We start from the raw sequence: 230686 nt of genomic DNA on the forward strand, positions 1-230686 counted from the left end.
CCCCGGAACCCAGATCGACGGCAACGACGTGCTCGCGAGCTTCGCGGTGACCGCCAAGTCGATGGACGACGCCCGCTCCGGCAAGGGCCCCGCGCTCATCGAGGCGCTCACCTACCGCATCGGTGCGCACACCACCGCCGACGACCCGACGAAGTACCGCACGAACGCCGAGCTCGAGTCGTGGGTGGCCCGCGACCCGATCGTGCGCTTCCGCCTCTACCTGCAGGGCCTCGGCGTCGAGCAGCAGTTCCTCGACGCCGTCGACGAGGAGGCGGCGGATGTCGCGGCCGATGCGCGCCGACGCACCCTCGAGCTCCGCGCCCCCGACCGCAGCGTGATCTTCGACAACGTCTACGCAGAACCGCATCCGCGTATTCAGGAGCAGAAGGCCTGGCTCGACGAGTTCGAGGCATCGTTCGAAGGTGATGAGGCATGAGCGAGAACACAACGCTGGAGACGGGGCTCGCCGGAACGGGCAGCGCGCCGGCATCCGCTTCGACGCCCGGAGCCGCCGAGGCCGGATCGCAGACGCCGACGACCGCGCAGCTGCCTCTCGGCAAGGCGATCAACGCCGGCCTGCGCCGCGCGATGCTCGACGACCCGAAGGTGCTGCTGATGGGCGAGGACATCGGCCCGCTCGGCGGCGTCTTCCGTGTGACCGAGGGGCTGCACGCCGAGTTCGGCCCCCAGCGGGTGCTCGACACCCCGCTCGCCGAGGCGGGCATCATCGGCACCGCGATCGGCATGGCGATGCGCGGCTACCGTCCGGTGTGCGAGATCCAGTTCGACGGCTTCATCTTCCCCGGCTTCGACCAGATCACCACCCAGCTCGCGCGGATGCGCAACCGGCACGAGGGCCAGCTCTCGATGCCCGTCGTCATCCGGGTTCCCTACGGCGGGCACATCGGATCGATCGAGCACCACCAGGAGAGCCCCGAGGCCTACTTCGCGCACACGCCGGGCCTGCGGGTCGTGAGCCCCTCGAACCCGAACGACGCCTACTGGATGATCCAGGAGGCGATCGCCTCCGACGACCCCGTGCTGTTCTTCGAGCCGAAGAGCCGGTACTGGCCCAAGGGCGAGGTCTCCTTCGCGCAGAGCGGCGGGCCGCTGCACGCGAGCCGTGTCGTCCGCGAGGGCTCCGACGTCACCGTCGTGGGTCACGGCGCGATGGTCAGCGTGCTGCTGCAGGCCGCCGAGCTCGCCGCCGAGGAGGGCACGAGCCTCGAGGTCGTCGACCTGCGCTCGATCTCGCCTCTCGACTTCGGCCCGATCCTCGACTCGGTCGCCACGACGGGGCGGCTCGTCGTCGCCCAGGAGGCGTCCGGGTTCGTGAGCGTCGGCTCGGAGATCGCCGCGACGGTCACGGAGCGCTCCTTCTACTCGCTCGAGGCTCCCGTGCTGCGGGTGTCCGGGTTCGACACCCCCTTCCCGCCTGCCGCGGTCGAGACCCACTTCCTTCCCGGCGTCGACCGGATCCTCGAAGCCGTCGACCGGGTTCTCGCCTACTGATTTGTGATGACCGCCCTTCCGGGCGTCACACGACCGCACGACGTGTAAGGAGTGTTTGGTGGCACAGTCGAATTTCACCCTCCCGGATGTCGGCGAGGGTCTGACCGAGGCGGAGATCGTCTCCTGGCGGGTCGCCCCCGGCGACACCGTGGCGATCAACCAGGTGCTCGTCGAGATCGAGACCGCGAAGTCGCTCGTCGAGCTGCCGTCGCCGTTCGAGGGCGTCGTCGGCGAGATCCTCGTCGAGGAGGGCATCACCGTCGACGTCGGCACCCCCATCATCACGGTGCTCTCGAGCGCGGATGCCGGAACCCCCGGTTCGTCGGCGGACACGGGTTCACCGGCATCCGCCGCCTCCCCCGCCGTTCCCGAGGCGCAGGTCGTCGCGGCCGACACGGCGGACAGCGTGAGCGCCGAGTCGGAGCGCGCGGTGTCGGCGCGAGCCGCGGCATCCGGCGCAGCGGGCGACGACGGCGAGAAGCCGGGCGCGGTGCTCGTCGGTCACGGCTCCTCGGCCGCGACCGGTTCGCGCCGCCGCCGTGCGCACCTCGCGCCGTCGGCGCACGAGGCCTTCGTGCCCCAGGCTCCGGTCGCCTCGCCGTCGACGTCGGCACCGGCCGGAGTCGCGAAGCCCGCCCCGGCCCGCCCGGCCCCCGCGCTCAGCGCCGGTCCCGTGCTCGCCAAGCCGCCCATCCGCAAGCTCGCCAAGGATCTCGGGGTCGACCTCGCCGAGGTGACGCCCACGGGCCCGATCGGCGACGTCACACGCGACGACGTCATCCGCCAGGCCTCGCAGGTGAGCGTCTTCCGCAACATCGAGACGCCGGCCTGGCCGGCCGACCGCGAGGAGCGCATCCCGGTCAAGGGCATGCGCAAGGCGATCGCCCAGGCCATGACCTCGAGCGCGTTCACCGCGCCGCACGTGAGCGTCTTCGTCGACGTCGACGCGACCCGCACGATGGAGTTCGTCAAGCGGCTCAAGAGCTCCACCGACTTCGCGGGCGTCAAGGTCTCGCCACTGCTCATCATGGCGAAGGCGATGATCTGGGCGGTGCGGCGCAATCCGATCGTCAACTCCACGTGGACCGACGAGGAGATCATCGTGCGCCACTACGTGAACCTCGGCGTCGCGGCAGCCACCCCGCGCGGCCTCATCGTGCCGAATGTCAAGGACGCCCAGGCGATGAGCCTGCTCGAGCTCGCCCAGGCGCTCGAGAAGCTCACGATCACGGCCCGTGACGGCAAGACCCAGCCCGCCGAGATGGCGAACGGAACGATCACGATCACGAACATCGGCGTCTTCGGCATGGACACGGGCACGCCCATCCTGAACCCGGGCGAGGTCGGGATCGTCGCGCTCGGCACGATCAAGCAGAAGCCGTGGGTCGTCGACGGCGAGGTGCGCGCGCGTTATGTCACGACGATCGGCGGGAGCTTCGACCACCGGGTCGTCGACGGCGACGTCGTGAGCCGCTTCGTGGCCGACATCGCGAGCATCATCGAGGAGCCCGCACTGCTGCTGGAGTAGCGGGGCCGCCGGTCCCGGGAGCGCCAGCGAAACATATTTCTGATTATCTTCGTCGTGGCTGTCGAAATGCCAATAGCTTGTTCGACGTCAGTGTGTAGGAGGCGCTACAGCTTCCACGACGACAAGGAGATCACAATGAAGTTCATGCTCATCCTTCAGTCCGACGAGAGCTCCCCCGAGATCGCCGGCCCGAGCGACGAGGCACTCAATTCCATGGGCCGCTACAACGAGGAGCTCATGGCCGCCGGGGTCATCCTCGCCGGCGAGGGCCTGCACCCGAGCTCCGAGGGTGTGCGTCTCGAGTACTCGGGCGACGACCGCACTGTGACCGACGGGCCGTTCACGGAGTCGAAGGAGCTCATCGCCGGCTTCTGGATCCTGCAGGTCTCCTCGAAGGAGGAGGCCATCGAGTGGGCGAGGCGCATTCCCCTCCAGACCGGCCAGGTCGAGGTGCGCCAGGTCGTCGGCCTCGAGGAGTTCGATCAGAGCAACGAGTACGTGCAGAAGGAGAAGGTCTGGCGCGAGAAGCTCGGCGAGCCGCGCACCGCGTGAGCCGGTTCCGGATGCCGGGCGCTGCCGTCACGCGCCGGGATGCCTCGCTCGCGGGCATCCCGGCGACGCGGGTCTGACCGATCGTGTCCGAGACGAATCACGCGATCGAGGCGGTGTGGCGGATCGAGTCCGCCCGCCTGATCGCGACGCTCACGAGGATGGTCGGCGACGTCGGTCTCGCCGAGGAGCTCGCACAGGACGCCCTCGTCGCGGCCCTCGAGCAGTGGCCGGAGTCGGGCGTGCCGCGCAACGCGGGCGCCTGGCTCACGGCCACCGCGAAACGACGGGCGATCGACACCTGGCGCAGGCAGGAGCGCCTCGGCCGCAAGTACACCGAGCTCGCCCACGGTCTCGAGACGCAGGAGACGAGCGCGGGTGATCCGCAGGGGGCCGCTGAGGATCCGATCGGCGACGACCTGCTGAGCCTCGTCTTCATCGCCTGCCACCCCGTGCTGCCCGAGGAGGGTCGGGTCGCGCTGACCCTGCGGCTCGTCGGCGGCCTGTCGACGGAGGAGATCGCCCGCGCCTTCCTCGTGCCCGTGGCGACGGTCGCGCAGCGGATCGTGCGGGCGAAGCGCACCCTCGCCGAGGCCCACGTGCCCTTCGAGGTACCGCAGCGCGATGAGTTCCCGGAGCGTCTCGGCTCGGTGCTCGAGGTCGTCTACCTCGTGTTCAACGAGGGCTACTCGGCGACGGCGGGCGGCGATTGGATGCGGCCGGCGCTCGCCGACGAGGCGCTGCGGCTCGGGCGCATCCTGGCCGCTCTCGTGCCGACGGAGCCCGAGGTGCACGGTCTCGTCGCCCTCATGGAGATCCAGGCCTCGCGGATGGGAGCGCGCACGAGCGCGAGCGGTGAGCCCGTGCTGCTGCTCGATCAGGACCGCTCGCACTGGGACCGCCTGATGATCACGCGCGGCCTGGCCGCTCTCTCGCGGGCCGAGACCTCCGGCCGCACGCTCGGGCCGTACTCGCTGCAGGCGGCGATCGCCGCCTGCCACGCTCGCGCCGCCCGGGCGGAGGACACCGACTGGGAGCGGATCGCGGCGCTCTACGACGCCCTGGCCCAGATCGCGCCGTCGCCCGTCGTGGAGCTCAACCGGGCGGTCGCGCTGTCGATGGCCTACGGACCGCAGACGGGGCTCGAGATCGTCGACGCGCTCGTGAGCGAGGGGGCGCTGGCGAGCTACCACCTGCTGCCGAGCGTGCGTGCCGATCTGCTCGTGCGGCTCGGGCGCACCGCGGAGGCGCGGGAGGAGTTCGAGCGCGCGGCCTCGCTCACCCGCAACGAGCGCGAGCGCGCCCTGCTGCTCGGCCGCGCGGCGGCGCTGGGCGGCGAGCGGATCGGCTGAGGCGGGCGCCCGGCGAACCGCCTCACATCAACTGCTTTTGACAATCATTATCATTATGCGTAGCGTGGGCATCACCGACCACCCGTGTCGCACACATCCCTTGCACTAGATAGGCATCCCGATGCGCCTCGCGTCCCCCCTCCGCACACCCCGGCCCCGCACTCGCCGCACGCCGTACCTCTTCGCCGTTCCGGCCCTGGCCGCGGCATCCGCCCTCGTCCTCGCCGGATGCGCGGCGACCCCCTCGGACGAGGCGGGCAGCAGCGCCGATTCGACCGGCTCGACCATCGCGATCGTCGCCTCGACCAACGTCTACGGCGACATCGCGGAGCAGATCGGCGGCGACCTCGTCTCGGTCACCTCGATCATCGACAGCCCCGACAAAGACCCGCACGAGTACGAGGCCGACGCCCGGAACCAGCTCGTGCTCTCGAAGGCGCAGATCGTGATCGAGAACGGCGGCGGCTACGACGACTTCGTCGACACCATGCTGTCGGCGGCCGACAACGCCGATGCCGTCGTGCTCAACGCGGCCGACATCAGCGGCTACGACCAGGAGCCCGCCGACGGCGAGTTCAACGAGCACGTCTGGTACGACTTCCCGACCGTCGAGAAGGTGGCCGGCGAGCTCGTGTCGGCCCTCACGCAGATCGACCCCGACGGCGCGGCGAGCTTCGAGGCGAACGCCCAGTCCTTCACCGACGCGCTCGGCGATCTCGAGGCTCGGGAGGCGCAGCTCGAGGCGAGCTTCGCGGGCGGCGGTGTCGCGATCACCGAGCCCGTTCCGCTCTACATGCTCGACGCGATCGGCCTCGTCAACAAGACCCCGGCCGAGTTCAGCGAGGCGATCGAGGAAGACACGGATGTCGCCCCCGCGATCCTCCAGCAGACCGAGGACGTCTTCACCGCAGGCTCCCCCGTCATCCTCGTCTACAACGAGCAGACCACGGGGCCGCAGACCGAGGCCGTGCTCGCGGCCGCCGACGCGAACGGCGCGCCCGTCGTGCCCGTGACCGAGACGCTGCCCGACGGCCAGGACTACCTCGGCTGGATGGGCGCCACCCTCGACGCGATCCAGGCCGCGCTCGAGACCGGGTCCTCGTCGAAGTGACGCGCCCGTCACGGCGGAGCGGAGCACGAGCGATAGCCTCGAGACCGTGAAGCACGACAAGACGTCGACCTCGGCCGGCCCCGCGAACACCGCGGAGCCGGCCGAGGTCGTGCTGCGCCTGAGCGCGGCGAGCCTGCGATTCGGCGACCGCACCCTCTGGCACGACCTCGATCTCGCCGTCACCCGCGGCGAGTTCGTCGCCGTGCTCGGGGCCAACGGCTCGGGCAAGACGAGCCTGCTGCGCGTCATCCTGGGCCAGCAGCGGCTCTCCTCGGGCACGGCCGAGTTCCTCGGCGAGCCGGTCTCGCGGGGCAACCGTCACATCGGCTACATCCCGCAGCAGAAGCTCGCCGACGAGGGGACACCGCTGCGCGCGCGCGACCTCGTGGCTCTCGGGCTCGACGGCCACCGCTTCGGGGTGCCGCTCCCCTCGGCCTCGCGCCGCCGTGAGGTCGACGCGCTGCTCGCGGCCGTCGGCGCGGAGGACTACGCGAATGTGCCCATCGCGACCCTCTCCGGCGGCGAGCAGCAGCGGCTTCGGGTCGGGCAGGCGCTCGCGGGCGACCCGCGTCTGCTCCTGTGCGACGAGCCTCTCATCTCCCTCGACCTCGCCCATCAGCGCGCGGTGAGCGAGCTCATCGACCGGCACCGCCGTGAACGCGAGCTCGGCGTGCTCTTCGTCACGCACGACGTGAACCCCGTGCTCGACAAGGTCGACCGCGTGCTCTACCTCGCGGGCGGCCGCTTCCGCATGGGCACGCCCGACGAGGTGCTGCGCTCCGAGGTGCTGAGCGAGCTCTACGGCTCGCCTGTCGACGTCATCCGCACCCGCGGCCGGGTCATCGTGGTCGGCACGCCCGACGCGGTGCACGCCGACCACCACGACTCGAGCCACGAGCCCGGCACCGGCACCCCGGTCGTGATGCCGTGATCGCCGTTCTCGCGGGCGTGCTGCCCGGTATCCTCGGCGCCCCCGGCCTCCTTCGCGCGGAGGACTCCGACCTGTGGTCGCAGATCTTCGACTTCACCGACTACGGCGAGCTGCTCGCCCTGCTGCAGAACTCGATCATCGCGGGCGCCGTGCTCGGCGTGGTCGGCGGCCTCATCGGCGTCTTCGTGATGTCGCGCGACATGGCCTTCGCCGTGCACGGCATCAGCGAGCTCTCCTTCGCGGGCGCCGCGGCCGGCCTGCTGTTCGGGGTGGGCGTCGTCGAGGGCTCCATCATCGGCTCGCTTCTCGCGGCGCTGCTCATCGGGGCGCTCGGCTCCCGGGCGAGGGATCGCAACTCGATCATCGCCGTGCTCATGCCCTTCGGCCTCGGCCTCGGCATCCTGTGCCTCGCTCTCTACCCCGGGCGGTCGTCGAACAAGTTCGGCCTGCTCACCGGTCAGATCGTCGCGGTCGACAACCCGCGTCTCGGCTCGCTCGTCGCCATCTCGATCGTCGTCGTGGTCGGCCTGCTGCTCGTCTGGCGTCCGCTTATGTTCTCGAGCGTCGACGCGGATGTCGCGGCGGCACGGGGAGTGCCCGTGCAAGCCCTCTCGATCTTCTTTATGATCCTGCTGGGGCTCGCCGTCGCGGTGTCGGTGCAGATCGTCGGCTCGCTGCTCGTGCTCTCGATCCTCGTGACGCCTGCGGCGGCCGCCCTCCGGCTCTCCTCCTCGCCCATCGTCGTGCCGCTGCTCAGCATGCTCTTCGCCGTGGTTTCGCTCGTGGGCGGCATCATGCTCGCGCTCGGCGGCTCGATCCCGATCAGCCCCTACGTGACGACGATCTCCTTCCTCATCTACGTCGTGTGCCGGATCGTCGACGCCGCAAAGAAAAAGCGCGGACTCTCAGGCAGAAAGGCGAGAATAGAGGCATGGTAGTGAAGAGGAACACGTGGCAGCGCGAGGCTGTGCGCGAGGCCCTCGGCGACACGGATGGCTTCGTGAGCGCTCAGGGGCTGCACTCGGCCTTGCGTGACTCCGGCTCACCCATCGGTCTCGCGACTGTGTACCGTGCGCTCGCCGACCTCGCGACCGAGGGGGATGCCGATTCCCTGCAGTCGCTCGACGGCGAGAGCCTCTACCGGGCCTGCACCCCGGGCACTCACCACCATCACCTGATCTGCCGCAACTGCGGCCTCACCGTGGAGATCTCCGCAGACCCCGTCGAGACCTGGGCGCGATCCGTCGCCGCCGACAACGGTTTCACGCAGGCCGCGCACATCGTCGACGTCTTCGGGCTGTGCGCGGAGTGCTCGCGGGCGGCGGCGCAGAGCGGCACCGCTCAGGCCGACCCGCGGTAGGGCGGGCGCAGACGGCGCCGCGCGAGCGACGCCGTCACACGGTAGCCGTGTTGCGCACCCGGCCCCGCATCGCATAAGATCGTTGTTTGGCTGAGCGCTCTCACCGTTCAGACCGCAACCACTCCCCCATTCTTCAGCGGAACACTGCTGTGCTGTGGGTCGTGGCTAGCCGACAAGAGATCTTGGGAAGAGCATCCGCTCTTCGGTATTGGAGGAAAATCATGGCAGCAGTCTGCCAAGTGACTGGAGCCGTCCCCGGCTTCGGACACGCTATCTCGCACTCGCACCGCCGCACGAAGCGTCGCTTCGACCCGAACGTGCAGAGGAAGACCTACTACGTGCCGTCCCTGCGCCGTAACGTCACCCTCAACGTGTCCGCGAAGGGCATCAAGGTCATCGATGCTCGTGGCATCGAATCCGTCGTCAAGGACATCCTGGCCCGCGGGGAGAAAATCTAATGGCAAAGCAGCAGGACGTTCGTCCGATCATCAAGCTTCGTTCGACGGCTGGCACCGGTTACACCTACGTGACCCGCAAGAACCGTCGCAACAACCCCGACCGTATCGTGCTCAAGAAGTACGACCCCATCGTGCGCAAGCACGTCGAATTCCGCGAGGAGCGCTAAACCATGGCGAAGAAGAGCAAGATCGCCCGCAACGAACAGCGCAAGGTCGTCGTAGAGCGCTACGCGACCAAGCGTCTTGAGCTCAAGAAGGCTCTCATCGACCCCAACGGCACCGACGAGAGCCGCGAGGCCGCTCGAGTGGGCCTGCAGAAGCTCCCGCGCAACGCCTCGCCGGTGCGCGTGCGCAGCCGCGACGCCGTCGACGGCCGCCCCCGCGGTGTCCTCACGAAGTTCGGGATCTCCCGTGTTCGCTTCCGTGACATGGCTCACCGAGGCGAGTTGCCCGGAATTACCAAGTCAAGCTGGTAAATTACCCACGGTCGTTCGACCAAAGGCCGGGATGTCACAGTTCCGGCCGTATCTACAACAACACTGCTGTTTCAGACAGCGCATAGGTCCGAGGAGGACACTCAATGGCTGATAAGTCGCTTAACAAGACCGAGCTCGTTGCGGCTGTTGCCGCGGAGTCCGGCCAGAGCCAGGCTGCCGTCAACGGCGTCCTGGACGCTCTCTTCTCCACGCTCTCTGACTCGGTGGCGAACGACGTCAAGGTTTCGATCCCGGGTTGGCTCTCCGTCGAGCGCACCTCGCGTGCAGCTCGCACCGGCCGCAACCCGCAGACCGGTGAGACCATCCAGATCGCTGCAGGCCACTCGGTCAAGATCAGCGCCGGCTCGAAGCTCAAGGCTGCCGCGAAGTAGCATCAGCTCCTGTTGATCGGGGAGCACCGACTCTGTCGGTGCTCCCCGATCTGCGTTTAAGCCTTCGCGAGTCGCGCCGAACCGTTCTGAAAAACCGTGATCGTGAACGGTTCGGCACGACTCGCGAACGGTGTCATCCGGTCGGCGTCACAGCGAAGAGCCGCGCCGAGAACATAGAGTAGCTAGGTGCGAAGACCCCTCATCATCGTCGGCCCTGCCGTGCTGCTCGCGGTCGCGATCGTCTCGATGGTGCTCGCGCTCTCGTACGGCGGCGCCGCAGACCCGCTCGCCCTCCGCGACGCCGGGCCTGTCGTGCGCTGGGGGCTCCCGGCGGCGAAGCTCATGGTCAACCTCGGCGCAGCCGGCACGATCGGCGCGCTCGTGCTCGTCTGCTTCGCGCTGACGCCCAAGAAGCCCGAGTTCAACAAGGCCCTCGACATCGCCGCCGGCTCCGCGGCCGTGCTCACCGTGGCGGCCGCGGGCACCGGCTTCTTCACCTTCCTCAAGGTCACCGGCTCCTCGTTCAGCACCGACCCGGCCTTCGGCGACAAGCTGAGCTTCTTCATCACGACCGTCGAGGTCGGCCAGGCCTGGCTCACGACGACCCTCATCGCCGCGGCCGTGACCGTGCTGTGCTTCGCGGTGCGCAATCAGACCGCCCTCGTCTTCGTCGCGATCCTCTCCGTCATCGCCCTCGTGCCGATGGCGCAGCAGGGCCACGCCGCCGGAACGAGCGGCCACGACGCGGCGATCACGGCACTCGGTCTGCACCTCGTCTTCGCGGCGGTGTGGCTGGGCGGTCTGCTGACGATCGTGCTGCTGCGCAAGGAGCTCGCGGGCGGCCGCATCCTTCCGGTCATCACCCGGTACTCGACGCTCGCGCTCGTCTGCTTCCTCGTCGTCGCGGTCTCGGGCTACGCGGGGGCCGAGCTGCGCATCGGATCGCTCGACCGCCTGCTGACGCCGTACGGCATCCTCGTGCTCGTGAAGGTCTTCGCGCTCGTCGCGCTCGGCTTCTTCGGCGCGATCCAGCGCCGCTACCTGATCGGGCGGATGTCGCGCAGCGCCAAGCCCGTCGGCGGTCACTTCTGGTGGCTCGTCGCCGCCGAGCTCGGCTTCATGGGCCTCGCCTCGGGTGTCGCCGCCGCCCTCGCGCAGACCGCGACCCCCGTCGAAGAGGTGCTTCCCTCCATCCCGACGCCCGCCGAGATCCTCACGGGCGAGCCCCTGCCGCCCGAGCTCACCCCGCTCAGCTACTTCACCGAGTGGAACTTCGACCTCATCTGGCTGCTCATCTGCGCCTTCGGCATCTTCTTCTACCTCGCGGGCGTGCGCCGACTGCGCCGGCGGGGAGACAGCTGGCCCCTGCACCGCACGATCCTCTGGGTCGTGGGGATGGTCGCGCTGTTCTACGTGACGAACGGCGCCGTCAACGTCTACGAGAAGTACCTCTTCAGCACCCACATGCTCGGCCACATGGCCCTCACGATGATGGTGCCGGTGCTGCTCGTGCCCGGCGCGCCCATCACCCTCGCCCTGCGGGCGATCGTCAAGCGCGACGACGGCAGCCGCGGGCCGCGCGAGTGGATCATGCTCGTCGTGCACTCGAAGGTCGCGACGGTGCTGACCAACCCGATCGTGGCCGCCGTGCTCTTCGCGGGCTCGCTCTGGGTGTTCTACTACTCCCCCGTCTTCAGCTGGGCGACGACCGACCACATCGGTCACGAGTGGATGATCACCCACTTCCTCATCACCGGCTACCTCTTCGTGCAGTCGCTCATCGGCGTCGACCCCGTGCCCTACCGCCTGCCCTACCCCTTCCGGCTCGTGCTGCTGCTCGGCACGATGGCGTTCCACGCCTTCTTCGGCCTCGCGCTCATGACCGGCTCGGGGCTGCTCCTGGCCGACTGGTACGGCGCGATGGGCCGCAGCTGGGGCGTCGACGCCCTCGCGGATCAACAGGCGGGCGGCGGCATCGCCTGGAGCATCGGCGAGATCCCCACGGTCGTGCTCGCCATCATCGTCGCCATCCAGTGGGGCCGCAGCGACGACCGCGAGACGAAGAGGCGCGACCGCAACGCCGACCGCACCAACGAGGCCGAGCTCGAGGAGTACAACGACCGGCTCGCCCGTCTCGCCGCCAAGGACCGGTAGCTCCGGGGCCGCCTCGTCGTTCCCTGAGCAGGTGCCTACTGCACCTGGATGTTGATGCTGCCGTCGGCCTCGATCGCGATGTCGAGGCCGAGCTCGAAGGGCTCGTCCTGGTCGAGGGTCGTGACGTCGCCGTCGAAGAGCGACTGCACCTCGACGACGATGTGCGCGGCCGCCGGGGTGGGCGGTGTCAGCCAGCCGGTCTCACCGGGAACGATCGTGACCACCGGGTACTCGGCGATCGACCACGCCGGCTCGCCCTTGATGCGGTCGTCGATGACGATGCCGAACGGGCATCCGGCCGGTTGCAGCACGGTCTGGGTCGCGCAGTCGTCCAGGTAGCCGTCGACCTCCTCCTGCACGTCGTCGACGAAGTCGGCATTGGCCTGCGTGTCGACGGAGACCTCGGTGGGCGCGCTCCAGTCGGTGATCGCGACATCCTGTTTCTCGGCCGTCAGCAGGGACGACTCGTGCGAGAAGGTGTAGACGCCCGGTGCGAAGGCGAGGTAGCTGGCCGAGTTGTTGAAACTGACCGGCTGGCCCTCCGGCTCGCCCGTGCGGGTGTCGAGGGTGAGGCCGTTGACCTCGAAGATGCTCGCGTGCAGCACCGTGAGGTCGACGTGCGCGAGCGGCGAGTCCACAAAACGCCAGGTCGGCAGCACCCCCCAGATCGTGCCGTTCTGCTCGACGCGGAAACTCGAGGAGGCCGGCCCGGTCTCGAGCGTGTACTCGACGGTGACGGTGTGGATGCCGTCCTCTCCCGTCACATCGCTCACGAACCGCACATCGTCGATCTCGCCGATCATCGAGTTGCGCAGGAGGACGGTCGAGGTGGTCACGGGGAGGCCGGCGTCGGCGTAGTGGTGGGGGTCGATCTGCACGCCCGGGAGCGAGAGGGCGGTGCGGGCATCCTGGCGCTCGATGGCCTCGAGGTAGTCGCGCACGAAGCCGTTCGCGGAGTAGACGTCGCGGTTGAGCGCCCCGATCGCGGCCGCGAGGGAGGCGATGAGCAGCACGCCGATCCCGAGCCAGAGCAGCACGGCCCGCGGCATGCTCCGCGAATGCTCGACATCAACCCGGGTCACCTTCCACATCCTACGGTCACGAGCGGCCTCGCCCTCCGCGCATCCCGTAGATTGGTAGGGCTGAATCCCCAGCTCTCACGGAAGAAGGCCCTGTGGCGAAGATCGCGCTGTCTGCCGAGCAGGCACGGATCTTCGAGGCCATCGAGAAGACGCGCGACCACATCTTCGTGACGGGCCGGGCGGGCACGGGCAAGTCGACGCTGCTCAACCACCTCTCCTGGAACACCGAGAAGCAGCTCGTCATCGCGGCGCCGACGGGGGTCGCCGCGCTCAACGTGGGCGGGCAGACCATCCACTCGCTCTTCCGGCTGCCGATCGGGGTCATCGCCGACCACGACATCGAGCAGAACGGCGAGGTGCGCAAACTGCTCAACACGATCGACACCCTCGTGATCGACGAGGTCTCGATGGTCAACGCCGACCTCATGGATGCGATGGACCGCAGCCTGCGCCAGGCACGGCAGCGCAAGACCGAGCCCTTCGGCGGCGTGCAGCTCGTGCTCTTCGGCGATCCCTACCAGCTCGCCCCGGTGCCGGGAGACGGCGACGAGCGCGCCTACTTCACCGACCGCTACCGCTCCATCTGGTTCTTCGACGCGAAGGTGTGGGAGGAGGCGGAGCTGTCGATCTTCGAGCTCACCGAGATCCACCGCCAGCACGACGATCGGTTCAAGTACATGCTCAACGCCGTGCGGCACGGCCAGGTGACGAAAGAGATCGCCGACGTGCTCAACTCCACGGGCGCCCGCACCGCGCCCGACGACGGCACGATCACCCTCGCGACGCGCAACGACGCGGTCAACCGCATCAACGCCGCGGCGCTCGAGCGCCTCCCCGGGCGCACCCTCACGGCTCGTGCCGAGGTCTCCGGCGATTTCGGCGGCCGCGCGTATCCGGCCGACGAGGCGCTCGAGCTCAAGATCGGCGCGCAGGTCATGTTCCTGCGCAACGACGCCGATCAGCGCTGGGTCAACGGATCGATCGGCACGGTCACGCGCATCGACAGCACGGTCTTCGTAGAGGTCGACGGCGAGGTGCACGAGGTCGATCCCGTCGTCTGGGAGAAGTACCGATACTCCTACTCGGCGGCGACCAAGAAGCTCACAAAAGACGTTGTGGGCGAGTTCACCCAGTTCCCGCTGCGATTGGCGTGGGCCGTCACCATCCACAAGTCGCAGGGCAAGACCTACGACTCGGCGATCGTCGATCTGGGAGCCCGGGTGTTCAGCCCCGGGCAGACCTACGTCGCACTCAGCCGGCTCACCTCGCTCGAGGGGCTCTACCTGTCGCGCCCGCTGCGGCCGAGCGACATCATCGTCGACGACAACGTGCGGCGTTTTATGCAGCACCAGCAGCCGCCTCGCCCGGCGCTGTAGCCGGGAGCCTGCGCGGCCGTCGTGTCGCGGCCGAGCGCTTCCGAACGCGGTGGGGCCGAGGCCTGCTCAGGCTGCCGCGGCGGCCTTCGCGTCGGCGAGGTCGATGAAGAGCTCGGTGTTGAAGCGGTAGGCGAGCATGACCTCGTCGATCACGCGGTCGCGCTCGGCGTCGTCCCAGTCCACGGCGTCGAGCTGCGCGCGGTAGGTGTCTTTGAACTCCTTCGGCTTGGCGATGTCGCCGAAGAGGTAGAAGCCCACGCCGTTCGTCTCGAAGCCGAACTGGCGCTGCATGAGCGTGCGGATGATCTGGCCGCCCGAGAGGTCGCCGAGGTAGCGCGTGTAGTGGTGGGCGACGTAACCGCCGTTCCAGGTGGCCGAGACCTCGTTGACGCGGTCGACGTAGCGCTGGGTCGTGGGCAGCGGGGTGATCTGCTCGCGCCAGTCGTCGCCGATGAGGAACTCGAGGTCGGCCTCGATCGCGGGAAGACGCGTGAGCTTCGAGGTGATGAAGGGCGCTGCCACGGGGTCGTTCTTCATACGCTCGGCGCCGGCCTCGATGGCCTCGTAGATGAAGTAGTGCTGCGCCACGAGGGCGATGTAGTCGTCGCGGGTGCCCTTGCCGGTCATGAGGTCGGTCATGAATCCCGCCCCCTCGCTGTCGCTGTGGCCCCCTTTGGTGCGTTCACGGAGGGCTTGGGAGAAGGGGATGACGACAGACATGGCGGACTCCGGGACTCGAACGACTTAGGGTTGCCTCAGTTTAGCCAAAGAGTCCGGTGCTACGCATTCGGCGGCCTCCCAGGAGCGGGTGCCGGTGGTGCGGTGAGGCTGCGCTCCGAACGGGCTTCCGCGGGTCGGGGCGAGGGCGGGGTGCCGGCTGGTCGTCAGTGGTGGGTGCCGTGCGGAACGGCGTGCGCTCCGGCGTCGGATGCCGCGAGAGCCGGGGTCGTGAGGCCTGCGACGGCACTCGCGCCGAGCACGAGGGCCACGAGGAAGCGGGTCGCGGAGAGGCGGGGGCGTGCGGCATCCGGCCTCGTCTGTGCGGCCTGTAGTGTCTGTGTCGCCTGGACGGGGTGAGCCGAGGCGGTCGGACGGGCGGCGCGCGTGCGCGCGGCGAGGGTGGCGGCGATCACGAGGTCGAAGAGCGACGCGACGGCCATGGGCAGGAAGCCGAGGGCGACACCGAGCGCCGGTCCGAGGGCGGAGAGCGCGGCCCAGCCGAGCACGGGCACGACGGCCAGGGCGAGGGTCGCGCGCGGCAGCACGATCCGCCCGCGGGCGAGCACGGTGACCGACCAGGCGATCTCCGCGCTGCCGACGGCGACGAGGAGCACGGCCAGGGCGAGCGGTGCGCCGCCGGCCGCCGCGAGATGCACGAGCCCGGCGCCCAGCCCGGCCATCGCGAGCAGCACTGCTGTGATCGAGATCATCGGGGCATCCTCTCTTCGCTGTCGGGTTCTGCCATCGGCGGCCGGTGCACGGCGATGGGGAGCACCGTGGACGAAACGCCCCATCGCCGCACCTCCTAGGCGGTGACGGGTCGGGTCGCCCTGTCTGCCGCCAGTCCCACACCGAGCAGCACGATCGCGCTCGCCAGGTGCAGGAAGTGGTCCGCGGTGTTGAGCGCGAGGATGTTGAGCGCGCTGCCGACGAGGAAGAAGCCGACGATTCCGAGCAGCAGGTAGACCGCGCCCACCGTCGTGTTGACCGCCTTCGCCGCGCCCACGCCGACGAGGCCGGCGATGAGCAGCGCCGCTCCCACCAGGATGTGGATGACGTTGTGCAGCGGGTTCACCTCGAAGACGCCGAGGAGCAGGCCGCCGTCGGTCGCGAGAAAGCTCACTCCCCCGGTGACGGCGAAGCCGAGCAGACCGACGAGCACGTAGACGGCTCCGAAGATCGTTCCGATGATGCGGTTCGGTGATGTACCCATGAGAATTGCCTCCCTGTGAATGGATGCGGCCGTGGCCGCGCTCATCACAGGGTTCGGAGCCCCGGCGCGAACGGTTTGGTCGTGCCGGGAGGAGAGTTCAGCGGGGTGATCGAGCGCGCTCAGCGCTCCCGCTGGTTGCTCCCGCTCAGTGCTCGGCGCGGGGCTCGACCCCGAGGCGTTCGCACGCGGCGTTGTAGAGGGTCACGACCTCGCGCCGGATCTCCGGGCGCTCGGTGATCGGCTTCGACCAGGGCACCCGCACGTCGATCGTCGAGCCGTCGACCACGGCCGCCCAGATCCCCGCCTCGCCGTCGAGACCCGTCATGAGGGCGGAGCTCGCGGTCGGCTCGGCGAAGGCGCGCACGATCATGAGGTTGTCGTCGACGTGGTCGCCGTTCATGTGGCTGACGACGGCGTGGATGATTTCCGGGCTGAAGTGTGACATCCCCTCGAGTCTAGACGCGGGCGATTCGGGAGTGTGGTCCCTGAGGCGGGGGCGAGTCATCCTCTGGTCTGAGGTGTTATGGGAAACCGGGAGGTTAGAATCCCTATACATCTAGCACCCAATCAGGGGGATGGAATGCGCAAGCCTCGGGGGAGGACACGGCGCGGGGTCATCGTGGCCCTCGTCGCTGCGGGCTCGATCCTGCTCTCGGGCTGCTCGCCGTCGGCGGATGCGAACATGAACTGGCCCGCGCAGGTGGAGGCCCCGTTCGCGACCGACGTGTCCGATCGGCTCGACGCCGCGGTGAGAGACGCCATGGCGCTCGCCGGCGCGACGGGCGCCATCGCGGGGGTCTGGGCGCCGTGGGCCGGCCAATGGGTGCAGGGCGAAGGGGTCACCACGCAGGGCGGCTCGGCTCCCGTGACCGAGAACACCCGGTTCCGGATCGCCTCGAACACGAAGCCGATGAGCTGCACGGTGCTGCTCACCCTCGTCGACGAGGGCACGGTCGGTCTCGACGACCCCGTCTCGGAGTACCTGCCGCGGATGTCCGGCATCGAGGGCATCACCCTCCGTCAGCTCTGCCAGAACACCTCGGGCCTCGCCGACTACCACTCGGTGCTGGGGGCGCAGTTCACCGCGAACCCGACACGGGTGTGGCCGCCGCTGGAGCTCCTCTCGGCCGGGATGGCCCTGCCGCGCGTGGCCGCCCCCGGCGAGACCTACTCGTACTCGGACACGGGCTATCTGCTGCTGGGGCTGGCCCTCCAGGCGGCGACGCAGAAGGACTGGGCCAGCTTGTACAGCGAGTACGTCTTCGGCCCGGCCGGCATGGGCAGCACCTCGTTCCCGCCGCCCTCGCAGATGTCGCTCGACGGGGAGTCGATCGATGGCTACGTGACACCGGTCGATCCGGCGACCGGCCAGCTGCAGTGCGGAACCCTCGTCGACGAGACCCGGCTGTCGAACTCGATGGCCTGGACGGCGGGCGGGGCCGTCTCGACCCTGCACGACCTGAGGCACTACGTGCAAGACCTCGCGGCGGGCAGCCTGCTCTCCGACAAGACGGCGACCGAGCAGACCGCGACCGTTCCGCTCGGCCCCGACTCCCCGACCTGGCAGGGCTACGGCCTCGGAGTGCTGCAGCTCGGGCCGATGATCGGGCACGACGGGCAGATCCCCGGCTACATCTCGGCGATGTTCAGCGATCCCACCAGCGGGTTGACCGTCGTCGTGATGCTCAACAACTCGACGGCGGGCGAAGACCTCGCCCAGCTGCTGGCCCTGCGTCTCGCCTCGATCGCGGCGAAGGCCCCCGCGGCGAACGGCAAGGAGTCACCCCTGGTCGAGCTGCCGTGGTCGGAGGAGCAGATGGTCGCGAGCATGGCCGCCCTGCCGGTCTGCCCGCCCCCGGCCGCGCCGGCGCAGTAGCGTCACGGCCTCGTGGCTGTGGCTGTGTTCGGTCGAGGTCTGGCACCCTTTCTACGGCTCTGAGCACGGCAGGCGTTTACGCTGGCGGGATGCCTATCACGCCTGACACGAAGAACTGGACCTGGGTGCTCGAACGCCGGTGCCCCGAATGCGGTTTCGATTCCAGCGCCGTCGAGTTCGAGCAGCTGCCGCAGCTCGTCCGGCAGAACGCGGCATCCTGGCGCCCCGTCTTCGCGCGGGAGTCGGTGCGGGTGCGCCCCGACGACGCCACCTGGTCGAACCTCGAGTACGGTGCTCACGTGCGCGATGTCTTCCGGGTCTTCGACGGGAGACTCGCGCTGATGCTGCGCGAAGACGACCCGGCTTTTGAGAACTGGGATCAGGATGCCACGGCCCTCGCCGAACGCTACAACGAGCAGGACCCGGCTGTCGTCGCCGACGAGCTCGAGGCCGCCGCGGCATCCGTCGCCGACGCCTTCGCCCGGGTGGCGACCGAGCAGCTGGGCCGCACCGGGCGGCGCTCCGACGGGTCGACCTTCACGGTGGAGACGCTCGGCAAGTACTTCATCCACGACCCGGTGCACCACCTGCACGACGTGGGGTAGGGCTATGGGGCGGGGCGGCCTGTTCCTGCAACCCCTCGTCACCGCGCTGCTTCGTGTCGCGCTGCACCGTCTTGTTCGCGCACCAGGGCCGCCGCCTGGTGCGCGATGGTCTGGAAGAAGTCATCGACGTCACCACGATCAAGGGATTCCTCCGACACGACGGCGTCGAGGATCCCGTCTTCCCGGAGAGCTCCCGCCGCGATCCTCTGCTCCCTCGCGATGTCCGCGGTGCGGCCGATCGTGCTGTGCACGATCGCTGCTGCGCCCTCCGGGGACAACGGCGCCAGCCACGCCCGCTCTGCCGCGACTATCCGGCGAGCGGGGGTCAGGGCCAGAGCGGCCCCGCCGGCACCCTGGCCGAGGAGTATCGCCACGGTCGGCGTCTCAACGGCGACCAGCGCCGCGACGCATCGCGCTATCTCGCCGGCGATCGACGCCTGTTCTGCCTCGATGGAGATCTCCGCTCCGGCGGTATCGACGACTGTGATGAGCGGCAGTCCCAACTCGGCGGCGAGTTCGATACCGGCTCGGGCGGTCTGCAGATCCGTCGCACCGATCGCGTGGCGGACCTGAGCGCGACGGTCCTGTCCGACGACGATGCACGCGATTCCGGCGATCCGCGCGATAGCGACCATCACGGCCCGCCCCGAGGTGCCGCGCAGTGTCAGCGATTGGGATGCGGCGGATTCCATGAACTCGCGGAGCCCGGGCCGGTCCGGCGACCGAGTGGCCGCCACCGAGATCCAGACGTCCTCACTGCCCTCGACCTGTCGGACGGCAGGCTCGGGCGAGCTGGTCGGATGTGTGCGCCGCGCGAAGAGATCGATCAAGCAGGCGAGCACAGCCGCCGTGCCCCGACGGTCGACCACGATGTCGATGACTCCGTGTTCAGCCAGGTTCTCCGACCGCTGAACCCAGTCCGGCACAGGCTCCACGCCGAGCGCGGCGACCACCCGCGGTCCGAGAAAGCCGATGAACGCGCCCGGCTCCGCAATCGTGACCTGACCGAGCGAGGCCCACGACGCGAAGACGCCGCCCGTCGTGGGGTTCCGGAGATGCACGAGGTAGGGAAGTCCCTTGCGCTTGTGGGCCACGAGCGCGCGAGTGATGTCGGCCATTCGCACGAACGCCGGGGTCCCCTCCTGCATCCGGGTTCCACCGGAGGCCGTGCTCGCTATGAGGGGAAGCCCGCTTCCTGTGGCACGCCGGATGGCGCGGATGATCCGTTCCGCGGCATCCACGCCGATCGACCCGCCGAGGAACCCGAACTCGCTCACGATCACGGCGACGTCGTGGCCCCCGATGCTCGCGCGGCCGGTGGTCACGGATTCATCGAGGCCGGCGCGCTCCTGCGCCCGGTCGAGCGTCGCACGGTAGCCGGCCGAGCGGTGCCGGCGGTCGATCGCATCGTCCCAGCAGTCGAAGCTGCCGGGATCGACGAGGTCGGCGATGGCCGCTCGGGCGGTGGCGAACTCAGACATCGGAGAGTTCGGCTGACTGCAGCCAGCTCCTGATGCGATCGCCGTCGGCGTCGAGAACCGGTGGTGCGTCGTGCCGGCGTCGTGTCGTCTCGGCGCCCTCGATGTCGAAGAAGCGCAGGGCGGGGCCGGGCAGCCGAAGCGCCCCGAGCGTGTCGTGCTCGACCTCCACGATCAGGCCCTGGCTCTCGACCTGGGCCCATTCATAGACCTGGTCGATGGTGCGGATGCGGCCGGCCGGGATGCCGAGTTCCTGCAGACGCTCGATCAACGACTCCGCCGACCAGGTCGAGAACACCCCCTCGATGAGGGCGATCAGCCTCGTGCGCTGGACGACTCGGTCGGAGTTCGTGGCGAACCGGGGGTCATCGGCGTCGAGACCGAACCCCGCCGCGAAGGTGCGCCAGAGCGACTCGCTGCCGACCGCGATCTGCACACTGCCGTCGGCGCAGCGGTACAGCCCGTACGGGGCGATCGAGGGGTGGTGATTGCCCTCAGCATGGGCGACCTCGCCGGCGACCGTCCATCGCGTTCCCTGAAACGCGTGCACGCTGACGGCCGCCGCCAGCAGCGAGGTTCGGACGACCGTTCCGTGACCGGTCCGCTCGCGCGCGCGGAGGGCGGCGACCGTTCCGAAGGCCCCGTACATCCCGGCCAGCAGGTCGGCGATGGGAACGCCCATTTTCTGCGGATCGTCGGGGGAGCCGCCGGTGATCGACATCAGGCCCGCCTCGCCCTGCATGATCTGGTCGTAGCCGGCTCGCTCGAACTCCGGGCCGTCGCTGCCGAATCCGCTGATCGAGAGCATGACCAGTCCGGGATTCAGCCGATGCATCTCGTCGATGCCGAATCCGAGTCGCTCGAGCACACCAGGGCGGAAGTTCTCGACCACGACATCCGCGCGACGGAGCAGGCGCAACAGCACCTCGCGATCGTCGTCGGCCTTGAGGTCGAGTGCGATCGATTCCTTGTTTCGGTTGGCGGAGAGGAAATAGGTCGACTCGCGATCCGCTGGTTCGTGCGACGGCGAGTTCTCCGGCCAGACGAACGGCGGCCCCCATCCGCGGGTGTCGTCTCCCCGGCTCGGCGTCTCGACTTTGATGATGCGGGCACCGAGGTCGCCGAGCATCATGGTTGCGTGCGGTCCGGCGAGTGCACGGGTGAGGTCGACGACGAGGATGCCGGCGAGCGGCTCCGGGGAGGAGGCGGGTGTCGTCACGGCACTACGCGATCTCGGAGACGCCGTCGTGGTGCGCCTGGAGTGCTTCGCTGAGTGCCGTCGCGGTCGCGAACTTGTGATCGAGTGCCAGATCGTGGGCCTTGCGGCGATCGCCGTCGCGCAACGCCCGCATGATCTCGCGGTGCTCGTGATTCGAGTCCTGGCGGCGGTCGGGATCGAGCCGGAACACGATCTGGAAGGCGGATTGGGTCTGCCAGATGCTGACGATCGCGTCTTGGAGCACCTGGTTGCCGCAGTGCTCGACGATGTACGTGTGGAACTGCCGGTTCAACTCCGCGTAGTCGATCGGATCGGGCTCGCCCTCCGCCATCGCCTCGACGAGCTGGTCGAGGCGGGCGAAGTCGTCGCCGGTGAGCCGGGTGGCCGCGAGCTCGGTGGCGAGGGCCTCAAGATGCCCGCGCACGAAGTAGGCCTCGCTCACCTGTTCGGGCGACAGCGTGGTGACGCGTGCGCCCTGGTAGGGCGTGATCTCGACCAGGCCGTCCTGCTCGAGCATCCGGAGCGCCTCGCGGACGGGGATGTCGCTGGCCCCGTACTCCTGTGCGATCTGCCGCAGCACGAGCCGCTGTCCCGGTTCACGGTTTCCGGTCAGGATCTCGGACCGCAAGGCCTCATAGATCGCTCGCGATTTCAGCTCGGCCATAGCGCCCTCTCGTTTCCGGTGTTCGGGTCTGTTGCCAGAGCCCCCGTCATGGGGATTCCGGCCTGATCGAGCAGGAAATCCCAGCTGCGCCGGCTCGAATCGCCCTTCATACCGCCGCCTCGGGCGGTCAGCTCCTCGTCGGTGAAGGAGAGGGGCGGGTCGTCGCGCCCGCGCGCGAGATGGATCTCGATCGTCTCGAGCAGATAGCTCGCGTTCGCCACGGCGTCCGGGATGTCGACGCCGACAGTGAAGGCCCCGTTGCCCCGCAGGAACGCGGCCTGCCCGTCGCCCAGCAGCTCAGCCACCTGGCGGCCGAGCTCGGCATCGCGGATCGGTGAGGCGTCGGGGAACACCCGGGGCGCCCGGCGGAGATGCGAACCCCGCCCGTGGACGATCGGAAGCGTGTCGTATCGGGTGCCGACCGCATCCAGCAGCGTTCCCTGCATCCGCATGATCGCGCCGACATCGGGGCGCGCTCGGTAGACCGCGAGGTGCAGCGGCGCCTCGAGCGGCACTCGCTCGGCCATCTGCTGCCAGTTCGCCGACGAGTAGCCCACCATCTCGGCGGGGGAGACGAGGGAGGGTGCTCCGCGTGGAGTGGAGAGCACGACCTGCTCGGGGAGGGTGGAATCGCTCACGCGCGCGCTGAGGTGGCCATGGCCGTTCACCAGCCCGATGTGCGCGAGGATGCGCGCGGCATGGGCGAGGTCGGTGCGCGTCTGCGCGTCGTCGGGCGAGGGATTCACGGCTGCTCCTTCCGGTGACGTAGTCGAACTCGTTCGCAACGCGAAACACTGTTGAAACAAACATATCATATCGTGAATGGCATGAAGATATATGATCTGATTGTTCCTCAGCCGAGGGACAAGCCCGAGGAGGTGCAGCGGTGACATCCATAACCCGACGTCCCGATGGTTCGACGCGCGTGGCGCAGTTGCGGCGAGGACTGATGAGCGTGCTCGCCCACTGGCCGGCCGTGGCCTTCGTGGTCGGGCTGATCGCGTTGTGGCAGATCTTCGTGATGATCTTCCAGCCGTCGCCGCTCATCCTTCCGTCGCCGGTCGACATCGGCGCGAGCCTGGCGCAGGACTGGTCCATCATCGTCTCGGCGATTCCGCCCACCCTGAACGAGATCGTGCAGGGCTTCCTGCTCTCGGTGGTCTTCGGCGTCCTGCTGGCCATGCTCATCACGTGGTCGCGAATCTTCGAGATCACGGTCTATCCGGCGCTCATCGCGGCGCAGATCGTGCCCAAGGTCGCTCTGGCGCCGCTCTTCCTGGTGTGGTTCGGCTACGGCATCACCTCGAAGGTCGCCGTGGCGTTCACGATCGCCGTGTTCCCGATCATCATCAACTCCGTGGTCGGGCTGCGCTCCACCGATCCGCAGCTCCTCGTCCTCGCTCGCTCGATGGGGGCGGGGAGATGGCGCACCTTCCGCAAGATCACGCTGATCAACGCCCTGCCCGCCATCTTCGGCGGATTCGAGATCGCGATCACCCTCGCCGTCATCGGTGTCGTCGTGGGCGAGTTCATCAACGCCGACAACGGACTCGGCTACCTCGTGCTCGTGGCGAACGGCAACCTCGACACCCCGCTCGTCTTCGCCGTGCTCCTCGTGCTCACAGTGCTCGGATCGCTCCTGTTCGCACTGCTGGTGGTCATCAAGTGGCTGGTCATCCCCGCCCCCCTCCGCGCGACGGGACAGAACCGATGAGCCGCCCCGAGTCGAGAACTGCGAGAACGAACGGAGCCACCATGACCACCGCACGAGCCTCCTCGGGAGACGCCTGGGCAGAACTGCGCTCGGTGTCGAAGACCTACCAGAGCCGCAATCAGCCCGTCACGGCCGTCCACGACGTCAGCCTGTCGATCGCGCGGGGCGAGTTCATCTCGATCGTGGGGCCGAGCGGGTGCGGCAAGTCGACCCTCCTCAGCATGCTCGCCGGGCTCTCGCAGCCGACCACGGGCGAGGTGCGCATCCACGGCCAGGCCATCACGAAGCCCTATCCCGGGGTCGGGATCGTGTTCCAGCGCGACCTGCTGCTCGAGTGGCTCACCGTGAAGCAGAACGTGCTCTTCCAGATCGACATGCGGCGCGGTCGGGTCAAGGACTACGAAGGGCGGGCGCGAGAGCTCCTCGCCCAGGTGGGCCTCCAGGGCTTCGAGAACCGCTACCCCTCCGAGCTCTCCGGCGGCATGCGGCAGCGCGTCGCGATCTGCCGCGCGCTCATCCACTCCCCGGAGGTGCTCCTGCTCGACGAGCCCTTCGGCGCGCTGGACTCGCTCACCCGTGAGCAGATGAATCTCGACCTGCAGGATCTCTGGCTCGACGGCAAGCCCACGGTCGTGCTGATCACCCACGACATCAACGAGGCCCTCTTCCTCTCGGACCGGGTGCTCGTGATGTCCAGCCGGCCGGGAACCTTCGTCGACGACATCCGGATCGACGTCCCGAGGCCGCGCGACGTCTCGAGCGTGGTCTCCGAGGAGATGCGTGTGCACGCCGCGACCATCCGCACCCACTTCGAGAACCTCGGCGTCCTCGGCCACCGCACCGGCCGCGCGGCGCCCCCCACCGAGACGAAAGAAGGCTGAAGCCATGAACGAGCCGTACGAATTCGACCTGCCCGGCGAGAGCACCGCCGTCCTCGTCATCGACATGCAGAACGACTTCTGCGCACCCGAGGGCTTCTTCGCGGGCGTCGGGGCCGACATCTCGCCGTGCATCGCCGTCATCCCGGCGGTGCGGCGGATCGTCGACACCGCGCACGAGGTCGCCGTGCCCGTGATCTACACCCGGATGTCCAACACCCCCGAGACGATGCTGCCCCAGCAGCACAGGATCAAACCGCGCCGGGATCGACGGGCGGCCCGGACGGCCGTCTGCGTCACCGGCTCATGGGGTGCCGAGATCGTCGACGAGCTCGCCCCCGCCGCCGAGGAGCTGGTGATCGACAAGCACCAGTACAGTGCCTTCTTCCAGACCGAACTCGAGACGACCCTGCGGGATCGGGGCATCGACACCCTCGTCGTCACCGGCGCCACCACCAACGCCTGTGTGGACTCCACGATCCGCGACGCCTACTTCCGCGGCTTCGACGTGGTGCTCGTGGCGGATGCCGTCGGCTGCTACGAGCAGTCGATCCACGACGCCCTCGTCGAGAACACCGACATCCTGTTCGGCGCCGCCACGACCGCGGACTACACGGTCGGCCGTCTGCTCGCCCGCACGGTGACCGCATGAGCGGCGTGCTCAGCAACGCGGCCGACCGTGCCAGGGTCGAGGCCTTCGTGCAGCAGATGGACCTCAACCTCAAACTCGTCGGCGCCGAGACCATGGCGCGCAAGAACGTCTTCGTGCGGGCCGCCCGATACAGCCTGTTCACACGCTCGGACTACTCCGAGATGACCCGCCTGATCGCCGGGCTCGAGAGCTACCGGCACTGGCCGGCGCATTTCGCCGCGGAGGCGGAGCGAGAGATCGAGCGGGCCGAGCAGGACGAGGCGGCCGGTCACCTCCGCACGGCGGCCGGACGGTATCAACGCGCGGCCGGCCTCTACCACGCCGCCCAGATCAACCTGCTCTCGCACAATCCGCTCAAAGGCGAGCTGCAGGCCAAGGTCAGCGCCACCTACCGGCGGGGCTCGGCGAACTTCCGCTGGCCGGCCGAGCACCTCGTCCTGCCGACATCCGCTGGCGAAGCCCACGGGATCCTGCGCACACCCGAGGGCCCCGGTCCGTGGCCCTGCGTCGTGATGCTGAACGGCGCGAACTCGCTGAAGGAGGAGGTGCACTACTTCGCCGACCACCTCCTCGAGCGAGGCATGGCGGTCTTCGTGCTCGAGTGCCCCGGGCAGGGCGAGGCGGGCCTCGTCCGCGGTGGCAGGCCTCTGCGCGTCGAGGAGTACGACGTCGCGATCACCGCCGCGATCGATCTGCTCGGCACGCGTGCGGACATCGACGGCGACGCGCTCGCTCTGTGGGGCCTGAGCTGGGGCGGATTCCTGGCGCTGCGGGCGCTGAGCGACTTCCCGCAGTTCCGAGCCGGCGTCTCGCTCGGCGGCTTCTTCGACCTGCGCAAGATCCCGCAGCTCAGCCCCTGGCTGCTCGAGGAGTTCTGCACCCTTCTGGGTTTCGGCTCCTTCGCCGACGTGACCGCATACGTGCAGGAGAACTGCTCCCTCGCCGGCCGGGTCGAACGGATCGAGCAGCCCTACCTCGTTGTGCACGGCGGCCTCGATGACCTGCTCGACGTCCCCGAGGCCGAGGAGATGGCGGGCGGTCGCCGCGGCGAGCTCTGGAACTATCCCGACGGCGTCCACTGCTGCTACAACATCGGGCCGGAGGTGGGACCGCGGATGGCCGACTGGCTGGCCGACCGGCTCGTGGGGGGCGGCATCCGATGACCGCGCTCGATCTCGCGATCGTCGGCGGCACGATCGTCGACCCCGTTCTCGGCCGCTTCGAGGGCACGGTCGGCATCGCAGACGGCAGGATCGCGCTGCTCGCGGAGCCGGGCCGGACGGTCGACGCGCGCCGCACCCTCGACGCGGCCGGCCGGCTGGTGCTGCCGGGAATCATCGATCCGCATGTCCACTTCGGGGTGAAGGCCCCGTTCGAGGGCGAGGTCGAGAGCGAGACGCGGGCGGCCCTGCTCGGCGGGGTGACCACGGCGGGCATCTACCTGCGTCAGGCGGCGAGCTATCTCCCCGATCTCCCGCACATCGTCGAGACCGTCGAGACGCGCTCATCGATCGATCTCTTCGCCCACGCCACGATCGTGACGGCCCAGCACGTAGAGGAGATCGGCCGGTACGCCCGCGAGTGGGGGATCACCTCGTTCAAGGCCTACCTGATGGGCGACTTCATCGAGAACATCCCCGACGACCGGCTCGTGGCAGCCATGCGCGAGGTCGCCGCCCTCGGCGGGTCGGGTGTGATGGCCATCCACGCCGAGAACCCCGAGCTGGTGCAGACGGCCACGGATGCCGCGGACCGATCGGGCAACTCGCTGCGCGACTGGCACCTCGCCCGCCCCGATCTGGCGGAAGCCGAGGCGGTCAACCGGGTCGCCTTCTTCTCACGGGCGACCGGCGCGCGGGTCTACATCGTGCACCTCACCTCCGCCGACGGCCTGGAGTCGGTGCGAGCCGCCCGGGCGGCGGGAACCGACATCGTGGCCGAGACGACCACGATGGCCCTGACCCTCGACGAGGAGAACCCGGTGCAGGTGCTCAACAAGCGCTACCCGCCGCTGCGGGCGCCGCAGGATCGGGAGGCGCTCTGGCGCGGACTGATCGACGGCGAGATCGACACGGTCGGCACCGACAACGTGACCTCGACCCGTGCGGAGAACCGCGCCGACGGCAGCATCTGGGATGCCGGCGGCGGCTTCAGCGCCCTGTCGACGCACTTCCCCGCCCTCTTCACCGAATCGCTCGACCGCGGTGTTCCGGTGGAGCAGTGGCTCCGCCATCTCACGGCCGACGTGGCGAAGACCTATGGCCTCTACCCCCGGAAAGGCTCCCTGCAGCTCTCCGCCGACGCCGATGTGCTCGTCGTCGACCCGGTGACGCGCAGGGCGCCCGACATGGCCGCCTCTCCGGCCCGTGGGGACTGGAGCCCGTATGACGACCGCGAACTCACCGGATGGCCCGTCGCGGTCGTGCGGGCGGGCGAGCTCGTCGTCGACGACGGGCGCCTGGTGTCGGAGACCCCCGCGGGAGGTCACTACCTCCGGCGCACTCCGCCGTCATCCGAATGATCAGTGCCACCCCATCAGTACCGCTCATGCACCATCGACAGCACCGCACCATCGACAGCACCGCAAGAAAGGACTGAAGTCATGAACAGAAGCTCGTCCACGAGGCCGCCGCGAGGCCGCCGCGTGATCACCCGGATGATCGGGTTGGGGGCCGTCGCGCTCCTCGGCGTCGCGCTCACCGCCTGCTCGTCCGACGCATCCCCGGCGGCCAGCGGCAGCGCGGAGGCCACCGGGCCCGCCACGCCGGTGACGCTCCAGCTCGACTGGATCCCGTTCGGCCGGCACGCCCCGTTCTACGTCGCCAAGGCCCTCGGATACTACGAGGATGCCGGAGTCGACGTCACCCTGGTGCAGGGCTCCGGGGTCGCGGCCGGCTACCAGGCGCTCGCCGCAGACCAGGCAGACATGGTGTTCAACGACCTGAGCGACATCGTGAGCGCCTCGCAGGAGCAGGGCGACGACCTCATCGCCACGGCGGTGTTCTACTCGGTGGCGCCGCACTCGGTGTTCTTCCTGAAGAGCTCGGGCATCACCTCGCCGAAAGACCTCGAGGGCAAGACCATCGCGTACTCCGCCGGTCAGTCGCCCTACCAGCTGTTCCCGCTCTTCGCCGAGGCCAACGGCATCGATGCGAGCACGATCAACTGGCAGCAGGTCGCGCCGCAGTCGCTGAACCAGACCTTCCTGAGCGGCCAGGCTGATGCGATGGTCACCTACGTGCTCACCGACCCGGTGCTCCAGGGCGCCGCACCCCAGGGCGAGGAGGTCGAGCACTTCACCTTCGGCGAGATGGGCGTCGACCTCCTGAACAACGGCCTGATCACCAAGAAGTCCTATCTGGACGAGAACCCCGATGTCGTGAAGGCGGTCACCCAGGCGACGGTCAAGGGCTACGAATACGCGTTCGAGCACCCGGAGGAGGCGGTGGACCTCATGATGAAGGAGGTGCCGACCCTGAACCGTGACGACGCCATCAAGGAGATCGCCCTGATCAAGGGCATCGTGCAGCTCCCCGGATCGACCGAGCCCATCGGCTACATCGATCCCACCGAGATGGCCGACACCGTCGCCACCATGTCGACGTTCGACGGGATCTCGCCCGCGCCCGACCCGACGAAGTACTACACGAACGAGTTCGTCCAGTGAGCAGCGCCCCCGGTGAAGCGGTCCGGGTGATGTCGGAGCGCCTGAGCACCCCGATCGGGAACTTCGTGCACGCCGTGGAGGTGCCGGCCGGATCGGGCCTGCTCTACCTCTCGGGCATGACCAGCCGCGCGGGGGACGGCTCCGTGATGCACGTCGGCGACGCCGGCGCGCAGACCCGTCGCATTCTGCAGAACATGCAGACCCTGCTCGGCGAACGGGGACTCGATCTCGGGCACGTGGTCAAGGTCGTGGTCTACGTCAGCGACATGTCCGACCTCGACGCGGTGCACGCGGTTCGGCGGGAGTTCTTCGTCGACGCGATGCCCGCATCGACCCTCGTCGAGGTATCGGCGTTCGTGCATCCCGACATGTGCGTCGAGATCGACTCGGTCGCCTACATCCCGTCGGCGGCATAGGCGCATCGGGCGCTACGAAACCAATCGAAAGGAAGACAGTACCGTGAGATTCGTCTCGTACCGGAGGGCCGGCGCACTCGGAACCGGAGTGCTCGAAGGAGACTCCTTGGCCGTGCTGGGAGCGCCGACCATACGGGAGCTCCTCGTCCGCCGCCCCGACGGGAAGACCCTGATCGAGCACGCCGACAGCCTCCGCACCGGGGAAGTCGTCGCGAGCGACGGGGTGACGCTCCTGTCTCCGGCGCCGAATCCCGGACGCAACATCTTCGCCGTGGGCTGGAACTACACGGACCACTTCGAAGAAGGTGCTCGGGCACGCAGCGCCGAGGTCGCGCTGCCCGAGCACCCCACCTTCTTCACCAAGGCACCGCAGAGCATCGTCGGGCCGGACGATCCGATCATGATCGACTCCGAGATCACCAGCAGCTGGGACTACGAGGCCGAGATCGCGATCGTGCTCGGCTCCGGTGGACGGGGCATCCCGCGGGAGAGCGCCGAGGCGGCCATCGCCGGTTTCGCGCTGGCCAACGACGTGACCGCCCGGGCCATGCAGCGCCGTCACGGCGGGCAGTGGTTCAAAGGCAAGAGCATCGACCGCTCCTGCCCGATCGGGCCGGTTCTGGTCACCCCGGATGAGCTGCCGGGCGGCCGGCCGGGTCGATTCGGGCTGTCGGTCAACGGCCGGCTGCTGCAGTCGGCGAGTGTGGATGACATGTACTTCGACTTCGCCCAGATCATCGCGGAGCTCTCGATCGGCATGACGCTGTACCCCGGTGACGTCATCCTGACCGGCACCCCGTCCGGCGTCGGCTACGTGCGCACGCCGGCGGTGTGGCTCGCCGACGGCGACGAGGTCGTTGTCAGCAGCCCGGAACTCGGCGAACTGCGCAACCGTGTTGTCGACCTGGCCCGGGTGACGGTGTGAGTCTCGACCTCGTGGTGCGCGGCGGCCGCGTGCTCCTGGACTCGGGCGACCTGGTCGCGGCGGACGTCGGCATCCAGGGCGGCCGTATCGTCGCTCTCGGCGTCGACCTCGTCGACGAGGCGGACGAGGTGGTGGATGCGCGCGGCCGCTTCGTGTTGCCCGGAGCGGTCGACCCGCACGTCCACTTCGGCAACACGATGCCCTTCGCCGACGAGATGGCGCTCGACACCGGTTCTGCCCTGCTGGGCGGGGTCACCACGATCGGCTGCTTCCTCCGCAGCACCGTTCCGTACTCCCCGGAACTCGGCGCCCTCGTCGCCGCGGTCCGGGAACGCTCGCAGGTCGACGTCTTCTTCCACCTCCAGGTCTTCGGCCAGGAGCAGATCGACGACCTGGAGACCTGTGCGCGCGAGTTCGGCATCGACTCGTTCAAGTTCTACCTCTCCGGCATCCCGGGCATCGTGGGGTCGGTGGATGAGGCGACCCTCCTGGCGGGCATGCGCGAGGCGAGACGGATCAGCAGCTCGGCGGTGGTCGCCGTGCACTGCGAGAACGCGGCCCTCATCGCGGCCGCTCGGAGCGGGGAGGCTCGGAGCGACGACGAGCCTGCGCTGGTCGCCTGGGAGCGCCGTCATCCGGCCCTCGCCGAGGTGGTGGCGATCGAGACCGCAGCGGCACTGGCCCAGACGGCGGGCGTGCGACTGTACGTCGTGCACATCAGCAGCGCCGACGGCATGGCGCACGTGCGCGAGCTGCAGCGTCGTGGTGTCGACGTCGTGGGCGAGACGACGAGCATCTACCTCGCCGAGCAGAGCGACTCGCCGAACGGCCTCCTGGTCAAGCAGGCCCCGCCGATCCGGGATGCCGCGAACCGACGGGCGCTCTGGCAGGGTGTCCGCGACGGCACGGTCAGCACGATCGGCACCGACAACACGGCGCGCTCGCTGTCGTCGAAGAACCCGGATGGTGGATTGGACGGCTCCAAGCCGGGGCTTCCGATGCTCGGCGCCCACGTCGCGGCCGTGCTGCACACCGGGGTGCACGAGCAGGGGCTGCCGCTCGCCGAGGTCTGGCACCGCCTCTCGCGCGGACCCGCGGAGGTGTTCGGGCTGTACCCGCGCAAGGGCAGCACGAATCTCGGCGCCGACGCCGACCTGGTGCTCGTCGACCTCGACGAGCACCGCGTGGTCGACCCCGCGCAGCTCGGGTCGTTCGCCGATTTCAGCCCCCTCCAGGGGCGGACGTTGCGCGGCTGGCCCACGACGACGATCAAGGGCGGCATGGTGGTCGCCGCCGACGGTGTCCTGACCGGCCGGGCTCGCGGGGCTTACCTGCGTCGCGAGCTGTCCCGGGAGGGACGATGAGCGACGCCTTCGAGATCGTCGAGCTCTCACCGCACGTGAGAGCCGCCATCGGTGCCAACGGGGCGTCCAACGCCGCGTTCATTCAGACCGCGGACGGCGTGATCGTCGTCGATTCGTTGTCGAGTATCGCGGCTGCTTCAGCGCTGCGGGACGAGGTCCTCGACTCCGGCCAGAGCGTGATCGCGGTCGTGCTGACACACCACCATGCCGACCACTGGGCCGGCCTGGACGTCTGGGGCGATGTTCCCGTGCTCGCGCACACCAATGCGGTCAAGATCCTGCAGGCCGTCAGCGTCGAGTACGGAGTGAGGACCGGTGAGGTGCTGCCGTTCCCCGCGCTGCTGAGACTCTGGGTCGGTCGCGCCGCGGCAGACCTGCTCGGGGTCGACAGCACGAATGGCATCGTGACCCGGCTGAAGTCCCTTGCCGCCCGGGAGCCCGTGCGGCTTCCCGCCGTCCGCCCGATCGACCCCGGCACGCTCCTGGCCGACGGGCCCGTGCGGGTGAGAATCGAGTCTCTGGGCGAGGGTCATGGCGACGACGACCTCGTGGTGTCGGTCTCCGACGTCGGCCAGGACGTGCTGATTCTCGGGGATCAAGCCTTCTTCGACCGGGTGCCCGTCGTCGGAGGCCCCTATCTCGACGCGTGGATCGACCTGCTCGACGGCATCACGGCATCCGGCTCCGCCGCCATCCTGCTTCCGGGACACGGACGTCCCGGCCGTTCGACGGCTCCCCGTCGACAAGCCGCCTACCTTCGAGCCATACGGGATCAATCGGCGTCGGTGCTTCCGGATGACTGGGACGATGAGCGATCCCGAAATTGGCACGATGTGAATCGTGCTCTTCTCCGGGCTTACAAGCAGGAAGAATCCCGCACGGTCGACGAAAGCCGCGCCGAAACGACTGAGTGAACCGAGCGAGAGGACTGCACAGTTCGTGAAGGCCGCGCTCGACTCGTGAAGGCCGCGCTCGACGGCATCATCATGCGACGATGGGCACGCGATCGGCATCGAGCGCGACTCGCGCGTCCCGCCCGATTCCGTGCGCGGCGACGCACCCCTGGTCGCCTTCATCACCCCTGCCGCGCTGTCGATGAGCGCGACGAATGGCCCTTCGGCCGCTCAGTCGACGTCGAGCTCCAGGTCGAGCAGGTCGATGTCGTCGATGAGGTGATCCTTGAGGAAGGTCACCGTGCGCGCGAAGGCGAACCCGGCCGACTGCACGCTGTAGGCGCCCTCGATCGACGAGTTCGCGAACGAGTGGGTCGTGTTCGGGTAGATGTGCTCGGTGACGGGCGTCTCGTGCTCGCGCAGGCGCTCGATGAAAGCCGCCGGCTCCTGGTCGGGCGCCCAGCTGTCCTCCTCGGCGAAATGCAGCAGCACGGGCGCGGGGATGATGCCGTGCTCGTCGGACGACAGGCTCGCGTAGTAGGCGACCACGGCATCCACCGACCCGGCCTGCGCGGCGAGGAGCGCGAGCCAGCCGCCGGCCGAGAAGCCGACGAGGCCCGTGCGCGGCGAGCCGCTCTCTCGCCCCACCCGGATGACGTCGTCGAGCGTGGCGAGGGTGAACCCCAGGTCGAGGCGGTCGAGGAGCTCTTCGGCGGTGTCGTCGTCGAGCGTCGCGACCCCGTCGTAGAGGTCGGGGACGACGACGTGGAAGCCGCTCTCGGCCAGGAGCTCCGCGTACCGCAGCACTCCCTGCAGCCGCCCGTACCAGTCGTGCACGACGACGACGAGCGGATGACCGGGGATGCCGAACTCGATGGGCACGCCCGGCGAGGGGATCTGGATGACTTCACCCATTGCAACCTCCGGAGCCGTTCGAGAGCCCAGGATACCGCGCGGGCGCACGCGCGGATCAGGCCCGGCGCGATGACTGCGGGTTTCCTCGTGCGGCGGCCGTGCGAGCAAGGGCGGTGGCGGCATCCGGGCGGCTCTGGCGGCGGTGAGGATGTGCCGAGCGCGCAGATCCGGCGAGGATGCGGCGTGTTCGTCGCGTTCGGGCGGCGCGCCGCCCGAGACTGCGCGTCGGCGTCAGCAACGGGTCTGTGCCCGAGTTGCGGGCCGGGGCATCCGAGGTGCTTCCGCCGCCGGCATCCGGTGCTCGGAGTCCGTACGGTTCGCCCCTGCGGGCGTAGAGATTCCGTCAGGGCCGTTCCGGGTGCGGCGGGGTGGGCGTAGACCGGTAGGCATGTCCGACGTTCCGTTACCGAATCCGACTCCGACCGCCACGACGATCTGCTCAGGGAGCGTCGCTCGATGACGCTCACGCACATCATCCCCTCGCTGCGCCGCAGCATCCCCGAGCCGCTCGTCGCCGACCGCTGGCCCGAGCACACGGTCGCCAGCACCACCGACGTGACGATCGCGGGCGTCTCGCTCATACGTCTCGTCGAGCTCTGCGACACCCCGTGCGTGCACACGGCCGCCGCCGTCATCCCCGGAACCGGCGGGCGCCCCTCGCCCACGGCCGACATGTCCGTCGTCGTGAGCACGGTGCTGTCGGTCGAGCGCTCACCGGACGGGCTGGTCGTCGTGATCGACGCCGAACCGGGGGAGTGCGACGCGAACCTCGCCGAGACCCGCCTGCTCGGCCGCGTGTCGACCGCGAAAGGCGTGCCGGTGCGACTGAGCGGCGAGCGAGCGGATGCCGCGACAGCGGCGCGCTCGGCGGGTGTCGGTGTGGGCGCTGATGCGGGTGCCGCGGTGGGTGCCGGTGGTGTGCTGAGCGCTGGTGCTGCGCTGGGTGCGGGTTCCGGCGCTGCGCCCGGTGCTGGTGCTGCGCTGGGCGCCGGCGTTGCGCCCGGTGCCGGCGTGGCTCTCGCCGAGCTGCCCGTCGACCTCCGCCCCGGCGACCTGGTCGCCTTCCCCTGCCGCGGGGTCACCTGCCACCGCGCGATCGCGGGCCCGGCGCATCACGCCGATGCTGCTGCGATCCGGCCGGCGCTCGTCGGCGCGGCGCTCTGAGCGCGTCGAGCTTGCGGGGAGATGACGACCATCGTCTCTGAGCAACGGCGCGCGTCAGCTCGCGGGGCGGGCGATGCGCGACATCGGTGTGAGGGAGCCGGCGGCGTGCGGCAGGCGGATGACGTCGGCCTCGTCGTGAAAGCCCAGCCGGCGATAGAAGCTCAGGTTGCGCGGGTTGGACGACTGCAGATACGCGAGCTCGCCGGCATCCGCTCGTGTCAGCCAGTCGCTCACGAGCCGCGAGCCCTCGCCGCCGCCGCGGACCGCCCGCGAGCCGGCGAGCACATCGACGTAGTCGTGGGGCCTCGCCGGGTGCGTGCTGTCGATCGTCGCGAAGACCTCGCGGATCTTGTCGAGATGCTGCTGCCCGATCGCCGGCAGCAGGGCGCGCAGGGATGCCGGTACCTCCTCGGTCGGGGCCTGGCCGCCTGTCGCGGTGTCGCCGAGTACTGCGCCGCCGAGTGCTGCGCCCTCGAGCACCGTGCCGTCGCCGAGCCGCTCGGTCAGCATGACCGTGGCGCCGCTCTCGGAGGCGAACGCCTCACCGCGGGCCATCGCATCCGCCACCTTGACCGCGAAGTAGGCGTTCAGGGCGGCGAGGCGCGACTGCGGTTCGGGTGTCATCCACTGGTAGAAGGGGTCGTCGGCGAACGTCTCGGCGAACACGAGCGCGGCCTGCGCGGCCATTCCGTGCGAAATCCGTATCACGCTACGACCCTGCCACAGCCGGCCGCCGCCTGGCACGATCGGGGTGGCGCGCACCGTCGGCGCGAGGATCGTTTCGGCCCTCCGAGCATCGGTCTGCGTCATCTCGGCGGCGAGATGGCGTGCCACGAGGGCGGTGGCTCGCATACAGTTGTCGTGAGCGAGGGATGGTCGTATGACAGCAATCGACATGGAGATCGACGCCTTCCTGGCCGACTCCGCGGAGTCGGTGCAGGGCAAGATCTATGCGCTCGGCATCGGCTGGAACACGGTCTTCGCCCCGCAGTTCCCCGCCACGCACCCGCGGGTCGCGCTCGGCGTCACCGTTCACGTGCCGTACACGGCGACGAACGCCCCGCACGCGCTCACCGTGTCCCTCGTGGACGAAGACGGCACGAAGCAGATGCTGGGGCGAGCACCGAGCAGCACGGGCGAGCCGCGGCCGGTGTTCGACCTCACCGCCAACTTCAACGTCGGCCGCCCGCCCATGCTCCCCGAGGGCGACGAGCAGATCGTCGCGATGGCGATGGTCATCGACCAGATGTCGTTCTCCCGGCCCGAGATGCTCGCCTGGGTCTTCGAGGTCGACGGTGTCGAGCTGAAGCGGCTGCCGATGCGCGTCGCGCAGCTGGCCCAGCAGCCGGGGATGCTGCGGTAGCCGCCCGGTTGTGCGAGCCCGTCGGCGCGGGCCGCGCTCGCGCAGGTGGGTCTTGCGCGGGCGGTTCGGCGAGAGATATGGAGCGGATGACGGGAATCGAACCCGCGCTATCAGCTCCCTTCCTTACCAATGTTGACCGAGCAAACCGTGAGTAAATGGCAACCAACGCCCCGTTTCGGGGGGATTGCCAATAACCGACACCGCGCTATGCTCACGGGATGACCGACCCGACGCTGGCTGCGCGCGCAAAGGGATTCTGGATGGATCTTTCCCGACGAGAGCGTGTCTTCTTCGTTACCGGCGCGTCGATCATTGTTGCGCTTCTCGCTCTCGCGATCGCAGGGTTCTCGATCGCAGCCTTCAACAACAACGTCGCGATAGGTAATGCGGACCACGCACATCGGGCAGAAGCTGAGCTCGCTGCGGCTCGCGCGTCGAACGACTCGATGCGTAGCGAGAACAGCTCGCTACGTACGAAGGTCGACGAGGCTAACGTCAAGGAAGCGGAGTTCGACAGCCGAAGTGCCGACCTCGACGAGCGAGCGGCCGCACTCGACCAGCGGGACAAGGACGTCGCCGCTCGTGAGGTTGCGGTTGGATCTGCAGAGCAGCAGCAGGCGGCGAACGAAGTGCGGAACGGCGTGCACGTCGTCGGGCAAGGGGTCTCCGCTGGCGTCTATGTCACAGACGGGCCCAGCGGAACGAACTCGGCAGGTTGCTACTACGCGTGGAAGTCCGGCACGGGGAGCGATGCTGACATCGTCGACAACAACATCGTGGATGGCGCTGCCACTGTGACCCTCGCTGACGGGGATGTGTTCGAATCGAACTCCTGCCAAGTGTGGAGGAAGGTCGGCTGATGACTCGCAGCAATCCCTACGAGCGTGCCCTCGTCGTCATCACATCGATCGCCGGAGGCTTCGGGCTGATCCTTACCATTGTCGGCTTTCGTCAGCAGCAACCGCTGCCCTCGCTGCGCTCGGGCTGATTCTCCTCACTGCAGGGATACTTGCGCTCTTTACGTTCCTGGCGGTCGCGGCCGTCAACTATGAGCGGCGTTCCGACTAGCTGAGAGCCCACGTTCACAAAACAGCGAGTAAATAGCAGAGCTTCCGCGAGCGGGTGGGAGCTGTGGAGCGGATGACGGGAATCGAACCCGCGCTATCAGCTTGGGAAGCTGAAGTTCTACCATTGAACTACATCCGCGCGCCACGAGAAGTGGACCCCGCCATCCTAGCAAGCCGCGTCGGCGGCACGGAAAGTGCCGGGGCATCCCGTCTGCGCTGCCGGCCTGCCGTGGGGCATCCTGCCCACTAAACTGGCCGCGTGCTGCTTTCGGATCGTGACATCAAAGCCGAGCTCGACGCGGGCAGGATCGGCCTCGAGCCGTATGATCCGCAGATGATCCAGCCGTCGAGCATCGATGTGAGGCTCGACCGGTTCTTCCGGCTCTTCGACAACCACAAGTATCCGGTCATCGACCCGGCGCAAGACCAGCCCGAGCTCACCCGTCTCATCGAGGCGAAGCCGAGCGAGCCGTTCGTGCTGCACCCCGGAGAGTTCGTGCTCGGCTCCACCTACGAGCTGGTCTCGCTGCCCGACGACGTGGCCGCCCGCCTCGAGGGCAAGAGCTCGCTCGGACGCCTCGGACTGCTCACCCACTCGACCGCTGGCTTCATCGACCCCGGCTTCACCGGCCACGTGACGCTCGAGCTCAGCAACGTGGCGACCCTGCCGATCCTGCTCTGGCCGGGCATGAAGATCGGGCAGATGTGCTTCTTCCGTCTGAGCTCACCGGCCGAGAAGCCGTACGGCTCGGCCGAGTACAGCTCGCGGTATCAGGGGCAGCGCGGGCCGACGGCATCCCGCTCGTTCCAGAACTTCCACCGCACGGATGTCGGCGCCGACGCGATCGGCAGCACCGAACTCTAGCTCCCGCCCTTCGCCGAGCGCGGGGTTGTTTGCGAGCGACGAGCGCCGAAGGGCCGCGGTCGCGAAGAAGGCCGCGCTCGGCGAGATGGGGAGGCCGCGCCTCAGCGGGTGGCGGCGAGGGGCAGCAGCTGCGGCAGCTGCAGCGTCAGCCACGGGCTGAACGCCCACGGCGCCGCGGTTACGGCGGCGAGCATCGCCTGCGGATCGGCCCATGTCCACTCCACGACCTCGGAGGGGTTGGGCTGCGGGTCGGCGACCGCGCGCGCGATGTAGACGGGGCAGATCTCGTTCTCCACGATCCCGGATGCGTCGACCGCCCGATAGCGGAAGTCGGGCAGCACGAGCTCCAGATCGACGAGCTCCATGCCGAGCTCGGCATGGGCTCGCCGGGCGACGGCGTCGCGCGGCTTCTCACCGGGGGACGGATGCCCGCAGAACGAGTTGGTCCACACGCCCGGCCAGGTCAGCTTGCCGAGCGCTCGACGGGTGACGAGGATGCGGCCGGCCTCGTCGAAGACATGACAGGAGAAGGCCAGGTGCAGCGGCGTATCCGTCGTGTGCACGGTCGCCTTGTCTGCGACCCCGATCGGTTCGCCGGCGGGGTCGAGCAGAACGACGGCTTCTGTTGCGGGCGTCATCCACCCATTCTCGTGCACCCTCCCCTCGGCGGGCGAATGCGGCGGGCGAATGCGGCGGGCGGATGCGGCAGGCGGGAGCGGGCGGGCGGATGCGGCGGCGGATGCGGCGGGCGGATGCCACAGAGGGGAACGGCAGGCGGATGCGGCAGGCGAATGCGGCAGGCGGATGCGGCGGGCGGGAGCAGCAGGCGGGAGCGACCGGCGAGTGAGCCGAACGCGGCGAGCGAATGCCGCGAGCGAATGCCGCGAGCGAATGCCGCGAGCGACGGCGACGGCACGGCGAGCAACCGTGGAGAGAACCACGGATGCCACTCGCCCGACTCCGCCCGACCCCGGGCCCTGCTCCGCCCCGTCCCCGACTCCGCCCGACCCCGCCCGATTCCCGGCTCTGCCCCGCCCTGCCCCTTGCTCTGCCCCGCCCTGCCCCGACTCTGCCCGACTCCGCCCCCATCCCCGCCCCGCCCCGACCCCCATCCCCATCCCCGCCCCGACCCGACCCCCATCCCCGCCCCCGCCCCGAAACCGCCCGCACCTCCCGTGCCCATTCCGATCCCGGTGATGTACTATCAAATGATCAAACGATTGCGCACCCGAGAACAACACCGTTTTCCACGGTGGGGACCAGCCGCACGGCACGCATGACTTTTCATTCGCAGCAGATTGGAGGAGCGATGACCGACGAGTTCGTCCGTCCGCTCGACGGCATCCTCGTACTCGACTTCAGCCAGTTCCTGGCCGGGCCGGTCGCGGCGATGCGGCTGGCCGATCTCGGTGCCCGCGTGATCAAGATCGAGCGACCCGGAACCGGCGACATCGGCCGGACCCTCGCCTTCGCCGGCCGCACCGCCGACGGCGACACGGTCTCCTTCCACGCGATGAACCGCAACAAGGAGGGCATCACGGCCGACCTCAAGAACCCCGACGACCTCGCCCGCGTGCGCGAGCTCGTCGTGAAGGCCGACGTGATCATCCAGAACTTCCGGCCCGGTGTTATGGAGCGCATCGGCCTCGACTACGAGTCGGTGCGGGCGATCAACCCGCGCATCGTCTACGGGAGCGCGAGTGGCTACGGCGACGAGGGCCCGTGGAAGGACCGCCCGGGGCAAGACCTGCTCGCCCAGTCGATCTCGGGCCTGCCCTGGCTGAGCGGCTCGCGCGACGACGGCCCCGTTCCGGTCGGCCTCTCCATCGCCGACCACCTCACGAGCTGCCACATCGCCGAGGGCGTCACGGCCCTGCTCTTCCGCCGTGAGCGCACGGGTCTCGGCGGTCACGCCCAGACGAGCCTGCTCGAGTCGACCCTCGACCTGCAGTTCGAGCTGCTCAGCACCCACCTCAACGACAGCACGGTGACCGTTCAGCGCAACGGCAAGCACTCGGCGCACGCCTTCCTCTCGGCCCCCTACGGCACCTACCCCACGAGCGACGGCTACCTGGCGCTCGCGATGAACCCGATCCCCACGATCGGCCGGCTCCTCGGGCTGTCCGAGCTCGAGCAGCTGACCGACCCCGAGTCGTGGTGGAACGAGCAGGAGAAGATCGAGGCCCTGCTGGCGAGCCACTTCGCCCTGAACACGACGCAGTACTGGCTCGACATCCTCGACGCGGCCGACGTCTGGTGCGCCCCCGTGCTCACCCTCGAGGAGCTCGTGGCGCACGAGGGCTTCGAAGCACTGCGGATGACGCAGACCGTCGTCCGCGACTCCGGTCACACCGATGACGGCCAGACGCTGAGCCTCTCCACGACGCGCAGCCCGATCCGCATCGACGGACGCATCCTCACGAGCGACAAGCCCGCGCCGAAGCTCGGACAGCACAACGCCCTCGTCGATGCCGAGTTCTTCTCGCCCGTCGAGGCCTGAGCCCGCCACCGCCCGATCGGCGCCCGACCGGCCCCGCCCGAACATCCCCCGCCCGAACACCCCGCCACCCGGCATCCCGCCACCCGGCCCGAGAGAAGAACACAACGATCATGACGACCGTCCTCAGAGGAATCACCTGGGAGCACTCGCGCGGCTACGACTGCATGGTCGCCTCCGCCGCCCGTTACGCGCAGCTCGTGCCCGACGTCGAGGTGCGCTGGGAGTTCCGCTCCCTGCAGGCCTTCGCCGACGCGCCCATCGACGCGCTCGCCGCCGACTACGACCTGCTCGTCATCGACCACCCGCACATCCCGCTCGCCGCCGAGGAGGGGCTCTTCGCCCGGCTCGACGGCGTGGGCTTCGACGATCAGCTCGAGACCCTCGCGACGCAGTCGGTGGGCCGCTCGCACGAGAGCTATGCCCACAACGGCCACCAGTACGGGCTCGCGAGCGACGCCGCCGCCCAGGTCGCCGTCTACCGGCCCGACCTCATCGCCGAGCCGCCGCGGGATTGGGCCGCCGTGCTCGAGCTCGCGCGCGACGGCCTCGTGCTCTGGCCTGCGAAGCCCATCGACGCCTACTCGAGCCTCGTGACGATCGCGGGCGTGCACGGGCACGGTGCCAACGCCGAGCCCGGCGTCTTCCTGCCGGCGGATGCCGCGGAGCAGGCGCTCGGGATCATGCACGAGCTCGCCGCCCTCGTGCCGCCGAGCAACCTCGCGTTCAACCCGATCCAGGTCGCCGAGGCCCTCAGCACCGAGAACCGCTGGGCCTACGCGCCGCTCGCCTTCGGCTACACGAACTACTCGCGCCCCGGCTTCCGGCCCGGTCGCCTGGCCTACACCGACATCCCGGCGGGCCCGGCCGGGGTGAGCGGCTCGCTGCTCGGCGGCGCCGGCATCGCCGTCTCCGCACGCTCGGCCGAGCTCGACGCCGCGCGCGCCTTCGCCTTCTGGGTCTCGTCGGCCGAGGTGCAGAAGACGGTCTACTACGACGGCGGCGGCCAGCCCGGCAACGCCGTGGCGTGGGAGGACGACCGCCTCAACGACGACACCCTCGGCTTCTTCCGCAACACGAGGGCGACGCTCGAGGGCGCTTACCTGCGCCCCCGCCTCGCGGGCTACATCGAGTTCCAGGATCTCGTCTCGCCGTGGGTGACCGAGGCGCTGCGGGGCGAGCTGAGCGACGCGGAACTGATCACACGGTTGAACGACGCGGCCGCGCGGCTGCTGACGGGGGAGTGACATGCAGACCATCGATCGCTGGTTCGACGACTACGAGCTCGGGGAGAAGCGCTCCACGGTGGGGCGCACGATCACCGAGACCGACATCGTCGTGCACGCCGGCCAGACCGGGGACTTCTTCCCGCACCACATGGATGCCGCGTGGGCGGCCACCCAGCCCTTCGGCCAGCGCATCGCGCACGGAACGCTCATCCTCTCGATCGCGGTGGGCATGACGGCATCCGACATCAACCCGCAGGCGATGAGCTACGGCTACGACCGCATCCGCTTCATCAAGCCGGTCTTCATCGGCGACACGATCACGGTCACCGCCGAAATAACAGAGAAGACCGACCACGCCAAACGGCCCGAGCAGTACGGCTACGTTCACGAGCTGGTCACCGTGACGAACCAGCACGAGGAGACCGTGCTCGTTCTCACCCATCTCTATCTCACCAATAAAAGGGACACCACCCCCGTACACTGATGCAATGGCAACCCTGAGCGATGTCGCGAAGCGTGCCGGGGTCTCGATTTCGGCGGCGTCGCGAGTACTGAGCGACGCACCGGCGACGCGTGTGAGCGATGAGACCCGTCAGCGCATCCACGCCGCCGCGAAGGAGCTCGACTACCGCCCCAACTTCGCCGGGCGTGCGCTCAAGTTCGCGCGGTCCAACGCGCTCGCGCTCATCGTTCCCGATCTCACGAACGCGATCTTCACCGAGCTCATGGAGGGTGTCGAGGAGGAGGCCCTCGAGCGCGACTACATGGTCCTGCTGGGCCGCGCCGAAGACATGCAGCCCGGGGGAGAGGCGATCGACAAGCTCATCGGCGAGGGGCGGGTCGACGGCATCCTCGTGCAGCTGAGCGATCACGTGACGCCGGCCGAGGTCGAGCGCCTGCTCGAGGTGCGCGCTCCCGTGATCTTCATCAACTCGGTCGAGCCCAATCACGTGGGGGCGGTGACCCTGCAGGATGACGCGGGCGCACGCCTGGCGACCGAGCACCTCATCGGGCTGGGCCACGCCCGCATCGGCTTCGTCGGCGGTGTTCCGAGCAGCTACACGGCGGGGCGTCGTGCGGCAGGCTTCCGCGAGGCGATGGATGCCGCGGGCCTCCCAGTCGACCCCGCGCATGTGACGGCGCTCGGCTACGAGCCGCGGGCCGGCCGCGAGGCGCTGCGCACGATCATGGCCGCCGCCGAGCCGCCCACCGCGATCTTCGTGTCGAACGTCAACGCCGCGATCGGGGTGCTCGCCGAGGCGCGGTCGATCGGCGTGCGGATTCCCGAGGACCTCTCGGTCGTGGCCATGCACGACGCCTGGACGGCGGAGAACAGCTGGCCGCCGCTCACCACGGTGAAGATGCCGCTGCGTCAGCTGGGCCGTCTCGCGGTCTCGCAGATCGTCAGCCGCCTGCAGGGCGACGAGGAGCGGCGGGATGTCGTCGTGGCCTCCCCGGCCCCTCAGCTGATCGTGCGCGAGTCGGCCATCCCCCTCGGCGCGTAGCCGCCTCCACCCCGTCGGCGGAGCCGCATCTACCCCCGTCGAGGCGTAGCCGCCTCTGCGCCCGCGCGGACGGCCTCCTGCCCTGCCCTGCCCCTCCCCACCCCGGCCACGCAGCGCGCCCCAATGCAGGAGTGGTGCTTCCCAAATGCAGGAGTTGCGGAGGTCAGCCCGGATGACCGCGGGTGATTCTGCCTGATCTGGTGCCGGTCTCCTGTGTGGGGACAGCGGTAGTCCGGGGCCGGAAACCCCGCGCGTGTGACCGTAAACAACGGATCAATGGCCCGAAGCCCTGGATGATCACACGATTGCGCAGCTCACTTTCGCGGATTCATCATATGTCTGTACTCTTGTTGAGTCACGGTCGACCGTGACCGAAGGCGTGCAGAAAGGGTCGTCATGCGTACTCGTGTGCTCACGAACGGGCTCGAACTCACCGAACTCGGTGTGGGTATGGCTCAGTTCGGCAATCTCTATCGTGCGACGACCGACGAGGACTCGGTCGCCGCGGTCGACGCGGCGTGGGCCGGCGGCATCCGCTATTTCGACACGGCCCCGCACTACGGCCTGGGCCTGTCGGAGCGGCGGGCCGGGCTCGCGCTGTCGAGCCGTCCACGGGACGAGTTCGTTCTGTCGACGAAGGTGGGCCGGCTGATCGTCGACAACCCCGGCGGCGAGGGCGGTCGCGACACGGAGGGCTTCGACGTTCCCGCCGACAAACGGCGTCAATGGGATTTCAGTCGTGACGGCATCCTGCGTTCGATCGAGGAGTCGCTGACCCGGCTGGGCCTGGACCGGATCGACATCGCGTACCTGCACGATCCGGACGACTTCCGCGATCAGGCGACGGATGAGGCACTGCCGGCGCTCGTGGAGCTGCGGGATCAGGGTGTGCTGCGGGCGATCGGAGCGGGGATGAACCAGGCGGAGCTGCCTGCGCACTTCATCCGCAACAGCGACGTGGACGTGATCATGCTCGCGGGCCGGTACACGCTGCTCGAGCAGGGCGCCCTGGACGACCTGCTGCCGCTCGCGGTGGAGCGCGGGGTGGGGATCGTGGCAGCCGGGGTGTACAACTCGGGGCTGCTGTCGGCGAACCGGGTGCCGGCCGACGCGCACTACAACTACGAGCCGGCGCCGGCGGAGCTGATCGACCGGGCGAACCGGATCGCCGAGGTGTGCGAGCGGCACGGGGTGACCCTGCCGGAGGCCGCGGTGGCGTTCCCGCTGCTGCACCCCGCAGTGGTGTCGGTGGTGCTCGGCGCCCGCACGGCCGCCCAGGTCGAGAGCAACTTCGACCGCTTCGACACCCCTGTCCCGGCCCAGCTCTGGCGGGATCTGCACAGCGAAGGCCTCCTGCCCCAGGGCGCCTTCACCTCATATCTGGAGAACTGATGACCACCATTACGAGCGTCGATGTCGTCGACGTGCGCTTCCCCACGTCCCTGAGCGCGGACGGCTCCGACGCGATGAACAAAGACGCGGACTACTCCGCCGCCTACGTCGTGCTGCGCACCGACGAGCCGGGCCTCGCCGGCCACGGCTTCACCTTCACGATCGGCCGCGGCAACGACATCTGCGTGCTCGCCGCGCAGCACCGGGCCGCTCCTCTCGTCGGCCGCTCGGTCGAGCAGATCGTGGGCGATCTCGGCGGCATCTACCGCGAGCTCAAGACCGACTCGCAGCTGCGGTGGCTCGGCCCCGAGAAGGGCGTCGAGCACCTGGCGATGGCCGCGGTCATGAACGCGGTGTGGGATCTGGCGGCTCGTCGTGCGGGCAAGCCGTTGTGGCGTCTGCTGGCGGAGATGAGCCCGGAGGAGCTCGTGGATGTCGCGGACCTGAAGTACCTCTCCGATGTCCTCACCCGTGACGAGGCGGTGGGCATGCTCGAGGAGATGGCACCGACGCGCGCCGCCCGGATCGCCGAGCTCGAGTCATCCGGCTACCCCTGCTACACGACGAGCGCGGGCTGGCTGGGCTATTCGGACGAGAAGCTGCGCCGCCTGTGCCAGGAGGCCGTGGATGCCGGCTACAAGCACATCAAGCTCAAGGTCGGCGGCGACCTGGAGGACGACATCCGCCGGCTGGGCATCGCGCGCGAGGTGATCGGCTGGGATGCGAACCTCATGATCGACGCGAACCAGGTGTGGGATGTGCCGGAGGCCATCGAGTGGGTGGGCCGGCTCGCCGAGTTCAAGCCGCTGTGGATCGAGGAGCCCACGAGCCCGGACGACGTGCTGGGGCACGCCGCGATCCGGGAAGCCGTGGCGCCGATCGGGGTGGCCACGGGTGAGCACGGTATGAACCGGGTGCTGTTCAAGCAGATGTTCCAGGCGGGGGCGATCGACTTCTGCCAGCTGGACTCGGCCCGCCTGGCGAGCATCAACGAGATCCTGGCCGTGTACCTGATGGCGAAGAAGTTCGGGGTTCCCGTGTGCCCGCACGCCGGTGGTGTGGGCCTGTGCGAGCTCGTGCAGCACCTCTCGGTCTTCGACTACGTGGCCGTCTCCGGCTCGCTCGAGGGCCGGGTGACCGAGTTCGTCGACCACCTGCACGAGCACTTCGTCGACCCGTGCATCGTCGAGGACGGCGCCTACCGGCTGCCCGACCAGCCCGGCTACTCCGCCGAGATGCACGAGGCCTCGATCGCCGAGTACGCGTACCCGAACGGCAGCTACTGGGCCTCGGTGGCCGTTCCGGCCTGAGCCCCGGATGCCTCGTCACCCGGCTTCGGCTGGGTGGCGAGGAAGTCCTCGACCGCGAGGAGGTGCGTGGCCATGCGCAGGCGCGCGCCGTCGGCATCCCTCGCGGTGAGGGCTCTGAGGATGGCGCGGTGCTCGGCGTGCGTCGCCCGCTCGACGCCCTCCTCGTTGATCGCCCGCCACAGCCGTGCGCGCACGGTGCGGCTGGCGAGCGCCTCGATGAGCGCCTCGAGGGCCGGGTTGCCGGCCCCGCGGGCGATCACGCGGTGGAAGGCGATGTCGGCCTCCATAACGGCCAGGTGGTCGGTGGGCTCGTCGGCGAGCACGATCGCCTCCACGCCGCTCAGCACCGCCTCGGCCTCGGCGAGCTGCTCGTCGCTCATCGAGCCCGCGGCCCTCGACGCCGCCTCGGACTCGAGCACCCGGCGCACGGATTGCAGCTGCAGGGTGCCCTCCGGGGTCTGCATGTCGACGAGGAAGGCCATCGGGGCGAGCAGCAGGCTCGCGTCGAGCGAGGTCACGTAGCTTCCGTCGCCCTGGCGGGTCTCGAGCACGCCCATGATGCACAGGGCCCGCACGCCCTCGCGCAGCGAGCCGCGGGAGACGCCCAGCTGCGTCGCGAGATCCTTCTCGACCGGGAGCCGCGCTCCGGGGCCGAGCTTGCCCGAGGTGATCATGTCTTTGATGCCGTGCACCACGACATCCGTCTGAGAGAGAGGCGGTGTGACGTCGTTCACGATGACTCCGGCGTCATCTGATTGACTGGTCATCTGACGATTTTACAGAGAGCGAGTTGCCAGCGATGATCATCGACGCCCATCAGCACGTGTGGGATCTCACCCGCGCGCGCTACGACTGGCTCGACGCGAGTCTGAGCCCCATCGACCGCACGATCACGATCGACGAGGTCAAGCCCGCCTTCGCTCGTGCGGGCGTCGATGCGAGTGTTCTCGTGCAGTCGGCCGACAATGACGACGACACCGACTACATGCTCGAGGTCGCGGCCGCGAATCCCGAGGTCGTCGCCGTGGTCGGGTACGTTCCGCTCGAACGGCCGGAGGCCGCCGCCGCCCGCCTCGCCGAGCTGCGGCGCAACCCGCTCGTGGTCGGCATCCGCAACCTCATCCACGACCGGCCCGACCCCGACTTCCTGCTGCGGCCCGACGTCGACGAGGGGCTCGGAGTGCTCGAGGATGCCGGTGCGACCTTCGACCTCGTCTCGGTGCTGCCGCGCCACCTCGAGCACGTGCGCGTGTTGAGCGAGCGGCATCCGCGGCTCAAGATCGTGATCGACCACCTGTCGAAGCCGCCGTTCGGCCAGGCCGACCGCGAGCCGTGGTGGAGCCTCATCGCCGAGGCGGCGCAGAACCCGCTCGTGCACGCCAAGGTGTCGGGCCTCTACCCGGCCGGCCCGGACGCCGACTGGACGGACGAGCTCCGCAGCTACGTCGACCGCGCGGTCGAGGTCTTCGGGGTCGACCGTCTGATGTACGGCGGCGACTGGCCCATCTCGGTGCTCTCGGGGGACTACGACCGGGTCTGGGACTCTCTCCAGCCGGTGTTCGGCTCGTGGAGCGCGACCGATCGCGAGCGGGTGCTCAGCGGCACCGCCGTCGAGTTCTACGGGATCTCGCCCGAGGCGATCGAGCGCGCTCTCGCCTGAGACACGCAGGCCTCTCTCAGTCCCTGAGCTCGGTGTTGTGCGGCCAGTCGTGTCGATGAAGAACATTCCTCCTCCGCAGACGTTTGCGCTTCGACCGGACATGTTCAGGATGTAAGCGAATCGTGAGGAGCTGCATCGTGAGCATGACCCCCGCCAGGGACCCCTTCGATGAGGTGCTTGATCAGTCGAGCCCGCGGACCACGCCCCTCACCCCAGATGTGATGGTTGAGCTGAAGCGTCTCGGGGCCATCACCGGAGCCGCCGCGGGTGCGCGACCCCGTCGATGGGCGCGGCCTGCGGTGGCCGCGCTCGTGGCCGCGCTCGTGTTCGGCGGGGTGGCCACCGCGGCGGCGGCGACGGGGATGTGGACCCTCCCTTGGGCGCAGAGCGATTCGATTGCGTCGTTCAGCTACACCCTGCCCAGCGGTATCGAATGCGAGCAGCGCATCGGTGGGGTCTCGGGCACGGTTCCAGCCGCAATCGAGGCCACCGAGGACTTCTACCGCGATACGGACCTCGCGGCTCTGCTCACCGATGACGCGATACAGGCGACGATCGAGCGGCGACGAGGTGGTGAGTCGGTTCACGTGAACCCGGACGGATCCAGGGTGCCCGGCGGGTTCGGCACCGAGTACTACAGCGCCGATCAGGAGTACATGACCGCCGTCTGGGACATCGTCGTCACCGCGATGGACGCCGATCTCGCCCGGCGAGGGATGACCGGCGTCGACAACGAGCTGACGTTGCAATCCGAGCCGAACTGCCCAGGGGTCGTCGGGTGACCCGCGACGATGTACCGGCCGACTTCACGCGCGCCCTCGATCGTGATGCCGCTGACATCCTGAGATACCTGGAGCGGCGTCTTGGCGCAGAGGACGCCGCGGATGCCCTTGCGGAGGTCATGGTCGCCGCATGGCGGCGCGCCGATGCGATCCCCGCCGACCCGGAGCAGTCACGGATGTGGTTGTTCGGCATCGCACGCAACGTGCTTGCGAACACCAGGCGCAGCGAACAGCGGCGCGGGAAACTCGCCGACCGGCTGCGCGCGACGCTCACCGCCGCACGAGCAGGGGGAGCCCCCGCTGACGAGGGCCTCGAGGTTCGAGACGCCATAGGACGGCTCGCCCCGGATCAGGCCGAGCTCGTGCGCTTGATCCACTGGGAAGGCTTCGCCGTCGCCGCGGCGGGCGAGATCCTCGGCATCTCGGCATCGACCGCTCGAACCCGGTATCAGAGGGCACGGGCCGACCTCAAGCAAGCCCTGTCGGTGAGCTCCGCCGCGACAGGTGTGAGCAACTCGATGGACCGATGACCCGGGCGGGTGAGCGCTGAGGGCACGGACAGCCGGGTCCGCTCGGGGGCAGTGCTCAAACGTTTGCTCATGCACAGACAAGTGAGCTAGCGTGAAGACACGACTTTCCTGATGGGTGCTATCGATGACGACGAATTTCCCCGAATTCTCCCCCGCTGAGGCCTACACTCTGGAGCTCCCGCGGAACCCGCGGCCGATCATGCTCCTCGGAGCGGGCGGCATCGTGAAAGACGCGCACCTGCCGGCGTACCGCAAGGCCGGCTATCCCGTGGTGGGCATCTACAACCGCACGGTGGCCCGCGCGCAGGCGCTCGCCGACGAGTACGGCATCCCCGCCGTCTACGGCACGGTCGCCGAGGCCGTCGCGGCGGCTCCCGAGAACGTCGTCTTCGACATCGCGCTGATGCCGGAGCAGTACGCCGACACCCTCGAGGCGCTGCCCGACGGGGCGGCCGTGCTCATCCAGAAGCCCCTCGGCAACCACCTCGCCGATGGCCTGCACCTGCTCGAGATCTGCCGCCGCAAAGGCCTCGTCGCGGCCGTGAACACTCAGCTGCGCTTCGCGCCCTACGTCGCCGAGGCGCGCAAGCTCATCGCCTCGGGCGCCATCGGCGAGCTCTACGACCTCGAGATCCGCGTGCAGGTCGACACGCCCTGGCAGATGTTCCCGCACGTGCTGACCCTCGACCGGCTCGAGATCAACATGCACAGCGTGCACTACATCGACCTCATCCGCTCCTTCCTCGGGGATCCGGACGGCGTGAGCGCCGTGACGGTCGTGCACCCGGAGAAGAGCCACGCGAACACCCGCTCGGTCATCCTCATGCGCTACCACGACCGCCCGATCCGGGTCGTCATCGCCACCAACCACGACCACGACTTCGGGCCGGAGTACGAGGAGAGCTTCATCAAGTGGGAGGGCACTAAGGGCGCGATCCGTGCGCAGATGGGCCTTCTGCTCGACTATCCGACGGGCGGAGAGGACAAATTGGAGGTCATCTACGATTCCGAGCGAGAAAGTGGGTGGCAGCCGGTCCCATTTGAGGGATCATGGTTTCCGGACGCATTTATCGGATCAATGGCCGCTGTGCAGCGCTACGTGGAAGGCTCGGTGCCGAGCCTCCCCACGAGTGTCGAAGACGTTATTCACACCATGGCAGTCGTCGAAGCCGCGTATGAGTCTCAGGAGCGGGAAGGCATCCACCCCGCTTACGACACGGAAACCGACTGAAAGAAGAGCATGAAATTTCTCCGTTTGGGCGCCTTTGGAGCTGAAGAACCGGCGGTTGTGAGCGATGGCGTCACCTATGACCTCTCGGGCCTGACCCCCGACATCGACGGCGCCTTCTTCGCATCGGGCGGTGTCGAGCGTGTTCGCAGCGCCCTCGCCGCCGGTGAGCTGAGCCCCGTCGGCGACGAGGGGGCGCGTATCGGCGCTCCCATCGCCCGCCCCGGAAAGGTCGTATGTATCGGCCTCAACTACCGCGACCACGCCGAGGAGACGAACGCCCAGATCCCCGCTGAGCCCGTCGTCTTTATGAAAGACCCCTCGACCGTCGTCGGGCCGTTCGACACCGTGCTCGTGCCTCGCAACTCGGTCAAGACCGACTGGGAGGTCGAGCTGGGCGTCGTCATCGGCAAGACGGCCCGCTACCTGTCGTCGCCGGAGGAGGCCGACGAGTACATCGCCGGCTACGTGCTCTCGCACGACGTGTCGGAGCGCGAGTTCCAGCTCGAGCGCGGCGGCCAGTGGGACAAGGGCAAGAGCTGCGAGACCTTCAACCCGCTCGGGCCGTGGTTCGTGCCGTCGAGCGAGATCGCCGACCCGCAGAGCCTCGGCCTGCGGCTCTGGGTGAACGGCGTGCAGCGCCAGAACGGCACCGCCGCGAACATGATCTTCGGCATCCGCCACGTCGTCTGGTACCTGAGCCAGTTCATGGTGCTGCACCCGGGCGAGCTCATCAACACGGGAACGCCGGCCGGCGTCGCCCTCGGCCTGCCCGACAAGCCGTACCTCCGCGACGGCGACGTCGTCGAGCTCGAGATCGACGAGCTCGGGCGCGCCCGCCAGGAATTCGCGCAGGCCTGAGCCGCGCAGCACCCATCACCCCGAACGAAGGAGACACCATGGCGGAGACCTCCGCAGAATTTTCCGGCCTCGTCGCGGCCGTCACGGGAGGCGCGTCGGGCATCGGCCTCGCGACCGCCCTCGAGCTCGCGAACCGCGGCGCCCGCGTCGCCGTGCTCGACATCAACCCCGTCGACCTGCCCGAGCAGCTCACCGGCTTCGTCTGCGACGTCTCCGACCGCGCGTCGGTCGTCGCCGCGATGGCCCGGATCGAGCAGACCTTCGGCGGCCTCGACGTGCTCGTCAACAACGCGGGCATCAGTGCCGTCGGCACCGTCGAAGACAACGACGACGCCGAGTGGGAGCGGGTGCTCGGCATCAACGTGATCGGCGTGGCGCGGGTGAGCGCCGCGGCCCTTCCCCTGCTGCGACGCTCGGAGGCGGCATCCATCGTCAACGTGTGCTCGATCGCCGCGCTCTCGGGCCTGCCCCAGCGTGCCGTCTACGGCGCGTCGAAGGGCGCCGTCTACTCGCTCACGATGGCGATGGCGACCGACCACGTGCGCGAGGGCATCCGGGTCAACTGCGTGAGCCCCGGCACCGTGAACACGCCGTTCGTCGCACGGATGCTGCAGAACTTCCCCGACCCCGTGGCCGAGCGCGCCGCGCTCGACGCCCGCCAGGCGACCGGCCGGATGGTCGAGCCGGAGGAGGTCGCCGCGGCGATCGCCTTCCTCTCGAGCCCGAACTCCGGCTCGATCACCGGCTCCGACCTCTCGGTCGACGGCGGCGTGAAGAACCTGCGGATCCGCCCGCTCATCGACTGAGCCCGTCGCGTTCGCTCGCGGCACGTGAAAGTCCCGCCGGCCCCCGGAATTCCGCGGGCCGGCGGGACTTTCACGTGCCGCGAGTTAGCTGTCGCGAGACCTTGGCGCGAGGCGTCAGTCGACGTGTCGCTTGCCGGGCTTGACCGGCAGCACGAGCACGAGGCCGATGAAGAGCACGACGACGATTCCGAGGATGCCCCAGTACTGCGCGCCGCCGAGGGTCACGAAGAGGGCGAAGGCCGTGGGCGCCAGGAAGGTCGCCGCCTTGCCCGTCGTCGCGTAGAGGCCGAAGATCTCGCCCTCGCGCCCCGGCGGGATGACCCGCGCGAGGAAGGAGCGGCTCGCCGACTGGGCGGGGCCCACGAAGAGGGTGAGCGCGAGGCCGAAGATCCAGAAGATCGTCTGGCCCCCATCGTGCAGGAAGAACACCGCGAGCCCCGAGATCACGAGGCCGATGAGGGCCGCGACGATGACGGGCTTGGGCCCGATCCTGTCGTCGAGCAGGCCGACCGTGACCGTCGAGATGCCCGCGACGACGTTCGCGGCGATCGCGAAGATGATGACCTCGCCGGCCGAGAAGCCGAAGGTGCCCGCCGCGAGGATGCCGCCGAAGGTGAAGACGCCCGTCAGCCCGTCGCGGAAGACGGCGCTCGAGATGAGGAAGAACACCGTGTTGCGGCTCGTGCGCCACAGGGCCGCGATATCCTTGCCGAGTCGCGCGTAGGAGGCGAAGAAGCCGACCTTCTCGCGTGCGATCGCGTTGGGTGCGTGGTACTCGGGAACCGCGAGCAGCACGGGCAGGGCGAACAGTCCGAACCAGATGGCCGCGATGAGCATCGAGACGCGGACCGCGAGGCCGTTATCGCCGGTCACGCCGAAGAGCCCCACCTCGGGGTTGATGAAGCCGAAGTACACGATGAGCAGCAGCACGATGCCGCCGAAGTAGCCCATCGACCAGCCGAAGCCGCTGATGCGCCCGATCGAGCGCGGCGTCGAGACGTTGACGAGCATCGCGTTGTAGTTGACCGAGGCGAACTCGAAGAACACGGTGCCCACCGCGAGCAGGAACAGCCCGAACCACAGGAAGCCCGGGCCCGGCTCGACGAAGAACATCAGCGCGGTGACGATGACGACGATGTAGGTGTTGATCGCGAGCCAGAACTTGCGGCGCCCCGAGACATCGGAGCGCTGCCCCGTGATCGGCGCGAGAACGGCGACGACGACGCCGGCGACCGCGAGTGTCCAGCCGAGCTGCGCCGAGACGAAGGTCTCGCCGCCGAAAGCCTCGTCGCCGGTGAGGTAGACGGTGAAGACGAAGGTCGTGACGACGGCGTTGAAGGCGGCTCCGCCCCAGTCCCACAGCGCCCACGAGAGGATGCGGCCCTTGCGGTGGGTCTGGGCGGCGACGGCCTCGAGCTGCGCCGTGTCGACGCCGACCGTCGCGGCTGCGGCATCCGCCCCGGTGAGCGGCGCCGGCGGGAAGTTGCGGGGCGCGTCGGTGCCGCCCGGCTCCGAGTTCTCGGTCATGCGCTCAGGCTAGTGCGATTCGGTTAACAGCAGGCGCAGGCGTGCGTGCCGTCGTGAGCGCGATCGTGGCCCCCGTTCGGTGCACACGGGCGGCCCGATCGCCACCCACGTCTTCCTAGCCCGCAGCATCCGTGTCATGGTGTGTTCGAACGCATCGGCCCCGGGGGAAGGCAATCATGTCGATCACAGCAGTTCGTGGAACGTTCCTGGATTTCGTGGACGACCCGTGGAGGCATCCGGGTCGCGAGGAGGAGTCGGCGAGGTTCTTCGCCGATGGACTGCTCGTGCTCGACGACGGGATCATCGTGGCGTTCGGAGACCACTCGGATGTCGCAGCCGACTACCCCGACGCCGAGGTCACCGAGCTGCGCGACCGCATCATCGTGCCGGGGTTCATCGACGGGCACATCCACGTGCCGCAGACGCGCGTGCTCGGGGCGTACGGCGAGCAGCTGCTGCCGTGGCTGCAGAAATGGGTGTTCCCCGAGGAGCTCAGGTACGCCGACCGCGACTACGCCCGGGAGGGCACCCGCCGGTTCTTCGACTACCTGCTCGCCTCGGGCACGACGACGTGCCAGGCCTTCTCGAGCAGCTCGCCCGTGGCGACCGAGGAGTTCTTCGAGGAGGCCGCCCGCCGCAAGATGCGCGTGATCTCGGGCCTCACCGGCATCGACCGCAACGCCCCGGAGGAGTTCCTGAACACTCCCGAGGAGTTCTACGCCGACAGCACGGCGCTCATCGAGCGCTACCACGGGGTGGGCCGCAACCTCTACGCGATCACGCCGCGCTTCGCCTTCGGCGCCTCCGACGAGCTGCTCGAGGCCTGCAAGCGGCTCAAGGACGAGCACCCGGAGCTGTGGGTGCACACGCACATCTCCGAGAACCCGAGCGAGATCCGCGGGGTGCTCGCCCTGCACGACGACTGCGACGACTACCTGGGCGTGTACGAGAAGTTCGGCCTCGTGGGCCCACGGTTCACGGGCGGCCATGCCGTCTGGCTCAACGACGACGAGATGCGCCGGCTCTCGGAGGCGGGCGCGTCGGTCACCTTCTGCCCGGTCTCGAACCTGTTCCTCGGCAGCGGCCTGTTCCGGCTGGGCAAGGCCACGGATCCCGCGCAGCGGCTGCGGATGACGTTCGGCACCGACATGGGCGGCGGCAACCGCTTCAGCATGCTCAACGTGCTCGAGGACGCGTACAAGGTGGGCATGCTCAACAACACCCTGCTCGACGGCAGCGTCGACCCGCGCCAGCAGGACCTCGCCGAGGCCGAGCGCAACAAGCTCTCGGTGTACCGCGCCTTCTGGTCGATCACGCTCGGCGGCGCAGAGGGGCTGTACCTCGACGACAGGATCGGCAACTTCGAGGTCGGCAAGGAGGCCGACTTCGTGGCCCTCGACTGGAAGGCCGGCCCGCCCGCGCTCGCCTGGCATCAGAGCCTCATCGCGGATGGCGGCGCGCCCGCGACCCTGGACGATGCGGCGAACCTGCTCTTCGGCATCATGATGGTCGGCGACGAGCGCAGCGTCGACGAGACCTGGGTGCTGGGCGAACGCGCCTACACGAAGGGCTGAGGATGCCGGGCGGCAGCCCGCAGGCCGGGGAGGCCTCGGGTCTCGTGACCATCGTCATCCACCGGCGGCTGGCCGAGGAGAGCGCGGAGGCCTACCGCGCGTGGCAACGGCGGCTGGGCGCCGTGATCGCGGCCTGGCCCGGCTTCGTCGACAGGCGTGTTCTCGAGCCCGACCTGCCCGTGCAGGCCGACTGGATCATCGTCGAGCGGTTCAGCGACGCGGATGCCGCGCGAGCCTGGTTGCGCAGCGACGACCGCGCCCGCCTCCTCGCCGACATCGAGGGCATGTTCGTGGGCGACGACGACGTGCACCTGTTCACGGAGGAGGCGCGGCATCCGTCGGAGGCGGCATCCGTTCTCATCTCGAGCCGGGTTCCCGTGGAGCTGGAGCCGGAGTTCCTGGTCTGGCAGCGCGCCGTCTCGGCGGCGGAGGCGCGGTTCGAGGGTTTCGTCGGCCACAAGGTCGAGCGCCCCGTTCCGGGCGTGCAGGACGACTGGGTGGTGCTGCTGAGCTTCGACAGCCACGAGCACCTGGAGGCCTGGCTGGGCTCGCCGCAGCGCGCCCGCCTGCTGAAGGAGGGCGAGCGGTTCAACGCGCAGCTCACGCTCACGAGGGCGAACTACGGCTTCGGATTCTGGTCTCAGGGCGCACGGGAACAGGAGCCGATCTTCAAGAACAACCTGCTCGTGCTGCTTATGCTCTACCCGCTCGTGTACCTGTGGGGCTATTTCGTGAGCGCGCCGCTCATCGACTCGCACGGGGTGCCCATCTGGCTGTCGCTGTTCATCGGCAACCTCGTGAGCACGCAGCTGCTCGGCTGGTTGCTCGTGCCGTGGGCGTTCAAGCGCTTCGGCTGGTGGCTGAAGCCGCGGCAGCCGGTGCGGGTGCAGCTGCTCGGCTATCTGGTGATCGTGGTGCTGTACGCGCTGTCGATGGCGCTCTACGCCTGGCTGCTCTCGTTCTGAGCCTCGTCGCCGACTCACAACGACGGAACTCACAACGACGGAACTCAAAACGACGGAGATTCTGTCAATTTTGGGCCGAAAACGGGAGTTTGGCGGGATTTCCGGCCATATCTCCGTCGTTTTGAGTTCTGTTCCGTCGTTGTGAGTCGGCGAGAGGGGGCAGGCGGCGGGGTCAGGCGGCGAGGCCGGAACCCACTGCAGGATGCCGGGCGAGCTGCCCGAAGACGATCGTCGCAGAAAAGTTGAGCAGAGTCGACTCAACTTTTTTCGAATCGACTTGACAGCGATATCCGGGTGGTGAAACACTTGAGTCAACAAGGCTCAAGTCTTGTGATGACTTTGGCTGCGACCACAGGGGCTCGGCCATCGGGTGTTCACGACATCCAGAAGGAGAAAGAAAAATATGTCACGTGCAGTAGGTATCGACCTGGGAACCACCAACTCGGTGGTCGCCGTCCTCGAGGGTGGAGAGCCCACCGTCATCGCCAACGCCGAGGGCTTCCGCACGACGCCCTCGGTCGTCGCCTTCACGAAAGACGGGGAGGTGCTCGTCGGCGAGACCGCGAAGCGCCAGGCCGTCACCAACGTCGACCGCACGATCTCGTCGGTCAAGCGTCACATGGGCACCGACTGGGGCTTCGACGTCGACGGCAAGAAGTACACGCCGCAGGAGATCTCGGCACGCATCCTCGCGAAGCTCAAGCGCGACGCCGAGCAGTACCTCGGCGACACCGTGACCGACGCGGTCATCACGGTTCCCGCCTACTTCAACGACTCCGAGCGCCAGGCGACCAAGGAGGCCGGTGAGATCGCGGGCCTCAACGTGCTGCGCATCATCAACGAGCCGACCGCCGCCGCCCTCGCCTACGGCCTCGACAAGGGCAAGGAGGACGAGCTCATCCTCGTCTTCGACCTCGGTGGCGGAACCTTCGACGTCTCGCTGCTCGAAGTGGGCAAAGACGACGACTTCTCCACCATCCAGGTGCGCTCGACCGCCGGCGACAACCGCCTCGGCGGCGACGACTGGGATCAGCGCATCGTCGACTGGCTCATCCAGCGCTTCAAGGAGTCGACCGGTGTCGACGTCTCGAACGACAAGATCGCGAAGCAGCGCCTCAAGGAGGCCGCCGAGCAGGCGAAGAAGGAGCTCTCGAGCTCCACGAGCGCGAGCATCCAGCTGCCCTACCTCTCGCTGACCGAGAACGGCCCCGCCAACCTCGACGAGACCCTCTCCCGCGCGAAGTTCGAAGACCTCACCAAGGATCTGCTCGACCGCACGAAGAAGCCCTTCGAAGACGTCATCCGCGAGGCCGGCATCAAGGTCGGCGACATCGCGCACGTCGTGCTCGTCGGCGGCTCGACGCGTATGCCCGCCGTGAGCGAGCTCGTGAAGAAGGAGACCGGCAAGGAGCCCAACAAGGGCGTCAACCCGGACGAGGTCGTCGCCGTCGGCGCCGCCCTCCAGGCCGGCGTCCTCAAGGGCGAGCGCAAGGACGTGCTGCTCATCGACGTGACTCCCCTGAGCCTCGGCATCGAGACCAAGGGCGGCATCATGACGAAGCTCATCGAGCGCAACACCGCGATCCCCACCAAGCGGTCGGAGACCTTCACGACGGCGGACGACAACCAGCCGTCCGTCGCGATCCAGGTCTTCCAGGGCGAGCGCGAGTTCACCCGCGACAACAAGCCGCTCGGGACCTTCGAGCTCAGCGGCATCGCCCCGGCGCCCCGCGGCATCCCGCAGGTCGAGGTGACCTTCGACATCGACGCCAACGGCATCGTGCAGGTCTCCGCCCGCGACAAGGGCACCGGCAAGGAGCAGAAGATCACGATCTCCGGCGGCAGCGCGCTGTCGAAGGACGACATCGAGCGTATGGTGCGCGAGGGCGAGGAGCACGCCGCGGAGGATCAGCGCCGCCGCGAGGCCGCCGAGACCCGCAACACGGCCGAGCAGCTCGCCTACTCGATCGACAAGCTCCTGAGCGAGAACGACGACAAGCTGCCCGACGACGTCAAGTCCGAGGTCAAGGGCGATGTCGACGCGCTCAAGACGGCGCTCGCCGGTGACGACGACGACGCGGTCAAGACCGCCTTCGACAAGCTCAACCAGAGCCAGGGCCGCATCGGCGAGGCGCTCTACGCGAAGTCGCAGGCGGATGCCGCGGCGGGCGAGTCCGCTCCGGCCGACGGCGCTCCCGCCGACGCCTCCTCCGATGAGGACGTCGTCGACGCCGAGGTCGTGGAAGACGACGAGCCGAAGGACACCAAGTAGTCATGGGCGACGAGAACCAGAACGAGAACGAAGAGCCGATCATCCGCGACAAGCGACGCATCGACCCGGAGACCGGTCGGGTTCGTCAGCCTCCAGCGGATGCGGAGCCGGCGGCTGAGCCCGTCGACTCCGCACCGGCGGACGACTCCTTCGTGCAGTCGGAGGACCCGGATGTCGAGACCACCCTCACCGATGCCGACCTGAGCTTCCTCTCCGGTCAGACGTCGGCGGAGGAGCTCGCCGCGGAACGCCTCGCCGACCTCCAGCGGGTGACCGCCGAGTACGCGAACTACCGCAAGCGCACCGAGGCCAACCGCGAGGTCGAGCGCGAGCGCACGACGGGGGATGTCGTCAAGCTCCTCCTGCCCGTGCTCGACGACCTCGACCGCGCCGAGAAGCACGGCGATCTCGCCGAGGGCCCGTTCGTCTCGATCGCGGCGAAGCTCCGCGCGAGCGTCGAGCGGCTGGGGCTCAAGCCCTTCGGAGCGGTCGGGGAGCAGTTCGACCCGAACCTCCACGAGGCGATCTTCCAGCAGCCGAACCCGGAGGCCACGAGCGAGACGATCGCCGACGTCGTCGAGACCGGCTATACGATCGGGTCGACGCTCCTTCGCGCCGCGAAGGTCGTCGTCTCCGTTCCCGCTTAGGCAGCACAAGCCGAACAACAACGATCCCGTGGGCCGCTCCGGCGGCCCACGGGCAGAAGAGCAAGGTCTGGGATGGCAAGTCAGGATTGGTTCGACAAGGACTTCTACAAGGTCCTCGGCGTGTCCAAAGACGTGAGCGACGCAGAGCTCAAGAAGACCTATCGCAAGCTCGCCCGCAAGTACCACCCGGACTCGAACCCGGGGGACGCGGCATCCGAGGCGAAGTTCAAGGAGATCAGCGAGGCGAACGCCGTGCTCTCCGACCCCGAGCAGCGCAAGGAGTACGACCAGGTGCGCGCGATGGGATCGGGCGCGCGCTTCACGGCGCCGGGCGGCGGAGGCCAGGCGGGCGGCTTCGAAGACGTCTTCGGCGGCATGTTCGGCGGTGGCCGTGGCGCCCGCGGGCAGAACTACACCTTCCAGCAGGGTGAGTACGACGACATCCTCGGCGGTATCTTCAACGGCGGGGGCGGCTTCGGCAGCCCGAGCGGCGGATACCGCGGCTACGGCGGGCCCTCGCGCGGCCGCGACGTGGTGGCGTCGACGACGATCGACTTCCTCACCGCCACCAAAGGCGACACGATCACCCTGCAGACCGCGGAGGGGCGACCGATCAAGGTCAAGATCCCCGCGGGCGTCGCAGACGGTCAGAAGATCAAACTCCGCGGGAAAGGGCAGCCGAGCCCCGATGGCGGCGAAGCAGGAGACATCGTTTTGACCGTGACCGTGCGCAAACACCCCGTCTTCGAGCGCGACGGGCTCAACCTGCGGGTCACCGTGCCGGTGACCTTCGCGGAGGCGGCCCTCGGCGCGACCATCGAGGTGCCGACGCTCGGCGGCGACCCCGTCAAGCTCCGTGTCGCGCCCGGCACCCCCAGCGGGCGCGTGCTGCGCGTCAAGGGCCGGGGGGTCGCGAGCGCGAAGGGCACGGGCGACCTGCTCGCCGTCGTGCAGATCGCGGTTCCCTCGCACCTGAGCGACGAGGCCAAGGCCGCGCTCGAGGGCTTCGACGCCCTGCTGCCGCAGGAGAACCCGCGCGACGACCTGCTCGCGAGGGCGAAGGGCTGATCGTGGCGCGCAACTCGGGATCCGGAGACGGCGGCGGGCCCGGCCCCGACACCGGCCTGAGCCCGGAGAGCCCGATCTTCGTCATCTCGATCGCGGCTGATCTCGCGGGCATGCATCCGCAGACCCTGCGCCAGTACGACAGGCTCGGCCTCGTGAGCCCCGGCCGCACGGCGGGCAAGTCCCGCCGGTACTCGATGCGCGACGTCGTGCGCCTGCGCGAGATCGCCCGTCTGGGCACCGAGGGCGTGAGCCTCGAAGGCATCCGCCGCATCCTCGAGCTCGAAGACCAGGTCACGCACCTGAGCGACCGTGTGCGCGAGCTCGAATCAGCCCTCGCCACCGAGATGCTCAACCGGCCCGGGCGCCGCGTCTTCGCCGCCGGGGTCGAGGGCGAGGTCATCTCGCTGCGCCACGGCACACGGGTGCGCCGCAGCAACCAGATCGCCATCTGGCGTCCGCTCGACCAGGGCTGACGCTGCGCTGTGCCGCATCGACCCCGCTGCCTGTCTTGCCAGCTCGTCGTCTTTTCCCACATGCAGGAGATCGTGGGCGCGGTGGCCGAATTCTCCGGTATTTTCCCGCGCCGACTCCCGGAACTCCTGCATTTGGCACCGAACGCCGTCGACCAAGCGGCACCGAACACACCGAAGACACCGAACACGCTGAACGAGGGGCGCCGAACGGCGCAACTGGAGGTGTTCGGAGACACAGCCGTGGGGCCGGGGCGGCTGCGGTAGCGGCGCGCGGGCGTGTACCGTCGGGGTGATGCCATCCCTGCGTAGTGCCCGCCCCATCCCTCCTGCCCGCCGTGCCTCTCCTGCCTGCCCGGCCGCTCCTGCTCGCCTCGCCTCGCCTGCCCGCCTCTCCCGCGCGAGCATTGTTTCCGAGGGAGCGCGACGATGAGCGAGTTCTCGTTCGAGGCGCTCCGCCGCCACCCCGACCTCGAAGCCCCCAACCTCTTCGCGAGCGACGCGAGCGACCGGCTCATCCTCGACGAGGCGGCGCACGCCCTCGAGGCGGCCGCACCCGGCGAGGTCGTCGTGGTGGGAGACGACTACGGCGCGCTGACACTCGGCGCGATCGCCCTGCACGGATGCCGCGGCATCCGTGTGCACCAGGACTCCCTGCTCGGCGAGCTCGCCCTCGCGGCCAACGCCCGGGCGCTCGGGCTCGAGGCCGAGTTCGCCTCGCACGCCCTCGACGAGCAGCTGCTCGCCGGAGCGCGGGTGGTGCTCATGCAGCTGCCGCGCAGCCTCGCCGAGATCGACGAGTGGTCGCAGGCGATCGCGCGGTATGCCCGCGAATCGGTAACCGTCTATGCCGGTGGCAGGCTCAAGCACATGACACCCGCGATGAACGAGGTCTTCGCGCGCTCCTTCGCCGAGGTGCAGGCGACCCGCGCACGGCAGAAGTCCCGCGCCCTCATCGTCTCGCAGCCGAGACGCCCGGCCGACGAGCCCCGCTTCCCCGTGACCACGCGGCTCGAGCGCCCGCCGATCGTCGTGAGCGCGCACGGCGGCGCGTTCGCCGGCGCGACGCTCGACATCGGCACCCGCTTCCTGCTCGACTTCCTGCCCGAGATGCTCCCGCGCGCACGCGACGCGATCGACCTCGGCAGCGGCACGGGGGTGCTCGCCGCGGCACTCGCGGTGGCACGGCCCCAGCTCGCGGTCGTCGCGGTCGACCATTCGGCCGCAGCCGTGGCATCCGCTCGGGAGACGATGCTCGCCAACGGGCTCGCCGACCGTGTGGCGGTCGTGCGCGAGGACGCGCTCGACGGGCGGCCCGACGCGAGCGCCGACCTCATCGTGTGCAACCCGCCCTTCCACAGCGGCTCGGCCGTGCACGCCGGGGTGGCCCTGCGGATGCTCGCCGACGCGGGCCGGGTGCTGCGCCCGGGCGGGGAGCTGTGGACGGTCTTCAACACGCATCTCGGCTACCGCGCCGCGCTCGAGCGCACGGTGGGTCAGACGCGCATCGCGGGGCGCAACCCGAAGTTCACGGTCACGGTGTCGCGTCGGGCGCGCGAGCCAGAATCGCGATGACCTCCGCGTCGCTCGTCTGAGAGAAGTCGGCGTAGTCCTGCCCGACGGCGAAGAACGCCCACGGCTGGTGCACGCAGACGAGCTCGTCTGCGTCGTCGCCGGGGCGCACCGCCCAGTCGCGCGGGGCGACGGGCGCGGCGAGCACGATGTGCCGGGCGCCGCGTGCGCGCACGACCCGGCAGGCCACGCGCGCGGTGGCCCCCGTGGCGATCCCGTCGTCGACGACGATCGCGGTCGTGCCCCGCAGCGGCACGGCGGGGCGGCCGCCCCGGTAGAGCCCGACCCGGCGCTCCAGCTCGCGGCGTTCGCGGCGCTCCACCCGCCGCAACTGCTCCTCGGTCACACCGAAGGATGCCACGATAGCCTCGTCGACGAGACGAGCGCCGTCTTCGCCGATGGCCCCCATCGCGAGCTCGGCGCTGCGCGGAACACCGAGCTTGCGCACGACGACGACGTCGAGCGGCGCTGCGAGGTGCCGCGCGACCACGGCCGCGACGGGAACGCCTCCGCGCGGCAGGCCGAGCACGACGGGTGCGGTGCCGCGGAAGGGCTCGAGCCGGCGAGCGAGTTCGAGGCCGGCATCCGCTCTGTCTCGGAACATACGACCATCTCCTCCCACCATTGTGCGCCTGTCGCGTTGTGCCGTCACCCGCGCGCTGCCCACTGCGGTGGGGACGCCGTGGTGGAGGAACGCCGTGGTGGGGCACACTGTGTGCAGGCCCGGCATCGGGCCGCGAACCGATCGGGTCGAGCATGGTCGCTGGCGGGAGGGCAGGGGACGGCGGATCCGCGCGCCCGTCTGCCCGGTCGACGGCCCCGGGTCCTGCTTCGACCCCCTCGCCCGCTCCGGCTGCGGCCCCGCGACGTATTCGCCGGATGCCGCTCGCCGCAGCCCTGCTGCTGCCTCCGCTCCTCGTGCTCGGCGCCTGCGCGGGGCCGCTCGGCGCGGGCGGAACGGGCGGCCCGGGCGATCCGGGCGCGACGCCCGGCTCCGTTCCGGTCTCCTTCGAGCGCACGCCCGACGGCGGAGGCCGGTTCTACCCGATCGTGGAGGTGCGCGTCGGCTCCTCGTCGAGCTCCTATCGCGTCATCCTCGACACGGGCTCGCACGGCCTCGTGATGACGACCGGTCTCGAGGGCACGAGCGCCACGGGCGGGCGGTACTCGGTCGACTACGTGGGGGTCTCGGCCGAGGGCCCCCTCACGACCGCCGCGTTCTCGATCGGCGGCCACACGGCATCACGGGTCGCGCTGCTCGAGGCCGACTGCCCGGGCGGCTGCGTCTGGGACGGCCTGAGCGACATCGACGGCGTGCTCGGCATCGGCCAGGGCTACACGAGCGTGCCCGCCGGCGAGGCGAGCATCGACTTCTACTCGCCGCTGCGGCAGCTGGATGTCGCGGCGGAGCGGGCCGGCCACACCCTCGACTTCGGCCCCGACACCGGCATCCTGAGCCTCGGCGCCCCGCAGCTCCCGGGCGCCACGGCGCTGAGCGCGGATCCGCACACCTCGCCCGGCGATCCGAGGAGCTACCCCGACGGCGTTCCCGTCTACGACAGGGAGGTCGAGCTGTGCTGGGCGGTGGGCGAGGGCTCGCAGTGCACCACGACGATGATCGACTCGGGGGCGCCGAGCGGCATGATCGCGGGCGATCAGTTCGCCCCGGTGACCCGCACGGTGCCCGTCACGGGCGACGACCCGCAGACCCGCCTCGGAACGGTGCGGCCCGGCACCCCGGTCGCGGTCGCGACCCCCGACGGCACGAGCCCCTTCCTCGAGTGGACGGCGGATGACTCGACCCACGAGCTCGTCGTCTACAACTCGATCGACGACGGCGACTTCAACACGGGCAACGCGTTCTTCGTCGGGCGCAGCGTCGGCTACGACAACGGCACGGGGCGCATCCTCGTGGGCGGGGCGACGGCCGGGTAGACGTCCGGAGTACCGGCCCGCGTCTGCCCGGGCCGCCGGCGGCGCGACGCCGAGGGTGGCGCGACGGCCGGGGAAGCCGGTGCCGCCCGGCTCAGGCGTTCTGGGTGCGCGCCGACGGGCTCGGGCTCGCCGCGGCATCCGCCGTCACGAGCGCGGAGACGCTCGTCGGCCGGGTGAGGCGCGCGGCGATGCCGACCCGCACGATCTGCACGACCGCCCAGCCCATGAGCACGACGACGAGGGCGTTGCGCGCCGTCAGGAGCAGGGCGGCGGCCGGGTCGCCGTCGGCGAGGGGCAGGTAGAAGATCGGGAAGATGAGCGTCGTCAGGAGCCCGATCACGGTCAGCAGATAGGCCGCGACCCGCCAGCGGCGCCAGCTGTCGGCGATGCCGACCGCGACGATGGGGGTGAGCCACAGCATGTACTGCGGCGAGCCGACCTTGTTGAAGAGGACGAGGCTCACGGCGAGGGCGAGGGAGCCGTAGAGCAGCACCGAGAAGATCGGGGCTCCGCGGCGGCGGGCCCACACCACGAGGGTGAGCACGGTGACGAAGGCGATGATCATCAGCGGGTCCATGAGGGATGCCGCGATCTCGCTGTACGGGCCGATGACCTCTCGCGTCGCGATGTCGGTGTTCTCGTAGATCGTCGTGTTCTTGATGCCGAAGACGGCCAGCCAGACCCACGGGGTCGTGACCGGGGCCTCGAGCTGCAGGGCGCGGTCGGACTGCACGGTGAGGAAGCTCGTGAGGTTCGCGAGACCGCCGACCGACCACACGGTCGCCGCGACGCCCACGCTCGCGAGGGCGCCCGTCACGAAGACCGTGGCGCGACGGGGCACGGCGGCGAGGGCCGCGAGGATGACGGCGGCCGGCCAGACCTTGATCCAGGTCGCGAGGGTCAGCAGCAGGGTCGCCACGACGGGCCGCCGGCCGAGCCAGACGAGCCCCATGACGACGAGAGGGGCGGTGATGCCCTCGAGACGGAGCAGCGCGACCGGGCTCAGGATGAGGGTGATGAGCAGGAACCACCACGCGCCCTTGTAGGCCGGGATGCGACGGCCGCGGTCGGTGAGCACCCAGATCGCCGCGCCGTTGAGCGCGGTCGTGATGAGGAACCAGACGAACTGGTACATGTAGGCGCCGAGGATGTTGGAGAGGCCGATGGGCAGCATGGCGCCGATCGGGTAGACCCAGGGCACGTCGATGCCCTGCCAGTAGCCGACCTCCCAGCCCTGCATCGCCCACTCGCGGTAGAGCGGCAGGTCGCCGAGCGTTCCGCCCGAGACGATCGTGGGCGCGAGGGCCGCGAAGAAGAGCAGGTGAAGACCGATGAAGCCCCAGAGCAGGGCCCTCGGTCGGGTGAACCACGAGAAACGCCGTGTCCGGAGAGTGCGACGGAGGCTCTCGTCGATCTGGTCGAGCGTTGACGTCATCCAGTTGCCCCTCACTCTGTGCCTCTGCACCGCTTTGCGGAGTGGTGCGTCGTCAGTATAGGAACCAAAAGTGACTTTTAGGTGTCCAGATCGTATGAGAGGCCGGTGTCCGCCTCGATCTGCGGGTCGAATCGGGCCCGTGACGTGCTCGGATCCGGGCTCGCAGGCGCTCGGATCGGGGCCTGGACCCGCGCTTCGAGGCGCGCTCAGACGGGGCTGCCGTTGACGAGCTCGACCGACCAGCTCTGCGGCCGGTGACGGATGAGCGTGAGCGCCGCGTTGTCGATCGGCTCGACCGGCTCGCCGAGCAGCTCGGTCGTCGTCAGCCTGATGAGCGCACCGTGCGAGACGACGAGAATGCGCGCGCCGGGGTGCCTTTCGGCCAGCGCGGAGAGCGAGCGGATGCCGCGACCCACGACACTCGTCTCGGGCTCGGCGCCGCGGAAGCCGCCGGGCTCCCGCAGCGCGTCGAGCTCCTCGCCGCCGCTCAGGCCCTCCGCCGGGCCGTAGTGCCGCTCCGCGAGCTCGGGCAGCCGCTCGCTGACCGTGAAGCCCAGGGCCGTGGCGATGATGTCGGCCGTCTCGGCGGCACGGGAGAGCGGGGAGGAGACGACGAGATCCCAGTCCGTGGCCACGAGGGAGGCCGCGGCATCCCTCGCCTGCTGTCGGCCGGTGTCGTTGAGGGGGATGTCGGTCGAGCCCTGGATGCGCATCATCGCGTTCCAGTCGGTCTGGCCGTGCCGGATGAGGGCGAGGGTTGTGGTGGTCACGGCGCTCAGCCCTTCCGCCGCACGGTCGTGGGGCGCAGGCGCACCGTGACCCGCTGGGCCCCCGGGCCGTCGCCGCCGAAGTCGCCGCCCGTGTACTTGCGGGCGAGCGCGTTGACGACGCTGCGGTCGGTGTCGTCGTGCAGGGTCACGGTTCCGCGCACCTCGAGGTAGCGGTCGGCGTCGCCCTCGGCCATCACGAGGATGCTCGCGCGCGGGTCGCGTTCGAGGTTGCTCGCCTTGCGGCGGGCGCGAGTGGTGCTGAAGACGAGCTCGTCGTCGTCGAGGTCGATCCAGACCACCGACTGCTGCGGCCGGCCGTCGGGCTCGAGGGTCGCGACGATCGCGACCGCGGGGCCGGCGACGAGGGCGCGTTCCTCGGCGTTCAAGACGGGCGATGCGGATGCCGCGGACGCCGACGATGCCGCGGATGCCGGAGGTGTCGCGGGCGAATGCGCATCGGGGGTGGGCGTGGAGCTCGGAGCGGGCGCGGAATTCGACATGGTCTCTCCAGGTTAGGGCTTCCAGGCACTGGCGGTGGATCCCGGGCGGGGATAAACTTGAGCCGAGGCGACTCAAGTATCACGCACTCGACACGAAGGAAAGAAGAGCCACAATGCAGCCAGGGCAGCAGCCGCCGCAGGGTGATGAGCAGCAGAGCGCACTCGAGCAGTACGGCATCAACCTCACCGACATCGCCAAGAGCGGCAAGCTCGACCCCGTGATCGGCCGCGACGCCGAGATCCGCCGGGTGAGCCAGGTGCTCACTCGGCGCACCAAGAACAACCCCGTGCTCATCGGCGAGCCCGGCGTCGGCAAGACCGCCGTCGTCGAAGGGCTCGCCCAGCGCATCGTCGCCGGCGACGTCGCCGACTCGCTCAAAGGCAAGCAGCTTGTCTCGCTCGACCTCGCGGCCCTCGTCGCGGGCGCCATGTACCGCGGCCAGTTCGAGGAGCGGCTCAAGGCCGTGCTCAAGGAGATCAACGACGCCGACGGCGAGATCATCACCTTCGTCGACGAGCTGCACACCCTGATGGGCGCGGGCGGCGGGGAGGGCTCGGTCGCGGCGTCCAACATGCTCAAGCCCATGCTCGCGCGTGGCGAGCTGCGGCTCATCGGGGCGACGACCCTCAACGAGTACCGCGAGTTCATCGAGAAGGACGCCGCGCTCGAACGCCGCTTCCAGCAGGTGTACGTCGGCGAGCCCTCGGTGGAGGACACGGTCGCGATCCTGCGCGGGCTCAAGGAGCGCTACGAGGCGCACCACAAGGTCTCGATCGCCGACGCCGCGCTCGTGGCCGCGGCATCCCTCTCCCATCGCTACATCACGGCGAGGCAGCTGCCCGACAAGGCCATCGACCTCATCGACGAGGCCGCCTCGCGTCTGCGGATGGAGATCGACTCGGCCCCCGTCGAGATCGACGAGCTGCGCCGCAGCGTCGACCGCCTCACGCTCGAGGAGCTCGCGCTCAAGAAGGAGAAGGACGACGCCTCGAAGGATCGCCTCGCCAAGCTGCGCGACGACCTGCGCGAGCGCGAGTCGCGGCTCGCCGAGCTGCAGGCCGCATGGGACAAGGAGCGGGCCGCCCTCAACCGGGTCGGCGAGCTGAAGGAGAAGCTCGACAACGCGAGGATGCGCGCCGAGCGGGCCCAGCGCGAAGGCAACCTCGAGCAGGCCTCGCGCCTGCTCTACGGTGAGATCCCCGTGCTCGAGCGCGAGCTCGCCGAGGCGGAGGAGGCCGAATCCGACGGGCCGCGGATGGTCAACGACCAGGTGACGGCGGAGGACATCGCGGCCGTGATCGCCGCGTGGACGGGCATCCCCGTCGGCCGTCTGATGCAGGGTGAGACCGAGAAGCTCCTGAACCTCGAGAACGAGCTCGGCAAGCGGCTCATCGGGCAGAAGAAGGCGGTACGTGCGGTCGCGGAGGCGGTGCGCCGCACCCGCGCCGGCATCTCCGACCCCGACCGGCCCACGGGCTCGTTCCTCTTCCTCGGGCCGACGGGCGTCGGCAAGACCGAGCTCGCGAAGGCGCTCGCCGAGTTCCTCTTCGACGACGAGAAGGCCATGGTGCGCATCGACATGAGCGAGTACGGCGAGAAGTTCTCCGTCTCGCGCCTCGTCGGCGCCCCTCCCGGCTATGTCGGTTACGAGCAGGGCGGGCAGCTGACCGAGGCCGTGCGCCGCCGGCCGTACTCCGTGATCCTGCTCGACGAGGTCGAGAAGGCGCACCCGGAGGTCTTCGACGTGCTGCTGCAGGTGCTGGATGACGGGCGCCTCACCGACGGGCAGGGTCGCACGGTCGACTTCCGCAACGTCATCCTCATCCTCACCTCCAACCTGGGCTCGCAGTACCTCGTCGACCCCGCGCTCACGCCCGAGCAGAAGGAGGAGGCCGTGCAGACCCTCGTGCGGCAGGCCTTCAAGCCCGAGTTCGTGAACCGTCTCGACGACATCGTCGTGTTCTCCACGCTGAGCCAGGACGATCTCGGCCAGATCGTTTCGCTCTACGTCGACCGGCTGCAGCGCCGGCTCGGGGAGCGCAGACTCGAGCTCGCCGTGACACCGGATGCGCGTGCCTGGCTCGCCGAGCGCGGCTACGACCCGATCTACGGCGCGCGCCCGCTGCGCCGGCTCATGCAGCACGAGATCGACGACAGGCTCGCACGCTCGCTGCTCGCCGGCGAGATCCGCGACGGCGACACCGTGCGCGTCGACCTCGACTCGGCGCACGACGAGCTCAGGGTCGCGGCGGTCTCGCCCTCCGAGGCGCTCTAGCCGCGGCATCCTGCCTGCTCTGCCCTGCCCTGCCTGCTCTGCCTGACTCAAAACGACGGAGATTTCGCTCACAATGGGCGGTTTGGGCGTTTTTCCGGCCCTGGAGGCGCGAATCTCCGTCGTTTTGAGTTGACGGGTGAGCGGAGAGGGGTGGGCGAGCCGACGCCCCCTCGCCCCGGAGACTCGCGGGGAGGAGGATGAGGAGGAGGCGAGAGGTGGTGAGCCCGATGGCAGGACGCGAGAGCACGCACTCGCCCCACCGGTGCTGCCGGATGGCCGCCGTGCTCGTCGCGGTCGCCGTCGACGGGATGCTCGCCGGGTGCTCGGGCCCTTCCCTGATCGCCGCGCTCGACGAGCCGCAGGCGCGGGAGGACACGATCCGGCCCATGCGCCACACGCGGATGGTCGATCCGGCCAGCACACGCTTCCTCGGGCAGTCGGGCGGCGCCTTCTTCTATGTCGCCACTCGCGTGCTGGGGGGAGTCGAGAGCATCTGCCTCGTGCGCCGGGTGCCCAGCGACCCGCTGAGCTGGAGCTCCAGCTGCGGCGGCGTGCGCGAGCAGCCCCTCATTCTCGAGCACGACGGCGACCGCTACGCCCTCGTCGCCGACCGGTATCCCGCCGATCAGCTCACGGAGGCGGGCTGGCAGGAGGTCGCCGACAACCTGTGGGCGCTCGTCGAGGAGGGGCGATGAACGGCGGCGTCGGGGGTCGTGAGAGCTCCGGCCGGGCCGGCGCTCGCCGTGGCGGGCAGGGCGCGGGGCATCGGGCTCGCGCTCGCCGTGGCGATGACGATCGCGCCGCTCGTGCTGGTCGAGGTCGTGCCGGTTCTGCCGGCGGCGCCCGTGCCCGTGTGCTCGCCCTCCTTGCGACGACTGCTGTCGGGGCGGCCGCCGCCCTGACAGCCTGCTCGAACGCACCCATGATCGCACTCCTGGATCAGCCCCAGAAGCAGCTCGACGTGCTGCCCCTCTACCGGCCGTCCGACTCGAGCCCCTATGTCGTCGTGACCCGCAAGACCCTCCAGGTGCAGACCGCCGGGCTCGACCCCAAGAGCACCCGCTTCCTCACCGGCCTGGCGGGCACCGACTTCTTCGTCGGGCTCGCACACGACGATCGGGGCATCGAGACGATCTGCCTGATCGCCGACAGCGCGCGCCGGGCCGACTCGGATTCCGCGTGCGGAGGGGTGCGCGCCGGCATCCTGCCCCTCACCGTGACCGAGGAGGGCTACGACGTGGCGCTCGTCGCCGACGCCTACGACACCACGGGCATGGAGGCGAGCGGCTGGTTCGAGCTGCACCCCAATCTCTGGCTCGACCTGACGAGCGTGAGCGCCGAGCTGCGCGGTGCGTCGAGCGAACGGTGAGGATGCCGCGCCTCGCGCCCGCGTCCGCCCTCCGGCTCACGGCCCGGTGCCCGCCCGCGCCCTATCGTTGGGGAGTATGAGGATCGCACGGGCGGGTGGTGCGGTCGCGGCATCCGCTCTCTGCGTCGCGCTCCTGTGCGGGTGCTCCGGCTCGCCCATGATCGCGGCGCTCGAGCGGCCGCGCACCACGGAGGACAGCATCGTGGCGAACCTCGGGAGCGTCGCGTTCGACGACGAGGAGGCGAGGCGGCAGGAGGAGCTGCTCGGGTTCGACCAGTCGAGCAGCCGGTTTCTCGTCTCGGACGGCGACCAGGACTACTTCGTGGGCGTGGCCCGGCCGGCGGACGGGCCGGAGAGCATCTGCCTCGTGACCGTCGAGCACCTCATCACCAGGTCGGGCGAGGCGGACGGCCCTCAGTGGCATGACACAGGCGTGCGCACGCTGAGCTGCGGGGGCGTGCGCTCCCAGCCGCTCTTCGCGACGGACGGCGGCGGCACGATCCGGGCCGTGCTCGTGCGCGACGGGATGGACCCCGGGGCCTACAGCACCGGCATGCGGCGGGTGCATGCCAACCTCTGGGTTCGAGAGGGCTGATCCTGTACGCGGGCGTGAGGTTCGGCGGTCGGGGCGATGGCGCGGAGGACCGCGGCCGGGCGCGTGCGACCGCCGCCGGACGCGCGGCTGCCGCGGCACGGCGACGGGGCGAGAATGGAGGGGCGACGGGAGGGACGATGAGGGCACTCGGCACGCGGAGGCGGGCACGATGCGGGGTCGCTCGCGGCTCCGTCGCGGCGCTGCTCGCGGTCGTCGTGGGGTCGGCGCTCGCCGCGTGCTCGGGGGCGCCGATGATCGCGCTGCTCGACGAGCCGCAGGAGGAACGCGACATCCTGCCCGTTCATCAGACGGCCGACCTCTCGCCGTTCTTCGCCGAGGGCGAGAGCATCCCGCAGGACTGGACCGTGGGCCTCGACATGACGAGCACGCGTTTTCTCGCCGAGGTCGAGGGCACCGAGTACTTCGTGGGCCTCAGCCGCTACGGGGGCACGGAGTCGATCTGCCTGATCGCCGCCTTCGACGCGGGCGTGGGCGAGCAGGACTGGTCATCGGCGTGCGGCGGGGTCCGAGGCGGGCCTCTCGGCCTGAGCGTGGCGGAGCAGAACGCGAGCCTCGTCTCCGACGCCTACGACGTGACCCCGCTGAAACGACTCGGCTGGGTCGAGCTGCACCCGAACCTCTGGCTGGACACCTCGAGGGGAGCGCCCGTGACGCCCGTCATCGAGCTCGAGACGGCACCCGCCGCACGGCCCGAGGCGGGCGGATGACGCGCCGCTCCGTTCGACGCCGGCTGACGGCCGCGGCAGCCCTCGCCCTGCTGCCCCTGCTCGCCGCGTGCGCGGGGCAGCCGATGATCGCCCTGCTCGGCGGAACCCAGTCCCCGAGCGACAGGATGCCGATCTACCTCGGTGTCGCGGAGGCGCCGAGCGGTCCCGACGCCTCCGGCAGGTACGGCCTCGACATCGACAGCACCCGCTTCCTGGCCGAGCACGAGGGGAACCTGCTCTACGTCGGGCTCTCCTACGATCCTCGCGACTCGGAGAGCATCTGCCTGCTCTCCGAGCCGGCGGACGAGATCGTTCGGCACACCCTGCACGAGGCCGAGTTCGGCACCACCGGGCGCATCGGGTTCACGATGGCCACGGTCGCGTGCGGAGGGGTTCGCGATGCTCCGCTGTGGGGCGTCTACGACGGGAACGAGTACATGCTCCTGCGCGACGGAGCGCCGACCGGCGGCGCTGTCGACGCCGGCTGGACTCGCCTGCACGCCAATCTGTGGGTTCGGCCGTATCTGACGCAGTAGCGGGCGGCGCAGGCCGCCGGCGCGGTGTGGCAGCGCTGCGCGGTGCTGCGCGACGAGCTCGGGGAATCCGGGATGCCCCGGCTCGCGGCATCCCGAGGAGAATGGCGTTGTGGGCAGGCGAACGGCACGACGGGCGGCGCGACGGGCGGCACGAGGGGCGATGACGCTCGGCGCCGGCGTCGCGCTCGCGGCGGTGCTGACCGGATGCTCGGGAGCACCCCTGATCGCCCTGCTTGAGCAGCCGCAGCACGCCATCGACCGTGTGCCGATCTTCTTCGACGCCGAGCCCGGGACCTTCCTCGACGACTACCACGAGCAGCTCTCGGGGCAGAGCTCGGGCGTCGACATCGACAGCACGCGGTTCCTCGCCGACTACGACGGGCTGCTGTACTACGTGGGGACCCAGCGCGATCCGAGCGGCGGCGAGTCGATCTGCGTGCTGACCGAGCCGTCGGAGAACGCCCTGCAGCTGAGCGGCGACGGGGTCGTCGACCCCGACGACGCCAAAGGGCGCTATGTCATCGTCTCCGGTACCCCGTCGAGCGGGTTCAGCGCGTGCGGGGCCGTGCGCTACAACCCGCTCATGGGCGGCGACGGCGAGAGCGAGTTCGCGCTCGTACGCGACGGCTACGACGTCGCGGGCCTCGAGGCACAGGGCTGGATGCCCGTGCACCCCAACCTGCTCGTGCGCGCGCGGCCGCGCTGATCGGGCCTGTCCCGTGGCGTCGGCGAGCGGCCGATCCGCGGATGGCATACTCGTCGTGTGAAGCACACCGAGGAGTTCATCCGCGCGCTCGTCGACGAGGCCCTGAACCGCACGCCCCCGGGTGGATTCCCCGAGCTGGAGAAGCGCCACGGCCTGCGGGCGGGCACGCTCTTCGACTGGGTGGAGCGCTACGGGCCGTCGCTGCCGCCCCGCCCGTTCTCCGCGCTCCACTTCTGGCTCGGCACCTCGACGCTCGACGAGGCCGCGTTCGGGGCCTACTTCGACCACGATCCGGCGTACTGGTCGCTGGAGGTCGAGGAGATCGAAAGCGCCCCCGCGGATGTGACCGGCTGCGGGTTCTCCGTCGACCTCGGCGAGCGGTTCCTGTACGACGACGACCTCCTGCAGGTGATGTGGCGCTCGGAACCCGTTCCGGTGCGCGAGCTCGTCGACGAGACGACGCTCTCCTCGGATGCCGCGGCACGGCTGATCGTGCGGGAGTGCGCGGCGCGCGGCATCCTCACGGCGAACGCGGGCTTCGTCTACGCCGACCCCGCGCAGGAGATCCGTGACCCGGGCAGGCTCTACAACGGACTGCAGTACATCGGGCTGTTCGAGAACAGCTGACGGGCCGGTAGCGTGGATCGATGATCACCTCCGCGTTCCTCGACTCCCTCGCCGACGAGGCCTGGCCCGGCCTCGACACCGTGCGGATCGACGGGTGGCTGCTGCGTGCCGCCGAGGGGGTGACCCGGCGATCGAACTCGGTGCTGCCGGCGGGGCCGGTGGGGGATGCCGAGGCCGCGATCGCGCGCGTCGAGGGCGAATATGCGCGGCGCGGCATCCGGCCGGCCTTTCAGCTGAGCGACGCCGCCGTGCCGCCCGGTCTCGCGGAGCTGCTCGCCGCTCGCGGTTACGAGCCGCAGGGAACGACGGCGACCCAGACGGCGGATGCCGCGGCCGTGCTCTCGGCGATCGGAGAGGCGGCGCCACCCACGGGCTTCGCGGTGCGGGTCGCGGGCGAGCCGGATGCCGCGTGGCTCGAGCTCTGGTGGAGCGTCGACGGCCGCGGCGGCGGCCACGAGCTCGACGTCGCCCGGCGCATCCTGCTGAGCTGCCCCGCGCTGTATGCGAGTGTGCTCGACGAGCGGGGTGCGACCGTGGCCGTCGCACGGCTCGCCCTCGTCGAGCGGGGCGGCGAGCGCGGCGGCAGCGACGGTGGTCGGGGCGGCGACGACGGCCGGGCCCGCGAGCGGTGGGGAGGGCTCTACGCCCTGGCCGTGGCGCCCGCGCACCGCCGCCGCGGCCTCGCGGGAGTCGTCATCGGGGCGCTCACGACCGAGGCGCGGGCGGCCGGAGTGGAGCGTCTGTGGCTGCAGGTCGCCGTCGACAACGCGCCCGCTCTCGCCCTCTACGGGCGCCTCGGCTTCGCGACCGTCTCCGGCTACCGCTACTGGTGCGCGCCCGACGGCCTCGATCGCTGAGCTCGAACGGCACGGGGTCGTCGCGACATCCGGCGGGGGTAGCATTCGGAGCATGTTTGCAACGATCATCCATGCCGAGCGCGACATCCGTTTCGAAGAGGTTCCCGATCCGGTGCTGTCGACCGGCGACGACGCGATCGTGCGCGTCGTCGCGGCGTGCGTGTGCGGTTCCGACCTCTGGCCGTACCGGGGTGTCACGCCCACCGTGCGCCCGCACCGCATCGGGCACGAGTTCGTCGGGATCGTCGAGCAGATCGGCCCCGAGGTCACGGCGGTCGGGGTCGGCGACTTCGTGATCGCCCCCTTCTACGTGTGCGACAACACCTGCGTCAACTGCCGCAACGGCGTGAGCACCTCCTGTCTGCACGGCGGATGGTGGGGCTCGGATGACGCGGACGGCGCCTTCGCCGACGGCGCCCAGGGTCAGCTCGTTCGGGTTCCGCGCGCGAACGGCACCCTCGTCGCCACCCCGGAGCAGCCGGCCGAGCACCTCATCCCCAGCCTGCTCACGCTCGCCGACGTCATGGGCACGGGCCACCACGCCGCCGTCTCGGCGGGCGTCGGGCCGGGCAGCTCCGTGGTCGTGGTGGGCGACGGCGCGGTCGGCTTGTGCGCAGTGCTCGCCGCCAAGAGGCTCGGCGCGACCACGGTCGTGGCGATGTCGCGGCATCCGGAGCGCCAGGCGCTGGCGCGCGAGTTCGGCGCCACCCACATCATCGAGGAGCGCGGTGACGAGGGGATCGCGCGTGTGCTCGAGCTCTTCGACGGCGTCGGCGCGGACTGCGTGCTCGAATGCGTGGGCACCAAGGAGTCGATGGCGCAGGCGCTCGGATCGACGCGTCCCGGTGGCACGGTCGGTTACGTCGGGGTTCCCAACGGCGGCCCCGAGCTGCCCGTGCGCACCCTCTTCGACGACAACATCGGCGTGAACGGCGGGGTCGCCCCCGTGCGCGGATACATCGAGGAGCTGCTGCCCGAGGTGCTCTCGGGAGCCATCGAGCCCGGCCGCGTCTTCGACCTCGAACTGCCGCTCGACCGGGTCGCCGAGGCCTACGCGGCCATGGACGAGCGCCGCGCCATCAAGGTGTTGCTGCGCGCCTGAGGCTCGCGCTGCTCCCGCCGGGCGCGGGTTTGTCGCCGGGCGCGGGTTTGTTGTCGAGCGCGCCTCGCCGAGGCACAGCGCTCGGCAACAGACCCGCGGTGGGCGGAGACAGACGCGCGAGGTGGGCGCTGCGCGACTCGCGTCGAGGGATATGTGGAGTGCGGCTCAGGCAGCGAGCTCGGCGACGACGGCCGTGACGAAGGCGTCGACATCCGCTTCGCGTGTGTCGAAGGCGCACATCCAGCGCACCTCGCCGGTCGCCGGGTTCCAGTCGTAGAAGCGGAACGACTGGCGCAGCCGGTCGGCGACACCCGCCGGCAGCACGGCGAACACGGCGTTCGCCTGCGTCGGCTGGCTGAAGCTCAGACGGCCGTCGGCGATCCGCCCGTCTGCGAGGGCGGACTCGAGCTCCGAGCGGAGGCGAGCGGCCATCGCGTTCGCGTGGCTCGCCGAGCGCAGCCAGAGGTCGTCGCTCAACAGCGCGATCAGCTGGGCGCTCACGAAGCGCATCTTCGAGGCGAGCTGCATGTTGAGCTTGCGCAGATAGCTGAGGCCCTCGGAGGCGTCCGGGTTGAGCACGACGACCGCCTCGGCGCCGAGCGCGCCGTTCTTGGTTCCGCCGTAGCTCAGCACATCGACGCCGGCGTCGCTCGTGAAGGCCCGCAGCGGCAGGCCCAGGGATGCCGCGGCGTTCGAGATGCGCGAACCGTCCATGTGCAGCGTCATCCCGCGGTCGTGCACGTGCTCGGCGATCGCGCGCACCTCGGCCGGGGTGTAGGCCGTGCCGAGCTCGGTCGTCTGAGTGATGCTCACGGCGAGCGGCTGGGCACGATGCTCGTCGCCCCAGCCCCAGGCCTGCTGGTCGATGAGCTCGGGGGTGAGCTTGCCGTCGGGCGTGTCGACGGTGAGGAGCTTGAGGCCCGCGACGCGCTCGGGGGCGGCGTTCTCGTCGGTGTGGATGTGCGCGGTCGAGGAGCACACGACGGCTCCCCAGCGCGGCAGCATCGACTGCAGGCTCAGGACGTTGGCGCCCGTGCCGTTGAACACGGGGAACGCCTCGACGCCCTCGCCGAAGTGCGAGGCCATGACCTCCTGCAGGCGCGAGGTGTAGACGTCTTCGCCGTAGGCGATCTGGTGGCCGCCGTTGGCGGCGGCCACCGCCTCGAGGATCTGCGGGTGCACCCCCGCGTAGTTGTCGGAGGCGAAGCCGCGGTACTCGGTGTCGTGCAGTCGTTCGGTCACGCCTCTATCTTCGCTCACGCCGGGTTCTTCGCGCCTGTCCCGTTCCCCGAGCTTGTCGAAGGGGATCGTTCGACAGCCCCTTTCTACAAACAGGGAACGAGATCGCCCGAGGGCAGACGGCATCCGCCTGCTCAGCCGCGCAGCGCCTCCCCGAGCTTCACCCGGCTGCCGGTCTTCAGGAGCGAGTTCGAGTAGATGCGGCTGCCGACCGCGATGACGAGAAGCGTCGAGACGATGAGGATCAGGAGCGAGAGCAGCGGCTCCCACCACTCGGCGGACCCGAGGAAGACCCGCATCGGCATCCCCACGGGCGCGGAGAACGGGATGTACGACATGATCGCCAGCACGGCCTCGTTGTTGTTGAAGATGATGACCGCGAAATACGGCAGCATCACGAGGAGGGTCACGGGCGAGGTGATGTTTCCGACGTCCTCCTGCCGGGAGACCATCGACGCCGTCGCCGCGTAGAGCGCAGCGAGCAGCACGAAGCCGAAGGCGAAGAAGACCACGAACCAGACGATCGACGGCCCGATGCTGCCGACGAGCACGGCCTGCCCGCTCGCCATGAGCCCGACGATGGCGACGACCGCGATGATCGCTATCTGCCCGAAGGCGAGGATGCTGTTGCCGGCCACCTTGCCCGCGAGCAGCGCCCGCACGGGGATCGTCGACATGAGGATCTCGACGATGCGGGTCTGCTTCTCTTCGACGACGCTCTGGGCGATCAACGAGCCGAAGGTGATCGCCGACATGAAGAACACCAGGCCGAAGGCGAGGGCCACGAGATAGATCAGGCCGCTGTTCTGCGTGTTCGCGTCGAGCAGCGAGACGGGCGGCGAGACGCTCAGCTGCGCCAGGATGCCGCTCGGCACCTCCTCGTTCGCGATCACGGCGAAGCCGAGCGCGCTGTCGCCGGAGGCCGCGGAGCCGGGAGCGGGAGTGCCCGGAATCGTTTCGTTCGACGGCACCACCGCGGCATCCACCTCGCCGTCGCGCACGAGCGCCGCGGCGTCGTCGACCGTGCCGGCGGGCACGGCTTCGAGGCCGGGCACCGCGTCGACGATCCGGCTCGCCGACCCGACGACGGCCACCTTGGGCTCCTGCGCCGAGTTGCTGAGCACCCCGGCGATGACCGTGGAGGCGACGACGAGCAGCACGAGGATGCCCGTCGAGATGAGGAAGGCCTTGCTGCGCAGGCGCACGGTCACCTCGCGCTGGGCGACGAGCCATGCGCTCTCGGTGAGCGAGGGACGGCGGTACTCGGTGCGCGGTGCGGTTGTCATGCGACGACCTCCTTGAAGATCTGGGCGAGGGAGATGTGCTGGCGGCCGAAGCTCACGACGTCGCCGCGGCCGACCGCCTGCTGCAGCACGGCCTGGGCCGACAGCTCGTCGGCTTCGAAGACGGCGTAGTCGCCGTCGAGGTCGATGACCGTGACCCCGGGCTGCTGGCGCACCCAGCCGGCATCCGCCGAGAGCAGGATCTCGAAGCGTCGCGGGCTGTGCTCGGCGCGCAGGGCCTCGCGTGAGCCGCTCGCCCGGATCTGGCCGCCGGAGATGATGACGAGGTCGTCGCACAGGCGTTCGACGATGTCGAGCTGGTGCGAGGAGAACAGCACGGGTGCGCCGCTCGCCGCGTGGTCTTTGAGCACGGTGAGCACGACCTCGACGGCCATCGGGTCGAGGCCCGAGAACGGCTCGTCGAGCACGAGCACCTCCGGCTCGTGCACGAGGGCCGCCGCGATCTGGGCGCGCTGCTGGTTGCCGAGGGAGAGGCTCTCGACCATGTCGTCGGCGCGCTCGCCGAGACCCAGGCGGTCGAGCAGACGATGCGTGTTCTCCTTCGCCGCGATCGTCGACATGCCGTGCAGGCGCGCGAGGTAGACGATCTGCTCGGCGACCCGCATCTTCGGGTAGAGCCCGCGCTCCTCCGGCATGTAGCCGAAACGGCGCCGGTCGTCGGGAACGATCGGGTGGTCGTCGAGCAGCACCCGGCCCTCATCGGCGGCGAGCACTCCGAGGATGATCCGCATGCTCGTGGTCTTGCCGGCCCCGTTGGCGCCGACGAAGCCGGTCATCCTGCCGGGCTTGACGGTGAACGACACTTCGTCGAGCACACGACGACCCCCGTACGACTTGCTGATTCCCTGAACGTCGAGCATGGACGACCCCTTTCCGTGGACGCTTCGACGCTACGCGGACGGGCGGGTCGCGGCATCCGTCTGACGGCGGTTTGACGACTCCGCCGCGAGGGGGAGGTGTGGTGGAGGAGCGGAGGCGGGCTCAGGCGCCGGGCCGGGCGATGCCGTTCTCGTAGGCGTACACGACGGCCTGGATGCGGTCGCGCAGCCCGAGCTTCATGAGCACCTTGGAGACGTGCGACTTCACGGTCGCCTCGCCCAGGAACAGGCGCCGGGCGATCTCGGCGTTGGACAGACCCTCGGCGATGAGCCCGAGGACCTCGCGCTCGCGGTCGGTGAGCTCGTCGAGGCCGGGCGGGGTGCCCGCGGTGCGGTCGAGGCCGTCGCCCGTGCTCTCGGCACCGGCCGCACCCGTGGCGCCGCCTGTGTCGCCACCGCTCCCGCCGACGGAGGCGAAGCGCTCGATGACGTGCCGCGTGACGTCGGGCGAGAGCAGCGCGTCGCCCCGCGCGACCACCTGCACGGCCTCGATGAGGTTCTCGGGCGAGGCGTTCTTCAGCAGGAAGCCGCTCGCGCCCGCGCGCAGGGCCGTGAAGAGGTAGTCCTCGCGGTTGAAGGTCGTCAGCACGAGAACAGCCGAGTGGATGCCGGCATCCGCGACGATCGCGCGGGTGGCCTCGAGCCCGTCGAGCTCGGGCATCTGCACGTCCATGCACACGACGTCGGGGTCGAGCTCGCGCGCCAGCCGCACGGCCTCCGCGCCGTTCGCCGCCTCGCCGACGACCTCGATGCCCTCTTCCGAGCCGAGGATGACCCGGAACCCCGCCCGCACGAGCTCCTGGTCGTCGGCGACCACCACCCGTATCACGCGCCCTCCCCCGCCTCTTCCTCTTCCCGCGAGTGGACGCGAATCGGGGGTGCAATCGCGTCATCACCCCCGATTCGCGTCCACTCGCGGGAAGACGGGAGGGGGAAGCGGGCTCGCACGAGGTAGCCGCCTCGGGTGCGGGCGCCGAGCTCGAGGGTGCCGCCGACGGCGGCGACGCGCTCGCGCATGCCGAGGTGGCCGAGGCCGCCGTGCGTCGAGACGCCCCGGGCCGCGGCGGCCTCCGAGGCGCCCGGCGGGTGCGAGGCTGCGGAGGCTCCCGCGGCCGGCCCGATGCCGGTGTCGCTCACCTCGAGCTCGAGCAGCTCGTCGAGGTAGCGCAGGCGCACCTCCGCCGTGGCGGTCGCGCCCGCGTGCTTGCGGGTGTTCGTGAGCGCCTCCTGTGCGATGCGGTAGACGCTCACGCCGATCGTCGGTGAGACGGGGCGCGCCTCGCCCACGATCGACAGGGTCGTGGGGAGTCCGGCGTCGGCGACCTCGGAGACGAGCTCCTCGAGCCGGGCCAGGCCGCGAGTGCTCGTGCTGCGGTTCACGGTATCGGGCAGAGGGGCGGATGCCGCGGCATCCTGCTCATCGGAGCGCAGCGCGTGCAGGATGAGACGCAGCTCGTCGACCGCCGTGCGCGCGTTCGACTCGATCGCGCCGAGCGCCTCGCGTGCCTGCTGGGGATCGCGTTCGAGCACCCGGCGTGCCGCCCCGGCCTGCACCCCCATGACGGAGACGTGATGGGCCACGACGTCGTGCAGCTCTCGGGCGATGCGCACCCGCTCCAGGGCGATCGCCTGGGCCGCCGAGCGCTCGCGCTCCGCCGCCAGCTCGTGGGTGCGGGCCTCGAGTCGAGCCCGCTCCCGGGCCGCCCGGTAGGCCAGGTCGCCGATGATGTAGGCCGCTCCGAAGTAGAGCAGATTGGTGATGATCTGGATGAGCCCGTACGCGAGATACGGCGACAGCGTGCCGCTGCGCGACAGATCGGGCAGCACGTGCGGCTGCCCGGCGACCACGATGAGCTGGCTGAAGAGCCAGACGAACATGACCACGACGACGAGGATGCGCAGCCACGCCGCGAGCGCGCGGCGGCGGCTCCACGCGCCCACCGTGTACAGCGCGAGGTACAGGCTGATGTTGGAGAAGAGCAGCTCGGAGACCTCGGCGATCCCGCCCACCATGAACGCGGCCGTCGCCACGAGGGCCACGATCTCGGGCCAGCGCCGGCGGAAGGCGAGCGGCACCGTCATCGCGACGAGCCAGATGGCGCTCCACCACCAGTCGGCGTCGGCGAAGATGCCGGCGGTGCGGTAGAGCACGAGGCTCGTGCCCGTCCCGATGACGAGGGCGAGGGCGATGAGTGCGTCACGACGGTAGCCGGCGGGGCTCGGTCGCGGGCGGCGCCAGTCGTCGGCGAAGGGGTCGGTTCCGGCATCCGCGTGGATGCCGCTCGCCGCCGCCCGTTCGGTCATCGCCTGTTGCGCCACCGTCCCACGCTAACCGCTGCCGCCGACCGGGTCATCCCCCTCGCGACGGAGCCCGCCCCCTCGCCGGTGTACTCAAAACGACGGAGATTTGCCGGAAATCGGGCACTTTGGGGCGGAAAACGGGCGTTTTGGCCGGAAGTTCCGTCGTTTTGAGAAAGGAGGAGGGATGAGAGAGGGGGCGGGAGTGGCGGGTGTCGGTGGTGGGGGCGAGGATGGAGGGGTGCCTGAACTTCCCGAAGTACACGCGCTCGTCGCCGACCTGGGCAGACGCCTGGGTGGGCGAACGGTCGACCGCTTCGACATCGTGTCGTTCGCCGCCCTGAAGACCTTCGACCCGCCGGTCTCGGCGCTCGCGGGCGAGACCATCGAATCGGTGTCGCGGCACGGCAAGTTCATCGACATCGGTGTAGGCGAGCTGCACCTCGTGATGCACCTCGCGCGGGCGGGCTGGATTCGCTGGCGGGAGGGGCCGCCTCCGCCGCCCACGGGACGCGCGGGCAAGACGCCGCTCGCCGCGCGTCTTGTGCTCGCGGGCGAGTCCGGCGGCGCGAGCGGCCCCCGCGGCGCGAGCGGGCGCGGCGGCACGGGCGAGACAGACGGCGCGGGCGCGGGCCTCGACATCACCGAGGCGGGCACCAAGAAGAGCCTCGCCATCTACGTGGTCCGCGATCCGGCCGAGGTGCCGGGCATCGCGCGGCTCGGCCCCGACCCGCTCGACCCGGGCTTCACGGCTCAGACTCTCGCCGGCATCCTGCAGGCCGCCGGGCGCTCCCAGATCAAGGGCGTGCTGCGCAACCAGGCGATCATCGCGGGAATCGGCAACGCCTACTCCGACGAGATCCTGCACGTCGCCATGATGTCGCCCTTCAAGCCCGCGTCGATGACACCGGAGGAGGCCGGGCGGCTGTTCGAGGCGATGCAGCTGACGCTGAGGGATGCGATCGCGCGATCGGAGGGCCTCGCGGCATCCGAGCTCAAGAAGGAGAAGAAGTCGGGGCTGCGGGTGCACGGCCGCACGGGCGAGCCGTGCCCGGTGTGCGGCGACACGATCCGCCAGGTGATCTACTCCGACTCGACGTTCCAGTACTGCCCGACCTGCCAGACCGGGGGCAAGCCGCTCGCCGACCGGGTGCTCTCGCGCCTGCTCAAGTGAGCCGCGTCGCGTCGACGCGGGGCTCGGACGGTGGGCTGAGGGAACGGGCGGGCTCGGGGAGCAGCTGAGGGCCCGGGCGGCGCCCGGTCAGGGCTGACCGGGAACGAGCAGCCCCGACTCGTAGACCGTGATGACGAGCTGGGCGCGGTCGTGCGCCCCGAGCTTCGACATCATGCGGTTGACGTGGGTCTTCGCGGTCGAGGGCGAGATGACGAGCGCCTGCGCGATCTCGGCGTTCGAGAGCCCGCGGCCCACGAGCAGCAGGATCTCGCGCTCGCGGTCGGTGAGCTGCGCGAGCTCGGGCGGAACCACGAGCGTCGCGGGCGAGGCCGGCGCGAGGTAGCGGTCGATGAGCGCCTTGGTCGCCCGCGGCGAGAGCAGCGCCTCACCCTCGTAGGCCGTGCGGATGGCGTGCATGAGCCCCGCGGGCTCGCTGCCCTTTCCGACGAAGCCGCTCGCGCCCGCGCGCAGGGCCTGGAGGACGTACTCGTCCTCCTCGAAGGTCGTGAGGATCACGATGCGCGTGCCGGCGAGGGCAGGGTCATCGCAGATCGCCTGCGTGGCCTGGATGCCGTCCATGACCGGCATCCGGATGTCCATGAGCACGACGTCCGGATGCAGCGCCCGCACGGCCTCGACGGCTTCGCGCCCGTTCGCGGCGGAGCCCGCTATCTCGAACCCCGGTTCGTGGGAGACGAGCTCGCCGACCGCCGTGCGGATGAGCGACTGGTCGTCGACGATGAGCACGGAGATCATCGCGGCCCCCGCTCGGCGCGGGAGTCGTCGGCGCGGGATCCGCTCGGTCGCGGCCCGGCTGCCGGCGTGGGGAGCCCCGCCGCGAGCGGCAGCACGGCCTCGAAGCGGAAGACCGGCCCGGGCCCCCGCACGGTCGCGAAGCTGCCGTGCACGCTCGCGACCCGCTCCCGCACGCCCAGCAGGCCGTGGCCGCTCGTGGGCGACGGGGCGTCTCCGACCGTGCGGGTCGTGTTCGTGACCGTGATGCCCAGGGCGTCGGCCGAGTACTCGAGGTCGAGAAGGGCCGAGGCGTCGGCGCCGTGCTTGTGCGCGTTGGTGAAGGCCTCCTGCACGATCCGGAGGGCGACCTCGTCGACCGCGGCGTCGAGCCGCACGGGTGCGCCCTCCTGCCGCAGCTGCACGGCCAGCCCGCTCGCCGCGAAGTCGGCGATGAGCTCGTCGAGCCGTTCGATGCCCGCGACCGAGGCCGTGCGCGCCCGGTCGTGCGGGCCGTCGCCGTCGCCGTTGCGCAGCACCGCGAGCAGCTCGCCGATCTCGGTGAGCACGGCGCGCGAGGCGGTGCGGATCGTGCCGAGCGCCCGTTCCGCGTCGACGGGGCGCTCGGTGAGCGCCTGCGACGCGACCCCGGCGTTGAGGTTGATGACGGTGATCTGGTGGCCGACCGCGTCGTGCAGGTCACGGGCGATCCGCAGCCGCTCTTCGGCGACCCGGCGCAGGGCCTCCGACTCGCGGGTCTCCTCCGCCTTGCGCGCCCGCTCGGTGATCGCCTCGATGTACGCGAGGCGCGAGCGGCTGGCGTCGCCCGCCGCGGACGCGAAGGCGATGAGCGCGGCCAGCAGCAGCGCGCCCGGGTCGAACACGTCGCTCTCGAACACGAGCCAGCTTCCGCTGAGCACCACGACGATCGTGCCGAGGGCCATCCAGCTCGTCGTCCTGCGATCGGTGAGCTTGGCGGCGTTGTAGACGGCGACGGCGACCGCGACGAGGTACGAGAAGGAGGGCCCGCTCACGACGATGCCCGCGATGAAGACCGCGACCGTGGCCCCCACGATCGTGCGCGGGAACCGCCTGCGCGTGAGCACGGCCGCCGCGGCGACGGCCACGAGGATCCAGGCGACGACCGGCAGGTCGATCGGGCCCTGCACCGCGGTGGCCTCGGGGCGGTTGGGCACGTGCTCGGGCGCGAAGGCCGCGCCGAGTACGAGCAGCAGCGCGACGGCGTCGCCCAGCCAGCGGGGCAGCTGGCGCGGCGGCCGGAGCTCGGTCGCGCTCGCCGGTGTCGCGCGCATGCGCACCTCCTCCGCTCGAACGGTCCGGCGGTCCGGCGCTCGTGCTGCTTCGCCTGTGCCACCGGCCCGCTGCGGCCGCTCCGCGACCGTTCGGCCCATCATCGCAGGCGCCCGCCGCCCGCGCATTCACCGCGCGTGGTCTTCGGGACTACCGCGATCGCGGTACGCGGAGCCCGCGCAGGCCGGCACGGGCGGGCAGAGCACCGCGTTCGGAGTACACGAGGTGACGACGTGGGGCGGATGCCGCGGCATCCGCTCTCGGGAACGATGGAATCACGGCCGGGCTCGACACAGCCCGGCCGGCCATCTCGGGGCCCGGCGCGATCCGAGCCCGGCACCGACCCGAACACCCGGCACCACCACGCAGCACGATGAATGGAGAACCCATGTCCGTTCCGGTCCTCGCGGCCCGCGACGTCCAGAAGAGCTACGGTCGCGGCCCCACGCGATTCGACGCCCTCAAGGGGGTGTCGCTGCACATCGACGAGGGCGAGTCCGTCGCGATCGTCGGCAAGAGCGGCTCGGGCAAGTCCACGCTCATGCATCTGCTCGCCCTGCTCGACAAGCCGTCGTCGGGCGCGGTCGAGCTGAGCGGCCGCGACGCGGGAACCCTCCGCGGCGCCACCCTCAACCTCACGCGCAACCGCACCTTCGGCTTCGTCTTCCAGCAGTTCTTCCTCACCCCCAACACCTCGGTGCTCGACAACGTGACGCTGCCGCTGCGCATCGCGGGCGTCAGCCGGGCGGAGCGCAAGCGGCGAGGGATGGCTGCCCTCGAGCAGCTCGAGCTCGCCGACAAGGCCAAGAACCGTGCGAACGACCTCTCGGGCGGCCAGAAGCAGCGGGTCGTCATCGCGCGGGCCCTCGTCAACAACCCGACCGTCATCTTCGCCGACGAGCCGACCGGCAACCTCGACACGACGACGGGCGCGATCGTCGAGGACATCCTCTTCCAGCTGAACCGGGAGAAGGGCATCACCCTCATCATCGTCACCCACGACGAAGACCTCGCGGCGCGCTGCGACCGCCGGGTGTACATCCGCGACGGGCTCGTCGTCGAGAGGCAGGAGCTGCACGCATGAAGACCTCCGACCTGGTCGCCGCCGCGATCGGCAACACCTTCCGCAGCAAGACGCGCACGACCCTCACCGTCATCGCGATCTTCATCGGCGCCTTCACGCTCGCCATCACGAGCGGGCTCGGAACCGGCATCAACCGCTACATCACCGAGACGGTCGCCTCCATCGGGGCCGGAGACGTCATGTCGGTCACGAAGACGCAGGAGAACACGGGCACCGGGCCGGTTCCCTACGACCCGCAGGAGTCGACGGTCGCGGGCGGCCCGCTCACCGGGCAGGCCCCGGGCTCGACGCTCGACGCGATCAGCGCCGCCGACCTCGACACCCTGCGCGGGGTCGACGGCGTGACCTCCGTCGAGCCGACGCTGCGGGTGCAGCCGGACTACGTCGAGGCCGTGGGCGGCACCCCCTACCGGCTCACGCTCGGCGGCTTCACCACCGGTACGACACTGCAGCTGGCGGCGGGCGAGCAGCCCGTCTGGAACAGCGCCGAGCTCGAGCTCGCCCTGCCGACGAGCTACGTCGACGCGCTCGGCTTCGCGACCGCCGAGGACGCGGTCGGCCAGACCGTCACGATCGGGGTCACGGATGCCCAGGGCGTCGCCGGCACGGTCGACGCGACCCTCGTCGGCATCTCGGACGCGGGGCTCGGCGGCGGGGGCGCGGGCAGCGCGAACGATGCGCTCACGACGAGGCTCTACGACATCCAGAGCACCGGTCTCACGGATGCCGCGAAAGACAGCTACGCCCAGGCGACCGTGCGCTTCGACGAGTCGACGCCCGAGGGTGTCACGGCGCTCAAGGATCGGCTGGCCGCGCTCGGCTACGACGCGACGACCGTGGAGGACCAGATCGGCGTCTTCAAGACGGTGATCGACGGGATCGTGCTCGTGCTCAACGCCTTCGCCGTCATCGCCCTGCTCGCCGCCGGCTTCGGCATCGTCAACACGCTGCTCATGAGCGTGCAGGAGCGCACGCGGGAGATCGGGCTCATGAAGGCCATGGGCATGGGCGGTGGCAAGGTCTTCGGGCTGTTCAGCCTCGAGGCCGTGTTCATCGGCTTCCTCGGCAGCGCGATCGGGGTGGGGCTGGGCATGCTCGCCGGCTGGGGGGTGAGCGGGGTGCTCTCGGGCACGCTCCTCGCCGACCTGCCGGGGCTCACGCTCATCGCCTTCGACCCGGTCTCGATCCTCACGATCATCCTCGTGGTGATGGGCATCGCGTTCCTGGCGGGCACGATCCCGGCGCTGCGCGCCGCGCGGCAGGACCCGATCGAGTCGCTGCGCTACGAGTAGGCGGCTCAGGGCACGCGAACGGCCCGCCGGCACGTGAAAAGCCACGTGCCTGCGGGCCTTTCGCGTGCCGGGAAGAGCAGGCGTCAGCGGCGGGCGCCCCGCGTCGCCACGATCCGTGCGACCGTGAAGACCACGAGCGCGAGGAGGGCGATGAGCGTCGACGTCAGCAGCGCGGCCTGGATGCCCTGCGAGGTGCTCGCGTCGTCGGCGTCCTGCCCCACGACCGAGGCGTAGACGACGGTCAGCACGGCGATGCCGATCGCCCCGCCGACCTGCTGCAGGGTCTGCAGGAGCCCGGATGCCGCGGAGGCGTCCTTCTCGGTCGCTCCGCCCAGCACGAGCAGGGTGAGCGGCAGGAAGGTCGCGCCCGCCGAGGCGCCGAGCAGCAGGAGCGGGCCGAAGAGCGCGACCCAGTAGTCGGAGTCGGCGCGCAGGAAGCTCATCCAGAACAGGGCCACGGGCATCGCGCCGAGGCCGAAGAAGGCCAGGGTCGGCGCCGAGACCGTGCGCAGGATGCGCGGGGCGAGCTGGCTCATCGTGAACATGCCGGCTACCCAGGGCAGGATGGCGACACCGGTCGTCATGGCGTCGAAGCCGAGCACGTCCTCGAGGAAGAGCGTCGTCGTGTAGAAGAACCCGAACATCCCGGCGGGCACGAGCAGCATGGCCGCGTAGGGCGCGACGCGGGCGGCGCTGCCGAGCAGGCGCAGCGGCAGCAGCGGATGCGTCGACCGCTTCTCGACGAGCACGAAGGCCACGAGCATCCCGAGCCCGAGCGCGAGCGAGATGAGCGTGAGGGGCGCGAGCCAGCCGGCGACCGCCACGTTGATGAGCCCGTTGACGAGGGCCGTGACGCCGAGCGTCACGAGCACGGCGCCCGGCACGTCGAAGCGGCCCGGCTGCACGTCCGACTCCTTCAGGCCGAAGGATGCCGCGAGCACCACGACGAGCGCGATCGGCACGTTGATGAACATGACCCAGTTCCAGCCGAGGGTGCTCGTGAGCAGCCCGCCGAGCACGAGGCCGATCGCGCCGCCCGTGCCCGCGGCGAGCGAGAAGAACGAGAGCGCACGGTTCTGGGCGGGGCCGGCCGGGAAGTTGCTGCGCAGCAGGGCGAGGGTGCTGGGCGCCGCGAGCGCGCCGCCGATCGCCTGCACGACGCGCGAGGCGATGAGCATCCAGGACTCGGTGGCGAAGCCGCCCGCGAAGGAGCCGATCGCGAAGACGATCACGCCGATGACGAGGGCGCGCTTGCGGCCCACGATGTCGCCGATCCGGCCGCCCAGCATGAGCAGGCCGCCGAAGACGAGGGCGTAGGAGTTCATCGCCCAGGTGAGCTCGGCGGGCGAGAAGCCGAGCTGCTCGCGGATGTGCGGGAGGGCGACCGTGACGATCGTGCCGTCGACCACGAGCATAAGCTGCCCGCCGACGATCCCGGTGAGGGCGAGGATGCGCATCCAGCGGGTGCCGGCCGCGGGTGCGCCGGCGGCGCCGGGTGCGCCGGCACCCGTGGGTGCACCGGTCGTTCCGTTCGGGTCGGTGCCCGGCGACGCCGCGCCGGGTGTGGTCTGCGAGGTGCTGACGCTCATGGTTCTCCTGGGTGATGAGTTGCGAACGGTGGCGATGTGACGCGGATCGGCGCGAGGCGGCAGCGGCTCGGAGTGGCCAAATCCGGTAACCGGAGATAAACTCCAGTTAGATGATTCACTATACGGAGACAATCTCCGTTTAAGCAAGCGCGATTTCGTGACCCCCTCGGACGAGTACGACGGTTTCGGCCGGTACCGGTGCGAGTGCAGGTGCCACGGCCTCGCGGAGGAGGAGTCAGGGTGTCGACGACGGCCGAGCGACCGCTGCGAGCGGATGCGCGCCGCAACCGCGAGCACATCGTGCACGTCGCGCGCGAGGTCTTCGCCGAGCGCGGCACCGACGCATCCCTCGACGACATCGCCAAGCGCGCGCGCGTCGGCGCGGGAACGCTCTACCGGCACTTCCCGACGCGCGAGTCGCTCATCGCCTCGACGCTCGAAGACGCCTCGGTCTCGCTGTGCTCCGATGCCGCCGGGTGCGTCGGCAAGTCGCCCGCCGAGGAGTTCCGGCTCTGGTTCGATCGGCTCGTCGAGCACCTCGGCTCGTACGTGGGGCTGCCCGACTGCGTCAACATCGCCCTCGGCGACCCCGACTCGGCGCTGCAGCCGAGATGCACCGACCTCGGCGACACGACCCGGCCCATCCTCGACCGCGCGATCGCCGACGGCTCCGTGCGCCCCGGAGTCACCGTGAAAGACGTGCTCGTCGCCGCGAGCGCCGTCGCCTGGGCCCGCGAGAGCGCCGCCCCCGACAGTGCGGATCGCCTCTCCCAGACCCTCCTGGCCGGCCTGACCCGCGAACCGGCCTGACCCGCGAACCGGCCTAGAACCCGGGTGCTACCCGCCCGTCACCCTGCGTCGATGACGGTTCGCGAGCCGTTGACGGCGGGGCGGGACCAGAGGGCGATCACGTGCTCGGCGAGCAGCGGCTCGAGGCCCGAGAGGCTCGTGACCGCGAAGATCACGGATGCCGCGTGCGCGTCGTCGCGCGCGAAGCCGTCGGCGATCGCCCGCATCCACGCCTCCGACGCGGCCTTGACCGCCGTGTAGCTCGCGCTGCCGGCCCGCGGGCGGTCGACGCTCGTCGACGACACCATGGCGATGCGGCCGGCCGGGGAGGTGGCGAGATCGTCGTAGAAGGCGCGGCTCGTGAGCCGCAGCGAGGTCAGCGATCGCTCGAGGAAGGCCCAGTCCTCGTCGCTCTGCGCGGTGATGCCCGCCCCGCCCCGCCAGCCGCCCACGAGGTGCACGAGCCCGTCGACGGGGCCGGTCGCGTGCACCCGCCCGGCGAGAGCGGCGACGGCCGCGGCATCCGTCAGATCGCACTGCTCGACCCGGATGCCGGGAACCCGCGCCTCGAGAACCTCGAGCCGCTCGGCGTTCGACCCGACGGCGATGACGATCGCGCCGCCCTCCCGCAGCGCGGCGGCCACCTGGCGCCCGGCCTCGCTCGTCGCCCCGGCGATGAGCACCGTGCGGCCGGCGACGCCGGTCTCGCCTCCGTCGCCCGCCCCGCCGCCCGCAGCGCCACTGCCCGCGATTCCGTCGCCCGCCGTGCCGCCGTCGCTCATGTCGTCATCCCCAATGCAGGAGTTCTTCCGGTCATCCGCCAAATCTAGGCCGAATCGGTCGGAATCGGGGTGGATCTCCTGCATTGGGGAGGAAGGGAGGGAAGAGAAGGGGGAGGGGTGCGGGTGGGAGGCCGGCGAGCGGGGCGGGCGACGGGCGGGGCGGGCAACAGTCGGCGGGGCGGGCGACGGTCGGGCGCGGGCGACGGGCTCAGTCGCGGCCCGTGATGCCCGCCGTCGAGGCGATCGTGTCGCCCATCTTCTTGTCGAGCGCCTCGTAGAACATCGAGAGCGGGAACTCGTCGTCGAGCATCGCGTCGGTGAGCTCGCGCGGTGCGCCCTCGAGCGGCAGAGCCTGGGGCCCCTGCGCCCAGACGGATGCCGGATGCGGGGTCACCGTCGACGACACGAGCTCGTACGCCGCGAGCCAGTGCGCGATCTTCGGCCGGTCGATGGAGCGCCAGTACAGCTCGTTGATCTCGTCGCTCAGCGCGATGACCGTCTGCGGCACCGCGTCCCAGTCGATCGTGAGCCGGGTGTCGGTCCAGTGCAGCACGTGGTGCTGGTGCAGCCACGCGAAGAGCAGCTGTCCGCCGAGACCGTCGTAGTTGCGCACACGCGAGCCCGTGATCGCGAAACGGAAGATCCGGTCGAAGATCACGGCGTACTGCACGAGGCGTGCGTGCCGGCGCAGCTCGAGCTGCTCGGGGGTGAGCGGGTCGGCTGCGGCGGGCGCGCTCAGGGCCCGCTCGATGCGCACGGACTCGCGGAAGGCGGTGAGGTCGCAGCGCAGCTCTTCGAGCGAATACAGGAAGTACGGCATCCGCTGCTTGATCATAAAGGGGTCGAAGGGCAGGTCGCCGCGCATGTGGCTGCGGTCGTGGATGAGATCCCACATCACGAAGGTCTCCTCGGCCAGGCGCTGGTCGTCGAGCAGCTCGAGGGCCTCCTCCGGCAGCTCCAGCTTGGTGACGGATGCCGCCTCCCGCACCACCCGGCGAAAGCGGGCCGCCTCGCGGTCGGCGAAGATCGCGCCCCACGTGAAGCTCGGCACGGTGCGCATCGCGACCGTCTCGGGGAACAGCACGGCCGAGTTGGTGTCGTAGCCCTCGGTGAAGTCGAGGAACCGGATCGGCACGAAGAGCGCGTTCGAGTAGTCGCCGGCCTCGAGCTCGGCCACGAAGTCGGGCCAGACGACCTCGACGAGCACGGCCTCGACGAGCTTGCCGGGGCTGCCGTTCTGGGTGTTCATGGGGAAGACCACGAGGTGCCGCAGCCCGTCGACGCGGTTCCGCTGCGGCTGGAACTCGTTCAGCGAGTCGAGGAAGTCGGGCACGCCGAAGCCGCCGTGCGCCCAGCGCCCGAAGTCGCGGATGACGGCGGCGAGGTAGGCGGAATCCGTCGGGAAGGCGGGGGCGAGGGCGGCGATCGACTCGGTGATCGTGTCGACGAGGGCCTGCGCGTGGGGGTGCTGCGCGGCATCCGGGATCGAGCCGTCTTTCTGCTGCAGAGGGTGGATGCCGTTCGCCGCGGCTTTGAGGCTCTGCCAGTGCGGTGACGCGATCAGCTGCTCGGCGCCGGGCTGGGCGGCGTCTTCGACGACCTCGGGTTCTCCGGTGATCGCGTCGAGAACGGTCTGCGCGTCGAGTGCCGGGGCATCGACGGTGCGGGCGTCGTTCGTGGTGGACATGGAACCTCCCTCGCTCGTGAGTGCTGCTTTCCTAACGGATTCTTAACGCTAACGCGGGGCATCGCGGTCACGAGTTGCCATTGGCGCTCGGAACCCGCGCGCACAGCGGTTTGGGCGCAGTTCTCTTGCGTGGGGCCCAGGCACATCTCGAATGCAGGACTTTTTCCGGTCAGAGGGAGGATCGGCCGCCGTATCGGGCCGCGCGGGAGGGCAGCTCCTGCATTCGGGGTGGTTGGGGTGCGGGGTGGGGTGCGGGGGCAGGAGGGGGAAGGCGGGGCAGGCGGGGCGTCAGGCGGGGAAGGCGAGGGGGCGGTCGGCGGTGAAGCCCGGCAGGATGAGGAACGTCGCGCTCGCCGTGGGGGTCACGTAGCTCATGAGCGCGTCGGTCTCGTCGAGCCGGTGCTGCGTGGCGACGAAGGTGCGCAACTCGTTCTGGAAGCAGATGAAGGTGAGGCCCGCGTTCGCGACACCGTCGGCTCCGGTGCCCTCGTCGAAGGCGTAGCCGCGGCGCAGCATGAGGCCCGAGCCCGTGAAGGAGGGGTGGGCGGCGCGCGCGTGGCTGTGCAGCGGGGTCACGTACTCGCCGTCGGGCGACTTCGCGAGCAGGTCGACCTGGTCGCGCTGGCCGCCACCGCTCAGGGGTGCGCCGGTGGTCTTCTGCCGCCCGATGACGGCGTTCTGCTCCTGCTCCGAGAGCGCGAGGAAGACGTCGTCGGCGAGCCTCAGCCGGCGGATGACGCAGATCGAGCCGCCCGCGAACGGGCCGTCGAGCCACACGCTCTCCGCGAGCTCCTCCTCGCCGCGGGGAACGATGACGCCGTCGTGGAAGCCGAGCGGGTTGCGGGTGATCGTGCCCTCGCTGGGCCCGCGGAACAGCCGCTGACTCCAGCGGGCGGTCGCCCCGGGCACGGCGGTCAGCAGCTGCTCGACCACGGGAGCCAGCACGCCCGGGTCGCTGCCGTAGACGGCGAGCAGCAGGTCGCCGCCCGAGCTCTGCGGGTCGATCGTCTCGTCGCCCGCGAAGAGCGGCAGCGCTTCGGAACCGGGAGCGCCCGGGTCGACGAGGGCGACGACGCGCGGCCCGAGCCCGACCGTGACCGTGAGATCTCCCGGCCCGGCGGGCAGGAAGCCGTAGCTCTGCTCGCCGCCGGTGAGCGCGAGGATCTGCTCGCCCAGCGCCGCGAGCCAGGGCAGCGCGCCGGGTGCGCCCGGAGAGCCGGTGCCCGGTGAACCGGCGAGCCCGGGGTCGACGGGCAGGTCGGCCACGAGAAGCAGGCCGTAGCTCTGCGGGGTGTCCGGCCTGGCGATGCCGGCCTGAGTGGCGCCGGCCGCGGGCACGAGGGCGCGGAGGGCGGGGTCGAGCGTCGGGGCCGGCGTGGAGCCCGGGCCGGCCGGCATCCCGGTGCCCGGGGCGCCTGTGCCCGCCGTTGCGCGGCCGATCGCGAAACCGAGCGCGCCCAGGCCGGCCGCCCCCAGAAGCCCGAGCAGGATGGCGCGGCGACTCGCCCCCGGATGCGCCGGGTCGTGCGTGCCGCCGCTCATGCCGTCGCCGCTCGTGCCGCCCGCCGGGCCGCCGCTCGTGCCGTGGCCGAGGTCGGCATTGCCGTCGCTGCGGTCTCCGCCGGTCGCGGCATCCGCGTCGCTCATCGCGCGCTCACTGCACGCCGACGAGGCTCTCGCCGAGGGTCACCCCGTCGGCGTCGCCGAAGTCGATGGTCGTCCACTCGCTCGCGCCGCCGAGCCGCGCCTCGAAACGCCAGAGCTCGCCGTCGTCGCCGACGCTGTATCGTGAGCGCTCCGAGAGGGGCGTGGGGGCCTGGCTCGATCCGTCGTCGGAGCTCGCGCTGGGGCCCGCGAACACGTCGACGTCGACGGCCGTCGAGCCCGAGCCCACCGTGTCGGAGCGCAGCCACGCGGCATCCGATTGCCGTAAGAGCTGGGGGTTCTCGGGCCGGTCGGAGCCGAGATCGAGCAGGATGCCGAGCGCTGCCGTGAGGGTGGAGGCGGTCGTGTCGAGCGAGGCCTGCTGCCACCCGTCGGCGGGGATGGGCAGCGGCGCCCCGTCGGTGGGGGTCTCCCGCACGGCGATGGTCTGCGGCGTGAACTGCACGAGTCCGATGGATGCGCCGTTCTGCTCGACCGCGGCGTAGCCGATCTGCGTCGCGAAGTCGATCCAGCCCCGCAGCTCGAGCCCGTCCGATCCGGTCGTCACGCCGCCGGCATCCGGGGCCGCGGCGACGCCTGACGGGATCGTGATCGTGAACGACCGCACGCCGTCGTCGAAGTTCGTGAAGCGTGCGACGGCGAGCCGCTCGGCCTGCGCCTGGGTGAGCGGCGCGCTCGTCTCGGCCGTCTCATCGGGAGTGCCCGGAGCGCCGGGAGTGCCCGGAGCGCACGCGGCGAGAACGACGACGCTCGCGACCGCGATGACGCTCAGGATGCCGCGCGCCCACGACCGCGGCCGCGGCGGGCCGCTCGGGCCGCCCGTGCTCGCCGTGAGCCTCACCGCCGCCCCGCGCTCGCGAGCAGTCCGGCGTCGGGCACCGGGATCGCCGCGAGGTCGGGCATCGTCACGCTCGCCGGCAGCCGGGGCGGCACGGTCGTGAGGTCGCCGTCGAGCGACGGCTGCTCGGGGCCGGCCGGGACCTTGAGGAAGGACATCCCGCGGGGAACCGCGAGCGCGGGAAGCTGCGCGGGGTCGGCGCCCGTCGAGGGGGCGTCCGTTCCGCAGCCGGCGGCGAGGGCGGGCGGCAGCAGGGTGAGCCCGGCGGCGGGGTCGACGCAGGTTCCCGTCGTCGAGGAGCGGGCGGCCGCGACATCCGCGACGTCGACGCCGTTGCCGCCGAAGGTGTTGCCCACGATGCGGTTGCCGACCGCGGGGATGTCCTCGGTGTTGGTGATCTGCACGCCGGCGGCGGGGTTGCCCGAGATGAGGTTGTTGCTCACGAGGTTCTCGTGCCCGCCCGCGATGCCGATGCCGAGGCCGAAGGCGCCCTGCGCCTGGGCGGGGGAGGTCTCGGAGGAGTTGCCGGTGACCACGTTGCCCACGAACGACACCTTCTGCTGCGGAAGGAACGCCTCCTGGTACGAGGAGATGAGGGTCGCGCCGACACGGTTTCCCGAGAAGCGGTTGCCCGTCACGACCACGGAGTCGCTCGCGTTGGCGTTCTCGTAGCCGATCGCGTTGTTCTCGGCGATGTTGCCGGAGACCAGGATGCCGCAGCCCTGGCACTGCCCGACGTAGAACCCCGAGTCGGCGGAGCCCGAGGAGTAGTTGTCGCTGATCACGCCGTCGTGCGAGTTGAAGGCGTAGATGCCGTAGAGGCCGTTGTTGCTGGCCGTGACATGGCTGACCGAGAAGCGCTCGAGCGGCGGGAACTTCTGCGGATCGAGCTTCGTGTAGCCGTCGAGGTTGTGAGCCTGCGGCCCGTTGTCGTCGTGCATCCCGGTCACGAGCACGCCGTTGAAGGTGTGGTTGCGAACCGTGAGGTTCTCCACGCGCACGCCGTCGGCGATGACCTGCACGCCGTTCGCGCGCAGCCCCTCGCCGTCGATGATCACGGTGTTGCGGTCGGTGCCGCGCAGGGTCACGTCGGGGGTGTCGATGAGCACCGACTCGGCGTAGGTGCCGGGTGAGACGAGGATGAGGCCGCCCTCGGCGACCCGTTCGGCCGCCTCGGTGATGGTGGGGGCGTCGGCGGGCACCCGGATCGTGAGCGCTCCGGGCCCGGCGGAGGCGGCGCGGGACGCCGAGGGCTCGGCCGTTCCGCCCGGGGCGCAGCCGGAGACGAGGAGCACGAGCGCGAGGGCCGCTCCGGCGAGGGAGGCGACCACCCCGGGGCGGGTCCGCGCCGCCCCACAGGGAGGGACAGAGCGGGGCGTTCCGGCGCGTGCGTCGAAGGCCGCCGTGCGGCGTCGGAGTGCGGGCATATCCGCAATCCTATTGTTCTCGCGGAAGACCGCCGCCTGGACGCCGTGAGCGAATCACCCTCTCTTTCACCCCGTGATCCGTTCAGAGAGCCGCGGGTGATCCAATAGAGTCGGCAATTGTCCATCCGGTCGAGGTGAACCCCTAAACACTGTCGACACCGCCGATGGGCAACCCCGAACACCGCCGTGCTCCTCCAGCGATGCCAGACGCACGGCACCTTCTGCCCGAAAGGCTGCTTACCGTGACCCGTGCGCGCCATCGTCGTTCCACCCTGCTCCCCGTCGTCTCGTCCATAGCCGCGATCACGCTGCTCAGCGCGGGCGGCGTCGTCCTCGGCTCGACAGCCGCTTCGGCGGCCGACGACGAGGTCGGCGGTCGTGTCTACCGCGACTTCCTCTCCAACGGCATCTACGACGCCGGAGGCGGTGTCGGCACCCCGATCGACCGCGGCCTCGCCGGGGTCGTCGCGACCGCCTACGATCCTGCAGGCGCGACGATCGGCACCGCCACGACCGACCTGGACGGCGTCTACAGCATCCCGGTGAGCCCGAGCCTCACGGGCGTGCGCGTCGAGTTCACCGGCCTCCCGGCCGGCTACCAATCCTCGTACGCGGGGGCTGACAACGGCACGAGCGTGCAGTTCGCGAACGTCGGCGACGAGAACGTCGACTATGCGGTCAACGCCCCCGAGGACTACTCGCAGGGTGGCGGCGCCCCGATCCTCACCCCGATCCTGTACTCGGGTCAGCGCGCGCTGAATGCAGACGACGTCTCGCCGTCGCTCGTCGCCAACCCCTGGAACGCCGCACTCAACGCCCGGAACGGAGGCACCGGCGACTACAGCGAGCGAACGAGCCTCGCGAGCTTCTCGCAGACCGGGGCGTTGTGGGGCACTGCGTTCAAGCGCGACACGGGAGACGTCTTCGCAGCGGCCACCCTGCACCGGCACTCGGATGTCGGGCCCCTCGGCCTCGGCGGGATCTACCGCCTCACCGACGTGCTCGATGACGACGGCACCATCAAGGCGCCTGCTGCGGTGCAGGACTGGCTGAACGTCCAGGGTCTGCCGATCGCGGGCACCGACGACACGGTCGACGTGGGTCAGGATGTCATCGACTGGGCGGCGCGTGGTCTGCAGCGCCCGCAGGACCCGACGCGAGATGCCCAGGTCTACGGACAGGTCGGGAAGGTCGGGATCGGCGGCATCGCCGTGAGCTCCGATGAGAAGACGCTCTACTTCGTCAACCTCTTCGACCAGACGCTCTATTCGGTCGAGATCGACGACCCGACGACCGCGGTCGCCCATGACCTGAACCTTCCCGCGGGCGAGCGCGCCTGGGGTATCGATGTTCACCGCGGGGCCCTCTACGTGGGCGTCGTCGAGACGGGTGAGGGCAGCGGCTCGGACGACGCCGACCAGATGTCGTTCCACGTGCGTTCCGCGCCCGAGTCCAACCTCTCCGGTCTGGGCTCATCCGACTCGAGCGTGCTCGACGGACCTCTCGGGTACACGCGCGGGGCGCCCTTCGGCGACTGCACCGGCGGGCTCTCGAGGTTCTGCGCCTGGCACCCCTGGGCAGACGACTGGGACACGGCGAAGTACACCTTCGCGAACTGGCCCGGCGTCTCGTGGGCACAGCCGATCCTCACCAACATCGAGTTCACCACGAGCGGTGAGCTCGTGGTGGGCTTCACCGATCGTTTCAGCCTGCAGGCCGGCAATCGCAACTGGGCACCGACCGGCAGCAGCCAGGCGACCTATGAGACCGTCTCGATGGGCGACGCGCTCGAGGCCTCGTACGAGCCGGGCATCGGATACACGCTCGAGAACGACGGGACCGTCGGTGTGCACACGACGGCCGGCGGCGGGGCGAACCAGGGCCCCGGCGGTCGCGAGTTCTTCGAGGACTCGAACGTCCTGAACCCCGGGCCCACCCACCACGAGATCCTCACGGGCGGTCTCGCGACCCTCGCGGGCATCAACCAGGTCGCGAGCACCTCCTTCGACTCGACGACGAACCTGCGCGTCAACGGCATCAACTGGCTGGACGTGTACAACGGGCGGATGTCGCGCGGCTACCAATTGACGGACGACGGCCAGAACCAGCCGGCCGACGGCACCTTCCAGAAGTCGGGCGGCCTCGGCGACATCCAGGTGCTCGCCAACGAGGCACCCGTGCAGATCGGCAACCGGGTCTGGTTCGACCGCGATCGCGACGGCGTGCAAGACGCCGATGAGGTCCCCATGCCCGGTGTCACGGTGAGCCTCACCGACCTCGACGGCGCGCCCGTCGCCGATGCGCAGGGTGCCCCGGTGGGCTCCGTGACGACCGGCGCCGACGGCGAGTACTACTTCTCCGACCTGACACCGAACACCGATTACCAGGTGCACTTCGACTATTCGACCGTGACCGACGGGACTCTCTCGAGCCTCGGCGTGATCCGCGCCCAGCTGAGCTGGACGAGGCAGGGCGCCGGTGACGACGACACGATCGACTCGAACGTCGATACGACGGGGGTCGCCACCGTGTCGGTCGGCGGTCCCGGTCAGAACGACCACACGATCGACGCCGGTGTCGCCGTCTCCCTCTTCGCGGTGGGCGACTACGTGTGGGTCGATGAGAATCGCGACGGTGTGCAAGATGACGGCGAGCCGGGCGTTGCCGGGGTGTCGGTGCGGCTCCTCGACGCCGCGACGGGCGACCCGGTTCCCGGCACGACCACTCAGGTGACCGACGCGAACGGCTACTACGTCTTCGACCACCTGCAGGAGGGCACCTACCGGGTCGCCTTCCAGGCCCCCGACGTCCCAGTCGGCACGGTCTTCACGACGAAGAACGCGGCGACCACGGCCGACGACTCGAACGTTCCGGCCGGCGCCGGCGACGACCCCTCCTCGCTCAGCGGTGTCACCGACGCCTTCACCCTCGCTTACGGCGAGAGCGATGTGCGGCCGACGACCCCCGCCGACGGGCTCGTCGCCGACTTCGTGAACCCCACGATCGATGCCGGAATCGTGATCCCGAGCTTCTCGGTCGGAAACGTGGTGTGGTTCGACTCCGACCAAGACGGTGTGCAGGATGCCGCCGAGCCTCCGGTTCCTGGTGCGACCGTGACGCTCCTGGGCGACGACGGGGAAACCCCCGCGACGCATCTCGACGGAAGCGCCGTCGCCGCGGTCTCCACCGACGCCTTCGGCCGCTACGCCTTCGATCAGCTCGCCGCTGGCGACTACACGGTGCGCTTCGAGATCCCCGCCGGGCAACCCGCCGGAACCGTCTTCACCACCCGCGACGCGCCGGGCTCCACCGACGCGGACGACTCCGACGCCGATGTCACGACCGGCCTCACAGCGGTGTTCACGCTCGACGTGGGCGCCGCCGGCAACCGCGCCGCCGTCGCCGGCGACGGCGTCACCGCCGAGTACCACAACCCGACGATCGACGCCGGGATCGTGCGCGGCCCGCTGAAGGTCTCGGTCGGCGACTACGTCTGGCTCGACACCGACCACAACGGCCTGCAGGGTGACGACGAGACCGGCATCCCGGGCGTTGTGCTCACCCTCACAGGTCCGAACGGCGCGGTCGTCGACATCGACGGCGAGGCCGTCGGCCCCGTGACGACCGACGCGAACGGCGCTTACCTGTTCGACCGCCTCCCTGCGCTCGACGCGGGCCAGCACTACACGGCGACGATCGACCAGGCCGCCTCGCACGACGCGCTCGTCGGCCTCGTGCCCACGATCGCCGAAGCCGGCGACGACGGAGCGGCCGACTCGTCGACCAACAGCGCGGACTCGACCGCCGACCTCACGACCGACCTCGCCGAAGATCGCACACTCGACTTCGGCTTCGTCGGTGCGCCTCGCGTGAGCGTGGGCGACTTCGTCTGGGTCGACACGGACCGCGATGGCCTGCAGGATGCGGGCGAGCCCGGCATCCCGGGAGTGGTGCTCACGGTCACGGGCCCCGACGACGAGCCGGTCTCCGACGTCAACGAGCAGCCGGTCGGCTCCGTGACGACCGACGCGAACGGCGCCTATCTCTTCGGCGATCTGCCGGTGCTCGCCGCGGGCGAGTCCTACACGGTGACGATCGACCAGGATGCCTCGGCCGAGGCTCTCGCGCCGTACATCGCCACGATCGCGGGCGCGGGCGACGACCGGGGCGACGACTCCTCGACCGGCTCTGCGACCACATCCGCAGCGCTCACCGCCGACGGTCAGGAGGACCTGAGCCTCGACTTCGGCTTTGTGCAGCCGCGTGTCTCGGTCGGCGACTACGTCTGGGCCGACACCGACCGCGACGGCGTGCAAGACGCGGGCGAGGCCGGCATCCCGGGTGTGACTCTCACGATCGAGGACTCCGAGGGCCGACCGGTCGTCGACGTCTTCGGCGACGAGGTCGCGGCCGCGGTGACCGACGCCGACGGCGCCTACCTGTTCGCGAACCTGCCGGCGCTGCCCGCGGGTGAGGGCTACACCGTGCGCATCGATCAGGATGCTTCGGCCGACGCCCTCGCGCCGTACATCCCGACCGTGCAGAACGCGGGCGACGACGACGCGGCCGACTCCTCGACCGACGTCGTCTCGAGCGGGGCGGATCTCTCCGCCGACGGCGCCTCCGACACGACCCTCGATTTCGGCTTCGTTCTGCCGCAGGTCTCGGTGGGCGACTTCGTCTGGGCCGACACGAACCGCGATGGTCTGCAAGAGCAGGGGGAGCCGGGCATCCCCGGCGTGACGCTCACGCTCGAGGGTCCCGACGGCGACGCCGTGACCGACGTCTTCGGCGAGGTGGTCGGTCCGGTCACGACAGACGAGAACGGGGTGTACGTCTTCGACGGGCTGCCGGTTCTGGGCGACGGCGAGCACTACACGGTGACGATCGACCAGGATGCCTCTGCCGAGGCTCTCGCGCCGTACATCCCGGCGACGGCCGGTGCCGGCGATGACGAGTCGCTCGACTCCTCCACCGGATCGGCGTCGACCGTCGATGAGCTCTCGGCAGACGGTGCCTCAGATCCCACGCTCGACTTCGGCTTCGTGAAGCCGCGCGTCTCGGTGGGCGACTACGTCTGGGTCGACACGAACCGCGACGGACTGCAGGATGACGCGGAGTCGGGCATCGAGGGCGTCACGCTCACGATCGCCGGCCCCCACGGCGAGACCGTGACCGACGTCTTCGGCGATGAGGTCGCCCCCGTCGTGACCGACGAGAACGGCGCCTACCTCTTCGAGGACCTGCCGGTTCTGGGCGACGGCGAGCACTACACGGTGACGATCGACCAGGACGCCTCGGCCGAGGCGCTCGCGCCGTACATCGCGACGACGGCCGGCGCCGGGGACGACGAGGGCGACGACTCGTCGACCGACTCGGCCGCGACATCCGCCGCCCTCGACACGGACGGCGACTCCGACACGACCCTGGACTTCGGCTTCGTGCTGCCGCGCGTCTCCCTGGGTGACGTCGTCTGGGTCGATGTGAGCCGCAACGGTCTGCAGGATGCGGGCGAGCCGGGCATCCCGGGCGTCACGCTCACGATCGAGGGCCCGGACGGCCAGCCGGTGACCGACGTGTTCGGCGAGGAGGTGGCTCCCGTCGTGACCGACGGGAGCGGTCTCTACCACTTCGAGAACCTGCCGGTGCTGCCGGTGGGGGGTTACACCGTGCGCATCGACCAGGATGCCTCGGCCGAGGCTCTCGCGCCGTACATCCCGACCGAACCGCGCGTGGGCGACGACCGCGGTCTCGACTCGTCAACCGGCTCGGCGTCGAACGAGTCCCCGCTGCTGACCGACGGCGCCTCCGATGAGACGCTCGACTTCGGCTTTGTGCTGCCGCGGGTGACCGTGGGCGACTACGTCTGGCACGACCGCGACTTCGACGGCCGTCAAGACGAGGGCGAGCCCGGCGTCCCCGGTGTCGTCGTGGCGATCACGGGGCCGCACGGCACCGTCGTCGACGTCTTCGGCGACGAGGTCGAGCCCGTGACGACCGGTGACGACGGCTCCTACGAGTTCCCGAACCTGCCGGTTCTGGCAGACGGCGAGCACTACACGGTCACGGTCGACGAGGGCGCTTCGAAGGATGCGCTCGAGGGCTACGTTCCGACGAGGCCCGGCGAGGGCGACGCGGCGGGCGACTCCTCGACCGGCCTCGCACAGAACGTGAACGACCTGGCGACGGACGGGGCGGACGACCCCACGCTCGACTTCGGTTTCATCATCCCGGTGAGCGTCTCGGACTACGTGTGGTTCGATCAGAACGAGAACGGCGTGCAGGATCCGGGCGAGCCCGGCATCCCGGGTGTTGTGCTCGTGATCACCGACACCGACGGCAACCCCGTCACCGACGTGAACGGCGATCCGGTCGGCCCGGTCACGACCGACGAGAACGGCCTGTACGACTTCGGCCAGCTGCCCCCCGGCACCTACCAGGTCTGGATCGACATGGACGCCTCGAAAGACGCGCTCGCGTCGTACACGCCCACGAAGGCGAACGTCGGCGACCGCGGCGCGGACTCGTCGACCGGCTCCGCGGTGTCGATCGCGCTGCTCGGCGGCGACTCCGACGACACGCTCGACTTCGGCTTCGTGCTGATCCCGGGCGCCGTGCCTCCGGCCGACCTCGCGCACACGGGCGTCGACACGCCGCTGCTCATCTCGATCGCCGGTCTCGGTGGAGCCGCGCTCCTCTTCGGCCTCGCGCTCGTGCTGCAGCGCCGGCGCCGGCTGAGCTGATCCTGACGCGGTGACGACGGGGGCACCGGCTTCGGCCGGTGCCCCCGTCGTCGTTCGCGCCGTTGCGTTGGCCCCGCTCCCTGATGAGAGGGGTGCGCCGAGAACGGGATGGCCTCGAGCTGCAACAGGCCGCTGTCGGGCATAGGCTGCACGGGTGACCGGCACCGCGAGCGATGTGCAGGCCGCGCTCCGCGAGGTCGCGGACGCGGCCGACGCCCTGTTCCTGCAGGGGTTCTTCAAGACGGGCCCGGGCCAGTACGGCGAGGGCGACGTCTTCATCGGCGTGCGCGTTCCGGCGACTCGCGCGGTCGCCAAGCGCTTCCCCGGCCTCGCCCTCCCCGAGATCGACGCCCTGCTCGACAGCGAGGCGCACGAGGACCGCCTGGCCGCCCTCGTGATCCTCGTGGCCCGTTTCGAGGCCGCCGGCAGGCCCCGCACCCGAGACGACGCGCTGCGCGAGCAGCTCACGGCCGCGTACCTCGCCGCCGTGCGCCGCGGCCGGGTGAACAACTGGGATCTCGTCGACAGCTCGGCCGAGTTCCTGCTCGGCGAGGCCCTGCTCGATCGGCCTCGCGACATCCTGTTCGAGCTCGCGGCGAGCGAGATCCTCTGGGAGCGCCGTGTCGCCGTGCTCGCGACCTTCGCCTTCATCAAACGCGGGGATGCCGCGACCACGCTCGAGCTCGCCGCGCTGCTGCTCGACGACTCCGAAGACCTGATGCACAAGGCGGTCGGCTGGATGCTGCGCGAGATCGGCAAACGCGTCGACCGCGGCATCCTCGTGGGCTTCCTCGACGCCCACGCGGGCAGGATGCCGCGCACGATGCTCTCGTACGCGACCGAGCACCTCGACCCCGCCGAGCGCGCCCGCTACCGCGCCGTATAGATCGAGCGGGCACGTGAATGTCCTGCGGGCACGCGGAAGTCTGCGTGCCCGCAGGATGATCGCGTGCCGCGAGCGACGGCGACCTCGGCGCGCGTCAGGGTGCGGGGCGCACGATGCCGGCGATCGTGGCGGGCACCGTCGCATCCTGCAGGGAGGTCGTGTCGCCGAGGGGGCGCCCGTCGACGATGTCGCCGAGCAGGCGGCGCATGATCTTGCCCGAGCGGGTCTTCGGCAGGTCGGGAACGAGGTGGATGTCGCGGGGTTTCGCGATCGGCCCGATCGCCGTCGCGACGTGGGCGCGCAGCTCCGCGATCAGGGCCGCGCGGGCGTCTGCGTCCGTGCCCGAGGCGATGGCGGCGGCGGCCCCGGATGGGATCACGAACGCGGCGATCGCCGAACCCGTGGTCGCGTCATCCACACCGACGACGCCGGCCTCGCCGACAGACGGATGCGAGACGAGCGCCGACTCGATCTCGATCGTCGAGAGCCGGTGGCCCGAGACGTTGATGACGTCGTCGACGCGGCCGAGCACCCAGATGTCGCCGTCGCCGTCGTACTTGGCGCCGTCGCCGGAGAAGAAGTAGCCCTGCTCGGCGTAGCGCGCCCAGTAGGAGTCGCGATAGCGCTGGGGGTTGCCCCAGACGGTGCGTGCCATGCCGGGCCAGGTTCCGTCGATCACGAGGAAGCCGCCCGAGCCGAACGGCACCTGCTGCCCGCGCTCGTCGACCACGCGCGTCGTGAGGCCGGGCAGGGCGCGCAGGGCCGAGCCGGGCTTGAGGGTGTCGACGCCGGGCAGCGGGGCCATGATCGCGGCCCCCGTCTCCGACTGCCACCAGGTGTCGACGATGGGCGCCCGGCCGCCGCCGATGTTCTCGTGGAACCACACCCAGGCCTCGGGGTTGATCGCCTCGCCCACCGAGCCCAGCAGGCGGATGCTCGAGAGCTCGAACTCGCTCGGCAGGCCTCGCGGGAACCAGGTCATGAAGGTGCGGATGAGGGTGGGCGCCGAGTAGTAGGTCGTCACGCCATAGCGCTCGATGATCTCGAAGTGCCGGCCCGCGTGCGGGGTGTTGGGCGTGCCCTCGTAGAGAACGCTCGTCACGCCGTTCGAGAGCGGGCCGTAGAGCACGTAGCTGTGCGCCGTGACCCAGGCGAGGTCGGCCGTGCACCAGTAGACGTCGTCGTCCTTCGCGTCGAAGACCGCCCAGTGGCTCCAGGAGGCGTGGGTGAGGTAGCCGCCGCTCGTGTGCACGAGGCCCTTCGGCTTGCCCGTCGTGCCGGAGGTGTAGATGATGAAGAGCGGGGTCTCGGCGTCGAAGAACTCGGGCTCGTGCACATCCGGCTGGCGGTCGACGATGTCGTGCCACCAGACGTCGCGGCCCTCGGTCCACGGGATGTCGCTTCCCGTGCGGTTCACGACGAGCACGTGCTCGACGCTCTCCACGCCCGCCACGGCCTCGTCCGCCGCCGACTTCACGGGCACCGCGGCGCCGCGGCGGTACTGGCCGTCGGTCGTGATGAGCAGCTTCGCGCCCGTGTCCTCGACGCGGAAGCGCAGCGCCTCGGCCGAGAAGCCGCCGAAGACGAGCGAGTGGATGGCGCCGATCCGGGCGATCGCGAGCGTCGCGATGACCGTCTCGGGGATGACCGGGAGGTAGAGCACCACGCGGTCGCCCTCGCGGATGCCGAGCTCGGTGAGGGCGTGCGCGGCCTTCGCGACCTCGCGCTGCAGCTCGGCGTAGGTGATGGTGCGGCGGTCGCCGGGCTCGCCTTCGAAGAAGAACGCGACCTTGTCGCCCTTGCCGGCGGCGACGTGCCGGTCGACGAGGTTGACGGCGACGTTGAGCCTGCCGCCCGCGAACCACTCGGCGCGGGGGATGGAGAGATCCTCGCCCTCTGCGACCGCCGGCTCCCAGCTGTGGGTCGTGTGCCACGGCTGTGCCCAGTCGAGACGGCGGGCCTGCTCGGCCCAGAACGCGACCGGGTCGGCGGCGGCACGGGCGTGCTCGCCGGCATCCACGTTCGCCTGGGCCGTGAAGGCGGCCGGCGCCGGGTAGCGGCGGCTCTCGGTCAGCAGGTTGCTGATCGTGCCGTGCTCGTCGACCTGTGCTGCTTCGTCCGGTCGTGCTGCTGCGCCCGTCTGCGCTGCTGCGCCCGGCTGTGCGGCGATGCCGGACTGCTCCGTTGTGCTCATGTTTCGACGCTACCCAAGTGAGGAGAGATGCTGGTGTGGTCGTGCAATCCGCGGTAACACGGTGTGGAAATCAAAACGACGGAGATTCCGGCCGATCGGGCAGGTTTTGGGCCGAAAAGCCCTCATATCGGCACAATCTCCGTCGTTTTGAGTGCAGGACGTCGTTGTGAGCGCGGGCGAGGTCGACGGAGGCGTTCACGCCCACTTCTTGTTGGCCCAGCGCTCGAAGAGCCCGACGATCGAGTCGGTGAGCTTGCCGAGCACGGCGAGCAGGATGATGGCGAGGAAGATGCGGTCGATGCGTCCGTTGTTCCCCGAATCCGATAACAGGAAGCCGAGACCCATGGATGCCGCGATCAGCTCCGCCGCCACGAGGAACAGCCAGGCCTGGGCGAGCGCGAGCCGCAATCCGGAGATGACGGAGGGCACGACGGCCGGCAGCTGCACGGTCGTGAAGAGCTTCACCCCGCGCAGCCCGAAGGCGCGGCCGGCCTCCACGAGGTGGCGGTCGACGTGGCGCAGGGCGGCCGCGACGGTCGTGTAGACGGGGAAGAAGGCGCCGATCGTGATGAGGATGATCTTCGACTCCTCACCGATCTTGAACCAGAGGATGAGCAGCGGCACCCAGGCGAGCGAGGGCACCGCGCGGATGGCGCCGAGCGTCGGCGCGAGCAGGATGTCGGCGAAACGCGAGAGCCCCACGACGGCGCCGAGGAAGAGCCCGAGGGCGGCCCCGATGAGGAAGCCGATGATCACGCGCTGCGTCGAGATGGCGATGTACTGCCAGAGCAGGCCGCGCTGGGCGAGGTCGACGGCGGCCTCCCACACCATGGCGGGCGAGGGGATCTGCGACGTCGAGGCGATGCCGGTCGTCGTCACGAACTGCCAGATCGACAGCACGAGCACGGGGATGATCGCCCCGCCCACGATGATGAACCAGGTGCGCGAGGTCAGCCGACGGTGGCCGCCGCGCTTGGCGGTGTCCTCCCGACGTTCGGCGGCTTTGCCCGCTGCGACGACCTCCGGTCGCGCGCGCACGGCGGCCGTCGCGCTCGGGAACTCGGTCGCGCCGAGCAGCCCCTGGCGCACCTGCTCGCTGTTGGTGAGCTTGTCGCGATCCGACATCCGGGTTGTGCTCTCTTCTCAGGCTCTACGGCGAGACGTCACAGAAACAGAGTGCGCGGCATCCGCGACCGAAGCTTCTGTGACGTCTCGCGGAAGGGGTTATTCGACGATGGAGGGGTCGGCCTTCTTCGCGAAGGTGTCGTTGATGATCGTGTCGAGGGCCTCGTCGATCGCGTCCTGCGATGCGACGTCACCGCTCTCGACGAAGATCGGGCCGATCGTCGTGAGCACGTCGACCTGCGCCTGGCCGGGAACGTTGTCGACGTCGAGGTTGGTGCGCTCGGTGATGACCTGGGTCGCGACCGCGGGGTCGATGCTCGCGGCGGTCGCGAGGATCGAGGCCGTCTCCTCGGGGTTGTCGAGCGCCCACTGGCGGGCGTGCTCGTAGACGTCGACGACGGTCTGGGCCACGTCGGGCTTGTTCTCGATGAAGTCCTCGGTCGCGTTCAGGAAGCCGTAGCTGTTGAAGTCGACGTTGCGGTAGAGGAACTGCGCGCCCGAGGCGATCGCCCCGCCCATGATCGGGTCGAGACCCGACCACGCGTCGACGGAGCCGTTCTGCAGGGCGGCCCAGCCGTCGGCGTGCTGGAGGTTCTGCACGGTCACGTCGCTCTGCGAGAGGCCGGCCTCCTCGAGCGCCTGGAGCAGGAAGAAGTAGGGGTCGGTGCCCTTGGTCGCGGCGATCTGCTTGCCCTTGAGGTCTGCGACCGAGGTGATGGGCGAGCCGGCGGGAACGACGAGCGCGGCCCACTCGGGCTGCGAGTAGATGTCGATCACCTGGATGGGCGAGCCGTTCGAGCGGGCGAGCAGCGCGGCGGATCCGGCGGTGGAGCCCACGTCGATCGCACCGGCGCGCAGGGCCTCGTTGGCCTTGTTGGAGCCGGCCGACTGCACCCAGTTGACCGTGATGTCCTGGTCGGCGAGGGCGTCCTCGAGCCAGCCCTGGTCTTTGATGACGAGGCTCAGCGGGTTGTAGGTCGCGAAGTCGATGTTGAGCGTGCCGCCCTCGGTGACGATGGCGCCGTCGGTCGAGACCGCGGTCGATTCGGGCTCGCTGGCCTGGCCTTCGCCGGCCACGCAGCCGCTCAGGAGAAGGGCGGCGGCCGCCGCGCCGGCGACGAGCGCCACGGTGGTGAGCTTTCTGGCTTTCATGGGTGTCCTTGCTGTGTGGGAGTGAGTCGGTGTGCGGCGCGTTCCGAGAGCCGTGCGGCCCGCGGATGCCTCTGCGCCCTAGTACGGGTAGTGCGGGATGGTCGTGCCGGTGGGGATGCCGCGTGAAGCGCCGTGCCGGTCGATCCCGAGCCCGGCGAGCAGACGTGCCCGCAGCTCGGCGAGCTCCGCGGATCCGCGGTCGCGCGGTCGTGCGCCCGGAACCGTGAGGAGCTGCTGGATGGTCGCGCCCTCGACGCCTTCTTCGCGCCCGAGGAGGACGACACGGTCGGCGAGCTGGAGTGCCTCGTCGACGTCGTGGGTGACGAGCAGCACGGTCGTGGGTGCCGCCGAATGGATCTCGAGAAGCAGGTCTTGCATCTTGAGACGGGTCAGTGCGTCGAGAGCGCCGAAGGGCTCGTCGAGGAGGAGGACGCCGGGGTTGCGGGCGAGTGCGCGGGCGAGCGAGGCGCGCTGCGCCATGCCGCCGGAGACCTCGCGCGGGCGCAGGTTGGCCGAGCCGGCGAGGCCCACGAGCTCGAGCAGGCGCGCGACGCGCTCGCGGCCCTCGGCTTTGGGTGTGCCGGCGGGGAGGCCCAGCGTGACGTTCTCGGTGAGGGTGCGCCACGGGAGCAGGCGCGGCTCCTGGAAGCCGACGGCTGTGCGGGTGTCGATGCCGGAGACGGGGGTCTCGTCGATGCGCACGGAGCCGACGCTGGGCTGGTCGAGGCCCCCCGCGATGCGCAGGAGGGTGGACTTGCCGCATCCGCTCGTGCCCAGGATGGCGAGCACCTCGCCCGGCTCGACCGTGAGGGTCACGTCGCGCAGCACCGTGCGGGCGGGGCCCTTCGCGGCCCGCCCCTTGGAGGTCGCGGCGAAGGAGCGCCCGACGTCGCGGAACTCGACCTCGTAGGCCGTGTTCGAGACCCCGCCGGCCGCGTCGCCGTTCACGGACGACGACACGCTCGTGCCGCCGTTCGTGGCTGGTGCTGTGCTCGACATGGGAACGCTCCGGTGCGGTGGGGGAGGTGGGGCGACTTCCGACGTTACCGAATCGCGCAACCCCCCACGTCACACGACGAAACGGGGCGTAACACTTCGCAGCACCGCGAGTGGACGCGAATCGGGGGTGGAAACGGCTTTGCACCCCCGAATCGCGTCCACTCGCGAGGAAGGAGAACAGGGAGAATGGGGGGATGACCAGAACCGTCGCAGGCGCAACCGTCCTCATCACCGGGGCGGCGATGGGCATGGGTCGTCTCTACGCCGAACGGGCCGTGCGCGAGGGCGCCCGGCACGTCATCCTCTGGGATCACGACCGGCCCGCGCTCGCCGCGACCCTCGCCGAGCTGCGTGCCGCGGCATCCGGGGCCACCGCGGTGCACAGCCACATCGTCGACCTCTCCGACCTCGGCTCGATCGCGCAGGCGGCCCAGAAGGTGCGCAAGGATGTCGGCAACCCCGACGTGCTCGTCAACAACGCGGGCATCGTGCGCGGCGCGCTCTTCTGGGAGCACGACAACGGGGCCGACACCCGCACGATCATGCAGGTCAACGCGCTCGCGCCCATGTACGTGACCCGGGAGTTCCTGCCGGGGATGCTCGCCCGCCCGTACCGCGCGGCGCGCATCCTCAACGTGGCGTCGGCGGCCGGGATGCTCTCCCAGCCGCGGATGAGCGTCTATGCGGCATCCAAGTGGGCGGTCATCGGCTGGAGCGACTCGCTGCGCCTCGAGCTCGAGCGTGAGGACCACGGCAACGTGAAGGTCACGACCGCGGCCCCGAGCTTCATCAGCACGGGCATGTTCGAAGGCGCCCGCGGCCCGATGCTCACTCCGGTCATGACGCCCGACTACGTGGTCGACCGGGTGTGGCGGGCGATGCTCGCGGGGCGTCCGAGTGTGCTGCTGCCGTGGTCGGTGGGGCTGGCCCGGGTGCTCACGGGCGTGCTGCCGGTGCGGGTGTGGGATGCCGTGGCCGGCCGGATGGGCGTCTACGACACCATGAACGACTTCACCGGGCGGGACTGAGCCGGTCGTCGCGGTCGATCGTCTCGGGCGGATCTCCTCGTTCGCGCCCAGTGGTCGCGTTGTCCGGCCTCGGATGCTCGGGCCTCGGCGTGGTGGGAGTTGCGGAGGGGGTGTCGTCCATAAGCGCGTTGCGCACGATCCGGCGGGGATCGTATTGGCGGGGGTCGAGTTTCTTCCAGTCGACGTCGTCGAAATCGGGCCCCAGCTCTTCGCGCACCCGCCCCATCGCGCTGTCAGCCGTGCTGCGCAGACGGCGGAGCATCTGCGCAGCACGGGCCGCGAGCCCGGGCAGTCGGTGCGGTCCAATGACAAGGGCTGCGATGACCGCGATGATCAGGAGTTTTTCGAACGTCAGACCGAACATGCTGTATTCCTGTCTCGTGTGCGGATGGAGGTCATGCGAGTCGTCGGGGTGGCGAGTGCGGAAGGTGCGCGCCGAGCTGAGCGCCGCTGTGCCTAGCTCTGCTCCGGTGTGGGGATCGGGTCGGGCGAGAACGACTCGTCGAGCCTGTCGGCACGTCGCCGCCGCCTCCTGTCGGTGAGAAGGGCGATCGAGGCCGCCGCGAAATACAGAGCGATCATCGGGAGGGCCAGGAGGAACATCGCCATCACATCTGCTGCCGGGGTCGCGATCGCAGTGAAGGCCACGATCGCGAGCAGCGCGATCCGCCATGCCTTGATGATGGCCTTTCCGCTCATCACACCGGCGAGGTTCAGGAGCACGAGGAACACGGGGAGCACAAAGGCGACGCCGATCGCGAGCACGAGCTTGAGCACGAAGTCGAAATACGGGCGTGCGGTCAGGATCGTGGTCGAGCCGTCGGGAGCGAATCCGGCGAGCAGCACCACCATGTGGGGCAGCACGAACCACCCGGCCGCACATCCGGCGAGAAAGAGCGGCACCGCCGACAGCAGGAACCCGGCGGCATACCGCTTCTCTGCGACCTTCAGGGCGGGCATGAGAAAAGCCCACACCTCGTACAGCCACACGGGCGATGACAGCACGATCCCGGCGGTGATCGCTATCTGGAACCGGAGGTCGAAAGCGGATGAGACGTCGGAGAAGTTGAGACTCGCTTGACGGTCGCGGGTGGAGGCGAGCTCGGTGATGGGTGCTCGGATCGCATCGAGGATGACGTCCGAGAGGATCCAGCCGACGATCGTGCCGATCACGATGGCCGCTGCGGAGACGAGGAGTCGTTTGCGGAACTCGACGAGGTGCGCTCGCAGGGGCATCGTGCCGTCTCGAGCGCGCCGTCGCCCGAAGGTCGTCACGGCCATGGTGCTACGAGTTCGACGCGGGGCGGGGTTCTTTCGGCGGCGTCGCGAGGTCGCCACCCGAGGCGTCGGAGCTCGTGGAATCGGGCCGCGCCTGCTCCGCATGTGCCTCGTCGCTCTTCATGGCCTTTGTCTCGCTCCTGAAGATCCGCATTGATTGACCGATACTGCGGCTCAGCGCCGGCAATTTAGTTGAACCAAACAACAAAAGCACGACCGCCAGAATAATTATCAGATGCCAGCCCGTGAGGTTTGCGAACATTTTTTTCCTTTCGTCGGGAGCTGGCCGACGCAAGGCGTGCCAACTCTGGTCACTTGGGAGCGAGCATAGAGCTTTAGCTGCTGCAGTGGGTGACTTTTGCGGAAAAAAGTCAAAAGTTGTTTATCACGATAAACCTTTTGATTGACGGACGATCTAAGTGTCGATACGGTCATCGCATGGTCAACGTAGACCCATACAACAAATCCTCTCGTGTGGAGGCAGTTTTTATGTCATCGCCGGTTCGATGCCGGGCCTCGAGCATGTGCGCGGGTCTTGCGGCGTGCGAGAGCGCACGTCCGTGCAGACTGCTCCGCGCATCCTCGACGCGTCCCTCCGGTCCGGCGAGACTGCCTCGCCACCGACCGTCGTCGACCCGAAGACGACGAGCTTTCGTGGGAGAACACGAGAGGGAAGGCGAGAGGGGGAGATGAGCCACCGGCCGACGCGGCCGATATCAGTGAGGCCGGGCCCCAGCACATCAGGCCGACGAGGCGGGACCCGGACTCTGTGACGAACACCTTATAAGGAGATTTATCACGAATGGATAGTACCAAAGCACGAACGCGACACGGGCTGCGCATCGTCGCGGCGACCGTGGTCGGCGTGATGACCGTCGCGAGCCTTGCCCTGATCGGCGGAGCCGCTCAGGCGCACGACGGGGTCGATCACGACGCAGAGGGCGGCGCAGCTGCGCTCGACTGGTCCAACTACGAGAAGGTGCTGCTCACCAAGGACGTCGGTGAGCCGATCGATCTCGCCGTGCTGCCGGACTCGCGCGTCCTGCACACCGCGCGCAACGGCGACATCCGTCTGACGGATCCGGCGAGCGGCATCACGAGCATCGTCAACCAGATCCCCGTCTACTCCAACTCGGAGGACGGCCTGCAGTCGATCGGACTCGATCCGGACTTCGCCGAGAACCACTGGGTGTACGTGGTCTACGCCCCACTCTCGGGAACGCCAGAGGGCTCGTCGCCCAACAGCCTCCCCGCGGGTGCCGATGAGAGCTACTGGGAGCAGTGGAAAGGCGTCAACAGACTCTCGCGCTTCCAATGGACGGGGTCGGCCCTCGATCTCGCCTCCGAGCAGGTCATCATCGAGATCGGAACCCAGAGAGGCCAGTGCTGCCATGTCGGCGCGGACTTCGACTGGGATGCGGAAGGCAACCTCTACCTGGCCACCGGTGACAACACTCCCGCGGGAGCCCCCGGCGCGAACGGGTTCGCCCCCAACAACGACGCACCCGGGATGAACCCCGGATTCGACTCGCGTCGCGGAGCCGGGAACACCAACGACCTGCGAGGGAAGATCTTGCGGATCACAGTGCAGGAGGATGGCAGCTACACGATCCCGGAGGGCAACCTCTTCCCCGTGGGAACGGAGAAGACGCGGCCGGAGATCTTCGTTATGGGCGTGCGCAATCCGTTCCGCATCGATGTCGACGCGGCGACCAACAGCCTCACCTGGGGTGACTACGGCCCAGACGCCTCGGCGGCAGCCGCGGCGGACGGCGTGCGGGGTCCGATGGGCTACGTCGAGTGGAACGTGACAAGTCTCGACAAGCCGCTCAATGGCGGATGGCCCTACTTCACGGGCGACAACTTCGCGTACAACGAGTGGGACTTCGCCACGGGAACCCCGGGGGCGTTCTTCGACCCCGCCGCCCCGAAGAACAACTCGCGGTGGAACACGGGTCTCGTCGACCTGCCGCTGCCCACACCGGCGACGGTCTATTACGGCGACAGCCCCGGAGACCAGCCGTGGGACGAGTTCGTGAACTTCGGAGCCGGCAACGGTCAGGCGCCCATGGGCGGCCCGGTCTATCACTACGACGCCGAGAACCCGTCGACGTCCAAGCTGCCCGAGTACTGGGACGGCAAGGCGTTTATGGGTGAGTTCTCGCAGGACTACATCGCGGCCTTGACGGTGGACTGGGAGGATCTCGAGGTCACCCATGTCGAGGACTTCCTGCCCAACTCCGCTCTCACGGCAGCCGCTCAACCGATCCACGACAACCCGATGGACATCGAGTTCGGACCGGACGGCTCGCTCTACGTGCTCGAGTACGGTGACGGCTTCTTCCGGGCGAATCCGGACTCCGGTCTGTACCGCATCGACTTCGCGGAGGGCAACAAAGCCCCGCAGGCGAGCTTCACGGCATCGCCCGGCTCGTCGTCGGATGCCCCTCTTGTGGTGACCTTCGACGCCTCGACCTCGTCCGACCCCGACGGCGACGCGATCGTCTACGACTGGGACTTCGACGGCGACGGCACCTTCGACGCCACCGGAGTGACGGCGACGACCACGTACACGGAGCTCGGCCAGTACACGGCCCGACTGCGTGTGACCGATGCCGCCGGCAAGTTCGCCCTGTCGTCGAGGGTGATCTCCGTCGGCAACGTCGCGCCCGCCGTCACCGTCGAGTACCCGGGCGACGGGGCCTTCTTCGACTGGGGTCAGGCCGTACCGTACAAGGTGACGACGAGCGACGCAGAGGACGGTTCGGAGACCACCTGCTCGCGGGTCTCGTGGACCTACGGGCTCGGCCACGACGAGCACGCGCACCCCGAGGTGCAGGGCTCCGGATGCACCGGCGCGTGGAAGACCTCCGCGGACTCGCCCGAGCACGGAGCCGGTGCCAACCTCTACGGCGCCGTCGTTGTGACCTACACGGACAACGGTCACAACGGTCTGCCCGCCGCTCAGGGCGAGGCGACGGTGCGGCTGAACCCGTTCCTGCAGCAGGCGGAGCATGCCCTCACCCGCCAGGGTGTGGTCGTCTACGCCGACGAGGACGCGAGCGCCGGAAACGCCGTCCGGGGTCTCGGTGCGGGTGACTACCTGCGCTACGACCCCGTGAACCTCTCGGGGATCGACGGTGTGACGGTGCGGGCCACCGGTGGCGGAGCGGTGCAGCTTCGATGGGATGCCGCGGACGCGGCCCCCTTCGCGACGGCGCAGATCCCGGCCGGCTCCGGATGGAAGGACGTCGAGGTCGAGTTGGCCAACGCCCCCCAGGGCTCGGGAACGCTCTACGTCACCTCGAACGACGAGCTCGCCGTCGACTCCCTCACCTTCCTCGGCGACGGCGCAGGGGATGTCTCGGCTCCGGTCGTGACGCACTCCCTCGATCCTGCAGCACCGACGGGCGTCGGCGGCGTCTACAACGTGCCGGTCACGCTCGCGCTCCATCCGACGGACGACGGCGCTCTCGCGAGCGTGCAGTATTCGCTCGACGGCGGAGCGGCCTGGACGACGGTCAGGGCGACGAACGGCGCATACACCGTGCCGTTCACCACCGATGGAGCTCGTATGCTGCAGTACCGCGCGACCGACACGGGGGGCAACATCTCGGCCGTCGGGTCGGTGGGCTTCACGATCGACCTGGATGCTCCGAACGAGCCGACCGTCATCTCGAAGACTACGGTCTCTGTGCCGTCGCCGCGGGTGGGCTACGGCGCTCCCGGCGAGGTCGTGGTGACCGTGACCGGCGCAGGCGGCATCCCGACGGGTGACGTCGTGGTGTCGGCCGGCGGCGTCGAGGTCGGCCGGGGAACGCTCTCGGACGGATCGGCGACGATCGCCCTCGAGCCGCGTCTGTCGGTCGGCAGTCACATCCTCACGGCGAGCTACCTGGCGGACGAGGTGTTCAAGACATCGTCCGGCATCGGCCGGTTGATCGTCTCGAAGGCGGCATCCGTGCTCACGGCGTCGGTGTCTCCCAACCCCGTCAAACCCGCGGTCGCGGCGCAGCTCACGATCCACGCCGAGACCGCGACAGGTCTCGCAGGCGAGGGGACGGTGACAGTTCAGGTCAATCGCAACACCACCACGGTCGACCAGCTGAACGGGGCACTCGACGCGAACGGCGACCTGGTGCTCGCTCTGCCGAAGCTGCCCGTGGGCAGTTACAAGCTGACGATCGTTCACGGGGCGACCGCCTCGACGACCGTCGCCTCCACCCTGCTGAGCCTCACGGTGCAGCAGTAGTCAAGTAAGACTCCGGCCGGCTCGCGCGAGGTGCGCGAGCCGGCCGGAACCCACCTCGAAGGAGAGAACACACATGCACTCGCATTCCACATCGTTGGGCGCCCAGCCCATGAGCCGCAGGAGCCTGATGTTGGGCCTCGCGGCCTCGACGGTCGCCGTCGGCATCGGCACGGCCTTCGCCGAGCCCGCCGTGGCGGCCGCTGCGGCCGCAGCGCCGACGGGGGGCGGAACCCGTCTCGTCCCCGTCAACAGGATCGGCGTTCAGCTCTTCTCGATCCGCGACAAGGTCAACGAACTCGGCTTCCGGGCCGTCTTCGAGGAGCTCGCCGACATCGGGTACAGCGAGGTCGAGTTCGCCGGCTACACCCAGGGCCAGGTCGGCGCGATCACCCCGCAGCAGATCCGGCAGCTGCTCGACGACAACGGCCTCCGCGCGGTCGGAACCCATCTGAGCCTCAGCCAGCTGGGCAACGATCTCGCGAATCAGATCGACATCGCCCACACCCTGGGGATGCCGCACATCGGAACGGCGAACGCGCCGTCGAACAACAACACCGTCGCCGGCTACCTCGCGGCGGCCGAGTCGTTCAACAGCTGGGGTGAGCAGGCCTCCGCTGCGGGGCTGAAGCTCTATCAGCACAACCACCAGGGCGAGTTCCGCTTCGCCACGGACGACCCCTCGCAGCGCCTGTACGACATCTTCCTCGACAACACCGACCCGAAGCACGTCTATCTGGAGATGGACGTCTACTGGGCGTACGTCGGTCAGTATCTGTACCCCGGGTTCGAGCCGATCGACTACGTGACGGCTCATCCGCGTCGTTACCCGCTCCTGCACCTCAAGGACGGCAAGACGAACACGGCGGCGACGAACGGCTACGACATCATCGAGTTCGGTGCGGGCAACCTGCCGTACCAGAGCTTCCTGTCGCAGCTGCGTGACCGCGGGCAGCGTTTCGGCATCTACGAGCAGGACAACGCGGGCTCCTCCGCGGTTCCGCCGAACCCCGTCAACTCGCTGGGCAACGCCCGGCGCAGCTACGAGTCCATCGCCGCACTGCGCGGCTGAGCCATTCAGACAACGAGGAGAGAACAACGATGAAATGGAAGATTCCTGCGGCCACGGCCGCAGCGTTCGCGCTCGTGGTGGTCGCGGCTCCCGCCGCTCACGCCGCGGCCACGGACTGCACGACCGAGCTGTCGAACACCACGGTGGGAGAGCTCACGGTTCCGGCCGGCGAGACCTGCGTCCTCGGCGCCGTGACCGTCGAAGGGTCGATCACCGTCGGTGAGGACGCCTGGCTCGACGCCACCGATGCCGTGATCGAGGGTGATGTCATCGGCACCGACGCCTACGGCATCCTGATCGACGGCACGAGCGTCGCCGGCGATGTCGTGTCGTATTCGGCAGGCACCCGCAACGGGTTCCTGTACCTCTACGACCTGGCGGTCGGCGGCAGTGTCGAAGCCGGCGGGATCGACGTCGAGATCAGCGACAGTGCGATCAGCGGAGGCCTCTCGACCCTCGCCGCGAACTATGTCACGGTCCTTCGCACGACCGTCGGCACGGATGCCGAGATCGCCGACAGCGACTACGGAGTCGATGTGAGCGGCGCGATCATCACGGGCTCGCTCTCGGTGACAGGCAGCTCGCGCGACGTGCTGATCGGCGCGACGGCAGACGGCGCGCCCGCCCAGTGGGGCAACACGGTCGGCGGCGACGTGACGCTGGCGGGCAACTCGGGAAACCTGCGCCTGGCGGGTTCGACGGTCGGCGGGACGATCACCCTCGACGCGAACACGCCGGCCGCGGGCTTCGGTTCGGGCAACTCCGCGGCCGCCGTCGTCGGCGACTTCACGGGAACCCCTGCCGCGCCGGCGGCGGACGGCGACCAGTCGGTTGCCGTCATCGTTCCCGCGCCGCGTCCCGGCGAGCTGAGCTGGAGCCTCGAGGGAACGGGTTCGCTCGTCGACCTCGGGATAGCACAGGAACAGGGCGATCACTTCTCCGCCACGGGCTCGCTCGTGCCGGTGCGTGTGACGGACACCCGCATCGACGCGCCGAGCTGGTCGGTCTCCGCCCAGCTCAGTGACTTCGTCGCGGGTGACCAGACGGTGTCGGGCAAGTACCTCGGATGGACGCCCGTCCTTCTCGAGAACGACGGTGGCGCCGTCGCCGGTGCTGCGATCGCATCCGGCTTCACCCAGGGCGACGGTCTCTCGGTCGCGCGCACGCTGGGCTCGGCCGACGCCGGGCACGTGCGGGGTTCGGCGGTTCTCGGCGCCGAGCTCGACCTGAAGCTGCCGCTCTCCGTCGGCCAGGGCACCTACAACGCCACGCTGACCCTCACCGGGCTCAGCTAGGCGGCAGAGAACACCCGCCGGTCGGACCGTCCGTTGACGGCCCGACCGGCGTACCTCGTGCTCGTGCGGCACGACGAACCGGTTCCGATCCCAGAGAAAGCAGGAGAAACCCATGGTCTTCACACGGTCTCGTCGTGGCGGGCGGCCGAATCCGCTCTCGCGTGTGCATGCGTACGCCGCGGCCGCTGGGCTCGCCATGCTCCTGGTGCTCCCGCTCGCAGGCGTCGCCGCCGCGGAGGCCGTCGACGATCCTGCTGCGACCTCGTCACCGGTCACGTGGGGAGTGCGGCCGGCCGACACCATCCACGGCGCCGGGCGCCCCAACTACGTCTTCGACCTCGACCCGGGCGAGACCCTCGACGACGCCATGGTCGTCTCGAACTACACGGAGCAGCCCCTCACCTTCCGCATCTACGCCGCCGACGGTTTCATCGCCGAGTCGGGACAGCTCGACCTGCTCCCGGCGGGCGAGCAGTCCACCGCGCTGGGCAGCTGGATCGACTTCGAGAGCGACGAGGTGACCGTGACCGGCGGCGGAACCGTCACCGTTCCGTTCACCCTTGCGATCCCCGCCGATGCGACACCCGGGGACTACGCGGCCGGCGTCGTCTCGTCGATGCTCGTCAGCACGACGGAGGGCGTCGCCGTCGACCGGCGCCTCGGCTCTCGGATGCACGTGCGGGTCGCCGGGGAGCTCGCGCCCCGGCTCGAGATCGCGGATTTCTCGGTGTCGTACGACGGTGGGCTGAACCCCTTCGCGCCGGGAGCGGCCACCGTGGAATACACGATGACCAACACGGGCAACACGCGTATCGCCGCCGGCTCGGCCCTCGTCGTCGACGGTGTCTGGGGGATCGGGGCCACGCCGGCGAGCGGCCTCGGCGGGCGGGAGCTGCTCCCGGGAGGCTCGTACACGCAGACCGTCACCGTCGACGGGATCTGGCCGCTCCTCGTCGCGAACGCCCGGCTCGTCGTCACCGGTGAGGTCATCACGGAGGGGGGCGCCTCGACGACCGAGGCTCCCGCCGTGCCGGATGCCACGGCGAGCGGCACGGTCGCCGCCGTGCCGTGGGGGGCTCTCATCCTGCTCGCTCTTCTCGGCGCCCTCGTCGTGCTCGTCGTGCTCCGTGTTCGTCGTCGTCGTGCCGACGCCGAGAGGAAGATCGCCGCGGCCGTCGACAGGGCGCTCACCGAGGCCCGCGCCACCGCGGCCACCGCGGCCGGTGCGGATGCCGATGTGCAGAGCACGACCGGCGCCAGCGCCGCGGCCGCCGACGAGGCCCTCGCGGAACGGAGATGAAGCCGACGCCGCCCCGGTGACCTCGAACCGGCAGAATGGCCGTATGGGTGGTGTGCTGGTCGGGTTCGCGGTGATCGGCGTCGTCATCCTCGTGGGCTACATCGTCGGCAGGATCGGCATCGTCGGCCCCGACGGAGCCCGGGTGATGAGCAGGATCGCCTTCTTCGTGACCAACCCCGCGCTGCTGTTCACGGTGCTCGCCGACGCGGATCTGCACATCCTGTTCTCCTCGTTCGTCGTCGTCGCGCTTCTCGCCGCAGTGGCCTGCGCGGCCCTCTATGTGCTCGCGAGCCGCCTGTTCTTCCGCCGGCCGGTCGCCGAGACGACGATCGGCGCTCTCGGCGCGTCCTACGTGAACGCCAACAACATCGGCATCCCCGTGGCCGTCTACGTGCTGGGCGACCCGCAGTACGTCGCGCCCGTGTTGCTGCTGCAGCTGCTGCTCTTCGCCCCGACCGGGCTCACGGTGCTCGACATCTCGTCATCCGCGGGCCGGGTCTCGGTCGGCTCGATCCTCACCCAGCCGCTGCGCAACCCCATGATCATCGCCTCGGCTCTCGGCGTTGTCGTCGCGGTGACGGGTGTCGCCCTGCCCGACGCCGTCTACGCCCCCTTCGAGGTGCTCGGCGGTGCCGCGGTGCCGCTCGTGCTCATGTCGTTCGGCATGTCGCTGCACGGCAGCAAGCCGTTCCGTGCGGGCACCGGGCGCAAGGAGATCGCCGCCTCCTCGCTGCTCAAGGCCGTGGTCATGCCGATCGTCGCCTATCTCCTGGCGCGCTTCGTCTTCGGCCTCGACGGAGTGCAGCTCTTCGCGGCCGTGGTGCTCGCGGCCCTGCCGACGGCGCAGAACATCTTCAACTTCGCGAGCCGCTACGAGCGCGGTGAGGCGGTCGCCCGAGACACGGTGCTCATCACGACCCTGCTCGCGGTGCCCGTGCTGCTCGTGGTCGCGGCGCTCCTCGCGCCCTGAGCCGGCTCCCCACCTCGCTTGAGGTACTCAAAACGACGGAGGTACTCAAAACGACGGAGGTACTCAAAACGACGGAGATTCCGCCGAAAACAGCCCGTTTGGATGCCGAAACCGCTCCTGCAGCGAGAAACTCCGTCGTTTTGAGTGGGGCTTGAGGGGCTTGAGGGGCTTGAGGGGCTCGAGTGGCCTGAGCGGAGCCGAGGGAGAGCGGGCGGCCGTGACCCGGGTGCGCACCGGTCGTAGGGTGAGAGCATGAGCGAGACGACGCAGAAGCCCCGGGGCGCCCACCTCGTCGGAAGCATCAACCTGCCCGATGCCGAGACGACCTTCCGAACGGTGAGCGCGCATCTCGGGCCGCAGCTGAGACGGATCCCCGACGGCGAGGTCGGCGACCGCTTCTACTGGATCCAGTTCCAGAAGGACTACTTCGACAGCACCCCCGGCCTCTCCCGGGTCGGCGACATCCCCGTGCTCATCCGCGACCGCTTCGACGCCCGACCGCTGCGCGTTGACGAGGGTGTGGACGCCTCGACGCTCACGTTCCCCTCCCTCGGCTACGCGGATGCCGCGATCGACTCCTACGCGCGGTTCTCCGCTCTGCGCGCCGAGGGCGTCATCGCTCCCGGCACGCGCTTCCAGGTCTGCCTGCCGACTCCCGCCGGAGTGGTCGGCAGCTTCTTCGTGGCATCCGACCGCGCGGCCGTCGAGCCCGTCTACGAGCGCGCCCTCTTCCGCGAGCTGGGCCGCATCCTCGAGGCGATCCCGCACGACGACCTGGCGATCCAGTGGGACACGGCGCTCGAGTTCGGCCTGCTCGAGGGCGCCGTCATCCGCGAGAACCGGCTGACCGCGTGGTTCGACGACGTGCTCGGCGGTGTCGTCGAACGAGCCGTGCGGCAGGCCTCGGCGGTGCCCGCCGACGTCGAGGTGGGCTATCACCTCTGCTACGGCGACGTCGAGGAGCACCATTTCACCGAGCCTCGGGATGCCGGCATGCTCGCCGATGTGCTGAGCGGGGTGTTCGCGGCATCCACCCGGCCCATCTCGTGGGTGCACCTGCCGGTGCCGATCGACCGCGACGACGACGCCTTCTTCGCCCCGCTCGACGCCGTGGAGTGGCCGGCCGCGACCGAGATCTACCTCGGCCTGCTGCACCATGAGGACGGCACGGAGGGCGCAGGGCGCCGCATCGCGACGGCCCGTCGGCACGTGCCCGGCTTCGGCGTCGCGACGGAGTGCGGCTTCGGCCGCGGGCCGCGCGAGCGCACCGAGTCGCTGCTCGACCTGCACGCGGCGATCGCCGCGCCCGTCGAGCGCTGAGCCGCTCTCCCGGCGGCCGACGAGGCCACCGTGAGCCGCTATACCCCCTTGACTGGGGTCACTAAACCGGTATAACCTCGCCTAAACCGGTTCAAGACGCCCCTCATTCGGGGCACATGGCCCATTCGGGGAGCCGGTCGCAGACTCGACGAGGAGGATCGCGGTGACCGCTCGCAAGCTCACGATCGCGGATGTCGCGGAGCGCGCCGGTGTGAGCAAGGGCCTCGTGTCCTTCGCGCTCAACGACCGCCCCGGCGTCGCTCCGGCCACGCGGGAGCGCATCCTCCGGATCGCGAGCGAGATGGGCTGGTCGCCCAGCCTGCGGGCCCGGTCGTTGTCGACGCGCCGCTCCTTCGCCCTGGGCCTCGTGATCGCCCGCGATCCCGAGGTGATCGGTTCGGACCCCTTCTTCCCCTCCTTCATAGCCGGCGTCGAGAGCGTTCTCTCCACAGAAGGCCGCGTTCTCGTCCTGAGCGTCGTGCCCGACCAGGAGGCTGAGCTCATGACCTACAAGAGCCTCGTCGCCGACGGCCGTGTCGACGGCGTCTTCGTGAGCGATCTGCGGCACGACGACATCCGCATCCCTGTGCTCGAGGAGCTCGGCATCCCCGCGGTGACGCTCGGCGTGCCCGACGTGCCGAGCCCGTTCCCCGCGGTGACGATCGACGACGCCGTGGGCATCCGCGCCGCCGTCGAGCACCTCGTGGCCCTCGGTCACACGCGCATCGCGCACGTCGCCGGCGCCGCCCGCTTCCTGCACGGCTCGCGTCGCCGTGGCGCCTTCGAACAGGCCATGCGGGATGCGGGCCTCGAGGCCGGCCAGTCCGTCGACACCGATTTCTCGATCGCGGAGGGCTCGGCGGCGACGCGCCGTCTGCTCGCCCAGGCGGAGCGCCCCACGGCGATCATCTACGCCAATGACCCCATGGCGATCGCCGGCCTCGCGGTGGCGCAGGAGCTCGGTCTCCGGGTGCCGCACGATCTGTCGATCACGGGTTTCGACGACACCGACATCTCCCGCTATGTCTTCCCGGCCCTCACGACGGTCGGCACCGACCCCGCCGAATGGGGCCGCGCTGCGGCCCGGAGCCTTCTGCGACTCATGGAGGCCGGCGAGTCGGATGATGTCGCACTGCCCAGCGCAGAACTCGTCGTCCGGCGTTCCACCGCCGCGCCGGGGCGGCCCTGACACCTCACCACACAACGTCTCCGGCATCGGTGCCGGGGCACACGATTGGAGAACGATCATGAACGGCTCACAACAGAGCAGGCGACTCCGACTCACGATGGCCGCGGCGGCAGCGGCCTCACTCCTCGCGCTCACGGCATGCTCCTCCGGCGGCGGAGGCGGCTCCACGGAAGCCCGCGGCGACATCACCATCTGGTATTCGAACAACGAGCAGGAGGTCGCCTGGGGCAAGCAGATGGTCGAGGCCTGGAACGCCGACAACCCCGACGAGCAGATCAAGGCCCAGGAGATCCCGGCCGGAACGAGCAGCGAAGAGGTCATCGGCGCCGCGATCGCCGCGGGCAACGCGCCCTGCCTCATCTTCAACACGGCTCCGGCGGCCGTTCCCCAGTTCGAGAAGCAGGGCGGCCTCGTCTCGCTCTCGAGCTTCTCCGACGGCGACTCCTACATCGAGGAGCGCAGCGGCGACATCGCCCAGCAGTACACCTCGGCCGACGGCCAGTACTTCCAGATGCCCTGGAAGTCGAACCCGGTCATGATCTTCTACAACAAGGACATGTTCGCGCAGGCCGGCCTCGACCCCGAGAATCCCGAGCTGTCGACGTACGACGACTTCCTCGCGACATCCAAGGCCCTCGTCGACGCGGGAGCGGCCCCGTTCGCCATCAGCCCGGCGCCCACGAGCGAGTACTTCCAGAACTGGTTCGACTTCTACCCGCTCTACGCGGCGGAGACCGGCGGAACCCAGCTCGTCGAAGACGGCGCGGCCACTTTCGACGACGCGGACGGCCAGGCGGTCGCCGAGTTCTGGAAGACGCTCTACAGCGACGGCTACTCCAACAAGGAGCAGTACCAGGGCGACTCCTTCGCCGACGGCCAGTCGGCCATGGCGATCGTCGGACCGTGGGCCATCTCGGTCTACGGCGACGACGTGAACTGGGGCGCCGTTCCGGTTCCCACCTCGCAGGGCATCGCCGCCGACGAGACCTACACCTTCAGCGATGCGAAGAACATCGGGCTCTACAGCGCGTGCGAGAACCAGGGCACCGCGTGGGATGTGCTCAAGTTCGCGACGAGCGAGGAGCAAGACGGCAAGCTCCTCGAGATGACCGGCCAGATGCCGATCCGACAGGATCTCGCCACCACCTATGCCGACTATTTCAGCGCGAACCCCGCCTACCAGCAGTTCGGCGACCAGGCCGCGCGCACCGTCGAGGTGCCCAACGTGTCGAACTCGGTCGCGGTCTGGCAGGCCCTGCGCGACGCGTACACGAAGGCCGTGATCTCCGGCGAGGGAGATCTGGACTCGGCCCTCAGCGGCGCCGCCGACAAGATCAACACCCTCGTGGGCCAGCAGTAGGTGCTGCCATGTCGACGCAGAGTGTCGCTCCCGCGCGAACGGGGGCTCCGAGCGGGGCCCCCGGCCGCGGCGCACGCCGGCCCGGCCGCCGAACGGGCCGCCGGCGCATCCTCGGCAAGAACCCCATCGGGCTCCTGCTCAGTGCTCCCTATCTCGTCTTCGTTCTCGCGGTCTTCGCCTACCCGCTCGTCTTCGCGGTGTGGATGTCGTTCCACGACTACTTCTTCGCCGCTCCCGGCGCGCAGGTCGACCGGCCGTTCGTCGGCTTTGACAACTACGTGCAGGCGTTCACCGATCCCGCCGTCTGGAGGTCGTTCGGCAACGTCGGCATCTTCCTGCTGATCAACGTCCCGCTGACGGTCGTGCTCTCGCTCCTGCTCGCGACCGCGCTCAACAAGGTCGTGCGCTTCCGCACCTTCCTGCGGGTGAGCTACTACGTGCCGTACGTCACGGCGAGCGTGGCCGTCGTGGGCGTCTGGCTGTTCCTGTTCAGCGGCAGCGGGCTCGTCAACCAGCTCCTCGGGCCGCTCGCGCCCGATCCGTCCTGGCTCATCAACCCCAGCTGGGCGATGCCGACGATCGCGCTCTTCGTCACCTGGAAGCAGCTCGGCTTCTACATCCTGCTCTACCTGGCCGCGCTCCAGAACGTGCCGCAAGAGCTCTACGAATCCGCGGCGACCGACGGCGCGGGCAAGGTGCGCTCGTTCTTCTCGGTGACCGTACCGGGTGTGCGTCCCGCCACCGTGCTCGTGCTGCTGCTGTCGACGGTCATCGGGGCCAACCTCTTCACCGAGCCCTACCTGCTGACGGGCGGCGGCGGGCCGAACGGGGCCTCGACCTCGCCGGTCTTCCTCATGTACCAGAAGGGCATCGAGCAGGGCACCCCGGATGTCGCGGCCGCGATCGGTGTCGTCCTCGTGCTCGTCGTGCTCGCCATCGCCTGGCTGCAGCGCAAGTTCGCGGGAGGTGACGAGTCATGAGCAGGTTCCAGACCGTGCTGCGCGCGATCGTCCTGACGATCGGGGCGCTCGCCTTCCTGTTCCCCTTCTACTACATGATCATCGGCTCGCTCCAGACGGAGCCGAACCCGACGCCGGCGGGCGCGTTCCCCGACCCGTCGAACCTGACCCTCGACAACTACACGCAGATCAACGAGCGGATCGACCTGTTGCAGGGGCTCGTCAACTCTGGAATCTTCACGGGCGGCGTCATCCTCGGCACGATCGTCTTCGGGGTGCTCGCCGGGTACGCGCTCGCCGTGCTTCAGTGGCGCGGCCGAGGGGTGACCTTCGCGCTCGCCCTGCTCGTGCAGGTCGTGCCGTTCCAGCTGCTGATGATCCCGCTCTACGTGATGATCGCGAGGGACTTCGGTCTCGCCGACAACTACCTCGGCATGATCCTGCCCTTCGCGATCAACTCGACGGCGGTCATCATCTTCCGCCAGTACTTCCTGCAGGTGCCCAAGGAGCTCTTCGACGCCGCGCGCATCGACGGCGCCAACGAGTTCAGGGTGCTCACGAGGATCGCGCTGCCGCTCGTGCGCCCGGCGCTCCTGACGGTCGTGCTGCTGACCTTCATCGGTCCGTGGAACGAGTTCCTCTGGCCCTTCCTCATCACCAAGGAAGCGGCTCTCCAACCCCTCGCGGTCTCGCTCGCCAACTACATCAGCAACGTGGCGGCGACCGCATCCAACCCATTCGGCGCCGTGCTCGCTGGCGCCGTCGTCCTCGCCGTTCCGGCCGTGGTGCTGTTCATCGTCTTCCAGCGGTACTTCACCTCGACCAACATCGGCTCCGGAGTGAAAGGCTGATCATGACAGACCAGACCACCACGACCACCACGACCACCACGACCACCGTCCCCTACACGCTCACCCGCGTCGGCGTCATCATGACGCCCGAGGAGGGCAACCCCCTCGAGGCGGAGGGGGTTCTCAACCCGGCCACCGGCCACGATCCCTCCGGCGCGCTCTACCTGCTGCCGCGGCTCGTCGCCGACGGCAACGTCTCCCGGGTCGGGCTCGCCCGCGTCGTCCTCGAGAACGGCGTGCCGAGCTCGGTCACACGCGAGGGCATCGTGCTCGCCCCCGACCGGGGCTGGGAGCGCGGGCTCAGCAACGCGGGCGTGGAGGATCCGCGGGTCACCTTCATCCCGTCGCTCGGGCTGCACGTGATGACGTATGTCGCGTACGGGCCGCTCGGGCCGAAGACGGCGGTCGCGACATCCGTCGACCTGCGCGAGTGGACCCGGCTCGGGCCCGTGCTGTTCTCCTACGACGACGCGCTCGACACCGACCTCAACCTCTTCCCCAATAAAGACACAGTGTTCTTCCCCGAGCCCGTGCCGGGCCCGGGCGGCGAGCCGTGCTTCGCGGCGCTGCACCGGCCCATGTGGGATCTCGGCTGGATCCGCGACGGAGAGGGCACGCACCTTCCCGCGGGCGTGACCGACGATCGCCCCGGCATCTGGATCAGCTACGTGCCGGTCGCCGAGGTCGAGGCCGATGTGCGCGCCCTCGTACGCTGGCGCGGGCACCGGCTCCTGGCCATGAGCGAGTACCCCTTCGAGGCGCTCAAGATCGGCGGCGGCCCCGCCCCGCTGCGCATCCCGGAGGGCTGGCTGCTCATCCACCACGGCGTCACCGGTTCGATCGAGAACGCCTTCGACCAGCAGCAGCGGGTCAACTACGCGGCGGGGGCGATGATCCTGTCGGCGGATGACCCGTCCCGGGTGCTCGCGCGCACGGCCGAGCCCCTCCTGTCTCCCGAGACCGACGACGAGCGCAGCGGCATCGTGCCCAACGTGGTCTTCCCCACCGCGATCGAAGAGGTCGACGGGCAGCACTACGTCTTCTACGGCATGGCCGACTCGAAGATCGGCGTGGCCCGGCTCGACCGGGTCTGACCGCTTCGGCACCGACAAACGACGACGAAGGAGAGCTCCTCCGATGAACAGAACAGCCTCACGACGCGGCCTCGCGGGCCTCACGGCCCTCGTGCTCGCGGCCGCTGGCATCACGGCGACCGCGACGGCGCAGTCCGCGCTCGCCGCAGAGCCGGCATCCCCCGCCGGCGCCACCGCGCCGCTCGCCAATACCGCCCACCTCGACTTCCTGCTCGACACCGTGACGCCCGCCGAGATCGAGGGCCATACGAGCTACCGCCTCGACGAGCAGCCGCAGCTCACGGCGCTCTGGACCTACGCCGACGCGCGTGACGGCGGCGCCTTCGAGCGGGTCGGCGGCGGGCCGCTCGACCTGGCCACGGGCCACTGGGGCCAGGGCTCCTACAACGCCGACGACATCGCCCGCGCCGCCGTCGTCTACCTGCGGCACTGGACCCAGACCGGCGCGGAGTCGAGCAAGACCTCGGCCTACGAGCTCCTGCGCTCGCTCGCCTATCTGCAGACGACGAGCGGCGAGAACGCCGGCAACGTCGTGCTCTGGATGCAGCCCGACGGCACGCTCAACCCCAGCCCCGAGCCCGTCGAGCTGCCCGATCCCTCCGACTCCGGGCCGAGCTATTGGCTCGCCCGCAGCATCTGGGCCTTCGGTGAAGGGTACGCGGCTTTCGTCGACACCGATCCCGAGTTCGCCGCCTTCCTCCGAGACCGCCTCGGACTCGGTCTCGGCGCCATCGAACGCGAGGCGCTCGACACATACGGCCAGTACGTCGAGTCCGACGGCGTGCAGGTTCCCGCCTGGCTCATCGTCGACGGTGCGGATGCCTCGGCCGAGGCCAGCCTCGGCCTCTCCGCCTACCTCGCGGCGGCGCCCGACGACACCGTCGCACGCGAGGCGCTCCGCAAGCTCACGGAGGGCATCGCGGCGCTCTCCTCCGGCTCGACGCGTGCGTGGCCCTACGGCGCGCTGATGCCGTGGGCGCAATCGCGCTCGATGTGGCACGCCTGGTCGTCGCAGATGCCCGCCGCGCTCGCCACCGCCTCCACGGCGCTCGGCGATCCGGCGCTCCTCGACGGCGCGATCCTCGACTCCACGAGTTTCACGCCCACCCTCCTGACCGCGGGCGGGCCTGACAACGCGTGGTACCCGACCCCCATCGAACGGGTGCAGATCGCCTACGGCGCCGACTCGCGTCTGCAGTCGCTGCTGTCGGTGGCGGATGCCGCGGAGCTGCCGGGCCTTCTCGACCTCGCCGCGCTCGAGGCGAGCTGGTACTTCGGCTCCAACGCCTCCGGCGAGGCGGTCTACGACCCCGCGACGGGCGTGACCGTCGACGGTGTCGCCGCCGACGGAACGATCAACCGCAACAGCGGGGCGGAGAGCACGATCCATGGGCTGCTGTCGATGCTCGCGCTCGACGCCCACCCCCAGGTCGCGCAGCGTGCACGCTCGGTGGCGGGGGTCGTGGAACGCGACGGGCTGACCGTCGTGGAAGGCGAGACCGCGGCATCCACCACGGGAGCCGTCGCGACACCCGAGTCGGCCTGGACCGGGGAGTCCCAGTTCGGCGGCGGCGCCTACCTCGAGCTCACGCGCGGGCAGAAGGCCACGTTCGATCTCGGCGCCTCCGATCAGGCGCGGCTCGTCGAGCCCGTGTCGCTGCTGGCCGAGGGCGACGACGGGGCGCGATCGTTGTGGAGCTCGAAGCTGCTGCCGCTCGGAGTGCTCGAGCACTCGACGGGAGCGCGGGGCATCAGCCCGGCGCCCGGCGCCCTGCTGCCCCAACAGCTCAGCCTGCCGCTGCCCGCCTCGCGATCGCAGCTCACGGTCACGGCGCTCAGCGGAACCGTCGACCTCGATGCGCTGATCGTGCGCCCGGTCGTCTCGCGTCTCGAACTCGCCGGCGAGGGCGGCGCGACCCAGCTCGTCCACTCCGCCGGGCTCATCCCGCAGCCGGCGTCGGTCGGCTTCGACAGTGTTGGCTCGACCGCGAAGATCTACGACGCCTCGGGCGAGCTCGTGCGGTCGCGCGAGCTCACCGGCACCGGCACGGTGCTCATTCCGGCCGGAGGCTTCGCGATCGTGACGCGCTGAGGCTGGAACGAGCGGGCCGAGACGCCCGGGCCGTGGTGCTCCGGGCCGTGGTGCTTCGGGTGTGGTGCGCCGAGTCGTTCGTCGGCCGAGCCCCGTGGAGGAGGGTTCGGCCTGCAGCTGCTCGGGCTCCGCGCCGTGTGTGCGGCGCGCGGCTCTTATGCCGCTCAGCTCAGCCGCTCAGCCGCTCAGCCGAAGATCATCGGGCGATCGTCGTCATCCTCGTCGTCGGACGAGAGGTCGAGATCGACGACGACGGGAACGTGGTCGCTCGGGGCGTCGCCCTTGCGCTCGTTGCGGTCGATGCGCGCGCTCGTCACGGCGTCGGCGAACGGCTGCGATCCGAGGACGAAGTCGATGCGCAGGCCCTCGTTGCGGGGGAAGCGCAGCTGCTTGTAGTCCCAGAAGGTGTAGCCCTCGGGGATACGCGGGCGCACGACATCCTGCAGCCCCACGGTCGCGAACTCGGCGAAGGCGGCGCGCTCGGGAGGGGAGATGTGCGTCGAGAGGCCGGGCACGAAGCTCGGGTCGCCGACGTCGGAGTCGAGGGGCGCGACGTTGAAGTCGCCCATGAGCGCGAGCGGCCGGTCGGGGGCGGCGGTTAGCTCGTCGCGGGTGCTCGCCGCGAGGTTCGCGAGCCAGTCGAGCTTGTAGGCGTAGTGCGGGTCGTCGAGGGTGCGCCCGTTGGGCACGTAGAGGCTCCAGAGGCGCACGCCGTTGATCGTCGCGCCGAGGGCGCGGGCCTCGAGGGGCAGATCGGGGCCCTCCTGGCCCTTGAGGAAGCCGGGCATGCCCGGGAAGCTCATCGCGAGCTCCTCGATCGGGTAACGGCTCGCGATCGCCACGCCGTTCCACTGGTTGAGGCCGTGGATGGCGAGGTCGTAGCCGGCCTCCTCGAAGCGCTCGGCCGGGAACTGCTCCGGCTTGCACTTGATCTCCTGCATGGCGAGCACGTCGACGTCTTCGCGCACGAGCCAGTCGACGACGCGCCCCGCGCGGGCTCTGATCGAGTTCACGTTCCAGGTGGCGATGCGCATACCACCACGCTACCGCGGGCCGCCGACGCGCACGGCGCTCACTCGTGAGCCTCGGATCTCCCCGTCCCCGAACCCGAATGCAGGAGGTCGTGCGGTCGGGATCAGGAGCGGCCGGCGTTGGCGCGCTGCACCCGCTCCGATTCGGCGACGAGCGCGTCGAGCACGGTGCGCACGGCCAGGCGCTCGGCCCGATCGGGCCGCGTGAGGGCGACGATGTTGCGCGCGGCCGTGACCCCGCTCAGGGTCTTGAGCACCAGACCGCGATCGTCGAGGCCGCCGGCGGTGAAGCAGGGCAGCAGGGCGATGCCGAGCCCGGCCGCGACGAAGGCCTCCGTCACCCGGGTGTCGCCGAATCGCTGCGAGGTCACGATGGGATGCCCGCTGACGACCTCGATCTCGTCGAGAACCCTGTTGAAGGGGTAGCCGGGCGGCACGCCGATCCAGGTCTCGCCCACGAGGTCGTGCGGGGTGACGTTCGGGCGTTCGGCGAGTCGGTGGCCGAGGGGCAGGGCGACGTCGAGGGGCTCACGCATGAGCGGCGTCACGTGCAGCCCCCGACCGACCCAGGGCACCTGGCCGAGCGTCGAGTGGGCGAGCACGACGTCGAAGTCGGAGGTGAGCGCCGGGAAGTCCTCGAGCTCCGGGTCGCGGTCGCTGCAGGTCACGACGAGCCCGGGAACCTCGGTGAGCCGCTGCAGCAGTCCCGGCAGCAGCATCTGCCCGGCCGTGGGGAAGGTCGCGAGGCTCACCTCGCCGCTGGGGTGGTTGCGGAACTCGTCCCACAGGGCGTTCGCGCGTTCGAGGGCGGTCGCGACATCCGCTGCGCTTCTGGCCAGCTCGCGGCCCGCATGGGTGAGCGCGAGCCCGCGGCCCGAGCGCTCGGTGAGCGGCACGCCGGCCTCTCGCTCGAGCACTTTGAGCTGCTGCGAGACGGCCGAGGGCGTGCGGTGGGTGGCTCGGGCGACGGCCGTGACCGAGCCGCGTTCGGAGAGCTCGCGGAGGAGGTCGAGACGGCGGACATCCATGTAGTTCTCCTACTGTGTTGATGAAGAACAATTCGATTGTGCTTAACGATAGTAGGGCGTCGAATAGAGCTATGACCATCTTCTTCCTCACCCTCGCCGTAATGAGCGCCGCGGCCATCGCCGGTGCCGGTGTAGTAACCGTCCGAGACGGTTACCGCCGTATCCCGACGCGTCCGCGGTACTGACGCCGGGCGGGCCGGATCGACTCGTCGCTGCCCGGTGACCCGAGCCGTCGGTGTCCGGTGACCCGGCAGGCCGCGGCCCGTCGACTCGAGCCGGGCGGTCTCGACCCCGCGCCGATCCCGGTGGCACGAGCACGACGACCACCTGTGACCGTGCCGCAGGCAAACCTGCGACCATAGAGGTCGGAGGACGATAGATGTTCGGAAAAAAGGTCGCCATCAGCGACTCGGATGTGCGCTCGACCAACCATGTCTTGAGCGACACCGAGATCGCCGAGCACATCGGCAAGTACTACAGCTGGTACACCGATTCCCTGGGCCGGGTCGGGCCCAAGCGCGGCCGGCCGGTCGCCCCCTCGATGCGCGAGTTCGGCGCCGCCGTGCGCGAGCTCGGCTGGGTGGCCGTGGGCATCAGCACCGACATCCGCTGGGAGAAGATCCCGCAGAAGGGATCGGACGCCGCCGAGGCGATCCGCACGCAGCTCGCGAGCTGATGGCGCGACCGCGGGGTTCTGCGTGTGTGCGCCGGGCCGCGTGCCGAGCGTGCGACCAGTCCTGCACCGAGCCGTACGGGTCGCCTTGCAGGCCTTCTCGCCCCCGGCCGACCGATCGAACGGCAGGATGACCCCCTAAACTGTGGTTTCGTGACCGACGAACGCAGCCAACTGATCGACTACATCGCCTCCGAGGCCGTCTTCCACGGCGACTTCACGCTCACGAGCGGCACGAAGGCGACGTACTACGTCGACCTGCGCAAGGTGAGCCTCGACCACCGCGTCGCCCCTCTCATCGGGCGGGTCATGCTCGACCTCATCGCCGACATCCCCGACGTCTCGGCCGTCGGCGGCATGACGATGGGCGCAGACCCCATCGCGGCTGCGATCCTGCACCAGGGTGCGGCGGCCGGCAAGGCCTACGACGCCTTCGTCGTGCGCAAGGAGCCGAAAGACCACGGCCGCGGCAAGCAGGTCGAGGGCCCCGAGCTGGCAGGCAAACGTGTGATCGTGCTCGAGGACACCTCGACGACAGGCGGCTCCCCGCTCAAGGCGATCGAGGCGCTCGAGAAGGTGGGCGCGATCGTGGCCGCGGTCGCCGTGGTCGTCGACCGCAACACCGAAGCCCGCGCAGCCATCGAGGGTGCGGGCTACCCGTACTTCTACGCGATCGGGCTCGAGGATCTCGGACTCGCCTGATGAACGACGAGCGCGACGAGCAGCACGGCGACGGCGCCGATCCGGCGAACCCGCCCACGGGGGAGTTCCGGGGCGCCGAATGGCTGCTCGCCCAGCTCGGTGAGTCCTTTCCGCCGACGGCCCCGGTGCCCCGGCAGGATGCCGCAGAGCCCCGCCCTCCCGTGACACCCGGGCCGCCCGCCGCCCCCGTGACGCCTGCCGCACCGTCTGCGCCCCTTGTGCCGGCACCCGGAGAGCCCGCTCCATGGGCTGCCCGGCCTGCTCCACAGGTGCCGCCTGCGCCCGTCGCACCGGCCGGCCCCGCCTCGCCGTTCGAGCCGCCGGCGCCCCGTGCCCCGGCCGGCGCCCCAGCGCCGTGGTGGCAGGCCCGTGCCGACGACGAGCTGCCTGTCCGCACGGCGAGCATGCCCGTGATTCCACCCGTTCCCCCTGTGCTGCCGATCACGCCGTCGGAGCCCCCGGCCGCGCCGCCCGGTCCCGACGACGACCTCGACGACTCGGACGACGACGAGCAGAGCATCTGGGCTCCGCGCAGCGCCGCGAAGCCCGAGCAGCAGGTGTTCCCGGCCGAACCCCTGCCCGAGGCATCCGCGGATCGCTTCGAGTCGACGCATGCCGGCCCCATCCCGATCGTGGGTCGTGCCGTGCCGCCGGTCTCACCGCCCGCGCCCGTCGAGCCGGTCGTGCCGGGCGTGCCGCCGGCACCCGCTGCCCCGCCGCCCGCGTCGGCCTTCGCGCCGCCCGCGTTCGTCCCGCCCGTGTCGTCGCCGGTGCCCCCGGTCACCCCACCGCCGGTCGCGCCTGCGCCGCCCGTGTTCCCCGCTGCCCCGGTGCCGCCGGCAACCTCGGTGCAGCCCGTGCTCCCTGCCGCTGCGGCCGAGCCCGTCGCCCCGGTGCCGGCCGCCGAGCCGGCCGCGCCCACCTTCGGCGACTTCGTCTGGAACCTGGAGCCGAACGACGCCCCCGACCCGCTCGTGGTCCCGGATGCCGCCTCCGCCGTGTCTCCGCCGCCCGCGGAACCGCGCTCGCAGCCGACGCCTCCGGCCGAGGCCTCCGCGCCGCCGGTGCCGTCGCCGGTTCCGCCGGTGATGCCGATCCCGGCCTTCGTCGCGCCCATCACGGCTCCGGTCGTCCGGGGGCCGGTCGTGCCGCCCGACGCCGGTCCTGCCGAGCCCGCTACGACCGGCATGCCCACCGAGTCTGCTACGACCGGCGTGCCCACCGAGCCTGCTACGACCGGCGTGCCCATCGAGACTGAAGTGCCCGTCGAGCCCGACGTTCCCATCGAACCTGCCGAGCCCGGGCTTCCCGACGTTCCCACCGGCGCTTCCGAGCCGGAGACCGCCGAGCCCGACCTCGACCACATCGAGGAGCCCGCGACGACGACCTCCGCGCTCCGGATGCTCGGCCTCGACGTGAGCTCGGACGCGGACGATCATGCCGATGCCGATGCCGATGCCGATGCCGATGCCGATGCCGAAGACGCCGCCGAGGAAGACGCCGAGGAAGACGCCCTCCTCCCGACCAACCCGACCGTCGTGATCCCCACGGCCGGCATGGTACCCGGGGCCGACGAGCCGTACACGAACCCCACCACCGTCTTCCCTGTCCTCCCAGTGGCAGAGCCGGGCGCCGAGGCGCCGACGGTCTCGCTCGAGCAGTCTCAGTACCTCGACACCTCCGCGGCATCCCCCGTCGTCTCGGGGTTCGAGGCTCCTCCGCTCATCGTCGCTGCCGAGAGCGCCGCCGGGAGCCCGGGGGCGCAGGGCCCGGCGAGCGCCGGCTCAGAGCCTCCGCTCAGCCGCCGGGCGCAGCGCGATGCCGCGCAGTCCTCGGCTGGATCCGATGGCTCGGGCGGCGGGCATGGCCGGGGCGCCGGCGCGGGCGGCCGTCCGCCGCGCGAGCCCTGGCCCGCGAACACCAAGGTGCTCGTCGGCATCGCGATCGGACTCGTCGCGATCCTCGTGCTCGTGGCGCTCTACATCCTGGGGCGTTCGATCGCCGGGGCGCCCTCCGCGTCACCGTCACCGACCCCGACCCCGACATCCACGCCGACCCCGACATCCACGCCGACGCCGACGGTCGAGGCCACGGGCCCACAGCCGCTCGGCGTCCACGAGTGGGACACTCTGCGCGGCGGCGAATGCCTCGACCCCTACGGCTCGCCGTGGGAGGAGACCTTCACCGTCGTCGACTGCACGGCGCCGCACCCCGCGCAGATGGTCTTCACGGGCGTCTTCAGCACCGACCCCGCCGCCGCCTTCCCCGGCGAGGAGGCGCTCGCGGGCCAGATCAATCTGCTGTGCAGTGCGCCCGGGGTGATCGACCTGGGCGTCGCGGGGCAGTTCGCCGACGTGCAGCTGCAGGGCAGCTACCCGGTGACCGTCGAGCAGTGGGATGCCGGCCAGCGCTCGTATTTCTGCTTCGCGAGCCGCTCCTCCGGCGAGCCGCTCACCGGCACACTCGTGCCCGCGCCGCCGGCCGGCTGAGCGCCCCCGCCCTGCCCTCTACCCCGCTCTCTACCCTGCCCTGCCCTGTTCCGCCCTGCCCTGCCCTGTTCCGCCCTGCCCGAATGTCCTGTCCTGACCACCGACTCCCGGGGTGCACTCCAAACGACGGACATTTCTGCGTTAAATGTGCAATTCGGGGCGAAACGGGGCTTCTGAAGCGAAATCTCCGTCGTTTTGGGCCGTGGGGTAGCGGGCAGCACGGCAGCACGGCAGAAGCGGGCAGCGGGCAGCGGGCAGCGGGCAGCGGGCAGCACGGCGGAAGCGGGCAGCAGGGCAGCACGGCAGCACGGCAGGCAAGGCCGAGGCACAAGCGGGCTGAGTCACCGGGCTCGCCCGCGGCATCCGCTCGTCAGTCGTTGATCTCGGCCAGGAACGGGTCGTTCTCGACGAGCTCGTGCACGCCCTGCAGGATCTCGTCGGGCCGGAACGGGTAGCGCTCGATCTCCGCCTGGTCGCTGATGCCCGTGAGCACGAGGATCGTGTGCAGCCCGGCCTCGATGCCGGCGACGATGTCGGTGTCCATCCGGTCGCCGATCATGGCCGTGTTCTCGGAGTGCGCGCCGATGCGGTTCATGGCCGAGCGGAACATCATGGGGTTCGGCTTGCCGACGACGTACGGCTCCTTGCCGGTCGCCTTCGTGATGAGTGCGGCGATCGCGCCCGTGGCCGGGAGGGGTCCGTCAGCGCTGGGGCCCGTGGCATCCGGGTTCGTGACGATGAAACGCGCACCGTTGACGATGAGCCTGATCGCCTTGGTGATCGCCTCGAAGGAGTAGTTGCGCGTCTCGCCGACGACGACGTAGTCGGGGTCGGTCTCGGTCATGATGAAGCCGGCCTCGTGCAGCGCGGTCGTGATGCCCGCCTCGCCGATCACGAAGGCCGAGCCGCCGGGAACCTGCGACTTGAGGAAGTCCGCGGTGGCGAGCGCCGAGGTCCAGATGAACTCCTCGGGCACGTCGAGGCCGGAGGAGCGCAGCCGCGCGCTCAGATCCCGCGGGGTGAAGATGGAGTTGTTGGTGAGCACCAGGAACGGCTTGCCCTGGTCCTGCCACTGCTGCAGCAGTGCTGCGGCGCCGGGCAGGGCGTGGTTCTCGTGCACGAGCACGCCGTCCATGTCGGTGAGCCAGCACTCGACCTCGTCGCGTGACGCCACGGATGCTCCTTTCGCCGGCCTGTCGGGGGATCGGGCCGCTGTGGGCACCAGCCTATCGAGAGAGCCTGCGCCTGGATCCGCGCCGCTCCTCCGTCATCCGCCCGTTTCTGCTCAAAACGACGGAGATTTCGCCGCACAGTGCCGTTTTCGCCGCGATTTGCGCTTAGGAGGCGAAAATGTCCGTCGTTTTGAGCACAATCGTCGAGGGGGCGGGTCAGGCGGTCATCCACATGGCGTCGGCGGTCACGGCGGGCAGCGTGTGGTGGGACGAGTCGTCGAGGGTCACGACCACCGAGCGGGCGGATGTCGCGGCATCCGCTACACCGGCTGCATCCGCTGCATCGGCGAGCAGCCCCTCGACCACGAGATCCGTGTCGACGCCGATGCCGAGCCCGTCGAGCAGACGCAGAACAGCGGGGTCGCGGTCGCTGATGCGCAGCACCGTGCCGCGATGGCCGGGGGCCGCCTGGCTCACGAGCACGGCCGGTGTGCGCACGACGTGGCCGTCGGCCGTCGGGATGGGGTCGCCGTGCGGGTCGCGCAACGGGTTGCCGAGACGCGCGCTCATGGCGTCGAGCAGCCGCTCCGAGACGGCGTGCTCGAGCACCTCCGCCTCATCGTGCACGACGTCCCAGCTGTAGCCCATCTCCTCGACGAGCCAGGTCTCGACGAGGCGGTGCCGTCGGATGACGCCGAGCGCACGGGCGGTGCCGGCGTCCGTGAGCGTGATCGCGCCGTAGGGAACGTGCGTCACGAGCCCCTGGGCCGCGAGCTTCTTGACCATCTCGGTCACCGACGACGGCGCGACACCGAGCTTCGCCGCGAGCTCCGAGGGTGTGACGGCTGCCGGCTGCCACTCGGTGTGGGCGTAGATGGATTTGAGGTAGTCCTCGGTCGCCGTCTCGCCGGCGGGGGTGCGCCGCTCGCCTCGGGACGAGGGGGCGGGACTCTTCTGCGGCGTGGAGGAGGTCATCGTCAGCCAGACTATCTGCGAGGCCTCGCCTTGCGCCTCGCCGCGGGCGCCCCGCGTTGCGCGGCCGGCGCCCCGCGCTTCGCCGGCCGCGCCTTCATCCGTGCCATGTCGCGAATCGCCGCCTTCTCGAGCGCGACGGCCTGAATTGCCGAGTGCGGTCCACGGGCTCAGGCCCCCGAGAACAGCAGCACGAGCAGCACGACGTTGAGCGCCGCGAGAAGAGCGGATGCCACTGCCCCCGCGATCGTCGTGCCGATCCGGTTTCGGAACTCGCCCATGACCCCCCGCGAGGCGGTGAGCCAGACGAGCGGCACGAGCGCGAAGGGGATGCCGAACGACAGCACCACCTGGCTGAGGATGAGCGCCGTGGTCGGGTCGAATCCGATCGCGAGGATGAGCAGCGCGGGCACGAGTGTCACGATCCGCCGCCAGATGAGCGGCACGCGCACGTGCAGGAGCCCGTGCATGATCTCGGCGCCCGCGTAGGCTCCGACCGAGGTGGAGGCGAGTCCGGAGGCGAGCAGGCCCACCGCGAAGAGCGTCGCGACGGCGATCCCGAGCGTCGAGGCGAGCGCGGAGTACGCGCCTTCGAGCGAGTCGGTCCCGGCGACGCCGAACAGCGCGCTCGCCCCGAGCAGGATCATCGCGAGGTTGACGGTGCCGGCGATGATCATCGCGATCGAGACATCCCAGCGGGTGGCGCGCAGCAGACGTCGCGTCGAGATCCCTCCCGCTGGCGGTGCCGCTGAAAACGACGGAGATTCTGCCCGTTTCGGCGTGTTTCGGACGTTTGAGGCCGAGTTCTGGGGGAAAACTCCGTCGTTTTCAGTGGTGGTGCTGGTGTCTTCGGCGCAGGGACCGGAGCCGGGGCGTACGCGAGGGGCGGGTTCGGCGCGGGGGGCGGGTTCGGCGGCAGCGCGGGGGGCGGGTTCGGGGGCAGCGGAGGTCGGGTGCGGAGGGCGGCTCGCGTGGCTGCCGGGGAAGCGGTCGCGAGTGAGCGCGGAGTGCGCGTAGATCGCGTGCGGCATAACGGTGGCTCCGATGATGGATGCCGCGAGCAGCACCGACTCGGAGCCGTCGAAACGCGGCACGAGCCCTCCGACCGCTGCCGCGGCATCCGGGCCTGCGACGATCGTTCCCGCGCAGAACCCGAGAACGACGATGAGCAGCAGCGAGATGATGACGCTCTCGAACGGCCGCTGCCCGTAACGGCTCTGGCCGGCGAGCACGAGCATCGAGACCCCGCCGGTGATGACGCCGCCGAGCAGCAGCGGCAGGTCGAAGAGCAGATTGAGGGCGACGGCGCCGCCGATGACCTCGGCGAGGTCGGTGGCCATGGCGACGAGCTCGGCCTGCACCCAGTAGAGGAGCCGGCGCGCGCGGCCCGTGAGACGCTCGCCGAGCAGCTCGGGCAGGCTCTTGCCGGTGACGAGGCCGAGTTTCGCCGACAGGTACTGGATGAGCCAGGCCATGACGTTGCCGGTCACGACCACCCAGACGAGCAGGTAGCCGTAGCGGGCGCCCGCGGTCACGTTGCTCGCCACGTTGCCGGGGTCGACGTAGGCGATGCCCGCGACGAGCGCGGGGCCGAGCAGCCAGAGCAGCCGCAGCGGACGCGGTGGTCGCGGTGTCGTGGCGGGGGATGTCGCCGTCTCGGTTTTAGGCACGCCTAAAACCTTACTCGTTTTTAGGCATCCCTAAAAGTGGACGGGTCCTTCCCGCCTCTCGCGAGTCGCGTCAAACCGGTCCAAATGAGCACGGATGGAACGATATGGCGCGACTCGCGAGAGGTGTAGTTGGCGCGGCGTCAGGCGCCGCGCCAGCCGCGGGCAGTGAGTGCGCGGTGCACGCGTGAGACGGTGGTCGCCGTCTCGCGGAAGAGCGCCGTCTTGCGCACCCGCACGAGGGTCCAGCCGGCGAGGAAGAACGACTCGACCCGCGACTGGTCGCGATCGTATTGGCGGGAATCCGTGCGGTGCTGGTCTCCGTCGTACTCGACCACGACCTTCCAGGCCCGGTAGACGAGGTCGCCGCGGCCCACGAACCGCCCCGAGCCGTCGTGCACCTCGGCGTTGACCTCCGGCTCGGGCAGCCCGGCACGGCCCAGGGTCAGTCGCAGGATGCTCTCCGGGCGGGATTCGCTTCCCTCGCGGATGAGCGGGAGGGCCTCGCGCAGCACGCGTCGCCCCCGTCCGGTGAAGCCGTCGAGCCGCCTCTGCAGTTCGGCGATGGTCGCCCAGGGCCTCTCGGACAGCGGATCGATGGCCGGGTCGACCACAACCGGATCGAGCACGAGCGCGTCTCCGACCGCTACGAGGTCATCGGGGGAGAGGGAGGCGCCGAGGCTCAGCCACGCGGAGACGGGATCGACGACCCGGAACCCGTGCCGCTGCCGCACGGTGACGGCGGCGTCTTTCAGCGCGTGCCCGACGATCCCTCGACCGGCCGGTGCCCGCCGGGGCCAGCCGACCGCGACGTGCAGCTCGCCGCCGGGGTCGAAGCGGGTCGGCAGGGGAAGGCCCCACAGGCGCGCGGCGGTGTCGTGACTGAAGAACGCGGTCGGCCTCATCCGCGTCGTATAGGCCGAGCAGGCGTCCTGGAGCGGATCGCCGGATGCCGCCGCGCCCGGCGCGCGCACCCCGTGATACGGCCGCGCGAGGTCACCACCGCGCAGACGCGTCTCGCCCACGCCGTGCGTGTGGGCGCGGGCGGTCGTGAAGGGTGTGAGAGCGAGGGCTGGGGGAAGGGGTGTTCGCCGCGGCATCCGCCCATGATGCCCGGTGCGGCTCTCCCGCCTCGCCGCTTCTCCACAGGCCTGCACGGCGAACGCTCGCGAGTCGCGCCACATCGGTCCGTATCCGCGCGGATAGAACGGTTTGGCGCGACTCGCGGGGGTCGGGGGTGGGGGAGGAGGAGGGGCCACGACTCGGGTGCGCCTCTGAGGGGGAACGCGGGGCGACTAGCCTGGGAGGATGCCCGAGAGCCCGCGTGACACCGACGGCGCCGAGGTGGGCCCGGAGGATGTCGCCGACCTGTCCCGTGCGGACCGGGACGGCCGGGATGGCAGTGACGCCCGGGACAGCCGGGACGCCGGGGACGCCCAGGACAGCCGGGACGCCCGGGGTCCCCGAGGCAGCCGAGATGGCAGGGGCGCCCGGGATGGCCGGGACGGCGGGGACGCCCGGGATGGCAGTGACGCCCAGGAAAGCCGGGACACCCGGGATGGTTGGGATGGTCGGCATAGCCGGGACGGCAGGGACAGCCTCGACGGCCACGCGATCCGGGATGACGCCCCTGACTCTGCTTCCCCTGCCCCCTCCGTCGAGCTCACCACGAACGGCGTGGGGCCGTGGGCGGGCGAGTGGCCCGACGAGGACCGCTACGACCCTCAGCTGCTCGAGCAGGGCGACTCCCGCAACGTCATCGACCGCTACCGGTACTGGCGTATGGACGCGATCGTCGCCGATCTCGACGAGCACCGGCATCCGTTCCACGTGGCCATCGAGAACTGGCAGCACGACATGAACATCGGCTCGATCGTGCGCAGCGCCAACGCGTTCGCCGCCGACACGGTGCACATCGTGGGCCGCCGCCGCTGGAACAAGCGCGGCGCCATGGTCACCGACCGCTACCAGCACGTCGAGCACCACGAGGATGTCGCGGCTCTCGTCGCCCGTGCGAACGCCGCCGAGCTCCCCATCATCGCCATCGACAACGTTCCGGGCTCGGTTCTCATCGAGACGTTCCGCTTCCCGGAACGGTGCCTGCTGCTCTTCGGCCAGGAGGGTCCGGGGCTGTCGGCGGAGGCGATCGCGGCGGCGCAGAGCGTCGTCGAGATCAGCCAGTTCGGGTCGACGCGGTCGATCAACGCCTCCGCCGCGGCGGCGGTCGCCATGCACGTCTGGGTGACCCAGCACGTGCGCTTCGACAACTAGCCGCCGCCCGAGCCGCTGACGCACTGCCGCTCGCACCGCGGCCCGTCTCGCACCGCGGCCCGTCTCGCACCGCGGACCCACCCGCACCGCTGTCCGCACGCTCCCCGCCCTCTCACCGCTGCCCCGCACGCTCCCCGCCCCCCACGCTCCCCGCATCGCGCCCGCCCCGCGCGCGCCCCTGCGTCCGCCCCGCCCTCGTACGCCCCGCCCCTCCCCTCGCACGCACGCCCACGCCCCGCCCCCGCCGCCTCCCTGCCCCCCTCCGCGCCCCAACCCGCCTGCGGCGGACGTTCATCCCTTATTCATCACCCCTTTCGTCACCCGAAAGGGGGTCGTCACGCGTGAGCCCGGGGAAAAACCACCCCAATAAGGGTGAATCGGGGGGTGAAAGAGCTGCTCATGTCCTCATTTATGCCTACACATCGACAAACCTTGAGTGCATACGGACATTCTCGCGGGGGCTCCGATGCCTTCGGCGGGCCGCGACCCCCTGCTCCTCAGCCCGAGGTTCCCGAGGTCGAATGCGGTCTGCCCCGCGATGCACCATAGGGGATCTTGCATGCACCGAACACTCGCTCACTCCATGACGACTCGTGGTCGGCACTCACGGCACGCACACCGGGGAACGATGGAGAGCCGGTCGCCGCTGAGCCGCGCGACCGCGGTGCTCTCGGTCATCGCCCTCACCGCGGCATCCCTCTCGATCGGCCTGCTGGCCGCGCCCGCGGCACAGGCGGCGCAGGTTCCCACGGTGAGCCTGACGCACGCCGACCCGAGCGACACGGGCAAGGACTTCATCCTCGCGGGTGAGCAGGCCCACTACGAGCTGACGGTGCAGAACACGAGCGACGCGCCCGCGACTCCCTGGTACAACCTCGCCGTGACGCTCCTCGTGCCGAACGGCATCGCCTTCGCCGACTCGGTGGCGCTCGGCGCCCCGGAGATCTACACGAGCGGCCAGACCCCCCTGGGCGGCACGCCGATCCCTGCGGGCTTCGCGCTCTGGGTGTGGGAGGACATCTCCGACCTGCCCGTCGCGGCCACCCGCGACCTCGACCTCACGGTCACGGCGGCTCAGCCGCCGGTCGGCGGCGACCAGACCGCGGATGCCGCCGTCTTCCCGGTCGGCAGCGACTTCGACCTGACCGCGGCCTCGTATGCGAGCACCAACGCGCGCTTCCTGCCTGTCTTCAACGGCAGCACGGGCGTGCGCACCCCGGATGCCACGGCCGCGACGCAGAGCAGCGCCCCCGACGTGCTCAACACCGAGGTGCGCGCCATCCGCGTGACCAAGACCGAGCCGAGCCCCGAGTCGGAGCTCATGCGCGGCGTGCACGACCGCACGACCGTCTACACGATCACCGTCGAGAACACCTCGGAGGGGCCCACGGACGACACGGTGCTCGTCGACTACCTTCCCGCCGGCCTCGAGTTCCTGGGCTGCGGCGCGACCGACAACAGCACCTGGAACTGGCCGACCGAGAGCCTCGAGCCCGGCGCGGCCGTGGAGTATCCGGGCGCCCCGCGACTGACCGCGGTGCCCGCCGTGACGAGCGACTGCCCCATCCCGGTCGCCGTCGACACGGTCGAGAAGACCGACGGGTCGACGGGCTTCCCCGCCGATCTCGCGAACGGCGTCTACACGAAGGTCACCTGGAACCTCGGGACCCTCGAGCAGGGCGACCCGTCCACGGGCACCCCCTCGCAGCGCATCGTCGACTACGCCGTCGGCATCCCGGACTTCGCGAACACCATGACCTGGCAGGCCGGCACGACGCAGCCGAGCGCCGAGTCCCTCGGACAGCAGGCCGACCTCGACAACAACAACGGCGACACGACCCGCCAGTCCGTCGAGTCGGACGCCCACACCGACGGCCAGGTGTACCGCAACGTGGCCACCGCGACGGGCGACTACGCGGGGGTCATCCGCACCGGCGCCGACCGTGAGGCGACGGACGACGACGACGAGATCGTCTACTCCATGGATCTGCGCGTGCTCAAGTCGGTCGACACGCAGCCCGCCGACGGCGAGCCCACCGAGTACGGCTCGGACGCCGCGAGCGAGTTCATCACGGGCGGCGTCGCCAAGTACACCCTCACGCTGCGCACGAGCGAGTACACCGACTCCTCCGACATCGTGCTCACCGACACCATCCCCAACGGCCTGTGCCCCGTGGTCCCCGCGGGCACCCCGGTCATCGAGGGGCCGTTCGCGGTGCCCACGCTCGACGGCGGCAGCACGCAGGTCGTCGGCGCAGCGGCATCCGACTACCCGGCCGACTGCGCTCTCGGCGCACCCGTCACCGGCGACTGGACGGGCCCCGTCACGGGCGGCACGATCACCGGCGTCGCCTACGAGGAGACGACGGGGCAGTTCTACCTGACCTTCTCGGCCCCGCCGATGAGCTCCACCGACCCGAGTCACTCGATCGTCTACCCCGTGCTCATGCGCAGCGACTACGAGCACGAGGAGGGCGCGACGACCTCTCTCGACCGTTTCGTCAACTCCGTCGTCCTCACCGCGACCACGACGTCGATCCCGGCCCTCGGCGAGCCCGTGACCGAGACGATCGCCGACGACTCCTCGGCCACGATCGTCTCGGGCCCGAGCGCGATCTCGAAGAAGGTGCTGCCCCGCGACGTCGACGTCTCGAGCGGCTGCCCGGCGGCCGGATACGAAGACGAGCTGCAGTCGGGCTTCGTGCTCGGCGACCTCGTCTGCTTCGAGCTCACCGTCGACTTCGCGACCGACGTCGACACCCGCAACCCGACCGTCACCGACATGCTGCCGAGCGGCATCGCCTTCGAGGGCACGGATGCCGCGCTGCTCGACTCCTCGGGAACACCGATCCCCGGCGCCACCATCGACGTCACGCAGAACATCGACGACGGCCGCATCACCTGGGAGCCGTACACCTCGACGCTGGCCGGAGACCAGTTCGTGCCGATCGACTCCTCGCTGCTCATCCACGTCTGGGGCACCGTCACCTCCCTCTCGGTCGACCCGAGCCAGCTCGACAAGCCCGAGAACCTCATGAAGTTCACGCAGGAGAACGTCGAGGGCGAGGTCTACTTCCTGCGCGACCAGGCCGAGATCGAGGTCGAGTCGGGCCTCCAGCTGCTCAAGGGCGTGGAGACGGTCGACGACCAGTTCGCGACCGGACCGGGCTGCACGGGCTCGGAGCCCGACTGCGACCACGTGCCCGTCGTCGAGGGCGATCAGGTGGGCTACCGCATCGACCTCTCGGACGCGCCCGCCGACCTCTCGCAGATGAGCGTCGAAGACGAGCTGCCGGAGGGCATTCCGGCCGCGGCGGTCGGCGACATCAGCGACGGCGGCGCCGTCGAGGTGCGCGACGGCCGCACCTTCGTGGTGTGGAACGGGCTCGACCTCGGAAGGGACGGGGAGCGCACGGTCTCCTACATCGTCACGATCCCCGAGGGCCTCTCGGTCTCGTCGAGCCTCGTCAACACGGCGACGATCACGAGTTACGACTACACCACCAACACGGGCGAGTCCGTGACGGCCGTGCCCGGGGTGACCCCGGGTGTGCCCGCGCAGGGCACGAGCGACGACTCGGACGTCTACCTCCCTGACGCGGCCGTCGCGAAGCGGGTGGTGTCCACAGAGCTCGACGAGCTCAACAACAACGGCAACGGCACGGGCACGGGCTTGCCGACGCCGCAGTTCGTCGCGGGCGAATTCGCCACCTACGAGTACTCGGTGACGATCCCCGCGCACACGAGCGTCGTCGACGGGGTGCTCTCCGACCGGCGTGTGCTCAGCACCTCGGCGTCGATGTCGGATCCGCGCCGGTCCGTCATCGTTCCGAGTGGGATGCGGATCGACTACCCGGCGGGCGTGGACGGAGCGGCGCTCGGCTTCACCCTCAACCCCACCGGCGAGCTCGTCTTCCCGCCCCTCTACGACAACACGGGCGACGACGACCAGGTCTTCACCATCCGGATCGTCGTCTTCACGGGTGCGTTCTGGAACGACGGCGATCTGCTGCACAACGAGGCCGTGTTCACGAGCACGGGTGCATCGGACGCGACCGCGCAGGCGATCGTCGAGTACATCGAGCCTGATCCGGTGATCACGAAGACGGCGGATGTCGGGCAAGGCCCCGTCGTCATCGGCCAGACGATCACCTACACCCTCGCGGTGACGAACCCGGACGACCGCCCCACCTCCTACGACACGGTCGTGACCGATTGCGTGCCCGCCGATCTCACGACCGTCGGCGTGCAGCTCCCCAGCCAGGGCTCGGCCGCGGCCGACAGCCCGTCTGCGGACTGTGCCGCGGGTGAGACGCTCGTGACGTGGACGGTCGGTCAGGTTCTGCCGGGCGCGAGTCTGTCGCTGCAGTACACGGCGGTCGTCTCCCCCGAGGCGGCGGCCGGCGACTCCTATGCCAACACCGCGAGCCTCGTGGGCTACACCCTGCCCGAGGAGCCGTACGCGACACGACGCGGAAAGGTCGAGTCCTCCTCGACCGCGACGATCGTCGTCGAGAACGCCTCGATCACGAAGGCCGCCGACCGCGAGCAGGCGAGCATCGGCGACACGGTCGGCTACACCGTGACGACCTCGCTGCCCGCGAACGTCAACTTCTACCAGCCGACGATCTCCGATGAGGTGCCGGCCGGTCTCCGCGTCGACCCGGCGAGCATCGCCGTGACCGGCGACGTCTCCGGCTTCGACTGCGGGGTGATCGACGGCGACATCGAGTGCGCGCTGCCCGGCGGCGACGACATCGCCTCGGCCACCGTGCTGCGCACCGTCACGCTGAGCTATCGCGCGACCGTCGTGGCCGTCGACGAGGCCACCCCCTCGCGCGGCGACGGGCTCGACAACACCGCGGCCTTCGACTGGTCGACCGCCAACACGGGCGGCCAGAGCAAGGGCGTCGACGCCGAGGAGACGATCACGGTCACCGAGCCGGAGCTGCAGATCGCGAAGACGGTCGACGGCCAGGACGCCATCCGGGTCACGCCCGGCGACGGGTTCTCTTATGCCGTGACGGTCACCAACCCCGACGTTCCCAACGCCTCGACGGCCTACGACGTCGTCGTGACCGACACGGTTCCGACGGGCGTCAGCGTGCACGCGCTGACCCCCGTCCCGGGCGTCTCGGGCACCGTCGAGCACAACGGCGACGGCACGTCGACCATCACCTGGACGATCGCCTCGATCGGCGTGGGCGACGCGAACGCCGTCGTGCTGCCCTACACGGCGGGCCTCGCGGCATCCGCCGATCTCGGAACCGACACGCAGACCAACACCGTCGGCATCACCGAGTACTTCTCGACCCCCGACGCCGACGACCCCGACCGCCGTGAGTACACGGGCGGCGAGGCGGATGCCGAGGTGACACCCGAGTTCCCCCACGTCACCGTGGCCAAGACCGTCGCCGACGGCTTCGAGGCGCGCGTGGGCGAGGCCTTCCCCTGGACGGTCACGATCGAGAACACGGGGGATGCCGCCGCAGCCCTCGTGACCGCGACCGACACCCTCCCGGCCGGCTGGGGCTCGCCGCAGGTGACCTCGGTCACGCGCGGCGGAGCGGCCGTCGACCCCGCCGACTGGGGCTTCGCCGCCGACTCGCTCGTCTGGACCTTCGACGATGTGCAGCCCGCCGACGACGTGATCGTCGTGCAGTACACCGCGACCCCGACGACCGCCGCCTACACGGCGCCCGGCGCGGGCGTGGGCCCGCTGCCCTTCCCGAACCAGAATCCGCACGAGAACTCGGTCGCGATCGTGGCCGAGGACGGCTCGGGCGCCGAGGGCAACGCCGACGGCCCGTACGCCGGCGGCCCCGCCGATGACGACGCCTACCTGCGCGCCACCGACCTGACGATCGAGAAGACCCTCGACACGACCGGCACGGTCTGGGTGGGCGACGAGGTGACCTTCACGGTCACCGCCGTCAACAACGGGCCGCAGCAGGCCGAAGGCGTGACCGTCGTCGACCAGCTGCCGGCCGGGCTCAGCTTCGCGGGGGTCGAGGATCCCTTCGAGGGCGTGTCAGGCGACTGGTCGTGCGACGTGGTCGGTGACAGCCTCGACTGCGAGCTCGACGGCTCGCTCTCGGCCGACGAGGGCTCCAACACGGCGAGCTTCACCGTGACCGCGAAGACGCTGCCGTGGGCGACCACCGCGGCGACCGCCGAGTCGGTCAACCACGCGACGATCGCGACGACGACGCCCGAGACGGATGACGACAACAACTCCGTCGACGAGCCCGTCACCGTGACCGCGCACGCCGACCTCGCGATCGCGAAGGCGTACGTGCAGCCCGAGACCCCCATCGCCGGCGAGCCGGTGAGCTGGTCGGTGCTCGTGCACAACAACGGCCCGTCGATCTCGGCCGCACCCATCACGGTCACCGACACCCTCGGCGAGGGCATCGACGCCGCGACGGCGACCGCGAGCGGCGACGGCTGGAGCTGCGCGGCTCCCGACGTCGACGCCCGCACGATCACCTGCGTGAGCGCGAGCGACCTGCCGAGCGGACAGGACGCCGCGGCGATCACGGTGACCACGACGCTCGACCCCGGCCTGACGCCGACCGACGTCGTGACCAACGATGCGACCGTGACGGCGACCACGCCCGACCGCGACGACAGCAACGACACCGATGAGGCGCAGACCCAGGACATCGACTCGGAGGCCGACCTCTCGCTCGTCAAGTCGCTCGCCTCGGAGACGCTGCCCGCCGGCCAGACCGGCCGTTACCGGATCGCCGTCGCGAACGCCGGCCCGTCCGACGCGATCGACGTGACCGTGGCCGACACGCTGCCCGCCGGCCTCAGCTACGCGGGTGGCCTGAGCTCGGACGACGGGGCCGTGTGGACCCTGTTCAGCGACACCGACGGCGCGCTCGTGTTCCAGCTGCAGGGCGGAGTGCTGGAGGCCGGCGCGAGCACGGCGTTCGAGTTCGATGTCGACGTGGCCTCCTCGGTCACGACGGCGATCGAGAACAGCGCGACGGTCGACTCCGGCACGACCGAGCTCGACCCCGACGACAACACGGGCGAGGTGACGGTCGATCCGACGGTTCTCACGAACCTCGCCGTCGAGAAGAGCTATCGGGGCGAGGGGCCCGGCCGCATCGGCGACCCGGTGACCTTCCGGGTGACGGTCACGAACGAGGGGCCCGCGGATGCCGCGAACGTCTCGGTCTCCGACATCCTGCCCGACGGCAGGCTCACCTTCGCCGGCGTCGAGGACCCGATCACCGAGGCCGACGGCTGGACGTGCGCCATCGACGGGGATGCCGCGGGCTGCACGCTCGACGCGCCGCTCTCGGCGATCGGCGGCACCAACGTCGCGAGCTTCTCCGTGACGGCGATCGTGCTCGCGCCCGCCTACCCGCGCGTGGAGAACACGGCGACCGTGGCCACGACGACGGAGGAGTCGGACGAGTCCGACAACTCCTCGACGGCGACGGTCGAGATCCCGGCGCAGGTCGACCTGTCGATCGAGAAGACGCTCGACGGCGAGAGCCTCGTCGTCGGCCGGACGGCCGACTACGTGCTCACGGTGACCAACAACGGGCCCACCGAGAACCCGGGTCCGATCACGGTCTCGGATGTGCTGCCGCCGAGCCTCGAGCTCGTGGGCACCGACACCGAGTCGTGCGAGCTCGTCGAGCCCGTGACGGAGCCGACGGCCGCCCCCACACCGACGGCGACGCCGACCGGAACCCCGGCTCCGACCGAGACCCCGGTCGCGCCGGGGGCCAGCGGAGGCGCGATCGACTGCGTCGTCGACGGCCCGCTCGCGGCCGGCGACTCGTTCACGATCACCGTGACGGTGAACGTGCTGCCGGGCGCCTACCCGAGCGTGGAGAACACGGCGACCGTGTCGACCGAGAGCGAGGACCTCGACCCGCAGAACGACAGCTCGACGATCACCTCGCCGGTCACCCCCGACATCCGGGTGAGCCTCACGAAGACGCTCGCGACCGTCGAGGGCGATGAGGTCTTCTGGAAACTCGAGGTGACCTCGATCGGCCTCAACGACGCCGTCGACGGCTTCTCGGTCGTCGACACGCTGCCCGCGAGCCTCAGCTTCGTGCGCTCCATCGGCGAGGGCTTCGAGTGCGAGCTCAGCGGCCAGGTCGTCGACTGCGAGTACTCGGCAGAGCTGGCGGTGGGCGAGAGCGCGAGCGTGCTGCTCGAGACCACGTCGACGGCGGGCCCCGGCCAGACGGTGACGAACACGGCCGTCGCCCTCGTGCCCGGCTCCGACCAGCCGGGCGAGGCAGCGTCGAGCGAGGCGGACTACACCGTCCCGACCCCGCTCGCCGTGACCGGCCCGCGCGGCTTCGCCGTGCTCGTGCTCGCGGGGGCCTCGCTGCTCGCGGCCGGGCTGGCGCTCGCCTTCGTGCAGATCGTGCGCCGCAGGAACGCTGTACGGCGCGGTTGAGACGACCCGGCCTTCCGGGTACGAAAGAGCACGGCGGACGTCATCCCCCGGCGACGTCCGCCGTGTGCATTGCACGGTTTCGCTGAAGCCGAACCAGAAAACGAGCAGGCGTAGCCTGTCGCAGGAACTACAGGGGGAGCTCACGGCACCTCACGGGGATCAGAGGGAGCAGGGTATGGCATCGTCGGCGTCCGACGACCGGGGGCGCGCCTACGGAGCCCCGCGCGTGCCCACCCAGCTGGTCACGCGGCAGCGCCTGCTCGCCCGCCTCGACGAGCCCGCCGCACTGCTCGTGGTGCGCGGCCCCGCCGGCAGCGGCAAGACGGTGCTCCTGGCCGACTGGGCCAACCGGGGCGATCCGCGCGACGCCGAGCGCATCTGGATCACCGTCGACGAGTCCACCTCGGGGCGTCTCGCCTTCTGGCGCGCCGTCGTGCAGACGATGTCGGATGCCGGGATGGTGCCGGAGGGCAGCGTGCTCGCTTCGGTCGTGCCCGCGCTCGACACGACGCCCGACCTGACGGCGCTGCTCGTGCGCGCCTTCACCCAGTGGCGCCGCGACCTCGTGATCATCGTCGACGACGTGCACCTCCTGAGCGACGAGGCGATCGTGAGCGACGTACTCCGCGTCGTCGCCGCCTGCCCCGGGGTGCGGTTCATCGTGGCGACCCGTTCGCTCGGCCCGTTCGAGGCCTCCGCCGCCGGTCTTCGCGTCGACACGGCCGTGGTGCCGCCCGAGCAGCTGCTCTTCACAGTCGACGAGACCCGCAGCGTCCTCGAGCTCGCGGGCGTCACGGATGCCGCGACCCTCGCCCGCGAAGTGCACGGCCTCGTCGGCGGGATGCCGGTCTCCACCCGCGCGGTCGTGCTGGGTCTCGGCGACGTCTCGCTCTCGATGAGCGCCGACATCGTGGGGGAGGCGGCCCGGCGTGCCGTCGACGCCTTCCTCGTGCGCGAGCTGGGCACGGGCGGCGACAACGACCGGCTTCTGGGCTTTATGGTCATGACCTCGCTGCCCGAGGTGCTGACCCCGGAGCTCGCCCGCGAGCTGAGCGGCCTCGACGACGCCGAGCAGCTCATCGCAGAGGCCGAGCGGCGCGGGATGGGCCTGCGCACCCACGAGAGCTTCAGCTACACGACGGTCATCCGCGGGGTGCTCATGGAGCGCCTGGAGCGCGAGCACGCCCCCGAGCTGTCCGCCATGCGCCGCACGATCGCCGAGTGGGCGCTGCGCAACGATCTGCCGTTCCTCGCGTTCAAGCTCGCCATCGAGATCGGCGACCTGGAGTGGGCCTCGAGCATGGCGCCGTCGCGCTGGATGGAGTTCATCGCCTTCCACTCCGACGGCCTCTACGACGTGCTGCGCACGGTTCCGACCCGCAAGCTCCAGCGCTACCCCTTCCTGACGATGATCCTCGCGCTCAGGTACAACGCGACCGGGCGCCACCGGATGCGGGCGATCGAGCTGTTCGGTCTCGCGATCGTGGGTGTGAAGATGTACGCGGCGCGCGCGGAGCCCGGCGACCGGGTGGTCATGTACACCCTCGAGGGAGCGGCGCTGCGGGTGACGGGGCGTGCGGAGGCCGCGGCGAAGTCGGCGGAGCGCGCCGAAGCCCTGATCGAGGAGCTGCCTCCCGAGACCTGGGAGGCTCTCGGCCCCCGGATGCACTCGATGCTCTTCGCCCAGAACGGCCTCAGCTGGCTCTACTCGGGCAACGCCTCACGGGCGATCGTCTCCTTCGAGCGCGGCTACGCGAGCCTGAGCGACGACACGTGGAACTCCCGATTCCACAACGAGGCGCTGCTCGCCGGGGTCCACGCGATCGCCGGCGACTACCCGCAGGCGATACCGTATCTCGCGGCGATCGACAGGAGTGAGTGGCCCGAGGGCTGGACGGACGGCTACGCCGGTGCCCTGTATCAGATCGCCCACGCCCTGCGGTCACTCGAGGAGTTCGACTTCGAGGCGGCCCAGAGCCGCATCGACGTCATGGACCGGCATCGTCCGACGATCGAGCACTGGACCTTCTTCGAGCACGTGCAGGCCTACATCGACCTCGGCCAGGGCCGGGCCCGCGGCCGTGCGACCGCGCTGGAGGCCGCGCTCGCGCGCGGCGGACGACCGCCCATCTCCGCCTTCGCCCGCCTGCGCATCGAGATGACCCTCGCGCTGCTCCTCCTCGCCTCGGGCCAGGGGACGCGCGTCGACGCCCTGCTCAAGAAGCATCCGGAGAACGTTCCGGCCGTCGCCATCATGTGGGCGCGACGCCACCTGCTCGCGAACCGGCCGGATCTCGCGATCCGCCACCTGCTCGACGTGCCCCGCGAGTCGTCGTCGCGCACGATCGTGGAGGCCCTCATCGTGCGGGCGGCGACGGCGCTGCGCCTCGACAACCCCGCGCTCGCGCTGAGCAGCCTCGACGACGCGACGGCGCTCGCCGCCGATCGCGGGCTGTACATCCACTTCATGACCATCCCGCGCCGCGACCTCGACGCCCTGCGCGAGCTCTCCGACGCCCGGGGGCCCTCGCAGGCCTCCGAGGTGATCGACCGTCTGGTCGGCATGCCCGACGTCATGCCGGCCTCGCTCAGTATGGCGACCCTCACCGACCGCGAGCTCATCGTGCTCGCCGAGCTCGTCAAGACGGGGCACGTCGAAGACCTCGCCGCGACTCTTTTCGTGTCGTCGAACACCATCAAGTCGCAGCTGCGCAGCGTGTACCGCAAGCTCGGTGTGCGCACCCGCGAGGAGGCCCTGCTCGCCGCGAGCGAGCAGGGCCTCCTCGCCGGTTCCTGAGCCGCGGTGGGGCGCCCGGCCGCGTGGGGTGAACCCCGTGCAACAGGGTGAAGCCGGGGGTGATTTGGGCGAGTTGTGCCAGATACCGATTCCCCGATCGCTTATCGTCGTTCTTGCCTCGGTGTTCGGATGTGTCCCCCTAGCCCCATCCATAACACCGGGGCACCCCCGTTTAATCGGCCCGGTTCTTGCGCTGCCCCTCGTCGTCAGCCGATGAGGCTCGGCTGCAGGTCGCGCAGGGTGCGGAAGTGCGTCATCCGGGTGACCCCGATGGCCGCGACGAGCAGGGCGATCACGAGCCAGGCCAGGAGCACGCCGGCATCCGTCACCGCGGTCTGCATATTGCCGCCGTACATGAGCTGACGGATGGCGTCGACCGCGAAGCCCATCGGCAGCACGTGATGCAGGGCGGCGAGCGGCCCGGGCAGGGTCTGCCAGGGGAAGGTGCCGCCCGCGGTCACGAGCTGCAGCACCATGAGCACGAGGCCCAGGAACTGCCCCACGCTGCCGAGCCAGACGTTGAGGGCGAGGATGATCGCCGCGAAGGTCAGCGAGGCGAGCGCCATCACGAGGAAGGTGCCGATCGGATTGTCGACGGCGAAGTGCAGCGCGCCCGCGACGACGAAGAACAGGGCCGCCATCTGCACGATGCCGAGCAGACCCGGTGTCAGCCAGCCGGCGAGAGTGACCTTGATGGGCGAGTGCAGTGCCGTGATGGCCCGGCGGGAGACGGGCTTGACGATGAGGAACAGGGCGTAGATGCCGATCCAGGCCGCGAGGGCGACGAAGAAGGGGGCGAGGCCCGCGCCATAGGTGCCCGCCTGGGTGACCGCGGAGGTCTCGAGCTGCACGGGGTCGGAGATGGTCTGCGCCTGCAGCGCGCGGGTGGCCTCGTCGCTGCTCGGGATGCCGTCGACGCCCTGCTGGAGGCCGTCGCGCAACCGGGTGGTCCCGGACTGCAGCTGGGCGAGCCCGCTCGAGAGCTCGGCGGCCCCGGTGTCGGCCTGGGCCGCGCCGTCGGCCAGCAGGTTCGCGCCCGCCTGAGCCTGGGCGATGCCGTCGACGAGCGCCGGCGTCTGCTCCGCGAGCAGGCGGGTGCCGTCGGCCACCTGGCCGCTGCCCGCGGCGAGGGTGTCGATGTCGGCCACGGCGCCCTGCACACGGGAGTTGGCGTCGTCGATGCGGGTGCCGATCGGGTCGAGCGCGGCCATGATCTCGTCGATCCGCTCCGGGGCCAGGCCCGCCGCGACGAGCCGGGCGCGGATGTCGTCCCTGACCGTCGGCAGGGCGTCGACGAGTCCCTGGGAGTCGGCGCCGATGCGGTCGCCGATCTGGGCGAGCTGGGCGTTGCCGGCCGCGACCTGGGCCGCGCCATCCGCCAGCTGGGCCGCGCTCGACGGCAGCGAGGCCGTGCTGGAGGCGAGGGCTCCCAGCCCGTCGCGCAGGGTGGCGCTGCCCGAGGCGAGCTGGGCGTTGCCGGCGGCGAGCTGGGAGGCCCCGTCGGCCGCGGTCGTCGTGCCGTCGACGAGCTGCGTGCCCCCGTCGACCGCCGTGACGAGCTGGGTGCGGATCGTCGAGAGGCCGGTCAGCAGCTGGGTGGCCGCCGTCTGGTTGACCTTCTGCACGATCGAGGTCTGGATCGTCTTCGCCGCCTGCTCGCCGATCGTGCTCGCGAGGTAGCTGTTCGCGTCGTTCGTCGTGAGGATCACGGTCGCCTGGCGCGGCGAGTCGCCCTGGGCGGAGGCGAGCGCCTCCGAGAAGTCGGCGGGCAGGGTGACGCTGAAGTCGTAACGCGAGTCGTCGACGCCCTGCTCGGCGGTCTCGGCCGAGACCCGGTGCCACGCGAAGGTCCCGTCGGCGAGCAGCTCCTCGGCGACCTGGTCGCCGAAGTTGCTGTGGGTGCCGTCGATCGTGACACCCGTGTCGTCGACGATGAGCGCGACGGGGATCTGGTCGAGCTTGTCGTACGGGTTCTGGTTGGCCCACAGGTAGAGGCCGCCGTAGAGGATGGGCACGAGCACGAGGGCGATGAGCGCCACGCGCGACATGGTCGTCGAGGTGAGCCTGCGCAGCTCGGCCGCGATCATCGGGGGGATCTTCATGCTTCGTGTGCTCCCGTCGATTCCGCCGGATCGGGCTGGTCGGCCGGCGCGGGTTGGTCGGCCGGTTCGGGCTGCCCCGCCGGATCGGGCTGCCCCGTCGGCTCGGGTTGGTCGGCCGGCTCGGCCGGTTCCGCGTGTTCCCGCGGCCGCGACTGCTCGTCGGTCTGCTGCATCCGCTCGATCATGGCCGAGGCGCCGATCGCCGCAGCGGATGCCTCGCCCGCGACCACGAGCACGGCGAACCCCCGCGCGGCCAGGTCGTTCGCGATCGTCCACCACGCCATCGGATCGCCGCCGTGCCGGTCGGGCGCGGTGATCACGAGCCCCTCCACACCCGGCCGCAGCACGGCCAGCTCGGTCAGCAGCCTGATCCGCACGGCGGGTTCGACGTCGCCGATCGAGGTGCGCGCGAAGCGGGCGTAGCCGAGCTCGGCGAGCTTTCGGGAGACGGCGAGCGGATGAGAGGGCTTGCCCGCGAACATGAGCTCTTCGGCGACGACGCCCGCGACGGTCACGTCGCCCGCCGGCTCGCTCACCTCCGGTGCGTCGACGAGGGCGATCGCGCGCCGGATGAGCCCGGGGTCGTGCTCGCCGTCGACGAGCACGGTGCCCGTGTCGGGCCGCATACGACCGGATGCCACGAGCCCCAGTACCGTCGGACGACGCTCGGTCTCGGCTCGCACGAGCGTCGCCGTGCCGCTGCCGTAGCTCAGGGTCGTGAGGGGCAGTGCGGCGCTCTTGGGGCCTTTCGCGGCCCCGTTCACGGTGATCTTCATAACGCTCCTGGGTGCGCGGCGGGTGGTGCGGGTTCTGCGGGTGCTGCGGATGCCTTGGGTGGTGCCGGTGGTGCGGGCCGTACGTCTGCGTCGTGCGTTGCGTCTGGGTGGTGCGGTGCGTCTGGGGCGGGCGTTCCGTCTGGGGTGGGCGTTCCGTCTGCATCGTGCGTTGCGTCGGGGTCGGGCGGTGCGGCTGCGTCGTGCGCCGGGTCGCGCAGTTGCGGCGTCGCATCGATGAGCTCGCGCGCCTCGCGCCACGAGAGCCCGATCACGGCCAGCCCGTTCAGCATGACGAGGGTGCGGCCCTCGGTGTGCGACATCCCGCCGCGGGTCGCCTCGGCGAGCACGGCGAGGGCGGCGCTCTCGGTGAGGTGGGCGAGAACCTCGGCGGCGACATCCGTGCGGATCGTGCCCTCGCTCCTGCCCGCCTCGACGCTCTCGAGCAGGGCCCGGCGCACCGGGGCAAGGGCGGCGGCGATCTGCTCGCGGTAGGGCTCGCGCAGGGCGAGCTGGGCGACGACGCGCACGTGGTCGACCTCGTGCCAGAGCCGGATGCCGATGAGGGCGATCCGCACTCGGCTGTCGGGGTGCTCGACGGGGCCGAGCGCCCGGGCGATGCGCTGCGCCCCGAGCGTGAGCACCTCGGCGACGAGGTCGTCGCGGGTGGCGAAGTGGCCGTAGACGGCGCGGCGGGAGAGCCCGGCCTCGGCCGCGATGGCCTCGAGGGAGGCGTCGGGGTCGCGACGCAGCAGCAGGCGCGCGGAGTCGAGGATCGCGGTGCGGTTCTGGGTCGCGTCGCGCCGGGGTGCTCGGTTCGCTGTGCTCACATCCCGATCCTAGTAACTTGCACACATCTGTGCAAGTTACCGCCCGCCTGCGTCAGCCCGTACTCGGTTCTCCGCCTCAACGTTCCCTGCCTCTACTCAAAACGACGGAGATTTTCCCGATTCAGGAGCTTTTCGGCGCGAAAAGGGCCGGAATCGGGAAAATCTCCGTCGTTTTGAGTACAGGCGAGGGCGATGGGAGGGGGAGGGGGCTCAGGTGCTCGCGAGCTGGTCGTAGCCGCGGCTCAGCGCCGGGCGGAGGAGCTCCGACGGGAAGGGCCAGGGCGCGGCGTCCGGGGCCAGAGCCTGGTCGATGCTGAGGCCCTCGACCCAGGAGGCGCGGATGCGATCGGCCACCACGCGCAGCTGGGCGCTCTGCCGCTCGACGAAGGCGCGGTCGACGACGGTGCCGTGCCCGGGCACGATGAGGTCGCCCGGCTCGATCTCGGTGAGGAGGCCGTCGAGCACGTTCGGCCAGCCGAACGGGAAGCAGCCCGAGCCGTACAAGGGCGGTCCCGACTGCTCGACGATGTCGCCGACCACCCAGACCCGCGCGTCGGGCACGAGAACGACGAGGTCGGTGTCGGTGTGTCCGGGGGCGAGCGGCACGAGCTCGACGACCCGGCCGCCGAGCCCGAGGAGCGTGCGGGTGTCGACGGGATGCGTCGGCGGGGTCAGCACGACGTCGGCCCAGAGCGGGTCGAGCGGGCGCGCCGGGTCGACCTCGCCGCGGGCGATGCGCGGGGCCTCGAAATCCTCGAAGTGGCGGGGGATGAGGTGGTGCCCGTAGATCTGCGCGTTCACCTCGGATGCCGGCCCGAGACGCTGATTGCCGAATGTGTGATCGTAGTGGGCGTGGGAGTTGACCACCCAGCGGATGGGGGAGCCGCCGAAGCGCCGGGCGACGTCGGCGACGATCTCGCCGCCCTCAGCCGGGTTGGAGCGGGTGTCGACGACGAGCAGTCCGTCGTCGCCGGCGATCACGACGACCGAGATGTCGAGCGGCTCGTAGCGGCGCTGGTAGACGCCGTGCGCGACCTCCGACCACTCCGTCATGCCCCGAGTTTAGGGCGGGGTGGTGCCCGGGCCCAAGGGGTGCGGCACGCGGCATCCGCTCGACGGCGACGCCGTACTGCTCGTCGGGGCGGCGTTTCGGGTGAAGGTCCTGTTCGCGGCGGAGGTGCGGCGGTGCCCGTCGAGACGGGAATCGCCGCGGATGGACGCGCTCGGAGCCGCGATTGATAGCATCGAGTGTGACTGGCGACAATCTTCTCGGGCTTCCCGAGACCAAACTCGAGGCAGAGCCCGACGTGTACGAGGCTCTCGAACGAGCCTCACGCGATGAGATCGCGGAGGTCGTGCGTCGGCATCCCACCTCCTCCCTCGCTTGGGCGGAGCTCGCCGACGTGACGCACGCCCGCGGCGAGATGCTCGAGTCGTACGCCTATGCGCGTGTCGGCTACCACCGCGGACTCGACGCGCTGCGCAAGGCCGGATGGCGCGGCCAAGGCCCCATCCCGTGGTCGCACGAGCCCAACCGAGGCGTGCTGCGCTCGCTCTACGCGCTGCGCCGTGCGGCCGCCGGCATCGGCGAGACCGACGAGGTCACGCGCCTCACCGAGTTCCTCGAGCAGGCGGAGCCCTCTGCGATCTCCCGCATCGAGGCCGAGCATACGGCCACCCAGCTCATCACGATCATCGTGCAGGATGTCGCGGCCGAGCCCGCGCAGGCCGAGCCCGTCGTGGCGCCCGACGCCGCCGAGCCCGAGGCCACGCCTGGGGCCGCCGGGCTCGCTGCCGTGCCTGACGCGGACGAGCTCGCCGCGGTGCCCGCCGTCGTCGAGGTCGACGCCGATGAGAAGGCCCTCGCCGAGACCGAGGCGGTCATCGCGGCATCCCTCATCGACATCGAGCCCGCCACCGCGGAGGAGCCCGAGTTTCCCGCCGTCGAGTTCGAGTCGCTGCTCGACGAGCCCGTCGAGTCCGGCGACGCCGGAGCGTCGGACGAGCCCTCCGAGGCCGCCGGATCGAGCGAGCCCGGCGATCCCGCTGAGGCCGAGACCTCGGGGCAGACCGACGCCGACTCCGACCTCGACTCGGACTCCGACCTCGACTCGGACTCCGACACCGACGCGACCATCGACGCCGCGAATCCGCTGTTCGCCCCCGTCTCTGCCTCCGGTCACAACTCGGGCCCCGCGGTCGAGCAGCGCGAGCCGACCTTCGCCGAGCTCCTGGGAACCACGGAGCCCTCCGAAGACGCCGAGCCTCCTGCAGGCGCCGAGGAGAGCGCAGCCGCCTCCGAGCCCGCAGAGATCTCCGAGCCCGCAGAGACCTCCGATCCCGCCGACAGCGACGTCGAGCAGCCCCGTCCGCACAAGCCCGCCAACGACTCGACGGAGGACTAGGACATGCCCGCAATCGTGCTCATCGGCGCCCAGTGGGGCGACGAAGGAAAGGGCAAGGCGACCGACCTGCTCGGAAGCCGCGTCGACTACGTCGTCAAGTTCAACGGTGGCAACAACGCCGGTCACACCGTCGTCGTCGGCGACGAGAAGTACGCCCTGCATCTGCTGCCCTCGGGCATCCTCACACCCGGGGTCACCCCGGTCATCTCGAACGGCGTCGTCGTCGACATCGAGGTGCTCTTCGCCGAGCTCACGGCGCTCTCGGCCCGCGGCGTCGACGTCTCGCGTCTGCTCGTGAGCGCCAACGCGCACGTCATCACGCACTACCACCGCACGATCGACAAGGTCACCGAGCGCTTCCTCGGCAAACGCCAGATCGGCACGACCGGTCGCGGCATCGGGCCGGCCTACGCCGACAAGATCAACCGCGTGGGCATCCGGATCCAAGACCTCTTCGACGAGAACATCCTGCGCCAGAAGGTCGAGGGCGCGCTCGATCAGAAGAACCACCTGCTCGTGAAGGTCTACAACCGCCGCGCCATCCACGTCGACGAGGTCGTCGACGACCTGCTCGCCTACCAGGACCGCCTGCGCCCCATGGTCGCCGACACCTCGCTCGTGCTCAACCAGGCGCTCGACGCGGGCAAGACGGTGCTCTTCGAGGGCGGCCAGGCGACGATGCTCGACATCGACCACGGCACCTACCCCTTCGTGACCTCATCGAACGCGACGTCCGGCGGCGCCGTCACGGGGTCGGGCGTCGCGCCCAACCGCATCGACGGGGTCATCGCCGTCGTCAAGGCGTACACGACCCGTGTCGGCGCAGGCCCCTTCCCCACCGAGCTCTTCGACGAGTCGGGCGAGTACCTGCGCGCGGCCGGCTTCGAGTTCGGCACGACCACGGGCCGCCCGCGGCGCACCGGCTGGTACGACGCCCCGATCGCCCGCTACACGGCCCGCATCAACGGCGTGACCGACTTCGTGCTCACCAAGCTCGACGTGCTCACGGGCCTGAAGACGATCCCGGTCTGCGTCGCCTACGACGTCGACGGCGTGCGCTTCGACGAGGTGCCGGTGTCGCAGTCGGACTTCCACCACGCGGTGCCGATCTACCAGGAGTTCCCGGGCTGGAGCGAGGACATCACGGGCGCGCGCACCTTCGAGGATCTGCCGAGGAACGCGCAGGACTACGTGCTCGCCCTCGAGGCCATGAGCGGATCGCGCATCTCGGCGATCGGCGTCGGCCCCGGCCGCGACGCCATCGTCGTGCGCCACGACCTCCTCGGCTGAGCCTCCGGTCTCGGGACCCCGGCCCCCGTCTCCTCCCGTCCGTCCCTCCCCGCCCCTCCCCGCCTCGCCCCGCCCCGCCTCGGCGTGACCGAGATGCGCCATTTGGCCGTCTTCGGCCCCCAGATCGGCCGTATGGCGCATGTGGGTGAGCCGTTCGGCGTAAGTCGAGATGAGCGAGATGCCCGAGATGAGCGAGGATGCCTCCCGCTGCCGCTCAGACGACCGAGAATCCCTCGGGCAGGGTGCCGCGTCCCGTGAGGGCGAGCAGGATCTCCTCGGCGTGCCCGGTCGCCGACGCGACCCCGACCCCGAGCGCGAGCGTGGACTGCAGCGCGACATCCGGAATCGTGTGCGGGATGCCGGTGGCACGCGAGATGTCGATCGTGTGCACGACGAGCTCGAAGACGCGGGTGCGCAGGTACTCCTCGAGCGGGATGCCCATCCCGCCGATCGAGACGATGCGGCCCTCGTGCTGCTGGTCGATGATGCCGCGCGCGCGGCCGATCGCGCCCTGGATCGCGCCGATGGCGTCGTCGCCCAGCCAGATCCCGGCTTCGACGCCGCGCTCGCGCACCGAGTCGTGGTCGGTGTACTCGGCGTAGACGGTCGTGTAATACGACTCGGCGGTCGGCACCGAGATGCTGCCCGGATCGTCGAGACTCAGATAGTTCTCGACGGTTAGGATGGCGCGGGCCGTATGCCCCACGAGAGATCGCACGGTCCACTCGCCGAGCCCCGGCTGATCCCACTGCTCGGGCCGGATCTGGCGGACGACCTCGAGGAAGGCGTCGGACGACCGGCCGAAGATAGCAACACTGCTCATGGATAACATCGTGGCACGTCGCTCTGCGAGACTGGGGAGGTGACCGCGATTCCTCCCATCCCCGTGCCTGTGCGGGGGAGCTTCATCCGTCTCGAGCCCCTCGCAGCAGAGCACCTCCCCGAGCTCTTCGAGGCGATCGGGCATCCCGAGGTCTTCGCCTCGGGCTACGGCGGAGGCCCGTCCGGGTACCGGGACACGCTCGACGGCTTCACGGAGTTCGCGAAGGGCTACTACGCCTGGGAGAAGGGCAACTCCTACGCCATCCGCCTCGTGGGCGGCGTGCACGACGGGGCGCTCGTGGGCACCTCGACCCTGAGTGACTTCGACCTCCCCCGCGAGCACGCCCACCTCGGCTGGACGGCCTACGACCCGCGGGTCTGGGGCACGGCCGTGAATGCGGAGGCGAAGCTCCTGCTGCTCGGCATCGCGTTCGACGCCGGGTTCGGCCGGGTCAAGATCCAGGCCGACTCGATCAACGAGCGCTCGCGCGCGGCCATCGCGGGCATCGGCGCCACCTTCGAGGGCATCGTGCGCCGCGACGTCAGACGTGCCGACGGGAGCTGGCGCGACACTGCCCTGTTCTCGGTTCTCGTCGATGAATGGCCGCGGGTGCGCGAGGGTCTCGAACGGCGCCTGGAGCGGTACGAGGGCCGGCCGGTCGAGTTCCGTGCGCGCTGAGCACCTGCGCATGGACGGTGGTCGCGGCATCCTGCCGTCGTTGGGCACGTCGTTCAGGGCTGAGCGTGGCCGAGTTGCGCCATAGTGCGAACCGGGATGCGCCATATGGACGTTGCGGGATGCCGAGAACGGCCATTTGGCGCAAGTCGGGGGTGGGAGGGGCCGTCCGAGGCGTCCCGATCGCGGGTGTCCCCGGCTCGCGATAGGGTCGCAGGGTGACATCGACCCGGCCCGCGACACGAGGCATCCTCGTCGCCGCCCAGTTCGTGGGCATGGGGCTCATCTGGGGCGCGAGCTTCCTGTTCATGAAGATCGCGCTCGACGGCGTGAGCTTCGGCCAGGTCGCGTGGGCACGGCTCGTGCTCGGCGGTCTCACCCTCGGCGTCCTGGCCCTCATCGGGCGCGAGCGGCTGCCGAAGGAGCCGATCGTCTGGCTGCACTTCGTGGTCATCGCGATCACCGGCTGCGTCATCCCCCACCTGCTCTTCGCGTGGGCCGAGCAGTACGTGAGCTCGAGCCTCGCGAGCATCTACAACGCCGTCACCCCGATCATGACCGCCATCATGGTGACCCTCGTCTTCCGGGTCGAGCGGCTCGCGCGCGGCCAGGTGCTCGGCGTCGTCATCGGCATCGTCGGCGTGCTCGTCATCATCGGGCCGTGGCAGCTCTCCTCGCTCTCCGGCAGTCTGCAGGGCCAGCTGGCCTGCCTCGGCGCCGTGACCGCCTACGGCTTCACCTACGCCTACATGCGCAAGTTCATCAGCCACCGGCCCATCTCGGGCGTCAACGTCGCTTTCCTCAACATCGGCCTCGCGGGCGTGATCATGCTCGTGCTCACGCCGTTCATCGCCCTGGGGCCGGTGAGCCTCGACTGGCCGATCGTGCTCTCCCTGCTCACCCTCGGTGTGCTCGGCACGGGCGTCGCCTACGTCTGGAACGTCAACGTGCTGCGGGCCTGGGGCCCCACCAACGTCTCGACGGTCACCTACGTCACCCCGGTCGTCGGGGTCGCCCTCGGCATTCTCGTGCTGGGCGAGACCCTGTCGTGGAACGAGCCGGCCGGTGCGCTGCTCGTGATCGTGGGCATCCTCTTCACGCAGGGCCGCATCCGGGTCGGCGGCCGGCACGAGCGGGCCGGTGGGCAGCAGCCCGACGAGATCCCCGTGACCCCGATGGATGCCGCCGAGCCCGCCGACGGCGTCGGCACGGGTGGCGCGGCCGACGCCACCAGCCCCCCAGGGAACGGACGCTAGTCGTCGCTACAATCGGACAGTGCGCTCCCGTTCGGGAGCAGTGCCGAGGGAGGGAGACGAGCGTGTCGAACAGCGAGGAAGAGGTTCTGGAGCAGTTGCGGAGCATCAGGCAGAGCATCGACAACATCGACGCCGCCCTCATCCACATGCTCGCCGAGCGTTTCAAGTTCACGCAGCAGGTGGGCCGGCTGAAGGCCGTGCACGGGCTGCCGCCGGCCGACCTCGAGCGCGAGCGCGAGCAGATCCAGCGCCTGCGCGGTCTCGCCGAGGAGTCGCACCTCGACCCGGCCTTCGCGGAGAAGTTCCTCAACTTCATCGTCGCCGAGGTCATCCACCACCACGAGCAGATCGCGGGCGCCACGCAGCGTTAGCGCATCGGCGTCGAGCGCGGCTTTGTTCGCGGCCGCTGACCGTGCACGCTCGTCGCCCGCGAACAGAGCCGCGCTCGACGGCGGGTTGCTCGCCGGTCGAAAGGAGAGACCCGTGACACGAGGCATCCACCGCGTGGCCGTGCTCGTTCTCGAAGGAGCCAAGCCGCTGGATGTCGGCATCCCGGCCCAGGTGTTCACCCACCGGTCGAGCATGCCCTACGAGGTGCACGTGTGCGGTGCGGCGGCCGGCCTCGTCACCGGCGGCGACGGGCTCGCCTACCACGTGGCACAGGGGCTCGAGGCGATCGCCTCGGCCGACACCGTCTTCATCCCCGGCTACCGAGAGCCCGCGCGGGAGGACCCGCCGCCCGCGGTCGTCGAGGCGCTCATCGCGGCGCACGAGCGCGGGGCGCGTCTCGCCGCCATCTCGACCGGGGCCTTCGCGCTCGCCGCGACCGGTCTGCTCGACGGCAGGCGCGCGACGACCCACTGGCACTACACGAAGGTGCTGCAGGCGAAGCATCCGCGCATCCGGGTCGACGAGAACGTGCTCTTCGTCGACGAGGGCTCGGTGCTCACCTCGGCGGGCGCCGCCTCAGGGGTCGACCTCTGTCTGCACCTCGTGCGCCGCGATCACGGCGTGGCCCTCTCGAACCAGGTGGCGCGGCGGCTCGTGGCGGCGCCGTACCGCAGCGGCGGCCAGGCGCAGTTCGTGCCGCGCTCCGTTCCCGAGCCGCTCGGCGAGTTCTTCGCCGCGACCCGGCACTGGGCGCTCGAGCGGCTGGAGACCCCGCTGACGGTGGCGGAGCTCGCGCGGCACGCCCGCGTCTCGACGCGCACCTTCTCGCGGCGCTTCCTCGACGACACGGGGTACACGCCCATGCAGTGGATCCTGCGCGCCCGCATCGACTTCGCACGCGAGCTGCTCGAGCGCAGCGACCTCGGCGTCGAGCAGATCGCCGCCCGCGTGGGCCTCGGCACGGGCGCCAATCTGCGGCTGCACTTCCATCGAGTGCTGGGCACCTCGCCGAGCGAGTACCGCCACACCTTCGCCCAGCCGGCGGCCTGAGCTCGCGCTCGCGGCGCACGGTGCTCGTCGCGGCGCAGCTACGACGGTGCGCCGCGACGAACGACGTGCGCCGCGAGTCTGACCGGATGCCACGGGTTGGCACGAAGCTTGCGATGGATGTCGCTACGGCCACTCCCCGAGCCGGCGATCGTCGGCGACGGTGGATGCGACGAAAGGAAACACCCACCATGACCCGCATCGCCGTCAACGGATTCGGCCGCATCGGCCGCAACGTGCTCCGCGCCCTCATCGAGCGCGACGCCGAGCTGGAGGTCGTCGCCATCAACGACCTCACCGAACCCGCAACGCTCGCCTACCTGCTGCGCTACGACAGCTCCCTCGGCCGCTTCGACCGCTCCGTCGAGATCGACGGCGACGTGCTCGTCGTCGACGGGCATCGCATCCGCGTGCTCGCCGAGCGCGACCCCGCGAAGCTGCCCTGGGCCGAGCTCGACGTCGAGCTCGTGCTCGAGTCGACCGGCCGCTTCACCTCCGCCGACGCCGCTCGCGCCCACCTCGACGCAGGCGCCAAGCGCGTGCTCGTGAGCGCCCCGGCGACCGACGCCCACGTCACGATCGCCTACGGCGTGAACACCGACGCCTACGACCCCGAGCAGCACACGATCGTCTCCAACGCCTCCTGCACGACGAACGCCCTCGCCCCGCTCGCCTCGGTGCTCGACGACCTCGCCGGTATCGAGCACGGCTTTATGACGACTGTGCACGCCTACACGCAGGAGCAGAACCTGCAAGACGGCCCGCACCGCGACCTGCGACGTGCCCGCGCGGCCGGCGTGAACATCGTGCCGACGACGACGGGCGCAGCGAAGGCGATCGGCCTCGTGCTGCCGCAGCTCGAGGGCCGGCTCTCCGGCGACTCCATCCGCGTGCCCGTGCCGGTGGGGTCGATCGTCGAGCTCAACACCACAGTCACGCGCGAGGTCACCCGCGAGCAGGTGCTCGAGGCCTACCGCACGGCCGCGGAGGGCGCGCTCGCCGGCATCCTCGAGTACACCGAAGACCCCATCGTGTCGAGCGACATCACCGGGCGCCCGGCGTCCGCGATCTTCGACGCCGCCCTCACCCGCGTCGACGGCAAGCACGTCAAGGTCGTCGCCTGGTACGACAACGAGTGGGGCTTCTCGAACCGGGTCGTCGACACGCTCGCACTGCTCGCCGCGAAGTAGCTCGCCGCTCGGGCGTGCACGACGTCCCGGGGGCCAGCGAGAAGTCGCGGGCCCCCGGGACTTTCCCGTGCCTGGAGCCCGTCAGTAGCCGACGACGGCGCCGAAGCGCTCCGGCAGCGTCGCGCGGTTGCGCCCGCGCAGCTCGGCGACGGTCGCGGTGAAGAGCCCCTGGATCTCGAGCTTCGCCTCGTCATCGGTGCCGGCATCCGTCACGCCGATGCGCAGCATGGGGTAGCCCCGGCCCTCGCACAGGCCCTGGAAGCGCACGTCGTCCTCACGCGGAACCGACACGAGCACACGCCCCGTCGTCTCCGAGAAGAGAGCGGATGCCGCGTCCACGCCGTCGCGGTCCATGATCTCGTCGAGCCATACCCGGGCACCCACGCCGAAGCGCATAACCGACTCGGCGAGGGCCGTCGCGAGGCCGCCGTCGGAGACGTCGTGCGCGCTCGCGAGCAGGCTGCCCTGCGCGCCGGCCTGCAGCAGCTCGGCGAGCTGCTTCTCGCGGGCCAGGTCGACGGCCGGCGGGCGGCCGCCGAGGTGGCCGTGGATGGTTCCGGCCCAGGCGGAGCCGTCGAGCTCGGTCGCCGTGACGCCGAGCAGGTAGATGTTGTCGCCCTCGTCCTGCCAGCCGCTCGGAACCCGGCGGGCGACGTCGTCGATCACGCCGAGCACGCCCACGACGGGGGTCGGGTGGATGGGCTGGTCGCCGGTCTGGTTGTAGAAGCTCACGTTGCCGCCCGTGACGGGGATCTCGAGCTCGAGGCATCCGTCGGCCAGGCCTTCGACGGCCTGCGAGAACTGCCACATGACCTCGGGGTTCTCGGGGCTGCCGAAGTTGAGGCAGTCGGAGACCGCGACGGGCGTGGCGCCCGTGACGGCGACGTTGCGGTAGGCCTCGGCGAGGGCGAGCTGCGCGCCGAGCTTCGGGTCGAGCTGGCAGTAGCGGCCGTTGGCGTCGGTGGCCACGGCGAAACCGAGGCCGCTCTGCTCGTCGACGCGCACCATCCCGCCGTCGTCGGGGTAGCTGAGGGCCGTGTTGCCGAGCACGTACTTGTCGTACTGGCTCGTGATCCAGCTCGCATCGGCCAGGTTGGGGCTGCCCAGGAGCGTGAAGAACTGCTCGCGCAGAACCGCGGGATCGTTCGAGCGCTCGAGGGTCGCGGCGGTGTCGGCCTGCAGGGCGTCGATCCAGGCGGGGTAGGCGACGGGGCGCTCGTAGACCGGGCCGTCGACGGCGACCGTGCGCGGCTCGACGTTGACGATCTCCTCGCCGTGCCAGTTGATGACGAGGCGGCCGGTGTCGGTGACCTCGCCCAGGACGCTCGTCTCGACATCCCACTTGGCCGTCACCGCGAGGAAGCCCTCGAGCTTCTCGGGCGTGACGATCGCCATCATGCGCTCCTGGCTCTCCGACATGAGGATCTCCTCGGCCGTGAGGCTGGGGTCGCGCAGCAGCACCTTCTCGAGCTCGATGAACATACCGCCGTCGCCGTTGGAGGCGAGCTCGGAGGTCGCGCAGCTGATGCCCGCGGCGCCCAGATCCTGGATGCCCTCGACGAGGTCGCCCGCGAAGAGCTCGAGGCAGCACTCGATGAGCACCTTCTCGGCGAAGGGGTCGCCCACCTGCACGGCGGGGCGCTTCGTGGGGCCGCCGTCGGCGAAGGTGTCGGAGGCGAGGATGGATGCGCCGCCGATGCCGTCGCCGCCCGTGCGCGCGCCGAACAGCACGACCTTGTTGCCGACGCCGCGCGCGTTGGCGAGGTGCAGGTCTTCGTGCCGCAGCACGCCGACCGCGAGGGCGTTGACGAGCGGGTTGCCCTGGTAGACCGAGTCGAAGTAGGTCTCGCCCCCGATGTTGGGCAGGCCCAGGCAGTTGCCGTAGAAGCTGATGCCCGAGACGACGCCGTGCACGACCCGTGCCGTGTCGGGGTCGTCGATCGCGCCGAAGCGCAGCGCGTCCATAACGGCGACCGGCCGCGCGCCCATCGAGATGATGTCGCGCACGATGCCGCCGACACCCGTGGCCGCGCCCTGGAAGGGCTCGATGTAGGAGGGGTGGTTGTGCGACTCGATCTTGAACGTGACCGCCCAGCCCTCGCCGACATCCACGACGCCGGCGTTCTCGCCCATGCCCACCATGAGGTTCTTCTTCATGGCCGGGCTGACCTTCTGGCCGAACTGGCGCAGGTAGGTCTTGGAGCTCTTGTACGAGCAGTGCTCGCTCCACATGACCGAGTACATCGCGAGCTCACCGCTCGTGGGGCGCCGGCCCAGGATCTCGCGGATCTTGAGGTACTCGTCTTCTGTGAGCCCGAGCGCCGCGTAGGGCTGCTCCTTCTCGGGAGTTGCTGCAGCGACAGAGACGGTATCGATTGTGCTCACGCGTCCAGGACTCCTTGGGCGTCAGTGGGAAGTGTCGGAAAGTGCGAAGAATGCGGCGTTCTCGATTCTACCGGCGAGTCGGATGACGCACGCCGCCGAGCCCGGATGCCGCGCTGCCGGCACCCCGGCGCCGGCCGCGGTTCAGGCGCCGACGGGCGCCGAGCCGGTAGCGTGGAGGGAAGCGATGTCGCCGATCGAACAGGAACCGCAATGACGAACACCGAATCCACGTCGACGCCCGATCCTCAGCAGAACGACTCCGCTGCTCCCGCCCAGCCGATCGCTCCCGCTCAGCCCTCTGCGCAGCCGGCCCAGCAGTACGGCCAGCAGCCCTCCGCGCCGGTGCAGCCGCAGTACGCGCAGCCGTACGGCCAGGCGCCATACGGCCAGGCCCCGTACGGCCAGGCGCCGTACGTGCAAGCGCAGTTCACGGTCGTGCAGCCTCAGCCCAAAGGGCTGAGCATCACGTCGCTCGTGCTGGGTCTCGTCTCGATCCTCTTCGGGTTCACCTTCCTCCTCCCGATCGGAGCTGTCGTCTTCGGCATCATCGGTGTGCGCAAAGAGCCGGCGGGTCGCGGGATGTCGGTCACCGGCATCATCCTCGGCGGCCTCTGCCTGCTCGGCTGGATCGTTCTCGGCGGGCTGGTCTTCGCCTTCCTCGCCGCCGTGGTCGGCAGCTCGGCGGCCTACAGCACCACGTACTGACGGCGACCCGGGCCTGGGCCGCAGCGGCTCGCGCTCCCGGGGATACCCGCGATCACCGGCCGGAGCCCGGTGGATCGCTCACACGCCCCGGCCTCGCACACGCCCGTGCACGCCTCCGCATACGCCCGTGCAAGCCGCGCAGCGTACGGGATGGGGGGGGTGACGGGCGCCGCCTCGTCACCGCCGTGCAGACCGTGCACGTTGCTCGGGCGGCCCGCGTATTCCGTCGCGCATTCCGCAGCGCGGCCGCGCGCATTCGGGCCGCACTCGAACTCGACGCCTAGGCTGGGCGCAGCACGAACCTGCCGAGCACCCCGCGAGGAAAGGAGCGCGTCTTGTTCGAACTGAGGTCCTGGCCGTCCTTCGCGATCGCCTGCGTCGCCGCGATCGTCATCTCGGTCGTGGTCACCGCCGTCGTCGCCGGCGTGATGCGCGCGGTCGGGCGCAGACGCGAGTGGCCGACATCCCTCGCCTCGCTCGCGCGGATCCCCTTCCGCCTGCTGCTGCTCGTCGTCACCCTGTGGATTGCGGTGAGCACGACCCTGCCCGTGCCGGCGGAGTGGCTCGACGGCATCTCGCACGTCTTCCTCATCCTCGCGATCGTCGGCGGATCGTGGCTGGTCTGCGGGCTCGCCCTCTTCGTGGAGGACTTGGGGCTCGCGCGCTACCGCATCGACGTGCCCGACAATCGGGTGGCGCGGCGCATCCGCACGCAGGTGCTCATCATCCGCCGGCTCACGGTCGTCGCCGTCGTGGTGGTGGCGCTCGGCGCCATCCTGCTGACCTTCCCGGGCGTCGAGGCGGTCGGCACCAGTGTGCTCGCCTCGGCCGGCCTGCTGAGCGTCGTCGCGGGCCTCGCCGCGCAGTCGACCCTCGGCAACGTCTTCGCGGGCATGCAGCTCGCCTTCAGCGACGCCATCCGGGTCGACGACGTCGTGATCGTCGAGTCCCAGTGGGGGCGCATTGAGGAGATCACGCTCACCTACGTGGTCGTGCACATCTGGGACGACCGGCGTATGGTGCTGCCCTCCACCTATTTCACCCAGAAGCCCTTCGAGAACTGGACGCGCCGTTCGAGCGAGCTGCTCGGCTCGGTCGAGTTCGACCTCGACTGGCGGGTGACACCCGCCCAGATGCGCGAGGAGCTCGCGCGGGTGCTCGCCCGCACCCCGCTCTGGGATCGGCGTGTGTCGGTGCTGCAGGTGACGGATGCCGTGGGCGGCTACGTCCGCGTGCGCATCCTGGTCACGGCCGTCGACGCCCCCACCCTCTTCGACCTGCGCTGCTTCGTGCGCGAGGAGATGGTCGCCTGGCTGCACGAGTCGAGCCCGCAGTCGGTGCCGCGCACGCGCGTGCAGCTCGTGGAGCAGGAGAAGCCGCTGCGCCCGCCGCGCGGAGCCGGCACGGGCCCCGAGACCGACGGCCTCTTCACGGGCAGCCTCGACGCCGAACAGCGCGCCGCCCAGTTCACCTCGACGATCCCCGTCGTCGACCCCGACGCCGCCCGTGCTCCCGCCTCCGCCCCCGATGCCGAGGATGTCGGTGACCCCGCTTCAGCGGACGCCCCGGGCACCACCCGCCCCTCCGACGCCCCGTAGCACCGAGGCGAGTCGCGCCAAACCGTTCCAAAACGGTCGTCGAAATGACGATGTGGCGCGACTCGCCTCGCGGAAAGGTCAGGCGCGGGCGAGCAGGCCCGTGAGAGCGGAGGTGAAGACGCGGAGGCCGTCGGTTCCGGAGCGCATCGCGGAGGGGGTGTCGGGGCCGAAGCCGGGCTCGACCGCGTGCTCCGGGTGGGGCATGAGCCCCACGACGTTGCCGCGCGCGTTCGTGACGCCCGCGATGTCGTTGAGCGAGCCGTTCGGGTTCACGTCGACGTAGCGGAAGACGATGTGGCCCTCGCCCTCGAGGCGCGCGAGCTCATCGGCCGAGGCGATGAAGCCGCCCTCGCCGTTCTTGAGGGGGATGGTGATCTCGTCGCCGACCGTGAACTCGGTCGTCCACGCGGTGGAGGCGTTCTCGACGCGCAGGCGCTGGTCGCGGCAGATGAAGTTGCCGTGGTCGTTGCGGATGAGGCCGCCCGGCAGCAGGTGGGCCTCGGTGAGCATCTGGAAGCCGTTGCAGATGCCGAGCACAGGAACGCCGCGCCCCGCGGCATCCACGACCTCGGTCATGATCGGCGAGAGGCTCGCGATCGCGCCGCAGCGCAGGTAGTCGCCGTAGCTGAAGCCGCCGGGCAGCACGATCGCGTCGACGCCCTGCAGGTCGTGGTCGCCGTGCCAGAGGGCGACGGGCTCCGCGCCCGCGATGCGCACCGCGCGCTGGGCGTCGCGGTCGTCGAGCGAGCCGGGGAAGGTGACGACGCCGACGCGCATCAGAGCGAGACCACCGTGGTGTCGACGTCCACGCCGTAGACGCGCACGCCGTCGACGTGGATGCCCACGACGTCTTCGATGACCTGGTTGGAGAGGATGTCTTCGGCGATGCCGCGCACCTCGGCGATCACGGCGTCGTCGACGGGACCGTCGACCGTGAGCTCGAAGCGCTTGCCGATGCGCACGCTCGCGAAGCGATCGCGGCCCGTGCGGGCGAGAGCCCCCGCGACGGCTTTGCCCTGCGGGTCAAGCAGCTCGGCCTTGGGCATGACTTCTACGACGATTGTGGGCACCGGAGATCTCCGTCTGTCGGTCGGGGGATGATGCCTCGATTCTAGCCGGAGAGCCACGGGTGGGGTTTCGGGCATCCGGGGCACGGCATGTTCTGTATCCCACCCGTTCACCCGTGCGTAACCCGGGGTTGGGCCTCGCGTACCCTCCGCGCCGTAACTTCGAGGGAACGATCGGGGCTTCTGGGGTGCCTTCGACGGGCGAAGCACGGAGGGCTGGACGGTATGTCGGTCGGCCATGTCACCATGTCGACGGAGCATGAGGTGGCCTTGAGGCCCTCTGCCCTCGCAATGGTGTGGCCGGGTGTCGGCAAGAAGCACGAGCCCGTCGCCGTTCCGGGCATCGCCCTCGCCCCCGGTGAGGTTCTCGTCTCCGTCGAACTGGCCACCGTGTGCCCGCGCGACGCGCAGTACGCGTCCGGCGCGCGGCTGCTGCGCGGCCCCGTCGTGCTCGGCCATGAGGCCGTGGGGCGGGTCGTGGCGCTCGCCGGGCCCGTTCGCGCGGCAGGCGGCAGGCGGCTGTCGGTCGGCTCCCGCGTCGTGTGGTCGGCCACGGCGTCCTGCGGCCGATGCGGCCGATGCCGGCACGGGATGTCGCAGCGCTGCGTCTCGCTGCACCGCTACGGCCACGAGCGCGTCGCGCGCGACTGGCAGCTGGGCGGCGCCTTCGCCACCCACGTGCAACTGCGGAAGGGCACGACAATCGTGCTCGTGCCCGACAACGTTCCCGCCGAGGTGCTCGCCCCGATCGCCTGCGCGGGTGCCGCCGCCGCGGCGATCGTCGAGGCCGCCGAGCGCGAGGCCCCCCTCGCGAAGCGCACCGTGCACATCGCCGGCACGAGCGCCCGTGCGCTGACGGCGGCGGCCATGGCCGCGGATGCCGGCGCACGCGTGCTGCTCACCGAGACCGACTCCGAGCGGCGCGAGCTCGCCCGCCGCTTCGGCGCCGTCGCGGTCGTCGACTCGCAGCAGATCGGCTCGGACGGGCTCGGCACGGAGGGTGCGCACTCGATCATGCCCCAGGGCGAGCAGGATGCCGCTGCGCCGCGTCATCTCGTCCGCGCCGTCGACTTCGTGCTGAAGACCTGGCGCGAGCTGCCGTACGACGAGTTCGTCGGCGAGGTGATGGGGCTGGAGGGCGTCGACGATGCGCTGCGGCTCGCGGCATCCGAGCCACGGGCGCGTGTCGGCCTCAGGAACGAGCGCATCGACATCGTCTGAGGCGACGCTCGTCGTGCGTTGCCGGCGCCCGGACGCGCGGATGAGCGGATGCCCGGACGCGCGAGCCCGGACGCGCGTGACGGCTGTCGAGGAACGAGGCCGGCTGCAGAAGCAGGCGGGCCTGCGCAGGGGACGGCGGCCCGGCGAACGGTCTCGCGCTAAGCCGTTGCCGTCATGCCGTTGCCGTCATGCCGTGGCCGTCACCCGCGGCGATCATGCCGCTGCGGTCACGCGGATGAGGTTCGCCCACGGGTCGTCGAAGAGCAGCACGGCCCCGTCGTTGCGGGTCTGCACGCCGCGGCTCGCGAGGCGCTGCTCGAGGGCGCCCAGGTCGTCGGCGGTGGGCAGCTCGACGGAGACCTGTCCGAGGCCGAGCGCGGGGGTGCGCGGGCCGGCGCCCTGGCTCTGCCAGGTGTTCATGCCCACGTGGTGGTGGTAGCCGCCCGCCGAGACGAAGAGCGCCTGGCCGCCGAGCGCGATCGTCTCCTCGAAGCCGACCGTGCCCACGTAGAAGTCCCGCGCGGTCGCGACGTCGCCGACCTTGAGGTGCACGTGGCCGACGCCGGCCTCGCCGTCGCCCGGGCCGGCGGATCCGGCATCCGTGAGATTCTGCTGCAGGAACTGGTTGGGGTCGAGGTAGAGCGTGCCCATCTGGATCTGGCCGCCGTTCCACTGCCAGGTGTCGCGCGGGCGGTCCCAGTACAGCTCCACGCCGTTGCCCTCGGGGTCGTCGAAGTAGAAGGCCTTGCTCACGATGTGGTCGGAGCTGCCGGTGAAGAGCGTCGGATGCTTGGTGGCGACCGAGTAGACGGATGCCGCGAGCTCGCTCTGCTCGGCGAAGAGGATCGCGGTGTGGAACAGCCCCGCCTGACCGGGGGAGGCGTGCCTGAGGGCCGGCGTGTGCTCGAGCACGAGGGATGCCGTCGTCCCCCGGCCGAGCACGGCCGAGCCGCCGCTCTGCGCGAGCACCGTGAGCCCCACGCCGAGGGTGTAGAAGGCGATCATCCGGTCGAGGTCGGCGACGGCGAGGGTCACGGCGCCCATCGAGGTGCCGGCGGCGAGCACGTCGTCACGGGCCTGGCGGTTGTCGTTCATCGTGCGCTCCTCGCTGTCTGTCAAGGGAAACACCCGAACGTGCAGCCGAATTCCGGCCCCGCCCACCAGAACGCAACCTCCCCGCCAGAACGCAACCTCCCCGCCAGAACTCAAAACGACGGATTTTTTGCCGTAAAGAGGGCAGAAACGCCCGAAAAGCCCGTTTTCAGGCAGAATCTCCGTCGTTTTAAGTGAGGCGAGGCGAGGTTAGTGAGGCGAGGCGAGGTTAGTGAGGCGAGGCGAGGTTAGTGAGGCGAGGTGAAGGCGCGAGCGGCGAGAGATCAGATCAGATCAGATCAGAGCAGAGCAGAGAGAGCAGGGCAGGATGCCGCGGCAGGCGTCAGCCGCCGGTGAGGCGTTCGAGCAGCTCGCGGTAGCGGGCCGCCGTGCGCTCCACGATCTCCGGCGGGAGGGCGGGCGGGGTGCCCTGCTGATCCCAGTTGGCGAGCAGCCAGTTGCGTACGATCTGCTTGTCGAAGCTGTTGGTGCGGTCGCCGGAATCCCAGGCCGCGGCATCCCAGTAGCGGCTCGAGTCGCTCGTGAGCACCTCGTCGGCGAGGGTCACGAGGCCGGTCGAGCGGTCGGCGCCGAACTCGAACTTCGTGTCGGCGAGGATGACCCCGCGCGTCTCGGCCACCGCGGCGGCGCGGGCGTAGATCGACAGCGACAGCTCGCGCAGCTCTGCCGCGACATCCGGCCCGACCAGCTCGACGGTGCGCTCGTAGGAGATGTTCTCGTCGTGCTCGCCCTGCGGGGCCTTCCAAGCGGGGGTGTAGATGGGCTCGGGCAGGCGGTCGCCGTTGGCGAGCCCGTCGGGCAGCGGGATTCCGCACACACTGCGACTGCGCTGGTACTCGAGCCATCCGCTGCCGGCCAGATAGCCGCGCACGACGCATTCGACGGGGAACATGTCGAGCGTCTTGACGAGCATCGAGCGCCCCGCGACGGCGTCGGGGATGAGCTCGCGCACGGTCTCGCCCGCGCCCAGCTCGTGGTCGGGCACGAGATGGTTGGGCACCTCGCCGAGCCGGTCGAACCACCACAGGCTCAGGGTCGTGAGCAGCTCGCCCTTGCCCGGGATGCCCGGCTCGAGCACGTGGTCGAAGGCGCTCACCCGGTCGCTCGCGACGACGAGCACGCGCTGCGCGTCGTCGAGCCCGGATGCCGGCGGCTCGACGTAGAGGTCGCGCACCTTGCCCGAGTACACGTGCGACCACCCGGGAAGGGCGGAATGCGCGGCGGGGCTGGCGGGTGCGGCGGGGCCGGGGGCGTCGGAGTTCACGTCCTCCATGCTAGGGCGTGGGCGGGGCGGCTCGGCATGTCGGGCGTGGCCGGGACGGCTCGATGCGGAGCCGGCGTGTGCTGCGGCATCCGCGAGCCGTGTGACGCCCGTGCCCGGTGGGGCTGCCCACATGCGGGAGTCGGGTGTCGATCCTCCCGGCCGGCGCTTCTGATTCCGGCCCGACCGGAGGAGTTCCTGCATTCGGGATGCCAGGGTCGGCGGAGCTCAGATGGGGGCTACGCGAGGAGCTTGGCCTTCGCCGCCGCGAACTCGTCGTCGCTCAGGATGCCCTGCGAGTGGAGTGTGGCGAGCTGCTGGATCTGGCTCATGAGGTCGTTCGCCGCCGGAGCCGCGGGAGCAGGGGCCGCGGCCTGCTGCGCGGCGACGGCCTGTGCTGCCGCCGCCTGCATCTGCTCCTGCTGCTGATCGGCTTCGGCCTGCTGGGCCTGCGCCTGCTCGTTGGCCTTCTGCTGCTGGCGCGAGCGCATTCCGCCCGAGACCGCTGTCGCCGTACCCGCAACGACCGCCGTGCGCGCGGCGAGACCGATGAGACCCGGTCGACCTACTCGACGAAACATGGGGATACCTCCTGTTGCTGTGCTGCTGGATGCTGTTCATTCGCTCGCGGCGTCGACGCTCCGGCCGTGTGGCCTACTCCGTCGTCGCGGCCTCGAGGGCGGCGTTGACCACCGGCGCGGGAACCCGCTCCGAGTGCAGGACCGAGCCGCCGGCGTTGAAGAGGGACTGCGCGAGCTTCTTGGCGAAGACGAGCTCGGCGACGATGAGGATGGCGGAGCTGCCGAGCGGCATCTCCTCGGCGATGGCCTCGATGTCCTCGTCGGCGGCGATGCCGGAGGCCTGCAGCTCGAAGTCGGCGAAGCCCTCCTCGTCGAGGATCTCCTCGAGCTCGACGACCGTGATCTCGCCCTCGGCCGAGCGCGTCACGAAGACGAGGTCGAGCAGGTTGACGGTTCCGCTCTCGACGAGCTCGGCGATCGCCTCGGCGACCGCGGGGCCCGGGTGCTCGCCCGGGAAACCGGCGAGGATGAACTCGACCGGCCCGTATTCGAAGACTGCCATGTCGCTCTCCTCATCCTGCTCGCCCAGAGTGCTGTTCGCCACCCGCCCACGTTCGGGCAGTGCAAACCTAGCAGCGCACAGGGGCGCCGCACCACGGGCGCCGACCCCAGAAATGGACGAGAATGGCGGATGACGCACAACGCCCCACACGAACGGATGGACGCATGGCCGCAGAACTCAATTGGGCCGGAAACTACAGCTATCGAGCCCATCGGATCCTGAGGCCGCAGAGCGTCGAACAGCTTCAGGAGATCGTCGCGGCGGGTGGGAGCCTGCGTGCGCTCGGCTCGCGGCACTCCTTCAACGCGATCGCCGACACGAGCGGCGAGCTGATCGCGACGGCGGGCCTCCCCGACGACATCGTGATCGACGAGGAGGCGCACACGGTCACGGTCGGCGGTGGCACCAAGTACGGCGACCTCGGCGTCGTCCTCGCCGAGCACGGCCTGGCCCTGCACAACCTCGCATCCCTCCCCCACATCTCGGTCGCGGGCGCCATCGCCACCGCGACGCACGGCTCCGGCGACCGCAACGGCAACCTCTCCACGGCGGTGGAGGCCCTCGAGTTCGTCGACGGCACGGGCGAGCTGCGCCGCATCGCCCGGGGCGATCAGGGCTTCGAGGGCGCCGCCGTCTCGCTCGGCGCCCTGGGCGTCGTCACGCGCGTCACGCTGCGCGTCGAGCCGAGCTTCGAGGTGCGGCAGAACGTCTTCGTCGACCTGCCCTGGGAGCGGGTGATGACCGACTACGACGCGATCACGTCGAGCGCGTACAGCGTGAGCCTCTTCACGACGTGGGCGGGCGAGGCCGTCCAGCAGCTCTGGCTCAAAGAGCGGGTGGATGCCGCAGCCGGGGCTCCCGGCGCCGAGGCGTTCGGCGGCCGCGCCGCCACCGCCCAGCTGCACATGATCTCGTCGATGTCGCCCGACAACACGACCGACCAGCTCGGGGTCGCGGGGCCCTGGAACGAGCGGCTGGCGCACTTCAAATACGGTTTCACGCCGAGCGCGGGCGAGGAGATCCAGTCGGAGTACCTCCTGCCGCGCGAGCACGCGGTCGCCGCGTTCGCGGCCGTGCGCGGGCTCGCCGGGCGGATCGCGCCCCTGCTGCAGATCTCGGAGATCCGCACGGTCGCTGCCGACGAGCTGTGGCTGAGCTCCTCATACCAGCAGGAGACCGTGGGCCTGCACTTCACCTGGAGGAGGATGCAAGACGAGGTCGAGGCCTTCCTGCCGACCCTCGAGGGGGCGCTCGCCCCGTTCGGGGCCCGGCCGCACTGGGGCAAGGTCTTCCACGGCGCACCGGGGCTCATCGAGTCGCTCTACCCGCGGCTCGGCGACTTCCGCGAGCTCGCCGCCCACTACGACCCGCGCGGCGTCTTCCGCAACGAGTTCCTTGAGCGGCACGTCTTCTCGTAGGCGGCGCGTGTTCTCGTGAGGGCGGTACGCGGCCGGCGTGAGCTGCACGCGCGGCCGGTCGCTCAGGTCGCCGCGTCGCAGTGCTGACCGACACGCCGGAGGGAGTACCACCGGAGGCGCGCCGGCCTGAACCACAGGCGGTGAGGCGGGCGCCCAGAGCGAGCGCCGAGCGCGAGCGCGGGCCCCGGGTTGGTGCCGAGAGCAGGCGCCGCGAGCCGGCGGTGAGGGTGGGCGCCGAGGCTAGTCGAGCACCTTCGCGGCGATGTCGTGGCGGAACTGGGCGCCCTCCAGCTCGATGAGGGCGACGGCTTTGTAGGCACGGGCGCGGGCCTCGGTGAAGGTGCTCCCGACGCCGACGACGCTCAGCACGCGCCCGCCGCTCGCGAGCAGCTCGCCGCCGGGGCCGCGCGTGGTCGCGGCGTGGGCGATGTGCACTCCCGGAACCCGGGCCGCGGCATCCAGCCCGCCGATGGGGCGGCCGGTGACGGGGGTGTCGGGGTAGTTCTCGCTCGCGATCACGACCGTGACCGCGACATCCAGGGCGAACTCGGGGCGGGGCAGCTCGCTGAGGGTTCCCGTGGCCGCGGCGAAGAGCAGCGAGCTGAGCGGGGTGACGAGGCGGGGCAGCACGACCTGCGTCTCCGGGTCGCCGAAACGGGCGTTGAACTCGATGACCCGGATGCCGCGGCTCGTCACGATGAGGCCGCAGTAGAGCAGCCCGATGAAGGGGGTGTCCTCGCTCGCGAGCTGGCGCACGGTCGGCAGCGCGACGGTGGAGATGACCTCGTCGACGAAGCCCTCCGGCAGCCAGGGCAGTGGAGAGTACGCGCCCATACCGCCCGTGTTGGGGCCCGTGTCGCCCGTGCCGAGGCGCTTGAAGTCCTGTGCGGGCGAGAGCGGCAGCACCGTGTGGCCGTCGGAGACGAGGAAGAGCGACACCTCCTCGCCGTCGAGGAACTCCTCGATGAGCACCTCGCCGTGCTCGAGCCAGTGCGCGGCGTGGGCGAGGGCCGCGTCGCGGTCGTTCGTGACGAGCACGCCCTTGCCGGCGGCGAGGCCGTCGGCCTTCACGACGTAGGGGGCGCCGAAGGAGTCGAGGGCCTCCTCGACCTCGTGCAGGGTGTGCGCCTGGGTCGCGCCGCCCGTGGGCACGCCGGCCTCGCGCATGATGCGCTTGGCGAAGCTCTTGCTGCCCTCGAGTGCAGCGGCCGCCCTGCCGGGGCCGAAGACGGCGATGCCGCGGGTGCGCAGGGCGTCGGCCACACCGGCGATGAGCGGGGCCTCGGGGCCGATCACCACGAGTTCGATGCCCTCGTCGATCGCGTAGTTGGCGACGGCGTCTGGGTCGTTCGCGTCGAGTGCGATCACGGGGACGTCGGCCGCGATGCCGGCGTTGCCCGGAGCCGCGAGGATCTCGTGCTCGGTCTCTTCCGACAGCAGGGCGAGGATGATGGCGTGCTCGCGAGCACCGGAACCGAGAACGAGAATTTTCACACCAGCAATGCTAGGGCGTGCAGGGTTTCCCCGCTCCCGTGCTGCCCCGACCCCACGATGACTGATGCGCATGGCTTTGCGCGCGGCGCGGAGGACGCCTAGCGTGGGACGGATGAGCGACGAACCGGTGAGCGGCGAACAGAGCGGCGGTTTTCCGCACAACGATCTCGAGGGCACGCTCGCGGCCGCGTATCGCGGCGAGGTGCCCGTCGACGACGTCATCGCGGCTCTGCTCGACGCGCCCGTGTGGGTGCCGTTCGGCGGCGACGAGGGGCTGCTGACCGGCGACTTCGACGAGAACGACCCGCCGGGGCTGCTCATCCTCGACCACGACGGCCACGAGGTGGTTCCCGTCTACACCTCCGTCGAGCTCTTCGCCGCGAGCTTCCCCGACCGCCGGGCCATCAACCCGCCCGCCGCCCGGGACTTCCTCGAGCAGCTGCCGCCTCCCATCGGTGCCTCGGTGAACGCGGGCCAGGAGATCAGCCTCGTGATGCCGCACCACGCTGTGCGCGAGGCCCTCGGGCTCAGCCCCGACCTCGAGGTCGGGCAGCCGGGTGAGTCGATCCCCGGCGTCAACCCGATCGAGCCGGGCACACGCATCCGCGTCGGCGAGCCGCCCACAGAGCCGGCCGAGCTCGTGAGCACGGTCGCGGCCGCCCTGCGCGCCGTGCCGCCCGCCGTGAGCGCCCGCAGGGCCTGGGTGCAGATCGGCGAGCTGCCGCCCGTGCTGCTCATCGAGGTGGAGCTCGTCGAAAACGGGGAGGACGACCGCCGGGCCGTCGTCGAGGCCATCAACTCCGCGCTGCGCGGCACCGACCCGGGCTTCGGCGTCGAGATCACCTTCGCGCGCACGGGGCCGGCCGGGCTCACCTGGCTGGTCAACCACGTCGGCCCGTTCTACGGCGCGGGCTCGCCGGGCGACGGCACCTCGCCCACGACGGCCGCGCCTGCGGGTGGCGCGGGCGCAGACGATGGCGCGGCTGGCACGGCTGGCACGGCTGGTGCATCCGGCGCGGATGGCAGCCATGGCTAGAGCGCGCATCGACGACGGCGTGGGGCGCGAGGCCGTGCGCAGCGCGACCGGGGCGGATGCCGCCGCCGTCGACCGCACCACCCTCGCGACGGCCGTGCGGTACTCGCTGCAGATCCTCGCCGAGCGCGCCGAGGGCAACACCGTCGAGGTGCGCGTGCCGCCGTTCGCGGCCGTGCAGTGCATCGAAGGCCCCCGGCACACCCGCGGAACCCCGCCGAACGTCATCGAGACGGATGCCGCGACCTGGCTCGCCCTCGCCACGGGCGCCGTCACCTGGGCCGACGCCATCGCCACCGGCCGAGTGCACGCCTCCGGCCAGCGCGCCGACCTCACGGGCCACGTGCCGCTGCCGCTTTGAGCGGCAGCCCCTCACCGCCCGTTTCTTCGTCGCGGCACGTGGATGTCGTGCGGGCACGCGACTTTTCACGTGCCCGCACGACATCCACGTGCCACGAACGCCGAACCCGGGCGGCGCGAGGGTCGAATCGCCCGATCGATAGCCTCTGATCGGGAGTTTAATAATGTAGGTAAGGCTTACCTTGACAAGGTGAGCCTTGCCTAACTAGTTTGATACCGATTCGCTCGGCATCGAGACACTTTCGCGCGATCGACATCGGCCGAACGGCCGATATCGACCGCTATTCGTCGCGCCTCCGACCGCGAATCGCGTTCCCCGCGCCATGCGCCGCCCCCACCAGACGCGCGCCGCGCATCCTCGACCAGTTCGGACCATGACCACTCTCCGCACCATCCTCAGCAGGACCACCCTCGTCGCCGCAACGCTCGGAGCGCTCGTCCTGAGCGGCTGCACCCCCGCTCCGCACGGCGGTGAGGGCGCGGGCTGCGCGGCGGCGGGCACCCCTCTCGCCGAGCTCGACCTCGTCGCAGATCCCAAGACCCACGTCGGCGAGTCCACGGCATGCATGGAGGACACGGGCATCGAGCCCGTCGCCGACGACCCGCAGCCAGCGCTGCCCGCGACGATCGTCGACAACCAGGGCACCGAGGTGACCGTCACCGACACGAGCCGCATCCTCGCGCTCGACATCTACGGCTCCCTCGCCGCGACCGTCTTCGGCCTGGGCCTCGGCGACAGCGTCGTCGGACGGGACACCTCGACGAGCTTCGACGGTGCGGCCGACCTGCCGCTCGTCACCCAGAACGGGCACGAGCTGAGCGGCGAGGCCATCCTCGCGCTGAACCCCTCGGTGATCATCACCGACTCGTCGATCGGCCCGTGGGACGTCGTGCTGCAGATGCGCGACTCCGGAATCCCCGTCGTCGTCGTGACGCCCGAGCGCAGCATGGACAACATCGAGGAGATCGTGACGATGGTCGCCGGCGCCCTCGGCGTGCCCGAGGCCGGCCGCGAGCTCTCCGCACGGGTGCGCGGCGAGGTGGACGCCGAGATCGCGGAGATCGCCGCCGTCACGCCCGAGGATCCCGCCGACCGCCCGCGCATCATGTTCCTCTACGTGCGCGGCAACGCGGGCGTCTACTACATCTTCGGCGAGGACTCGGGGGCCGACGCCCTCATCACCGCGCTCGGCGGTGTCGACGTCGCGGGCGAGGTGGGCTGGCAGGGCATGCGGCCGATGACGGCCGAGGCGCTCGTGAAGGCGCAGCCCGACATCCTGCTCATGATGACGAAGGGCCTCGAGTCGGTCGACGGCGTCGACGGCCTGCTCGAGCGCATCCCGGCCGTCGCACAGACGCCGGCCGGACAGAACCGCCGCATCGTCGACATGAGCGATTACGAGATCCTGAGCTTCGGCCCGCGCACGGCGGGTGTGCTCGACGCCCTCGCCAAGGCGATCTACGCGCCCGGGCAGACCGGCGGGGCATCGTCGTGACCACGGCCCAGGATGCCGCGGCGAGCCGCACTCCGAGCGAGGCGCAGCTCGACGCCGGCCCCGACGCGAACGCCGATCCGCTGCCGAAGCGCGTCGGCACCCGGCGCCGCGCGCTGCTGTTCACGGGGCTCGCGGTCGCGCTCGTGATCGTCTCGCTCCTCGCGGCGGGCATCGGGCAGCTCACAATCGCGCCCGAGGAGGTGCTCGGCTCGATCACGCAGAAGCTCGGCATCACCATCTGGCCGGCCCCGTCGCATCCGAACGGCGACAGCGCGCTGTGGAACATCCGCTTCCCCCGGGTCGTCATGGCGATCCTCGTCGGTGCGGCGCTCGCCGCGGCCGGCATGATCATGCAGGCGATCTTCGGCAACCCGCTCGCCGAGCCGAGTGTCGTGGGGGTGAGCTCGGGCGCCGCCCTCGGTGCGTCGGCCACGATCGTCTTCGGCTGGGCGTTCTTCGGGGAGTGGACGATCGCGATCGCCGCCTTCGCCACGGGGCTGCTCGTGACCCTCCTCGTGTACTCGGTGTCGCGCGCGAACGGCAAGACCGAGGTCGTGACGCTCGTGCTCACGGGCATCGCGGTCAACGCCGTGACGGGCGCGGGCCTGGCCCTCCTCACCTTCCTCGGCGACACGCAGTCGCGCGAGGCGATCGTCTTCTGGCAGCTCGGCAGCCTCAACGGCTCCCGGTGGCAGGACGTCTGGGTCGTGCTGCCCATCGCGATCGTGGGGATCGCCGTGGGGCTTGCGCTCTCGCGGCGACTCGACCTGCTCTCGCTGGGCGAGAAGGCGGCCCGCCACCTGGGCGTCAACGTCGAGGGGCTGCGCGTGCTGGCGATCGTGCTCGTCGCGCTGCTCGTCGGGGGCGCGGTCGCCTTCTGCGGCATCATCGCCTTCGTCGGCCTCGTGATCCCGCACCTCATGCGCATGATCATCGGCCCGGCGCATCTGCCGCTGCTCATCGCCTCGACCCTCGGCGGCTCGCTCCTGCTCGTGACGGCCGATCTCGTGGCCCGCACCGCGATCCCCATGGCCGACCTGCCGATCGGCCTGCTCACCTCGCTCGTCGGCGGCCCGTTCTTCTTCTGGCTTCTGCGGCGAACGCGCAGGCGCGCGGGAGGGTGGGGCTGATGGCGCGCACCGCCGTGCCCGCGTCGCTCTCGCCCGGCGACCCGGCCGTCGAGGTGCGCGACGTCTCGGTCGCGATCGACGGCAAGACGATCCTCGACGGCGTCTCGCTCACGGCGCACGCGGGCGAGGTCGTCGCGCTCATCGGGCCGAACGGGGCCGGCAAATCGACGCTGCTCTCGGTCGTGACCGGCGACCAGGAGCACGGGACCGGACGCGTGACGATCGCCGGGCGCGATCTCGCCGAGTGGAGCCTGCGGGAGCTCGGCCGCCGCCGCGCCGTGCTGCTGCAGGAGCACGGGGTCTTCTTCCCGTTCACGGTGCGCGAGGTCGTCGAGATGGGGCGCGCGCCCTGGCAGAACACCCCGCGCGACACCGACGACGACGATGCGGTGCTCGAGGCGCTCCACTCGACCGGGCTGCGGCGTTTCGCCCCGCGGCAGCTGCCCTCGCTCTCGGGCGGCGAGCGGGCCCGGGCGGGGTTCGCGCGCATCCTCGCCCAGCGCGCCGGGATCGTGCTGCTCGACGAGCCGACCGCCGCCCTCGACCTCCGGCACCAGGAGGACCTGCTGCGCCTCGTGCGCGCGGGCGCCCGCCGAGGCGACGCGGCCGTCGTCGTGCTGCACGACCTGAGTCTCGCCGCCGCCTACGCCGACCGGATCGCCCTCGTCGCCGAGGGGCGGATCGTCGCCGACGGCACGCCCGAGGAGGTGCTCACGGCTCCTCTGCTCAGCGTGGTCTACGACCACCCGGTCGAGATCGTGCGGCACCCCGTGACGGGAACCATCATCGTCGTCCCTCTGCGCCACGACGGCGCCGCCACCGATTCGGAGACCCCATGAACACGCTCCAGACCCATCCCCCGGCAGTCGCGCGGAAGGGGCGTGCTCTGCGCCGGGCCTTTGCGGCGGCCGTGACCGTGGTCGCGGCATCCGCCCTGGTCCTCGGCACCGCCGTGCCCGCAGCCCACGCAGAGGGGCGGGTGTCTGTGACGGTCGTGGACCGCCCCGACCTCGTGGCCGTCGCAGACCCGAACTATCTCACCGAGGTCACGCTCTCGGGCTCGGGCTTCCAGTCGATCGCGAGCGGCTTCGGCGGCGTCTACGTGTTCTTCGGCTGGGTGGCGGGCGGAGGATGGGCGCCGAGCTCCGGCGGCCAGACGGGCAGCGACTACCGCTACGTCTACGACGACGAGGAGAACCCGGTGGGCTATCAGCTCTTCGTGAGCTTCCCCGGCAGCTCGACCGAGTACGCGGCCAACGGCGGCACGATCGCGGCCGACGGAACCTGGTCGGCGACGATGAAGATCCCGGGCTCGAGCTTCGAGTCGTACGACCGCGATGGCAACGTCTCGACGGTCGACTGCCTGCAGCTGCAGTGCGGGATCATCACGATCGGCGCACACGGGGTCGCCAATCCCAGCAACGAGAGCTTCACCCCGATAGCCTTCCGCGACCTCTACGCCGACGATCCGGATGCCGCGGCAGCGGCCGCCGCCGAGCAGGAGGTTCTCGCCGCCGAGGCCGAGCAGCACGCCGCCGAGGCGCAGCAGGGGGCACCGGCGCAGGAGCCGCAGCCCTCGTCGTCGGTGCAGGCCCCGGCCCCGGTCACCACGACGATCGTCGCGGCGGCGCCGGCCGGCGACGTCGACGACGACGGGCTCTTCGGCATCCTGCTCTGGGCGGTCGCGGCCGTCGGCGTGCTCGCGCTCGCGGCGATCGGCTTCCTGGTCTGGGCCGTGCTGAGCGCCCGTCGGAGGGGACGAGGCGATCCGCCGCCGTCCTCGCCGCCCGCGGCGGCGGGGGCGTAGGCCATGACAACACGATCTCGGCGGCGCGGCGGCGCTCTCGCAGGGGTGGCGCTGGTCGTCGCGCTGCTCGGTTTCGCGTCGGCAGCGAATCCCGCGGTCGCCGCGGAGCCGTCCGGCCACATGGCTGGGCCCGGCGAGCCGGCCTCGAACCCGACCGCAGAGCCTCCCTCCGGGGCCGGCGGCGATCTCGCCGACGAACCCGGTGGCGCCGCGACGCCCGAGGCCCCGGCGGATTCCGGTCCGGGCCCCGATCCGATCGCCCCGGAAGCGGCGTCCGATCCGACCGGTGGCTCGGCGCCGACGGCCGAGCCCCTCGATCCCGCAGATCCCGTCGACCTCGCCGAGCCCGCCGGTCCGCAGCCGCAGCCGGGCCCGAGCCCCTGGCCGCCGGAGGCTGAGGCACAGCGGCCCACCGATCAGCGCGCGACCATCGGGATCCCGACGACACCGTCGGCCGCGATCGACGAGGGCTCCGCCCAGCCGCCGTCTGCCGGAACCGTTGTGCTCTCGGGCGATCCCGCGGCCATCGACTACGGGGTCGACGTGCGCTGGGCGCCGCAGGAGGGCTCGGCCCCGCTCGGCTACCAGCTCGAGCTCTTCGCGGGGACGGGCGTCGCCAACGGCAACGCGCTCATCGCGCGTGTGGAGCTCGACGGCGACGAGACGGCGCATCGCTTCGAGAGCATCGGCTTCGGCCGCGTCACCGTCACGGCCCGGCTCACGCCCCTCGACGGAGCCGGGCGGATGACGGACGCCCTCGTGAGCGAGCCGCTCACCCTGCACGCCGCGAGCGCCGGCGCCCTCTCATCCCAGCGGGCGGGAACCCCGCGGCTCGGCGAGCCGAGCGCGGACGGCTTCCGCGTCGACTGGGATGCCGCGGCGTCGGACGCGCAGAACCCACCACCGAGCGGCTATCTCGTGCGGGTCTTCGAGCGGCTGTACGACATGAACGCGACGTCGGCGAACAACTTCGTGACGGCCGTGATCGACGCGGGCGATCGCACGACGCTGCGGGTCACGGGCCTGAGCGGCGCGAGCAGATACCTCGCCGCCGTCGTCGCCTACGACCTCGTCGACGGTCAGAAGCGCTACCGCACGAGCTCCGCCACGAGCGCGGTGCCGGCCTGGAGCGCGCCCTACGCTGCGCAGACCCTCGGCGCGCGGGCGCCGGGCATCGAGTGGTCGAACAAGCCGGCCGCTCCCGTCGCCGTCTCGGCCCGCTCGCTGAGCTGGAAGGGAGCAGAGGTGACCGGTCGGTTCGCCGGTGGCTCGGCGGTCACGGCCTACCGCGTCGAGCTGTACGAGTCCGGCTTCGGCCTGCGCGACAGCGTGGAGCTGCCGGCCGTGCCGGGCACGGCTCCGACGGCGGAGTTCGGCGGCCTGCGCCCGGGGGCGGGCTACTCGGTGCGGTACGCGGCCGTCAACGCGAACGGCGTCGGCGGGCTCTCCGACTACGGCGCGCGCGTGACTCTGCCGCAGGCCTCCGAGCCCGGCACTCGTGTGCCGCCGTTCGCCGATCGGGCGGCGCTCGACGAGGCGCTGCGCACGGGAGCGGCGGTGCGTGCGGGCGACGACGTGCTGACGGTCGAGGCGGGCGAGACCGCGCAGTTGGCGGTGCCGTGGGGCGACGGCGAGAGCGGCGAGGTGTGGTGGTTCGGCTCGGGGAGCTTCGCCGGCGCCGTCGAGGGCGCTGTGCCCGCGGCATCCGTGCGCCTCTCGACCTCGGGTCTCGGGCAGGGTCGGCACTACGCGGTCTTCTTCACCGACGCGAGTCTCGACGGCCAGCCCGGTGCCCCCGCGCCGCTCGCGGTGGCCGTGCAGATCGTGCCGAGCACGGCGGGTGTGCTCGACCTCGACGACGCCGTGCTGCGCTGGGGCATCAACGACGAGAGCAACAACGGCGCCTACTTCGGGGGCTGCAACTTCCTCTCGGCCGGGCGTTCGCCCGATGCGGGCGGGGCGAAGGTCTTCGAGCCCGCGCAGTTCGCGTCGTCGGCGGGCGAGGTCTCGATCGAGAAGCCCGATGCGCAGGGGCGCTACCGGCCCGCCACCTGGCAGAACAAGTGCCTCGACCGCACGGGGCGGACGCTCAGCTCGGGCTCGTCGTCGGCCTACGGCGAGAGCCAGTTCGTCTTCTCGGGCGGCGGCGGAACGGTCGAGCCCGCCACGAACAGCGCGGAGATCCGCTGGACCGGCGACGTCACGGTCGCCTACTACGGCGGTATGTCGTTCTGGTACCTGAGCGATCCCGTGCTGAGGGTCGTCGACGGCGTGGGAACGCTCACGGCGACCGTCGGCGGTTTCGGCACCGACATGGACGACCTCGACAAGTGGGAGCCCTTGGCCGAGCGCGAGGTGACGCTCGCGGTGCTGCACGGCGTCCAGACCGGTCGCGAGGGCTTCACGATCACCCCGGACTATCGCGGCGTCGCCGTCGACACCGACGGCGGCCGCACCCCGCAGTCCCGCAGCGGGCCCGATTGGGGCTCGTTCCCGCAGGACTTCGTCGACTTCCACACGGCGACGGGGCAATCGGCCTACTGGTATTCGAGCGGCGGGCAGGCGGATGCCGCCAAGCCGGCGCTCCCCGTCACGGTCGGCTACATCGCCTCCGAGTTCACCCCGCCGCCCCCGCCGCCCGCGAACGGGGGAGGCGGCGAACAGGTCGTGCCGCCTCCTGTGCGGAACCCGCCGTCACCGACGGCTCCTCGGCCGGCGTCGGCGGCGCCCTCGGCGGAGCACGCACCCCCGGTTCGCCGTGCGGCCCCGGCACCCGTGCGCCCAGCCGCGCCGGCCCTCGCCGACCCGGCTCCGCTCGCCGACGCCGCACCGGCCGCCGTGGGCTCCGTCGTCGTCATCCAGCAGGCCCCGGTAGCCGAGACCCTCGACAACCGGGAGGTCCTCCTCTTCGCCGCGGTGCTCGCAGGCCTCCTGCTGATCGCTCTCGCCGCGGCAGGAGGTGGTGTGCTCATCGTCTCGCGTGTCATCCCGATCGCACCCGCGGCGCGGTCCACTACCACAGGAAAAAGTTAAAAGATAGGTTTGCCTTACCTTAATAAGGTAAGGCTAAGCTAACCCTGAACACTCTCTGTGTTCGGGCGCCTCGCACCAGCCCACCATCCACATCCGGAGTACACGTGAACGACAATCGTCCTCGCCCGCGTCTGCGCAGAGCGGTCCTCGCGACCGCCACCGCGGCCGCGCTGGCTCTCTCGACCCTCGTGGCATCCCCTGCCGCCCCGGCCTTCGCCGACGATCCCGCGGGCACCGCCGTGTCCGACGCGGTCTTCCGCTGGGGCCTCAGCAACGAGGCGAACAACAAGGCCTTCGCGCCGGGCACCTCCAACTTCTTCAGCGCGGGCAAGGCGCCCAAGACGAGCGGCGCCGACACCATCTCCGAGAGCGAGTGGGCGGCCACGAGCGGCGACGTCACGATCGAGAAGCAGCAGGCCGACGGCAGCTACGCGACGGCCACCTGGGCGGGGCTCAAGACGACACCCGCCGGCGGCACGATCCCGAGCCCGACGAGCGGCCAGTTCTCGAACCACCGCGTCGTCATCGGCGACGGCACGGGTGACGCCGACGCCGACGCCGACAGCGCCGACATCCAGTGGACCGGCGACTTCACCGTGGCGTTCTACAGCGGCATGACCCAGTTCTACGTGAGCGACCCGCACCTGATCGTCTCGAACGGCAGCGGCGAGCTCACGGCGACCCTGAGCGGCTTCGGCACGAGCATGGACGACCCCGACGTCTTCCAGCCGCTGCCCACCGCCGAGGTGACCCTCGCCGTGCTCAACGGCGTGGATGTCACGGACGACGGCTTCGAGGTGTCGCCCGACTACCTCGGGGTGGAGGTCGAGCTGCCCGCCTCGGCGTCGCCGCAGGTGCGCACGGGCGACAACTGGGGCTCCTTCCCGCAGAGCATGGTCGACTACCAGCTGCTCACGGGCCAGTCGTCGTACTGGTACTCGAGCGGCCTGAGCACCGACGCCTTCAAGGTGCCGCTGCCGATCAGCGTCGGCTTCGAGCTCGCGCCCGCCCCGGTGGCACCGAGCATCACGGCGCAGCCCGCGAGCACGACCGTCGTCGCGGGGGAGACCGCCTCGTTCCAGGTGACGGCCGACGGCGGCGAGCCGCTCTCCTACATCTGGGAGCGATCAGACGACGGCAGCAGCTGGTCGCCGATCGACGGCGCCACGACGGCGGGCTACGAGCTCGTCGCCACGAGCGACGACGACGGCGCGCGCTTCCGGGTCGTCGTGTCGGGCCCCGGTGGATCCGTGACCTCGGATGCCGCGAGCCTCACGGTCACGCCCCCCGCCCCGCAGACCGTCGAGGTCGACGGCGCCCAGCTCGAGTGGGCGTACAGCCGCTACGCGCAGTACGGCGTCTTCGGCGCCTGGTCGATGACGGCCTCGGGCGACGACGTCTCCACCTCCACGCTCAACGGCAAGACCGTCTCCGGCCTCGACGCCGACCTGATCAAGAACTTCAACCTCGTGCGCTTCGAAGACGGCCAGGGCGCCCTCGACGCCCAGACGGGTGCGGGCACGATCACATGGGACGAGACCGGCGACTGGGTGCTCAACGCCTACAACGGCCAGTACGGCGCCCCCGACGAGACCCTGCGCGACCCCGTGCTCACGATCGAGGACGACGCGACCGGCTCCCTCAGCTTCGAGGCCTACATTCCCGCGGGCCTCGACATGAGCGGCGCGCCGGCCCCCGCAGCCGGCCCCACGCGCATCGTGCTCGCGACCTTCTCGAGCGTCACCGTCGACGACGGCGTGATCACGGCCGTGCCCGAGTACGCCGGGCGCTCCTACACCCCCGTGGGCGGCAGCCCCTGGCAGGCCTGCGACGGCGCGGGCGGCTCGTGGCCTTCCGCGTGGATCGACTTCGTGCCGACCTCCGTGCAGGCGCACTACTACACGACCTCGTGCTCGGGGCTCAACCTCATGAAGCCGCCGCTGCCCGTCACGGTGCGCCTCGACGAGGTCGACGCGACCATCACGAGCCAGCCGGTCGCCGCGTCGGTCGACGCCGGCCAGACCGCGGGCTTCACGGTCGTCGCCGCGGGCAACCCCGTCCACTACCAGTGGCAGCGCAGCACGGACGGCGAGAGCTGGAACGACATCCCCGACGCCACCGACTCGAAGCTCGCGCTCACGGCCGGCATCGACGATGACGGCACCCGCGTGCGGGTGCTCGTCAACGGCTCGCTCGAATCGGATGTCGTGACCCTCACGGTCGCGACGCAGGCGCCCGCGATCGTCGGCTCCGGCCAGGACCTCGTCGTCCTCGAGGGCGCGCCCCGCGCCGCGTTCCGCGCCAACGCCTCCGGAATCCCCGCACCCGTCGCCACCTGGCAGACGAGCGCGGACGGCGGCGACACGTGGACCGCCGTGAGCGAGGGGGTCTCGGGCTCCACCTACTCCATCGAGCACCCGCGCCTCGACCAGAGCGGCCTCCTCGTGCGCGCCGTCTTCGAGAACGGCGTGGGCGATGCGGTCACGAGCGAGCCCCGCTCGCTCACCGTCCTGCCGGTCGACGGCAAGACCGTCGCCTGGGTCCTCGGCGCGCCCGTCGACCCGACGCAGCTCGGCAGCACCTACTCCCTGCGGGCGTCCTTCGCGGGCTTCACCGTGCCCGAAGGCTCGACGACCGACATCCAGGCCGCCCTCGTCCCCGAGAGCGCGCTCGAGGGCACGAACACCCCGGACCCCTCGACCTTCGTCTGGAGCGAGACCCTCTACGCCTCCAACCTGCTCGAGTACGGCGGGCACCAGTCCGATCAGCTCGTGAGCCTCTACCCGGGCCTCATCGACCCGAGCGTGCGCTACTACCTCGTGACGTTCAGCACGGACCTCGCCGACCGCGGCTACGACACCCGCACCCTCCTGCCCATCGACGGCCAGAGTGTGCCCACGCCCATCACCGAGGCGAGCTTCGAGTGGGCGATCAACAACCAGCACCAGGGCGGGGCCCAGTTCGGCGGCTGCGACTACTTCGTCGCCGGGAAGTCCGACGGCACGGCATCCAGCTATCTGACCCGCTCCGGCGACGTCTCGATCCTCAAGCGCACCGCTGACGGGTCCTTCGTCGCCGTCGGCGAAGGCAACCGCTGCCTACCGCTCGGCGAAGGCGGCAGCAACGGCCAGCGCATCCTCTTCACCTCGGGCGACGGAGAGCGCGACCCGCAGACCGGCGCGGTCGAGATCCAGTGGCACGGCGCCGCGACGGTCAACGCCTACGGCGGACTCGTGCCGTGGTACGTCGAAGACCCGAAGCTCACGCTCGACGCGCAGGGCGACGGCACCGTCGTCGCCCGGGTCGGAGGCTTCCGCTCGTCGATGGCCGACCCGAACGTCAAGGAGCCGCTGCCGCCGACCGAGGGCGTCGTCATCGCGACCGTCTCCGGCGCGGATGTCTCCGACGACGGCGGCTTCACGGTGACCCCGGTCTTCCGAGGCGTCGACTACTTCCCCCTCAACAACCCGCTCGACCCGAGTTCGGGCCGGCAGACGACATCCGCCATCACGGCCGATGTCAAGGCGGGCAACCCCGACTGGGGCTCATGGCCTGAGCCGTTCGTCGACTTCCAGTACGCGACAGGGCTCTCCAGCTACTGGCACACGAGCGGCGGGGTCGCCGACCCCAAGAAGCCGCCGCTGCCGTTCACGGTCGACTACGACTTCGAGCTCCCCGAGACCGATCCCGTACTCGTGCGCAACCCCGCGAGCCTCACGGTGAGCGAGGGCGCGGACGTGCAGTTCACCGCCCTCGGCGGCGGCAACCCCGCGCCGAACGGCATCCAGTGGCAGGAGCAGGGCGCCACCGCCGAGGACTGGACGGACCTCGAGGGCGAGACCTCCGAGACGCTGAGCATCCCGGACGTCACGGTCGCCGCGCACAACGGCCTCGTCGTGCGCGCCGTGGTGACGAGCCCGCGCGGCACGGTCGTCTCGGCCCCCGCGACGCTCACCGTCGAGGCGCTCGTCGCGCCCGTCATCCAGACCCAGCCGCAGTCCGTCACGGTGCGGGCCGGCGGGACCGCGAGCTTCCAGGTGCAGGCCACCGGCTCGACCCTCGCCTACCAGTGGCAGAGGAGCACGGACGACGGCGCGAGCTGGACGCCGGCAGGCTCCACCACGAGCAGCCTGAGCGTCGGCGCGGGGGTCGCGCAGGACGGCGACCTGTTCCGGGTCGTCGTGAGCAACGGCGTGAGCGAGCCCGTCGTCTCCGAGGTCGCGACCCTCACCGTCACGGTCGAGGCGCCCGCGATCACGCAGCAGCCCCGCGACGCCCGCATCTTCGCGACCCAGAGCGTCATCATCGGCGTCACGGGAACGGGCGCGCCGGCACCCAGCTGGCAGTGGCAGAAGAGCACGGACGGCGGCGCGAGCTGGACGGACTTCGGGACCCCGTACCCCTCCGTCGCGATCGTCGGTGTGCTCGAGGAGGACGGCGCCCTCTACCGCGCCGTCGGCAGCAACGGCATCGGAGAGCCCGTTGTCACCGACGCCGTGACCATCGATGTCGTGGCGGTCGACGGTCGCCGGGTCCTCCTGGACCCGAACACCCCCATCGACCCGGCGGCGCCCCTCTCCGCGACCCTGCGCGGCGGCGGCTTCACCGTGCCCGACGACTTCACCGGCCGCATGCGGACCGTGCTCGTCGAGGCGGGCACGTGGTCGCCCGGCAGCCAGGTCGCGGTCGAGGATCGTATCTCCACCGTGCTGCGCACGGGCGCCTCGCTGCGCTCGGGAGGCGGCTACTGGACGAGCCCGCTCACCCTGCCGGCCGGGACCCTCGACCCGAACACCGCCTACGAGATCGTCACCTACCGTGACGACGTGCTCGAGGACCGTTCGCTCGACAGCGTGACCCCGATCTACCTCGTGGGTCAGGAGCCCGGCAGGACCCCGCTCTCCGGGGCGACCGTCGAGTTCGGCTTCAACAACGTGCACCAGGGCGCGTCCCCGGCCGGCGGCTGCAACTACTTCGTCGCCGGCACCGTGCAGGGCCTCGGCGGCGACTACCAGTCGGTCGACGGGAACGTCTACGTCGTCAAGAAGACGGCGGAGGGAGGCAACGAGGTCGTGGGTGTGAGCACCCGCTGCACCCCGGCGACGGAAGGCTCCACGAGCATCGACCAGCGCTTCCTCTTCACCGAGGGCACCGGTTACACGAGCGAGAACGGCGAGACGAGCATCCAGTGGACGGGGGCCGGCACGATCAACGCCTACGGCGGCCTCGTGAGCTGGTACTTCGAGAACCCGCTCCTCGTGCTCGACGAGAACGGCGACGGCTCGATCACCGCGAACGTGGGCGGCTTCGGCAGCTCCATGGACAACCCGGACGTGAAGATCCCGCTCGAGCCGCGTCAGGGCGTCGAGATCGCGACCGTGCGCGGTGCGAGCATCGTGGACGGCGCGCTCACGATCGACCCCGTGTACAAGGGCGTCGACTACTTCCCGCTCGCCAACCCGCTCGACCCGCAGTCGGAGCGCTCCACGACCTCGGCGATCCCCGCCGCGGCCAAGGCGAGCAACCCCGACTGGGGATCCTGGCCGCAGTCGTTCGTCGACTTCCAGTACGCCACGGGGCTCTCGAGCTACTGGCACACGAGCGGCCTGACCGCAGACCCCAACAAGCCGCCGCTGCCGATCGAGGTCGACCTCGAGGGCTCCGCGCCCGAGTTCGGACCGCTCTTCGTGCAGGAGCCCGGCCCGGTGGACGTGCGGGAAGGGACGGACGCCGTGTTCACGGCGCGAGCCGTCGCCTCCAGCGGTGAGGTCGCCGTGCAGTGGCAGGCCAAGAAGGCCGGCGGAGACTGGACCGACCTCGACGGCGAGACCTCGTCGACCCTGACCCTCGCCGCCGTCACGGTCGCAGAGTGGAACGGAGCGGCGGTCCGCGCCGTCGGCACCCTCGGCGACGAGACGGTCACGACCGCCGCTGCCGCCATCCGGGTGACCCTCGCGGCCGCGCCGGTGTTCACGAAGCAGCCCGAGTCGGTCACGACGGGCGCCGGCTGGTACGTCGGCTTCCAGTCGGCCGCGAGCGGATACCCCGCGCCCGCCTACCAGTGGCAGCGCAAGGCCGCAGACGGCACCTGGGCGGATGTCGCGGGCGCGACGAGCGCGAACTACTCCTTCAACTCCGCCTACCCGGCCGACGACGGAGCCGCGTTCCGCGTGATCGCGAGCAACTCGGAAGGCCAGGCGGTCTCCGAGGAGGTCACACTCGCGCTCACGACCTCGCCCGTCGTCATCGACGCCCAGCCGCAGGACAACGTCGCCTTCGAGGGCGGCACCTCCTACATCCTGGTCTCCGCCGACGGCGCGCCGTATCCGACCGCCAGCTGGGAGCGCAGCCGCGACGGCGAGACCTGGGAGGCACTGCCCGGCCAGGGCACGGGCGGTGCGCTCGAGTTCAGCGGGCTCACCCTCGCCGACTCGGGCTACCGCTACCGGGCGATCCTCGACAACGGGATCGGCGAGCCCGTCGTCTCCGAGTCGGCCACGCTCACGGTGCTGCCGACGCAGGATCCGCCGGTGCACCTCTGGTCGGACTCCGAGATCCTCGACCCGGCGGCGGCCCACCGGATCGACGTCGTCTTCGGCAAGGTCCCGGACTTCCCGGCCGGCTCCGACAAGCTCCTGACCTGGGGCATCGTCGAGAAGAGCGTGTGGCAGCCCGGCGACGCCGCGGTTCCGCGCGAGCAGCTCATCGGCGGCTCCCTGGCGCAGGGCGACTTCAGCTACTACCACACCTGGGTGCAGCTGAGCGCCGGAGCGCTCGACCCCTCCAAGGAGTACGGCTTCGCCGTGTTCGCCTCGCCGCGGAACGGCTCCGAGCCCACCCACGACTTCGACATGTACGTGCCGATCACGGTGGGTCAGCCTGCCGCGATCACGCAGCAGCCGGCGTCGGCCACGGTCGAGCTCGGCGACGCCGCGACGTTCACGGTCGCGGCATCCGGACGGCCCGATCCCGGCTACCAGTGGCAGCTGAAGAGCGGCGACGAGTGGACCGACATCGAGGGCGCGACGGCGGCGAGCTACTCGCCCGCCGCCGGGCTCGAGGCGAACGGCTCGATCTACCGGGTGGTCGTCTCCAACGGCATCGGCGAGGCCGTCGTCTCCGACGAGGCGACGCTCACGGTGAACCGTCCGACCCCCACCGTCACCGTCTCGAAGACCACGGGCCTCGACCCGGACGGCGAGACGGTCACCGTCACGGGAACCGGCTTCCTGGCCGACCCGCCGACGACCACCGCGGCGCGGCCGCCGCTCGCCGGCCGCTTCGGAGGCGTCTACGTCGTCTTCGGCAAGTTCGCCGACAGCTGGCAGCCCACGGTCACCACCACCGGTCGCAACATCATCGACCAGAAGTGGGCCGTGCTCGCGGACGACGTGCAGACGATCGGCGGAACCGCGGCGGGCGCCGTCGAGCTGAAGGCGGACGGCAGCTTCGAGACGACGCTGACCGTGAAGAGCGGCCAGTTCGACAAGACGGGCGACTACGGCGTCTACACCTACGGGGGCGGCGGAGTGAAATACGCGCCCTTCGAGACGAAGACCGCCGTGACGCTCGCCGAGGCCCCGGCCGCGGTCGTCACCCAGCCGCGCTCGCTCGTGGCACCCGTGGCCCCGGCGAGCGGCGATCCTGTCGCGAGCTTCACGGTCGCGGCGAGCGGCGCTCCGGCGCCGACCGTGCAGTGGCAGAAGCGGGCCGGAGACGGGGCCTGGGCTCCGATCGACGGCGCGACCTCCGCGACGCTCGACTATCCGTACACGGCTGCGGACGGCGGCGCGCAGTTCCGCGCGGTCGTCTCCAACGGCATCGCGACGGCGAACTCGGATGCCGCGACGCTCACCGTCGGTGTGCCCGCGGGCATCACGGCTCAGCCGACGCCCGCGAGCGTCGAGCCCGGCACGACGGCGCGCTTCACGGTGGCCGTCGCCGGAGACCCGGCGCCCGGCATCCAGTGGCAGCGCAAGCCCGTCGGCGGCGACTGGACGACGATCGTCGGCGCGACCGCGGCCACGCTCGAGGTCGAGGCGACGACGGAGCTCGACGGCGTGCAGTACCGCGTGGTCGTCGGCAACGACATCCCGGTCGCCGTGGGCGGCGCGGATGGCTCGACCGTCACGAGCGAGGCCGTGGCCCTCACGGTGCTCTACCAGCCGATCGCGATCACGGCCCAGCCGCAGAGCCTCGTCGCTCCGGTCGCTCCGGTGAACGGCGAGCCCGTCGCGAGCTTCGAGGTCGCCGCCGACGGAACGCCCGAGGTCGGCTACCAGTGGCAGCGCCGCGCGGCCGGATCGTCGCTCTGGGAGGACGTCGCCGGTGCCACCGGCGCCGTGCTCGCCTACGGCTACACGGCGGACGACGACGGTGCGGCCTTCCGCGCGGTCGTCTCCAACCGGCTCGGCGAGAGCGCCGTCTCGCACGAGGCGCAGCTCACGGTCGGCGTTCCCGTCGCGATCGTCTCGCAGCCGGGCTCGCAGACCGCCGTCGACGGCACGCCGGCGACCTTCGAGGTCGAGGTCGGCGGCACCGCGCCCGCCATCCAGTGGGAGACGAAAGCCCCCGGTCAGGACGGCTTCGTCGCGATCGAGGGTGCGACGGATGCCGCGCTCACCGTTCCGGCGGCTCCGGCGGCCTCGGGCACCGAGTACCGCGCCGTGGTGACCGGGCCGGTCGGCGGCGACATCCGCCCGGCCGGTTCTTCGGAGGCCGGCTCCGTCGCGACGAGCGACACAGCCGTGCTGACGGTGCCCGAGCCCGCGGAGGCGCCGACACCGGTCGCCGACGACGAGCTGACCGAGACCGCTCGCGGAGGGGTCGAGATCGTCGAGATCGACGGCGGCCGGGTGACCCTCGACGTGGGTGCCGACAGAGCCGGACACTATGCGGGCGTCTGGGTGCACTCGACACCCGTGTTCCTCGGCTGGCACCTCGTTCCCGCCTCCGGTCTCGTGACGGTGACGCTGCCTTCCGGCCTCGCGGCAGGCGAGCACAAGCTCGTGGTGGTGGACGCGAGCGGGAACCTCGTGGGGTGGTCCCCGATCGTGATCACGGTCGACGACGACGGCCTGCCCGTGGTCGCGCCGGCAGCGCCCGCCGCGCCGGCCGCGTCCGCCGCGCTGCCCGCCACGGGTGCGGATGCCGCGCCCTGGCTCGCGCTCGCCCTGCTGCTGCTCCTCGCCGGAGCGACGATCGTGGCCGGTCAACGGCGTCAGTCGAGATGGGGATCACGGCTGACCAGCCCGAGACGCTAAGGCGGTCATGGAGCAGGGGGCGGGTGCCAGGTCTTCGGCACCCGCCCCCTGTCCTTTTCCCGTGTGGCTTCCGGGTGTGTCTTCCTCTTCGGTGTGTCTTCCTCTCCGGTGTGTCTTCCTCTCTGGTGTGTCTTTCTCTTCGATCCGTGTTCTCTTCTCCCGTCTGCGTCTGCGTCTGCGTCTGCGTCTGCGGTCCGTATCCTCCTTTTTCCCTACGTGTCTTTCCCTCCGATCCCGAGGCGCTCTCCGTTGGATCCCCGTGCGCCGGCGCGCGCGAAGTGGGGGACAATGGATGCATGAGCAGTACCGGCAGTGACGAGCAGGGCGCGGTCGAGCAGAGCGCGGTCGAGCAGGGCGCGGTCGAGCAGGGCGCGATCGACGCCGAGCCCGAGGTCGTCGTGACCGCGGGCCGGGTGATCGTGCGCCGATCCCCCCGCTACTTCCGGTTCATGGCGCTGGGGGCTATCGTCGGCGTGATCCTCGCGATCGTCTTCACGGTCGCGTTCCCCGACAACGCCCAGTTCACGGCGACCCAGGTGTTCGGCTTCCTGCTGCTCGTGTTCCTCGTCGTGGGTGTCGCGCTCGGCTCGCTCGCCGCAATCCTCGCAAACCGTATCGTCTCTCGCGGGCAGCACGAGGTCGACGCCGAGCGCACGATCGTGCACCCCGTCGACGAGCCCTGACTCCCTTCCCCCCTTTTTTCCTCCTTTCCTCCTTTTTTCCTCCCGCCTTTCCTTCCCCCCTCCCCCTTTCCCGCCTTTCCTTGTGACTTGCGCCATTTGGCGCATCCGGGGCGGGTAACCGTTCATTGTGGCGTGACTCGGTGGGCGGTCCGGCGTGACTCGACCCGGTTCCTGCAGCGCGGTGGTCGGGCGTCAGCGCCATCCCTGTGACACCAGAGCGAGTCGAACCCGTTCGACCGTCTGCGCGGTCTCCACGAAAAGACCCCGCGAACGGACCGAGACCGATTGCCATCCGGCCCGGGCGAGACCCTCCTGGCGCAAGCGGTCATGCTCGTATTGCCTGCGATCGGTCCGATGGTGGTCGCCGTCGTACTCCACGACCACCCGCCACGGCCGGAAGACCAGATCGCCACGCCCGAGAAAGCGGCCGCCGGCATCCCAGATCTCGGTGTTCGTCTGCGGCTCGGGAAACCCGGCGCTCCGGAGGAGCAGGCGAAGAAGTGTTTCCGGCCTCGATTCGCTTCCCTCACGGATGAGGGGGAGCGCGGCGCGGAGCTTTGTGACCCCGCGCCCGGAGTAGCTTCCGAGTCGATCTTCGAGTTCACCGATGGTCGCCCACGGCCGATCCGACCCCGGCTCGACAACGAAGGGATCGAGTACGAGGGCGTCCCCGAGCGCAACGAGCTCATCCCGGGGCAGGATGCCGCCGAGCTGCAGCCACGCCGAGACGGGGTCCACCACGTGGTGTCCGTCCCGTGAGAGCACTCGCACGGTTCCCGGCGTGAGCGTATGGCCGGCCACTCCGCGACCGGATGGAGCCCGATCAGGCCAGAATGTGGAGACGTGCAGGGGGTCGTCCGCCGTGTACTCGCGGGGAAGCGGCAGGTTCCAGAGCCGGGCGGCGGTGTCATGGGTGAAGAACGCCGTCGGTTTCATCCGTGTCGCGTATGCGCGGCAGTTGCGGTCGAAGACGCTGGATGCCGGCGCCCGAGGTGGTACCCGCACGCCGTGGAAGGGCCTGCCGAAGACCGGGTCGCGCAGAGTTTTCGCATTCAGACCCGCTGCCCGAGCGTCGGCGGTGGTGAAGGGGGCGTACAGGAGATGGCTGGGCAGGATCGTTCGGCGCGGCATCCGTTTATGGTGGTCGATCGCGCAGGGGGGTGAGGCGTCATCCACAGGGGTGGATGTCTGTGCACAGCTGTCTGAGGGGTAGTCGGTGTCGGCGCGTCCGTGGGGTCTGCTCGTGGAAACAGCGCAGACGGTCGGACGGGCTAGACACGCTTGTGGTATCTCGGTGCTGGTGCTGGTGCTGGTGCTGGTGCTGGTGCTGGTGCTGGTGTCGCAGGGCTGGTGTCGCAGGGCTGGCGCTGGCATCCCGTCACAACGTGGGAACTAGGGCAAGTTACGCCGAATCGCCCACCCAGTCACGCCATAACGACCGTTCGCGCGACCGAGAAACGCCAAATGGCGCAAGTCGAGGGGACGGGCGAGGAAGCGAGGAAGGGAGGGGAGAAAGGGAGGGGAGGAAGGGAGGGGCGGGCGCGGAGGGGACGGGCGCGGACGGGCGGGACGGAAGGGGACGGGGCGGGCGGCTCAGCCCTTGGTGCCGCCGGTGGCGAGCCCCGACTGCCAGAAGCGCTGCAGGTAGAGGAACGCCACCACGAGCGGGACGATCGAGATGAGCGACCCCGTGATGACGGTCGAGAAGAGGGCCTGCGACCCGCTGCCCGACGCGCTGAGGGCCTGCCACTGGGCGAGGCCGACCGTGAGCGGGTACAGGTGCTGGTCGTTGAGCATGATGAGCGGCAGGAAGTAGTTGTTCCAGGTCGCGACGAGCGAGAAGAGGAACACCGTCACGATTCCCGGGGTGAGCAGGCGGGTGGCGACCTGCCAGAAGATGCGGAACTCGCCGGCCCCGTCGATCCTCGCGGCCTCCATGAGGCTCACGGGCACGGCATCCTGCGCGTAGACCCGCATGAGGTAGAGGCCGAACGGGTTCACGAGCGAGGGGATGATGATCGCCCACGGGGTGTTGACGAAGCCGATCTGCGCGAACACCAGGTAGGTGGGGATCGCGAGGGCCGAGGCCGGGATCATGATCGAGCCGAGCACGGCGCTGAACAGGATCTTGCCGCCGCGGAACTCGTACTTGGCGAAGGCGTAGCCGCCGAGCGTCGCGAGGAAGGTGGCTCCGACCGCGCTCACCCCCGAGTAGAGCAGCGTGTTGAGCGCCCACTGCGAGAAGATGCCGTCTTGGAAGGTGAAGACGGTCGCGATGTTGTCGAAGAGGTTGAACTGGCCGCTGAACCAGAGCCCGAAGGTCGAGAACAGGTCGCCGTTGCTCTTCGTCGCGGCGACGACGAGCCAGTAGAGCGGGAAGAGGAAGTAGATCGCGCAGATGAAGAGCGTGATCGTGAGCACGGCGCTCTTGCGGTCGCGGAACGGCGAGCGGCGGGAGCGGCGACGGCGCTGCCTGAGCACCGCGGCATCCTCTCGGCCGGAGGCGGCGCGGGAGGTGTCCCGGGGAGTGGGAGTGGTGGCGGTGGCGGTCATGCTGCGTTGCGCTCCTTCCGCTGCGTGGAGAGCTGCACGATGTACGAGACGATCATGATGACGATGCCGAGGAGGAAGGCGATCGCTGCCGCGTAGTTCAGGTCTTGGTTCACGAAGGCGAGGTTGTAGGCGTAGAGGTTCGGGGTGTACGCCGAGCCGATGACGGTCGGTGCGAGGTGCCCGAGCAGGTTGGGCTCGCTGAACAGCTGGAAGCTGCCGATGATCGAGAAGATGATGGTGAGCACGATGGCCGGGCGGATCGCGGGGATCTTGATCGACCAGGCGGTGCGCCACTGACCGGCGCCGTCGATGGCCGCCGCCTCGTAGAGCTCGGTGGGCACGGAGCGCAGCGCCGCGTACATGATGATCATGTTGTAGCCCACGAACTCCCACGTGACGATGTTCATCATCGAGGGCAGCATGAGCGAGCTCGAGAGCAGGTCGGGGGCCGGGATGCCGAGGGCGTCGAGCGTCTGGGCGATGGGCCCGAAGTCGTGGCCGTAGATGTAGCCCCACATGAGCGTCGCGACGACGCCCGGGATGGCGTAGGGCACGAAGATCGCGAGGCGCACGAACTTGTTGGCACGGGCACGGCCGCTGTCGAGCGCGAGCGCGATGAACAGCGAGAGGCCGAGCATGATCGGCACCTGCACGAAGAGGAAGAGGGCGACGCGGCCGACGCCGGCGAGGAACTTGGGGTCGGTGAGCGCCTGCGCGTAGTTGGCGAACCAGGCGAACGTCTCGCCGCCGATGAGCTTGCTCTGGAAGAGGCTCAGGTAGCCCGCGTAGACGAGCGGCACGACGAGCATGGCGACGAACGCCACGAGGAACGGGGTCACGAAGAGGTAGGCGGCGAGCGTCTGTTTGCGCTTGCTCGTCATCCCTCGTGCGCGCGGCCTGGTGGCTAGGGAACTCACTGGATCCTCCGGTGATGTGGGTGCTGTGGGTGGGGGCGGTGCGGTGCGGGCGGATGCCGCGGCTCACCGCGGTCGGATGATGCAGGGTCTGGGTGCCCCCGCCGTCGTGCCGTCGTTCGGGCGCCGGTGCGGCGGGGTGACGGTGGAAGGGGCGGGCTCCCGTGCGGAGCCCGCCCCTTCCAGGCTATTCCTCGACCGTGAAACCCTGCTGGGTCGCGTAGTCGACGAGCTCCTGCTGCCAGGCGGCGACACCGGTCTCGAGATCGGTGCGGTCGGCGATGGCCTTGCCGAGCGTGTCGGTGAAGCTCGATCCGACGAAGCTCATGAACGGCAGCCAGTCGAAGTCCGTGTCGACGGTGGGCGAGATCTCGGCGAAGAGCTGGTTCACCTTCTGGCCTCCGAAGAAGTCGGAGGTCGTGTCGACGAACGCCGGGTCTTCGAGGGTCGCGTTGGTCGTCGGGAAGAGCGACTGATCGTTCGCGAGCATGATCGTCGAGCTCGGGTCGTTGTTGATCCACTTCGCGAACTCGTAGGCCGCGATGGGGTTCTCCGTCGACTTGAGCACGACGTTGGCCGAGCCGCCGAGGTTGGCGGAGACGTTGTCGCCGTCCTTCCACTGCGGAAGGGTCGTCGCGGTCCAGTTGCCGGCGGTGTCGGGAGCCGTGCCCTCGAGGAAGAGCGGAGCCCATGCCGCGGTCAGCCAGCTCGCGTACTTGCCCTGGGCGAGGCCCTGGTACCACTGGTCGGTCCACTCGGCGTCGACCGAGACGAGGTCGTTCTTCACGAGGTTGTTCCAGTAGTCGACGACCTCGGTCGCCTCGGGGCTCGTGAGGTCGATCTTGACGTTCTGGCCGCCGTCGTAGGTGAACGGCTTGACGCCGGCCTGCCAGAGCAGGCTCAGGATCGTGCCGGGCTCACCGGAGGGGAAGTTGCTGATGTACGAGCCGGTCTTCTCCTTGATGGTCTGCGCGGCCGCGGTGTACTCGTCGTAGCTCGTCGGCGGGGTGACGCCGGCCTGCGCGTAGATGTCGCTGCGGTAGAGCAGGCCCATGGGGCCCGAGTCCTGCGGGATGCCGAAGACTCCGCTGTCGCTCGAGACCTGGTTCCAGACCCACGGCACGTACTGGTCGGCGAGGTCGGCCGCACCGTAGGGGGTGAGGTCGAGGAGGCTGTCGGTCACGCGGAAGGAGGGCATGTCCTGGTAGCCCATCTGCGCGACATCCGGGGCGCCCGTGCCGGCCTTGAGAGCCGTACGGATCTTGTCGAACTCGGCGTCGCCGTTGCCGACGTTGACGAGGTTGACCGTGATGTTCGGGTACTTCGCCTCGAAGAGGTCGATCTCGGGCTGGATCGGCACCCACGACCAGAAGGTCAGCGTCGTGGGGGTCTCCATGGCCTTGTCGATCTCGGCCTGGCTCACCGTGGTCGGCGTGCTGCTGCTGTCAGCCGACGATCCGCTCGCGCAGCCCGACAGGAGCAGTGCGCTGGCGGCGGCGATAGCGGCCACCGTGGTGATTTTTCGCTGTGTGAAGGTGCGCATCTAACCTTTCTCCGTTTCTTTCCGCTCGATCAGCTGCGATCGGCGGGACTGCTCTCGATGAGCACCACGGCGGACCACGGCGTCATCGAGAGTGTTTCACCGGCAGCGAGGGTGCGGCCGGGAGTCTGCGGGGTGGCGGCGACGGTCGTCGCGGCCACGGGGGCCACGACGTCGAGCGACGTCGGGGTCCAGTTGTGCACGAACAGCACCCGGTCGCCCGCGGCGTTGGTTCCGGATGTCACGACCACGCCCTCCGGGGCTGCGGCGTTCCACGCCGCTGTCGCAGGTCTGGGGGCGAGCCAGCGGCCGAGGTCGCGGGCGAACGCGGTGTTCGGGACGGTGCCGACGTAGCTGATCCGGCCGAGACCGTGGACGGCCTGGGTGACGGCGGGCGTCGCGGCGTGCCGGGGGTGGTCGTAGCTCGCGAGCACCCGCGCGCCATCGGCGTGCAGGTAGTCGAGCCAGCCGAAGCCGGCGGCGTCGGGCGAGAGCACGAGGGGCGGGGCCGAGACGGATGCCGCGGCATCCGTCTCGCTCGTGGGGGTGGCGTCCGCGGCGACCGCGGCGAGAACGCCCACGGTGCCGCGGAGGTTGGAGTACTCGTCGTACCAGAGCTGTGCCGCCTCGGCGAGACGGGGCGGGGCGACCTCGCGGCGGGCGCGGGCCTCCTCGTCGGCATAGCCCGTGCGCACGCCCACGACGAGGAGGCCGCCGGCCGCCGCATAGGCGCGCAGCGTCTCGAGCAGCTCATCGTCGGCGATGTAGAGGGCCGGTGCGACGAGCACGGGGTGGCGGGCGACGAGCTCCTCGGCGCTGAACCCGGCGAGCTGCTTGTCGTGCAGGATGCGCGCCTGGGCGCCCGACTCGACGATGCCGCGGTAGTAGGCGTCGAAGATCCGGTTGTACGACTCGGGGTCTGCGACGTTGTCGCGCTCGGTGCCGAGGGGCGGGAAGTACTCCATCGCCCAGCGGCTCTCGGTGGAGTAGACGATCGCGATGTCGGCGTCGGGCCGGTAGCCGTCGAGCACGGGGGCGAGGCCTTCGAGGCGTGCGCCGAGCTCGACGACCTCGTCGTAGATCCGGCCGGGAACCTGGCTGTGGGGCAGGATGCCGCCCCAGTAGGTCTCGGCGCCGAAGTGCAGGGTGTGCCAGTGCCAGTACTCGATCATGCGCGCGCCGCGGGCGACGAAGGCGAGGGCGACCTGCTCGATCTGGCCGGGCTCGGGCGGGTAGTTCTGGTGGGGCCCGGCGATCGAGGTGATGCCGGTCTCGGTCACGAGGAAGCGCTCCTGGCGCGAGGAGTAGAGGCGGTCGGCCTGCTTGGTGAGACCCCACACGCCCGTGGTCGTCCAGTCCTCGAGGGCCTCGACCTCCGTGCGGGCGTCGAGGCCGTCCTGCATGCCGAAGTAGAGGTTTCCCGCGGTGATGTCGAGCTCGCCCGTGAGCTCGTAGTCGTCGACGCCGGGGCGCAGGTAGGCGATGCAGGTGGTGACGAACTGGTCGTCGCGGGCGTACTCGGCGAGGATGCGGGCCTGCCAGCCGATGAACTCGGTGGTGATGCGGGCCTGGAAGCGCCGCCAGGCGAGGTCGTACTGCGGGGCGCTGTTGCCGTCGGGGCGCCAGAGCTGCGACCATTCGGTGATCTTGTGCGACCAGTAGGTGAGTCCCCAATCGCGGTTGAGGTTCTCGGGGGTTCCGTAGCGGGTCTGGAGGTAGCTCAGGAACTGCTCAAACGTTTGCGCATTGTGGAAGAGCTCCATCCCCGGTTCGTTGTCGACCTGGAAGCCGATCACGGCGGGGTGCTGGGCGTAGCGCTCGGCGATCGCCCGGATGACCCGCTCGGCGTAGGAGCGGAAGAGCTCGCTCGAGTAGTCGACCTCCTGACGCGAGCCCCAGGCGCGGCGCACGCCCGTCGCGGTCTCGGCCGCGAGCTCGGGGTGCTTGACCTGCAGCCACGGCGGAACCGCGTAGGTGGGGGTGCCGAGCACGACCGCGATGCCGCGCTCGTGAGCGCCGTCGAGGATGGGCTGCATCCAGTCGAGGTCGAACTCGCCGTCACGCGGCTCCCAGGTCGACCAGACGGACTCGCCGACCCGGATGACACTGAAGTGCGCCTTCTGCATGAGGTCGAGATCGAGATCGAGTCGATCGGTCGTCTGGTACTCGTTGTAGTAGGCGGCGCCGAAGAGCACGCCGTCCCATGACGAGGTTGCCGGGTCTTGCTCGGTCATGTCCCACGAACTCCGTTGTCGACTCTGTAGCGAATGTTACCGGTAACCACCGGTTGCAAGAAATATAAGTCACGTTCCCGCCGGATGCAAGTCCCGCCCGATCTCACAGCGATTTCCGAGGAAGATCCGCGGCGGCGTCGGTGCTCCCAGCGGGCGTCGAGGCGGCGTCCGGCGCCGGGGCCGGGGCCGGATCCGTGTTCGCGGGGTCGCCCGAGGCGGGGGTCGAGGCGCTGCTCGGCGCGCTGCTCGACGAGCGCACGACGAGCACCGCCCGTGCCCTGTCGCCCTCGCCCGGCTCGGCCCGCACGCCCATCGCCGCGAGGAGCTTCGACATCGCGTACCGCCCCTGACGGTCGAAGTCGAGCTCGACGGTCGTGAGCGGGGGGATCAGATATGCCGATTCCGGAATGTTGTCGAAGCCCACGACGCTGAGCTGCCCGGGCACCGAGATGCCCCGCTCGGCGAGGGCGCGGAGGGCGCCGAGCGCCATCTGGTCGTTGGCCGCGAAGATCGCCGTGATGCCGGCATCCAAGGGCATGGTCATAACGGCCGTGTAGCCGGATGCCGGCGACCAGTCCCCCTCGGCGACGAGAGCGGGCGCGAGCCCGCGTTCCTGCAGCGCGGCCTCGAAGGCGTGCAGGCGGTTGCGGGCGGCGAGCCAGCCGTGCGGCCCGCTGATGTGCATGATGCGCGTGTGGCCCAGCTCGAGCAGGTGCTCGGTGGCGATGCGCGCGCCCTCGCCGTTGAGGCTCTCCGGGTGTCCGGCGTCGACCTCCTCGGTCTCCGACTGGATCGAGAGCGGAACGACGAACGGCACCTTCAGCAGCGTCTGGCGCACCTGGTCGGTGGGCGAGATCGCGAGCACGCCCGCGAAGTCCCGCCGGTTCAGCAGGGTGATGGCCTCGTCGAGCGAGGTGTCCGGGTCGAGTCCGAGACTCACGATGTCGACGACGTAGCCGGCCTCACGCGCCTCGTCGGCCGCGCTCTGCATGATGCGGCTCGGGCCGATCTGCGACATCTCGTAGGTGAGGGCGCCGATGCGGTGCGACTGGCTCGTCGCGAGCGAGCGCGCCGTCATGTTGATCTGGTAGTCGAGCTCGGTGAGCGCCGCCTCGACGCGCGCCCGGGTCGCCGGGCTCACCCCCGTCGCGCCCTTGATGTAGCGGGAGACGGTCTGGTGCGAGACGCCGGCGAGCTTCGCGACGTCGTAGATCGTGGGCGCGCGGCGTCCGTTCGGCTTGGAGAGCGTCATGAGCGGCCCTCTCGCCGGGCCGGTTCAGTGTGCACGAAAATCCTCTCCCGTCAGCTCGAGGGGCATACCGGGCTCGAGGGTCACGGTCACGCTCGTGCCACTGTAGACCACGACGTGCTCGCCCACGGCCGAGACGTCGCGGGCCTCCAGGGTGACGGTGCGCAGCCCGCCCGCGTCCCAGTCGAGATCGACGCGCACGCCCGTGCGGGCGATGAGGCCCGTGACCGCGCCGTCCGGGAGCTCGGGCGGCAGGGCCGGCAGCAGCTCGATGGGCCCGCGATGGCTCTGCAGCAGGCACTCGGCGACACCCGCGACGAAGCCGAGGTTGCCGTCGATCTGGTACGGCGGATGCGAGGCGAAGAGGTTCGGATACAGCCCGCCCACGAAGGGACCGCGGTCGACGTCCATGTCGCGGAAGAACAGGGCGAAGAGCGATCCGATGCGCTCCGGCTCGCGCAGCCGGGCGCGCATGGCGATCTTCCAGGCCAGCGACCAGCCCGTGGACTCGTCGCCCCGGGCGTCGAGACTCGCGGATGCCGCGGCCGCGAGCTCCGGGCCGTAGGCGAGGTCGCTCGGGTGCACGAAGTACAGGTGCACCATGTGGCGGTGCTGCGGATCCTCGAGCGGGTCGTCGGCGGGCCACTCGGCGATGAGGCCCTCGCGGCCGATCTGCGGACCCGGGATGCGCGGCAGCGCCGCGCGGGCGGCCTCGACCACGGGGTCGCCGTCGATCTGCAGGAAGCGCGCCGCCTCGTCGAGCATCCGGAACAGGTCGGAGCTCAGCACGAGGTCCATGGTCGACGAGGCGCCGATCGCCGAGACCGTGCCGTCAGGCGCGATGAAGTGGTTCTCGGGCGAGGAGGAGGGCGAGGTGCCGAGGGTGCCGTCGTCGTTCTCGACGAGCCAGGCGAGCGCGAACTCGGCGGCCCCGCGCATGACCGGCCAGGCCCGATCGCGGGCGAAGGCGGCATCCGCGCCGAACTGCACGTGCTCCCAGAGGTGGCGCACGAGCCAATGCCCGCCCATGGGCCAGAACGCCCACGACGGGTCGTGGGTGCCGTCGCCCACGGGCTGCGTGTAGCCCCACAGGTCGGAGCAGTGATGGGCGGCCCAGCCGGGTGCGTCGTAGAGGCGGCGGGCGGTGTCGCGCCCGTTCTCGGCGAGTAGGTCGATGAAGTCGAAGAGGGGTGGCAGGGTCTCGCGCAGATCGGTGAGCTCGGCGAGCCAGTAGTTCATCTCGAGGTTGATGTTGGTCGTGTAGTTGGAGCTCCACGGCGGCTGCATGAGGTCGTTCCAGATGCCCTGCAGGTTGGCGGGCGGGCCGCCGGCGCGCGAGCTCGAGATGAGCAGGTAACGGCCGAACTCGAAGACGACGCCCGCGAGGGCGGGGTCGTGATGCAGCACGCCCTCCGGGTCGAGGTTGCCGAGCCGGAGGCGCTCGTCGAGCGGGGTGTTGGCGGGGTCGACCTGCGCCAAATGGCCGTTGTCGCCGTCGTATTGCGCCAAATGGCCGTTCTGGCGGTCGACTCGCGCCAAAGGACCATTCCCGCGGTCGACTTGCGCCATATGGCCGTTGTCGCCATGCGGGGCGCGGGGCGAGGTGTCGAGGCGCGAGCGGCCGAACAGCGCGCCGTGGTCGGCGCGCTGGCGGTCGCGCACGAGCTCGACGCCGTCGAGCTCGGCCGCGTCGACGAGGCCGAGGGCGTGCCGGGCGACACTCTGCGCGGTGCCGTTCAGCGCCGAGCCGAGCCCGTCGAAGGTCGTGGCGGTCGCGAGGTAGACGGTCGCGCGGCGCACACCGGTGGCGTGCAGCGAGGCCGGGGCCGCGGATGCCGCCACGCCGTCGTGCACCCAGCCGACGACGATCGCGCCCTCGAGTGATTCCGCGTCGTCGTCGTACTCGGCCGGCTCGGCCCGGCCCACGTAGTCGGGTGCGACGTCTGAGGGCAGGCGCAGCAGCAGGCCCGTGCGGGCGGCGGAGGCGGTGGCGGTGGCGCCGGTGGCGCCGGGCGCGTCGGACGCAAGGGCGGAGAGGCCGAGCGCGCCGGTGGTGTGTGCGACGGCGGAGGCACCGGCGGCGGCGGCACCGGGCGCGGAGGCACCGGCCGAGCGGTCCGTGGTGGAGTCGTCGGCGGTCTCCGGCGACCACGGTTGCGAGCGCAGCGGCGAGGAGAGGCCGAGCCGCAGCTCGAGCCCCGCGGGATCGTCGGTCTCGATCGTCATGACGAGCACCCCGTGGGGGTGGCTCGCGAAGACCTCCCGCCTTGTGGTGTGACCGTCGCGGCTGTAGACGGTCGAGGATGCCGCGGTCGCGAGGTCGAGGCCGCGCTCGTAGCCGGTGACGGAGGCCGTGACTGCGGCGGCTTCGGCCGCGGCGGAGATGGGAGCAGCGGAGGCGGCTCCGGCCTCGGCTCCGGTCCCCGCCCCGGTCCCGGCCTCGGCCTCGGCACCGGCCTCGGCCTCGGCCTCCGAAGGTTCTGCATCGGGTGCCGTCGCATCGGCGGCATCCGCGCGTCTCGCATCCGAGGCGTGGATCGTCTCGAGCCGCAGGTCTCCGAACGGCAGGAAGGTCTGGGGGTAGCCGTGCTGCAGGAGCTTGACCGCGGCCTCGGCGGCGCCGTAGTCACCGCGGGCGACCGCGGCCCGGGCCTCGGCGACGGCGTGGTGCGCGGCATCCGCACCGATCGCCGAGGCGACGTCTTCGCTCGCGGGGCTGCCCGACCAGGCGGTCGCGTCGTTGAGCTGGATGAGCTCGTCGCGGATGCCGCCGAAGACCATGCCGCCGAGCCGGCCGTTGCCCACGGGAAGCGCCTCGACCCAGCGTTCCGCGGGAGAGGCGAACCAAAGGGGGGTGCTGCGCATGTCGACGTCTCCTGGAGCGATGGGCGTTGCGGCAGTCGGAGCCACCGCGATGGTTACCGCTAACAATACCTCGCGTCATCCCCTCGTCTCGCACGTCGGGCCCCTCGCCCGAACCCCACGCGAGTCGCGCCACAACGTTTCGTTCAGGCCTCGGAGACGACGATGTGGCGCGACTCGCACGAGGCCAGAGCGCGACTCGCACGAGGCCAGAGGCCGGGCGGATGCCGCGGCGGCACGCTCAGGAGAGCTGCGTCTGCTCCACCCACGCCAGGTACTCGGGCGTCACGGTGCCCGTGATGTAGTCGCCCGTGAAGCAGCTCATCTCGAGCTCGCTGATGCCCGAGCCCTCGAGGATGGCGGCCTGCATGTCGGCGACCTCCTGGTAGATGAGGTGGTCGGCTCCGAGCTCGGCGGCGATCTCGGGGATCTTGCGCCCGTGGGCGATGAGCTCGCTGCGCGAGGGCATGTTGATGCCGTAGACGTGCGGGAAGCGCACGGGCGGCGCGGCCGAGGTGAAGGTCACCTTGTTGGCGCCGGCGGCACGGGCCATCTCGACGATCTCGCGCGAGGTCGTGCCGCGCACGATCGAGTCGTCGACGATGAGGATGTTCTTGCCCTTGAACTCGCTCGACATCGCGTTGAGCTTCTGGCGCACCGACTTCTTGCGCTGCGCCTGGCCGGGCATGATGAAGGTGCGGCCCACGTAGCGGTTCTTGTAGAAGCCCTCGCGGTACTCGATGCCGAGCTTCTGGGCGACCTGCATGGCGGCCGGCCGCGAGGAGTCGGGGATCGGCATGACGACGTCGATGTCGCCGCGGGGCGTGTAGGTCGAGATCGTGTCGGCGAGCCGGTTGCCGAGGCGCAGGCGGGCGTCGTAGACCGAGATGCCGTTCATGACGGAGTCGGGGCGTGCCAGGTAGACGTACTCGAACGAGCAGGGCACGAGGCGCGGGTCGCGCGCGCACTGCTGCGAGTGCAGCACCCCGTCGAGGGTGATGAAGACGGCCTCGCCGGGTGCGACATCCCGAACGATCTCGTAGCCGCCGCTCTCGAGGACGAGCGACTCGGATGCCACGATCCAGTCGTCTGCGCCGTTCTCGCTCCTCCTCTTGCCGAGGATGAGCGGGCGGATGCCGAAGGGGTCGCGGAAGGCGAGCAGCCCGTGCCCGGCGATCATCGAGATGACGGCGTAGGAGCCCTCGATGCGCTCGTGCACCTGGGTGACGGCGGCGAAGACCTGGCCCGGGTCGAGCTCGAAGCCCGAGATCTGGCCCTGCAGCTCGGTCGCGAGCACGTTGAGCAGCATCTCGGTGTCGCTCGTGCTGTTGACGTGGCGGCGGTCGATGTGGAAGAGGTCTTGAGCGAGCTCACGGGTGTTGGTGAGGTTGCCGTTGTGCACGAGGATGATGCCGTACGGGGCGTTCACGTAGAACGGCTGCGCCTCCTGCTCGCTCGTCGCCGCGCCCTTGGTCGTGTAGCGCACGTGGCCGAGGCCCATGGTTCCGAGCAGCGAGCGCATGTCGCGGGTGCGGAACGCCTCGCGCACCTGGCCTTTTGCCTTGTGGATGTGGAAGGTGTTGCCGTCTGCGGTGGCGATGCCCGTCGAGTCCTGCCCGCGGTGCTGCAGAAGGAGGAGGCTGTCGTAGACCTGCTGGTTGACCGGCTCGGGTGAGACGATGCCGACGATGCCGCACATTGTGAGCGATGGCTCCTGGAAGTGAGGGGTGTTGGGAGCCCGGAATCGGGCTCATCTAGTCTCGCACACGTTAGTCCACTAAATCTGAGGAGCGGGGTTGCGTGCGAAGGGCCGGAATCTGAGCAGCAGCTTGCGGATCGGCGAATTTAGTCCACTAAACCTTTATCCACTAAATCTGTAATGTTGACGCGTGACCGAGAACCCCCGCAACTCCTACGCAGAGGCCGGCGTCGACACGGCGGCCGGCGACCTGGCCGTCGAGCTCATGAAGGCCGCGGTGACGAAGACCCACGGCCCCGAGGTGCTCGGAGGAGTGGGCGGTTTCGCGGGGCTCTTCGACGTCTCGGCCCTCACCTCCTTCCGGCACCCGCTGCTCGCGACCTCGACCGACGGCGTGGGCACGAAGGTCGCGATCGCCCAGGCGATCGACAAGCACGACACGATCGGGCAGGACCTCGTGGGCATGGTCGTCGACGACATCGTCGTCGTGGGCGCGAAGCCGCTGTTCATGACCGACTACATCGCGTGCGGCAAGGTCGTTCCCGAGCGCATCGCCGCGATCGTCACGGGCATCGCCCGCGCATGCTCCGAGACCGGCACCGCCCTCGTCGGCGGCGAGACGGCCGAGCACCCCGGACTCATTCCCCCCGACGAATACGACGTCGCGGGCGCAGCGGTCGGCGCCGTCGAGGCGGATGCCGTGCTGGGCGCCGAGCGCGTACGGGAGGGCGACGTGGTGCTCGCGCTCGCGTCATCCGGCCTGCACTCGAACGGCTTCTCGCTCGTGCGGCACATCCTCGCCCAGAAGGGCATCTCGTACACGGATCGCTCCGACGACTTCGGCGGTGTGGTGGGCGAGGTGCTGCTCGAGCCGACCCGCCTCTACACGACCCCGCTCGTGCAGCTGCTCGCCGACCCCGTGCTCGGCAGCGCCGTGCACTCGCTCTCGCACGTGACGGGCGGGGGCATCGCCGCGAATCTCGCCCGGGTCCTGCCGGTCGGCTCGTGGGCCGAGGTCGAGCGCTCCAGCTGGTCGCCGCTGCCCGTCTTCCGCACGCTCGCCGAGATGTCGGGCGCGAGCCTCGAGAGCACAGAGGGCACCTGGAACCTGGGCATCGGCTTCTTCGCGATCGTCGACGCGGATGCCGCGACCGCCGTCGCGACCGCACTCACCGCGCACGGCATCCCCACCTGGCCGGCCGGTCGCGTCTCGTTCGAGCCGCGCGACCTCGCCGGCTTCGAGCAGGGCGCCAAGGGCGTCGACGGCGGTGCCGTGCGCCTCACGGGCGCCTACAGCGCCTAACGCCGCCCTCCGTTCGCGGCGCACCGTATTCGTCGCGGCGCATGATGGAATGCGTGCCGCGACGAACACCGTGCGCCGCGAGAACGTCGAGGAGAGATCCAGGGTCTCGGGTTAGCGTCGAGGCATGGAGGAGCAGATCAGCCGCGAGATCGCGATCGGCGAGAGCCCCCAGGGGCCTGTCCGCCGGATGCTGCGCCGTGTGCGCTCCTGGATCGAGCGGCATCCGCGGCTGCGCTTCGCCTACCGGTTCGCCGTGGGTCTGCTCGGCGGGCTCATCGCCGTGATCGGCCTGCTGCTCGTGCCGCTTCCCGGGCCGGGCTGGCTCGTCGTGTTCCTCGGCCTCGGCGTCCTGGGCACCGAGTTCCACTGGGCGCGCAGGCTCGCGGGCGTGATCAAGCGTCTACTCGCCCGGTTCTGGGCGTGGTGGCGCGATCGTCGCTCGCGGCGGGTCGCATCGGGCGCGAACGCCGGCGACGCCTGAACATCAGCGCGCTGAGACGCCGGGCGCCGCGACATCCAGACCCCGGGCGCCGCTACGCCTGATCGCCGGCGCGCCGACAGTCGAACCGGGCAGGCGCGACCGTCAGCCTCGAACGTCAACGACGAGTGAACATCGGATGACGACTGCCAGACGCTCGCTGCCGGCCGCCGAGTGCCGCTCGCGGGGCGTCAGGCGCGTTTCGGCTCGTCTTCGGAGTAGCCCTCGGCGTACTCCGACCACTTCGACACCTCGTCGTCGTCGATGACCTCGACAGGGGCATCATGCCCTGTGAGCTCGCGCTCGAGCGCATCGTAGTTCGTCTCCGGGCTGAAGTACTTCAGCTCACGAGCAACCTTCGTGTGCTTTGCTTTTTGTCGGCCGCGCCCCATGCGAGACCCCCTCACGATTCTTGGCCGGTGAGCGATGAGTCAACCGGGACATAACAAACAGTGAACTGTGAAAACTACCGGATAGTTTAGCATGCAGGGCCACGCTCTCTGGGTCGAGCGCCGTGCTGCAGAACTACCACGAACCACCCGAAACGTTCAGAAAGGTGCCAAGGCTCCCATGTCGAGTGTGCCACCGCAAACCCAGGTCGTGGTGATCGGTGCGGGCCAGGCGGGACTTTCCGTAGCCTACTATCTGCGACGTTTCGAACTCGAACCGGGAAGCGATTTCGTTCTGCTCGATCGGGGCCCCTCGACGGGCGGCGCATGGCAGTTCCGCTGGGATGCGCTGCGTCTCGGCTCCGCCCACAGGGTCAGCGATCTGCCAGGAATGTCAGAGACGGGTCTCAGCTTCGACGTCGCCGATCGCACCCGGCCGGCGAGCGAGATCGTCGGGGAGTACTACCGGCGCTACGAGGAGCACTTCGGCCTGCGGGTGTTCCGCCCGGTCGTCGTCAGCTCGGTCTTCGACCGCGGAGCCGACCTCGTCGTCGCGCACGGCTCGGGCGAGACCGTCACCCGCATCGTCGTCAATGCGACGGGCACCTGGGGCGCGCCGTTCGTGCCGTACTACCCGGGCATCCGCGAGTTCCGGGGTCGTCAGCTGCACACGGCCGAGTACGTCTCGGCGGAGGAGTTCGCCGGCCAGAGGGTCGTGGTGGTCGGCGGCGGCACCTCGGCGGTGGGGTTCCTGCTCGAGCTCGAGCACGTGGCATCCGGGCTGACCTGGGTGAGCCGGCGCCCCATCGACTTCCACGAGGACAACGAGCTGAGCCCCGAGAGCGGCGTGGCGGCCGTGTCGATGCAGGATGCCGCGGCTCGCGCCGGAGCGGCCCTGCCGAGCATCGTGAGCGGCACGGGCATCGCGCGCACCAGGCGGGTCGCCGCGGGGATCGAGCGGGGAGTGCTCGTCGCCCGGCCCATGTTCACGGCCGTGGAGCAGAACGGCGTGCGGTGGCCCGATGGAACATTCTCCGAAGTGGATGCGATCATCTGGGCGACCGGCTTCCGGCCCGAGCTGCGGCATCTCGCGCCTCTGCGGCTGCGTGAGAAGGCCGGCGGCATCAGTGTCGGCTCCGGGGCGTCGTGGACCGACCCACGTATATTCCTCGCGGGCTATGGGCCGCAGGCGAGCACGATCGGCGCCAACCGCGCGGGCAGGATGATCGCGCGCCAGATCATGGCGCAGCTCTAGCTCGAGTTCGTCGCGGCGCACCCTGTTCGTCACGGCGCATCGACGACCGTGCGCCGCGACGACGAACGTGCGCCGCGAGCCTCAGAGCGTGTGGGTCAGCGAGCCGTCGTCGGCCACCGTCACCCCGAAGCGCGTTCCGCGGAAGCTCAGGCCGTCGACGTGCACCGCGCCCGCCACGCGCGGCTCGATCGGAGCGATGTCGAGCACACCCGCGCGGTGGTCCGGGGCGAGTCCGAGCACCGTCGAGAGCACCGAGACCGCGGCCGCGGCCGACCACGCCTGCGGACGGCAGGCGGCCGGGTAGGGCACGGGGGCGGCGAAGAGGGCGCGCGCGTCGCCGGAGTGCAGCTCCGGCATCCGGTAGTCGAAGCCGGATGCCGCGGCCAGCAGCCCCTCGGCGAGCACCCCCGCCTCGCGCTCGAAGCCGTCGCGCCCCAGCCCGGCGATGGCGATCGCGGTGTCGTGCGTCCACACGGAGCCGCCGTGGTAGCTGAGCGGCCAGTACCCCGCGGAATCGGTCGACATCGTGCGCAGGCCGTAGCCGGAGTCGAGCTCGGGCGACACGAGCCGCGCGGCCACGAGCGCCGCGCCCTGATCGCTGAGGATGCCGGTGCCGAGCAGGTGCCCGAGGTTGCTCGTGACCGTGTCGACCCGCTGCTTCCGGGCGTCGAGCGCCACCGCGGGGTAGTCGCCCGCGGGGTCGGCGATCCAGAACGACTCGTTGAAGCGGCGCTTGAGCTCGGCGGCCCACGAGCGCCACTCCGAGGCTCCCGGTCGCCCGAAGTGCTCGAGCAGCGCGGCCCCGTCGATCGCGGCCTCGTGGGCGTAGGCCTGCACCTCGCACAGCGCGATGGGTCCCTCGGCGAGGCGGCCGTCGCGCCACTGGATCGAGTCGCCCGAGTCCTTCCATCCCTGGTTGGCGAGGCCGTGGCCTGTCGTGTCGATGTACTCGAGGAAGCCGTCGCCGTCGCTGTCGCCGTAGTCGCGCATCCAGGCGAGGGCGGCTTCGAGGTGGGGCAGCAGCGCGCGCACCTCGTCGTCGGGCATGCCCCAGCGCCAGGCGTCGTGCAGCAGCACGATCCAGAGGGCCGTCGCGTCGACGGTGCCGTAGTACAGCGGGGGCAGCGTGATGTTCTCGCCGGGGATGGTGAGCACGCCGGGCCTCAGCTCGTGCATGATCTTGCCGGGCTGCTCGGCGGTCGCGGCATCCGTCGTTGTGCCCTGCATGGAGGCGAGCACCCGCAGCGTGCCGGCCGCGAGCTCGGTGCCGAGCGGCAGCAGGAAGCGGGCCGCCCAGATCGAGTCGCGACCGAAGAGGGTGAAGAACCAGGGCGCGCCCGCCGCGAGGAACGGCTCGTCGGGCTGCGTGGTGGTGACCAGCCTCAGGGCGTCGAGGTCGTCGAGGGCCCTCTCGACCCAGGCCGAGAGACGGGAGTCGCCCGTCGTGAGGATGACGGCGCCCCGATCGCTCGCCGGTGCCGCGTGCACGACGGCCGTGGCGTCGGTCGCGGCCAGGCTCCAGCCGACGGTCACGGTGCCGTGCGCCGGCACGGTGACCGACCAGCGGGCGGATGTCGCGCCGTGCGGGCTCACCGCGACGACGGCGTCCGGCAGCCCGATCGTGACCTCGACACCGTGATGCGAGTACGAGATGCCGTCGGCCGTGCGCTCGATGCCGAGCGGGTCCGCGCCGTTGAGCGGTGCGCTCAGGCCGGCCTTGACGAGGTGCATGCTCGTGGCGTCGGGGCGCAGCTCGAGGGCGACGGATGTCGCGACGTCGGTGTCGAGCGCCGAGGAGATCGTGATCGTCTCGGCGAGCGCGCCCTCGCCGACGGTGCGCCGTCGTTCGACGCGCACGCCGGGGTCTGCTCCGGGGCCGTCGATCGTGCGGGCGAGGGCGGTGAAGACGGCCGTCGAGGCTCCGTCGAGCGTGTGGGTCAGCGCCTCGGGCCGGATGCCGGCGACGAGCACCTCGGCCGCGGAGAGCACCCGGGTGTCGCCGTGGTAGACGCCGTGGACGGGGCGGCCGCCGATCGTGCCGTCGGCGGCGGACCAGACCTGCGTCGGTGCGAGGAGCACGACGACGTCGTCGTGCAGCAGGGGCTGAAGGGGGTCGGACGCGGTTGACATCGCTGGCTCGCATCTCCTCGTGGAGTGGTTCTGCACCCCGGTCGCTGACCGGTTTCGGCAGGCCTCTTCGTGCCTGCGAAGTGCCCGCGAAGATCTGCCCGATTGACAGATGCGCTTACCGAGGTAACATAACACTCATGATTTGAACGATCAAAAATTGATCGATCAAATCGCGCCGGATGTCTGAACGGATGCCGAGCGCGGGTGTGTTCGCGAGCGACGACCCTGTGCGCTCGTCGCTCGCGAACACACCCGCGCTCGGCGCAGTGGCACGGAACAGCGGCACAGCACGACACGGCAAGACAGCACGACACGGCAAGGAGGCCTGATGGGAAACCACCCGACGATCGAAGACGTCGCCCGCGCTGCGCGGGTCTCCCGCCAGACGGTCTCCAACGTGCTCAACACGCCCGAGCGGGTGCGCCCGGTCACCCGGGAGCGCGTCGAGTCGGCCATCACGAAGCTCGGCTACCGCCCGCACGCCTCCGCCCGCCGCCTGCGCACGCAGAAGTCGTCGACGATCGGCATCCGCCTCGACCCCATGAGCAACGGCATCTCGGGCTCGGTGCTCGACAGCTTCCTGCACGCGCTCACCGAGCAGGCCGACCAGCGCGGAATGCGTGTGCTGCTCTACACCGCAGCCGACCCGCACGCCGAGATGGCCCAGATCCGCAAGCTCCACGACGGCGCCGACGTCGACGCCTTCGTCCTCACCTCGACCTTCCACGGCGACCCGCGCACCGAATACCTCATCGCGGGCGGCGTGCCCTTCGTGACCTTCGGCCGCCCCTGGGGCGTCGACGACATGAACGATCCGCAGCACCTCTGGGTCGACGTCGACGGCGCGAGCGGCGTGCGCGAGGCCACAGAGCACCTGCTCGCCCGGGGCGCCGCCCGGGTCGGCTTCCTCGGCTGGCCCAGCCCCTCCGGCACGGGCGACGACCGTCGTCGCGGCTGGCAGAGCGCGATGGCGCAGGCGCCGGGCATGGATGCCGCGACCCTCGCCGCGCTCACGATCACCGCGAGCGACAGCGTCACCGAGGCGCAGTCCGCCGTGCTGCGCGCCCACGCCGCCGGTGCACGCTGGGACGCCCTCGTCTGCGCGAGCGACTCGCTCGCCCTCGGGGCGCGGATGGCCGCGGCATCCGTCGGTCTCGCCGAGCTGCCGATCGTGGGCTTCGACAACACCCCGGTCGCCGAGGCCGTGGGGCTCTCGAGCGTCGATCAGCGGCTCACCGAGGTCGCCGCCGGCGTTCTCGAGCTGCTCATGGGGGTGAGCGGCAAGGCGATCGTGCCCCGCGAGCTCACGCCGGGCGAGTCGCACCGGCTCATCACACCGCGACTCGTCGTGCGGCGAGGGGACACCGGGGTGGATCTCGCCGGCGCACCGTGACAGCACACAGGACAGACGATTCGGGCGGCCCCGCCCGCCGAACCCCAGGAAAGGAACGACAATGACCACAACACGATGGAGGGGCGCCCGCGTGGGCGCCGCCATTGCCGCCGCCGGGCTCATGGTGAGCCTCGCGGCCTGTTCGAGCGGCGGCTCCGGCGGCGGCCCGAGCGACGGAGGCGGCGACGCTGCCGGCCTCACGATGCTCATCGGCTCGAGCGGCGAGGCGGAGACGGCGGCGGTCGAGGCCGCGACCAAGGCCTGGGCCGACGAGAACGGGACCTCGGTCGAGGTCGTCGCGGCGAGCGACCTCACCCAGCAGCTCGGCCAGGGCTTCTCCGGCGGCAACCCGCCGGACGTCTTCTACATGAGCTGGGACCAGTTCCAGACCTACGCGAGCCAGCAGTACCTCGAGCCGTACGCCGAGGACCTCGCGAACGCCGACGCCTTCTATCCGTCTCTCAAGGACGCCTTCAGCTTCGACGACACCTTCTACTGCGCCCCGAAGGACTTCTCGACCCTCGGCCTCGTGATCAACACCGATCTCTGGGCGGCGGCCGGGCTCACGGATGCCGACATCCCCACCGACTGGGCGAGCCTCGAGGCCGCGGCGACGAAGCTGACCGCCGGCGGTGTCACGGGCCTCTCCTTCGGCCCCGAGTACGCGCGCATCGGCGTCTTCATGAACCAGGCGGGCGGCGAGCTCGTGAGCGACGACGGCACGACGGTCACCGCAGACACGCCCGAGAACGTCGCGGGGCTCACCGAGGTGCAGAAGATGCTGACGGCGGGCACCCTCAAGTTCCCGTCCGCGCTCGACTCGGGCTGGTCGGGCGAGGCCTTCGGCAAGGGCCAGGCGGCCATGGTCATCGAGGGCCCGTGGATCAACGGCGGTCTCGCGGCCGACTTCCCCGATGTCAACTACCGGATCGCCGAGCTGCCGGCCGGCCCGGGCGGCCAGTCGACGTTCACCTTCAGCAACTGCTGGGGCATCCCGGCCGCGTCGGACACGCTCGACCAGGCGACGTCGCTCGTCGAGTTCCTGACGAGCGATGAGCAGCAGCTCGCCTTCGCCGACGCATTCGGCGTCATCCCCTCCACCGAGTCGGGCGCCGCCGAGTACGCGACGAAGTACCCCGAGAACGCGGCCTTCGTCACGGGCAACGACTACGCCGTGAGCCCGGTGGCCTTCGCGGGCGCCGCCGCCGTGATCACCGACTTCAACTCGGAGTTGGAGGGCCTCGCGACCGGTGATCCCGCCTCGATCCTCGCGAACCTGCAGACGAACCTGCAGGCCGCGCTCGACGAGGCCAACGGCTGACCCGTCGCCGCGGCATCCGTCACCGCTCATCGGACGGATGCCGCGGCCCACGACCCCCACCGGCGGTTCAGGCTGCCCCCTCCCCCCAGCATCGACACGCCGCGCACGCAGGCGCTCGTGGATGCCGCGGCCTGGATTGCCGGTGGGAGGCGAGGCGATACCCGCACACACGACCCGAGGAGACAGCTATGAGCAAGGGAATCCGAGGCGCGGAAGGCCGCTACGGCTGGCTCTTCACCTCCCCCGCGATCATCATCATCGGGGTGTTCCTCGTGCTGCCGATCTTCCTCGCGCTGTGGGTGAGCTTCAGCAACTGGAACGGGCTCGGCTCGCCGCTCGGCGGCACGGCCGAATTCGTGGGTCTGCAGAACTACCAGGACGTGCTCGTCGATCCCGGGCTCGCCCAGAAGGACTTCGGCACCTCGATCCGCAACAACCTCTACTACGTCATCCTCGTCATCCCGTGCCAGACGGCGCTCGCGCTCTTCCTCGCGGTGCAGGTGAACCGGCGCATCCTGCGCGGCCGCGGCTTCTTCCGCACGGCCTTCTACTTCCCGTCGGTGACGAGCTCGATCGCCATCACCGTCGTGTTCCTGTTCCTGTTCAGCGCCTCGGGCGTCGTCAACCAGCTGCTCGCCCTCATCGGCGTGAGCGGGCCGACCTGGTTCGCCGACCCGAGCGGCATCATCCACAATTTCCTGCAGCTCTTCGGCGTCGACTCGGCCCCGCCCGCGCTCGCCACGGCCGGCCCGCTCGGCCTCAGCTGGTGGGACTGGCTGAGCGGCCCCTCCGTCGCCATGTGCGCGCTCATCATCCTCTCGATCTTCACGACCTCCGGCACGTTCATGCTGCTCTTCCTCGCGGCGCTGCAGAACGTGGGAGCCGAGGTCGAGGAGGCGGCCGTCATGGACGGCGCCGGCGCCTTCCGCAAGTTCTTCTCGGTGACGCTGCCGATGCTCAAGCCCACGCTCTTCACCGTGCTCACCCTGGGGCTCATCGGCACCTGGCAGGTCTTCGACCAGATCTACCTCACGGGAGGCGGCTCACCGGGCAAGACCCTGCTCACGCCCGCGTACCTCGCGTACGAGACGTCGTTCACCGATCTCAAGTGGGGCCGGGGCGCCGCGATCGCGTTCATCCTCTTCGCGATCATCGTGGTGCTCACGCTGCTGCAGAGGTTCATCCTGCGCGACCGCGACGAGAAGCCGAAGCGCGGCAGGAGGCGCCGGCCGGGAGGCGGCACCGACGGCGCGCCGCCGAGCCCACCGGGCGGGCCGAGCCAGGAGGCCGTGCTCGCAGACCTCGCGCGCGTCGAGGCGGGGCCGCGCGGCGGCAGCGCGACGCCAAGCCGCGGCACGACGGGAGGTGGCCGGGCATGACCGCGACATCCACGACGGTCGCGTCATCCGGAGCCCCGAAGGATGCCGCACCCCGCGTCTATCGCAAGCGCCGGCTCTCCGCCCGCCTGCGCACGACCGCGACGCTCAGCTACATCATGCTCATCGCGCTCGCGCTCGTGTACATCTACCCCTTCCTCATCTCGATCGCCTCGTCGTTCAAGACCGACGCCGACGCGACCGGCAACCCGCTCTCGCTGCTGCCGCAGACCTGGTCGTTCGCCGCCTACGACCGGCTCTTCACCGACGTGCCGCTGCCGTTGTGGGCGATGAACTCGGCGATCGTGACGATCGTCGTGACGGCCGGGCGGGTGTTCTTCGACTCGCTCGCCGGCTACGCGCTCTCGCGGCTGAACTTCCGCGGCCGCACGATCCTGTTCGCGGGGTTCATCGCCGTGCTCTCGGTGCCGAACGTCGTGCTGCTCATCCCGCGCTTCCTCATCCTGCAGCAGCTCGGCCTCTACGACAGCTACGCGGGCATGATCATCCCGCTCGCCGCCGACGCCGCCGGGATCTTCATCATGAAGCAGTTCTTCGACTCGATCCCGACGAGTGTCGAGGAGGCGGCGCGCATCGACGGCGCGGGCGTCTTCCGCACCTTCTGGACGATCATCCTGCCGATGGCGCGCCCGGCCCTCGTGACCCTGTTCATCCTGAGCTTCCAGGGCTCGTGGAACGAGTTCGCGCACTTCGTGGTGTCGCGGCAGAGCGCCGACCTCAACACCCTCACGACGGGTGTCGCCTCGCTCGTCTCCGGCCAGCTCGGAACGGGCAACCAGTACCCGCTGCAGCTCGCCGCGGCCGTGCTCATGACGATCCCCGTGGCCGTGATCTTCTTCATCTTCCAGAAGCGCATCATGAACACGACGGAGGGCGCGGAGAAGGGCTGAGCCGTCGACCCCTCTCGTGGCGCACGGTGCTCGTCGGGGCGCAGCTTCGAGCATGCGCCGCGACGAACGACGTGCGCCGCGACGAAACGACGAGAGGATGCCGCGCCGCGAGCTACTTCTTGCCGCGGCGCTTGGGCTTCGCGGGTGCCGCGGCGGGCCTCGCGGAGCTCCCGGCGGCCGTGCCCGCGTTCGGGGCGGCCGTCTTCGAGGCCGGCTCGAGCGGCTTGCGCACGACGGGGCGCACGGGCTCGCCGCGGCGGTCCTGGCCGGGCAGCGGGCGCGAGCGCCGGCCGTAGATGAGCTCGGAGGAGTCGAGCAGCCAGGGCACGAGCGCGATCGTGACGCCGTGGCAGAGCATCAGCTGCTTGCTGATGCGCCGCGAGCGGTGGTTGTGCAGGATGTTCTCCCACCAGTGGCCCACGATGTACTGCGGCATGTACACGGTGATGACCTCGGAGCCGTGCTCGGCCCTGCGCTGCTTGATGTACTTGATGAGGGGCATGCCGAAATCGCGGTACGGCGAGGAGATGATCGTGAGCGGCACCTGGATGTTCATCTGCTCCCACTGGGTCTGCAGACGCTCCGTCGCCTCGTCGTCGATGGAGATGTGCACGGCCTCGATCGAGTCGTGCCGGGCCGCGATCGCGTAGTCGAGGGCCTTGAGCACAGGCTTCTGCATGCGGTTGACGAGCACGACGGCATGGTCGCCGGTGGCGCCGAAGGTCGTGGTCATGTCGACCTCGATCTCCTTCTCGACGTCGCGGTAGTAGCGGTTCACGCCGAGCATGAGCAGGTAGAGCACGGGCATGATCGCGAAGACGATCCACGCCCCGTGGGTGAACTTGGTGATCGTCACGACGATGAGCACGATCGCGGTCAGGAGCGCTCCGAAGCCGTTGATCGCGAGGCCCCGCCAGGCCGCGCCGCGATCGGAGCAGCCGTTCTTGAGTATGGTCCACCAGTGCTTGACCATGCCCGACTGCCCGAGCGTGAACGAGACGAACACGCCGATGATGTACAGCTGGATGAGCTGGGTGAGGTTCGCCTGGAAGACGAGCAGGATGGCGCTCGCCGCGAGGGCCAGGACGATCACGCCGTTGGAGAAGATGAGACGGTCGCCGCGGGTGTTGAGCGCCTTCGGCGCGTAGCTGTCGCGGGCCAGCACCGAGCCGAGCAGCGGGAAGCCGTTGAACGCCGTGTTCGCCGCGAGCAGCAGCACGGCGGCCGTCGTCGCCTGGATGACGAAGAACAGGATCGAGTTGTCGCCGAAGACGGATGCCGCGACCTGCGCCATGAGACTGCGCTGCGGCTCGGTGGCGCAGTCCGCCCAGCCGATCAGATGGCAGGGCACCTCCGCGTAGTGCACGTTCGCGATGAGGGCGACGGCGGTGAGGCCCGCGAACAGGATGATCGCGATGGCGCCCATGGCGACGAGGGTCTTCTGCGCGTTCTGCACCTTGGGGCGGCGGAAGGCGGGCACGCCGTTGGAGATCGCCTCGACACCGGTGAGCGCGCTGCATCCGCTCGAGAAGGCGCGCAGCAGCAGCAGTATGAAGGCGGCCTGCGTGAGCGACTCGCCCTGCACCGTGAAGCCCGCGGACTCGGCGACGGGCGCGTCTCCGAAGACGGTGCGCGCGAGCCCGACGACGATCATCACGAAGACGCTGCCGATGAAGAGGTAGGTGGGGATCGCGAAGGCGTTGCTCGACTCGCGCACCCCGCGCAGGTTGATCGCGGCGAGGATCGCGACGAAGGCGATCGCGATGACCACGCGGTAGGGGTTGAGGAAGGGCAGGGCGGAGATGATGTTGTCGACGCCGCTCGCGACCGACACCGCCACGGTGAGCACGTAGTCGACGAGAAGAGCGGATGCCACGACCAGGCCGGCCTTCTCGCCCAGGTTCTTGTGCGCCACCTCGTAGTCGCCACCGCCCGAGGGGTAGGCCTTGATGAGCTGACGGTAGCTCGCGACGACGACGATGAGCAGCAGCACGACGGCCGCGGCGACCCACGGCGCGAAGCTCAGGAAGGCCAGCCCGCCGAGCATCAGGATCATCAGCAGCTCTTGCGGCGCGTAGGCGACGGAGGAGAGCGGGTCGCTCGCGAAAATAGGCAAGGCCAGATGCTTGGGCAGCAGCTGGCCTTCGAGTTTGTCGTTCGACAGCGGCTCGCCGATCAGCCAGCGTTTGGCGGAACGGTTCTCAGTGCCGGTGCCTTGACCCTCACTTGTCACGAGCGAGAACACTACTCCGTCGGAAGCCCGTGTCAAGTTGGTGCGCGCCTCTAGAATTCAGGGGTGACATCCCACTCCGCCGAGGTTCCCGGCCCACGGCGCCGAAGTGTCTGGCCGTGGCTGATCGCGGCCCTCGTCGTGATCGTCCTGGGGGTCGTCGCAGCGGTGATCGTGCCGATCGTCACGCACACCCCGCAGGGATATTCGACGCAGCGGCCCGCCGACGACGACTTCGCCTCGACCGTGAGCGCGGACGGCGACGACGGCCGAACGCGCGTGCTCTCCGTCTTCGAGGCCGACGGCGTGACCCCCGCGGATGCCGGTGCGCTGACGCCCGGCGAGCGGCTCGTCGTGCGCGGCGAGGGGTACGACGCCTCCCGGGGCGTCTACGTGGGTCTGTGCCGCATCCCGGACGCGGTCACCGAGAAGCCGTCGCCGTGCATCGGCGGGGTGCCGGAGCAGTCGGGGGAGCCGAGCGGCGACGCGCAGGGCGAGCAGCAGTTCGCGGCATCCAACTGGATCAACGACGACTGGGCGTGGAAGCTCTTCGCCTCGCGCGGCTACGACGACCCGGCCGCGGGCACCTTCACGGCCTACCTCGAGGTGCCGGTCGCCGACGAGGTGCTCGACTGCGCGGTCGAGCGGTGCGCGATCTACACCCGCAACGACCACACCGCCGCGAGCGACCGTGTGCAGGACGTCGGCGTGGCCGTGCGCTTCGCCGGTTGAGGCCGGGACGACGCTACGGCTGCGCGGCCGCGATGACGGTGTGCAGGGCCGTGCGCAGCTCGTCGAGCTTCTCGAGCGGCATCCCGAGCCGCTCCACGATCTGCGGCGGGATGAGCTCGGCCCGGCCGCGCAGGGCGACGCCCGCCTCGGTGAGCGAGATCTCGAGCATCCGCTCGTCGCTCGTGCTGCGTCGCCGCTGCAGATAGCCGATCGTCTCGAGCCGTTTGAGCAGGGGGGAGAGGGTCGCGGGGTCGAGCTGCAGGGTCTCGCCCAGCTCTTTGACCGAGCACGTGCCCTGCTGCCAGAGGGTGAGCATCACGAGGTACTGCGGATGCGTGAGCCCGAGCGGCTCGAGCACGGGCCGGTAGAGCGCGATGACGCTGCGCGAGGCGACGGCGAGGGCGAAGCACACCTGGTTCTCGAGGGCGAGCAGGTCGGTGGCCTCACCGGCCCCGTGTGTGGATGTCGCGTTCGCCGTCATCGAAACTCTCCCATGATCCGTAATTAGTTAGTACACTAATCATTATGGCACGAGGCAAATCTGACACCGCAGGCGACACCCCGGCCGGAGCCAAGGGCTTCGGGGGTCTCGTCGAGCGGATGAACCGCAAGCTCTTCCCCTATCTCGGCCCGCCCCCGCTCGGCCCCTACGACGAGGCGCCGCCGCAGCCGTCGTCCGAGCGCGCCTGCCCGCTGTGCGGCCAGCCGATGTCGTTGCACGAGATCGACCGCTCCGGCGAGCGCACCCAGCTGTACTGCCCGACCGCCGCCGCCTGACCCTCTTCCTTTCCCCTCACCCCAATGCAGGATTCACCCTCCCCAATGCCGGACTTCAGCCGGTCGGGGCGTCGATCCGTCGGGGGATTGCCGGCCTGACGGCGGGGTCTCCTGCATCGGGGAGGGGGAGGGGCTCAGTCGAGGGTGCGCAGGATGTCGGCGCGCACCTGCGCGAGCTGCGCGCGCAACTGGTTCACGGTCGCCTCGGGCAGTGCGCGCCGGGCGGCGTAGGAGCGCAGATCGGTGCGCAGCTGCTGGCGGAACTCAGTGAGCAGCAGGTCGGCGTCGCGCAGCGCCCTCGTCGCGCCCAGGTGGGCGTCGACGGTCACGTTCGCGGTGCGCCCCGCCGCCCGCGCCTCCTGCTTGGCCTGACGCGCGGCCGAGGCGAGGTCGGCCTTCATGCTCTTCATCGCCTGGTTGACCCCGGCGCGCACCTCGTCGGCGAGGCGGCGCACCGAGTCGGTGACCTCGTCCTCGATCGCGTCGAGGTCGCCCTCGCGGCTCGCGAGCTCGGCGCGGCCGGCGTCCGTGATCGCGTAGACGGTCTTGCGGCCCTCCGTCGTCTTGGTCACGAGGCCCTCGTCCTCGAGCTTCGCGAGCCGGGGGTAGATCGTGCCGGCGCTCGGGCTGTAGGTTCCGCCGAAGCGGTCGCTGAGCGCCTGGATGAGCTCGTAGCCGTGGCGCGGCTCCTCCGCGAGCAGGCTCAGCAGGTAGAGGCGCAGGCGGCCGTGCGCGAAGACGGGCGGCGTCATGCGGATGCCCCGTCCGAGGCGGTTCCGTCGGCGGCGGCTGCGGGCGCGGCGGCGGGGTCGACGAAGCGGCGCACGACGGAGACGTCTCCCGAGACCGAGTTGGCCGCGACATCCACCCACTGCCCGGCCAGCTCGCCCGTGCTCAGTGTGTAGGTGGAGCCGCGCACGCCGCTGACGGAGTGGTTGTCGAGCTGCAGCTTTCCCGACACGGTGTTGACCTTGTAGTGGGCGGGCACGCCCTCGTCGAGGCGCACGGTGAGGTCGCCGCTCACCGTGTTGGTGCGGATGCGGTCGGGGATGCCGAGCACGTCGAGGAAGACGTTGCCCGAGACCCCGTCGGAGGTGAAGCTGCTGAGCTCGCCCTGGGCCATGATGTCGCCGCTCACGGTGTGGGCGGTGACCCGGCCCGTGTGGTTGCGCGCCGAGAGCTCCCCGCTCACGCTGTTGAGCTCGAGGTCGCCCGTGACGTCGTCGATGACGATGTCGCCGCTCACGGTGCTGATGCGGGCGTCGGTGACGAGGCCCGAGACGAGCGCGTTCGCCGAGACCACGCCGAACTTGAGCGCCACGTTGCGCGGCACCATAACGCTGATGTCGGCCCGCGCGCTGCCCCGGAAGGTGCGGAAGACCTCGATGAAATTGTCCCAGCGCAGCTGCGGGTGGTCGATCTCGAGGCGGTCGCCGTCGATCTCGATGCGCAGCTCCTTGCCCGACACCGAGTGCACCTCGATGCGCGCGCCGGGCTCGTCGTGCCCGATGATGTCGACTTTGCCGGCGATGAGGCCCACCGTGAGCGAACGCACGAGTTCGAGGTCGATGATGCGGGGTTCGGTGAGCAGCCACTTCTGCAGGGCCATGAGTCACTCCTTCTCTCTCTTATACGTCTGTTCTCTGTCGTGTCTGTCGTCGGCGATCGATGGATGCCGCGAATCCTGTCTCTCGCGATATATCGCGAGTTATGAGACAACACGATATATCGCGTTTGCGGAGTTCGCAAGTCATCCGGGGAATTCCCGCTTGACATTGACGCAACGTCAAGCTCTAGCGTGGGTCTCACCGCGGAGACGCCGCGGGCTCCGCCGACGGCGATGCCGAGGGCGGCGGCGCCGCGGACGGTGCGGCAGCGGGCAGGAAGGCGAGGGGCGATGGACTGGCCGATCCACGAGATCGCCCGTGTCGCGGGAACGACGAGCAGAACGCTCCGTCACTACGGCGACATCGGCCTGCTCGAGCCGAGCCGCATCGGCGGCAACGGCTACCGCTACTACGACGAGGCGGCCCTCGTGCGCCTGCAGAGGATCCTGATGCTGAGGCAGCTCGGCCTCGGGCTGCCGGCGATCGGCGACATCCTCGAACGGCAGGCGGATGCCGGGCACGCCCTCCTGAGCCACCTCCGGTGGCTCGAGCAGGAGCGAGACCGGCTGGCCCGGCAGATCGCGTCGGTGGAGAAGACGATCCAGGCATTGGAAGGAGGTGAACGACTCATGGCGGAGAACATGTTCGACGGCTTCGACCACTCCCGCTACCGGGAGGAGGTCGAGGAGCGGTGGGGCACGGAGGCGTACGCGAGAAGCGACGCCTGGTGGAGTGCGTTGAGCCCGGCGCAGAAGAAGGACTGGATGCAGCACGTGCAGCTGCTCGTCCGCGACTGGAGCGAGGCCGCGGCGAGCGGCATCGCGCCGGAGAGCGACGAGGCGCAGACTCTCGCCCGGCGGCAGTTCGAGTGGCTGGCCGGCGTGCCCGGAACCCCGGGGAGCGGCACGACCGGGCCGACGAAGGAGTACTTCGTGGGCCTCGGCGAGATGTACGTGGCCGATCCGCGATTCGGCGCGAACTACGGCGGCCAGGCCGGCGCCGAGTTCGTGCGCGACGCGATGCGCGTCTACGCCGACCGCGAGCTCTAGTCGCTGCGAGCTCTCGCCGTTGCGAGCTCTCGTCGCAGCGAGAGGGCTAGGGCCGCTCGCGATCGTGGTCGGCGTGCACGTCCTGGTGTGCGGTGGCCGGATCGCGGGTCGGCCGGCGGCGGTAGCCGTCGCGAGCCACGCCCACGATGCTCGCGGCGACGGCCCAGGCGCTCAGGGCGATGAGGGTTGCGAAGAAGACGAACACGATGCTCCTTTCGGCACGGTGCGGCGGGGACGGGGTGATGGTCGGGTGCTCGTGCGGTCGGGGCAGCCGTGCGTGTCGGGGCGGTCGCGAGTGCTGCGACTGCTGCGAATGCTCGGATGGCGGCGTCCGCCGGGCGCGGGTCAGTTCGCGGGGCTGTCGAGCGCGGGCGTGGAGGGGGCTGCAGACCCCTCCAGCGCTGTCTCGAGCTCGGATGCCGCGGCATCCTTCTCTCGGATCGGCACGGTCAGCAGCGGGATCGTCCAGTTGCACAGCGGCCCGATGAGCACGGCGAAGAGCAGCGTGCCGATGCCGGCGTTGCCGCCCATGAGCCAGCCGGCGAGCAGCACGGTGGCCTCGACCATCGTGCGGCCCACCCAGATCGGCCAGCCGGTGCGGGCGTGCAGGCCGGTCATGAGCCCGTCGCGCGGGCCGGGGCCGAAGCGCGCCCCGATGTAGAGGCCGGTCGCGATCGCGAGGGCGAGGAGGCCGCCCGCGAAGAGCAGGATGCGGGCCCACAGCTCGAGTCCCTCGGGGATGAGCCAGAAGCCGAGATCGGCGGCGGGCCCCACGACGATCACGTTGAGCACGGTTCCGATTCCCGGCTTCTGGCGGAGCGGGATCCAGAGCAGCAGCACGACGGCTCCGACGACGACCGTGATGAGGCCGAAGCCCCAGCCGGTGAGATTGTCGATGCCCTGCGTGAGGGCGTCCCAGGGGGAGACGCCGATTCCCGCGCGCACGATCATGGCGATCGCCACCCCGTAGAGCACGAGGCCGATGGAGAACTGAACGATACGCCGGGTCACAAAGCAATCCAATTGTACAATTGGCCTTCTAACAAGAAGCCAATTTCGATAGAGTGGACTGATGACACCGGTCCAGCTCTCCGCTCGCGCCCTCGACACGCTCCTCGGCGACTGGCGTGGCGCGGCTCCCGCGTACCAGGCGCTCGCCGACAGGCTGAGGCTCCTCACGATCGACGGTCGCATCCCCATCGACACCCGGCTGCCGGCCGAGCGCGAGCTCTCGACGGTGCTCGGCCTGAGCCGCACGACCGTGGCGGCCGCCTACCGCGAGCTGCGCGAGGCCGGCTTCCTGCAGAGCGTGCGCGGCTCGGGCAGCGCCATCCGGCTGCCCGGCACGATCCCCATCCAGACGGCGTCCACCGCGACCGCGCCCGGAGTGATCGACTTCACCAAGGCCGCGCTGCCGGCGGCGCCCGGGCTCGCGGATGCCGCGGCACGGGCGGCCGCGAGACTGCCCGCCCACCTCGGCGATCCCGGCTACGACCCCGTCGGCCTCCCGGAGCTGCGCGCGGCCATCGCCGAGGGCTACACCGAGCGCGGGGTCCCGACCGGCGCCGAGCAGATCATGGTCACCGTCGGCGCCCAGCACGCCATCGCCCTCCTTGCGCGTGTGCTGCTCGGCCGCGGCGACCGCGCGCTCATCGAGACGCCCACCTACCCGCACGCCTACGAGGCGCTCCGCGTCGCCGGGGCGCGCCTCGTGCCCGTGAGCGTGAGCGCCGACTTCGGAGCGCACGGTGACGAGCCCGGCTGGGACGAGACGGCGCTCATGCAGAGCCTGCAGCGCAGCAACCCGGCGCTCGCCTACCTGATGCCCGACTTCCACAACCCCACTGGTCAGTCGATGCCCCTCGCCCAGCGCGAGCGGCTCCTGGCCACCGCCGCACAGCAGGGCACCGTCGTGATCGCCGACGAGACGGCCGCACAGCTCGACATCGACAGGGTGGGCGATTTCCCGCCGCTGGCGGCGCTGGGGGATGCCGTGACCATCGGCTCGGTCGGCAAGACGCTGTGGGGCGGCATCCGTCTCGGCTGGATCCGCGCCGAGCGCCCGCTCATCCGCAAGCTCGTGGCCGCCCGGGCCTCGGGCGATCTGGGAACGCCCATCCTCGAGCAGCTCCTCGTGAGCGAGCTGCTGCCCGAGCTCCCGCAGATCCTCGAGACCCGTCGTCGGCAGCTGCGCACCGGTCGCGACCACCTCGTCGAGCGCCTCGGCGAGGCCTTTCCCGACTGGCGCGTGCCCGAGCTGCACGGCGGGCTGTGCGCGTGGGTCAGCATCGGCAGCCCCGTGAGCTCTCAGCTCGCGCTCGCCGCCCGCAACCACGGGCTCGTGATCGCGGCGGGCCCGCGCTTCGGCATCGACGGGGCCTTCGAACGGTTCCTGCGCGTTCCGATCGGCTACAGCGTCGAGCACGTCGACCAGGTGGTAGACGCGCTCGGCCTCGCCTGGCAGTCGTTGCTGCGGCATCCGGTCGCCGATGCCGGGTACCTGGCCGAGGTCGTCTAGCTCGTATCGACACAGGCGCCCGGCGCCAGAACAGGGTCGATTCTGCGACATCCCGCTCAGGATGCCGCGGCCGCGCGTGTCGCCTGACCCGCCCTGCTCGGCATCCGCCGCACGGCCCCGCACAACGGGTGGAGTGTTCTTGCATGGCCGGATGAGATAATCAGCGCGTCAGGCAGCGCCGCCGACACCCACAGCACCTGCCGCGTCCGCGGCGCACCGCACCCGCCCAAGGAGACCCCTGTGTCGTTCCTCGCCGTCCTGAGCATGAAGAACCGTGCACTCATCGCTCTCGTGACGATCGTCGTCGCGATCTTCGGAGGCCTGGCCCTCACGAGCCTCAAGCAGGAGCTCGCGCCCTCGATCCAGTTCCCGCAGCTCGCGATCCTCACCACCTACCCGGGTGCGGCGCCCGAGGTCGTCAACGACGACGTGAGCACGCCCATCGAGACGGCGATCCAGGGTGTTCCCGGCGTCGAGAGCACGAGCGCGACCTCGAGCACCAACCTCTCCCTCATCTCGGCGACCTTCACCTACGGCACCGACCTCGCGACGGCCGAGCAGAAGATCGACCAGGCGATCAACCGCATCTCGTCGCAGCTGCCCGAAGACCTCGACCCGCAGGTGATCAGCGGAAGCTTCGACGACCTGCCCGTGCTGCAGATCGCGATCACCAACGACGGCGACGAGAAGGCGCTCGCCGACCAGCTGCGCAGCTCGACCCTCGGCGACATCGAAGACGTCGCGGGCGTTCGCGAGGCCCAGCTCATCGGCGCCCCGGGCCAGCGTGTCGCGATCACCCCCGACGACGCCGAGCTCGCGAGCCGCGGCCTCACGAGCCAGGACGTGCGCGACGCCATCTCGCAGAACGGCGTGCTGCTGCCCGCGGGCGAGATCACCCAGGACGACCGCACCTTCGCGGTGCAGACCGGCTCGAAGCTCGACTCGGTCGACGAGATCTCCGCGCTGCCCATCGTCTCGCCGGGCTCCCCCGAGGTCACGACGATCGGGGATGTCGCGACCGTCGAGCTCACCGACGACCCGACCACCTCGATCTCCCGCGTCGACGGCAAGCCCGCGCTGACGATCGCGATCACGAAGCTCCCGGCGGCCAACACCGTCGAGGTGTCGAACGCCGTGCGCGACGTCCTGCCCCAGCTGCAGGACTCGATCGGCGACGGGGCGAGCTTCACGATCGTCTTCGACCAGGCGCCCTACATCCAGCAGTCGATCGAGTCGCTCGCGACGGAGGGCCTGCTCGGCCTCGTCTTCGCGGTCATCGTCATCCTCGTGTTCCTGCTGTCGATCCGCTCCACCCTGGTCACCGCGATCTCGATCCCCACCTCGGTGCTCATCACCTTCATCGGCATGCAGGCCGCCGACTACACGCTCAACATCATCACGCTCGGCGCGCTCACGATCGCGATCGGGCGCGTCGTCGACGACTCGATCGTCGTCATCGAGAACATCAAGCGGCATCTCGT

General features: G+C 70.2%; 193 protein-coding genes, 1 tRNA gene and 1 pseudogene (2 of these 195 cut by a window edge). 121 read left to right on the plus strand and 74 right to left on the minus strand.

The window, feature by feature from the left end; translation table 11 throughout:
* The 14 genes from CLV54_RS01785 to CLV54_RS01850 all read left to right on the plus strand — a co-directional run.
* On the plus strand, positions 1–436 hold the final stretch of the coding sequence (locus CLV54_RS01785) for a thiamine pyrophosphate-dependent dehydrogenase E1 component subunit alpha (RefSeq protein WP_100343234.1). Its footprint begins 686 nt before the window's first position; 436 of the gene's 1122 nt are visible here — the last part of the coding sequence; the start codon falls outside the window, past its left edge; it ends in the stop codon at positions 434–436.
* A complete protein-coding gene (locus tag CLV54_RS01790) occupies positions 433–1512 on the plus strand; it encodes an alpha-ketoacid dehydrogenase subunit beta (RefSeq protein ID WP_100343235.1) in 1080 nt (359 codons plus the stop codon). The genes CLV54_RS01785 and CLV54_RS01790 overlap by 4 nt, the downstream gene beginning before the upstream one ends.
* A gap of 58 nt (positions 1513–1570) precedes the next feature.
* Entirely contained in the window at positions 1571–3040 is a 1470-nt protein-coding gene (locus CLV54_RS01795; RefSeq protein ID WP_100343236.1) for a dihydrolipoamide acetyltransferase family protein, read from the plus strand.
* 135 nt (positions 3041–3175) lie between these two features.
* Entirely contained in the window at positions 3176–3592 is a 417-nt protein-coding gene (locus CLV54_RS01800; protein WP_100343237.1) for a YciI family protein, read from the plus strand.
* A gap of 83 nt (positions 3593–3675) precedes the next feature.
* Positions 3676–4941: an RNA polymerase sigma factor gene (locus CLV54_RS01805; protein WP_211294407.1), complete on the plus strand. Its 1266-nt coding sequence runs from the start codon at positions 3676–3678 to the stop codon at positions 4939–4941.
* A 121-nt stretch (positions 4942–5062) separates the two neighbouring features.
* On the plus strand, positions 5063–6052 hold the full coding sequence (locus CLV54_RS01810; protein WP_100343239.1) for a metal ABC transporter solute-binding protein, Zn/Mn family: 990 nt from the start codon (positions 5063–5065) through the stop codon (positions 6050–6052).
* A gap of 112 nt (positions 6053–6164) precedes the next feature.
* The gene (locus tag CLV54_RS01815) at positions 6165–6983 is read left to right on the plus strand and encodes a metal ABC transporter ATP-binding protein (protein ID WP_211294437.1); all 819 of its coding nucleotides are present in this window, start codon (positions 6165–6167) and stop codon (positions 6981–6983) included.
* 29 nt (positions 6984–7012) lie between these two features.
* Positions 7013–7921 (plus strand): metal ABC transporter permease, encoded by a 909-nt coding sequence (locus CLV54_RS01820; protein WP_100343619.1) that lies wholly within the window; start codon positions 7013–7015, stop codon positions 7919–7921.
* On the plus strand, positions 7915–8343 hold the full coding sequence (locus CLV54_RS01825) for a Fur family transcriptional regulator (RefSeq protein WP_100343241.1): 429 nt from the start codon (positions 7915–7917) through the stop codon (positions 8341–8343). The genes CLV54_RS01820 and CLV54_RS01825 overlap by 7 nt, the downstream gene beginning before the upstream one ends.
* Positions 8344–8564: 221 nt before the next feature.
* Positions 8565–8801, plus strand: coding sequence for a 50S ribosomal protein L28 (gene rpmB / locus CLV54_RS01830; RefSeq protein WP_100343242.1), 237 nt, complete (start codon positions 8565–8567; stop codon positions 8799–8801).
* Positions 8801–8968, plus strand: a complete 168-nt coding sequence (gene rpmG, locus CLV54_RS01835; protein ID WP_100343243.1) for a 50S ribosomal protein L33 — start codon at positions 8801–8803, stop codon at positions 8966–8968. The genes rpmB and rpmG overlap by 1 nt, the downstream gene beginning before the upstream one ends.
* Before the next feature lie 3 nt (positions 8969–8971).
* On the plus strand, positions 8972–9277 hold the full coding sequence (gene rpsN / locus CLV54_RS01840; protein WP_100343244.1) for a 30S ribosomal protein S14: 306 nt from the start codon (positions 8972–8974) through the stop codon (positions 9275–9277).
* Positions 9278–9381: 104 nt separating this feature from the next.
* Positions 9382–9669 (plus strand): HU family DNA-binding protein, encoded by a 288-nt coding sequence (locus CLV54_RS01845; RefSeq protein ID WP_100343245.1) that lies wholly within the window; start codon positions 9382–9384, stop codon positions 9667–9669.
* A 246-nt stretch (positions 9670–9915) separates the two neighbouring features.
* Positions 9916–11823, plus strand: coding sequence for a bifunctional copper resistance protein CopD/cytochrome c oxidase assembly protein (locus tag CLV54_RS01850; protein WP_170061948.1), 1908 nt, complete (start codon positions 9916–9918; stop codon positions 11821–11823).
* 35 nt (positions 11824–11858) lie between these two features.
* On the opposite strand, the gene CLV54_RS01855 is transcribed toward CLV54_RS01850, so the two are convergent.
* Positions 11859–12905 (minus strand): hypothetical protein, encoded by a 1047-nt coding sequence (locus tag CLV54_RS01855; protein WP_157802762.1) that lies wholly within the window; start codon positions 12903–12905, stop codon positions 11859–11861.
* A gap of 92 nt (positions 12906–12997) precedes the next feature.
* Between CLV54_RS01855 and CLV54_RS01860 the strand changes: the two genes are divergently transcribed.
* On the plus strand, positions 12998–14281 hold the full coding sequence (locus CLV54_RS01860; RefSeq protein WP_100343247.1) for an ATP-dependent DNA helicase: 1284 nt from the start codon (positions 12998–13000) through the stop codon (positions 14279–14281).
* Between the two features lie 66 nt (positions 14282–14347).
* On the opposite strand, the gene CLV54_RS01865 is transcribed toward CLV54_RS01860, so the two are convergent.
* The 4 genes from CLV54_RS01865 to CLV54_RS01880 all read right to left on the minus strand — a co-directional run bounded on the left by CLV54_RS01865 (position 14348) and on the right by CLV54_RS01880 (position 16659).
* A complete protein-coding gene (locus CLV54_RS01865) occupies positions 14348–15001 on the minus strand; it encodes a biliverdin-producing heme oxygenase (protein WP_100343248.1) in 654 nt (217 codons plus the stop codon).
* Between the two features lie 164 nt (positions 15002–15165).
* Positions 15166–15711 carry a hypothetical protein gene (locus tag CLV54_RS01870; protein WP_100343249.1) on the minus strand — a complete coding sequence of 182 codons (546 nt, stop codon included), beginning with the start codon at positions 15709–15711 and terminating at the stop codon, positions 15166–15168.
* A gap of 95 nt (positions 15712–15806) precedes the next feature.
* Positions 15807–16214: a DUF4383 domain-containing protein gene (locus CLV54_RS01875; RefSeq protein WP_100343250.1), complete on the minus strand. Its 408-nt coding sequence runs from the start codon at positions 16212–16214 to the stop codon at positions 15807–15809.
* A 145-nt stretch (positions 16215–16359) separates the two neighbouring features.
* Positions 16360–16659 carry a DUF2470 domain-containing protein gene (locus CLV54_RS01880; RefSeq protein ID WP_100343251.1) on the minus strand — a complete coding sequence of 100 codons (300 nt, stop codon included), beginning with the start codon at positions 16657–16659 and terminating at the stop codon, positions 16360–16362.
* Positions 16660–16794: 135 nt separating this feature from the next.
* Here CLV54_RS01880 and CLV54_RS01885 point away from each other — a divergent pair, with 135 nt between their 5' ends.
* Together CLV54_RS01885 and CLV54_RS01890 are read left to right on the plus strand one after the other, a co-directional pair.
* Positions 16795–18090, plus strand: a complete 1296-nt coding sequence (locus tag CLV54_RS01885; RefSeq protein WP_157802763.1) for a serine hydrolase domain-containing protein — start codon at positions 16795–16797, stop codon at positions 18088–18090.
* Between the two features lie 89 nt (positions 18091–18179).
* Positions 18180–18695, plus strand: coding sequence for a DinB family protein (locus tag CLV54_RS01890; RefSeq protein WP_100343253.1), 516 nt, complete (start codon positions 18180–18182; stop codon positions 18693–18695).
* Between the two features lie 38 nt (positions 18696–18733).
* Here the strand turns inward: CLV54_RS01890 and CLV54_RS01895 are convergent, their stop codons facing one another.
* The 4 genes from CLV54_RS01895 to CLV54_RS01910 are packed head-to-tail and all read right to left on the minus strand — an operon-like array spanning position 18734 to position 22802.
* Positions 18734–20176 carry a carboxyl transferase domain-containing protein gene (locus CLV54_RS01895; protein WP_100343254.1) on the minus strand — a complete coding sequence of 481 codons (1443 nt, stop codon included), beginning with the start codon at positions 20174–20176 and terminating at the stop codon, positions 18734–18736.
* Positions 20169–21392, minus strand: coding sequence for a CaiB/BaiF CoA transferase family protein (locus tag CLV54_RS01900; RefSeq protein WP_100343255.1), 1224 nt, complete (start codon positions 21390–21392; stop codon positions 20169–20171). Before CLV54_RS01900 ends, CLV54_RS01895 begins: the two co-directional genes overlap by 8 nt.
* Before the next feature lie 4 nt (positions 21393–21396).
* Complete coding sequence (locus tag CLV54_RS01905) at positions 21397–22056, minus strand: GntR family transcriptional regulator (RefSeq protein WP_100343256.1); 660 nt, start codon at positions 22054–22056, stop codon at positions 21397–21399.
* Positions 22044–22802, minus strand: a complete 759-nt coding sequence (locus CLV54_RS01910) for a class II aldolase/adducin family protein (protein WP_157802764.1) — start codon at positions 22800–22802, stop codon at positions 22044–22046. The genes CLV54_RS01905 and CLV54_RS01910 overlap by 13 nt, the downstream gene beginning before the upstream one ends.
* Positions 22803–23005: 203 nt before the next feature.
* On the opposite strand from CLV54_RS01910, the gene CLV54_RS01915 reads away from it, so the two are divergent.
* From CLV54_RS01915 to CLV54_RS01960, 10 genes are all read left to right on the plus strand, one after another.
* Positions 23006–23770 (plus strand): ABC transporter permease, encoded by a 765-nt coding sequence (locus CLV54_RS01915; protein WP_100343258.1) that lies wholly within the window; start codon positions 23006–23008, stop codon positions 23768–23770.
* Positions 23771–23811: 41 nt separating this feature from the next.
* Positions 23812–24651, plus strand: coding sequence for an ABC transporter ATP-binding protein (locus CLV54_RS01920; RefSeq protein WP_157802765.1), 840 nt, complete (start codon positions 23812–23814; stop codon positions 24649–24651).
* Positions 24652–24655: 4 nt separating this feature from the next.
* On the plus strand, positions 24656–25300 hold the full coding sequence (locus tag CLV54_RS01925; RefSeq protein WP_100343260.1) for a cysteine hydrolase family protein: 645 nt from the start codon (positions 24656–24658) through the stop codon (positions 25298–25300).
* Positions 25297–26463 carry an alpha/beta hydrolase family protein gene (locus CLV54_RS01930; RefSeq protein ID WP_100343261.1) on the plus strand — a complete coding sequence of 389 codons (1167 nt, stop codon included), beginning with the start codon at positions 25297–25299 and terminating at the stop codon, positions 26461–26463. The genes CLV54_RS01925 and CLV54_RS01930 overlap by 4 nt, the downstream gene beginning before the upstream one ends.
* The gene (locus CLV54_RS01935; protein WP_100343262.1) at positions 26460–27821 is read left to right on the plus strand and encodes a dihydroorotase; all 1362 of its coding nucleotides are present in this window, start codon (positions 26460–26462) and stop codon (positions 27819–27821) included. Before CLV54_RS01930 ends, CLV54_RS01935 begins: the two co-directional genes overlap by 4 nt.
* An 81-nt stretch (positions 27822–27902) precedes the next feature.
* Positions 27903–28967 (plus strand): ABC transporter substrate-binding protein, encoded by a 1065-nt coding sequence (locus tag CLV54_RS01940; RefSeq protein ID WP_100343263.1) that lies wholly within the window; start codon positions 27903–27905, stop codon positions 28965–28967.
* The gene (locus tag CLV54_RS01945) at positions 28964–29383 is read left to right on the plus strand and encodes a RidA family protein (protein ID WP_100343264.1); all 420 of its coding nucleotides are present in this window, start codon (positions 28964–28966) and stop codon (positions 29381–29383) included. Before CLV54_RS01940 ends, CLV54_RS01945 begins: the two co-directional genes overlap by 4 nt.
* Before the next feature lie 43 nt (positions 29384–29426).
* On the plus strand, positions 29427–30308 hold the full coding sequence (locus CLV54_RS01950; RefSeq protein WP_157802766.1) for a fumarylacetoacetate hydrolase family protein: 882 nt from the start codon (positions 29427–29429) through the stop codon (positions 30306–30308).
* Positions 30305–31672, plus strand: a complete 1368-nt coding sequence (locus CLV54_RS01955; protein WP_157802767.1) for a dihydroorotase — start codon at positions 30305–30307, stop codon at positions 31670–31672. Before CLV54_RS01950 ends, CLV54_RS01955 begins: the two co-directional genes overlap by 4 nt.
* A complete protein-coding gene (locus CLV54_RS01960) occupies positions 31669–32586 on the plus strand; it encodes an MBL fold metallo-hydrolase (RefSeq protein ID WP_100343267.1) in 918 nt (305 codons plus the stop codon). The genes CLV54_RS01955 and CLV54_RS01960 overlap by 4 nt, the downstream gene beginning before the upstream one ends.
* 210 nt (positions 32587–32796) lie before the next feature.
* Here CLV54_RS01960 and CLV54_RS01965 read toward each other — a convergent pair whose 3' ends face one another.
* A complete protein-coding gene (locus CLV54_RS01965; protein ID WP_100343268.1) occupies positions 32797–33480 on the minus strand; it encodes a dienelactone hydrolase family protein in 684 nt (227 codons plus the stop codon).
* A gap of 456 nt (positions 33481–33936) precedes the next feature.
* Here CLV54_RS01965 and CLV54_RS01970 point away from each other — a divergent pair, with 456 nt between their 5' ends.
* Entirely contained in the window at positions 33937–34644 is a 708-nt protein-coding gene (locus tag CLV54_RS01970) for a hypothetical protein (RefSeq protein ID WP_100343269.1), read from the plus strand.
* Positions 34645–34698: 54 nt separating this feature from the next.
* Here the strand turns inward: CLV54_RS01970 and CLV54_RS01975 are convergent, their stop codons facing one another.
* Complete coding sequence (locus CLV54_RS01975; protein WP_157802768.1) at positions 34699–35331, minus strand: hypothetical protein; 633 nt, start codon at positions 35329–35331, stop codon at positions 34699–34701.
* Between the two features lie 193 nt (positions 35332–35524).
* Between CLV54_RS01975 and CLV54_RS01980 the strand changes: the two genes are divergently transcribed.
* From CLV54_RS01980 to CLV54_RS18090, 3 genes are all read left to right on the plus strand, one after another.
* The gene (locus CLV54_RS01980; RefSeq protein WP_157802769.1) at positions 35525–36007 is read left to right on the plus strand and encodes a DUF6941 family protein; all 483 of its coding nucleotides are present in this window, start codon (positions 35525–35527) and stop codon (positions 36005–36007) included.
* 218 nt (positions 36008–36225) lie between these two features.
* A complete protein-coding gene (locus tag CLV54_RS01985) occupies positions 36226–36867 on the plus strand; it encodes an Rv1352/Rv1906c domain-containing protein (RefSeq protein ID WP_100343272.1) in 642 nt (213 codons plus the stop codon).
* Positions 36867–36995: a hypothetical protein gene (locus CLV54_RS18090; protein WP_281258141.1), complete on the plus strand. Its 129-nt coding sequence runs from the start codon at positions 36867–36869 to the stop codon at positions 36993–36995. Before CLV54_RS01985 ends, CLV54_RS18090 begins: the two co-directional genes overlap by 1 nt.
* Before the next feature lie 144 nt (positions 36996–37139).
* Here CLV54_RS18090 and CLV54_RS01990 read toward each other — a convergent pair.
* A tRNA-Gly gene (locus CLV54_RS01990) sits at positions 37140–37213 on the minus strand.
* Positions 37214–37333: 120 nt separating this feature from the next.
* Here CLV54_RS01990 and dcd point away from each other — a divergent pair.
* Complete coding sequence (dcd, locus tag CLV54_RS01995; RefSeq protein WP_100343273.1) at positions 37334–37939, plus strand: dCTP deaminase; 606 nt, start codon at positions 37334–37336, stop codon at positions 37937–37939.
* 101 nt (positions 37940–38040) lie between these two features.
* Here dcd and idi read toward each other — a convergent pair whose 3' ends face one another.
* On the minus strand, positions 38041–38577 hold the full coding sequence (gene idi / locus CLV54_RS02000; RefSeq protein WP_100343274.1) for an isopentenyl-diphosphate Delta-isomerase: 537 nt from the start codon (positions 38575–38577) through the stop codon (positions 38041–38043).
* 671 nt (positions 38578–39248) lie between these two features.
* On the opposite strand from idi, the gene CLV54_RS02005 reads away from it, so the two are divergent.
* The 6 genes from CLV54_RS02005 to CLV54_RS02030 all read left to right on the plus strand — a co-directional run bounded on the left by CLV54_RS02005 (position 39249) and on the right by CLV54_RS02030 (position 45872).
* On the plus strand, positions 39249–40439 hold the full coding sequence (locus CLV54_RS02005; protein WP_100343275.1) for a CaiB/BaiF CoA transferase family protein: 1191 nt from the start codon (positions 39249–39251) through the stop codon (positions 40437–40439).
* A 110-nt stretch (positions 40440–40549) separates the two neighbouring features.
* Positions 40550–41683: an extracellular solute-binding protein gene (locus CLV54_RS02010; protein WP_245861229.1), complete on the plus strand. Its 1134-nt coding sequence runs from the start codon at positions 40550–40552 to the stop codon at positions 41681–41683.
* 1 nt (position 41684) lies between these two features.
* Positions 41685–42149, plus strand: a complete 465-nt coding sequence (locus CLV54_RS02015) for a MaoC family dehydratase (protein WP_100343277.1) — start codon at positions 41685–41687, stop codon at positions 42147–42149.
* Positions 42150–42153: 4 nt separating this feature from the next.
* Positions 42154–43170: a LacI family DNA-binding transcriptional regulator gene (locus tag CLV54_RS02020; RefSeq protein ID WP_100343278.1), complete on the plus strand. Its 1017-nt coding sequence runs from the start codon at positions 42154–42156 to the stop codon at positions 43168–43170.
* 396 nt (positions 43171–43566) lie between these two features.
* The gene (locus tag CLV54_RS02025) at positions 43567–44562 is read left to right on the plus strand and encodes an aldo/keto reductase (RefSeq protein ID WP_100343279.1); all 996 of its coding nucleotides are present in this window, start codon (positions 43567–43569) and stop codon (positions 44560–44562) included.
* The gene (locus tag CLV54_RS02030; protein WP_100343280.1) at positions 44562–45872 is read left to right on the plus strand and encodes an L-fuconate dehydratase; all 1311 of its coding nucleotides are present in this window, start codon (positions 44562–44564) and stop codon (positions 45870–45872) included. The genes CLV54_RS02025 and CLV54_RS02030 overlap by 1 nt, the downstream gene beginning before the upstream one ends.
* On the opposite strand, the gene CLV54_RS02035 is transcribed toward CLV54_RS02030, so the two are convergent.
* Positions 45842–46639 (minus strand): FadR/GntR family transcriptional regulator, encoded by a 798-nt coding sequence (locus CLV54_RS02035; protein ID WP_100343281.1) that lies wholly within the window; start codon positions 46637–46639, stop codon positions 45842–45844. The genes CLV54_RS02030 and CLV54_RS02035 overlap by 31 nt on opposite strands.
* A gap of 32 nt (positions 46640–46671) precedes the next feature.
* Here CLV54_RS02035 and CLV54_RS02040 point away from each other — a divergent pair, with 32 nt between their 5' ends.
* From CLV54_RS02040 to CLV54_RS02065, 6 genes are all read left to right on the plus strand, one after another.
* Positions 46672–47532, plus strand: coding sequence for an amidohydrolase family protein (locus CLV54_RS02040; protein ID WP_170061949.1), 861 nt, complete (start codon positions 46672–46674; stop codon positions 47530–47532).
* Positions 47533–47669: 137 nt separating this feature from the next.
* A complete protein-coding gene (locus CLV54_RS02045; protein ID WP_157802770.1) occupies positions 47670–48314 on the plus strand; it encodes a hypothetical protein in 645 nt (214 codons plus the stop codon).
* Positions 48311–48844, plus strand: coding sequence for an RNA polymerase sigma factor (locus CLV54_RS02050; RefSeq protein ID WP_100343284.1), 534 nt, complete (start codon positions 48311–48313; stop codon positions 48842–48844). The genes CLV54_RS02045 and CLV54_RS02050 overlap by 4 nt, the downstream gene beginning before the upstream one ends.
* 124 nt (positions 48845–48968) lie before the next feature.
* A complete protein-coding gene (locus CLV54_RS02055; RefSeq protein ID WP_100343285.1) occupies positions 48969–50075 on the plus strand; it encodes a Gfo/Idh/MocA family protein in 1107 nt (368 codons plus the stop codon).
* Between the two features lie 9 nt (positions 50076–50084).
* The gene (locus CLV54_RS02060; RefSeq protein WP_100343286.1) at positions 50085–50933 is read left to right on the plus strand and encodes a fumarylacetoacetate hydrolase family protein; all 849 of its coding nucleotides are present in this window, start codon (positions 50085–50087) and stop codon (positions 50931–50933) included.
* 38 nt (positions 50934–50971) lie between these two features.
* Positions 50972–51739 carry an SDR family NAD(P)-dependent oxidoreductase gene (locus tag CLV54_RS02065; RefSeq protein ID WP_100343287.1) on the plus strand — a complete coding sequence of 256 codons (768 nt, stop codon included), beginning with the start codon at positions 50972–50974 and terminating at the stop codon, positions 51737–51739.
* Positions 51740–51853: 114 nt separating this feature from the next.
* On the opposite strand, the gene CLV54_RS02070 is transcribed toward CLV54_RS02065, so the two are convergent.
* Positions 51854–53266, minus strand: coding sequence for an MFS transporter (locus tag CLV54_RS02070; RefSeq protein WP_100343288.1), 1413 nt, complete (start codon positions 53264–53266; stop codon positions 51854–51856).
* 176 nt (positions 53267–53442) lie between these two features.
* Between CLV54_RS02070 and guaD the strand changes: the two genes are divergently transcribed.
* The 8 genes from guaD to CLV54_RS02105 all read left to right on the plus strand — a co-directional run bounded on the left by guaD (position 53443) and on the right by CLV54_RS02105 (position 61837).
* On the plus strand, positions 53443–54840 hold the full coding sequence (guaD, locus tag CLV54_RS02075; protein ID WP_100343289.1) for a guanine deaminase: 1398 nt from the start codon (positions 53443–53445) through the stop codon (positions 54838–54840).
* A gap of 2 nt (positions 54841–54842) precedes the next feature.
* Positions 54843–55805 (plus strand): antibiotic biosynthesis monooxygenase, encoded by a 963-nt coding sequence (locus tag CLV54_RS02080; protein WP_100343290.1) that lies wholly within the window; start codon positions 54843–54845, stop codon positions 55803–55805.
* A 403-nt stretch (positions 55806–56208) separates the two neighbouring features.
* Positions 56209–58077, plus strand: a complete 1869-nt coding sequence (gene dnaK / locus CLV54_RS02085; protein WP_100343291.1) for a molecular chaperone DnaK — start codon at positions 56209–56211, stop codon at positions 58075–58077.
* Between the two features lie 2 nt (positions 58078–58079).
* Positions 58080–58724 carry a nucleotide exchange factor GrpE gene (locus CLV54_RS02090; protein ID WP_100343292.1) on the plus strand — a complete coding sequence of 215 codons (645 nt, stop codon included), beginning with the start codon at positions 58080–58082 and terminating at the stop codon, positions 58722–58724.
* Between the two features lie 72 nt (positions 58725–58796).
* Positions 58797–59792, plus strand: a complete 996-nt coding sequence (locus CLV54_RS02095) for a DnaJ C-terminal domain-containing protein (RefSeq protein WP_100343293.1) — start codon at positions 58797–58799, stop codon at positions 59790–59792.
* Positions 59793–59848: 56 nt separating this feature from the next.
* Positions 59849–60265, plus strand: a complete 417-nt coding sequence (locus tag CLV54_RS02100) for a heat shock protein transcriptional repressor HspR (RefSeq protein ID WP_100343621.1) — start codon at positions 59849–59851, stop codon at positions 60263–60265.
* 60 nt (positions 60266–60325) lie between these two features.
* Positions 60326–60529 (plus strand): hypothetical protein, encoded by a 204-nt coding sequence (locus CLV54_RS17345; protein WP_157802771.1) that lies wholly within the window; start codon positions 60326–60328, stop codon positions 60527–60529.
* Between the two features lie 162 nt (positions 60530–60691).
* Positions 60692–61837: a class I SAM-dependent methyltransferase gene (locus tag CLV54_RS02105; protein ID WP_100343294.1), complete on the plus strand. Its 1146-nt coding sequence runs from the start codon at positions 60692–60694 to the stop codon at positions 61835–61837.
* Here the strand turns inward: CLV54_RS02105 and CLV54_RS02110 are convergent.
* Complete coding sequence (locus tag CLV54_RS02110) at positions 61797–62438, minus strand: phosphoribosyltransferase (protein ID WP_100343295.1); 642 nt, start codon at positions 62436–62438, stop codon at positions 61797–61799. The two genes, CLV54_RS02105 and CLV54_RS02110, sit on opposite strands and share 41 nt — an antisense overlap.
* A 275-nt stretch (positions 62439–62713) precedes the next feature.
* On the opposite strand from CLV54_RS02110, the gene CLV54_RS02115 reads away from it, so the two are divergent.
* Complete coding sequence (locus CLV54_RS02115; RefSeq protein WP_100343296.1) at positions 62714–63769, plus strand: hypothetical protein; 1056 nt, start codon at positions 62714–62716, stop codon at positions 63767–63769.
* Positions 63770–63860: 91 nt separating this feature from the next.
* Here the strand turns inward: CLV54_RS02115 and CLV54_RS02120 are convergent, their stop codons facing one another.
* The 3 genes from CLV54_RS02120 to CLV54_RS02130 all read right to left on the minus strand — a co-directional run bounded on the left by CLV54_RS02120 (position 63861) and on the right by CLV54_RS02130 (position 66474).
* A complete protein-coding gene (locus CLV54_RS02120) occupies positions 63861–65204 on the minus strand; it encodes a glycosyltransferase 87 family protein (protein WP_157802772.1) in 1344 nt (447 codons plus the stop codon).
* 206 nt (positions 65205–65410) lie between these two features.
* On the minus strand, positions 65411–65974 hold the full coding sequence (locus tag CLV54_RS02125) for a histidine phosphatase family protein (protein ID WP_100343298.1): 564 nt from the start codon (positions 65972–65974) through the stop codon (positions 65411–65413).
* 5 nt (positions 65975–65979) lie between these two features.
* Complete coding sequence (locus CLV54_RS02130) at positions 65980–66474, minus strand: PPOX class F420-dependent oxidoreductase (RefSeq protein WP_100343299.1); 495 nt, start codon at positions 66472–66474, stop codon at positions 65980–65982.
* A gap of 113 nt (positions 66475–66587) precedes the next feature.
* Here CLV54_RS02130 and CLV54_RS02135 point away from each other — a divergent pair, with 113 nt between their 5' ends.
* The 11 genes from CLV54_RS02135 (at position 66588) to CLV54_RS02185 (ending at position 75270) form a co-directional block, all read left to right on the plus strand.
* Positions 66588–68750: an ATP-dependent Clp protease ATP-binding subunit gene (locus CLV54_RS02135; RefSeq protein WP_100343300.1), complete on the plus strand. Its 2163-nt coding sequence runs from the start codon at positions 66588–66590 to the stop codon at positions 68748–68750.
* Between the two features lie 227 nt (positions 68751–68977).
* Positions 68978–69445 (plus strand): hypothetical protein, encoded by a 468-nt coding sequence (locus CLV54_RS02140; protein ID WP_157802773.1) that lies wholly within the window; start codon positions 68978–68980, stop codon positions 69443–69445.
* A gap of 18 nt (positions 69446–69463) precedes the next feature.
* Entirely contained in the window at positions 69464–69652 is a 189-nt protein-coding gene (locus CLV54_RS02145; RefSeq protein ID WP_100343302.1) for a hypothetical protein, read from the plus strand.
* A 20-nt stretch (positions 69653–69672) separates the two neighbouring features.
* Entirely contained in the window at positions 69673–70119 is a 447-nt protein-coding gene (locus CLV54_RS02150) for a hypothetical protein (RefSeq protein ID WP_100343303.1), read from the plus strand.
* A gap of 76 nt (positions 70120–70195) precedes the next feature.
* The gene (locus tag CLV54_RS02155) at positions 70196–70714 is read left to right on the plus strand and encodes a hypothetical protein (protein ID WP_100343304.1); all 519 of its coding nucleotides are present in this window, start codon (positions 70196–70198) and stop codon (positions 70712–70714) included.
* 137 nt (positions 70715–70851) lie between these two features.
* Positions 70852–71442, plus strand: coding sequence for a hypothetical protein (locus tag CLV54_RS02160; protein WP_100343305.1), 591 nt, complete (start codon positions 70852–70854; stop codon positions 71440–71442).
* On the plus strand, positions 71439–71978 hold the full coding sequence (locus CLV54_RS02165; protein ID WP_100343306.1) for a hypothetical protein: 540 nt from the start codon (positions 71439–71441) through the stop codon (positions 71976–71978). The genes CLV54_RS02160 and CLV54_RS02165 overlap by 4 nt, the downstream gene beginning before the upstream one ends.
* 160 nt (positions 71979–72138) lie before the next feature.
* Complete coding sequence (locus tag CLV54_RS02170; RefSeq protein ID WP_100343307.1) at positions 72139–72684, plus strand: hypothetical protein; 546 nt, start codon at positions 72139–72141, stop codon at positions 72682–72684.
* 57 nt (positions 72685–72741) lie between these two features.
* Positions 72742–73311 carry an immunity 22 family protein gene (locus tag CLV54_RS02175; RefSeq protein WP_211294409.1) on the plus strand — a complete coding sequence of 190 codons (570 nt, stop codon included), beginning with the start codon at positions 72742–72744 and terminating at the stop codon, positions 73309–73311.
* 20 nt (positions 73312–73331) lie between these two features.
* Positions 73332–74168 (plus strand): GNAT family N-acetyltransferase, encoded by an 837-nt coding sequence (locus tag CLV54_RS02180; protein WP_100343309.1) that lies wholly within the window; start codon positions 73332–73334, stop codon positions 74166–74168.
* 52 nt (positions 74169–74220) lie between these two features.
* Positions 74221–75270 carry a zinc-dependent alcohol dehydrogenase family protein gene (locus CLV54_RS02185; protein ID WP_100343310.1) on the plus strand — a complete coding sequence of 350 codons (1050 nt, stop codon included), beginning with the start codon at positions 74221–74223 and terminating at the stop codon, positions 75268–75270.
* Between the two features lie 165 nt (positions 75271–75435).
* Here CLV54_RS02185 and CLV54_RS02190 read toward each other — a convergent pair whose 3' ends face one another.
* The 5 genes from CLV54_RS02190 to CLV54_RS02210 all read right to left on the minus strand — a co-directional run bounded on the left by CLV54_RS02190 (position 75436) and on the right by CLV54_RS02210 (position 81010).
* The gene (locus CLV54_RS02190) at positions 75436–76512 is read right to left on the minus strand and encodes a threonine aldolase family protein (protein WP_100343311.1); all 1077 of its coding nucleotides are present in this window, start codon (positions 76510–76512) and stop codon (positions 75436–75438) included.
* A gap of 131 nt (positions 76513–76643) precedes the next feature.
* A complete protein-coding gene (locus tag CLV54_RS02195) occupies positions 76644–77795 on the minus strand; it encodes an ABC transporter permease (RefSeq protein WP_100343312.1) in 1152 nt (383 codons plus the stop codon).
* On the minus strand, positions 77792–78673 hold the full coding sequence (locus CLV54_RS02200) for an ABC transporter ATP-binding protein (RefSeq protein WP_100343313.1): 882 nt from the start codon (positions 78671–78673) through the stop codon (positions 77792–77794). Before CLV54_RS02200 ends, CLV54_RS02195 begins: the two co-directional genes overlap by 4 nt.
* Positions 78674–78794: 121 nt before the next feature.
* Positions 78795–79517, minus strand: a complete 723-nt coding sequence (locus CLV54_RS02205; RefSeq protein ID WP_245861311.1) for a response regulator — start codon at positions 79515–79517, stop codon at positions 78795–78797.
* A complete protein-coding gene (locus CLV54_RS02210; RefSeq protein ID WP_245861231.1) occupies positions 79517–81010 on the minus strand; it encodes a sensor histidine kinase in 1494 nt (497 codons plus the stop codon). Before CLV54_RS02210 ends, CLV54_RS02205 begins: the two co-directional genes overlap by 1 nt.
* Before the next feature lie 220 nt (positions 81011–81230).
* Here CLV54_RS02210 and CLV54_RS02215 point away from each other — a divergent pair, with 220 nt between their 5' ends.
* Complete coding sequence (locus tag CLV54_RS02215; RefSeq protein ID WP_100343316.1) at positions 81231–82163, plus strand: Fpg/Nei family DNA glycosylase; 933 nt, start codon at positions 81231–81233, stop codon at positions 82161–82163.
* A gap of 87 nt (positions 82164–82250) precedes the next feature.
* On the opposite strand, the gene CLV54_RS02220 is transcribed toward CLV54_RS02215, so the two are convergent.
* Together CLV54_RS02220 and CLV54_RS02225 are read right to left on the minus strand one after the other, a co-directional pair.
* The gene (locus CLV54_RS02220) at positions 82251–82919 is read right to left on the minus strand and encodes a response regulator (protein WP_100343317.1); all 669 of its coding nucleotides are present in this window, start codon (positions 82917–82919) and stop codon (positions 82251–82253) included.
* Positions 82916–84208: a sensor histidine kinase gene (locus CLV54_RS02225; protein ID WP_157802775.1), complete on the minus strand. Its 1293-nt coding sequence runs from the start codon at positions 84206–84208 to the stop codon at positions 82916–82918. The genes CLV54_RS02220 and CLV54_RS02225 overlap by 4 nt, the downstream gene beginning before the upstream one ends.
* Positions 84209–84594: 386 nt before the next feature.
* Here CLV54_RS02225 and CLV54_RS02230 point away from each other — a divergent pair, with 386 nt between their 5' ends.
* Both CLV54_RS02230 and CLV54_RS02235 read left to right on the plus strand, forming a co-directional pair.
* Positions 84595–85290, plus strand: coding sequence for an ABC transporter ATP-binding protein (locus CLV54_RS02230; protein ID WP_100343319.1), 696 nt, complete (start codon positions 84595–84597; stop codon positions 85288–85290).
* Entirely contained in the window at positions 85287–86582 is a 1296-nt protein-coding gene (locus CLV54_RS02235) for an ABC transporter permease (RefSeq protein ID WP_100343320.1), read from the plus strand. Before CLV54_RS02230 ends, CLV54_RS02235 begins: the two co-directional genes overlap by 4 nt.
* Positions 86583–86665: 83 nt before the next feature.
* Here the strand turns inward: CLV54_RS02235 and CLV54_RS02240 are convergent, their stop codons facing one another.
* Positions 86666–88171, minus strand: coding sequence for an MFS transporter (locus CLV54_RS02240; protein ID WP_100343321.1), 1506 nt, complete (start codon positions 88169–88171; stop codon positions 86666–86668).
* 240 nt (positions 88172–88411) lie between these two features.
* On the opposite strand from CLV54_RS02240, the gene CLV54_RS02245 reads away from it, so the two are divergent.
* On the plus strand, positions 88412–88981 hold the full coding sequence (locus CLV54_RS02245; RefSeq protein WP_157802776.1) for a TetR/AcrR family transcriptional regulator: 570 nt from the start codon (positions 88412–88414) through the stop codon (positions 88979–88981).
* 38 nt (positions 88982–89019) lie between these two features.
* Here CLV54_RS02245 and CLV54_RS02250 read toward each other — a convergent pair whose 3' ends face one another.
* The 5 genes from CLV54_RS02250 to CLV54_RS02270 form a co-directional block, all read right to left on the minus strand.
* Positions 89020–89742, minus strand: coding sequence for an SDR family NAD(P)-dependent oxidoreductase (locus CLV54_RS02250; protein WP_100343323.1), 723 nt, complete (start codon positions 89740–89742; stop codon positions 89020–89022).
* A gap of 208 nt (positions 89743–89950) precedes the next feature.
* Positions 89951–91429: a DUF6421 family protein gene (locus CLV54_RS02255; RefSeq protein WP_245861234.1), complete on the minus strand. Its 1479-nt coding sequence runs from the start codon at positions 91427–91429 to the stop codon at positions 89951–89953.
* Positions 91430–91717: 288 nt separating this feature from the next.
* Positions 91718–93076 (minus strand): Dyp-type peroxidase, encoded by a 1359-nt coding sequence (locus tag CLV54_RS02260; protein ID WP_211294411.1) that lies wholly within the window; start codon positions 93074–93076, stop codon positions 91718–91720.
* 7 nt (positions 93077–93083) lie between these two features.
* Positions 93084–93935 carry a hypothetical protein gene (locus tag CLV54_RS02265; protein ID WP_100343324.1) on the minus strand — a complete coding sequence of 284 codons (852 nt, stop codon included), beginning with the start codon at positions 93933–93935 and terminating at the stop codon, positions 93084–93086.
* Positions 93932–95359 carry a right-handed parallel beta-helix repeat-containing protein gene (locus tag CLV54_RS02270; RefSeq protein ID WP_100343325.1) on the minus strand — a complete coding sequence of 476 codons (1428 nt, stop codon included), beginning with the start codon at positions 95357–95359 and terminating at the stop codon, positions 93932–93934. Before CLV54_RS02270 ends, CLV54_RS02265 begins: the two co-directional genes overlap by 4 nt.
* Before the next feature lie 242 nt (positions 95360–95601).
* Between CLV54_RS02270 and CLV54_RS02275 the strand changes: the two genes are divergently transcribed.
* Positions 95602–102102 (plus strand): SdrD B-like domain-containing protein, encoded by a 6501-nt coding sequence (locus tag CLV54_RS02275; RefSeq protein WP_100343326.1) that lies wholly within the window; start codon positions 95602–95604, stop codon positions 102100–102102.
* Positions 102103–102256: 154 nt separating this feature from the next.
* Positions 102257–102988 (plus strand): DNA alkylation repair protein, encoded by a 732-nt coding sequence (locus tag CLV54_RS02280; RefSeq protein WP_100343327.1) that lies wholly within the window; start codon positions 102257–102259, stop codon positions 102986–102988.
* A gap of 94 nt (positions 102989–103082) precedes the next feature.
* On the opposite strand, the gene acs is transcribed toward CLV54_RS02280, so the two are convergent.
* From acs to CLV54_RS02300, 4 genes are all read right to left on the minus strand, one after another.
* Positions 103083–105182 carry an acetate--CoA ligase gene (acs, locus tag CLV54_RS02285; protein WP_100343328.1) on the minus strand — a complete coding sequence of 700 codons (2100 nt, stop codon included), beginning with the start codon at positions 105180–105182 and terminating at the stop codon, positions 103083–103085.
* A 195-nt stretch (positions 105183–105377) separates the two neighbouring features.
* Positions 105378–106307: an ABC transporter permease gene (locus CLV54_RS02290; RefSeq protein WP_100343329.1), complete on the minus strand. Its 930-nt coding sequence runs from the start codon at positions 106305–106307 to the stop codon at positions 105378–105380.
* Positions 106308–106406: 99 nt separating this feature from the next.
* Positions 106407–107459: an aliphatic sulfonate ABC transporter substrate-binding protein gene (locus CLV54_RS02295; RefSeq protein WP_100343330.1), complete on the minus strand. Its 1053-nt coding sequence runs from the start codon at positions 107457–107459 to the stop codon at positions 106407–106409.
* 78 nt (positions 107460–107537) lie between these two features.
* Positions 107538–108458 (minus strand): ABC transporter ATP-binding protein, encoded by a 921-nt coding sequence (locus CLV54_RS02300; RefSeq protein WP_100343331.1) that lies wholly within the window; start codon positions 108456–108458, stop codon positions 107538–107540.
* 194 nt (positions 108459–108652) lie between these two features.
* On the opposite strand from CLV54_RS02300, the gene CLV54_RS02305 reads away from it, so the two are divergent.
* A complete protein-coding gene (locus CLV54_RS02305) occupies positions 108653–109486 on the plus strand; it encodes an SDR family NAD(P)-dependent oxidoreductase (protein ID WP_100343332.1) in 834 nt (277 codons plus the stop codon).
* Here the strand turns inward: CLV54_RS02305 and CLV54_RS02310 are convergent.
* The 3 genes from CLV54_RS02310 to tatA form a co-directional block, all read right to left on the minus strand.
* Positions 109470–109850 carry a twin-arginine translocase TatA/TatE family subunit gene (locus tag CLV54_RS02310; RefSeq protein ID WP_100343333.1) on the minus strand — a complete coding sequence of 127 codons (381 nt, stop codon included), beginning with the start codon at positions 109848–109850 and terminating at the stop codon, positions 109470–109472. The genes CLV54_RS02305 and CLV54_RS02310 overlap by 17 nt on opposite strands.
* A gap of 92 nt (positions 109851–109942) precedes the next feature.
* Positions 109943–110767, minus strand: a complete 825-nt coding sequence (tatC, locus tag CLV54_RS02315; protein WP_342745255.1) for a twin-arginine translocase subunit TatC — start codon at positions 110765–110767, stop codon at positions 109943–109945.
* A 4-nt stretch (positions 110768–110771) separates the two neighbouring features.
* On the minus strand, positions 110772–111026 hold the full coding sequence (tatA, locus tag CLV54_RS02320) for a Sec-independent protein translocase subunit TatA (protein WP_100343334.1): 255 nt from the start codon (positions 111024–111026) through the stop codon (positions 110772–110774).
* Positions 111027–111566: 540 nt separating this feature from the next.
* Between tatA and CLV54_RS02325 the strand changes: the two genes are divergently transcribed.
* The 12 genes from CLV54_RS02325 to CLV54_RS02380 all read left to right on the plus strand — a co-directional run bounded on the left by CLV54_RS02325 (position 111567) and on the right by CLV54_RS02380 (position 128515).
* Positions 111567–115016: a PQQ-dependent sugar dehydrogenase gene (locus tag CLV54_RS02325; RefSeq protein WP_157802777.1), complete on the plus strand. Its 3450-nt coding sequence runs from the start codon at positions 111567–111569 to the stop codon at positions 115014–115016.
* 73 nt (positions 115017–115089) lie between these two features.
* Positions 115090–116085 carry a sugar phosphate isomerase/epimerase family protein gene (locus CLV54_RS02330; protein WP_211294412.1) on the plus strand — a complete coding sequence of 332 codons (996 nt, stop codon included), beginning with the start codon at positions 115090–115092 and terminating at the stop codon, positions 116083–116085.
* A gap of 29 nt (positions 116086–116114) precedes the next feature.
* On the plus strand, positions 116115–117380 hold the full coding sequence (locus CLV54_RS02335; RefSeq protein WP_100343336.1) for a hypothetical protein: 1266 nt from the start codon (positions 116115–116117) through the stop codon (positions 117378–117380).
* Between the two features lie 112 nt (positions 117381–117492).
* Positions 117493–118680 (plus strand): WxL protein peptidoglycan domain-containing protein, encoded by a 1188-nt coding sequence (locus CLV54_RS02340; protein ID WP_100343337.1) that lies wholly within the window; start codon positions 117493–117495, stop codon positions 118678–118680.
* Positions 118681–118723: 43 nt separating this feature from the next.
* On the plus strand, positions 118724–119650 hold the full coding sequence (locus CLV54_RS02345) for an AEC family transporter (protein WP_100343338.1): 927 nt from the start codon (positions 118724–118726) through the stop codon (positions 119648–119650).
* 252 nt (positions 119651–119902) lie between these two features.
* Positions 119903–120970 carry a hypothetical protein gene (locus CLV54_RS02350; RefSeq protein ID WP_100343339.1) on the plus strand — a complete coding sequence of 356 codons (1068 nt, stop codon included), beginning with the start codon at positions 119903–119905 and terminating at the stop codon, positions 120968–120970.
* Between the two features lie 163 nt (positions 120971–121133).
* The gene (locus tag CLV54_RS02355) at positions 121134–122159 is read left to right on the plus strand and encodes a LacI family DNA-binding transcriptional regulator (protein ID WP_100343340.1); all 1026 of its coding nucleotides are present in this window, start codon (positions 121134–121136) and stop codon (positions 122157–122159) included.
* A 58-nt stretch (positions 122160–122217) separates the two neighbouring features.
* The gene (locus CLV54_RS02360) at positions 122218–123519 is read left to right on the plus strand and encodes an extracellular solute-binding protein (RefSeq protein ID WP_211294413.1); all 1302 of its coding nucleotides are present in this window, start codon (positions 122218–122220) and stop codon (positions 123517–123519) included.
* Positions 123520–123527: 8 nt separating this feature from the next.
* Positions 123528–124499 carry a carbohydrate ABC transporter permease gene (locus CLV54_RS02365; RefSeq protein ID WP_100343342.1) on the plus strand — a complete coding sequence of 324 codons (972 nt, stop codon included), beginning with the start codon at positions 123528–123530 and terminating at the stop codon, positions 124497–124499.
* Positions 124496–125329 (plus strand): carbohydrate ABC transporter permease, encoded by an 834-nt coding sequence (locus tag CLV54_RS02370; RefSeq protein WP_100343343.1) that lies wholly within the window; start codon positions 124496–124498, stop codon positions 125327–125329. Before CLV54_RS02365 ends, CLV54_RS02370 begins: the two co-directional genes overlap by 4 nt.
* A 2-nt stretch (positions 125330–125331) precedes the next feature.
* Entirely contained in the window at positions 125332–126423 is a 1092-nt protein-coding gene (locus CLV54_RS02375; protein WP_170061941.1) for a glycoside hydrolase family 130 protein, read from the plus strand.
* Positions 126424–126466: 43 nt separating this feature from the next.
* The gene (locus tag CLV54_RS02380) at positions 126467–128515 is read left to right on the plus strand and encodes a hypothetical protein (protein ID WP_100343344.1); all 2049 of its coding nucleotides are present in this window, start codon (positions 126467–126469) and stop codon (positions 128513–128515) included.
* 185 nt (positions 128516–128700) lie between these two features.
* On the opposite strand, the gene CLV54_RS02385 is transcribed toward CLV54_RS02380, so the two are convergent.
* Together CLV54_RS02385 and CLV54_RS02390 are read right to left on the minus strand one after the other, a co-directional pair.
* The gene (locus CLV54_RS02385; RefSeq protein WP_100343345.1) at positions 128701–129549 is read right to left on the minus strand and encodes an exodeoxyribonuclease III; all 849 of its coding nucleotides are present in this window, start codon (positions 129547–129549) and stop codon (positions 128701–128703) included.
* 101 nt (positions 129550–129650) lie between these two features.
* The gene (locus CLV54_RS02390) at positions 129651–130574 is read right to left on the minus strand and encodes a LysR family transcriptional regulator (RefSeq protein ID WP_100343346.1); all 924 of its coding nucleotides are present in this window, start codon (positions 130572–130574) and stop codon (positions 129651–129653) included.
* 379 nt (positions 130575–130953) lie between these two features.
* On the opposite strand from CLV54_RS02390, the gene CLV54_RS02395 reads away from it, so the two are divergent.
* The 3 genes from CLV54_RS02395 (at position 130954) to CLV54_RS18095 (ending at position 134438) form a co-directional block, all read left to right on the plus strand.
* The gene (locus CLV54_RS02395; protein ID WP_100343347.1) at positions 130954–131250 is read left to right on the plus strand and encodes a hypothetical protein; all 297 of its coding nucleotides are present in this window, start codon (positions 130954–130956) and stop codon (positions 131248–131250) included.
* Between the two features lie 150 nt (positions 131251–131400).
* Positions 131401–131949 carry an orotate phosphoribosyltransferase gene (pyrE, locus tag CLV54_RS02400; protein WP_100343348.1) on the plus strand — a complete coding sequence of 183 codons (549 nt, stop codon included), beginning with the start codon at positions 131401–131403 and terminating at the stop codon, positions 131947–131949.
* Complete coding sequence (locus CLV54_RS18095; protein WP_100343349.1) at positions 131949–134438, plus strand: hypothetical protein; 2490 nt, start codon at positions 131949–131951, stop codon at positions 134436–134438. Before pyrE ends, CLV54_RS18095 begins: the two co-directional genes overlap by 1 nt.
* A 370-nt stretch (positions 134439–134808) precedes the next feature.
* Here the strand turns inward: CLV54_RS18095 and CLV54_RS02410 are convergent, their stop codons facing one another.
* The 4 genes from CLV54_RS02410 to CLV54_RS02425 all read right to left on the minus strand — a co-directional run bounded on the left by CLV54_RS02410 (position 134809) and on the right by CLV54_RS02425 (position 139349).
* Positions 134809–135612, minus strand: coding sequence for an HAD-IIA family hydrolase (locus CLV54_RS02410; protein WP_100343350.1), 804 nt, complete (start codon positions 135610–135612; stop codon positions 134809–134811).
* A gap of 214 nt (positions 135613–135826) precedes the next feature.
* Positions 135827–136585, minus strand: a complete 759-nt coding sequence (locus tag CLV54_RS02415) for a metal-dependent transcriptional regulator (RefSeq protein ID WP_100343351.1) — start codon at positions 136583–136585, stop codon at positions 135827–135829.
* Positions 136586–136752: 167 nt separating this feature from the next.
* Positions 136753–138252, minus strand: coding sequence for an Nramp family divalent metal transporter (locus CLV54_RS02420; protein WP_100343352.1), 1500 nt, complete (start codon positions 138250–138252; stop codon positions 136753–136755).
* Between the two features lie 140 nt (positions 138253–138392).
* Positions 138393–139349 (minus strand): DUF559 domain-containing protein, encoded by a 957-nt coding sequence (locus tag CLV54_RS02425; RefSeq protein ID WP_157802778.1) that lies wholly within the window; start codon positions 139347–139349, stop codon positions 138393–138395.
* 514 nt (positions 139350–139863) lie between these two features.
* Here CLV54_RS02425 and CLV54_RS02430 point away from each other — a divergent pair.
* From CLV54_RS02430 to CLV54_RS17865, 3 genes are all read left to right on the plus strand, one after another.
* Positions 139864–140520: a TrmH family RNA methyltransferase gene (locus CLV54_RS02430; protein WP_100343626.1), complete on the plus strand. Its 657-nt coding sequence runs from the start codon at positions 139864–139866 to the stop codon at positions 140518–140520.
* A gap of 628 nt (positions 140521–141148) precedes the next feature.
* Positions 141149–148957: an isopeptide-forming domain-containing fimbrial protein gene (locus CLV54_RS02435; RefSeq protein WP_100343354.1), complete on the plus strand. Its 7809-nt coding sequence runs from the start codon at positions 141149–141151 to the stop codon at positions 148955–148957.
* Between the two features lie 175 nt (positions 148958–149132).
* On the plus strand, positions 149133–151754 hold the full coding sequence (locus tag CLV54_RS17865; protein WP_100343355.1) for a winged helix-turn-helix domain-containing protein: 2622 nt from the start codon (positions 149133–149135) through the stop codon (positions 151752–151754).
* 206 nt (positions 151755–151960) lie between these two features.
* Here the strand turns inward: CLV54_RS17865 and CLV54_RS02445 are convergent, their stop codons facing one another.
* From CLV54_RS02445 to CLV54_RS02460, 4 genes are all read right to left on the minus strand, one after another.
* Positions 151961–153856 (minus strand): YhgE/Pip domain-containing protein, encoded by a 1896-nt coding sequence (locus CLV54_RS02445; protein ID WP_100343356.1) that lies wholly within the window; start codon positions 153854–153856, stop codon positions 151961–151963.
* Positions 153853–154632, minus strand: a complete 780-nt coding sequence (locus tag CLV54_RS02450) for a hypothetical protein (RefSeq protein WP_211294414.1) — start codon at positions 154630–154632, stop codon at positions 153853–153855. The genes CLV54_RS02445 and CLV54_RS02450 overlap by 4 nt, the downstream gene beginning before the upstream one ends.
* Entirely contained in the window at positions 154629–155459 is an 831-nt protein-coding gene (locus CLV54_RS02455) for a TetR/AcrR family transcriptional regulator (protein ID WP_100343357.1), read from the minus strand. The genes CLV54_RS02450 and CLV54_RS02455 overlap by 4 nt, the downstream gene beginning before the upstream one ends.
* A 210-nt stretch (positions 155460–155669) precedes the next feature.
* Positions 155670–156512 carry an MBL fold metallo-hydrolase gene (locus tag CLV54_RS02460; protein WP_100343358.1) on the minus strand — a complete coding sequence of 281 codons (843 nt, stop codon included), beginning with the start codon at positions 156510–156512 and terminating at the stop codon, positions 155670–155672.
* A 197-nt stretch (positions 156513–156709) separates the two neighbouring features.
* On the opposite strand from CLV54_RS02460, the pseudogene CLV54_RS17870 reads away from it, so the two are divergent.
* Positions 156710–157123 (plus strand): annotated as a pseudogene (locus CLV54_RS17870) (DUF3151 domain-containing protein); the annotation flags it as partial.
* 744 nt (positions 157124–157867) lie between these two features.
* Positions 157868–159154, plus strand: coding sequence for an adenylosuccinate synthase (locus CLV54_RS02470; protein WP_100343359.1), 1287 nt, complete (start codon positions 157868–157870; stop codon positions 159152–159154).
* A 214-nt stretch (positions 159155–159368) separates the two neighbouring features.
* Here the strand turns inward: CLV54_RS02470 and CLV54_RS02475 are convergent, their stop codons facing one another.
* A complete protein-coding gene (locus tag CLV54_RS02475; RefSeq protein ID WP_157802779.1) occupies positions 159369–159977 on the minus strand; it encodes a maleylpyruvate isomerase family mycothiol-dependent enzyme in 609 nt (202 codons plus the stop codon).
* 39 nt (positions 159978–160016) lie between these two features.
* On the opposite strand from CLV54_RS02475, the gene CLV54_RS02480 reads away from it, so the two are divergent.
* The 5 genes from CLV54_RS02480 to gap all read left to right on the plus strand — a co-directional run bounded on the left by CLV54_RS02480 (position 160017) and on the right by gap (position 164535).
* Positions 160017–160655 carry a GNAT family N-acetyltransferase gene (locus CLV54_RS02480; protein WP_100343360.1) on the plus strand — a complete coding sequence of 213 codons (639 nt, stop codon included), beginning with the start codon at positions 160017–160019 and terminating at the stop codon, positions 160653–160655.
* Between the two features lie 245 nt (positions 160656–160900).
* Entirely contained in the window at positions 160901–161908 is a 1008-nt protein-coding gene (locus tag CLV54_RS02485; RefSeq protein WP_100343628.1) for a DMT family transporter, read from the plus strand.
* A 62-nt stretch (positions 161909–161970) separates the two neighbouring features.
* A complete protein-coding gene (locus CLV54_RS02490) occupies positions 161971–162279 on the plus strand; it encodes a chorismate mutase (protein WP_100343361.1) in 309 nt (102 codons plus the stop codon).
* 124 nt (positions 162280–162403) lie between these two features.
* Entirely contained in the window at positions 162404–163348 is a 945-nt protein-coding gene (locus tag CLV54_RS02495; RefSeq protein WP_425430256.1) for a GlxA family transcriptional regulator, read from the plus strand.
* 188 nt (positions 163349–163536) lie between these two features.
* A complete protein-coding gene (gene gap / locus CLV54_RS02500) occupies positions 163537–164535 on the plus strand; it encodes a type I glyceraldehyde-3-phosphate dehydrogenase (protein ID WP_100343363.1) in 999 nt (332 codons plus the stop codon).
* 81 nt (positions 164536–164616) lie between these two features.
* On the opposite strand, the gene purL is transcribed toward gap, so the two are convergent.
* Positions 164617–166920 (minus strand): phosphoribosylformylglycinamidine synthase subunit PurL, encoded by a 2304-nt coding sequence (purL, locus tag CLV54_RS02505; protein ID WP_100343364.1) that lies wholly within the window; start codon positions 166918–166920, stop codon positions 164617–164619.
* A 210-nt stretch (positions 166921–167130) separates the two neighbouring features.
* On the opposite strand from purL, the gene CLV54_RS02510 reads away from it, so the two are divergent.
* Together CLV54_RS02510 and CLV54_RS02515 are read left to right on the plus strand one after the other, a co-directional pair.
* The gene (locus tag CLV54_RS02510) at positions 167131–167625 is read left to right on the plus strand and encodes a DUF4190 domain-containing protein (RefSeq protein WP_100343365.1); all 495 of its coding nucleotides are present in this window, start codon (positions 167131–167133) and stop codon (positions 167623–167625) included.
* Positions 167626–167960: 335 nt separating this feature from the next.
* Complete coding sequence (locus CLV54_RS02515) at positions 167961–169223, plus strand: mechanosensitive ion channel family protein (RefSeq protein WP_245861236.1); 1263 nt, start codon at positions 167961–167963, stop codon at positions 169221–169223.
* A gap of 78 nt (positions 169224–169301) precedes the next feature.
* Here CLV54_RS02515 and purQ read toward each other — a convergent pair whose 3' ends face one another.
* Together purQ and purS are read right to left on the minus strand one after the other, a co-directional pair.
* Positions 169302–170000 (minus strand): phosphoribosylformylglycinamidine synthase subunit PurQ, encoded by a 699-nt coding sequence (gene purQ / locus CLV54_RS02520; protein WP_100343366.1) that lies wholly within the window; start codon positions 169998–170000, stop codon positions 169302–169304.
* The gene (purS, locus tag CLV54_RS02525; RefSeq protein ID WP_211294416.1) at positions 170000–170293 is read right to left on the minus strand and encodes a phosphoribosylformylglycinamidine synthase subunit PurS; all 294 of its coding nucleotides are present in this window, start codon (positions 170291–170293) and stop codon (positions 170000–170002) included. The genes purQ and purS overlap by 1 nt, the downstream gene beginning before the upstream one ends.
* A gap of 261 nt (positions 170294–170554) precedes the next feature.
* On the opposite strand from purS, the gene CLV54_RS02530 reads away from it, so the two are divergent.
* Positions 170555–171511 carry an alcohol dehydrogenase catalytic domain-containing protein gene (locus tag CLV54_RS02530; protein WP_425430253.1) on the plus strand — a complete coding sequence of 319 codons (957 nt, stop codon included), beginning with the start codon at positions 170555–170557 and terminating at the stop codon, positions 171509–171511.
* Between the two features lie 213 nt (positions 171512–171724).
* Here CLV54_RS02530 and CLV54_RS02535 read toward each other — a convergent pair whose 3' ends face one another.
* The 4 genes from CLV54_RS02535 to CLV54_RS02550 form a co-directional block, all read right to left on the minus strand.
* Positions 171725–172606 (minus strand): VOC family protein, encoded by an 882-nt coding sequence (locus CLV54_RS02535; protein ID WP_245861241.1) that lies wholly within the window; start codon positions 172604–172606, stop codon positions 171725–171727.
* Between the two features lie 340 nt (positions 172607–172946).
* On the minus strand, positions 172947–173897 hold the full coding sequence (locus CLV54_RS02540) for a phosphoribosylaminoimidazolesuccinocarboxamide synthase (RefSeq protein ID WP_100343368.1): 951 nt from the start codon (positions 173895–173897) through the stop codon (positions 172947–172949).
* 227 nt (positions 173898–174124) lie between these two features.
* Positions 174125–174466 carry an SHOCT domain-containing protein gene (locus CLV54_RS02545; RefSeq protein WP_100343369.1) on the minus strand — a complete coding sequence of 114 codons (342 nt, stop codon included), beginning with the start codon at positions 174464–174466 and terminating at the stop codon, positions 174125–174127.
* Between the two features lie 73 nt (positions 174467–174539).
* Positions 174540–174968, minus strand: coding sequence for a DUF6325 family protein (locus CLV54_RS02550; protein WP_100343632.1), 429 nt, complete (start codon positions 174966–174968; stop codon positions 174540–174542).
* Between the two features lie 164 nt (positions 174969–175132).
* Here CLV54_RS02550 and CLV54_RS02555 point away from each other — a divergent pair, with 164 nt between their 5' ends.
* A complete protein-coding gene (locus CLV54_RS02555) occupies positions 175133–176386 on the plus strand; it encodes a D-arabinono-1,4-lactone oxidase (RefSeq protein WP_100343370.1) in 1254 nt (417 codons plus the stop codon).
* A gap of 240 nt (positions 176387–176626) precedes the next feature.
* Here the strand turns inward: CLV54_RS02555 and purD are convergent, their stop codons facing one another.
* Positions 176627–177880 (minus strand): phosphoribosylamine--glycine ligase, encoded by a 1254-nt coding sequence (purD, locus tag CLV54_RS02560; protein WP_100343371.1) that lies wholly within the window; start codon positions 177878–177880, stop codon positions 176627–176629.
* A 112-nt stretch (positions 177881–177992) separates the two neighbouring features.
* Between purD and CLV54_RS02565 the strand changes: the two genes are divergently transcribed.
* The 9 genes from CLV54_RS02565 (at position 177993) to CLV54_RS02605 (ending at position 196685) form a co-directional block, all read left to right on the plus strand.
* Positions 177993–178916: an enhanced serine sensitivity protein SseB C-terminal domain-containing protein gene (locus CLV54_RS02565; protein ID WP_170061942.1), complete on the plus strand. Its 924-nt coding sequence runs from the start codon at positions 177993–177995 to the stop codon at positions 178914–178916.
* Positions 178909–179274: a sterol carrier family protein gene (locus CLV54_RS02570; RefSeq protein ID WP_100343373.1), complete on the plus strand. Its 366-nt coding sequence runs from the start codon at positions 178909–178911 to the stop codon at positions 179272–179274. Before CLV54_RS02565 ends, CLV54_RS02570 begins: the two co-directional genes overlap by 8 nt.
* 373 nt (positions 179275–179647) lie before the next feature.
* Positions 179648–180769: a heme/hemin ABC transporter substrate-binding protein gene (locus CLV54_RS02575; protein ID WP_100343374.1), complete on the plus strand. Its 1122-nt coding sequence runs from the start codon at positions 179648–179650 to the stop codon at positions 180767–180769.
* 113 nt (positions 180770–180882) lie between these two features.
* Positions 180883–181899 (plus strand): FecCD family ABC transporter permease, encoded by a 1017-nt coding sequence (locus tag CLV54_RS02580; RefSeq protein WP_425430257.1) that lies wholly within the window; start codon positions 180883–180885, stop codon positions 181897–181899.
* Positions 181899–182738, plus strand: a complete 840-nt coding sequence (locus CLV54_RS02585; RefSeq protein WP_100343375.1) for a heme ABC transporter ATP-binding protein — start codon at positions 181899–181901, stop codon at positions 182736–182738. The genes CLV54_RS02580 and CLV54_RS02585 overlap by 1 nt, the downstream gene beginning before the upstream one ends.
* Positions 182735–183706 (plus strand): hypothetical protein, encoded by a 972-nt coding sequence (locus tag CLV54_RS02590; protein ID WP_100343376.1) that lies wholly within the window; start codon positions 182735–182737, stop codon positions 183704–183706. The genes CLV54_RS02585 and CLV54_RS02590 overlap by 4 nt, the downstream gene beginning before the upstream one ends.
* Before the next feature lie 3 nt (positions 183707–183709).
* Positions 183710–186739 carry a fibronectin type III domain-containing protein gene (locus tag CLV54_RS02595; protein WP_100343377.1) on the plus strand — a complete coding sequence of 1010 codons (3030 nt, stop codon included), beginning with the start codon at positions 183710–183712 and terminating at the stop codon, positions 186737–186739.
* Between the two features lie 104 nt (positions 186740–186843).
* Entirely contained in the window at positions 186844–196002 is a 9159-nt protein-coding gene (locus CLV54_RS02600; RefSeq protein WP_100343378.1) for an LPXTG cell wall anchor domain-containing protein, read from the plus strand.
* A gap of 296 nt (positions 196003–196298) precedes the next feature.
* Positions 196299–196685 carry a hypothetical protein gene (locus CLV54_RS02605; protein ID WP_100343379.1) on the plus strand — a complete coding sequence of 129 codons (387 nt, stop codon included), beginning with the start codon at positions 196299–196301 and terminating at the stop codon, positions 196683–196685.
* A 192-nt stretch (positions 196686–196877) separates the two neighbouring features.
* Here CLV54_RS02605 and CLV54_RS02610 read toward each other — a convergent pair whose 3' ends face one another.
* The 8 genes from CLV54_RS02610 to purF form a co-directional block, all read right to left on the minus strand.
* Complete coding sequence (locus tag CLV54_RS02610; protein WP_157802780.1) at positions 196878–197816, minus strand: endonuclease domain-containing protein; 939 nt, start codon at positions 197814–197816, stop codon at positions 196878–196880.
* Between the two features lie 462 nt (positions 197817–198278).
* Positions 198279–199238: a carbohydrate ABC transporter permease gene (locus tag CLV54_RS02615; RefSeq protein ID WP_100343381.1), complete on the minus strand. Its 960-nt coding sequence runs from the start codon at positions 199236–199238 to the stop codon at positions 198279–198281.
* Positions 199235–200119 carry a carbohydrate ABC transporter permease gene (locus CLV54_RS02620; protein WP_100343382.1) on the minus strand — a complete coding sequence of 295 codons (885 nt, stop codon included), beginning with the start codon at positions 200117–200119 and terminating at the stop codon, positions 199235–199237. Before CLV54_RS02620 ends, CLV54_RS02615 begins: the two co-directional genes overlap by 4 nt.
* A 220-nt stretch (positions 200120–200339) precedes the next feature.
* Positions 200340–201662 (minus strand): ABC transporter substrate-binding protein, encoded by a 1323-nt coding sequence (locus CLV54_RS02625; RefSeq protein WP_245861245.1) that lies wholly within the window; start codon positions 201660–201662, stop codon positions 200340–200342.
* 62 nt (positions 201663–201724) lie between these two features.
* On the minus strand, positions 201725–203926 hold the full coding sequence (locus tag CLV54_RS02630; protein ID WP_100343384.1) for a beta-galactosidase: 2202 nt from the start codon (positions 203924–203926) through the stop codon (positions 201725–201727).
* A 103-nt stretch (positions 203927–204029) separates the two neighbouring features.
* Entirely contained in the window at positions 204030–205178 is a 1149-nt protein-coding gene (locus CLV54_RS02635; protein WP_100343385.1) for a LacI family DNA-binding transcriptional regulator, read from the minus strand.
* A gap of 24 nt (positions 205179–205202) precedes the next feature.
* The gene (locus CLV54_RS02640) at positions 205203–208040 is read right to left on the minus strand and encodes a glycosyl hydrolase family 95 catalytic domain-containing protein (RefSeq protein WP_100343386.1); all 2838 of its coding nucleotides are present in this window, start codon (positions 208038–208040) and stop codon (positions 205203–205205) included.
* A 238-nt stretch (positions 208041–208278) separates the two neighbouring features.
* Positions 208279–209736: an amidophosphoribosyltransferase gene (gene purF, locus CLV54_RS02645; RefSeq protein ID WP_100343387.1), complete on the minus strand. Its 1458-nt coding sequence runs from the start codon at positions 209734–209736 to the stop codon at positions 208279–208281.
* Between the two features lie 190 nt (positions 209737–209926).
* On the opposite strand from purF, the gene purM reads away from it, so the two are divergent.
* Positions 209927–211039 carry a phosphoribosylformylglycinamidine cyclo-ligase gene (gene purM, locus CLV54_RS02650; protein WP_100343388.1) on the plus strand — a complete coding sequence of 371 codons (1113 nt, stop codon included), beginning with the start codon at positions 209927–209929 and terminating at the stop codon, positions 211037–211039.
* Positions 211040–211163: 124 nt separating this feature from the next.
* Positions 211164–211520, plus strand: coding sequence for a TIGR02611 family protein (locus CLV54_RS02655; protein WP_100343389.1), 357 nt, complete (start codon positions 211164–211166; stop codon positions 211518–211520).
* A gap of 188 nt (positions 211521–211708) precedes the next feature.
* On the opposite strand, the gene CLV54_RS02660 is transcribed toward CLV54_RS02655, so the two are convergent.
* Entirely contained in the window at positions 211709–211909 is a 201-nt protein-coding gene (locus CLV54_RS02660) for a DUF3073 domain-containing protein (protein ID WP_100343390.1), read from the minus strand.
* Between the two features lie 178 nt (positions 211910–212087).
* Between CLV54_RS02660 and CLV54_RS02665 the strand changes: the two genes are divergently transcribed.
* Positions 212088–213161, plus strand: a complete 1074-nt coding sequence (locus tag CLV54_RS02665) for an NAD(P)-binding domain-containing protein (protein WP_100343391.1) — start codon at positions 212088–212090, stop codon at positions 213159–213161.
* Between the two features lie 81 nt (positions 213162–213242).
* On the opposite strand, the gene CLV54_RS02670 is transcribed toward CLV54_RS02665, so the two are convergent.
* Positions 213243–215291, minus strand: a complete 2049-nt coding sequence (locus CLV54_RS02670; RefSeq protein WP_100343392.1) for a glycogen debranching N-terminal domain-containing protein — start codon at positions 215289–215291, stop codon at positions 213243–213245.
* 328 nt (positions 215292–215619) lie between these two features.
* Here CLV54_RS02670 and CLV54_RS02675 point away from each other — a divergent pair, with 328 nt between their 5' ends.
* The 4 genes from CLV54_RS02675 to CLV54_RS02690 all read left to right on the plus strand — a co-directional run bounded on the left by CLV54_RS02675 (position 215620) and on the right by CLV54_RS02690 (position 220292).
* The gene (locus tag CLV54_RS02675; RefSeq protein WP_100343393.1) at positions 215620–216684 is read left to right on the plus strand and encodes a LacI family DNA-binding transcriptional regulator; all 1065 of its coding nucleotides are present in this window, start codon (positions 215620–215622) and stop codon (positions 216682–216684) included.
* Between the two features lie 61 nt (positions 216685–216745).
* Entirely contained in the window at positions 216746–218005 is a 1260-nt protein-coding gene (locus CLV54_RS02680) for a sugar ABC transporter substrate-binding protein (RefSeq protein WP_100343394.1), read from the plus strand.
* A 188-nt stretch (positions 218006–218193) separates the two neighbouring features.
* Positions 218194–219384, plus strand: coding sequence for a carbohydrate ABC transporter permease (locus tag CLV54_RS02685; RefSeq protein WP_100343395.1), 1191 nt, complete (start codon positions 218194–218196; stop codon positions 219382–219384).
* The gene (locus CLV54_RS02690; protein WP_100343396.1) at positions 219381–220292 is read left to right on the plus strand and encodes a carbohydrate ABC transporter permease; all 912 of its coding nucleotides are present in this window, start codon (positions 219381–219383) and stop codon (positions 220290–220292) included. The genes CLV54_RS02685 and CLV54_RS02690 overlap by 4 nt, the downstream gene beginning before the upstream one ends.
* Positions 220293–220404: 112 nt before the next feature.
* On the opposite strand, the gene CLV54_RS02695 is transcribed toward CLV54_RS02690, so the two are convergent.
* On the minus strand, positions 220405–222525 hold the full coding sequence (locus tag CLV54_RS02695) for an APC family permease (RefSeq protein WP_245861247.1): 2121 nt from the start codon (positions 222523–222525) through the stop codon (positions 220405–220407).
* 63 nt (positions 222526–222588) lie between these two features.
* Here CLV54_RS02695 and CLV54_RS02700 point away from each other — a divergent pair, with 63 nt between their 5' ends.
* Positions 222589–223254, plus strand: a complete 666-nt coding sequence (locus CLV54_RS02700) for a hypothetical protein (RefSeq protein ID WP_100343397.1) — start codon at positions 222589–222591, stop codon at positions 223252–223254.
* A gap of 13 nt (positions 223255–223267) precedes the next feature.
* Here CLV54_RS02700 and CLV54_RS02705 read toward each other — a convergent pair whose 3' ends face one another.
* Positions 223268–223735: a MarR family winged helix-turn-helix transcriptional regulator gene (locus CLV54_RS02705; protein ID WP_100343398.1), complete on the minus strand. Its 468-nt coding sequence runs from the start codon at positions 223733–223735 to the stop codon at positions 223268–223270.
* Between the two features lie 44 nt (positions 223736–223779).
* Here CLV54_RS02705 and CLV54_RS02710 point away from each other — a divergent pair, with 44 nt between their 5' ends.
* Positions 223780–224031, plus strand: coding sequence for a hypothetical protein (locus CLV54_RS02710; protein WP_100343399.1), 252 nt, complete (start codon positions 223780–223782; stop codon positions 224029–224031).
* Positions 224032–224165: 134 nt separating this feature from the next.
* Here CLV54_RS02710 and CLV54_RS02715 read toward each other — a convergent pair whose 3' ends face one another.
* Positions 224166–224783: a PadR family transcriptional regulator gene (locus CLV54_RS02715; RefSeq protein ID WP_100343400.1), complete on the minus strand. Its 618-nt coding sequence runs from the start codon at positions 224781–224783 to the stop codon at positions 224166–224168.
* Positions 224780–225640: a DUF4097 family beta strand repeat-containing protein gene (locus CLV54_RS02720; RefSeq protein ID WP_100343401.1), complete on the minus strand. Its 861-nt coding sequence runs from the start codon at positions 225638–225640 to the stop codon at positions 224780–224782. The genes CLV54_RS02715 and CLV54_RS02720 overlap by 4 nt, the downstream gene beginning before the upstream one ends.
* 288 nt (positions 225641–225928) lie before the next feature.
* On the opposite strand from CLV54_RS02720, the gene CLV54_RS02725 reads away from it, so the two are divergent.
* Entirely contained in the window at positions 225929–226687 is a 759-nt protein-coding gene (locus CLV54_RS02725; protein WP_100343402.1) for a MerR family transcriptional regulator, read from the plus strand.
* Between the two features lie 46 nt (positions 226688–226733).
* Here CLV54_RS02725 and CLV54_RS17350 read toward each other — a convergent pair whose 3' ends face one another.
* Together CLV54_RS17350 and yczE are read right to left on the minus strand one after the other, a co-directional pair.
* Positions 226734–226892 (minus strand): hypothetical protein, encoded by a 159-nt coding sequence (locus CLV54_RS17350; protein ID WP_157802781.1) that lies wholly within the window; start codon positions 226890–226892, stop codon positions 226734–226736.
* Positions 226893–227032: 140 nt separating this feature from the next.
* Entirely contained in the window at positions 227033–227698 is a 666-nt protein-coding gene (gene yczE / locus CLV54_RS02730) for a membrane protein YczE (protein WP_211294417.1), read from the minus strand.
* Between the two features lie 61 nt (positions 227699–227759).
* Here yczE and yczR point away from each other — a divergent pair, with 61 nt between their 5' ends.
* Together yczR and CLV54_RS02740 are read left to right on the plus strand one after the other, a co-directional pair.
* On the plus strand, positions 227760–229205 hold the full coding sequence (gene yczR, locus CLV54_RS02735; RefSeq protein WP_100343403.1) for a MocR-like transcription factor YczR: 1446 nt from the start codon (positions 227760–227762) through the stop codon (positions 229203–229205).
* A 240-nt stretch (positions 229206–229445) separates the two neighbouring features.
* Positions 229446–230686: the beginning of an efflux RND transporter permease subunit gene (locus tag CLV54_RS02740; protein WP_100343404.1), read on the plus strand. Its footprint extends 2461 nt past the window's final position; the window shows 1241 of its 3702 coding nt (coding positions 1–1241); its start codon is at positions 229446–229448; the stop codon falls past the right edge of the window.

The organism is Compostimonas suwonensis (assembly GCF_002797855.1).
Lineage (GTDB): Bacteria > Actinomycetota > Actinomycetes > Actinomycetales > Microbacteriaceae > Compostimonas > Compostimonas suwonensis.

Coding starts and splice junctions, on each gene's coding strand:
- CLV54_RS01790 (WP_100343235.1), top strand. CDS start 433: ATGAGCGAGAACACAACGCTGGAGACGGGGCTCGCCGGAACGGGCAGC.
- CLV54_RS01800 (WP_100343237.1), top strand. CDS start 3,176: ATGAAGTTCATGCTCATCCTTCAGTCCGACGAGAGCTCCCCCGAGATC.
- CLV54_RS01810 (WP_100343239.1), top strand. CDS start 5,063: ATGCGCCTCGCGTCCCCCCTCCGCACACCCCGGCCCCGCACTCGCCGC.
- CLV54_RS01825 (WP_100343241.1), top strand. CDS start 7,915: ATGGTAGTGAAGAGGAACACGTGGCAGCGCGAGGCTGTGCGCGAGGCC.
- rpmB (WP_100343242.1), top strand. CDS start 8,565: ATGGCAGCAGTCTGCCAAGTGACTGGAGCCGTCCCCGGCTTCGGACAC.
- rpmG (WP_100343243.1), top strand. CDS start 8,801: ATGGCAAAGCAGCAGGACGTTCGTCCGATCATCAAGCTTCGTTCGACG.
- rpsN (WP_100343244.1), top strand. CDS start 8,972: ATGGCGAAGAAGAGCAAGATCGCCCGCAACGAACAGCGCAAGGTCGTC.
- CLV54_RS01845 (WP_100343245.1), top strand. CDS start 9,382: ATGGCTGATAAGTCGCTTAACAAGACCGAGCTCGTTGCGGCTGTTGCC.
- CLV54_RS01850 (WP_170061948.1), top strand. CDS start 9,916: ATGGTGCTCGCGCTCTCGTACGGCGGCGCCGCAGACCCGCTCGCCCTC.
- CLV54_RS01865 (WP_100343248.1), bottom strand. CDS start 15,001: ATGTCTGTCGTCATCCCCTTCTCCCAAGCCCTCCGTGAACGCACCAAA.
- CLV54_RS01870 (WP_100343249.1), bottom strand. CDS start 15,711: ATGATCTCGATCACAGCAGTGCTGCTCGCGATGGCCGGGCTGGGCGCC.
- CLV54_RS01875 (WP_100343250.1), bottom strand. CDS start 16,214: ATGGGTACATCACCGAACCGCATCATCGGAACGATCTTCGGAGCCGTC.
- CLV54_RS01880 (WP_100343251.1), bottom strand. CDS start 16,659: ATGTCACACTTCAGCCCGGAAATCATCCACGCCGTCGTCAGCCACATG.
- CLV54_RS01885 (WP_157802763.1), top strand. CDS start 16,795: ATGCGCAAGCCTCGGGGGAGGACACGGCGCGGGGTCATCGTGGCCCTC.
- CLV54_RS01890 (WP_100343253.1), top strand. CDS start 18,180: ATGCCTATCACGCCTGACACGAAGAACTGGACCTGGGTGCTCGAACGC.
- CLV54_RS01895 (WP_100343254.1), bottom strand. CDS start 20,176: ATGTCTGAGTTCGCCACCGCCCGAGCGGCCATCGCCGACCTCGTCGAT.
- CLV54_RS01905 (WP_100343256.1), bottom strand. CDS start 22,056: ATGGCCGAGCTGAAATCGCGAGCGATCTATGAGGCCTTGCGGTCCGAG.
- CLV54_RS01915 (WP_100343258.1), top strand. CDS start 23,006: ATGAGCGTGCTCGCCCACTGGCCGGCCGTGGCCTTCGTGGTCGGGCTG.
- CLV54_RS01920 (WP_157802765.1), top strand. CDS start 23,812: ATGACCACCGCACGAGCCTCCTCGGGAGACGCCTGGGCAGAACTGCGC.
- CLV54_RS01925 (WP_100343260.1), top strand. CDS start 24,656: ATGAACGAGCCGTACGAATTCGACCTGCCCGGCGAGAGCACCGCCGTC.
- CLV54_RS01930 (WP_100343261.1), top strand. CDS start 25,297: ATGAGCGGCGTGCTCAGCAACGCGGCCGACCGTGCCAGGGTCGAGGCC.
- CLV54_RS01935 (WP_100343262.1), top strand. CDS start 26,460: ATGACCGCGCTCGATCTCGCGATCGTCGGCGGCACGATCGTCGACCCC.
- CLV54_RS01940 (WP_100343263.1), top strand. CDS start 27,903: ATGAACAGAAGCTCGTCCACGAGGCCGCCGCGAGGCCGCCGCGTGATC.
- CLV54_RS01960 (WP_100343267.1), top strand. CDS start 31,669: ATGAGCGACGCCTTCGAGATCGTCGAGCTCTCACCGCACGTGAGAGCC.
- CLV54_RS01965 (WP_100343268.1), bottom strand. CDS start 33,480: ATGGGTGAAGTCATCCAGATCCCCTCGCCGGGCGTGCCCATCGAGTTC.
- CLV54_RS01970 (WP_100343269.1), top strand. CDS start 33,937: ATGACGCTCACGCACATCATCCCCTCGCTGCGCCGCAGCATCCCCGAG.
- CLV54_RS01975 (WP_157802768.1), bottom strand. CDS start 35,331: ATGGCCGCGCAGGCCGCGCTCGTGTTCGCCGAGACGTTCGCCGACGAC.
- CLV54_RS01980 (WP_157802769.1), top strand. CDS start 35,525: ATGACAGCAATCGACATGGAGATCGACGCCTTCCTGGCCGACTCCGCG.
- CLV54_RS01985 (WP_100343272.1), top strand. CDS start 36,226: ATGACCGACCCGACGCTGGCTGCGCGCGCAAAGGGATTCTGGATGGAT.
- CLV54_RS18090 (WP_281258141.1), top strand. CDS start 36,867: ATGACTCGCAGCAATCCCTACGAGCGTGCCCTCGTCGTCATCACATCG.
- idi (WP_100343274.1), bottom strand. CDS start 38,577: ATGACGCCCGCAACAGAAGCCGTCGTTCTGCTCGACCCCGCCGGCGAA.
- CLV54_RS02005 (WP_100343275.1), top strand. CDS start 39,249: ATGACCGACGAGTTCGTCCGTCCGCTCGACGGCATCCTCGTACTCGAC.
- CLV54_RS02010 (WP_245861229.1), top strand. CDS start 40,550: ATGACGACCGTCCTCAGAGGAATCACCTGGGAGCACTCGCGCGGCTAC.
- CLV54_RS02015 (WP_100343277.1), top strand. CDS start 41,685: ATGCAGACCATCGATCGCTGGTTCGACGACTACGAGCTCGGGGAGAAG.
- CLV54_RS02020 (WP_100343278.1), top strand. CDS start 42,154: ATGGCAACCCTGAGCGATGTCGCGAAGCGTGCCGGGGTCTCGATTTCG.
- CLV54_RS02025 (WP_100343279.1), top strand. CDS start 43,567: ATGCGTACTCGTGTGCTCACGAACGGGCTCGAACTCACCGAACTCGGT.
- CLV54_RS02030 (WP_100343280.1), top strand. CDS start 44,562: ATGACCACCATTACGAGCGTCGATGTCGTCGACGTGCGCTTCCCCACG.
- CLV54_RS02035 (WP_100343281.1), bottom strand. CDS start 46,639: ATGACCAGTCAATCAGATGACGCCGGAGTCATCGTGAACGACGTCACA.
- CLV54_RS02040 (WP_170061949.1), top strand. CDS start 46,672: ATGATCATCGACGCCCATCAGCACGTGTGGGATCTCACCCGCGCGCGC.
- CLV54_RS02055 (WP_100343285.1), top strand. CDS start 48,969: ATGACGACGAATTTCCCCGAATTCTCCCCCGCTGAGGCCTACACTCTG.
- CLV54_RS02060 (WP_100343286.1), top strand. CDS start 50,085: ATGAAATTTCTCCGTTTGGGCGCCTTTGGAGCTGAAGAACCGGCGGTT.
- CLV54_RS02065 (WP_100343287.1), top strand. CDS start 50,972: ATGGCGGAGACCTCCGCAGAATTTTCCGGCCTCGTCGCGGCCGTCACG.
- CLV54_RS02070 (WP_100343288.1), bottom strand. CDS start 53,266: ATGACCGAGAACTCGGAGCCGGGCGGCACCGACGCGCCCCGCAACTTC.
- guaD (WP_100343289.1), top strand. CDS start 53,443: ATGTCGATCACAGCAGTTCGTGGAACGTTCCTGGATTTCGTGGACGAC.
- CLV54_RS02080 (WP_100343290.1), top strand. CDS start 54,843: ATGCCGGGCGGCAGCCCGCAGGCCGGGGAGGCCTCGGGTCTCGTGACC.
- dnaK (WP_100343291.1), top strand. CDS start 56,209: ATGTCACGTGCAGTAGGTATCGACCTGGGAACCACCAACTCGGTGGTC.
- CLV54_RS02090 (WP_100343292.1), top strand. CDS start 58,080: ATGGGCGACGAGAACCAGAACGAGAACGAAGAGCCGATCATCCGCGAC.
- CLV54_RS02095 (WP_100343293.1), top strand. CDS start 58,797: ATGGCAAGTCAGGATTGGTTCGACAAGGACTTCTACAAGGTCCTCGGC.
- CLV54_RS17345 (WP_157802771.1), top strand. CDS start 60,326: ATGCAGGAGATCGTGGGCGCGGTGGCCGAATTCTCCGGTATTTTCCCG.
- CLV54_RS02105 (WP_100343294.1), top strand. CDS start 60,692: ATGAGCGAGTTCTCGTTCGAGGCGCTCCGCCGCCACCCCGACCTCGAA.
- CLV54_RS02110 (WP_100343295.1), bottom strand. CDS start 62,438: ATGTTCCGAGACAGAGCGGATGCCGGCCTCGAACTCGCTCGCCGGCTC.
- CLV54_RS02115 (WP_100343296.1), top strand. CDS start 62,714: ATGCCGCTCGCCGCAGCCCTGCTGCTGCCTCCGCTCCTCGTGCTCGGC.
- CLV54_RS02120 (WP_157802772.1), bottom strand. CDS start 65,204: ATGACGTCAACGCTCGACCAGATCGACGAGAGCCTCCGTCGCACTCTC.
- CLV54_RS02130 (WP_100343299.1), bottom strand. CDS start 66,474: ATGTCGAATTCCGCGCCCGCTCCGAGCTCCACGCCCACCCCCGATGCG.
- CLV54_RS02135 (WP_100343300.1), top strand. CDS start 66,588: ATGCAGCCAGGGCAGCAGCCGCCGCAGGGTGATGAGCAGCAGAGCGCA.
- CLV54_RS02140 (WP_157802773.1), top strand. CDS start 68,978: ATGGCAGGACGCGAGAGCACGCACTCGCCCCACCGGTGCTGCCGGATG.
- CLV54_RS02150 (WP_100343303.1), top strand. CDS start 69,673: ATGATCGCACTCCTGGATCAGCCCCAGAAGCAGCTCGACGTGCTGCCC.
- CLV54_RS02155 (WP_100343304.1), top strand. CDS start 70,196: ATGAGGATCGCACGGGCGGGTGGTGCGGTCGCGGCATCCGCTCTCTGC.
- CLV54_RS02160 (WP_100343305.1), top strand. CDS start 70,852: ATGAGGGCACTCGGCACGCGGAGGCGGGCACGATGCGGGGTCGCTCGC.
- CLV54_RS02165 (WP_100343306.1), top strand. CDS start 71,439: ATGACGCGCCGCTCCGTTCGACGCCGGCTGACGGCCGCGGCAGCCCTC.
- CLV54_RS02170 (WP_100343307.1), top strand. CDS start 72,139: ATGACGCTCGGCGCCGGCGTCGCGCTCGCGGCGGTGCTGACCGGATGC.
- CLV54_RS02180 (WP_100343309.1), top strand. CDS start 73,332: ATGATCACCTCCGCGTTCCTCGACTCCCTCGCCGACGAGGCCTGGCCC.
- CLV54_RS02185 (WP_100343310.1), top strand. CDS start 74,221: ATGTTTGCAACGATCATCCATGCCGAGCGCGACATCCGTTTCGAAGAG.
- CLV54_RS02195 (WP_100343312.1), bottom strand. CDS start 77,795: ATGACAACCGCACCGCGCACCGAGTACCGCCGTCCCTCGCTCACCGAG.
- CLV54_RS02200 (WP_100343313.1), bottom strand. CDS start 78,673: ATGCTCGACGTTCAGGGAATCAGCAAGTCGTACGGGGGTCGTCGTGTG.
- CLV54_RS02220 (WP_100343317.1), bottom strand. CDS start 82,919: ATGATCTCCGTGCTCATCGTCGACGACCAGTCGCTCATCCGCACGGCG.
- CLV54_RS02225 (WP_157802775.1), bottom strand. CDS start 84,208: ATGCGCGCGACACCGGCGAGCGCGACCGAGCTCCGGCCGCCGCGCCAG.
- CLV54_RS02230 (WP_100343319.1), top strand. CDS start 84,595: ATGTCCGTTCCGGTCCTCGCGGCCCGCGACGTCCAGAAGAGCTACGGT.
- CLV54_RS02235 (WP_100343320.1), top strand. CDS start 85,287: ATGAAGACCTCCGACCTGGTCGCCGCCGCGATCGGCAACACCTTCCGC.
- CLV54_RS02240 (WP_100343321.1), bottom strand. CDS start 88,171: ATGAGCGTCAGCACCTCGCAGACCACACCCGGCGCGGCGTCGCCGGGC.
- CLV54_RS02250 (WP_100343323.1), bottom strand. CDS start 89,742: ATGAGCGACGGCGGCACGGCGGGCGACGGAATCGCGGGCAGTGGCGCT.
- CLV54_RS02255 (WP_245861234.1), bottom strand. CDS start 91,429: ATGTCCACCACGAACGACGCCCGCACCGTCGATGCCCCGGCACTCGAC.
- CLV54_RS02260 (WP_211294411.1), bottom strand. CDS start 93,076: ATGAGCGACGCGGATGCCGCGACCGGCGGAGACCGCAGCGACGGCAAT.
- CLV54_RS02270 (WP_100343325.1), bottom strand. CDS start 95,359: ATGCCCGCACTCCGACGCCGCACGGCGGCCTTCGACGCACGCGCCGGA.
- acs (WP_100343328.1), bottom strand. CDS start 105,182: ATGAGCACAACGGAGCAGTCCGGCATCGCCGCACAGCCGGGCGCAGCA.
- CLV54_RS02290 (WP_100343329.1), bottom strand. CDS start 106,307: ATGTCGGATCGCGACAAGCTCACCAACAGCGAGCAGGTGCGCCAGGGG.
- CLV54_RS02295 (WP_100343330.1), bottom strand. CDS start 107,459: ATGAAAGCCAGAAAGCTCACCACCGTGGCGCTCGTCGCCGGCGCGGCG.
- CLV54_RS02300 (WP_100343331.1), bottom strand. CDS start 108,458: ATGTCGAGCACAGCACCAGCCACGAACGGCGGCACGAGCGTGTCGTCG.
- CLV54_RS02305 (WP_100343332.1), top strand. CDS start 108,653: ATGACCAGAACCGTCGCAGGCGCAACCGTCCTCATCACCGGGGCGGCG.
- CLV54_RS02310 (WP_100343333.1), bottom strand. CDS start 109,850: ATGTTCGGTCTGACGTTCGAAAAACTCCTGATCATCGCGGTCATCGCA.
- tatC (WP_342745255.1), bottom strand. CDS start 110,767: ATGGCCGTGACGACCTTCGGGCGACGGCGCGCTCGAGACGGCACGATG.
- tatA (WP_100343334.1), bottom strand. CDS start 111,026: ATGTTCGCAAACCTCACGGGCTGGCATCTGATAATTATTCTGGCGGTC.
- CLV54_RS02325 (WP_157802777.1), top strand. CDS start 111,567: ATGGATAGTACCAAAGCACGAACGCGACACGGGCTGCGCATCGTCGCG.
- CLV54_RS02330 (WP_211294412.1), top strand. CDS start 115,090: ATGCACTCGCATTCCACATCGTTGGGCGCCCAGCCCATGAGCCGCAGG.
- CLV54_RS02335 (WP_100343336.1), top strand. CDS start 116,115: ATGAAATGGAAGATTCCTGCGGCCACGGCCGCAGCGTTCGCGCTCGTG.
- CLV54_RS02340 (WP_100343337.1), top strand. CDS start 117,493: ATGGTCTTCACACGGTCTCGTCGTGGCGGGCGGCCGAATCCGCTCTCG.
- CLV54_RS02345 (WP_100343338.1), top strand. CDS start 118,724: ATGGGTGGTGTGCTGGTCGGGTTCGCGGTGATCGGCGTCGTCATCCTC.
- CLV54_RS02350 (WP_100343339.1), top strand. CDS start 119,903: ATGAGCGAGACGACGCAGAAGCCCCGGGGCGCCCACCTCGTCGGAAGC.
- CLV54_RS02360 (WP_211294413.1), top strand. CDS start 122,218: ATGAACGGCTCACAACAGAGCAGGCGACTCCGACTCACGATGGCCGCG.
- CLV54_RS02365 (WP_100343342.1), top strand. CDS start 123,528: ATGTCGACGCAGAGTGTCGCTCCCGCGCGAACGGGGGCTCCGAGCGGG.
- CLV54_RS02370 (WP_100343343.1), top strand. CDS start 124,496: ATGAGCAGGTTCCAGACCGTGCTGCGCGCGATCGTCCTGACGATCGGG.
- CLV54_RS02375 (WP_170061941.1), top strand. CDS start 125,332: ATGACAGACCAGACCACCACGACCACCACGACCACCACGACCACCGTC.
- CLV54_RS02380 (WP_100343344.1), top strand. CDS start 126,467: ATGAACAGAACAGCCTCACGACGCGGCCTCGCGGGCCTCACGGCCCTC.
- CLV54_RS02385 (WP_100343345.1), bottom strand. CDS start 129,549: ATGCGCATCGCCACCTGGAACGTGAACTCGATCAGAGCCCGCGCGGGG.
- CLV54_RS02390 (WP_100343346.1), bottom strand. CDS start 130,574: ATGGATGTCCGCCGTCTCGACCTCCTCCGCGAGCTCTCCGAACGCGGC.
- CLV54_RS02395 (WP_100343347.1), top strand. CDS start 130,954: ATGTTCGGAAAAAAGGTCGCCATCAGCGACTCGGATGTGCGCTCGACC.
- CLV54_RS18095 (WP_100343349.1), top strand. CDS start 131,949: ATGAACGACGAGCGCGACGAGCAGCACGGCGACGGCGCCGATCCGGCG.
- CLV54_RS02415 (WP_100343351.1), bottom strand. CDS start 136,585: ATGACCTCCTCCACGCCGCAGAAGAGTCCCGCCCCCTCGTCCCGAGGC.
- CLV54_RS02425 (WP_157802778.1), bottom strand. CDS start 139,349: ATGCCGCGGCGAACACCCCTTCCCCCAGCCCTCGCTCTCACACCCTTC.
- CLV54_RS02435 (WP_100343354.1), top strand. CDS start 141,149: ATGGAGAGCCGGTCGCCGCTGAGCCGCGCGACCGCGGTGCTCTCGGTC.
- CLV54_RS17865 (WP_100343355.1), top strand. CDS start 149,133: ATGGCATCGTCGGCGTCCGACGACCGGGGGCGCGCCTACGGAGCCCCG.
- CLV54_RS02445 (WP_100343356.1), bottom strand. CDS start 153,856: ATGAAGATCCCCCCGATGATCGCGGCCGAGCTGCGCAGGCTCACCTCG.
- CLV54_RS02450 (WP_211294414.1), bottom strand. CDS start 154,632: ATGAAGATCACCGTGAACGGGGCCGCGAAAGGCCCCAAGAGCGCCGCA.
- CLV54_RS02460 (WP_100343358.1), bottom strand. CDS start 156,512: ATGACGGAGTGGTCGGAGGTCGCGCACGGCGTCTACCAGCGCCGCTAC.
- CLV54_RS02470 (WP_100343359.1), top strand. CDS start 157,868: ATGCCCGCAATCGTGCTCATCGGCGCCCAGTGGGGCGACGAAGGAAAG.
- CLV54_RS02475 (WP_157802779.1), bottom strand. CDS start 159,977: ATGAGCAGTGTTGCTATCTTCGGCCGGTCGTCCGACGCCTTCCTCGAG.
- gap (WP_100343363.1), top strand. CDS start 163,537: ATGACCCGCATCGCCGTCAACGGATTCGGCCGCATCGGCCGCAACGTG.
- CLV54_RS02510 (WP_100343365.1), top strand. CDS start 167,131: ATGACGAACACCGAATCCACGTCGACGCCCGATCCTCAGCAGAACGAC.
- purQ (WP_100343366.1), bottom strand. CDS start 170,000: ATGCGCGTCGGCGTCGTCACCTTCCCCGGCTCGCTCGACGACCGCGAC.
- CLV54_RS02535 (WP_245861241.1), bottom strand. CDS start 172,606: ATGAACGACAACCGCCAGGCCCGTGACGACGTGCTCGCCGCCGGCACC.
- CLV54_RS02540 (WP_100343368.1), bottom strand. CDS start 173,897: ATGGAGGACGTGAACTCCGACGCCCCCGGCCCCGCCGCACCCGCCAGC.
- CLV54_RS02545 (WP_100343369.1), bottom strand. CDS start 174,466: ATGTTTCGTCGAGTAGGTCGACCGGGTCTCATCGGTCTCGCCGCGCGC.
- CLV54_RS02550 (WP_100343632.1), bottom strand. CDS start 174,968: ATGGCAGTCTTCGAATACGGGCCGGTCGAGTTCATCCTCGCCGGTTTC.
- CLV54_RS02555 (WP_100343370.1), top strand. CDS start 175,133: ATGGCCGCAGAACTCAATTGGGCCGGAAACTACAGCTATCGAGCCCAT.
- CLV54_RS02565 (WP_170061942.1), top strand. CDS start 177,993: ATGAGCGACGAACCGGTGAGCGGCGAACAGAGCGGCGGTTTTCCGCAC.
- CLV54_RS02570 (WP_100343373.1), top strand. CDS start 178,909: ATGGCTAGAGCGCGCATCGACGACGGCGTGGGGCGCGAGGCCGTGCGC.
- CLV54_RS02575 (WP_100343374.1), top strand. CDS start 179,648: ATGACCACTCTCCGCACCATCCTCAGCAGGACCACCCTCGTCGCCGCA.
- CLV54_RS02585 (WP_100343375.1), top strand. CDS start 181,899: ATGGCGCGCACCGCCGTGCCCGCGTCGCTCTCGCCCGGCGACCCGGCC.
- CLV54_RS02590 (WP_100343376.1), top strand. CDS start 182,735: ATGAACACGCTCCAGACCCATCCCCCGGCAGTCGCGCGGAAGGGGCGT.
- CLV54_RS02595 (WP_100343377.1), top strand. CDS start 183,710: ATGACAACACGATCTCGGCGGCGCGGCGGCGCTCTCGCAGGGGTGGCG.
- CLV54_RS02605 (WP_100343379.1), top strand. CDS start 196,299: ATGAGCAGTACCGGCAGTGACGAGCAGGGCGCGGTCGAGCAGAGCGCG.
- CLV54_RS02610 (WP_157802780.1), bottom strand. CDS start 197,816: ATGCCGCGCCGAACGATCCTGCCCAGCCATCTCCTGTACGCCCCCTTC.
- CLV54_RS02615 (WP_100343381.1), bottom strand. CDS start 199,238: ATGACCGCCACCGCCACCACTCCCACTCCCCGGGACACCTCCCGCGCC.
- CLV54_RS02620 (WP_100343382.1), bottom strand. CDS start 200,119: ATGACGAGCAAGCGCAAACAGACGCTCGCCGCCTACCTCTTCGTGACC.
- CLV54_RS02630 (WP_100343384.1), bottom strand. CDS start 203,926: ATGACCGAGCAAGACCCGGCAACCTCGTCATGGGACGGCGTGCTCTTC.
- CLV54_RS02635 (WP_100343385.1), bottom strand. CDS start 205,178: ATGACGCTCTCCAAGCCGAACGGACGCCGCGCGCCCACGATCTACGAC.
- CLV54_RS02640 (WP_100343386.1), bottom strand. CDS start 208,040: ATGCGCAGCACCCCCCTTTGGTTCGCCTCTCCCGCGGAACGCTGGGTC.
- purF (WP_100343387.1), bottom strand. CDS start 209,736: ATGTGCGGCATCGTCGGCATCGTCTCACCCGAGCCGGTCAACCAGCAG.
- CLV54_RS02655 (WP_100343389.1), top strand. CDS start 211,164: ATGGAGGAGCAGATCAGCCGCGAGATCGCGATCGGCGAGAGCCCCCAG.
- CLV54_RS02660 (WP_100343390.1), bottom strand. CDS start 211,909: ATGGGGCGCGGCCGACAAAAAGCAAAGCACACGAAGGTTGCTCGTGAG.
- CLV54_RS02665 (WP_100343391.1), top strand. CDS start 212,088: ATGTCGAGTGTGCCACCGCAAACCCAGGTCGTGGTGATCGGTGCGGGC.
- CLV54_RS02670 (WP_100343392.1), bottom strand. CDS start 215,291: ATGTCAACCGCGTCCGACCCCCTTCAGCCCCTGCTGCACGACGACGTC.
- CLV54_RS02675 (WP_100343393.1), top strand. CDS start 215,620: ATGGGAAACCACCCGACGATCGAAGACGTCGCCCGCGCTGCGCGGGTC.
- CLV54_RS02680 (WP_100343394.1), top strand. CDS start 216,746: ATGACCACAACACGATGGAGGGGCGCCCGCGTGGGCGCCGCCATTGCC.
- CLV54_RS02685 (WP_100343395.1), top strand. CDS start 218,194: ATGAGCAAGGGAATCCGAGGCGCGGAAGGCCGCTACGGCTGGCTCTTC.
- CLV54_RS02690 (WP_100343396.1), top strand. CDS start 219,381: ATGACCGCGACATCCACGACGGTCGCGTCATCCGGAGCCCCGAAGGAT.
- CLV54_RS02705 (WP_100343398.1), bottom strand. CDS start 223,735: ATGACGGCGAACGCGACATCCACACACGGGGCCGGTGAGGCCACCGAC.
- CLV54_RS02710 (WP_100343399.1), top strand. CDS start 223,780: ATGGCACGAGGCAAATCTGACACCGCAGGCGACACCCCGGCCGGAGCC.
- CLV54_RS02715 (WP_100343400.1), bottom strand. CDS start 224,783: ATGACGCCGCCCGTCTTCGCGCACGGCCGCCTGCGCCTCTACCTGCTG.
- CLV54_RS02720 (WP_100343401.1), bottom strand. CDS start 225,640: ATGGCCCTGCAGAAGTGGCTGCTCACCGAACCCCGCATCATCGACCTC.
- CLV54_RS02725 (WP_100343402.1), top strand. CDS start 225,929: ATGGACTGGCCGATCCACGAGATCGCCCGTGTCGCGGGAACGACGAGC.
- yczR (WP_100343403.1), top strand. CDS start 227,760: ATGACACCGGTCCAGCTCTCCGCTCGCGCCCTCGACACGCTCCTCGGC.